The organism is Mesorhizobium sp. M1399, assembly GCF_040317735.1.
GTDB lineage: Bacteria > Pseudomonadota > Alphaproteobacteria > Rhizobiales > Rhizobiaceae > Mesorhizobium.
Genome location: NZ_JAMYKZ010000004.1, coordinates 278,053 through 441,736, shown reverse-complemented (window position 1 = coordinate 441,736; position 163,684 = coordinate 278,053). Strand labels below are relative to the sequence as shown.

Here is a 163,684-nt window from a genome sequence, read left to right as displayed (position 1 = left end):
CGCCGTGTGTCCGCCGCTCCGCTAAACACGGGGGCTGCGCGGCGGACACGCCGACGTCACAGCTACTGCCACGCCATTTTTGCAGAACTTGACGCACACAACTGCGCCTCGCTCATTCCTGCGACGATGAAGGATTGGCGAAGGCTGACGTGAAGTTCCGATCTCCCCACTTAAGGGGGAGATGGCCGGAAGGCCAGAGGGGGCACTGTCCCGCCAGCGGCTCATAAAAAAACCCGGCGCAAGGCCGGGTTTCTCAAACGCTATCGAGACACAAACGCCTTCAGCTCACCTTGACCTTGGCGGCGGCCTGGTCCTCGGCCAGCTTCTGCTGGAACATCTGCGCGAAATCGATCGGGTCGAGCATCAGCGGCGGGAAGCCGCCATTGCGCGTTGCCTCGGCAATGATCTGCCTGGCGAACGGGAACAGCAGCCGCGGGCATTCGATGAACAGTATCGGCAGCATGTGCTCCTGCGGGAAGCCGCTGATGGAGAAGACGCCGCCATAGACCAGTTCGACATTGAACAGCACTTCCTGGTCGAACGATGCCTTGGCATTCAGCGTCAAATTGACGTCGAACTGCTTGTCCGAAAGCGGGTTGGCGTTGACGTTGACGTTGATGGCGATGCCGGGGGCCTTGTCGCGGCCGCGCAGCGAGTTTGGCGCGCCGGGGCTTTCGAAGGACAGGTCCTTCACATATTGCGCAAGCACGTTGAGCGAAGGCTGCTCCGCATTTCCATTACCGTTGGCTGCGCCGGTCGGGGCGTCGTCGTTGCTGGCCATAAGCTGTGATCCTTTTGCCTGGGCAGCGTTGCTGACCGGATTGAAATTCGGGCGTTCGCTATCATGGCCGGCACGACAAGACAAGTTTGCAAAAGACGCCGGTTGCCTTGCGGCTACTCGTCCTTGAGGCGGCGCCAGGGAGAGTCAGGCCCGCGCGCATGGTCGTCGGCGCGCGAATAGTCGCCGTCGTCGAGATCGATGGTCTTGCCGCGTTGCCTTGCCCGCAAACCAACGCCGAAATCGGTGGCCAGCACGATGCGGCCTTTCAGCATCCGCCAGGCAAGATCGCGCACCGGTGGCAGGAACAGTAGAATGCCGAAAATATCCGAGATGAAGCCGGGGATGATCAAAAGGATCGCGGCCAGAACGATCATGGCGCCGTGCGCAAGCTGGCGGCTCGGATCGTGGCCGGCATCCATTTCGGCACGGACCCTGGCCATGACGCCAAAACCCTGGTGTCGAAGGAGCAAGGCGCCGGCGACGCTCGAGGCCAGCACCAGCCCGACCGTCGCCAGCGCGCCGATCTGGCGGCCGACAATGACGAAACCGGCTATCTCCAGCAGCGGAAGCGCAAGAACAAACAGGGGAAGCAGCGAGATACGCAAATCTTGACCGATCGTTTCGATGTTTTGCCGGCCGGCGAGCAATCGCCGCTGGCACCAGAGCTGTTAGATAGGTATGGCTGCCTTTGATTTGAATGATTGCGCCATGCGTTCTATATGCTTTGGATACTGAACGCTATGTGATCGCGGCCCTTGCTTGGCCGCTGGTCCGGCCAAAGCAGGGATTGATTGGCGCAAGATATGGGCTTCTTCGACTTCGGCACAATTTTCTTTCTGATTGCGGCGGTGGTGATCTTCTTCCAGCTGCGCAACGTGCTTGGCCGACGCACGGGCAACGAACGCCCGCCCTTCGATCCATATACGGCAGGGCGCAAGAACGACAAGGATGCCGCCCAGAAACCCGAGAACGTGGTTTCGCTGCCGCGCAAGCGGCTGGCGGGAGAGCCGGCGGCCGATGCCTATACGGCGATCGACGCCTTTGCCAAGCCCGACACAGATCTCAACCGGGGCCTGCGGGCGATCAAGGACAATGATCCGACCTTCGACCCGAAGACCTTCGTCGACGGCGCCAAGATGGCCTATGAGATGATCGTCATGGCCTACGCCGATGGCGACCGCAAAACCTTGAAGAACCTTTTGTCGCGCGAGGTCTATGACGGCTTTGTCGCGGCCATCGGCGACCGCGAGGCAAAAGCCGAAAAAATCCAGTCCTCCTTCGTCGGCATCGACAAGGCCGACATCGTTTCGGCCGAGATGAAGGGCAGCGAGGCGCACATCACGCTGCGCATTGTCAGCGAACTGATTTCAGCGACCCGCGACAAGGCCGGCGCCGTCATTGACGGCGATCCCGAGACCGTCGCCGAGGTCAAGGACGTCTGGACCTTCGCTCGTGACGCGCGCTCGCGCGATCCGAACTGGAAGCTCGTCGCCACCGAAGAAGAAGACTGAACTGGACGGCGGCGGGGGCTGTCGTGTCGCTTTCTCGAGTCTTCAGCGAAAAGTCCTTTGGCGAATTGCCGGGCTGGGACGAGGACGACCAACTCCCTGCCTTTGACGCCTTTCGCCGCTCGGCCTTTCATGTCCTGACGAAACCCTACCGCTCCGGCGCGCTCGGCGTCGATTTCGGCGCCTTTGCCGAAGCCTATGCCGCAGCGCGCACCGTTTCGCCGGCGAATCGGTTGGAGGCCCGAAGCTTCTTCGAGCGCTACTTTGTGCCGGCCCATATAGGGGCGGAAAACGGCGGCCCAGGCCTCGTCACCGGCTTCTACGAGCCGGAGGTCGACGCCTCGCCGGTGCGCACGCGACGATTTTCGGTGCCGTTGCTAACCCGCCCGGCCGACCTTGTCGACATCGACGATGGCAATCGTCCTTCCGGCATGGATCCTTATCTTGCCTTCGCTCGTGCGGCGCCGAACGACCCGGTCGAATATTTCGACCGCGGCGAGATCGAACGCGGCGCGCTCGCTGGACAAGGCCTGGAAATCGCCTGGCTCGCCGACAAGGTCGATGCCTTCTTCATCCACGTGCAGGGCGCGGCGCGGCTCAACATGACCGACGGGGAGCTTTGCCGCGTCACCTATGCCGCCAAATCCGGCCAGCGCTTTACCGGACCGGGCAAGATCCTGAGCGACGAAGGCGAGATCCCGCTGGAAAAAGTGACGATGCAGTCGATCCGTGCCTGGCTCAAGGCGCGTCCGGAGCGCGTCGACGAGATCCTTTGGCGCAACCGCTCCTACATCTTCTTCCGCGAGATGGGCGTCGACGACCCGGAGCTCGGCCCGGTCGCTGCCGCCAAGGTGCCGCTGACACCCTGCCGCTCGATCGCCGTCGACCGGCTGCTGCACACGTTCGGCACGCCCTTCCATATCGATGCGCCGTCGCTGACCGCCTTCGACGAAAAACCGTTCCGGCGGCTGATGATCGCACAGGACACCGGCTCAGCGATCATCGGGCCGGCCCGCGGCGATCTGTTCGCTGGGTCGGGCGATGCGGCCGGCGAGATCGCCGGCGTTATCCGCAACGCCGCCGATTTTTATGCGCTGATCCCCCGGCCGCTGGTTTCAGGAGCAGACCGATGACCCGGCGCATCGACAGGCTGAGCGAGGACGACCGGGTCCTGTGGAACCTGGTGGCGCGCACGGCAAAGCCGCTGAAGGGCAAGATCGCCGTCGATATTCCCAAGCTTGGGCCGGAGATCGACGAAACCAGGCAGGTGCCGCCGCCGGCACAGGTCGCGGGCAATGCTGCCGCGGTCGCGAAACCGAAGGCGCAGCATGTTTCCCACGCACTCGACGAACCGACGCTGGACAAGCTGTCGAAGGGCCGGCTGCCGATCGAGGGCCGCGTCGACCTGCATGGCCTGACCCAGGACGAAGCCTATTCGCTGCTGTTTTCCTTCCTGCACCGGGCGCATGCCGGCGGCATCCGCTATGTCCTGGTAATCACCGGCAAGGGCTCTTCGTCGGGCGGCGACGGCGTCTTGCGACGCGCCGTGCCGTCATGGCTGTCGACGCCCGCCTTCCGGCCCCTTGTCTCCAGCCACGACCATGCCGCCCGCAATCATGGCGGCTCGGGCGCGCTTTACGTCCGTCTGCGGCGGGCGCGCTCTTGAGGATGCGCCCATGAGGATGCGCCAATGAGGATGTGCTCGTGACCCCGTTCGGCGAAAAGCTTCGCGTGCTGCGAAACGAGCGCGGCGTCACCCAGAAGGACATGGCCAAGGCGATCGGCGTCAGCGCAGCCTATCTCTCGGCGCTCGAACACGGCCGCCGCGGTGCGCCGAGCTGGACGCTGATCCAGAAGATCATCGGCTATTTCAACATCATTTGGGACGACGCCGAGGAACTGGCGCGGTTGGCCCAAACCTCGCATCCGCGCGTCAGGCTCGACACGTCCGGCCTTAGCCCGGCGGCGACCGAGCTTGCCAATCTCCTGGCCGACAACATCGAAAAGCTCGACGAAGCCGAGCTTCGCCGCATCATTGCGTCGCTCCGCGCCGCGCTGAACCGGCCGAAATGAGTTGCTTTGTTACTGGACCGAGCCGACCAGAACCTGCTGGCCGCCGCGGATCGAGACCCAACGGCCGGTATTGTCGATCGCCTGCCGCTTGAGGAAACGATAGCCGGTCTGGTCCCAGGAACGGACCTGGTCGGTCAGATTGTCGAGGATGTAGTCGCCCTTGTCGGTGCGCACCGTCAGCACGGCGTGGCCTTCGCCATCCGGCTTGCGCACGACGGTCATCAGCAGATCGGCAAACGAGACGCCCAGCCGGTTCAGCTCACGGCGCTTTTCCAGGACATAGTCCTCGCAGTCGCCGACACCCTTGTCGGGATAGGCCCAGACCTCGTCCTTGCCGTAGATGTCGAAGTCGCTCTCAGGCTTGACGGCGGCGTTGACCTTTACCGTGACGCTGAGCAGCTTGCGCCACAGCGAGCCGGTCATGCTGGCGGGCGACAGATCCTTCGGGCGGATCGAGCATTCCGACGGGTAGGTCTTGCAGAAATCATAATGGCCGATCGGCTGCGACGTCGGACCACCTGTTATCATCGGGCTGGCTGCCGAGGCCGAACTGGCCCAACCTGCCGCCACAGTAAGTCCAGCCAGCGCGCACAGGCGTAGCGTTCTCGCCATTGGTGAGGAAATCATTGTCCCCGCTTGTCCCTTGTTGTTAACGAAACGTTAAGGGGTATTTACAGTCGGTGTCAATTATGAGGATGGATTGATTTTTGCGGCATGGTTACCTGCGTGGCGCCAACGCGACTATTGTGCAACAGGTCGACCGGCCGCACGGCCCCGCCAACCGATGATTTTGGCATTGACCGACCTGATGCGGATTGACGGGCATCATCGCTGGTCGCCTATTTCTTGCCGGTCCTGACCAGCTTGGGCTTCACCGCAACACGGTTCTGGCGGCCGTAGCTGGTAATGAAATCGACGATGCGCGGCACGATTTCGGAGCGGAAGCGCGAGCCGTTGAACACACCGTAATGGCCGACCGCCGGCTGCATGTAATGGGCGTGCCTGTCGGCCGGAATGTTGATGCAGAGGTCGTGCGCCGCCTTGGTCTGGCCAAGGCCGGAGATGTCGTCGTTCTCGCCCTCGACGGTGAACAGGGCGACATTGCGGATCGCCGAAGGGTCGACCGCCACACCGCGATGCGTCATTTCGCCCTTGGGCAAGGCCTGGCGGACGAAGACGGTATCGACGGTCTGCAGGTAGAATTCTGCCGTCAGATCCATCACCGCCAGGTATTCGTCATAGAATTCGCGGTGCTTCTCGGCATTGTCGCCGTCATGCTTCACCAGGTGCATGAAGAAGTCTTTGTGGGCGATGATGTGGCGATCCAGGTTCATGCTCATGAAACCCGAAAGCTGCAGGAAACCGGGATAGACCTCGCGGCCGAAGCCCGGCACCGGCCAGGGCGCGCGCATGATGACGTTGTCGCGGAACCAGTCGATGCCCTTTTCCTGGGCCAGCAAATTGACCGCCGTCGGGTTGCGGCGCGTGTCGATCGGGCCGCCCATCAGCGTCATCGTCGAGGGCACGAAAGGATCGCCCTTGGCTTCCATCAGCGCCACCGCCGCCAGCACCGGCACCGACGGCTGGCACACCGCCATCACGTGGGTGTCGGGTCCCAGCGCATGCAGCATGTCGACAATGTAGTCGACATAGTCGTCGAGGTCGAAGCTGCCGTCGGCAAGCGGCACCATCCGGGCGTCGACCCAGTCGGTGATATGCACGTCCGCATAGGGCAGCATCGCCTCGGCCGTGCCGCGCAACAGCGTCGCATAGTGGCCCGACATCGGTGCGACGATTAACAGCTTCGGATCCGGCCGGCGCCCGGCCGGGACAGCCCGCTCGAAACGGACCAGATTGCAGAACGGCCGCGACCAGACGGTGCGTTCGCTGACCTCGACGGTTTTCCAGTCGACCACGGTCTTGGTCAGGCCGAATTGCGGCTTGCCGTAGCGGCGTGTCGTGCGTTCGAACAATTCGGCCGTTGCCGCGACCGAGCGGCCCCAGGACGTGTGTGAAACCGGATTGAGCGGATTGGAGTAGAACAGGCGCACCGCATCGGCATAGAGGCGGGCCGGCTGCAAGGCGGCATGGTTCAGTTCGTAAAGCTGGTAGAACATCGAGAACCCCGCTGCCGACTGCGATCGAAGGGCCGACGAGCAGCGCCGAGCCTTGTCTTGCGGGAGGTTAGCAACAATTTGCTGCGATGCAATACGTCAACTTGCGTGATTTATGCTCATTCTTTCGTCCAAGATGTTGGGAATCCGCCTTCAACGGCAACAGCCGGCTCAATGTGCACCTGCGAAGGCGTAGCCAAGGGTACGCCTATCGGTGCGATCGTCGGAGGAGGTGTCCGGCCTGGCGCTCTGACTGTTAGACGCGTGCCATGCAGACGGCGGTATGGCCCGAGCTGATGAAGCCGAGCTGGCTGGCGGCGCCCTTCGACAGATCGAGCACGCGGCCCCTGATAAACGGGCCGCGATCGTTGATCCGCACGACGACGCTGCGGCCATTGTTGCGGTTGGTCACCTTCAGCTTGGTGCCGAACGGCAGGCTGCGATGCGCTGCGGTCAGCGCCGACGGGTTCATGCGTTCGCCGGAAGCGGTTCTGGAATGCAGTGAGTACCAGGAGGCACGGCCGCACTGAGCGGCGGCGCTGGCAGTGGATGCGCCGACCATCAGGCCAGCCGCGATCATGGCCGCGGCAAGCGCGGTCTGGTTGCTTTTGTTCATGTGTTGGGGACTGGCTCCGTTGACAGACCCGCAGCGGTTAGAGGCGAATGAGGCAGCAAATGCGGCAATGATCTGTCGGTTCCATGACAATGTTACACGTTTGGAGTCGGTGCGAAACAATTTGTCAGAGAGTTTCCGCAGCAAGGCACAGCTTCTTTGATGATCTTCGCATCGACCTCAGCACGTCTTGCACAAGATCAGAGATTTGCATCTAAGTAGAAGTTGGCCTGACCGGGCCGCTTCTTTCGCTGTTCCATTCCGGCAGGAGCGCGGCCGATGATCGACTTGGAAAGGAGTTTTAGCAATGAGATTGATCAAAAATCTGCTGGCGTTGATTGTGCTCGCCATCGGCGTGCTGTGGTCATTGCAAGGCATCGGCCTTATCGGCGGCAGCTTCATGACCGGCCAGTCGCAATGGCTCTATGTCGGCATCGTCACCGCGCTGGTTGGCTTGGCCGGCCTGGCCTGGGCGAACCGTTCGCGCGTTTGAGCAGGCGTCGATCCTCAGGCTCCCGCCAGAGCAGCGCACAGCGGACCTGTGGCGGCCGGTCACCGCGACCAGTATTGCCAGCCCCAGTAGAAACTTTCGTCGCGCGGCGGTAAGCGGTTGCGCTCCGCGTCCAGATGCACCGGCGTCGGCGCTTTGCGTTCGTCCTCAGGCGGCTGTTTGTCTCCGGCCTTGATCAGGCGGAGCCAATGGCCGAAACGCGCAAGCAGCACAGCGGTGGAATGGGGCATCGTCACGTCTCCGATCCGGTCACTCCCGCCCCGCCCACGGGACGAGCACCCGCTCGATCCTGCGGATGATGAATTCGAGCACGAAGGCAATGGCCGCGATCACCAGTATGCCCATCACCACCACGTCGGTGACGAGGAACTGGGCGGCGGACTGGATCATGAAGCCGAGCCCGCGCGTCGCCGCCACCAGCTCGGCGGCAACCAGCGTCGACCAGCCGGCGCCAAGCGCGATGCGCAGGCCGGTCAGGATCGAGGGCAGTGCGCTGGGTAGGATCACGTGCCGGACAAGCTGCGTGCGGGTCGCGCCAAGCGCGCGTGCCGCATTGATGCGTTCCTGCGAGACGCCGCGAACACCCGATGCCGTCGACAGCGCGACCGGCGCCAGCATGGCGATGGCAATCACCAGGATCTTGGACGGCTCGCCAATGCCGAACCAGATAATGATTAGTGGCAGATAGGCCAGCGGCGGGATCGGCCGCAGCAATTCGAGCAGCGGATCGAAGATGCCGCGCCCTATGATGCTGATGCCGATAGCCAGCCCGATGGGAACGCCGACGAAAACGGCCGCGATCAGCGCTGCAAATACCCGCCACAGACTGGCGGCGATATGCTGGAGCAGCGTCGCGTCGACAAAGCCGTCACGGGCGACGACGACAAATTTGTTCCAGACTGCCACGGGCGACGGCAGGAAAACCGGCGACACCAATTGCAGGCGGGCCGACAGTGCCCACGCCGCCAGCACCACCAGAACAGTGATCGCGCTGACCATGCGGGCCGAAACGCGGCTGCGTCTCGGCCGCGACCGCGACCATGGCACGGACAGCGCGTCGGCTCCGTCGTCGGCCTTGGAGCGCTGCGGCCGCTCGGTATAGGAGGTAACGGTCATGCTGCCTCTCCTTCGAAGATCGCATCGGTCAGCTCGCCGCGCGCCGCGGCGAAGGCGGGATCGGCCTTGATGCTGCGAATGGCCTCGCCGGCTGCATAGCGCCGGCTGAAGCCGGTTTCGAAACTCCGCACCACCCGCCCAGGGTCGGGAGCCAGCACAATGATGCGGGTTGCGAGCACCAGCGCTTCCTCGATGCCGTGCGTCACCATCAGCACGCCGACATTGCTTGCCGTCCACAGATCGAGCAGCGTTGTCTGCATGCGTTCCCGTGTCAGCGCATCGAGCGCGCCCAGCGGCTCGTCGAGCAGCAGGAATTGCGGCTCGGCCGCCAGCGCCCGGGCCAGGCCGACGCGCTGGCGCATGCCCCCGGAAAGCTCCCAGATGCGCTTGTCGCCGGCACCGTCGAGCTTCACCAGCGCCAGCAGCGCATCGGCGCGCCGCGCCCGTTCACTTGGCCCGACGCCGCGCAGCCTGAGCGCAAAGGCGACATTTTCCCGCGCGGTCAGCCACGGAAACAGCGCGTCGTTCTGGAACACGACGGCGCGGTCCGAGCCTGGCGCCGTGATCGGCCTGCCGCCTACCGTGGCGCTGCCGCGCACAGGCTCGACCAGGCCCGCAGCGACATTGAGCAGCGAGGTCTTGCCGCAGCCGGAGCGGCCGACCAGGACAACGAAGTCATCCTTGGCGACGTCAATCGACACGCGTTCGACGGCCGGCGCCGGCTGGCCTTCATAATGAATCGAGACTTTGTCGAGCAGGAGATGCGTCATGTGGCGTCGCCGATATTCTGAATCTGCAGGCAACGCGCACGTCAGGGAAGGGAGGACGCGCGCATTGAGCGGTCGCTAATTCGAGGCAAGCGCCTCGCCGACATATTTCGACGACACGTATTTCGAATAATCCGGCAGCACGGCGTCGATCTTGCCCTGCTCCTTGAGGAAGGCCGACGTCGCCTCGACTGCCTTGACCGTGCCGCCACCGAGGAACTTGTCCGAGGCCTGCTCCTCGAGCGTCGGGAAGACATAGCCCCTCAGCAGTTGCGGCACGTCTTCGAGCTTGGCCCCGGTGATCCTGGCGATCTTGGCCGCTTGCGGCGAGGACACCGACCATTGATCCGGCTTGGCCAGGAATTCGGCATAGGCAGCGCCCGTCATTTTGACGAAGTCGCGCACCGCCTCCGGGTTCCTTTCGGCGAAGTCGGTGCGCACGATCCAGGCGTCGAAAGTCGGCGCGCCCCAGGCGGCGACCTGCGAGGAATCCAGCACGACCTTGCCCGACGTCTTGATCTGGCCGAGTGCCGGATCCCAGACATAGGCGGCGTCGATGTCGCCGCGCGCCCATGCCGCCGCGATCTCCGGTGGCCGCAGATTGAGAATATCGACCGACTTCGGCTCGACACCCTCATGCTTCAGCGCCGCAAGCAGGCTGTAATGCGTCGTCGAGACGAAGGGTACCGCCACCTTCTTGCCGGCAAGGTCGGCGACCTTCTCGATGCCGGCGCCGTTGCGGGCGACAAGGGCCTCGGATTCGCCGATCAGCCCGACAATGAAGATGGTCTGGATGGGAAGCTCGCGGCTCGCCGCCGCCGCCAGCGGGCTCGAGCCGACATAACCGATGTCGACCGAACCGGAAGCGACGGCGGCGATCACGTCGGCGCCGGAATCAAATTTCCGCCAGTCGATTGCCGCCTTGGTCGCGCTCTCATAGGCGCCGTCGGCCTGCGGCACCTTCGAGGGTTCGACGACCGTCTGGTAGCCGATAGTGATCTTGAGGTCCTTCGCATGGGCTGGGCCGAGAAAGCCGGCACCAGCCAGAGCCGCCGAGGACAGGAGAACGACGCGTCGCGAAATAGTGGACATGAAAGGCTCCTTGAAAAGAGAAAAATCGGATCGCTCCCTCATAGTCAGCTAAGTCTATAAGGCTTGTAGAGTTAAATCCTTCCAACCATTGCCGTCTTGTTAGAAAAAAGCCGTCAGTGGCGCGGCGCGAAGGCGGATATGGCGGCTGCAGCGGGCCTCGGCCTAAGGTCTGTTGACGGTCAGGTCAGCCGAAACAGAGACGGAATGGCGCGCACTATTGGATCTGCATTCATTGGTCAGTATAGCGGCATCGATCCTCGGGTCTCCGCTGCGTCGCTGCTTTGAACAATGGCGCAGCACCTCAATTGCCTTCTTGGCTCCACCTCGCCTCTGGCTTCGCTGTCCGTTGGAGCGACCGGTGATTGCGCCATCAGCCGCAAACAAGAATTTTCCGTTTTGGCCCGGTCACCGGCAAATCCATGCTGCGAACGGCCGAACAATTGAAAGTGAATTTCCTGTGCTCGGGGTTAAGTCTAGTATTCTTATGGACATTGAAGGATTGGAGAGGACGATGAGCGACGCCACCCTCCTTGTTGCCGCGCGCGGCATGCTTTGGCCTTCAAATTCAGGGACAGAAGCTGCTGTCGGCCGGTCGGGACATTCCTGTCGCCGGCCAGTTTGCCGGTGTCCCATTGGCGGCGGCTCCTGTGCTCGTAGGGCCACAAGCCCCGGCCAAAATGGCCATTGCGGCTTGAAAACGAAACAAAATCAACGTTTCTTGGCTTGTATATCATGTCACTAGAATTTATCTGTAGTGACAGCTTGGACGCGGCGGGGAGGCACGCCAGGCGTTTCGCAACCGATGGCCTTGGGTCATCGCATGACAGAGAAACGTTCGGGTTATGCTCACGAAAAAAGGTAAGTACGGCCTCAAGGCGCTCGTTCATCTGGCGCGCCTGCCGGTTGGACAGCTCGCCTTCGTCAACGACATCGCCCGCGCAAACAATATTCCGAAAAAGTTCCTCGATGCCATCCTTGGCGAATTGCGCAATGCCGGTTTCGTCCAGAGCCGCAAGGGCAAGGAGGGCGGTTATCGCCTGGCGCGCCCAGCGGACGAGATCAAGGTCGGGCACGTCGTGCGCGTGCTCGACGGGCCACTTGCCCCCATTCCTTGCGCCAGCCGCACCCAGTATCAGCGCTGCGAAGATTGCAACGAGGCGACATGCCAAGTCCGACATCTGATGCTGGAGGTCCGGCAGGCCATCGCCGAGGTGCTGGACCAGCGCAGCCTCGCCGAGATGCGCGACATCGCCGGCGACGAAGACCTTTCGGTGCCGTTGAAAATCCAGGCCTGAATCAACAAAGCCTGACCCGAGAATTCCGGAACCAATGGCTCCCAAGACAATTGGTGCGCGCATGACCGGACGCGCAAATTCGATCATTCCAACTTCGATCATCATTGTCGGTGGCGGCGCCAGCGGCGTCGTGCTTGCCGCGCATCTGCTGAAGTCGCCCAATCCCGATCTCCGCGTCAGCCTGGTCGAAAAACGCCCGCATTTTGGGCAAGGCATGGCCTATTCAACGCTGCTCTCAGCCCATGTGCTGAATGTCAGCGCGTTGGGCATGAGCGCCTATGCCGACGATCCCGGCAATTTCTCGCGCTGGCTACTTGAACGCGGCCTGGCAACGCCGGAACAGGCACCGGTCTATGCGCCGCGCAGCGTCTACGCCCGCTATCTCAAGGAGCTGCTCGACGAACTCGAGGCGCGTGAGCAGCAGACGGGCCGGCTGCGCCTGATCCGCGAGGAGAGCCTGTCGATCTCGCCGACCGCGTCCGGCGTCGAGGTGGCGCTGGCCAACGGCACCAGCGTGGTTGCGCATCTTGCCGTGCTGGCGACCGGCCATGACGAGGAGCCGGGGGCGGGGCAGGGCCACGCGATCAGGATGGGATCCGAGGCCGACAGCGCGCTCGACCCCGAAGCCCGAGTCCTGGTGCTGGGCACGGGGTTGAGCATGGTCGATGCCTTTCTGTCACTCGAGCAGCGCGGTCATCGCGGCGCGATCGTCGCGGTGTCGCGGCGCGGCCTGCTGCCTTCGCCGCATCGCAAGGGCAATCCCATCAAGCTCGACGTTGCCGATATCCCGCTCGGCACCCAGCTTTCCTATTTCGTCGGCTGGTTCCGCGACCTGATCCGGGAAAACCAGAAGGCCGGCATCGACTGGCGCGACGTCGTCGACGGTCTGAGGCCCTTCAACCAGAAGATCTGGCAGAACTGGCCGTCCTCGGCCAAGCGCCGCTTTGTCGAGCACACCAAGGCGTGGTGGGACATCCACCGCCATCGCATGGCGCCGCAAGTCTACGCCCGCGTTACGGAGGCGGTGCAGGCCGGCCGCATCCGGCTTGTCGCCGGCCGCATCGTCGACATCGCCGCAGGCTACACCGTAGAGGTCCAGTCCCGCCACACGCAGCGCCTCGAAAGGTTCGATGTCGCCCGCATCTATGATTGCACCGGCATCGCCAGGGATATCTCGACCACCTCGAACAGCGTGGTGCGGTCGCTGGTCGACCGTGGGCTGGCACGGCCGGATCCGCTGCGGCTCGGCCTCGATGTGACCGCGGACTGCGAGGTCATCGCCGGCGATGGCACAGTATCGGCCAAGATTTTGGCGGTCGGGCCGCTGACGCGCGGCACCTTCTTCGAGATCGACGCCATTCCCGATATTCGCGTGCAGTGTGCGCGGCTAAGCAAGCGATTGCTCGGATAAGGCCCCCTTTGTCTTGACGCAATTTCGGATGCAAGACCGCCGCCGTTGGGTGAAAAGATCTCGACCGCATAACCTCGCGGTGAAGGCGAACCAGGGGTGCGGGAGCTAGCTCCGCCAGAAGCCGACCGGCCAGCCCGTGGTGGTCGAGACAGCCGGGTTGGCGATGACGATCGCCACACGTTTCGGCTGTTGCGCGTTGACCGGATTGGCGTCGCGTACGCTCATCTTCGTTCTCCTCCCTGGATTTTGTGGCCGGCGAGGCCGTGAGCCGCGACCCCTGGCCAGATGACCGGGCGAATTCTGCTTCCGTCGTCACCATGCCTTGCCTACCATGGCGCATGACCCAACGCGGAAGACTCTACGGCTGCCCGGTCGAGTTCGCGCTCGACGCGCTCGGCGGCAAATGGAAGACGGTGATCCTGGCGCACGTCAAGGAACAGCCGATGCGCTATTCCGACCTGCGCCGGCTGATCCCCTCGCTCTCGGACAAGATGCTGACGCAGCGCCTGGCCGAGCTTGTCGAGATCGGCTTCGTCACGCTCGAGATGTCGCCCGACGGCAAGGGGCGCTACGCCTTGACCGGGCGCGGTGAAGATCTCGCCGCCGCGCTCCAGGCGCTCTACGACTGGGGAAGCGTGCATGGCCGCGCCGAGGGCGTGCGTTTTCGCACCGATAGCGCAGCCACCTAGATCAATTCCGGGAAGCGCGGAGCGGTTTTCTGTCCGCAATTGCGAGACAAAGCGATGGAGCGGTTCGACGTTTGCGTGAAAGGGTGGATCGCTCTAGCAAGCCGACTGTCCTCAACCCGGTCCGGCAAGCGCGCTGCAGAAGCTGGCGACATCGGTGACAACGGCTTCGCCGAGGAAGCGTAGCGTCGCCATCGAGCGGTCGCGCGCCTCGCGGTTGCCGAAGCCACAGGCATCCTCGATGACCACGGCGACAAAGCCATTGTCGGTCGCCTGGCGAACGGTTGGCTCGATGCCGATCTCCATGGCGATGCCTGCGAGCGCTATCGTGCGCACGCCGCAATCGCGCAAGGCAAAGCCGAGCGCGGTGGAATCGAAGGCCGACATCGTGAGCTTGTCGAACACCGCCTCGTCATCGCGGGGTTCCAGCTCGGGCACGATCCGCGTCGCTTCGGCGTCGCGCGGGAACCACGGCTCAACTGTGTCGGGGCTGTCGCGCCGCTGCCAGGCCATGGCGGTGCGCAGCTGCGTCGCGCCCATCCATTTGCGCGGCAGCGACAGATGGCGCGTGAACGCTACCCGCATTCCGGCCACGCGCGCCGCTTCCAGCACCGTGCCAGTGCGCTCGACGATGGTGGCGGCGCCGGCCACCTGGCGGCAGATGCCGACCTGCATGTCGTAGACCACCAGCGCCGTGCGGCGCGGATCGCACCACTCAGCCAGGCTGGCCGGGATTTCGATCCCGTCGCGCGACCGGATCATGCCGCCGTCCGGTCCCACGGCTTGGCGATGTCGACGGTCGGGTCGAACAGGAATTCCAGCGGCAATGGCGCGTCAAAGGCGATGAAGTGCCATTCCAGCAGCCCGGCCTTGGACAGCGGGAAGTCCTCGGTGTAGCGCCGCGCTTCCGCGACGCTGTCGAGCTCGAAGACGATGATGACGCCGCCAATATCGCCGCGCGCATAATTCTCGCGCACGATCCCCGCCTTCCAGAGCCGCCAGACGTTCGACACTTCGTCGCGCAAATAAGGCCGCAGGTCGTCGAGCGTGACGCCGGGCTTGAAATTGTCATAGGCAAGAATCTTCATCGGCCATTCCTTGCATTGCTGTTCGACCAGCGCCGGGTAGCATGGCGGAATCAGCGGCGGCAACGAACGAGATGGTGCGTTGAAACGGCCGCACGATTGCCGTTCTGTGCCGTGCGACCCTACGGACGGCCAGGCGGCCGCGGTATAGTTTTCGCTGAGGAGGAAAAGCGCAGTGACCATCGAAAGGCTGAACCCCGAGGGCATGCACAGCAACCCGGCCTATTCGCAAGGCGTGTCGCTGCCGCCATCCGCGCGCATCGTGCTGGTCGGCGGCCAGAATGGGGTCGACGCGCAAGGCCGGATCGTCGCCAGGGACGATCTCGCTGCGCAGACCGCTTAGGCGCTCTCCAACCTGGCAAAGGTGCTCGAAGCCGGTGGGGCAAAGCCTGAAGACCTCGTCAGCCTCTCGGTCTATATCGCCGGCGACCTGGACATAGGGCCGGCCTTCGGCGCCTGGATGGCCTTCTGGGCAAACCGCGGCGTGCCCCGATCATCAAAGTGCTGCGCGTCGCCGGCCTCGGTAATCCGGATTTTCTGATCGAGATCGAAGCCCAGGCCGCGATCGCCTGAACCCTAAGCAGGTTCTGCAAATCTTTTGCCCAGCCTCGAGGCTGGCGAAGCTTTCGCGAAATTCCATTCCCCTGCTGGCGGCCGGATTGGCACGATCTATCTTCTTTACAACTGCAAACGGCTGGAAAAGACGGTAGGTTGCCGTCTTCCAGGGCGGTTGCTCATTCTGGCAACGGAGCATCTGACATGAGCAAGCACAAGATCGTGGCACCGGACGACGCATCGTCCCGCTTGCGCCCGCCCTATGCCTCGGTTCTCGATCTGATCGGGCAGACGCCGGTCGTCGAGCTGACCAAATTCGACATCGGCAAGTGCCGGCTGTTCATCAAGCTCGAAAGCCAGAATCCCGGCGGCTCGATCAAGGACCGCATCGCGCTGTCGATGATTGCCGCCGCCGAAAAACAGGGCAGACTGAAGCCCGGCGGCACCATCGTCGAGGCGACCGCCGGCAACACCGGTCTCGGCCTCGCCCAGGTCGGCATCCCCAAGGGCTACCGCATCATCCTCGTCGTTCCCGACAAGATGTCCCGCGAAAAAATCCAGCATTTGCGCGCGCTCGGCGCCGAAGTGCGCATGACGCGCTCCGATGTCGGCAAGGGCCATGCCGAATATTACCAGGACATGGCCGAAAAGATCGCCGTCGAGCTGCCCGGCGCCTTCTATGCCAACCAGTTCGCCAACCCGGCCAATCCGCTGGCTCATGAAACCACGACCGGACCGGAAATCTTCCAACAGCTCGAAGGCGACGTCGACGCGGTTGTCGTCGGTGTCGGCTCCGGCGGCACGCTGACCGGGCTCGGCCGCTATTTCGCGAAAGTCTCGCCGAAGACCGAGATGATTTTGGCCGATCCGGTCGGCTCGGTGCTGGCGCCTTTGATCAAGACCGGCAAGATGGTAGAGGCCGGAAGCTGGACCGTCGAAGGCATCGGCGAGGATTTCGTCCCGCCCAATGCCGATCTGTCGCTGGTCAGGAAGGCCTATTCCATCCCCGACAAGCAGAGCATGCTGGCGGTGCGCGACCTGCTTTCGAAGGAAGGCATCCTCGCCGGCTCGTCTTCCGGCACGCTGCTTTCGACGGCGCTCCGCTATTGCCGCGAGCAGACCGTGCCGAAGCGCGTCGTCACCTTCGTCTGCGACAGCGGCAACAAGTATCTGTCGAAAGTGTTCGACGACTTCTGGTTGGCCGAACAGGGCCTTGCCGAGCAGGAGCAGCATGGCGATTTGCGCGATCTGGTGATGCGCTCGCATCGCACCGGCGACACCGTGTATGTCGGCCCCGACGAAAGCCTGCTCAACGCCTATGGCCGCATGCGCCGCTCGGATGTTTCGCAGCTGCCGGTGCTGGACGAGGGCAAGCTCGTCGGCATCATCGACGAAAGCGATATCCTGGCCAAGGTCGAAGGCCCCTATGACAGCCGCTGGGACCGCTTCAAGGCCCCGGTCAGTACGGCCATGACCTCTACCCTGCACACGCTGCAGGCCAGCCAGACGCTGGATGCGCTGCTGCCGGTGTTCGACCGCAACGAGGTCGCTATCGTCTTCGATGGCGACGAATTCATTGGCCTGATAACCCGTATCGACCTGATCAACCATCTGAGGCGCGCCCGATGACCGTCAAAGCCACCGTATCGGGCAGGAACCGCCTCGCCTTCTCGACGCGCACCATCCATGGCGGCCAGAGCCACGACCCGACGACGGGCGCGGTGATGGTGCCGATCTACGCGACCTCGACCTATGGCCAGCAGAGCCCGGGCGTGCACAAGGGTTTTGAATATGCCCGCAGCCAGAACCCGACCCGCTTTGCCTTCGAGCGCGCTGTGGCCGACCTCGAAAGCGGCACAGCCGCCTTCGCCTTCGCTTCGGGGCTGGCGGCGATCGCCACTATTTTCGAACTGCTCGATTCCGGCGCCCACATCGTCGCCACCGACGACATCTATGGCGGCACGTTTCGGCTGCTTGAGCGGGTGCGCAAGCGCTCGGCCAACCTCCAGGTCGACTTCGTTGACTTCACTGATCTTGCCGCGGTCGAAGCGGCGATCCGCCCGGAAACCAAGCTGCTCTGGGTCGAGACGCCGACCAATCCACTGCTGCGTGTCGTCGATCTCGAAGGCGTCGCGGCATTGGCCAGGCGCAAAGGCGTGCTGTCGGTCGCCGACAACACTTTCTGCAGCCCCTATCTGCAGCGGCCGCTGGAGCTCGGCATCGATATCGTTGTTCACTCGACGACGAAATACCTCAACGGCCATTCCGACATGGTCGGCGGCGTCGCCGTGGTCGGCGACAACAAGGATCTCGCCGATCGGCTGAAGTTCCTGCAGAACGCCATCGGCGCCATTTCCGGGCCATTCGACAGTTTCCTGGCGCTGCGCGGCCTGAAGACGCTGGCGCTGAGGATGGAGCGTCATTCGTCGAACGGCCAGAAGATCGCGCACTGGCTGGAAAGCCGCCCCGACATCCGCCGTGTTATCTATCCCGGCCTGCCCAGCCATCCGCAGCACGCCATCGCCAGGCGGCAGATGCACGCCTTCGGCGGCATGATCACCATCGAGCTCGACCGCGACCTCGCCGGCACCAAGCGCTTCCTCGAGCACACGCAACTGTTCACGCTGGCCGAAAGCCTCGGCGGCGTCGAAAGCCTGATCGAGCACCCCGCACTGATGACGCACGGCTCGATCCCGGCGAAAAAACGCGCGGAGATCGGGATATCCGATTCGCTGGTGCGCTTGTCGGCCGGGATAGAGGATGGTGATGATCTGATTGCGGATCTGGATCAGGCGCTGGCGAGTTGAGTGCACGATGCCGAAACGACGGCGGGACAGCGCCCCCCTCTGCCCTACCGGGCATCTCCCCCACGAGGGGGGAGATTGGCCGTCATCTTGCGCTTTCGCCAATCTCCATCGCTGAAACACGGACGGACGGCGAAGCTGCCGATCTCCCCCCTTGTTGTGGGGGAGATGTCCGGCAGGACAGAGGGGGGCGTGAAGGATCACCAAAGATCGGAGCCTACACGCTGCTCCGTTGACCTTGGCGCCATCTGGCGAAATGGTAGTCTCCCTATGAACAACCGACACCGCAACCAACCGACGGTAAGCGACACTCCGCTGACCTTCGCCATCCTGGTCTTCCCCGGTTTTCCGATGATGGCGTTCAGCTCGGTGATCGAGCCGCTCCGCGCCGCCAACGTGCTGGCGAAGCGGAACTGCTATCGCTGGATAATCGTCGGCGCCACCGAAGGCCCGGTCGAGGCTTCTAATGGCGTCGTCATCCAGCCCGGCTTTGCCGCCCATGACGCGCCGAAGGTCGATCGTGTCGTCGTCTGCTCGGGCGGCGATGCCGATCATCTCGTCGCGCACGATGCGGTGAGCTGGATCCGCAGGAGCCTGCGCGGCGGCGCCCATATCGGCGCGGTGGCGGATGCCGCCTTCTTCCTGGCTCGGGCCGGCCTGCTCGACGGCCATGCCTGCACCTTGCACTGGACCAGCCAGGGGGCTTTCATCGAAGCGTTTCCGGATATCGAGCTCAGGCGCGATCTCTATGTCATCGACCGCAAGCGCTTCACCTCGGCCGGCGGCGTCGGCAGTCTCGACATGATGCTGGAGATCATCACCAACGATTATGGCGCCGAGCTTGCGGCCGGCGTCGCCGAATGGTTCGTGCACAGCCCGCTGCGCTCCAGCGTCGACCGCAAGCTGATGCCGCTCAGGCTGCGGACCGGCGTGCAGAACGAACTGGTGCTGTCGGCCATCGCCATCATGGAGGATGCGGTCGAAGAGCGGCTCGGCATGGCGGAACTGGCCAACAAGCTCGGCGTCTCCTCCGATAAGCTCGAACGCAATTTCCGCTCCGAACTCAGCATCTCGCCCAACGGCTACTACCGCCGTCTGCGCCTCAAGCGCGCCGCCGACCTGCTGGCGCATTCGACGCTGATGGTGCGCGACGTGGCGCTGGCCTGCGGCTTCGCCTCGATGTCGAGCTTTGCCCGCGCGTTCCGGGAGGAGCATGGCCACGCGCCGAAGGTGATGAGGAGGCACTAGCGGCGTTAATCGCTCCACGCTGAGTTCCCGCCCACCCCCCTCTGGCCTGCCGGCCATCTCCCCCTCAAGGGGGGAGATTGGTAGCTTCGCAAGCAAAGCTCACTCGACAACTTTGGAGATTGGCGAAAGCTGAAGTGACGTCCAATCTCCCCACCTGAGGGGGAGATGGCCGGCAGGCCAGAGGGGGGTGCTGTCCGGCCAGCCTGTCTACGGCATCCAGCACAACATTTGCGGTTTTCCGCACAACGCCCGCACGTCCTTTGCTCCATGGTCTCGCTTCCAGGAGGCACCCATGAGCATCGTCGTTTTCGACCCCGACAGCACCGAGGACGTTGACTTCAAGGACCGCATGCGGCATCCGGCTGCGGCCGATCCGGCCGGCGGCATGTGGTTGTCGGATACCGAGCCGTCCTTCATCAATGCCGACGCGCTGCGCAAGGGGCGACTGGTCAAGCTGCGCGCGTGGATGCGCGAGGCCGGCTATGGCGGCGTCGTGCTGTTCGACCCCTACAACCAGCGCTACGCCACCGGCTCGCGCAACATGTTCGGCTATTTCCTGCGCAACTCGACGCGCTACTTCTTCATCCCGACCGAAGGGCCGATCGTGTTGTTCGAATATCCGCAGAGCTACCATGTCTCGATGGTGCTCGACACGATCGACGAGGCGCGGCCGTCGAAGCTGGTCTGGTCTTCGGTGTCGGGCCGTGACGACGAAACAGCCGGCCCGTTCGCCGATGAGATCGCCGAATTGCTCAAGGCGCATGGCGGCGGCTCGATGAAGCTCGGGCTCGACCGCTGCAGCCATCTGCAGGCACTGGCGTTGGAAAAGCGCGGCTGCGACGTCCGGGATTGCCAGGGCGAGATTTTGGCGGTGCGCGCGGTCAAGACGCCAGAGGAAGTAAAATGCCTGCAGGTGTCGATGGCTGGCGCCGAGGCTGCGGTCTATGCGGTGCGCGAGGCGATCAAGCCCGGCGTATCCGAAAACGAGTTGTTCGCCATCATGTATGGCGAGGTGATCCGCCAGGGCGGCGAATTCATCGAAACCCGTTTGCTGACCTCGGGCCAGCGCACCAACCCATGGTTCAATGAGGCGAGCGGCCGCAAGATCAGGCCGGGCGAACTTCTGGCGCTCGATACCGACACGATCGGCTGCTACGGCTATTATTCGGACTTTTCGCGCACCTTCCGCTGCGGCCCGGGCAAGCCGACCGATTATCAGAGATCGCTCTACCGCATGGCGCACGATCAGGTTCAGCACAACATCGGGGTCGTCAAGCCGGGCATGGCGTTTCGCGAGATTGCCGAAAAGGCCTGGAAGATCCCGGACCGCTTCGTCGACCAGCGCTACACCTCGGTCATGCACGGCGTCGGCATGCATGGCGAGACGCCGTTCATCGCGCATGCCATGGATTACGAGACCTATGGCCGCGACGGTGTCATCGTGCCCGGCATGGTGGTCAGCGTCGAAAGCTATATCGGCGAAAAGGGCGGCCGCGAGGGCGTCAAGCTGGAGGACGAGATCCTGATCACCGAGACCGGCACCGAACTCCTGTCGCGCTTTCCCTATGAGGACGATTTCCTTGACAGGCACGTTTGAGTGCTGACAGGCAGTTTTGCATGAAAAGCCCGATCTCGATCAAGCGCGGCAAGGCGGCGGCGGTGTTCATCGATCTCCAGGAGGAGCATCGGCGGGACAAGCGCTATCTGGTCGAAGGCTATGGCGACATTCTCGCCAACGTCCAGCGGCTGCAGCAGGCGGCTCGGGCCAACAATGTGCCCCTGTACCACTGGGCCTATATCGTCGATCTCGCCACGGCACGGCCGTTCCACCCGGTCGAGGCCAACGGCAAGTCGGCGTTTTCCGACAAGGACGATCCACTGACGGCGATCTGTCCGGAAGTGGGCCCGGCGACAGGCGAGACGATGCTGGTCAAGACCGATGCCAGCGCCTTCCGCGCGGGGCCTGCCGCCGAGCGGCTGAAGGCCGATGGCGTCGAGTGGCTGGTCGTTGCCGGCGTCTGGACCGAGGCCTGCATCGATGCCACCGTAAAGGACGCGGTGGCGCTCGGGTTTCGCGTGCTGCTGGTCAAGGATGCCTGCGGCAGCGGCAGCACGGCGATGCATCAGACGGCCATTCTCAATCTCGCCAACCGGCTCTATGGCGGCGCCGTCACCACCACCGACGGCGCCTGTCGGCTGCTGGCCGGCGAGACGGTCGAAGCCTGGCAGGTCGAGGGCTCGGTGCCATTGCGCTTCAGCTACGAAAACGCCGCCCGCCTCTACGCCGAGCTCTGAGCGGGACCGCGCCGCGATGATCACCGAGGCCGATCGACCAGAAACGACAGAGCGCGGAAAATACCAAACGCTGCTCGATCCGGAGCTGTGGGCCTATATCGACCGGGTCAATGAGTCGTATCCGCCCGAGATCGTCTACATGCCGATCGACAGGCAGCGGGCGGTCTATGACGCCATGTGCCGGGCGTTCCGCGAGCCCTATCCGTCCGGTGTCAAGGCCAGCGACAGCGCGGTTCCTGCCATTGACCATGCGATCCCGGTCCGGCGTTACCAGATGGCGGGCACGGCGCCACAAGCGATGGTCGTCTATTATCACGGCGGCGGCTTCGTCCTTGGCGGGCTCGACAGCCATGACGACATCTGCGCCGAGATTTGCGCCGGCACTGGCTTTCCCGTTCTGTCCGCAGACTACCGGCTGGCGCCCGAGCATCTGCATCCGGCGGCCTTCGAGGATGCGCTGGCCGTATTCGAATGGGCTGCGGCGACGACCGGCCTGCCGCTCGTACTCTGCGGTGAGAGTGCCGGCGGCAATCTTGCTGCCGCAGTGGCGCAGGCGACACGCCGCCATCCTCGCCATGCGATCGGCCAGGTGCTGATTTATCCCGAGCTCGGCGGTGACGAGCTAGACGGCCCCGAGCTGGACAGCAAAGAGCGCGCCGGCTCCTATGTCGAGCACGCAGAGGCGCCACTGCTGACATTGCGCGACGTCGAATTCTATCGGCATATCCGGGCAGGGAAGGGGCAGTCGCCGGAAGACCCGACATTTTCGCCGCTCGGCGATACGGACTTCTCTGGCCTGCCGCCGACCGTCGTCATCACTGCCGAATGCGACCCGCTGTCGGCTGACGGCAAGGCCTATCGCGATCGCATCCTTGCCGCCGGCGGCAAGGCATGGTGGCGCGAAGAGCCGCGGCTGGTGCACAGCTTCCTGCGCGCCCGCAAAACCGTACCGCGCGCCGGCCAGGCGTTTGAGCGCATAATCGCGGCAATAGCCGCGCTGGGCGGAGGTGATTGGCCTGAGTGACGCGGACCGTCCTCCAATCTCCACTGTCGCGGAACAGCGCACAACAACTGCGGAAACCCGAACACTGCTTCGGTCAGGCCAGCCCTATCATCACGCCACGTAAGGAGCCCGCATCCGCGATGCGCCGGCCCGACAGGGAGGATTTACGATGAAGTTCATGCTGACCGACCGGAAATTGCATCCGCAGGCGGAGCCCGTCGCCGATGGCTTCAAGAAAGGCCAGATGAACCGGCGCGAATATCTCGCCACCATGGCTGCGCTCGGCGTCAGCGCTGCCGGCGCGCTGGCGCTGGGCGGGCTTGCGCCGTCACCGGCCAGGGCCGAGGAACCGAAGCGCGGCGGCATCTTGCGTGTCGCCATGAACGTCAAGGGCTGGAAGGATCCGCGCACTTTCGACGGCGTCGAGATGTCCAACGTCGCCCGCCAGTGCAACGAATATCTGGTGCGCTGGAAGCGCGACTTCACCTTCGAGCCATGGCTGCTCGAGAGCTGGGAAACCAGCGACGACGCCCGCGTGCTGACGCTGCATGTCCGCAAGGGCATCACCTGGTCGAACGGCGACACCTTCAACGCCGACGACGTGATCCACAATCTGACGCGCTGGTGCGATGCGTCCGTCGCCGGCAATTCGGTCGCCGCGCGCATGGGCGCACTGGTCAACGCCGATACCAAGAAGGCCGTCGACGGCGGCATCGAGCGCGTCGGCGATTTCATCGTCCGGCTCAATCTGCCCAAGCCCGACATTTCGCTGATCGCCGGCATGGCCGACTATCCGGCGCTGATCATGCACCGCAGCTATGAAGGCGACGGCGATCCGCTGAAGGCATTGGCGATCACTACCGGGCCTTGCGAACTCGTCGCATGGGACGCCGAGGTCGGCGCCGAAGTCCGCCGTAAGGACAAGCCATGGTGGAAGGGCGACTTCTACCTCGACGGCATCAAATGGGTCGACTACGGCTCCGATCCCAACGCCATGCTGTCGGCCTTCGAATCGGGCGAGATCGACACCGACCATGAAACCGCCTCCGACACGGTTGCGCAGACCGACTCCATGGGCCTGAGCAATTCGGAAATCGCCACCGGCTCGACCATCGTCGCGCGTTTCAACATCGGCAATCCGCCCTATGACGACATCAAGGTGCGCCGCGCCGCCCAGCTCGCGGTCGACAACGCCGCCGTGCTGAAGATCGGCATGGACAATCGCGGTAAGCCTGCCGAGAACCATCACGTCGGGCCGATGCATCCCGAATATGCCGATATCGGCCCGGCCGTCCGCAACACCGATCAAGCCAAGGCCCTGCTCGCCGAGGCCGGCAAGGCCGACCACGAATATGAACTCATCTCGGTCGACGTCGACTGGCAGAAGAGCACCGGCGACGCCATCGCCGCGCAGATGCGCGAGGCCGGGCTGAAGATCAAGCGCACTGTGCTGCCGGCCGCGACGTTCTGGAACGATTGGAGCAAATATCCCTTCTCCTGCACGGAATGGCTCGGCCGGCCGCTCGGCGTCCAGGTGCTGGCGCTCGCTTATAAGTCTGGCGCCGCGTGGAACGAGAGCGCCTATGCCAATCCGGAGTTCGACACTCTGCTCGACAAGGCCCTAGCGATGCCTGATCCCGGCGCCCGCAAGGAGCTCATGGCCAAGATCGAACAGAATCTGCGCGATTCCGGCGTTATCATCCAGCCCTACTGGCGCTCGGTTTACCGCACCTACCGCAAGGGCGTCCATGGCTGCGAGCAGCACCAGTCGCTCGAGCAGCATTTCGAGAAGGTCTGGCTCGATGCCTAGTCTCGCCGCTCGAAAGAAAGGCCGGCGTTAGCCCGTCGCGCCCGTCGCTGAAATCTCCTGCCCGAGCCGCACCGTTTCCCGGATCAGCAGGTCAAGATCGTCGCGACGGGTGCGGTGGTTGTTGATCGCCACCCTGAGGCAATGCTGGCCATGCACTGTCGTGTCGGAAATGGCGGCGATGCCTTCTTCCTGCAGCCTCAGCATGATCTCGGTGTTGAGCGCCTTCTGCCTCTCTCCCGTCTGCCCGTCGCCGCGGTGGCGAAAACAAACGATGTTAATGTTCACCGGTGCCACCAGTTCGAGAGCCGGTTCCGCCTCGATCAGCGCGCTGAGATGATGTCCCTGCGCAATGTTCTGATCGATCAGCCGGCCGAACTTTTCGATGCCGTGCTCTCTCAGCGCCATCCACACCTTCAGCGCGCGGAAACCGCGTGACGTCTGCAAGCCGAAATCGTGCAGCCAGTGGCCGGAGGCGAGTCCGCGCGGGGTCGATTCCAGATATTCCGGCGTCACCGCGAACGTGCCGCGATGCGCGGAGGCATCCCTGATCAGCGCGCAGCCGACCTCGAATGGCGCGTGCAGCCATTTGTGCGGATCGAGCGCGATTGAGTGGGCGCGTTCAATGCCGGCAACGCGATGCGAATTGTCCGGCGCAATCGCAAGCAGGGCGCCGATGCACCCGTCGACATGGAACCACAGATCCTCTTGTGACGCCAGGTCTGCCAGCGCTTGCAGATCGTCGATCGCGCCGGTGTTCACCGTGCCGGCCGTGCCGATCACGCAGGCCGGCTTGAAGCCCGCGTTACGGTCCTCGACAATCGCCGCCCGCAACGCAGCGATGTCGATGCGCAGCCCCGCATCGCTCGGGATGCGACGCAGTGCCCGGTTGCCGAGGCCGAGCGCCTCCATCGCCTTGCGATGGCAGGAGTGAAGCTGGTCGGAGCCATAGAAACGCAGTGGCTTGTCGATGCCGGCAACCCCGTGCTCGCGTATGTCGATGCCCGCCTTGGCGTTGCGCGCCACGGTCAGCCCGATGATGTTGGCCATCGAGCCGCCGCTGACCAGCGTGCCGCTGGCCGATTGCGGAAAGCCCATCATTTCCTTGCACCAGTCGACGACCTGGTTGTCCATCAACGCGGCGGCATGGTTGCCGCCGCCGAGATTGGAGCCCTGGATCGCCGCCAGGAAATCGCCGAGCGCGCCGGTGAAATTGCTAGAGCCCATATACCAGGACCAGAAGCGCGGATGGATGTTGCCCATCGGATAGGGCATCAGCTTCCCTGTGACGTCGCCGTAGATTTCGGCCAGCGGAGCCGGCGAACGCGGCAGCGGCGCCGTGAAGAAAGTCCTCACATCAACCGGCATCTCCTGCCACACCGGACGCTCTCTGACATCGCGCAGGTAAGCGACGGCATCGTCGACGATCCGATGCGACAGGACCTGCACGTCGGCCCAGTTCGAGGGGTCAAGCGTTTCCTCGGTGGCCGTGATGGCCAATCCAGGCCTCGTGTCCATACAGGCCGCTCCCGATGTGCCGCCGTCACGCCGGAAACTGGCAGCCGGGCGTCGACTGCGAAAGCGCAGTCTCCTCGGCGTCCATCTCGGCTTCGATGCCGTCGAACAGCGGTGTCGTCATGTAGCGTTCGCCAGTATCGGGCAGCATGCACAGGATCACCGAGCCGGGCGCCGCCTTTTCCGCGATCTGCCGCGCCACAGCGAAGGTCGCTCCGCCGGAGATGCCGGTGAAAATCCCTTCCTTCTGCGCCAGCGCCTTGGCCCATTTCATGCCCTCGGGCCCGGCAATCGGCACCACCTCGTCATAGAGGCTGGCGTCGATCGCCTCTTGCAGCACGTCCGGAATGAAGTCGGGCGTCCAGCCCTGGATCGGATGCGGCTCGAAGGCCGGATGGCTGGCGGCAGGCGCGCCACCGGCGCCGCGCTGCTGCGGCTTGCCGCTGCCGATCAGCTGCGCGTTGGCCGGTTCGGCGAGCACGATCCGGGTCTCCGGACGCTCCTGCCGCAGCACGCGCCCGACGCCGACGACGGTGCCGCCCGTGCCATAGCCGGTGACGAAGCAGTCGAGCCGCGAGCCGGCGAAATCGTTGATGATCTCGCGCGCCGTCGTCGCCTCGTGAATGGCGGCGTTGGCCTTGGTTTCGAACTGGCGGGCCAAAAACCAGCCATTGGCTTCGGCCAGCTCCACCGCCTTCTTGTACATGCCAAAACCCTTCTGGGCGCGTGGCGTCAGCACCACCTTGGCGCCCAGCATGCGCATCAGCTTGCGGCGTTCGATGGAAAAACTGTCGGCCATCGTCACCACCAGCGGATAGCCCTTCTGGGCGCAGACCATGGCAAGGCCGATTCCGGTGTTGCCGCTGGTCGCCTCGACCACGGTCTGGCCCGGCGTCAAGGCGCCGCTGCGCTCGCCTTCCTCGATGATGTTGAGCGCCAGCCGGTCCTTCACCGAGGCGGCGGGATTGAAGAACTCGGCCTTCACATAGATCGTCGCATGATCCGGTCCGAGATTGTTGATGCGGATCACCGGCGTATCGCCGACCGTGTCGAGAATGCTGTCGAACAGGCGGCCGCGCCCGGCGGTGGTTCTGATTTTCTGTTGATGCAACATCTCGATCTCCTCGCTTCGTCGTTGTCTCTTGTCGTCACGGGCCGGTTACAGACCGGTGGCTTGGGCGGCGAGGTTTCGAGACCTTGCCGCACTACATTTGCCTCCCGGCAATGTGGCCATGGCGGCATCCGGCGCGGAAATTCGCCGCCGGATGCACCGTGTCGCGTTTGGTGATAAAACAAAGGCCGACTGGCCAGCGTGGGAGCAGGCGTGGAAACGCACGTGGAATCCACCCGATCGGGCCTCGACGGCGAGGTGACCGGCCTTTCCGTGCGCCTGCTCGGCCCGCTGACGATCGCACGCAACGGCATCATCATCCAGCTCCCAAAATCGCGCAAGCTGCGTGCGCTGCTCGCCTATTTGGCGCTGGCGCCGCATCCGGTCGGCCGCAGCCGGCTCTGCGAGCTTTTGTGGGACGTGCCGAACGACCCGCGCGGCGAACTCCGCTGGTGCCTCAGCAAGCTTCGAGGCGTTCTCGACGAATCCGATCGGAGCAGGATCGAGGCACAGGGCGACACGGTCGCGCTCGACCTGAACGGTGTATCCGTGGATGCCGTGGAGATTGCCTCCGCCGCGACGAAGGGAATAGAGACGCTCGAGCTCGAACGCCTGCTGGCGCTTTCCCGGCTGTTCGCCGGCGATTTCCTCGACGGGCTGGAGATCGACCGCAGCCCGCATTTCAACAGCTGGTTGACCGCTCAGCGCCGCCGCTTCAGCTCATGCCACGCGGCGGTGCTGCAACAGCTTGTCGAGCGTCTCCCCAGCGATTCCGATGACGTGTCCGCGCACCTCGAAAAATGGCTGGAGCTCGCTCCGTTCGACGGCCGTGTGCATCTGGCCTTGCTGACGAGGCTCGCCCAGCGCGGCCAGTTCGGCGCGGCCGAGGAGCATATTGCGGCCGCCGCACGGCACTTCCAGTCCGAAGATCTGGATTTCGGACCCGTTCGCGACGCATGGCGGACAATCCGCTGTCAGCACGGCGCGTCATCATGGGTGCAGCCGGCCGTTCCGCTCTCGGTACCTCCTATCATGCTTGCCGATCCCAACGCCGCAACGTCGCGCAAGGCTTCGCTTGCGGTGATGCCGTTTATTGAACAGGCCGGCATCGGCGGCGTTCCTGGTAGCCCTCGCGGAGGGATTGCCGACGGCCTGACCCACGACATCATCACCCGCCTGGCCAAGCTCAGGGATTTCTTCGTCATCGCGCGCGGCTCGGTGTTTGCCTTGGCGGAGAAAAACATCGCGCCCGAAGATGCCGGGCGGCGGCTCAACGTCGACTATGTCGCCACGGGCATGGTGCGCTGCCAGGCGGGCCGCGTCACCGTTGCTGTCGAGCTGGTCGAAGTGCGCACCGCCAGGATAGTCTGGGCCGAGACGTTCGAGCGCAAGCCGGACGACATCTTTGCCGTGCTCGATGATATCGGCAACAGCATCGTCTCGTCGATCTCGGCCGAGATCGAGACGGTCGAGCGCAACCGCGCCATGCTGAAGGCGCCCAATTCGCTGAACGCCTGGGAGGCCTATCACCGCGGCCTGTGGCACATGTACCGCTTCACCCGCGCGGAAAACGAGCAGGCCCGGCATTTCTTCGACCTGGCCTTGAAGCTCGATCCTACCTTCGCCCGCGCTTATGCCGGGCTCTCCTTCACTCATTGGCAAAATGCCTTCCAGCGCTGGGGCGACCGCGATCAGGAGAGCGCCATGGCCTTCGAGGCAGCCGGCCAGAGCCTTCTCGTCGATGATCACAATCCGGCCGCGCATTGGGCCATGGGGCGGGCGCTGTGGCTGCGCGGCGAGCAGGACGGCTCCCTCATCGAGCTGGAACGCGCCGTCGACCTCAGCCCTAATTTCGCGCTTGGCCACTATGCCCTGTCTTTCGTCCACTCGCAGTCCGGCGACCCGAAGGCCGCGATCGGCTCATCCGACCATTCCAGGCATCTGAGCCCCTTCGATCCGCTGCTGTTCGGCATGCTGGGCGCCAGGGCGATGTCGCATGTCCGGCTCGGCCAGTTTGACGAAGCCGCCGAATGGGCGCTGAAAGCAGCCGCGCGTCCCAACGCCCATGCCATCATCCTGGCAATCGCCGCGCATTGCCTTGCGCTGGCGGGACGGCTGGACGAGGGTCAAGGTTTCGCCGCCGCGTTGCGCAAGACGCTGCCGAACTACTGCGCCGATGATTTCATCGGCACCTTCCGCTTCGAGCCGGACGCCGAGGCGCTGTTCCGGCAAGGCGCCAAGCGGATCGGGCTGAGGTGAAGCAGGCGCGGTTAGCCCGGGTTCTCTAAACCGCTCATCGCGGCTGGCCGCCCCCAAACATCGTCATGTCCGCAGCCCAAGGCGCCAATGGTCAGATCGGTCGCAAAATTCGTCGACCGGAGCGGGTCAGACGGGCTCAACGGATTTGACATTGCCGTCGGTATCCACGAGGCAGCTTGTCTTCTTGCCGCTGGCATCGAGTTCGACCTGGTAGGTCTTGGAATCGAGCTTGCTTGATGAAACCGGAAGTATCTTGGTGCTGTCGACGCCGCTGGCCTTGGCGACCGCATTGGCGCAAAGCAGCTGAAGGTCCGCCGGCGCCGTTTCGACCTTGGTCCTGGACATCTGGTCCTGCGGCGGCGGCGATGGCGCGCTGACGCAAGCGCCAAGGGCTCCAGCCAGGAATCCAATTGCTGTCGCCCGAATCGAAGTTCTCACTGCATTTTTTGCCGACATTGCTTGTCCCTCTCCGAATGCCCTCACACGCCTTTGTAAAGTGCCGCCCCCTGCATGAGGACGATGACCTTGGCCCCGACCTTGACGCGGGATGCGAGATCGACGATGTCGTCGTTCCTCATCCGGATACATCCCGACGACACGTCGAGCCCGATCGTCCAGGGCTCCGGGGTGCCGTGTATCCGGTAGATCGTGTCCTGGTCGCGCTCATAGAGGTAGAGCGCCCTTGCGCCGAGCGGGTTGTCCGGCCCCCCCTTCATGCCTCCGGCATATTTCACCGCCTTTGGATCGCGAGCGACCATTTCGGCCGGAGGTGTCCAGGTCGGCCACTCCGCCATACGGCCGACGCGCACGATGCCGGCCCAGCCAAACCCCTCCCGGCCCACGCCGATACCATAGCGCATGGCCTGCTGACCCGGCTGCACAAGGTAGAGAAAGTGCTGGTTGCCATCGATGATGATCGTGCCCGGCACTTCCGCGGTGCGGAACTTGACCATCTGCGGACGAAATGCCTCGGGCACTTCATTATGCGCGGCATAGTATTTGCGCGCCTTGGTGCGATCGTAGTCCACCCATTTGTGGGTTTTCGGGTCAAAAACCTGTGTTCCCGCAGCCACCGCCGCCACCGCGACAAGACCGAACGCTACCGCGACAATTGTTGCAAGGGAGCTCCGCTGGAGAGTGGCGCGCCCCACGGTCATCAGATTTCGGGTCATGGATTTGCCCACCCGTGCACCCGGGCGCCTTGTGCGGCAACCCATTGTTTGGCGTATTCGTAAGGATCCTGACGCTCCACCTGGAGCGCATAACTCATCTTGGTGATTTCCTCGGGCTTCAGCTCGACCCGTTCCAGGAACGCCACCACGTTCGGATATTTTGTGCGCAGCGAGGTGGCGTAGGCGATATGGAAATGGGCGGTATCCCATGACACCGGCGCACTGGACTTCGAGACCCAGAGCGGGTCCTCTGACGGCAGTACGATCTTCCACCTTGCCGGATCGAAGGGCGGCTCGGTAAGCCGGACAATGTCGTGCAGCTCAAAGACGTAGTGCGGCGCGTAGCAGGCAAACACCATTGGATGATCCGTGGCGACCGCGGCATCGACAGCCGCCATTCCGGCATCCTCGGGCGTCTCCAGCAAGGTCATTGTCTTGGCATAACCATAGCTGTTGGCGCGGACGCGCTCGATAGCGGTTGAGGACCAACCCTCAGCGCCTATCCAGAGTTCGCCACGCCCGTCACCGTCGGTATCCAGCGCGGCGGTTTTCTTCGGGTCGCTGAGATCCGAAACGTCGTGAATTCCAAATTTGTCGGCTGCTTCACGCGTCGCGCATATGCCTTGCCAGGCCGGCACGCCAATGGGGCTGATGGCCACCGTGCCGGCACCGTCCACATACTTCTTCACCAGATTGTCGAGGTTGGGCAGCCAGATTTCGGGATGAATATCCACCTCACCCGAATTGAGGCCGGCAAAGGCGATAAGCGTCCCCATCTCGCGCACGTCGGCATCAAGCCCGAAATTTTCCTTCAGGCTGACCTTGAGGATGTTTGCCGTGGCCTGGCCCGACGGCCAGTTCGGCATCGCAATGACGAGATCAGCCGCGTGGACCGGGATGTTTAGCGCCAGCATCGTCAACGCTGCCAGCGACATTTGCCGCAGGCACTGCCGAAATCGGTTGTGCATCTCTTCCCCCCTCGCTTCGGTGCTGAAATGAACCGGGACGGGAACAAACTGTCGCGGCAAGCACCGGGTTGTGACACCAGCCCCATCTTCCGACGGGCAACTGCTGAAGGTGTGGCAGTGCGTTAGCCAAAGAGAGCGCCTTCACGTGCCTCCCCTGCACGCTACCCGATGACAATCCGACTGGGAAGATGCTCACAACGCGGCCGCGGCGCCCCCACTGCGCCTCTATGCGGCACGCCGCAGCGTTGAAAAAGTCGAATGATTGAGCGGCGTTTCTTTCGGCCTGCGCAACGGCTTGGCTGGATTCGAAAAAAATACCACAATAGATTCGGATTATAGCGATCATATAAGAAGCGATGCCGTCGCGCTATTTTACAAGGCTGTGCGAAAATTCGCAATAACATATGAAACTACTTGCAATAACACCAGATAAAGAGGAATGAAGCTAAGAGCGTATTCCGCACACTTGCTTCCGATCATATTTCAGAATCTGCTAAGATAGCCGGCGCTGGTTCCGAATTATTAAGCATTTACAAAATTCATCCCCGCAATATTGGGTTTTTCCTTGCCGCAGGCCGAATCGGATGCAACTTTTTAGAAGCACAGCCGCGTCAGCGGATTGTTGAAGCATGCTTGGGCGGACGGGGCACTAAGCATGGAGAGGAATATTGACATTCGCTAATGCGGCGGCCCCCGCTGGGAGCGTTCCCTCCCACGTAAGAGATTACGGCAACCGTCGACTAAGTCGTCGAATGCATCGCCCACAGCCTGGCTCTCGTTCGATGGCTGGCGAAGCTTTGCCCTCCTCCGATTGGCGCCAGCCTTCGCGGCAAAAGCGGCGATCGCCGCCTGCAATGGCCTTCCGATATGGACGATGTCCGCCGCCAGCCAGTCGGAGGAATGAATCATGAAACTCGTAATCTGTGCGGCCTTGGCCACTGCTTTGATGGCAATCTTCGGTTGTACCACCGACGACTACGATGGTTGTCGCGGAAAGGGCTGCCTGGTTGATCGGTCCCATAAAGGGAGCCGGAAGATAGACGACCGGCCGCAGTTCGACAGGAACGGCAATCCCAACTTCGATACCAGGGGCCGTTACATCGGCTGCCATGGGCTCGGATGTAAAGTCGACGATCCTGATGACGGGGATCAAAGCATCGACGACAGGCCGCAGTACGACAAGGAAGGCAATCCGAACTTCGATACGCAAGGCAACTACCAAGGCTGCCGCGGCATCGGCTGCGAGGTCGATACACCGGACGATGACAACTCATCGGACGACGACGATTCCGATTAGTGGACCCTCCAATACGAACGAAGAGGATGCCCTCATGTTTGAATCCAACGGTCTTATCCCGCGATGTGCCAAAATCGTGATGATCGGCCTCATGGGGTTGGGAATGACGCTGACCTTCGCTTTCGCCGCGAATGGTGCCTGCGACGGCGTAAAGGTCGATGTGACGAAGGCGCGCAAGCAGGAATATGCCCCCCTCGTTGCCTCGGCGTTGGACAACAAGGTCAAGCCAGCTCGGGTGAAGTTCATCACGATCATGGAGAACGGCAACTGGAGCGCCGCCTACGTCTCCACGCCGGTGAGCGACGACGGCGTGATGTTCTTCCAGACGGTCGACGGAAAAAAGCAATTTCGCGACGTGTGGGGCGGCTATGCCGACCCGTCGGAAAAACCTGAACTGGTATCCTGGGCGAAGAAGCTCGGAGCGCCGCAAGATCTGGCAAGGTGTTTTGCCGAGGAAGTTACGGAATGACGGTGATGATCGCTGGAATTGCCGCTGACCGTGGTGCAGGGGGAGAATGATTGGTGAGCGCTCCGGGGCGCCGGGCCTCTGAGGTCGATTCCAATCATCAGCTGCAGGATGTGCAAAATGCAAACTGTTCGAAAGTCCAGACTGATAATGCAGTTCGCCCGTGCATTGGCAACTTCAGTGAAAATGACGGCTGTTGTGAGTGTAGCCGTCCCGCACACGATCAATGTTGCGCATGCCAGCAAATATGATCTGCCGAAACCCTATGTTTCCCGGGCTCTTAACGCGGTTTTGATACCCATCAACCACGCCTCTCGGCACCGCTACCAGATCCCGCCCAAGCTTCGCGGGGTGTATGTCTTGGCCGTTGCACCCATGGCGTTGCCGCGCGGCAAGGCATCCGGCCGGGTGACGTGCTTGCCACAGTGCGGCATCAACCGATTTCGACGCCGACCGATGTCGACCGACTCGTATGGGCCGCTCTTGCCGTGAGCGCTACCAGTTTTCTGTTTGGCGTGAACCGCGGAACAGAAGTCGCAGATGTCGTCGAGGTCAATACCAACATCACCGTCAACAACTTCAATACCAACATCTCGGTCAACAATATCTCGCAATGGACGAGCGTCGATAACCATGAGGAGTGGACGCAGATCGTCGATCAGTACGACGACGAGATGGAGACAAGCCTCGAAGACACAAGCTATCGCGAAGACGACTCGCTGCCCGGCGACACCAGTCCAGACGTAACTCCTCCCGATGCTGATGACGATTCCGACGATAACAACGCGGACACCGATGGCGATAGCTCGGACGACAGCACCGACGGCGACAGTTCCAATGATCAGGACGATTCGAGCGATCAGAATGACGATGATGGTGATGACGACAACAACACCGACAACGATAGCTCGGATGACAATACCGACGACAATAATTCCGGTGATCAGGACGATTCGACCGATCAGAACGAAGATGAAGACTCAACGGCCGGTGATGATGACCAGGACAGCACCGACACCGACGACGATAGCACGAATGACGATGCGTCGGATGACAGTACCGGCGACGCTGACGGATCGGACGATGACGATGCCAACTAGCAGCCGACCGTGCCGGCTGTTCTAAACAGAGGGCAATCGATGAAAACCGCGATACTGACAGTTGCCGTGGTTCTGGCCATGCCAGCTTTCGCCTTTACTCAGGACATGAACAAGTGCGCCGATGCCGAGGATCTGGCCGCCCCGAACGAGTGCGCCGATGCCGCGTTCAAGCAATCCGACAAGAAGCTCAACGAGCTTTACAAGCAGATCGAAGCCCGCCTGAACGACGATGCGGATACCAAGACGCTTCTTGTTCAAGCACAGCGGGGTTGGGTCAAATTTCGCGACGCGGAGTGCAGTTTCCAGACCGCAGGATCGGTCGAAGGAAGCATGACGCCAATGCTCATCGCGCAGTGCATGGACAGCCTGACGCAATCCCGGGTCAAGGACTTCGAGGGTTACCTGAAGTGCCAGGAAGGCGATCCGAGTTGCCGCGTTCCGGCAGCGAACACATCACCTGCCGTATCCCCTGTGGCCGATGAGAACGGCCGGACCGGCCTTGCCCAGGCTACCGGCCCGATATCCATTCCATTGCAACATGTCAGGGAATACGGACTCGACAGTGATGAAGTCATCTATCACAAACTCGGGATCGTGGTGGGCATCAATGGTGCCACGCCTCGTTTGTACGAATTCGACACCGGGTCGGATGAGTTCAACGCGGAGATCGATTCGAGTGTCCCCGGCATACAGCCGGTGCCCGGCAGCAAGCCTGAAATGTACCCGTATGGAGACGGCACCTATGGAGATTGGGTACAACAGGTCCGTTTCGACAGCCTGTCCTATTACGATCCGGATGATCGCTCAAAGCCTGTCGTAACCCTCGATGGCGACTTCGCCGCTGGTCGGGTGGTGGATTACGTCTACACAAAGGGTTTCGGCGACCTCGAGGATGTGAAATTGACGCAAAAGCCCGTGGGCCACCACGGCGATACGCCGGTCTATGCGGATCTTAATGCGCGCAAGAGCATGCAGAACGGCGAACCCGGTGATTCGACGACGTTTTACGGCGTCTTTGGAGCCGCCGATTTTATCTTTGCGGGAGATCAGACCACTGCCCCCGGCAGTCAAACCCAAAGCGGCTATGTGGTCTCTGCCAATGCAAATCTTGGAAAAAAGAAGACCACACCGGGTTGCGTTCCCTGCCTGGCGCTGAATTTGTCCCCCAGTTTGAGATCCCAGTTTACGGCCCTGATGCCTTGGGGCGAACTGGGTTCTCAGCTTTACGAACATTACCAGAAGAGATTCCCGCAAACAGGCGCGAACGCATCCAATGTGAACGAAGGCTCTTACCGTTATACAATTTCTTTTGACTATATGGGAAAGAAACGTTCGGTTGATTTCAATGGGCCCGTGTTGTTGGATACAGGAACGGCGACTTTTGTCTCCATAACCTCAGAGGGTGTTTTAAATAAGCTTCGATCGAGAGGATTTCAAATCAAGGAATATAGTTCTGATATAATGGACTTAAAGTTCTTTGGATTTGACGATAGCTTTAACAACAAGGAATACAGCGATGTCGTTATCGATCGCCAAAGTGATGAGGTTAACGGCAATGGAATTACTATCGGCTTACCCTTCTTTCAGTCCAATTCCGTAATGTATGATCTGGAAAACAAGACGACCGCATATTCACCCTATTTTGTCAGCGCTGGCAACTTTACGACAGACGCGGGTGCCAAGGATCAAGTTCAGCTGAATCGCGCGACCAGCGATGCTGGAAGCAAGGGATGGCTCGGACTGGCCGGCATCGTCTCCGGCGCCGGCGACTTCACGATCGAGAAGGACGCGGACGTGCGCATGACCGGGGGCAATACCTACACCGGCACAACCCATATCGCGGCCGATGGGTATCTTACCCTGGCCGGGCCGGGCAGCATCGAGCATTCCTCGCGCGTCACGGTCGACGGTGTGCTCAACCTCAATCAAAAAGGAAACCACCTGAAGTCCTGGGGAGTGGCGCACTCCCTCAACGATACGGCCATTCGCAACCTGAACGGCAAAGGCGAGGTCTATCTGGGTGCGGGCAGACTGATCCTGACAGAAGCCAACGGGCAATTTGATGGAACCATAGCGGACTTTGATGACGCCGGCATGAGCGGCGGCCTCGTTGTCGCCGGCGGCAAGCTGACGCTGAGCGGCAAGAACAACTATTCCGGCGTGACGGAAGTCGCGTCAGGGGCGCAGTTGCGCGTGACCGGCTCTTTGGCCGGTGACATTTCAGTCTCGGGATTGCTTGTCGTTGACGGGGAGGTCTCCGGCAAAGTCACGGTCAAGGAAGGCGGCAGGCTGACCGGCTTAGGAAAGCTCGGCAGCGTCACGCTCGCCGATGGTGGCAAAGCCGATCCAATGAAAACCAGATAATAGGAAAGGACAATCGATGAAAACCGCAATACTGACTGCCGCCGTGGTTCTGGCCGTGCCGAATTTCGTACTCGCCCAGGACAAGTGCTACGATGCCGCCAAGGATCAGGCCTCGCTGAATGCGTGCGCCGATGCGGCGTTCAAGAAATCCGACAAGAAGCTCAACGAGCTTTACCAACAGATCGAAGCCCGCCTGAAGGGCGACGCGGATACCAAGAAGCTTCTCGTTCAGGCGCAGCGGGATTGGGACAAATTTCGCGACGCGGAGTGCCGTTTCCAGACCGCGGGAGCGGCCGGAGGAAGCGCAATGCCAATGCTCGCCGCGCAGTGCATGGATAGCCTGGCGCAATCCCGTGTCAAAGCCTTCGAGGGTTACCTGAAATGCGGCAAGCAGGGCGATCCGATGAGTTGTCCCGTTCCGGCCGCGAATTGACACGTCGGTGCCGGGATGAAGACCTTCATCGTATCTGCAGTGCACTTGATAGCTGGGCTGTTGCTGGCGGCAATTGTTCCGGTCGCAAGTGCCGCTGAGATCCCCGAAGGGGATTATTACATCGTCGCGAAGCATTCCTACAAAGCGCTCACCGTCTTTGAAGACAGGCATGGCGAGATCGTGCTTGGTCAGTCCGCTCGCAAACCCAAGGATGGTCCCGCGCAGCTATGGACCATCACCAGGGCGACCGGGGAAACGAACGGCGCAACCTATCAGATCCGGTCTCGACGATACGGAACGTATCTTGCTGGGGGCGACGAAGACGAAAACGGGAATACGAGTGTCGTCCTCAAGGACGAGCAGTCCGCTGAGGGGCAGGCATGGCGCTTCAAGCCGCATCTGAACAGCTATGGCATCGAGCTGGATGACAGCGGCACGACGCTCAACGTCAGGGCCAATGAACGTGCGGACGACGCTCAGATCATCGTCTATGACGCCAGCTTGGACGATAACGCCCAGTGGTTGCTTTATCCGGCCGGCAATGGCGACCGACCGGCAGCGGCGTCGGCAGCGGTGTCGGAATTCGACAATCTGAACAAGCGCTATCGCCTCGCTCCGATGCCTGCAGCCACACCCGAGGCCAATAGGCTGAGACGCACGAAGCTGATGGACGATCAGCCAAGCGGTGTGTTCGTGAGAAAGGGAGAGGCAGTATCGGTTACGGCCGAAGGCCTGCAGCCTTCCCCCGACGGCTTGATGATCATGATCGGCCCGATGAACAGCTTCTATGACGAAAGACCCCAGGATGACCCGCAATTGGTCATTGCCAAGGAAGGGCGCACCGACTTCACGGCGAAGCGCGACGGGCTGATCCATTTCCGCTACGCCTACAGCGGCTTCAGTGCGGCTCTGCCTCCGATCGACGTGGGCATCGTGCGCGGCGGCAGTTCGATCCCCCTCTACGTCAAGGGAAAAACAAGCTTCGAAGACTGGCGTAAAATGCTCACCGACCTGCCCGGTGCGCCATTCGTCGAGATGATAAGCGAGCGTGTTGCCATTACCGCGACCCGCAAAGTCTATATGAGGGCGCCTCAGGGCGACCCTGCGGAAATTCTCGACACCCTCGAGCAAATTCTAGGCTGGTACGATGCACTATCCGGTCTCGACGGTTCCTCCAAACTTCATCGGGCATCCCGTTTGCGCATGCACTATCAGCAGGACACGGTGACACCGGCGAAGGTCTTCGACGACGGCATATACATGTACGCAGGCAACTATTTTCTGGGTGCCCCCGGCAGCAACATGGGTGATTTGCTGGACGTGAATAAGCTGCGGCAAGCGTGGTCGATCTGGCATGAAACCGGCCATATGTACCAGCAGGAGGATTGGACCTGGGGCGAGATCGTAGAAACTACGGTCAATATCTATTCCCTCAATGCCCAGGCACATTTTGGCCATCCGTCCCGCTTGAAAGAGCGCGATGAGTCTACCGGCAAGACGCCGCTGGATCTGGCGGCGCGATATCTGGCGCGGAAGACGCGCGATTTCGACAATGAAAAACAAATGCGTGCCAGCGCGGATGACGACGATGAGCTTTGGGTGCGGCTGGTCATGTTCGATCAATTGCGCCGGGGTCTCGGCGAGGACTTCTATCCGAAGCTTCACCGATATTACCGCGAGCATCCACTGGACGATGCCAATAAGCAGGATGCGGTCAAGGTACAAACCTTCATCCTGCGTGCCAGTACGGTCGCAAATCAGGACCTGACCCGGTTCTTTTCCGATTGGGGGCTGCACATAGAGCAGGAAACCGCCGACAGATTGAAGCGTTTGAATCCGCCTCCAGCAGATCCTCAACTGTCGCGCGTTGGTCTGAATGTTGTTTCACGGTGAAGCCGGCGGCGAGCGTGATGCGGGAGCCAGACACGAAAGGATGCGGGGGTATCGGCATTGCGTGAGGGGCTAAAGGAGGTGGATTGTGAAACGCTATAGATCACTGCCCGCAGTAACGATTGCAGCATCTGCGCTGTTAGCATGTGCTGTGCCGGCGACAGCCCAGGGCGACCTCGGCTTCGACGTCAACGTCACGCTGTCCAAAAAAGCAGCCGCCAAGCTCGCGACTGAAAAGGAAGGGATCGTTGTCCTCGCCTCCTATTACGGTGACCCGAAGCGGAGTGCCGAGAAGCACGCCAACGAAGTCGGCCAGATCGATCTCACGCCGCAGGACGAAGAGGTCGAGATAGCGGGCACAGCGGGCCACGCCCACATCGGCGGCACAAAGGTCGACACGAAGCGTCTCGACTGGCTTGCCGGCCCTCCCGAGGTCAACGTCAACGTTGCATCCGCACGCAAGAGCAGTCCGGACAATCTGCTCAGCTGCGATTTCATCGACGGTCCACTAAGCGATGTCCAAAGGAAGCCTGTGACGCTTCATTGCGGATTGATCGAAGAAAATGTGGACACGAAGTTGAGGCCATAAGGCCTACAAAATCATGCCGCCTCGTTACCTGCGTCAACGCAGATTATCGGCGGCATGACCTGCTTTACTTAAGGAGGTAAAGGTTCTCATGCGCCCATTATTCGCTACCTGTTTCTGCCTGGCCATCATGTCCTTGCCTGCCGCCGCCTACGCCGAGCGCCGTTGTGGCTGGTACTCCAGCCCGACACCCGGCAACCTCGTCCTGACCGACAGTGACGGGGATTGGTGGATCCAGATGCAGGGGCGACCGGATCCCAAAGGCATCGACAATGTGCCGGCCTTTGACGAGCGGCAATTCGTCGAGACCAATGTGCCTGGTTCCGGCCACGGCTACGGATGCGCGTGCATGACCGTCGTAACCAACGCCAAGCAGCAAAAGATCACCAGAATAATCTCGGGCGAAATCCTTCCGCTCGTGCGCTGTCGCAACGACAGATCGCTGCCTAACCCGGACGGATAATTATTGGATACTTATGGGGTACCATGGGCGACAGCGGACATCGGCTCAAGAAAAAGGCCCGGCAAAACCGGGGCTTTTTCTTGGGGTTTCTGAACCTTATCAAAAGTTCGAAACGGGAATTTGGTGCCCAGAAGAGGACTCGAACCTCCACTCCTTGCGGAACACGGACCTGAACCGTGCGCGTCTACCAATTCCGCCATCTGGGCTGGTGCGCGCTCATTAAGCGGGCAAAGGATGAGTGTCAACGCGCTTTTTTGAAAGCCGCGTTCCTTCTCCGGCTCAATGCTCCAGCACTTCCTTCGACGCTACCGTGGAATCGGCGTTGAGCGTATAGATGATCGGCACACCGGTGCCGAGCTCGAGCTTGACGATCTCCTCGCCCGACTTGCCGTCCAGCGCCATGATCAGCGCGCGCAGCGAATTGCCGTGCGCCGCCACCAGCACGGTGCCGCCGCGCAGCACATGCGGCTGCAGATCGTGCAGGTAATAGGGCCAGACGCGCGCGCCGGTATCCTTCAGGCTTTCCCCGCCGGGCGGCGGCACGTCATAGGAGCGGCGCCAGACATGCACCTGCTCCTCGCCCCATTTCTTGCGCGCATCATCCTTGTTGAGGCCGGAGAGATCGCCATAGTCGCGCTCGTTCAGCGCCTGGTCGCGGATGGTCTCGAGCCCGCTCTGGCCGACAGCGTCTAGAATGTGCTGACAGGTCTTCTGCGCCCGGATCAGCGACGACGTGAAGGCGATGTCGAATTTCATGCCGCGCGCCCTGAGCTTGGCGCCGGCCGCCTTGGCTTCGGTATGGCCTAGTTCGGTCAGGTCGACGTCGCGCCAGCCGGTAAAAAGGTTCTTCAGGTTCCACTCGCTCTGGCCGTGGCGCACGAGCACGAGAGTTCTCGACATATTTGCTCCTTCAAATTTTTATGGATCAACTGGTCAGGCCGAGCACGTCCCGCATCGAATAGAGGCCCGGCTTGCGGCCGCGCGCCCACAGGGCTGCCTTGACTGCGCCGCGGGCAAAGATCGCCCGGTCCTCGGCATGGTGGGCGAGCGTGATGCGCTCGCCGGTACCGGCCAGCACCACACTGTGGTCGCCGACGACCGAGCCGCCGCGCAAGCTGGCGAAACCGATCGAGCCTGCCTTGCGCACGCCGGTATGACCGTCGCGCGACCGCACGCTGTTCCCGTCAAGGTCGATGCCGCGCCCATTAGCGGCGGCTTCGCCGAGCAGCAGCGCCGTTCCCGACGGCGCGTCGACCTTGTGCCGGTGATGCATTTCCAGGATCTCGATGTCGAAATCGTCGGCATCGAGCGCGCGCGCCGCCTGCTCCACCAGCACCGCCAGCAGATTGACGCCGAGGCTCATATTGCCTGACTTGACGATCGTCGCGTGCCGCGCGGCGGCCGCGATCCTGGCGTTGTCTTCGGCCGAACAGCCGGTGGTGCCGATGATGTGGGCGATGCGCGCCTGCGCCGCGTAGCCGGCGAATTCGACGGTCGCTTCCGGGGTGGTGAAATCGAGTACGCCGTCGGCCTTGGCGAAGACCGGCAGCGGATCGTCCCCGATCGCCACGCCGAGCCGGCCGACGCCGGCCAGCTCGCCGGCATCCTTGCCGATATGGGGCGATCCGGCCGGCGCGATGGCGCCGGCGACACGCGCGCCCGGTATGGTGTGGATGGCGCGGATCAGCGCCTGGCCCATGCGGCCGGCAGCGCCGACCACCACCAGGCCCATTTCACTCGCGGTCGGCATGTCACTCATGAATGTCTCCCGACCACCTTTTTCGCGCGGGCATTTTGCGCCGCACTCTGGATTGGCTTGCCGTCATCGACAAGCCCCAGCCCTTTCCTGCCTTGCACCCGGTGAAACCGCGCATAGACGCTGTGCGGGTCGGCCATCAGCGAGGCGTGCGTGCCCTGTTCGACCAGCCGGCCCTGCTCCAGCACGATGATATGGTCGGCATTGACCACCGTCGACAGCCGGTGCGCGATGACAATGGTGGTGCGCCCTTCCATGACATGGGTCAGCGCTTCCTGGACGCGGGCCTCGGCCTCGTTGTCGAGCGCCGAGGTGGCTTCGTCGAGCAGCAGGATCGGCGCCTGCCGAACGATGGCGCGGGCAATCGATACGCGCTGGCGCTGGCCGCCCGACAGCGTCACGCCGTTCTCGCCGACGGGCGTGTCGTAGCCTTGCGGCTGCTGGCGAATGAAATCGTCGGCCGCGGCCTGTTGGGCGGCGCGTTCAATCTCGGCGGCGGTGGCGCTCAGCCTGCCGTAGCGGATGTTGTCGCGGATGGTGCCTTCGAACAGATAAGGCTGCTGCGAAACATAGGCGATCGAGCCGCGCAGCGAATGCTTGGTGACCTTTGAAATGTCCTGGCCATCGATATCGATGCTGCCCGACTCGACGTCGTAGAAGCGCTGCAGCAGCGCAACCAGCGTCGTCTTGCCGGCGCCCGAAGCTCCGACGATGGCAGTCACCTTGCCGGCAGCGGCGACAAAGCTCAGATCCTGCAGGACCGGCGCCTCTTCGACATAGCGGAAGGACACATTGTTGAAGCGCACTTCGCCAGAGGTGAATTTCGCCTCGGCGGCTCCCGGCACGTCACCCTGCTGCGGCTCGAGGTCGAGAAGCTCGTAGATCATGCGCGCATTGACCAGCGACTTTTCCATGCCGACCTGCATACGCGCCAGCCGCCTGGCGGGGTCATAGGCAAGCAGCAGGGCGGTGATGAAGGCAAACACCGCGCCCGGCGGTTGGCCGCCGACAGTCGCCCGGTAGCCGGAATAGGCGATGACGCCGGCGACGGCGAAGCCGGCCAGCATTTCGGAGATCGGCGTCAGCCGTTCCGAGACGCGGGCGATCTTGTTTGCCCGCTGCTCGGCGCCCGCGACGAGGCCGCCGATGCGGCGCGACAGCTCGTCTTCCAGAGTGAAGGCCTTGACGATAGCGATGCCTTGCGTCGCTTCCTGCATCGCGCCGATCAGCCGCGAGTTGATCTGCACCGATTCACGGGTGATGCGACGCACCCGGCGCATCAGATAGGTGACACTGTAGATCAAAGGCGGGCCGATCAGCAGCGACATCGCCGAGAGCATCGGGTCCTGCCAGATCATGACGCCGACCAGCGCGACAAGCGACACGGCATCGCGCGCCAGCGATGTCAGCGTCATCGACAGGAGATCGCGGATGCCGTTGACGTTCTCGTTGATCTGCGCGGCGAGCCGGCCCGAGCGGGTGTCGTTGAAGAAGCTGACGCCGAGCTTCATCAGATGGTCGAAGATGCGGCGCTGATAACGCGCCACCAGATTGTTGCCGATTTTGGCCAGCGTCACTGCCTGGCCGTAGCTGGCCAGCCCGCGCAGCATGAAGGCGGCCAGGATCGACACGCTGATCAGCGCGATAAGATCGCCGCGCTGTTGGTAGAAGATCTGATCGATGACATCCTTCATGATCCAGGCTGTGAAGGCGGTCGTCGCCGCGATCGTCACCAGGCACAGCACGGCAAGAGCATAGTACCAGCGATAGTCGCGGCTGTTCTCGGCGATGATGCGGCGGATCACCGCCACGATCTCGCTGGGACGGACTTTCCCTTTGGTTGGTGCTGGAAGTGTCAAGTTGGAGCGCTTTGTGGTTTCGGTTCGGCCGGGCTGCAATTCGGCAACCTCTTAACGCCCCAATGGCGGCTTGCCTATGGCCGGGGACGGCGAAACTTCGTCGCGGCGCAGCGTGTGTCCTAGACCCGCCAGCGCCGCCCCGCCGTCTGCACGCCGAACAGCGACGGATTTCTGGCATAGGCGACCAGCCCTAAAAGCGCCGCTAGCGGATGGGTGATGACATAGACCGGCATGCTGCGCATCAGGGCGCTATGCGGCGCCTTGTCCTCGAAGGCGGCGCGGAAATTGCCGGTGCGCAGTGCCGGCAGGATTTTTTGCGCGATGCCGCCGGTGAGAAACACGCCGCCGCGGCTCATGAACACCAGAGCGAGATCGCCGGCGGTGCGCCCCAGGCAGGTGACGAAGATCGACAGCGCCTCTTCGGCTACCGGATCGTTCTTTGCCAGCGCCGCGGCGGTGATCTCGGCGGGCGTGGTAAAGGGCGACGGCTTGCCGTCCGCCTTGGCCACCGCCCGGTAGGCATTGACTAGGCCGCGCCCGGACAGGATCTGTTCGCCGGAGATGCGGCCCTCGAGCTTCTCGATATGCGGAAACACCTGGAAATCGCGCGGCGAGCGCGGGCCGATATCCATATGGCCGCCCTCGCCGGGCACCGGTATCCAGTGATGCAGCGCATAGACCAGCCCGGCGACGCCGAGCCCGGTTCCCGGGCCGAGCACCACCCGCCCGGAATTCGGTTCCGGCGCGTCACCGCCGATCTTTTCCATATGCTCTTCGCCGAGCGCGACGACGGCCAGCGCCTGCGCCTCGAAGTCGTTGAGCACCACGACGTCGCTGAGACCGAGACTGGCGAACATCTGTCTCGGCTTGACGATCCATGGGCAATTGGTAAGCGGGATCTCGTCGCTTTCGACAGGACCGGCTACCGCCAGCACAGCTGAATTCGGCCGGACCGACGAGCGGTCGAGCACGGCCGACTGGATCGCCTCGTCGATCGTATTGAAGTTGGCGGTCTGGACGATCGTCGGCTCGCCGGCTTCGGAATTCGCGTCAAGCACGATCGAGAAGCGCGCATTGGTGCCGCCTATGTCGCCGATCAGAATCGGAAACCGCAACAGAGTGTCGTCGTCGCTTACGCCTGGCATGCTCTCGTCCGTTCCCGACGCGTATCGCCGTTCTCTCGTTGACTAGCGCATGACCGCAAAAAGGGAAATCGGTTTTCGAAGTGGAGATGCACGGATGCAGACAGCGAACACGCTGCCCGCATCAGTGCCCCGGTCGTGGCCGCGGCAGCGGAATGCGGATCTCGGGGGTCGCCACAAAGGCGTTCGCCGAGGCCGGAAGCGCTGCCGCGCCGGCTGCGACCGTCGGCGGCGGCGAAGGCTCTGCCGCGGGAGCGGGTACGGCCGCGATCGGCACGCCGTCGCCATAATAGGTGACTGCTTCCGCCGAGGCCGGAGCCGGCGCGTCGAGCACGAACTGGCATTGCCTGGGCAGGTTCGCCATCGTCATCACGTCGCGTGCCTTCGGCTTGTCCGGATTCTTGTTGGGGCGCCACGGCTCCTCGGTGAACCACCAGGCCAGCGCCTGGTCGCAGCCATCGCCTGGCGCCGTCGCTTCCTGCGCCTTGCAGTCGGGTGACCCAGGCTGGCAGCCGATACGAATGTGGAAGTGGTAATCGTGGCCCCAGAACGGCCTGACCTTGCGCAACCAGCTGCGGTCGCCTTTGACCGTGTCGCAGAGCTTCTTCTTGATCCCTGGATTGACCAGGATGCGCTCGACTTCGGGATAGCTCGCGGCGCGCCTCAACAGCCGCGTGTGCATCGGCGTCCACAGGCCATCCTTTACCAGATGGGTCTTTTCATCGACCATCAAGGTAGCGCTGATGTTTTCGCGCTCTTCGGTCGAAAGCTTGCGGTCGGGCATCGGCGTTAGCCAGATGTCGGCGTCGAGGCCGATCTGGTGCGAGGCATGGCCGCTCAGCATCGGCCCGCCGCGCGGTTGCGAGATGTCGCCGATCAACAGGCCGGGCCAGCCGTCGGCCGCGGCATCGCGCGATAGTTTCTCGATCATCGCGATCATCGCCGGATGGCCCCAACGGCGGTTGCGCGACGGTCGCATCACCTCCCAGTGCCGGCCGTCCATGGGCAGCGCGACGCCGCCGGAAAAACAGCCTTTGGAATAAAAGCCGATCGATTGCGCTGCTGCGAGTGCCGGCAGCTTTTTGGCGCCGAACAGCTCTTTTGCCCGTTGCTCGGCGCTCGCCGTTTGCGCGGCAAGCGTTAGGCCGGCGACGGCCAGTGCTGCCGTCAGCAGCAGTGTTTTTCCCGGCAAGGCTCGCTTTAACGTCTTCCCCAAGCTGGACCCCTCCGCGATTTGAACCGCATCATACCACGCCCCGCGCAACGTATCGATCACGACCGTTTCATCGGACTGCGCGCCTCGCCGTCGCGCCAGTCGCCGCTCGCCCACATGGCGTCGAGAGCCGAGCGGTAGTCGGGGAAGCGAAAGCCATAGCCGGCCGCCTTGATCGCCGCGTTGGCGACACGCTTGTTCTCGCCATAGAAGGACCGCGCCATGGGCGAAAGTTGGGCGGTCTCGAACGGAATTTCGGGCGGCGGCTCGATGCCCATCAACCTGGCGGCATAGGCGACGACGTCCTGCGGCGGCGCCGGCAGGTCGTCGGTGACGTTGAAGATGCCGCCGCGATCGCCTTCGGCTAGATGCCAGAGAGCGCCGGCAATATCGTCGCAATGGATGCGGTTGAACACCTGGCCCGGCTTGACCAGTCGCCGGGCGGTGCCGTTTTCGAGATTGACCAGGGCGTTGCGGCCCGGCCCATAAATGCCGGAAAGCCGCAGGATCGCCACCGGCCGGTGGATGTCGTGGCCCAGTTGCAGCCAATCCTGCTCGGCTGCGACACGCATCACCGACCGCTTCGACAACGGCCGGCATTCGGCGGCCTCGTCCACCCAGTTGCCGCCATGGTCGCCATAGACGCCGACGGTGGAGAGATAGGCGATCCATTCGAGCTCCGGCATGTTGGCCACGATCACCTCGCGTGCCGCGCCCAGCACCGGGTCGCCGGCCTCGTCCGGCGCGACCGAGACGACGAGATGGGTTGTCTTCCCAAGCGCATCGCCGATTTCGGAAGTCAGCGTGCCATCGAAACGCAGCGGCACGATACCGGCTTGCCGCAGCGCCGCGAATTTTTCCAGCGACCGTGTTGTACCGAAGATCGTTGTGTCGGCATCCCTGTTGGCGCCGGCGAAGGCCCTGCCCGAATAACCGGCGCCGAAGATGAAAATCTGCTTTTTTGTCATGTATGGGCCTCGATCGGCTTTGGCAGGGCCAGAAGCCATTCGCCTCTTACCGCCTCGTCACCTTCTACTTGCAAAGCGGCTGCGGCACGTTCGGCAAATTCCTGACCCGGCACTAGCCGCGACAGCGCCCATACCGCGGCGCCGCGAACCAGCGGCGAGGCATCGTCGAGCAGCGCGCGGACGGCGCCGGCCAGCGACAAGTCCTGGGAATTGCCGGCCGCGATCAGCACGTTGCGGATAAAACGGTCGCGGCCGATGCGCTTGACCGGCGAGCCCGAAAAAAGCGCGCGGAAGGCAGCGTCGTTCAGGCAAAGCAGCTCGGCGAGCGGCGGTTCGCGCAAGTCCGCGCGGGCGGCAAGCTTAGCCTCGGAGGCAGCTTGGGCGAACTTGTTCCACGGACAGGCGGCCAGGCAGTCGTCGCAGCCATAGATGCGATTGCCGATCTTTTCCCGGAACTCATGTGGGATCGGTCCTTTGTTCTCGATGGTGAGGTATGAAATGCAGCGCCGCGCATCGAGCCGGTAAGGCGCCGGAAAGGCGTCCGTCGGGCAGGCGTCGAGACAGGCGCGGCAGGAGCCGCAATGATCGTCCTCAGGCGCGCCCGGCACCAGCTCGGCCGTCGTGAAGATGGTGCCGAGGAACAGCCAGGAACCATGGGCGCGGCTGACCAGGTTGGTGTGCTTGCCTTGCCAACCGAGGCCGGCCGCCTCGGCCAGCGGCTTTTCCATCACCGGCGCGGTGTCGACAAACACTTTGACGTCGCCGCCGGCGCGCGCAACAAGCTTGCCGGCGATCGCCTTCAGCCGGCCTTTCATGACGTCATGATAATCGCGGTTCTGCGCATAGGCGGAGATCGCGCCGCGATCGCGTTTTGCCAGGATGTCGCGCGGGTCGCGGTCGGGGCCGTAATTCATCGCCAGCACGATGATCGAGCGGACCTCTGGCCAGAGCGCCGCTGGTTTGCCTCGCCGCTCGAGCGTTTCGGCAATCCAGCCCATCGAGCCGTGAAAGCCGTCGGCAACGAATTCGGCCAGCCGTTCCGGCGCCCGCGGAATCGCATCGGGCGTTGTGACGGCGACGGCGTCAAAGCCGGCGTTCCGCGCCTCGCGGTCGATCAGCGCGCGCAGCTTTGCCGTATCAGAAATCGAGGTCCGCATAATGTGACACCGGCGACAGGCCACGCACCCGGTCGGACAGAAGCGGCCGGAACGAAGGCCGTGATTTCACCCTTGTATACCATTCGCGCGCGGCGCTGTGTTCGCGCCAGTCGATCTCGCCGAGATAGTCGAGCACCGACAGTGCCGCCGCCGCCGCGAGATCGGCATAGGTGACCTTGTTGCCGGCCAGCCAATGACGGGTGCCGGCCAGCCAGTTGGTGTATTTCATGTGCTGGCGGATATTGGCGCGGGCGGCGCGGATCGCCGCCGAATCGGGCGAGCCGCCGCCCGCTGTTTCCGGCATGACCGGCTTCAGAACGCGCTCGCGCACCAGATGCCGGGTAACCTCGCTTTCCGCCTTGTTGAGGTACCAGTCGGTCAGCCGGCGGATTTCGGCGCGTTCCATCGGGTCTTCGGCGAATAGCCGCTTGTCGCGCTTGAGTACGCCGCGCGTCTCGTCGAGATATTCGGCAATGACCACTGCGCCAACAATCGGCACGTCGCCCTCGGCAAGCAGGATCGGCAGCGTGCCGGCCGGGTTCAGCGCCAGGAACTCCTTGCGCCGCGTCCACGGCTTCTCTTCGATCAGTGCCAGTTCCTCGCCATACTCGCCAAAGGCGAGGCGGACGAAGCGGCAGCTGGCGAACATCGGATGGTGGAAAAGCGTTAGCATGGTCCCGCGATAATAGAGCGCACTGGCAAATCGCCGGCTGCGCCGGTAAGTCTTGGCCGCCCGATTCAGGGGCTGTCAGGGTGCTGCGACCTATAGGGGGAGTTCCGCGCCGTGACAAGCAAGCCGTTTTCTCAAGCCCTCCCTCCAACGCCGAGGTTGCCATGGAAAGCCAGACCGTCGTCGAAGCACTGCTGCTCGGCATGCTCGAGGGCCTGACCGAGTTTATTCCGGTGTCTTCGACCGGTCATATCCTGCTCGCCGGCCATTTCCTCGGCTTTCATTCGACCGGCAAGGCCTTCGAGATCCTGATCCAGCTCGGCGCCATATTGGCGATCCTCAGCGTCTATTTCCACCGGCTCTGGAAGATGCTGCTCGAACTGCCATACGATCGGCTGACGCGGCATTTCGTCCTTGGCATTCTCATCGCGTTCCTGCCGGCGGCCGTAGTCGGCGCGCTGGCGCATGATTTCATCAAGACGGTGCTGTTCGAATCGCCGCGGCTGATCTGCATCATGCTGATCATCGGCGGCGTCATCCTGCTGCTGGTCGATCGCATGAAGCCGAAGCCATATTACCACGATGTCGAGCGGTTCCCGACCAGGCTCTATCTGCAGATCGGGCTGTTCCAGTGCTTGTCGCTGATCCCCGGCACATCGCGCTCGGGTTCGACCATCGTCGGCGCGCTGCTGCTCGGGGTCGACAAACGGGCGGCGGCGGAATTCTCCTTCTTCCTTGCCATCCCGACCATGGTCGGCGCCTTCGCCTTCGACCTGTTCAAGAACCGCAATGTGCTGAGCAGTGCCGACCTGCCTATCATCGCCGTCGGCTTCGTCGCCGCCTTCGTCACCGCGCTAATCGTCGTGCGCTTCCTGCTCGACTATGTCTCGCGCCATGGCTATGCGCTGTTCGGCTGGTGGCGGCTGGTCGTGGGCATCGTCGGCCTGGCGGGGCTGGCAATCTGGGGGTGAGCCGGCGCGGATAGCGCAATCCCAGCCGGAACTCTGTTCTTGCCCGAAGCCGAGCCATACGATCTTGTGGACGTATGGTTGGCAGGGGGAATGCATGAGCGAAGTTCTTGACGCCCTCGTTATTGGCGCCGGTCCGGCGGGGCTCGGCGTCAGCTACTTCTTGAAACGGCAGGGCCGCGACCACCGTGTGCTCGATCGAGGCCGGATCGGCGAAACGTGGCGAACGCAGCGATGGAATTCGTTTCGACTGAATTCGCCGACCATTCGCTCCATCTTACCCGGTGATTCCTACGAGGGGCCGGAGCCCTGGGGCGCGATAACCCACCATGAATTTGTCGCGTATCTCGAAGGCTATGCCGAGCGGCACCGCCTGCCGGTAAGCACCCAAACTCCGGTTCAAGAGCTGACGAGAGACGATGGGATCTTTCGCGTCACTACGGCGGCTCGTGGCGTGCTTCTGGCGCGCAATGTGGTGATCGCCACCGGCGACCAGAACCGACAGGTCCGGCCACCAGGGTCGGCGGACTTGCCGGCGGCAGTTCGCCAAGTCGATTCTTCGGCTTATCGCAACCCGGCCGAGTTCGAGAATGGCGCGGTGCTGGTGGTCGGCAGCGGCCAGTCGGGCGGCCAGATCGCCGAGGATCTGGCGGTGGCCGGACGTGCGGTCTTTTTGGCGACCAGCCGCAACGGCCGTTGGGTGCGGCGCTACCGCGGGGGCAACATACTTAAATGGCTGACGCTGTCCGGTTTTCTCGACGTTCCGCGCAAGGAACTCGTCCTCCCCTCCGGCAAGCTGCAGGCCCGCGCGCTGGTCGGCGCGACCCATACAATCAGCCTGCAATCGCTGGGTGCACAGGGCGTGGTGCTGCTCGGCCGCTTCAGGGGCGTGGAGAATGGCAGCCTCGTCTTCGGCGACGAACTCGACGACCATATGCGATTTGCCGACGAGGTTTCGGCGAATGCCAAGCGCCTGGTCGACGAGTACATTGAGCGCGCCGGCCTCGATGCGCCCCTGGCCGAGGATGATCCAGCCGAGACGGTTGCCCCGCGCTTGCCCGATCCTCCGATCCGCTCCCTCGACTGGACGGCGAGCGGCATCAGATCAGTGATCTGGTGCACGGGTTTCACCGGCGATTTCTCATGGGTCCGGCTTCCTGGCGCGCTCGATGCGGCCGGCCAGCCCGTCCACGAGGATGGCGTCGGCGCTGTTCCAGGTCTCTTTTTCGCCGGCCTCGATTTCGGGTCGACACGGAAATCGGGCACCATACCGGCCATTCCAGAGGAGGTGGCTGGCATTGTGGAGCGACTTGTCCAGGTGCGGCGGCCTTGACCTCGGCGCGTCTGGACCTCGGCTGGTCGTCGTCGGGCTGACAGCACTGGCCATATGGGGATGAGCCGGCGCAGTCATTCGGAATGGTCGCCCTGGAGACGCCAAAGGAGGTGCATCAAGGCGCGCGATCGGTCAGCGCGCTCGCACCTTCCTCAGCGGCGCAATGTGCGCAGCAGTAGATGATGTCATCCTGTTCGACGCCATGTCCGATGATCCGGCATCCGCAATGCGGACACGTCGGAGCAAGTTTCTGGACCGCGCATTCGAAGCTGTCGAATGTGTAGGTCTCCTCGGCCATCGTCACTTTGAAAGCCTTGTCGTAGTCATTCCCGCATTGATCGCATCTGGCCATGGTTCTTTTCCTTCTTTCATTGGCTTCAAGCTCGACCAACCTGTCGCGCGGCGATAGGTTCCCGCCAGGATCAGAGGGCCGTCCTAAGGCGGAGACGAGCGCGAGCCTACGCCACGGCGCTGTTCGATCACGCGGATCACCTCGTCGATATCCCGCGGCTCGATGTCGAGTTCCTTCAGGCCCGGCGCGTCGATTGCTGCCACATTATCCTGACGCATAAGATCGATCTGGTTGCGCGTTATGGGGGCAGCCGGGAGGAGTTCCGCGACGCCAGCCAAGGCGTTCCATACAGCAAACGGCACCGGCATCAGCTTTACGTGCGTATCGAGCTGTCGGGCGATCTCCCGAAGCAATTCCTTATAGGTATAGATACGCGGGCCCCCGAATTCGAATATGGATGAACCCTTGTGGCTTCGCCCGTCGATCAGCCGGCTCACTGCTTCCGCGACGTCGGCCACATAGACCGGCTGAAGCCGTGTGCCACCATCGCCGAACAGCGGATAGACCGGCAGGAGGCGTATCAGCCTCACAATGGTCGTGAGGAAAGCGTCGTCAGGTCCTGTCATGACGGCGGGACGCACAATGAAAGCGCCGGGAAATGCGTTTCCCACGGCAACTTCTCCGCGCCCACGTGCCCTTATATAATTCGAATCCGATTGAGGATCGGAGCCGATCCCTGAAATCTGGACGAACTGATCGATCTCGACCTTGCGCGACACGGCAGCGAGATCGGCCGCGGCTTTCACATGGACGCGTTCAAAGGTCTGGACGCCCTGCTCGACGTAAAGACTGATAGCATTCACGACCGCCTGTGATCCGGTAATGGCCGACCCAATCGAGGACGCATCCAATATATCCGCCTCGACTGCTTCGGGCATCCTTGTAATCGAGGAAAAGACCAGGGCCACGCGAGCCGGATGGCGAGATGCGGCGCGCACCGTGAAACCCCTTTCCAGGAGCCGCGTCACGATCCTGCGCCCGAGAAAGCCAGTTCCGCCGAACACGGTGACGATCCGTTCCTGGTTGAGATCGTCAGGATCCATTTGCCTCGCCATCCCTTGTCCTCGCACGCCTGCCACGAGGACTGCCCTGATCGGCATTTGAACCAGCCCGTCGAACATCAGGACGGTTGGAGAACAACGCAGGAACGCTTTTGTTCCAGTCAGTGCTGGGCGGAGACCAGGTCGACAAACCGATCGATTGAGCGAATCCAGGTGAGCGTCGGCACATGATCCAGGCGGCAAATGGCGCTACTTGCTTGTTCCCATCGACGAGACGACAGGCAATCGAATCTGAACCGGAGATCGCGGCAAAACCGACCCCACTTCGGGAATGACCTAGTTCCCCCCGTAAAAAACGTTCTCGACATGCACCGGCCAGCGCCACGGCAATACCGCCACCATGTCGAAGCGCACCGATAATTTTCCGTAGCCGGATTGGCGCGACAGCCAGAAATCGGCCGCGCCTTCGATGCGGCGCTCCGATTCGCGGCCGACGGCCTCCATCGCCTCGATCAGCGTACGGCGTGCCTTGACCTCGACGATCAGCACCAAATCGCCACGCCGCGCGATCAGGTCGATCTCGCCAAACCTGGTACGGTGGCGGCGGGCAAGAATCCGGTAGCCCTTCAGCATCAGCGCCGCCGCCGCCAGCCATTCACCGTGATGGCCGCGCCGGTAGGCCTTTTGCCGGCTGGCGCTCCGCCGTTCAGCCATCGCGGTCTCCGCCGGCCCCGTCTCTTCCGGCATTCCTGAGGTCGAGCAGCCGTCGGTAGAGCGTCTGTTTTTGGCCACCCGTCATCTTGGCGGCTTCCGCCGCCGCCTTGGAGGCCGGCATCTCGGCCGCCAGCGAAAGCAGCAGCCGGTCGATGTCTTCAGGCTCATCAGCGACCGCATCGGCCGGGCCGACGCAGATGACGATTTCGCCCTTAGGCGTATCGGCTGCCGCGTAATGGCCGGCGAGTGACTGCAGGGTGCCGGTCCGCATCTCCTCGAAAGTCTTGGTCAACTCGCGGCCGATCGCCGCCTTGCGGGCGCCGCCCAGCACCTCGACCATGGCACTGAGCGTCTCGGCCAGCCGGCGCGGCGATTCGAAGAAGATCAACGTTGCCGGCACCGCCTTCAGCGCTTCCAGCCGCGTCAGCCGCTGGCCGGTCTTCACCGGCAGGAAGCCGGCAAACAGAAAGGCGTCCGAAGGCAGGCCGGATGCCGTCAGAGCGGCAAGTGGCGCCGACGGTCCGGGGATCGGCACGACACGAATGCCGCGTTCCAGCGCCTCGCCAACCAGCCGGTAGCCGGGATCGGAGATGAGCGGTGTGCCGGCATCAGAGATCAGCGCTACGCTCTGCCCGGCCAGCAGTGCCGCGATCAGCTTCGGCCCGGCCTCGGCGGCATTGTGCTCGTGATAGGCGGTGGTGCGGCGGCGGATGCCGTAGCGGTCGAGCAGGACGCGCGAAACACGCGTGTCCTCGCAGGCGACGATATCTGCGGCGGCGAGCGTTTCCAGCGCGCGCAGCGTGATGTCGGCGAGATTGCCGATCGGCGTAGCCACCAGATAGAGCGCCGGCTCGAGCGGCCGGGCGGCGATCTCGGTCTGCCCGACCACATAACTGCGTTTGGCCAATTCGCCGGTCACCTGCACAACTCCGTTCGACCCTGTTTGGCACGGCTCACGCCTGGTTGCAAAAGCCTGGGTTGCAAACGCCCGGTTCCAAACGGGGTCCCGACGTGAACCGGCCGCCATGCCTTTGCCATAGTAGGGAACGAAACCGTTGCCGGCGAATTTTAACCCTGATCTCGGGAGGAGCAGGATGGACAGCCTGACGATACAGGACGTTTTCGAACCCTATTATGCCGGCCGCAAGCGCTTCGCCGCGCCAGGCGACAAGAGCCTGCGTGGCAACGCGGATGGCGAGGCCAGGAAACCGCTCGCACGCCAGCCATTGGCAGAGAGCAAGCCCGTAACCGAAACCGACAGCACGACGGAGCACTGACCGGACGATGCCCAATCGCTTCGATATTTTCATCACCCGTCTCGAAACAAAAAGCGCCCGCGATGGCGCAGCATCACATCCCACAGGCGACCAGCATTCTGCCCCGCGCGACAAGAGCGAGATCAAGCAGACCCGCTCCGGAGAAGCGCATGCCGAGAAGGACCGCGGCAAGCGTCGTTTCAAGCACGACGCTTGATCCTCTTTTCGTCATCCTGGGACGGAGCAAGGAGCGCAGCGACGCGGCGCAGACACCCGGATCCATGCCGTAATATTCAAGCGTTTCGACAGTTCAGAATTATTCTACCGCAGCATTCTTCGACAAGGGTAGCGGCATGGATCCTCGGGTCAAGCCCGAGGATGACGAAGGCGCAGTAGCGCGACAGCCTTCAGAGATATCGCGATACCTTCACCGCCAGCAACCGGACCAGTTCCGGGTCCATGAATTCATAGTCGTCGGGAATATCGAGGCAGATCACCCGAGCCTTCCTTAGACTGGCCCTGAATTTCTGCTGCAGTTTGCCGCGGTGCGCCTTTTCCATCACGAAGATGATATCGGCCCAGGCGACAAGTTCGTGCGTCAACGGAGTGTCGGCATCGTGATTGGTGCCGGCCGAAGCGACCTCGATGTCCCTGCGACCGGAAAACACCTGCTCCGCCGTCGGGCTGCGCAAGCGATTCTGGCTGCAGACGAAGAGAACGTTCTTCACCGGTACTATCTGGCCAGATCCGCCACGACGGCATCGAGCACGATCATGCCGGCCGGCGTGGCGCGCAGGCGGGCATTGCCGATCGGCGCCACCAGGCCTTCGTCCTGCAGCACCGACAGCCGTGCCGTCGACAGGCCGCGCCCGGAAAACGCCTCGTAGCGGGAAAGGTCGATGCCTTCCGCCAGCCTCAGCCCCATCAGCAGGAACTCGTCGGCTTCTTCCGATCGCGTTAGGATCTCGCCGCCGGTGACGCCATGGCCCTTGGCCTCGACCAGATTGGCCCAGGTCTCCGGCATTTTCTCGGCGATTGTCACCACGCGCCGCCCGCTCTCGACGAAACGGCCATGCGCGCCGGGACCGACGCCGACATATTCGCCATAGCGCCAGTAGGTGAGATTGTGCCGGCTTTCAGCGCCGGGCCTGGCGTGGTTGGAAATCTCGTAGGCCGGCAGTCCGTGCGCGGCGGTGATCTCCTGCGTCAACGCATAGAGATCGGCGGCAACATCGTTGTCTGGAATGATGAATTTCCTTGCTGCATGCAGTGCATGGAACGGCGTGCCTTCCTCGATGGTCAGCTGGTACAGCGACAGATGGTCGGCGGCGTGGCCGATCGCCTGCTCGAGTTCCGTCTGCCACGCTTCAGGCGTCTGGTCCGGCCGCGCGTAGATCAGGTCGAAGGACAACCGTGGGAAAATCTCGCGCGCCAGGCCGATCGCATGCAGGGCCTCATCGACATTGTGCAAACGGCCGAGAAAGCGCAGATCCTTGTCGTTCAGCGCCTGCACGCCAAGCGACACCCGGTTGACGCCCGCCGCGCGATAGCCGCGAAAGCGCTCGGCCTCGACCGAGGAAGGATTGGCCTCCAGCGTCACCTCGATGCCATCTGGTACCGTCCAGTTCTTCGCCACGGCATCCAGCACCGCCGCCACGGTCTGCGGCTTCATCAGCGACGGCGTACCGCCACCGAGAAAGATGCTTGTCACCTCGCGCGGCCCGGTGCGGCCGCGCATGGTCGCCAACTCGGCCTCGAAGGCGCGCGCAAAACGCTCCTGGTCGACCGGCTGGTGGCGGACATGGCTGTTGAAGTCGCAATAGGGGCACTTGGCCGCGCAGAACGGCCAGTGGATGTAGACGCCAAAACCCGGGCTGCGGTCGAGCAGCATGGTCATGCCGCGGCCAATCGGGCTTGCGCGAATTTCTGGAAGGCGCGGGCGCGGTGCGACAATGCTGTCGGCTGGCCCGGCTTCCAGCCATGTTTTTCCTCAGCGGTCATCTCGCCGAAGGTTTTTTCGAACCCGTTGGGCAAGAACACCGGGTCGTAGCCGAAGCCGAGTTCGCCGCGCGGCGGCCATACCAGCGTACCTTCGACCTCGCCGCGAAAATATTCAGCCTGGCCGTCGGGAAAGGCTAGGCAGATGACCGCGACAAAGCGGCCCTTGCGCTGAGCAGGCGCGATCGCGCCAACTTCCTGCAAGGCCACTTCCGTGCGCTGCATGGCCATGCCGAAGTCGCGGGGGCCGTCCGGCGTCTCGGCCCAGTTGGCAGTGTAGACGCCGGGTGCGCCGTCGAGCGCATCGACACATAGGCCGGAATCGTCCGACAGCGCCGGCAATCCAGTGGCCTTGGCAGCGGCCAAGGCTTTTATGAGCGCGTTCTCCTCGAAAGTGGTGCCGGTCTCGTCCGGTTCCGGCAAGCCGTATTCCTTGGCGGACCTCGCTTCTATGCCGAACGGCGCCATCAGATCGGCGAATTCGCGCAATTTGCCGGCATTGTGGCTTGCGACGACGATCTTATGCCCATCAAGCGAATGAACAATTGGCGAATGAACAGTCTGCGAATGCATCAGATGCCCCAGATTCTTGGCTCGGCGAATTCGATCGAATTGCCCGAGGGGTCGCGAATATAGATCGAGCGGCCGCCTTGCGGCCACTCGAACTCGCTTTCGATGGCGATGCTCTTTGCTTCCAGGTGCGCTTTCCAGCGCACGATCTCGTCGGCGCTTGCGGCGAAACAGAGATGGCCCTCGCCGACGGCGCCATGCGGCGGCACTGGCAGCCTGGCGTCGGCCGGCGGCGGCACTTTCGTCGCCTCGGCATTGAAGATAAGCAGCACGCCGTCGCCGCAGCGGAAGAAGAGATGCCTGCCCTCGACCTTGCCGAGCGGATCGAGCCCGAGGACGCCCGAATAGAACCGTTCCGCGGCAGCGAGATCCGTCACGTAGAGTGCTGATTCCAGGATTGCGGAAGGAGTCACAGGATCGTCACCCTCATCGTCATAACCTGAAGATCAGTCCACCGCCATCTGCTGCAGGCTGACCAGGCGCTGAATGCCTTTCTTGGCCAGCCCCATCAAGGCCGCGAACTGCTCTTCCGAGAACGGTTCGCCCTCGGCCGTGCCCTGGATCTCGACGATGCCGCCCTTGCCGGTCATGACGAAATTGGCGTCGGTTCCGGCCGAGGAATCCTCGATATAGTCAAGGTCGATGACCGGCTGACCATCATGGATGCCGCAGGAGATCGCCGCAACGTGATCCTTCAGCACCTTGCCCAGGCTCGCTATTTGGCGGGCTTCCATCCAGCGCAGGCAATCGTAAAGCGCCACCCAGCCGCCGGTGATCGAAGCGGTGCGCGTGCCGCCATCGGCCTGGATCACATCACAGTCGACGGTGATCTGCTGCTCGCCGAGCGCCTGCAGATCGACCACGGCGCGCAGGGAGCGGCCGATCAGCCGCTGGATCTCCAGCGTGCGGCCGCCTTGTTTGCCGGCCGAAGCCTCGCGGCGCATGCGCTCGCCGGTCGAACGCGGCAGCATGCCGTATTCCGCCGTCACCCAGCCCTTACCGGAGTTGCGCATCCAACCCGGCACCTTTTCCTCCAGGCTGGCCGTGCACAGCACATGCGTGTCGCCGAACTTCACCAGGCACGAGCCTTCCGCATGCTTGGAGACGCCGCGCTCGAAGGAGATGGGGCGCATTTCGTCGAACTGGCGTTTGGAAGGGCGCATTCAGGCTTCTTTCTTTCTTCGGGATCTTGGCCGGCTTGTAGCCGCACGGGGCGTGAGGCGCAAAGGAAAATGGACCGGTTGCGCCGACGCCGCGGAAGTCTATATCTTCGGGCCGGAGGTTTTTGGCTCGAAATGACCAAGGCAGTCGATCCCGGTTCGCAATCGCACGTGCTCCCGTCGCACGCGCTGCAATCGCCCGCGCTTCAATCGCTCGACATGCGTTCGCGCGACATCTTCCGGCGCATCGTCGATTCTTATCTGAGGGATGGCGAGCCGGTCGGCTCGCGCAGCCTGTCGCGCATCCTGCCGTCGTCGCTATCGCCGGCCACCATCCGCAACGTGATGAGCGACCTCGAGCATCTCGGCCTGATCTATGCGCCGCATATTTCGGCCGGCCGTCTGCCGACCCAGGCTGGCCTGCGCTTCTTCGTCGATGCGTTCATGGAACTCGGTGACCTCTCCGACGAGGAGCGCCGCACCATCGAGGCGCAGGTGCGCGCCTCCGGCTCGGGCGCGACGCTGGAGCATATGCTGACCGAGGCCAGCCAGATGCTGTCCGGCATGTCGCGCGGCGCCGGCCTTGTGCTCGCCGCCAAGAACGAGGGGGCGCTGAAGCACATCGAATTCATCCAGCTCGAGCCGACCAAGGCGTTGGCCGTGCTGGTCTCGCAGAACGGCGACGTCGAAAATCGCGTCGTCGATCTGCCCGCCGGCATCACCGTCTCGCAATTGCACGAAGCCTCCAATTTCCTCAACGCCCATATTCGCGGCCGCACCCTGGCCGAAGCGCGGGTCGAGATCGCCCGCATCAAGGAAGAGACCAGGGCAGCCCTCGATACGCTTTCACAGGATCTGGTCGAGAAGGGCCTGGCGGTCTGGGCAGGCGCCGAAAGCGGGGTGCCTGGGCGGCTTATCGTGCGCGGCCGCGCCAATCTCCTGGAAAACGTCACTGCCCAGGCCGACATCGAATTGCTGCGGCATCTCTTCGAGGATCTCGAAACCCAGGACGGACTGATCCAGCTCCTCGACCTCGCCGAGGAGGGCCCGGGCGTGCGCATCTTCATCGGTTCGGAAAACAAGCTGTTTTCTCTGTCGGGCTCATCACTGGTGGTGGCACCCTATCGCGACAAGGACGCCCGCGTCGTCGGTGCGCTCGGCGTCATCGGGCCGACGCGGCTGAATTATGCGCGCATAGTACCGATGGTCGACTATACCGCGCAGCTGATTTCGCGCATGCTGCGCTAGGAGCCGCCGCGGCCTGCCGCAAGGAGAAAAAGAATGGCGCTGGAATCGTTCAAGGCCCAGATCAGCCTGCTACTCGAAGAAATGATCAACCAGCCAGAGGATCAGCACGAGGTGCAAGAGCAGTTGCGCGAGAAGCTGCAAGAGATGCGGGCCATGGGCTTGCCGCTGCCGGCCGATCTGGTCGCGCTGGAAAAGCGCCTCGACGACGATTTCTACGCCGCCGGCAAGTGAATCGGGGTTCGGCTTCAAATCCTCGTCTGCTGGACGGCCGCTTGGAACGACCAATGCCTCATCCCGTTTGCCCTTTTCGAGGCGAATCCCGGAGGACGTTGATGATCCGATCTGGCGGCTTTGCGGCCATTGCCGCTGCTCTCCTTGTTGCGACACCGGCAGCCGCCCAGCAGGCGGATCAGAAGGTGCTCAAAGGCGAAGCCGCTTTTGGCGATTGGCACGCCGACAGGCCTGGCACCCGCCGCCTGATCGGGCCGCAAGACATGCCGCCAGCCGATCCCGCCCAATCCGCGTCGAACGGCGCCGGCGTGGCGGAACGGCCCGAAAGCGCCAAGCCAGATTTGCCGCCGGGCTTTTCGGCCGAACTGATCGCATCCGGCATCGTCAATCCGCGCGTCGTGCGCGTCGCTCCGAATGGCGACCTGTTCGTTGCCAACAGCCATGCCGACCAGATACGTGTCTATCGTCTCGCCGAGGGCAGCGCCAAGCCCATCGAGAAAGCGATCTTCGCCAAGCGGCTCAGTTATCCCTACGGCATCGCCTTCTATCCGCCAGGAGACAAGCCGCAATGGGTCTATGTCGCAAACAGCGACAGCATCGTCCGCTTTCCTTATCGCGACGGTGACCTGAAGGCATCCGGTAAACCAGAAACCATTGTCGCCAAAATCCCGTCGGGCGGTCACACGACCCGCGACATCGCCTTCTCGCCGGACGGCAAGACGCTTTATCTGTCGGTTGGCTCCGCCTCGAACGTCGCCGAGGACATAGGCAAGGAGCCGGATAGCGGCCTCGACGCCTGGGCCAAATCAAAGCCGCTCGGGGCGGCCTGGGGCTCCGAGGACGGCCGTGCCGATGTGCTCGCCTTCGATCCGGATGGGAAAAATCCCCGAACTGTCGCCACCGGCCTGCGCAACTGTACGGGCATGACCGTGCAGCCCGCCACCGGCGCATTGTGGTGCGTCGTCAATGAGCGCGACGAACTCGGCGACAATGTGCCGTTCGAATTTGCAACTGTAGTCAAGGACGGCGGATTCTATGGTTGGCCTTGGTACTACATCGGCAATCACGAGGATCCGCGCCATCAGGGCGAGCGGCCCGACCTAGCCGGCAAGGCCACTGTCCCGGACGTACTGATGCAGGCGCATTCGGCGCCGATGAATATAGCCTTCTACGACGGCAACAACTTCCCGGCGGATTATCAGGGTGACGCCTTCGTCACCATGCATGGTTCGTGGAATCGTGGCGCCAGGACCGGCTACAAGGTGGTGAGGCTCAAATTCAGGGATGGCAAGCCGACCGGCGAATATGAGGACTTCATGACCGGCTTCGTTATCTCGAACGACGCCGTCTGGGGCCGCCCGGTCGGTGTCGCGATGGCCAAGGACGGCTCGCTGATCGTCACCGAGGACGGCAACGGCACCATCTGGCGCGTTACCTACGAAGACGGCCGCTCTTGAACGGCGGTGTCGCCTGCTGCGCTGGCGCAATCGAATCCGGGCCGAGGGAATTCACCCAACTTCCACATTGTGCGACAAGAGCGAATCATGACGCTCACCGGGTTCCTCGCCTATAGTGCTGCCCTCGGCATCGCCGCAGCCATCCCCGGCCCCGGCGTCACCGCACTCGTTGCGCGTGCGCTGGGTTCCGGCTTCCGCTCGTCGCTGGCCATGTCCTTCGGGCTGATGCTCGGCGACCTGACGTATCTCACGGCCGTGGTGCTCGGCCTCGCTTTCGTCGCACAGACCTTTGGCATGATCTTTCTGATCATCAAATGGCTGGGCGTCGCCTACCTCGCTTTTCTTGGCTGGCGTTTCTGGACGAACGGCATCACGCCCGAGACGGTGGAGGCGAAGAAAGGCAAGGGCGGCTTGGCATCCAGCTTTGTAGCCGGTCTCGCCGTCACGCTCGGCAATCCGAAGACGATGATCTTCTATCTAGCCATCACCCCGACCATCGTCGATCTGAAGACGATCACGCTGGCCGATTACGGCATCCTAGTTGCGCTCACGATCGTCGTCCTGCTTGTGGTGCTGGTGCCTTATCTGGCGCTCGCGGCCAAAGCGCGCTGGTTCCTGAAGTCGCCGCGGGCGCTGAGGGCACTCAACCGCACCGCCGCCGGTTTCATGATCGGGGCGGCGGCAGCTATCGCCGCCCGCCAATAGACCTCTTTCGCCAAGCCGGCCAGGAATTGTCACGCCTTTCCAAGGCGAGGGCATTCGGCACGAACTTCACTCGGATATTTTCGATCGACAGCCTATCTTGCGCGGCGGATGGCTCTATCTTATGCCCGCCCGACTCTTGCCGCTTGACCTCTGGGAGGAAAATCAATGAACAAACCCGCCACCCCCACACACGTGCCCGGCCGCGGCCGCATCTATAATTCGATCACCGAGACGATCGGCGACACGCCGTTGGTGCGGCTCGACAAATTCGCCAGGGAGAAGGGTGTCGTCGCCAATCTGCTGGCCAAGCTCGAATTCTTCAACCCGATCGCTTCGGTCAAGGACCGCATCGGCGTGTCGATGATCGAGGCACTGGAGGCTTCTGGGAGGATTACGCCCGGCAAGACCACGCTTATCGAGCCGACCTCGGGCAATACCGGCATCGCGCTCGCCTTTGCCGCCGCCGCCAAAGGCTACAAGCTGATCCTGACGATGCCGGAAACCATGTCGGTCGAGCGCCGCAAAATGCTGGCGCTGCTCGGCGCCGAGCTGGTGCTGACCGAAGGGCCGAAAGGCATGAAGGGCGCCATCGCCAAGGCCGACGAGCTGGCCGCGACGCTGCCCGATGCCGTCATTCCGCAACAATTCGAGAACCCGGCCAATCCGGAAATCCATCGCCGCACCACAGCCGAGGAAATCTGGAACGACACCCATGGCGAAGTCGATATCTTCGTTGCCGGCATTGGAACCGGCGGCACCATCACCGGCGTCGGCCAGGTGCTGAAGAAGCGCAAGCCCTCGGTGCATGTCGTCGCCGTCGAGCCGGAGGCCTCGCCGGTACTGTCCGGCGGCCAACCCGGCCCGCACAAGATCCAGGGCATTGGCGCCGGCTTCGCACCAAAAATCCTCGACACGACGATCTACGACGAGATCGTCAAGGTCTCGAACGAGGATTCGGTCGCCAATGCACGGCTCGTCGCCCGTCTCGAAGGTGTACCGGTCGGCATCTCGTCGGGTGCCGCCCTGCAGGCGGCGATCGTCGTCGGCTCGCGGCCGGAGAACAAGGGCAAGAACCTCGTCGTCGTCATCCCCTCCTTCGCCGAGCGCTATCTCTCCACGATCCTATTCGAGGGATTGGGTGCTTAGAGTCTGGACAGGAGTTTTGGCCGGTTCGTAGCGATCCTTCGCGCTGCCCCTCCGGCATAAAAAGTTCTGTTTCGACGCTTCGGCGTGGACTGCTGAAAAACCACCTGTGGCGGGCGTCGTTCGCTTGAGCGGCGAGTCACTTCCATATCAAATCGTCGCTGCACCGGCAGGTGGAGGACTTCATGTACAAGCTCTATACGCGTGCCAATACCGGCGGCTTTGTCGTCGAGGCGGCGCTTGCTTTAGCGGGAGTGCCTTTCGACCAGATCGATGTTCCAAAAGGCCGACCCAACCAAGCCTTCCTCGACATCAATCCCTTGAACCAGGTCCCGGTCCTGGTCTTGCCGGACGGGCATTCGATGACCGAGTCGGCGGCAATCTGCATCCTGCTCGCCGAACGCTATCCGGAAGCAGCTCTAGCGCCGGCAGCGAACACACCTGACCGTGCCGACTTCCTGCGCTGGATGTTTTTCATGTCCTCCGTCATCTATTCGGCTGACCTGCGGTTCTTCTACGCTCATCGCTACACGACAGATCCCGGCGGCGTGGAAGCCGTCAAACAGGCGGCGGTCTCGGAAATGGATCGCGGCTTCGCCATTCTCGATGCCGCCCTCGAAGGCCGCGACTGGCTGGTCGGCGACCGGCTCTCGCTGGCCGACATCTATCTCGTCATGTTGGTGGCTTGGCATCCCGAGGTCGCGAAGATTCCAACCGCTTGGCCGAACATCGAACGCCTGTGGGCCAATTTGCGGGAACATCGGGTGATAAAGAGGCTGAATGCTTCCCACGACATGTGGCCGGCCTAAGCACTCCGCCTTGTCTCAGTGTCTTTCCGCGCGGTCGAGACCTGCCCGTCGTTCCTGCAGGAACCGGCGCACGGCCGGATCGCGTTCGAGGCCGATAGCCCGGTCATAGGCCTCGCTCGCTTGCGGAACTCTGCCGAGTCTTGCCAGCAGGCCCGCTCGGGCGGCCCAGTAAGGTTGATAGTCATACAGCCGCTTGTCGCCGCTGAGTTGATCAAGGGCGCCCAATCCTGCCGAAGCACCTTCGGCCTCGGCAATCGCCACCGCACGGTTGATCGACACCACCGGCGAGCCGGCAATCACCGACAGCGCGTCGTAGAGCTCCTTGATCGCGACCCAGTCGGTGCCGCCGGTCAGCCGCCTTGTCGCATGGGCTGACTGCACGGCGGCCTCGAGCTGGTAGCGGCCGACCACGCCCTTGGCAGCGGCGCGCCCGAGCAGCATCTCCGCTTCGTCGATCATTGTATCGTCCCACAGTGCAAGATCCTGCTCCGCTAGCGGCACATAGTCGCCTGCCGCATTGCGCCGCGCTGCGCGCCGCGCTTCGGCGAACAGCATCAGCGCCAGCAGGCCGAGTGCTTCCGGCTCATCCGGCATCAGCGAGGCGACCAGCCGGCCGAGCCAGATGCCTTCGGTCGCGAGATTGCGCCGCTGCGCTTCGGTGCCGGCGGGGTCGGACCAGCCTTCGGCAAACGCCGCGTAGATCGCTTCCAGAACGGTGCCCAGCCGCTCGCCGAGTTCGGCCCGCTCCGGCACGCGGAACGGAATGCCGGTCTCGCGGATGCGGGCCTTGGCGCGCACCAGGCGCTGGCTCATCGTGGCCGGCGAGACAAGAAAGGCCGAGGCGATGGTCGCTGCGTCGAAGCCCAGAACCGTCTGCAGGATCATCGGCGCGCGGGTACCGGCCTCGATCGCCGGATGAGCGCAAGCAAACATCAGCCTGAGCCGCTCGTCCGGCAGGTCTTCGTCGGCCATGCGTGCCTCCATCTCCTCCGCGATCAGCCTGAGGTGGTCGCGGCCCGCCTCGCTTGTCAGCCGCCGTCTGAGCGCGTCGACGCGGCGCCGGCGCGCCACCGCCAGCAGCCAGGCTTCCGGCTTGTTGGGCACGCCCGCCTGTGGCCAACGCTCGAGCGCCGCTGCAAAGGCATCGGCCAAGGCGTCCTCGGCAGCGGCCACGTCGCGCGTGCGTGCGGCGAGATAGGCGACCAGCTTGCCGTAGCTTTGCCGGGCGGCCGCTTCCGCCGCCGCCCGTGCGGTGTCGGGCAGTTCAGGCATCACATGGTGAGTTCCCAGATCGGCCGCACCTCTACCGTGCCGGTGCTGGCGCCCGGGCAGCGCGCCGCCCAGGCAATAGCCGCGTCGACGTCCTCCGCTTCGATCATATAGAAACCGGCAAGCTGCTCCTTGGTGTCGGCATAGGGGCCGTCGAGCACGTTGGTCTTGCCATTGGCCATCCGCACCGAGGTAGCGGATTGCGTCGGCTTCAGCCGGTCGCCGGCGAGCCAGGCGCCGGATTTCTTCAACGCTTCGGTGTAGGCGACGTACGCGCTCGACATCTGTGTCACCGCATCTGCCGGCGCCGCTGCCATCCCCGCTTCGTTTCCGTAGATCAAAAGCATATATCGCATGGTCTTCTCCCGTTTCTCGAAGGCCGCATCGTTGCGAGCCGGACTTATGTCGCGCGGCCCTGCCGGATTTCGACAGGTGCTGGAAAAATCTTTCTGCCGCGACGCGACCTCGCGCAAGCGCCAACCTGTTGCGGCATTGCTTAGCCGTTCGTCTAATCGCTGCTATTGCGGGTTGGCATTTCCCGCCCGCTGTCTAAACTCGCTTCGCTTCGTGCCGCAGAGGAGGGCACGGCGGCGAGTTTTTCAGGGAGGAAATCGCATGCTCAATTTCAGGACGAAATTTGTTGCAGCCGGCGCGCTGGCGCTGTCGCTTGGCCTTGGCGCGGTATCGGTCAAGGCACAGGAATTCATCAACGTGCTGACCGGCGGCACGTCGGGCGTCTACTATCCGCTCGGCGTCGCGCTATCGGAGATCTATAGCAAGGGCATAGAAGGCGCGCGCACCCAGGTGCAGGCGACGAAAGCGTCGGTCGAAAACCTCAATCTCTTGCAGCAGGGCAAGGGCGAGATCGCTTTCGCGCTTGGCGATTCCGTCAAGCTGGCCGCCGAGGGCAATACCGAAGCCGGCTTCCCAGGCAAGCTCGACAAGCTGCGCGGCATTGCCGCCATCTATCCCAACTACATCCAGATCGTCGCCAGCAAGGAGTCCGGCATCAAGACGCTCGCCGACCTCAAGGGCAAGAGCCTGTCGGTCGGCGCGCCGGCCTCGGGCACCGAGCTCAACGCCCGCACGATCTTCGCCGCTGCCGGGCTGAAATACGAAGACCTCGGGCGGATCGAATATCTGCCCTTCGCCGAATCGGTGGAGCTGATCAAGAACCGCCAGCTCGACGCCACGCTGCAATCGGCTGGCCTGGGCGTTGCCTCGATCCGCGACCTCGCCACCTCGGTCCCGGTCAACATCGTTGCCGTGCCGGCGGAGGACGTCGCCAAGATCGGCTCGCCCTATCTTTCCGTGGTCATCCCGAAAGGCACCTATGAGGGCCAGACCGATGATGTCGCGACCGCCGCCGTCGGTAATTTCCTGATCACCAGCGCCGATGTCTCCGACGAGACCGCCTACCAGATGACCAAGCTGCTGTTCGAGCATCTCGACCAGCTCACCGCTGCCCATGCCGCCGCCAAGGCGATCGACCCGGCCAAGGCGCTCGACGGCATGCCGGTGCCGCTGCATCCAGGCGCCGAGAGGTATTACAAGGAAAAGGGCGCCATCCCTCCCCCTTGAGGGGAGCGTGGCCCGCAGGGCCGGGAGGGGTCCTCGGCGACGCGCTCCATCGTTCAGGCAAAGGTCGAGGCAGTTGAGGTTACCCCACCCGTCCATCCGCCTTCGGCGGCTGTCCACCCTCCCCTCAAGGGAGAGGGACGCCCCCCAGGAACCCCGCCAATGACCGAAACCCCGACCGTTCTTTCCACCACAGCCGAAATCCCTGTCGAAGGCCTGCCACCGGGCTTCGGCGAAGGCATCGCCGGCAAGGCGGCTTTTTTTATCGCCGTCGCCTTCTCCATCTTCCAGATCTACATCGCCGCCTACGGCAGCCTGCCGAGCCAGGTCGTGCGCGCCATGCATGTCGGCTTCCTGCTGCTGCTCGGCTTTGCCCTGATCGCCAATCTGCGTGCCAAAAGCGTCCCGGCGAAAGCAGTCTTCTGGACTCTCGGCGTGCTCGGCTTCGCCACCGGTCTGTACAACTGGGTATTCTATGCCGACCTCATCCGCCGCTCTGGCTTCCTCACCACGCCTGACCTGATCGTCGGCGCGGTGCTGGTCGTGCTGGTCTTCGAGGCGGCGCGGCGGTTGATGGGACTGCCGCTTGCCGTTATTGCGTTCATCTTTCTCGCCTACGCATTTGCCGGCAATCATCTGCCACCGCCTTTCATCCATCGCGGCTATGATTTCGCCCAGCTCGTCGACACCTTCGCCTATGGCACCGAAGGCATCTACGGCACGCCGATCTATGTCTCGGCCGCCTACATCTTCATCTTCGTCGTCTTCGCCGCCTTTCTCGAACGCGCCGGCATGATCGCGCTGTTCAACGATTTTGCACTTGGCCTGGTCGGCTCATGGCGCGGCGGCCCGGCGCAGGTCTGCGTGCTGTCCTCGGCGCTGATGGGCACCATTTCCGGCTCCGGCGTCGCCAACGTGGTGGCCAGCGGCCAGTTCACCATCCCGCTGATGAAGCGCTTCGGCTTCCGCTCGGCCTTCGCCGGAGCCGTCGAGGCGACCTCGTCGATGGGCGGCCAGATCATGCCTCCGGTGATGGGTGCGGTTGCCTTCATCATGGCCGAGACGCTGAACATTCCCTATGCCGCGGTGGTCAAGGCGGCGATCATTCCGGCGCTGCTCTATTTTGGCGCCTGTTTCTGGCAGGTGCATTTGGAGGCCGGCAAGGCCGGCCTGCACGGCATGGCCAAGGCCGACCTGCCCAATCCGTGGGATGCGGTGAGACAACACTGGCCGCTGGTACTGCCGCTCGCAGCACTGATCTATCTGCTGTTTGCCGGCTACACACCGGTCTTCGCCGGCACCATGGGCCTGGCGTTGACCATTGTGCTTATCCTCGGCACGCCGCTGGCGGCATCGATCGGGCCGCTCGCCTTCCGCGTCGTCTTCTGGCTGGCGCTCGGGCTTGCCGCCGCTTCCTTCATGAAGTTCGGCGTCAACATCCTCAGCCTGGTCATCGCCGTGCTGGTCGTCGCCTGCCTCACCTTCAAGGGCGGGCGCGAGACACTGCGCATATGCGTCGATTCCCTTGCCGAGGGAGCAAAGAACGCGCTGCCGGTCGGCATTGCCTGCGCCATCGTCGGCATCGTCATCGGCACGCTGACGCTCACCGGCATCGCCTCGACCTTCATCGGCTGGATCATCTCGATCGGCGAGAACAATCTGTTCCTGTCGCTGCTTTTGACCATGCTCACCTGCCTGGTGCTCGGCATGGGCATCCCGACCATTCCCAATTACATCATCACCTCGTCGCTAGCCGGGCCGGCGCTTCTGTCGCTCGGCGTGCCGCTGGTGGTCAGCCATATGTTCGTCTTCTATTTCGGCATCATGGCTGATCTCACCCCGCCCGTGGCGCTGGCCGCCTTCGCCGCCGCACCCATGGCCAAGGAAAGCGGCCTCAAGATCGGCATCCAGGCCACCAAGCTTGCCATTGCTGGCTTCGTGGTGCCGTTCATGGCGGTCTATACCCCGGCGCTGATGCTGCAGGACCCCGGCCCGATCGCCGCCCAGTTCGGCTATCCCGTCGAGGTCGCCTACATCGTCATCAAAGCCTGCATGGGCATCGTCCTATGGGGCGCCGCCGCCGTCGGCTTTCTCGCCCGGCGCATGGCCTGGTGGGAACGCCTCGTCGCCTTCGCCGCTGGCGTGCTGCTGGTTGCGGCGCTGCCGCTCACCGACGAGGCGGGCTGGGCGCTGTCTCTTGCCTGGATCGGGTGGCACTGCTGGCGCGCGCGGCAGGCGTCACTGGCCAATTCGGCATGAGCCTCTGCATCGTCGCGGCCGGCAAGACGATGACGCTCGCGGTCGCCGCCTTCACGCTCTCCTGGACGCATTCTGTGGAGAAGACCCAGTGGCAGGAAGACTGGAAGGTGCTGCCGTCCGGCCTGCAACTCGTCGAGGCACGAATCAAGGGCTCGGGCGCCGGCATGGAGCCGCCGCAAGGCTCGGCGCTGCGCGACGGCTGGTGGGTCTATGCGCTCCGGGTCGGGCCACAGCGGCGCCTGGTGCTCGCCGCCTCGGGCGCCACGGGTCAAGGCTGGACGCTGTGCACGGCTCAGGACTGCCGCGAATTTGGCAAGGTGGCAGGCGACACGATCTCGCTGGAGCCGTGCGGGTCGGAAGGCTCTAGCCAGCCACGGTAGCGGGCGATCATGCCGGCAAGCGGATGCGAGATATCGACATGGAAGCGGAAGCGGCCATCCTCCACCGTTTCGTAGGAAGTCGAGCGTGGACCGAGCCAGATCGGCAGCGGCAAGCCAAAAAAGCTCCAGCGGCGCAAGACCAGTGCCAGCCGGCCGTCCTCGGCAACCAGTGCCATCGCGAAGGTCAGCGGGCCGAAGCGTTCGCACAGCAGGCGCTGCGATCGACCCCGGCCTGCGAACTGTAGGCTCGAAAAACTGTGCTTGCCGAATGTCCGCGTCCAGGTCTCGCCGCCCTTGTCGGTGTCGAAGCGGACATGAACCGGGATGTCCTCGCTTGCTCCGGGGAAGCCGACCATCCAGGCCATTAGCCGGCCAAGAACATTGTGCCCGCGTTCTACGCTAGCGCGGCCTGCGGCCGTGATCGTACGGTCATGCATTGACCGAATTGCCTCGGGAAGGCCTTGCCAGGCGGCACCGAGCAGCTCGGTATAGAGCGGCTTGTCCTCGTCCGCGGCCCCGTTCCTGAAGCCGGTGTAGATCGTCCGCCCGGCGAACAGGGCCTCATAGTCCCGGAGCTCTAAATCGCGCACCGCCGCCCGTGCGCCCGGCGCGGGCTGATGTCCGGCCAGCACTTTGCGGACCAGCGCTTCAACCGCCATCGACGGGATCAGCGGCCCATCGTTGCCCTCGGCCAAGAGATGCCACGAGCGCTTGCCGGTGGCGCCCGCGCGGTCCGATCCCTCCACCTCGACGAACATGCCGCCGCGATGCTCGCCCCAGCGCAGCCGGTTCGTCGCCTGATGCATCAGCGGCGCCAGCGGCGAAAGCGAACCGATCAACCCGGCGCGCACCAGCCAGGCGAGGCCGATCAGGGCGCGGTGCAGCACCTCGGGTACCGGCCCGGCTCCCATCCAGATGGTCCTCGCCTCCGGCCAAAGCTCGGCCAGAGCACGCAGGTCCGGAACGTCGACCAGCGAGAACAGCGTGTTTCGAAGCGGCAGCTGGCCCGGCGGCGCGATAGTATAGCGCAGCTGCTCGGTAAACGGACAGCCTTGTTCGGGACGGCCATTACGAACAAGGCGCACCGGCTGACCGGTGTAACCGGCGATAGCGCGAATGACGTTTCCGCCGACACCGGCGAAGGGCGACGGCGCGATGCCGCCGCGAATTCCGTCGACCCGCGTCAGGTCCGAAGACAGGCGGCGCACAACCGCCGCCGTCAGCACCGGAAAGCTCGAGACTCCGGATAGCACGAAGACGCCGGCGTTTCGCGCCGCCTCGTCGAACGCAGAGACACCGGCGACGAAATCCGAGCCGTCGGCAAGATCGAGATAGTTGACGCGCCGGGCGATGCATGCCTCGATCAGGCCATAGCATCCCTCGCCATAGGCCTGGAACGGACCGCTCGCGTTGACCACAATATCAGGCTCAAATGCAGCGAGTTGCACGGCGAGATCGCCGTCACGGTCGAACAGTGCCGGCACTAGTTGCGCTGCGGTCGGGGCGCGCTTCTTGCAATACGCGTCAGCCTTGGCGAGCGAGCGCCCGGCGACGAACAGGATCAGATGGGGCTCGCCCTCCAAAAGCTCGACGGTGCGACCGCCAAAGGTGCCATAACCGCCGACGACAAGAACCTTCATCCGCAGTTCCCCCAAAATGCCCCGCGCCGCTCCCGGCCACGGCGATGAGCCTAGCCGATCAATCTTGCCCTCACCTCGGCGGAAGGGATTTCACAATTGTCCTTCTTGCCGAACAGGGCGTAGCGGTTCTTTGCGATGCGATCGTAGAGCCAGTCGCGAAGCGGGCGCGGCAACAACAGCAGGATCCGCGCCGCTCGCCATGGCCAGCCGAGTTCGGCCATGACGGCAACGAAACTGTCCAGGCGTGTGAAAGCCGCGCCATCGACGATGACGAGATTGGTCTCGTAGCGATCCGTCTGCAGCCCGTATTTCTTGAACAGCATCTCGCCGAGCGGCGATTGCGCCGTTACGAAATGGAAGTGGCCCTTGCGGTCGAGCTTTACCACCGTCCGCACAAAACCCGAGCACAACACGCAGACGCCGTCGAATACGATCAACGGGCGACTTGATTCGAATTCTGGCGGCTCAGGAGAATGGTTCGGCTTGACGATCACGTGGCGCCCGGCAGCTGGTGTCAGGCGACACTAAGCCTGCCGGCGGCTGGATCAAAGCCCGGAATGTTAGAGGCTTGGCGTTGTCGCCCGCCGTCTGTCGGTCAGCGCAGGGCGCTCGGCGCGATAGGTCGTTGACCGGTTGTCGGCGTCAGGCCGGCAGATACGGCTGTCGTGACGGCTTTCCCTGGTCATCATCAGTGCACGCTGATCCCAAGCGTGTTGCCACGGCGCGCGCAGGCGGGGCCTGGGCCGCGCATGTAATAGCGCTCGGGCCGATAGGTCGGCGCGACGAATTCGCGAATGGCGGCGGCATAGCCGGCGATTTGATTCCAGAAGCTCATTTTACTCGGTCCCTGTCCCGTTTCGGATGTCCCTTCCGAATTGCGGGGATCATAGCGTCCAGGCGTGAATAGTCGGTGAACGCGATGTTAATCTCTGGTCGAAAATGCCTTTGTTCATGGCTGCAATGCGGCTGATTCGCGGTGTTTCCGTGCTGTCCGTCGGCATTTCGCCCAGTGTGACTTTTGCATCACATATGTTTCGCCTGAATGTCGCCGAGGCGCGCGTTTGTTTCACTTTTGCTGCCACGGCGAAATTTCCGTGCACGTGGTCGAAAAACCAGGAACCCGCCCGTCAGCCGCACGTTGATTTCCCAGTGCCGGGACGAACCGGCTGCGCGGGCTGCAGCTTCCGGCTGGAGCCGCAGCCAAAAATCCGAAACAGCAAGAGCAATGGAAAGGCAAAGGCCATGGGCTTCTTTTCGAAGGACATCAAAACACTCGACGATCTCTTCGTGCACACGCTGCGCGACATTTATTACGCCGAGAAACAGATCGAGAAATCGCTGCCGAAGATGATCGACAAGGCGAGTGATCCGCAGTTGAAAGCCGGCTTTGAGAAGCATCTCGCCCAGACCAAGGGTCATATTCAGCGTGTCGAGCAGGTGTTCGAGCTGCACGGCGTGAAGGCCAAGGAAGTCGACTGCCCGGCCATCGATGGCATTCTCGAAGAGGCCGATGAGGTCAGCGGCGACATCGCCGACAAGGAGGTCCTCGACGCTGCACTGATCGCGTCCGCCCAGGCGGTCGAGCATTATGAGATGACCCGTTACGGCACCTTGATTGCCTGGGCCAAGCAACTGGGCCGCAGCGACTGCGCCAATGTGTTGGCCAACAACCTCAAGGAGGAACAGGCAACCGACCGCAAGCTTACCGAGATGGCGGAAAGCAAGATCAACCTGCAAGCCGCCGAGTAGGGCCGCGATCGAGAATGGAGTTCAGGCAAGGCTGGGCCGAAAGCCCGGACTTGCCTTTTGCGCCGCCGGAACCGGAACGGACTTTGCCCGTTCTCGGTTGAACGTTGTCGCGCAGGGAGTTTGTCATGGCGCCGCGCCCCGCCTGGAGAGGGTACCTCAAGCTTTCGCTGGTCACCTGCGCGGTCGAAGTGACCAATGTCGTCACCCAGGCCGAAAAAGTTTCGTTCCGCGTGCTCAACCGCAAGACTGGCAACACTGTCAGGCGCGTCTATGTCGATTCGGCAAGCGGCAAGCCGCTCGATGAAGGCGACGAGATCAAGGGCTACGAGATCGGCGACGGCGATTTCGTCCAAATCGAGGAGGAGGAGATCGAAGCCGTCCAGATCGAATCCTCGCATACGATGAGCCTCGACGGGTTCATCGAAAAATCTTCGATCCAGCAGATCTATCTCGACACGCCCTATTATATGACGCCTGCGGACGATGTCTCGGAAGAGGCTTTTGCCGTCATCCGCGACGCCATGGCCGCCAAGAAGACGGCGGGCCTTGCCCGCATCGTGCTCTACCGCCGCGAGCGTCCGGTGGTCATCGAGCCGCTGGAGAAGGGCCTGCTGCTGACGACGCTGCGCTATGGCGATACGGTTCGCAGGCCGGAGATGGTGTTCGGCGACATCAAGCCGGTGAAGACCGACGCCGAGATGATCAGGCTGGCCGAACACATTGTCGATGAGAAACAGGCGAAGTTCGATCCTTCCGAATTCGAGGACAAATACGAAAACGCGCTGATCGAGCTGGTCCGCGCCAAGAAGGCCGGCAAGAAGGCACCGAAGACCAAGGCAGAACCGCGGCCCTCCAACGTCGTCAATCTCTTCGATGCACTGAAGAAGAGCCTTTCGTCGGAGGCCAGCCCGCCGGCAAAGGCCAGACGCCCGGCAAAAGCCGCCAAGCCCAAAGCCGCCCGGCGCAAATCGGCTTAGGATCAGACCATGGCCGGCCTCGAGCAATATCACGCCAAGCGCGATTTCAAGAAGACCGCCGAACCGGCCGGTAAGCTCGCGCGCGGCAAGAAAGCCGTGCCGGGTGGCATTTTCGTCATCCACAAGCATGCCGCCACCAGGCTTCACTACGACCTTCGCCTTGAGCATGGCGGCGTGCTGTGGAGCTGGGCGGTGACGCGAGGCCCGAGCCTCGACCCGCATGAGAAGCGGCTCGCCGTGCATGTCGAGGACCACCCGATCGACTATGCGCCGTTCGAAGGCACCATCCCCAAGGGCCAATATGGCGGCGGCTCGGTCATTGTCTGGGACGAAGGCACGTGGGTCCCCGAAGGCGACCCTGCCAAAGGGATGAAGAAAGGCCATATCAATTTCGAACTGCATGGCCACAAATTGCATGGCGCCTGGCATCTGGTGCGGCTGAAGCCGCGGCCCGGCGAAAAACGCGACAACTGGCTGCTGATCAAGTCCGACGATGCCGCCGCGCGTCCCGGTGAGGACATTTTGCAGGAGGCGCCGCAATCGGTGAAATCCGGCCTGACCATCGAGGAGGTCGGCGAAGGCAAGACCGCCGACGGCAAGAAGCCAAGCGTCTGGCAGTCCGACAGGCCGGCCGCCGGCAAAGCGAAGGCTGTCGCGGCAAGGCGGCTCGAATTCGTCGAGCCGGCGCTCGCCACGCTGGAGCGGGACGCCCCGCCCGGTAAGGACTGGCTGCATGAGGTGAAGTTCGACGGCTATCGCATGCAGGCGCAGCTTGCCGGTACCGAGGTGCGGCTTTTGACACGCACCGGCCTCGACTGGACCCACAAATTTGGTGGCTCAATTATCGCGGCACTTGGCGGCCTGAAATGTACCGATGCCTTCATCGACGGCGAAATCGTCGTGCTGGCGGATAATGGCGTGTCGTCCTTTTCGCTGCTTCAGCAAGATCTGTCGGCGGGCCGTACGGACCGTTTCATCTACTATGTCTTCGACCTGTTGCAGCTCAATGGTCAAGACATCCGTTCCGAGCCGCTGGTCGAGCGCAAGGAAAGGCTGCGCAGCCTGCTCGCCGGACAGACCGAAGAGCAGGCCGTGCGCTTCAGCGACCACTTTGCCGAGCCCGGCAAGATCATGCTGGAGCATGCTTGCCGCCTGGGCCTCGAAGGCGTCGTCTCCAAGCGTGCCGATGCGCCCTACCGCAGCGGGCGTGTTCCCTCGTGGGTGAAGTCGAAATGCACGGCGCGCCAGGAATTCGTCATCGGCGGCTACATGCCGTCGGACAAGACCGGGCGTGGCCTGCGCTCGCTGCTGGTCGGCTATCACGAGGGCGGCAAGCTGCGCTATGCCGGCCGCGTCGGCACCGGCTTCACGGCCAAAAGCACCAACGAGTTGAAGAAAAGGCTTGATGCGCTGAAGACGACAACCTCGCCCTTCGACAGCGCGGTGCCAAGGGGCAAGGGGCTGGTCTGGGTCAAGCCCGAACTTGTCGGCGAAGTGGAGTTTCGCAGTTGGACGTCGGACCGTATAATACGCCACGCGTCCTTCCAGGGATTGCGCGAGGACAAGCCGGCGGAGGAAGTCGTGCAGGAGAAACCGAAAGCACGCTCAGCCACGGCAGAGCCGAAGCCAAAGCCCACCAAAACCGCAGGCGCGGCGAAAACCTCGGTTACGCTGTCCCGCCCTGACAAGCTTCTGTGGCCCGAGGAGAACGTATCGAAGCAGGATCTGGTCGATCACTACGCGCTGGTCTGGCCGCGCATGAAGCAGTTCGTCATCAATCGGCCGCTCAGCCTCGTGCGGGCGCCGGACGGCGTCGGCGGCCAACGCTTCTTCCAGAAGCATGCCTCGGCCGGCATGCACGACAAGATCGCCGTGATGAAGGATCCGACCGACGGCGAGGAGATATTGTTCATCCGCGATTTCGACGGTCTCGTGGCACTGGTGCAACTGGGCGTCGTCGAGATCCATATTTGGGGCTCGACCACCGACGAGCTGGAAAAGCCCGACCAGATCATCTTCGATCTCGATCCCGACGAGGGCGTCGACGTGAAGGCGGTGCGCGCGGCGGCACTCGACATCCGCGGCCGGCTCGACGAACTGTCCCTGCCGAATTTCGTCAAGACCTCGGGCGGCAAGGGCTACCACGTCGTCGTGCCGCTGAAGCCGTCGGCGGATTGGGACGAGGTCAAGGGCTTCGCCCATGAGTTCGCCCGAGCGCTCGAACAGGCCGCACCCGACCGCTACACGGCGACGCTGTCGAAGAAGGCACGCACGGGCAGGATTTTCGTCGATTATCTGCGCAACGGCCGCGGCGCCACCACCGTCGCCCCCTATTCGTCGCGCGCCAAAAAGGGCGCCACGGTATCGATGCCGGTGACCTGGGCGGAGATCGAGGCCGGATTGCCGCCCAACGCCTTTCCGATCGGCGACAAGACGACGCTGAAGCGGCTCGGGCAAGCCGACCCCTGGGCGGATTTTTTCAAGCAGGCCAAGCTGCTCAAGCGCGACTAGTGCATGTCGCGCAAAAGTGTGCAGCGGTTTTGCGATAACGACATGCATCAAAACAAGGACCTAAAGCGCATCGCATGAGGCCGGTCGAACGCGACGCGCTTTAAAGCAATTCCAGGAAAAGTATGAAAAGGTTTTCCGCCCGGAATTGCGTCAAAACAAAAAGACAGAGCGGTTCGGCGTTTCCGTGAAACGACGAATGCGTACTAGCGCGTCGAAGCGATCTGTCAGGCGAGAAACGTGTTCTCGAAGGCCTGCTTGCCTGCCGGTGAAAAGATCACGGCACGGCTGTCCTTCTCGCGCCGCGCCCATTTCTCGGCGAGGATCTTGTCGAGAATGGCGGCGCCCAGCGTGCCGGCAAGGTGCGAACGCCGCACGCTCCAGTCGAGGCACGCCCGGCACACCGGTCGCCGCGCTTTGGTATGGATGTCGATGCCGATCGCGGCGAAATGCGAGGCGGCCGACGGCCCAAGCTGGATCTCCTTGTCGTCGCGCAGGAGCACTTGTCGAGCGACAAGACGGTCCAGCATCGCCACCGCCTGCTCGCCGGCGAGGTGGTCGTAGCAGACCCGCGCCACGCGCATGGCCGCGTCGCGAGGGCCGGGTCGCACCCTCTGCGGCCCGACAGCAGCAGCGACGCCGGTGATGGCTTCGATCATTCCTGCCACCTGCGGGCCGGCGAGGCCGTAATAGCGGTGCCGTCCCTGGCTCGCCAGCGTCAGCAGCCCGCCTTCCATCAGCTTCGATAGATGGGAGCTCGCTGTCGGAAGCGACACGCCGGCTTCGAGTGCCAGTTCGCTCGCCGTCAGTGCTGTGCCGCCCATCAGTGCGGACAGCATGTTTGCCCGCGCCGGATCGCCGACCAGGCTGGCAATGCGGGCTATGTCAGGGCCTTCGCGCATAGTTCGTTCCTCATCGAAGCATCCTCGTCAGACAAGCATTAATCTCGATGCAAATCAAGGAGACGACGATGCCTGCAAGGACCATTCTCAGCGCCGCGCCTGCTCGCCGGCCGTTCCCGTTAATTGTCTTGCGCCGCTTGCGGCTGTGGCTCCTGAAGCGGTGGTACGACCGTCATTCGCAGCGCCTCGATCTCGCCGAAATCGACGATCATCTGCTGCGTGACCTTGGCCTGACACCCGAAGACGTCCGTCGCGAATACGCGAAATCCTTCTGGCAGGCATGATCAGCGAGGGATTGCCTAGCATATCGATCTTCGGAACGTTTCGACCCGGCTCGAACTGTGGTCGCAAGAAACATCCACCCGCCAAGGAGGCGAAAATGACCATTACCTGCTTCATCCGCTACGAGATCGATCCGTTCGGCAAGGCGGCGTTCGAGGAATATGCCCGCAATTGGGGGCAGGCGATCCCGCGCTGCGGCGCCGATCTGATCGGCTATTTCGCGCCGCACGAAGGCTCGGCCACCACGGCTTATGCCGCCTACAACATCGACAGTCTTGCGGCCTACGAAGTCTACCGCGCCCGGCTCGCCGCCGATCCCGCCGGCAAGGCGAATTGCGAGTTCGCCCGGCGGGAAAAATTCATCCTGAAGGAGGATCGCATCTTCCTCAAGCTGGCCTCCGCGCCGCATGGTCCTTTGGTGAAGCCATGATCGCCGTCATCTTCGAGGTCGAGCCGGCGGCGGGCAAGCGCGAAGCCTACCTCGGCATCGCCGCCGACCTGCGGCCGCTGCTCGACGGCATCGACGGTTTCCTGTCGATCGAGCGCTTCCAGAGCCTTGCCGATCCGAACCGCATCCTGTCGCTGTCCTTCTGGCGCGACGAGGAAGCGGTGAAGGCCTGGCGCAACACGCAGGAACATCGGCAGGCCCAGAAAGCCGGGCGCGGCGGTATCTTTGCCGACTATTGTTTGCGCATCGCCCACGTCGTGCGCGACTACGGCCTGACCGAACGCGCCGAGGCGCCAGCAGACAGCCGGGTGGTGAACGGATAGGGGCTGCTATGCATTCCCGATCAGCACCCCTGCCGCAAACACCAGCGCGCCACCCAGCACCACCTGGAAGGCGGCGCGCCAGAATGGCGTCTGCATATAGCGGTTCTGCACGAAGGCGATCGCCCACAGCTCGAAGAAAACCACCACGGCGGCGACAATGGTCGCCGTCCAGAAAAGCGGGATGAGATAGGGCAGCGCATGGCCGAGCCCGCCCAGCGTTGTCATGACGCCGACGGTCAGACCGCGTTTTGCCGGCGAGCCGCGGCCCGACAACTTACCGTCGTCGGAGGCCACTTCGGTGAAACCCATCGAGATGCCGGCGCCGATCGAGGCAGCAAGCCCGACCAGAAAGGTCGGGAACGTGTCGTGCGTGGCAAAGGCGGCGGCAAAGATCGGCGCCAGTGTTGACACCGACCCATCCATCAGCCCCGCCAGCCCCGGTTGTACGTAGGTCAGGATGAACTGGCGCTGCTCGGCCGCCGCCTCTTCGTCCTTGACCGCGCCCGGCACATGCTTTTGTTCGAGCCGCTGCGCTAGTGTCTCGTGGCCCTGTTCTGCGATCGCCAGATCGTCGAGCAGCTTTCGCGTCGACGCATCGCCTGTGCGCTTGGCCGCCTCGACATAGAACAGGTAGGCCTGCCGCTCCATGGCCTCGGCTTGGCTGCGCACATGATCGACGCCGAGCGGCCTCACCAGCCAGTCCGGTTTGCGCTCGTAATAACCCTTCACATGTTCGCGCCGGATCAGCGGTATCCGCTCGCCGAAACGCTTGCGGTAAAGCTCGATCAGTGAATCGCGATGGCCGTCCTCTTCCTCCGCCATCTCTTCGAACACTTTGGCCGATTGCGGAAAGCTTTCCGCCAGCCCGTCGGCATAGGCGCGATAGATGCGCCCGTCATCCTCCTCGGAGGAGATGGCGAGCGCCAGGATCTCCTGCTCCGAGAGCGATTCAAAGGAACGGCGGCCGAGGCCGAAAACGCGGGAAAGCATGAGAAATTCACCCTAGTTTAGAATAGTTCTAAACTATGACCTTGCACGTCGCCGGTCAATCGTGCGTGCTCCACTCATGCTCAAAAGCTACAGATTTCGAAACCTCGAGCAGGTCGTCGTTTGCTATCGGTGAACGTTCACTTATATAACCGAATCTGAACCAAGAGAAAGGAACCCGCAGATGCCGGAAAAACAGCAGCCGTTTGATCCCAAACCAGTCCTCGACCTGATCGCCAACATCGAGGCGGATCTGCAGCGCCTGAAAGGCCTGGTCGAGCAGCAGGTCGAAAAATTCGATCCCGCCAATCCGCACAACAAGGCTCCCGATGGCAAGTTGACTGAGGAGGGTGTCGAGTGCTGCTATCGCCTGTTCGACGAGGGCAAGTCGCGCTATTCGGTCGCCCAGCAGATGAAGATCTCCTTCGCCGCCGCCACCCACCGCTTCAACACCTGGCGTAAGATGGGCGGTCCCAAACGGCAAAAGACGCTGTTGGGGTGAGGAGCGGCGGCCAAGCCGGTCAATCGGCAACGATTTGTCGATTGAAGCGACGACCGCATGGCGGAGAGACGAGGAGGCGGCAGGTGGCAGGCACGCTCCTCTCCTGCCTGCAAGACGAATTGTAACCGTCACATTTTTTCATTGGTGCGCGGCCTCCCTTTCCGTGCACCATAGGCGGTCTCATTTCTTGCAGGACCTCGCCATGACCACCCCTCCCGGCATCGCCGATATCCGCAGCGCAGCAGCGCGATTGTCCGGCCTGATCGTCGAAACGCCGCTGATCGAATCGCCGGAGCTGAACAAGCGCTTCGGCGCCAGGATCCTGTTCAAGCCCGAGACGTTGCAGCGCACCGGCTCCTTCAAGTTCCGCGGTGCATACAACAAGCTCTCCTCGCTCTCGGCGGAAGAACGCGCTGGCGGCGTCGTCGCCTTCTCGTCGGGTAATCACGCGCAAGGCGTTGCCGCCGCAGCGGCGATGTTCGGCGTCAAGGCCGTCATCGCCATGCCCACCGATGCGCCGGCGATGAAAGTCGGCAATGTCAGGAAGATGGGCGCGGAAGTGATCACCTTCGACCGGGTCCGCGACGATCGCACTGCCGTCGTCCGTTCTTACGTGGAAAGGGGCATGGTCCTGGTGCCGCCCTACGACGATCCGGCCATCATCGCCGGCCAGGGCACGATCGGCCTCGAATTGATGCGCCAAGCAAGCGCGCTTGGCGTCAGCCTGGATGCGGTAGTCGTTCCCTGCGGCGGTGGCGGCTTGAGCAGCGGCATTTCGATCGCGGTCAAGGACGCCTCACCGGGCACCGCCGTCTGGGCCGTGGAACCCGAGCATTTCGATGACACACGCCGCTCGCTGATCAAAGGCGCCAGGGTGTCGAACGCGCCCGGCCACACCTCGATCTGCGATGCCCTTCTCGTCGCCGAGCCGGGCGCGATCACTTTCGAGATCAACCGCAAGAATCTCGCCGGCGCCATCACCGTTTCCGACAAGGCGGTGGCACAGGCGATGCGCGATGCCATGGCTTGCCTGAAGCTGGTCGTCGAACCTGGCGGTTGCGTCGGCTTGGCCGCGCTGTCGTCAGGCGAGATCGACCTTGCCGGGAAATGCATTGCCGTGGTGCTCTCCGGTGGCAATGTCGATCTCAGCACCTATGCCGAGATTATTGCTGCCGGCTAGGATAGCAACCAGTTCCAGGTCATGTGCCGATTCGAGGTGCTTGAGCGTCCGTTGCGCCCGGTCGAACCGGTACCCTTCAAAGACTGAGATCAATGAAACTGTTCTTCAGCCGCAATCCCAATCCTCGCCTCGCGGTCGCGGTGGCACGGTATCTCAAAGCCAAGGTCGAGTTCGAATTCGCCTCTCCCTTCGCTCCGGGGCAGGCCGAGCGCTTTCGGCCGCTCAATCCAAATCTTTCATTGCCTATCCTTGTGGGCTTGGGAAAAAGCCTCTGGGAGGCCGACGCCATAGCCTGCCGGTTTTCACGCGACACGCATTCGCATTTCTGGCGCACCGGCGACGACGAGCCCGAGATGATCCGATGGCTGAGTTGGGGCAAAGAGAACTTCGCAAGAGCCTGCGACGTCGTGCATTTCGAACGCGGGACCAAACAGCGCTATGGGCTCGGCCCGATCGATCAGGCGCGGGTTGAGGAGGGCCTGAGCGACTTCAGCACCGCCGCCGCAATACTTGATGCCGAGCTTTCCGAGCGAGATTGGCTGGTCGGAAGTTCGGTTTCCTATGCCGACTTTCGAATGGCGACGTTTCTGCCCTTCAACGACGTCGCCCGATTGCCGCTCGATGATTATCCTTCTGTCGGTCGCTGGTATCGGCAGCTTGAAGAAATCGACGCCTGGCGCGATCCCTTCGAAGGGCTCAATGCGCCTGAATTGGCGCCGGTCCCGGGTCAGGCCAAGCCGGTGTGAATCTCGGTCATTTGCACAAGCGGATCGAGTTCGACCCTAATCCAACGTCCGGCGGAACCGCACCAGCGCCACGCCGGCGAACAGCGCCACGAACACCACCAGCCAGCCGATCTCCGTTGCCACCGCCGGCAGCTCGGCGCCCTTCAGCATCACCGCGCGGATGATGCGCAGGAAATGCGTCAGCGGCAGCACCTCGCCGAAAATCTGCGCCCAGTCCGGCATGCCGCGATAGGGGAACATGAAACCGGACAGCATGATCGACGGCAGGAAGAAGAAGAAGGTGAGCTGCAGTGCCTGCATCTGCGTGCGGGCAATCGTCGAGATCGTATAGCCGAGCAGCACCAGCGCCAGCACGAAGATCAGGACGGCCGTCAACAGCAGCGACATCGATCCGGTGAAGGGGATGGCGAACAGAAGCTTCGATGCCGCCAGCACCACCAGCACCTGCACGGCGCCGACCGCCAGATACGGCAGCACCTTACCCAGCATGATCTCGAGCGGGCTGGACGGCATCGCCAGAAGGTTCTCCATCGTGCCGCGCTCGGTCTCACGCGTCAGCGCGATCGAGGTCATCATTACCATCGTCATCTGCAGGATGACGCCGAGCAGGCCGGGCACGATGTTGTATTGCGATACGGCTTCCGGATTGTAGCGCCGGTGCACTACGACCTGGAGCTGGCCCCGGGCAGCTTCGGCCGCTGTCTCCTGCATGCCGCGCGCCCTGAGCAGCGCCTGGTTGGCAACGGTGCCGAGCGTCGAGATGGCGCCGCTGGCGACGGCCGGGTCGGTCGCATCCGCCTCGATCAGGATCTGCGGGCTGTCGCCACGCTCGACCCGTCGGGCGAAATCGGCGGGAATGGTGACGACGAAGGCAACGTCGCCGCGCGCCATCAGGAATTCGGCTTCGGCGGCACTTTGCGCGACATGGTCGAAGCGGTAATAGCCGGTGGTCTGCAGCGCCGAAACCATGGCTCGCGTGTAAGGATCGCTGCTCATCGCCACCAGCGCTGCCGGCAGGCTCTTCGGATCGTTGTTGATGGCATAGCCGAACAGCACCAGCTGCATCAGCGGCACGCCCAGCATCATGGCGAAGGTGATGCGGTCGCGCCGCATCTGGATGAACTCCTTGATCAGCAGCGCACCGAGCCTGGCGAAGGAAAAGACGCTGTTTATCCCGTTCTTCATCCCATATTGTCCTTCGAACCGGACATGAACTGGATGAACACATCCTCCAGGCTGGTCTCGCCGGGCGAGACCCTGACGCCCTTGTGGTCTTTCTCGACGTCGGCGAGCGCTGCCTGAAGCGCCGTCCTGTCGGAGCCGACTACATGCAGCGCCGCGCCGAACGGCGCCACCTGGTCGACGCCTGGGCGGCCATGAAGTGCGGCAGCGACCTGATCGAGCCGCGGCCCTTGCAGGACGAAGGTGGTCAGCCCGGCATTCCTCACCACGTCCTCAACCGTGCCGGTGGCCAGCATCTTGCCATAGGAGATGTAGCTGATGCGGTGGCAGCGCTCGGCCTCGTCCATGTAATGGGTGGAGACCAGCACGGTCAGCCCGCCGCTCGCCAGCCGGTGGATCTCGTCCCAGAATTCGCGCCGCGCCTTCGGGTCGACGCCAGCCGTCGGTTCGTCGAGCAGCAGCAGTTTCGGCTTGTGCATGATGCAGGCGGCCAGCGCCAGCCGCTGCTTCCAGCCGCCGGACAAGGTGCCGGCCAGTTGGTTTCTGCGTGATGTCAGGCCGAGCTCCTCAAGCGTCTTGGCCACATGTTCGTCGAGCGGCTTCAGCCGGTAGAGCCGTGCCACGAATTCGAGATTCTCGCCGATGGTGAGGTCTTCGTAGAACGAGAATCTCTGCGTCATGTAGCCGACTTCGCGCTTGATCCGCAGGCTGTCGGTGCGGATGTTGAAGCCCAGAACCGTGCCTTCACCCTCATCGGGCGTCAGCAAGCCGCACATGATGCGGATGGTCGTCGTTTTGCCCGAGCCGTTCGGCCCGAGGAAGCCGACGATCTCGCCCTCGGCCACGGTCATCGTCACATGGTCGACGACAGTCTTGTCGCCGAAGCGTTTGACCAGGCCGTGCACGTCGATGACGTTCATTTTCCGATGTCCGCCAGATCGACGTCGACGATCTGCCCGGGCTGCAATGCGCTGGCGTCGCCTTCCGGCCGCGCTTCGACCAGATAGACCAGCTTTTGCCGGGTCTCGAGCGAGTAGATCACCGGCGGCGTGAATTCCGGATCCGGCGACACATAGCTGACGCGTGCCTTCACGCCCGATCCGCAACCATCGCAATGGACGTTGAGCAGCGTGCCGACCTCGACCGAGGAGAACGCGCTTTCCGGCACATAGACGCTGAGCTTCACTGCGCCGTCCGGCAGTATGGAGATGACCGGCGCGGTCGGCCCGGCTGTATCGCCGGGATAGCGGATGACATCGTTGACCCTGCCGGGCGAGGGCGCCGTGAGCACACGCTTCGACAGTCGCCATTGCGCTTGCTCCAGCGCCGATTGCGCCTGCCTGACCTGATTGTCGGCGGCCTTGATCGTCTCCGGCCGTGCCGGCAGGCCGCCGACAGCGAGATTGGCTTCCGCCTGGCCGACCTGCGCGTTGGCCGTCTCCAGCGCCGCGGAAGCCGTATCATAATCGGCCTGCGTGCCGGTGCCGCGTTTGAACAGATCGCTGGCGCGGCTGTATCTGCGTTTGGCGTCGGCGGCCTGCGCTTTGGCCATGTCGACCTGCGCCCTGAGCACTGCAATCTCTTCCGGCCGCTTGCCGACCTGCAGGTCGGCAAGTTGCGCCTGGGCCTGCGCGAGGGCCGCCTCGGCCTGCGCGATGGCGATCTTGGCGTCGGCGTTTTCCAGCGTCACCACCGGCGTGCCGGGCGCTACGCGGTCGCCGCGCTTGACCGCAATCGTCTCGACCTGGGCCACCTCGATCGGCGCCAGCAGCACATAATCGCCCTCGACGTAGCCGACGGCGAGCGGTGCTGCCGGCGCGCAGGCGCTGAAAAGCTGGGCGGCAAGCGGCAAAGAACAGAGCAGGCTCATGATCCACGATCCTTCCGGACAGCCAAATCGCGCCGAGCTAAAATCGCGCTGAGATTGTCGGTTACTGTTGCCGCGATCTTGCCGGCCTCGTCATCGCCGATCTCGCGCCAGCCCATCCGGCGCATAACCGCCTCGCGGCCGATGCGGAAATAGACGACCTGGCCAATCAGCGTGAATACGGTGAGTTTAGTGCGCTCGCTCTCGGCCGGCTCGCCCGTCGACTGTTCCCAGATCAGGCAGAGCCGGTGATGCGCCGGTTCGAACACGCCGTCATAGATACGGTCGAGCGCGGCGGTTGGATGCGACAGCTCACGCAGGACGAACTGTACAATCTCGCCGGCTTCCGGCCTTGCCGCGATGAAGGCGACCATCCGCTCCAGTGCGACGGCTAAATGTGCCCGCGCGGCCTCGGTGTCCGCCAATGCCGCGGGCGGCGCTTGCAGATTGCCGATCGCCTGGCCCGCAATGGTCTGGATGGTGTCTACGATGTAGTCGGCCGCCGCGTTGCGGAGCCCTTCCTTGCCGCCGAAATGATAGGCGATCGAGCCGATATTGGCCTTGGCCTCAGCCGCGATCTGGCGCGTCGACGTGCCGTCGAAACCCTGGCGTCCGAACAGCTTCAGCGCCGCGCGCACGAGGGCCGTCCGCGTCATATCCGCGGCAGTCTTGGGCGCTTCATGAGGAAGGCCGCTGGCACTGGGCGATTTGATCATGGTCTATACTTTAATCAATCGAATGATTAAAGTCAACTGCGGTCAAGCGGCTTGCCAACTCTGGCCGTGCGCGCTTTAGTGCCTCGCCATGGGCAAGGAAATCGAGCGTAAATTCCTGGTCTCAGGTGAGGAATGGCGGGGAATGGTCAAGGCGGACATTCATATCCGTCAATTCTATCTTGTCGCCGAGCCTACCCGCACGGTGCGTGTGCGCATCAGCAATGATGCCGCTGCCAAGCTGACGCTCAAGTTCGGCAGCCAGGCCCGCGAGCGCGATGAATTCGAATATCCGGTGCCTTTGGCGGAGGCGCAAGAGATGCAGGCCTTTGCCATCGGACGTGTCATCGAGAAGACACGCCACCATGTTAGACACCGCGGCTATCTCTACGAAGTCGATGTCTTCGGCGGGACGCTTGCGGGGTTGGTGATCGCCGAGCTCGAGACGCAGGAGGATGTACCGGACGAAATGCTGCCAGATTGGCTCGGCCGCGAAGTCACCGGCGAGCCGAGATTTTACAACGCGTCGCTCGCCCTTGGGGGGATTCCGGAGATCGTCGCATGAGCTTTCGTATCGATCCGCGCATGTCGCTGACCGGCGAGGTCAGGCGCATCCTCGCCGAGGAGATCGGCAGGGCGCTCGTTCATCTGGACGCGGCGCATGACAGGCCCGAACAGGCGCTGCACAAGTGCCGCAAGCGGTTGAAAAACGTCCGCGCTTTACTGCGCCTAGTTCGTTCCGGGGACGAAACATTCTGCGTGACCGAGAATCAGTGCTACCGCCAGGTGGCGGCCCTGCTTGCCGGTCCGCGTGAGGCGACTGCGCTGGTCGAAACAATCGACCGGCTGGCGGCAAGCTTTCCCGAGCAAAGTGCCGGCGGCGGTCTCGGTGCCGTCCGCGATAGGCTCGTCGCGCGCCAGCATGAGCTGCATGTCGGAGCGGGCCTCGACGCTGCGATAGGCGCGGCGGTTGCCGCTTGCGAGGAAGGTGTCGTCCGCATCGACAAGCTCGCTTTGCCCGACCAGCCGGAGCAGGCTGCCGACGTGCTCGCCGAAGGCGCGCGCATCACTTTGCGCCGCGCCAGGAAAGCGCTGGACAAGGCCGCTTCGCGCGGCGCGGCCGATGATTTTCACGATCTGCGCAAGGCGGCCAAGACGCATGGCATGCATCTGTCGCTGCTCGGCAGGCTGTGGCCGACGCCGATCAAGACGCGGCGCAAGGCCGTCGACGAACTGGGCGAGCGGCTCGGCGAACTGCACGATGTGCTCGTCATGCGCGCGCTTCTCGATGCCGAGGACCAGCCGCTTGGCCCCGCTGAGGAGACGCGGTTGCTTGGCAAGCTGCTGAAGCGCTCGGAAAAGGGCCTGAAAAAAACCTGCCTCGCCGAGGCGGCCGAGCTTTTCGGCGACAGTCCGAAGCGCTCGACGAGGAAGCTCGCCCGTAAGGTGCGCGAGGATCTCATAGCGGTACCGCACGAAGACGCCGGCGCGCCTGGCGTGGGCTGATCATGGTCTAATTTGTCGCCCTGTGGTAATCGCCGTCTGGCATGACCGAGCCCGGCGACACGCTTCTGGACCGACTTGGCCGCTGGCTTGCCGGCCGGCTGCAGGAGGAATCGTCCGGCTACGAGCCTTACACGCCGTCGGACGCCGAAACGCTACGCCGCACGCTCGAGCCCGGCGACATCCTGCTCATCGAAGGCAACCAGAAGATCTCGGCGGCGATCAAATACCTCACCCAGTCGACCTGGTCGCATGCCGCCTTTTATGTCGGCGATGCATTGCCGGAGCCCGAGGACGGGTCGGAACGGCGGCGCCTGATCGAGGTCACGCTCGGCGATGGCTGCATCGCCGTGCCGCTGTCGCGCTACCGCAGCTACAACACCCGCATCTGCCGGGCGAGCGGCCTGGCTCCCGACGATCGCGAAGCGGTCGTCGCCTTCATGATCGGCAGGCTGGGTCTCAGATACGATCTCAAGAACATATTCGACATGCTGCGCTACTTCTTGCCGACGCCGCCGGTGCCGGTGCGCTGGCGCCGCCGCATGCTGGCTTTCGGTTCCGGCGACCCGACGCGCGCCATCTGCTCGTCGCTGATCGCCGAGGCTTACGGCCAGATCCGCTACCCGATCCTACCCGAGATTACCCGCGCGCCCGGCCGTGCCTCGGCCCAGTCGAGCTATTCGCGCAAGGAAATCCTGCACATCCGCCATCACTCGCTCTACACGCCGCGCGACTTCGACCTGTCGCCCTATTTCCGCATCGTCAAGCCGACGCTGGAATACGGCTTCGACTACCGGCAGATGGTCTGGGATGACAAGGCGGTCGCGGCCGCTCCGGAGACGAAGACCGCCGGATAGCCGCTCGATCTTGTGGTTTGAGCATGGGGCCTCCGAGAACCGGTTTTGCGGCCGATACTCTGGGGTAAGAAGCTCAGTCAGACTGGCTGCCCCCGAAGCGGCTTCAGCATCAATACAGGCAGTTCGTGCGAACCAACAGCGTGAAAGGATCGAGCTCAAATTCCTTCAGAAGGTCGCTGCCGAACAAGGCAAGCCACCGCTCTTGCGCCTCAAAGGCCGCCTTCTCGCGTTCTTCCGCGCATGCAAACTTCAGCCCGGCCACGGTTTGGACGTGATGGACCAACTCATGCACAAGTACCGACAGCTCCGCCGGGGTGCCGCCTGTCCAGCCCTCCGGCAAGAAGATAGTCCGTGCTTCGTCATCGTAGATAGCAATAACAGTGGGCTGCTTGCCAACATTGTCCGGACTGGCAAAATTGGGGCTGCTGTTCCAGCGATCCGCCGCCACGTCGCGAAACCGCAAACCTGCCATCCTGCGCGCAGGTACGAAGCTTACCGCCGGGGGCTCTTCGATCGACGGAAGGCCGAGTTCAGACGAAAGCCATACCGCTATTGCCATTAGCGCGGCCGGCTGCGAGCGGTCAGACATCTTCATGGGAGCAAGAGCACCAGGTGCGCCGGGCAATTGGATGCCGGGCCGGGCGGGATCGGGTCCCATAAGCTCCGAGTCGCCCGCGGGCGCGGCAAGCGTCGCTGATGCTACTACACCGGGTGCGCTGAGCAATTCGATATAAGGCAGGACCAACGGCGGCAATCCTGAGCCTGGATCGGCATTGGGTCCTCTAAGCTCCGGCTCGTCCGCGGACGCGGCAAGTGTCGCCGCCAGGATCACGCTTAGGACGCAAGGCAAGCATGCCCTTGATCGGCAGCGCCATCAATTTGGGAGACACCGCCGTGATGAAGAAACAACGCCACGAAAGAGCGTTCAGGTTTGCATTGCGGTCAACGAATGCGACGGCTTCGCGACGTGCTCCCGTAACCTGCGAAGCGATGCATAAATTACTGGCCGGTGTCCCGTGCGCACCTCCTGACGCCGGCCCCGGACTGCAAAGCAGCCTGGATAATCACAGGCTCACCCTACGCAAGCCGATGTCCATGCACATCGGCACGGTCACCCAATTTATAGGCGCCGCTTGCCTAGTGTTCGCGGCTTACAAGGCGTCTGTGGAGGACAGCAGCCTAAACCCAAGAATCCGACCTCAGTCGTTCCGTGATTTGACCTAGGCCGGCAGACGTCGTCCGTTTGCGGCGGCCGCAACTCGATTGTCCGTCCGCGCGCCTGCGTCGCGCGGATGTGGCCCGATCGGCATGATCACCGGGAACGGCGTTGCGCCGAACGCAAACGTCCATTTGTAGCCGACCAGCCCGTCTTCGGGCGTCGTGTGCTGGTCGTGATGAGCAAGCAATTTGGCGCGCTCCGCCAATTCCTCCGCCTCGCGCCTGACCATTTCCGCCGTTTCCGGCCGCATCCGCCTGGAGAAGCTGACGAATGTCGCCTCGCGCTCAAGATGGGTGATGGCCCAGCCGATGAAATTCTTGTTGGTCATCTCGAACAGCGGCCGCAATGGCCCGTCGAAATTCCACTGGATCGGCGCCTCGACCAGCAGCCTTGCCGACAGGCCGCCACCAAGCGCGACTAGGCCGAGTTCCTCGAGGTCGCGCAGATAGAGGAACATCGAAGCCTCGCTCAACCCTTGTGAGCGCATGATGCCTTCTGGCGTGAATTTCTCGGAAAGCATGACGAATACGAACAGCAGTGCCGGCCGCCCGGCGAGCCTGCGCTCGATCTCCGGCGCGATCCGGTTGGCAGGTCCCGGTCCCCTGTTCATCGAGCCGAGCACGTTCTCCAACTCCACGCCGGCGGCATCGCAGATCTCGATCAGCCGGTCGAGCTTGCAGTTGCGCTCATGGAAGATGCGCTTCACCGTCGGCTCGGAAACGCCCATCCGCTCGGCAAGGACACGGTAGGTCACGCCCTTGGCCTTAAGCGTCCGCTTCAGCGCTTCGAAGATCGGGCCGTTCATGGGATGCACCTCTTTTACGCGATTTGGTATCAGCCTTCGGTACTAGTCCCGATACATCTTCCCGAAAAGTATCGAAAAGCCTAGCTCTCCCCCATTCCATTACAGGAGACTAGCCATGAAGAGCCTCTTCACCTCGATACTTCTCGCTCTGGTCGGCATCGCCGCCGCGCCGGCAGTTCAGGCGGCCGAACTCTGGCGCGCTACCGGGCTTGAGCAACCGGAATCGGCGCTGTTCGATGCCGCCGGCAAACGCATCATCATCTCCAATATCGTTGGCAATCCCGGCGACGCCGACGGCAATGGATACCTGTCGGTCCTGTCTGTGGACGGCAAGATGGTTACGCAACATTGGACCGACGGCATGGACGCGCCCAAGGGCATGGCGATTGCCGACGGCAAACTCTACGTCGCCGACCTCACCCATGTGCGCGTCGTCGATCTCGCAAGCGGCAAGCTAACATCGACGATCGACTTGCCGAACGCGGTCTTCCTCAACGACGTGACCGCCGACGCGTCCGGCAAGGTCTACGTCACAGATATGCTTGCCGATACGATCTATCGCATCGACGGCGACCGGCCCGAACTGTTCGTCAGGGATGCGGCGCTTGCTTCGCCGAATGGCATCTTCGCCGATGGCGGCCGGCTGATCGTCGCTTCCTGGGGCAAGGGCATCAAGCCCGATTTCAGCACCGCGGAGCCGGGCGGCCTGCTCTCGGTCGATCTCGCCACCAAGGCAATTGCGTCACTGCCCGGCGCAGAAAAGTTCGCTAACCTCGATGGCGTCGTCGCCATCGGCGGCAGCGTTTACGCCACCGCGTATATGACCGGCACGCTCTACAGCTACAAAGCCGGCGGCACGCCGCAAGCGGTTGCGACGTTCAAGCCGGGCAGCGCCGACATCGGCACCGACGGCAAGTCGACAATCTTCGTGCCGCTGATGAACGACGGCGAGATCGCGGCATTAGGCCTCGACTAAGCCAGCCATCGGCTCAGGCGGCGGGCGCGGCTTTCTTCAGCTGCGCCCGCGCATCCGTGATCGAGGCGGCATAAGTCACCAGCGGCCGCTTGACGCCGTGGTTGATCAGCATGCGGCGTATCTGCGGTGAAGCGCCTAATATAATGAAGCGAACGCCGGCGCGGCTGGCCTTGTGGGCCGCGCCCTCGATGACATTGGCCGCCGTCGAATCGAAGAACGGCACCGCCGAACAATCGAGGATGAAGTTCCTGCGCTGGTCGGCGATGCGGTCCAGCACCGTGCCGACGGTCGAGGCGGCGCCGAAGAAGAAGGCGCCCGATATCCGGTAGACGACAGTATCGGCATCGCTCGCCTCGCTGGAATCATAAGCGCTGGCGCGGTCGGCGACGTCTTCCTGCACCAAGGATTGATGGTCCGCCTCCACCGCGATGCTCTTGGCCATGCGGTCGATGAACAGGATTGAGCCCAGCGCAAAACCGACGACGATGCCTTCAGTCAGGTCGCGGAAGATGACGATCAGGAACGTCGCCATCAGTACCAGCGCATCGCCGCGCGAGGCGCGCAGCAAGGTGGCGAAGGCCTGTTTCTCGAACATGTTCCAGCACACCACCGCCAGCACGCCGGCAAGTGCTGCAAGCGGGATATAGCTGGCCAGCGGTGCCGCCACCAGCATCAGGGCAAGCAGGATGGCCGAGTGCATCATGCCTGAGACCGGTCCATGCGCGCCGGCCCGTACATTGGTCGCGGTGCGGGCAATGGTGCCGGTGGTGCAGATACCGCCGAACAAGGCGGAGGCGATATTGGCGAAGCCCTGCGCCACCAACTCGCAATTGGAGCGATGCCGCCTTCCGGTCATGCCGTCAGCGACGACGGCCGACAGCAGCGATTCGATCGCCCCGAGCAGCGCAAAGGCGATGGCGTCCGGCAGCACGTCGATTATCCTGTCGAGGCTGAGCGGCGGGAAGGCCGGCCATTGCAGGCTGCGCGGGATGCCGCCGAAGCGCGTGCCGATCGTTTCGGCCGGCATGGCGAGCAATGCCACGACGAGTGATGCCAGCCCGATGGCAATCAGCATGGCCGGCCACTTCGGCCGAAACCGCTTCAACAGCGCAATGGTGATGATGGTCAGTGCCGCCACCGCGGTTGCGGCGAGGTTGATCGTTCCGGCCGCCTCGCCGATGGCCATCAGCTTGGGCACCAGCGGCCCCGGTTCCTTGCCGGCGAGCTTCAGCCCGAAGAGTTCGACGATCTGGCCGGAGAAGATGATGACGGCGATGCCGGCGGTGAAGCCGACGGTCACCGGATACGGGATGAACTTGATGTAGGTGCCAAGCCCGAGATAGCCGATGGCAAGCAGGAACAGGCCGGCCATCATCGTCGCCAGCAGCAAGCCGTCGACGCCAACTCGCGCCACCGTCGCAGCCACCAGCACAATGAAGGCGCCGGCCGGGCCGCCGATCTGGAAACGGCTGCCGCCAAGCGCCGAGACCAGGAAGCCGCCAATGATCGAGGTGTAGAGCCCGCGCTCCGGCGTCACGCCTGAAGCAATGGCAATTGCCATCGACAGCGGCAGCGCCACGATGGCGACAGTCAGCCCGGCGATGGCATCCGCCTTGAAGTGCGCGAGCGTATAGCCCTCGCGCAGCACCGTCACCAGCTTCGGCGTGAACAGTTCGGAAAATGTCGGCCGTGCCGGTTGATGCACTGCCCGCCGGGTCTGATCCATCGAGTGCCTTCCCCATGAAACCAAGGAGGCGGCGGGATCGTCGGCAGGACTGTCGGCGGTCGCCGTCGCGACTTGGAGCGGCGTGCGTCCAAATCGACGCACAGGTACGCTCCAACACTTTTGAACCGCGCATTGGACTATCCGAAAATCGATTTCGATTTTCGGCGATGCGGCAGTACCGTCAGCCTTGCGGGTTCTGCGGCGTGACAGGCTTGAGGCGAACGCCCCTGCCGCCACGCTCGCTCGCCTGGTTGTCGCCGATCAGCTCGACCCCGGCCTCTTCAAGGGCCTGGATGACCTTCATCAGCGTATCGACCACGCCCCGGACCAGGCCGTCGCTCGCTTCCATGCGCTGAATGGTTGGAAGCGAAACCCCGGCGCGCTCGGCGAGCGTCTTCTGATCGATGCCGGCCAGCGCCCTCGCGGCACGCATCTGCGCGGCAGTGATCATCGGCCATAACCCCCGTCTGAGTCTGCGATATCACGTGTAATACCTTCATTATGATGGTTCAAGCATCATCTTGCATATGTGAAACATGCAGCACTCTTTGCCAGCCGATGCGCTAGCATGCTACAATTTCGGCATCGTTTGGCGGGACATCCATTGCGATCCCGATTTCACAGACAACGACTCAAAAAGGATGAGCAGGTGAAGATATTCAATGCGTTGGCGACCTCGACAGCCTTGCTGTCGATGGTTTTCCTGCTGGCAGGCTGCGGTCATGGCCTGATCAACAGGCTGATTTGACCGCAAATCGACTGACATGAGTCAGGTGCCGCCGGCCCGCCCGAGCCATCGCTGCAGGAACCGGGCCGCAAGCCAGCACAGCATCGCCCAGGCAAAGCCGGCGCACCAGCCGGCCAATACGTCGGAGGGCCAGTGGACGCCGAGATAGATGCGGCTGATGCCGACCACCACCGTCGTCAGCACCGCCAGACCGAGCACATAGATCTTCGTTGTCCGCCCGGGCAAAAACCGCGCCGCCATGCTGCCCAGCGTCAAATATGTCACCGCCGACAGCATGGCGTGGCCGCTCGGAAACGAAAGTGATGCCACGTCGGCGAGATGCGAGACCAGATCGGGGCGCGGCCGATCTATATCGAACTTGAGCACGCTTGACAGGACCTGGCCGCCCGCTACCGCGATGAACATGAGAAGCGCCGCGCCTGGCCTGCGGATGAGGAGCAGATAGACGATCATTGCTGCCGTGATCAGCACCAACACGCTGGCGCTGCCGAGGCTGGTGATGTCGCGCATCGCTCCTTCCAGCCACGCCGGTCCGATCGGATTGTCGGGTTGGCCGGCCTTGCGGAAGGCAAGCAGGATTTCGGTATCGAAGGCATGCGGCGTAGTGGCCCGCGCCATCTCCATTAGCTCCTCGAACCCCCACAGCCCGCCGGCAATGATCAGCCCGGCCAGCAGAACCGGGAACTCCAGCCAGTTGCGCAGTCTGCTTGCGGTCTTCTTCATCGGCCCGATCGCAGTTACAGCCTTTGCAGATAGGGTCCGAGCGTGATCAGCGCCACAGCTGCGATGGCAAGCACGATGCCGGTCGCCTGCAAGGCATTGACGCGCTCGCCGAAGAAGACCAGCGCCACCACATTCACCGACACCAGCTGGATCACCGCTGACAGGCTGAACGACACCGACATGCCGAATTCACGGATCAGCCTCAGCATGATCAGATTGCCGAGCGAATAGAGCGCCAACGTCAGCACGATCTTGCCAAAGCTCGGCGCCAGTCCCCATTGCTTCGCCGCCGTCGCCGCAAGCAGGAAGATCACTGTCGAAATGCAGAGCTGCCCAAGTCCCCAGAAACTCACTTTTTGCTCCTCCCGATGCGGTCCTTGCGCGCCTGCCGCAGCTCTTGTTTCCGAAGCGCCGGTCGCGGTCAAGCGGGGCTGATGTTGGGCACGAAATCGCAGATGGCAATTAGCCGGCATGTCATCAAACTGTGACCTGCCGGCGATACCGGATTGGCCAGGCAACACGCTCCAGCAATCCATCCAGCCAGAGGCAGGCCCCTATGACCGAACATCGCACCCCTGACGCCCATTTCCGCACCAGCCTGCTCGAGGAAAACGATGGGCCAGGAGCCAATCCCAGCGACAACCGCACCATGGGTGAGATCATCGCCGCGCGGTTCTCGCGCCGCGGCTTCCTCAACGGCTCGCTTGCCGTCTCGGCCATAGCCGCTACCGTCAGCCCGCTGGCGCTGATCACCGCCGACAACGCCCGCGCCGCCGAAGGCTCCGCCTTCGCTTTCGACGAGCTCGAGGCCGGCATCGACGACAAGCATCACGTTGCACCCGGTTATGACGCCGACGTGCTGCTGCGCTGGGGCGATCCGCTGTTCGCCGATTCGCCGGAATTCGATCCGACAAAACAGTCGGCGGAAGCCCAGGCCAGACAATTCGGCTACAACAATGACTATGTCGGTTATATCCCGATCGACGGCTCGGCCGAGCACGGCCTGCTGGTGGTCAACCACGAATACACCAATCCGCACCTGATGTTTCCGGGCCTCGTCACCATCGTCGATGGCAAAGCCAAGCAGGCGCCTCTCAGCAAGGAACAAGTCGACGTCGAGATGGCCGCGCATGGCGGCACCATTGTCGAGATCCGCAAGGAAGCCGGCAAATGGCAGGTCGTTCGCGACGGCAAGCTCAACCGCCGCATCACCTCCAACACCGAGATCGCGCTGTCCGGCCCCGTCGCCGGCCACGACCGCGTCAAGACCAGCGCCGACCCGACCGGCACGAAAGTCGTCGGCACCGTCAACAATTGTGCCGGCGGCGTCACGCCGTGGGGCACCTATGTCATGGCCGAGGAGAACATCCACGGCTATTTCTCGGGCGAGCTGCCGCAAGGCCACAAGGAAGCGGCCAATTACAAGCGGCTCGGCATTCCCGAAGGTGCTTATGAATGGGCAGCGCATTACGACCGTTTCGACATCGGCAAAGAGCCGAACGAGCCGAACCGCTTTGGCTGGATCGTCGAGGTCGACGTCCAGGATCCGACTTCGGTGCCGAAGAAGCGCACCGCAATGGGCCGCTTCAAGCATGAGGGCGCCGAATCGATCGTCGCCAAGGATGGCCGTGTCGTCTTCTACCTCGGCGACGACGAGCGCTTCGACTATGTCTATAAGTTCGTCACCACAGGCAAGTTCAATCCGGACGACCGCGCCGCCAATATGGATTTGCTCGACGACGGCACCTTGCATGTCGCCAAGTTTGCCGACGACGGTTCGGTCGAATGGCTGCCGATCGTCTTCGGCCAAGGGCCGCTGACGGCGGAGAACGGCTTTGCCAGCCAGGCCGACGTGCTGATCGAGACGCGCCGCGCCGCCGACCTGCTCGGCGCCACCAAGATGGACCGCCCTGAAGACATCCAGCCCAATGCCGCCAACGGCAAGGTCTATGTCATGCTGACCAACAATTCGAAGCGCAAGGCCGATCAGGTCGACGCCGCCAACCCGCGTGCCGAAAATGCCTTTGGCCACATCATCGAGATCGTCGAGGACGGTGGCGATTTTGCCGCCACCAAGGGCAAGTGGGAGGTGCTCTTGAAATGCGGTGAGCCCTCGGTTGCGGCAGTCGGCGCCACCTTCTCGACCGCAACCACGGCCAATGGCTGGTTCGGCATGCCGGACAATTGCGCGGTTGATTCGACCGGCCGCCTCTGGGTCGCCACCGACGGTCAGGGTCCGAAGGCCACTGGCCGCACCGACGGTCTGTGGGCGGTCGATACGGAAGGGCCGGCGCGGGCGACCTCAAAACTGTTCTTCCGCGTGCCGATCGGCGCCGAAATGTGTGGTCCCCTGTTTGCGCCGGACGACCAGACCGCTTTCGTTGCCGTCCAGCATCCAGGCGACGGTGGCGAGGACTGGGAGGCTTTCGGCCGTCCGTCCTACTATGAGGATTTGTCGACCCGCTGGCCCGACTTCAAGCCGGACATGCCGGTGCGGCCGGCGGTCGTTGCCATCACCAGGCAAGGTGGTGGCAAGATCGCGGTCTGACACGCAGCAAGGTCTTGCAGTCTCAAGGAAGGATTTCGGCGATACGAAATCCTTCCTTTCCCGATGCGGGATGCATCCATGCTACGCATTATGCGCCGACGAATCATTCGGTGCGCTGAACCACGGCCACATTCATTGTGCTTCGCAACCTGAAGCCAATGGACTCGTAAAGTCTAATGGCCGTGGCGTTGCTGGCATAAGCGTGGAGATAGGGAATTTCGTCGCGCGCCACTATCCGGTTTGCCACGAATATGGACAACAGCTTGCCCAGGCCACCGCCGCGAAATTTCGGATGTGAGCACACTCCGCTGAGTTCGGTATAGCCAGGTTGCTTCATGCGCTCGCCGGCCATTGCTGCAAGTCTGCCCTCGATTTTCACACCCCAAAAATCGCCCAGGCTCAAGGCTTCGAGCGTGAATGGGCCAGGCTTGGTGACCAACGCCAGAGCCAGCATCTCAGCGGCGTCGTCTCGCGTCAGACGTTGCACGCGCCCGTCGGACACGATCTGCAATGGCTGCTCGGCAATCATCTGAACCCCGGCCGCGGTCGAAGTCGCGGAAAGCCCCGTGGGCAGAGCAATGGCGTCCGCTTGAAGCAGGATCACACTCTCGCCCGGGGAGACAAGCTTTTCGAGCGCCCGCAGGCTTTCCGCGTCGTCCGCGCCAGTGGCGGCGAAAGGAACAATCGACGGCCGATATCGCCTGGCGAGGTTGCCACCTTGCGCGAAGGCCTGATGTCGCGTCTGAAGCGCGCTCCAGATCGGGCGGTCAAGCAGGTGTTTCATTGCACGGCATCTCTCGGTTTTGGTGCACGACGGTCGAGAGGAGCCGCGGCGAGGCCGTCCTCGATGGCGGCCAACTGATCGAGAAGCGGCCCCGAAAGATCCGCGCACAGATCCGCGACGGCGTTCTCGATGCGCGGCCAGACCTCGCGCTTTGCGACATCGACCAGCCGCCGGCCGTCCCTGGTGAGGGAGACGATCCTGCGCCGCTGGTCATCGATCGACGGACTGACCTCGAGCAATCCCAACTCGGCGAGAAGCGAGACGCTTCGCGTTACGCCTGGCTGCGCGATGCCAAGGGATTGCGCCAGTTCCCCGACAGGCAGGGGGCCTAGCCTGTCGAGCGCGGCCAGCAGTGGGTACTGGCTCGCCTGAACCGGAACATCCAGCCGGTCGAGAAGGCGCTGCGCCTCCGCTTGCAGTTGCTCGCCTATACGCTTCATCCTGCTGCCCAGGCACAGGAAGCCAAGCGATCGTATGACGTCTTCCATAGGCCAATCCGCCTCGCGATAAATCATAACATGATATATAACAAAACATGAAGGTCAAGGGGCTATCGTTGCAGGGGCTGCACTCAGTGCTGTTTCCGTTGATCGATAAGGCTGCTTTGCTTGGCAAGGCCAATCGATCAGTTGCGCAGCCGGTAGCCGGTTCTGAAGATCCAGGCGACGATCGCTATGCAGACAAGCAGGAAGACCACCGTCATGCCGAGGCTGACGCCGACCGAAACGTCGGATTTGCCGTAGAAGCTCCAGCGGAAGCCGCTAACCAGGTAGACCACCGGGTTGAACAGCGTCACCGTGCGCCAGATGCCGGGCAGCATGTTGATCGAATAGAAGCTGCCGCCGAGGAAGGTCAGCGGTGTGATGATCAGCAGCGGCACCAGCTGCAGTTGCTCGAAGCTTCTTGCCCAGATGCCGATGATGAAGCCGAACAGGCTGAAGGTCACGGCCGTCAGCACCAGGAAAGCGAGCATCCAGAACGGATGCTCGATCGTCAGCGGCACGAACAGCGAGGCCGTCGCCAAAATGATCAGGCCAAGCACGATCGACTTTGTCGCCGCACCTCCGACATAGGCGATGACGATCTCCAGATAGGACACCGGCGCCGACAGCAATTCGTAGATCGAGCCGACGAATTTCGGAAAGTAGATGGCGAAGGAGGCGTTGGAGATCGACTGCGTCAGCAGCGACAGCATAATCAGCCCCGGCACGATGAAGGCGCCGTAGCTGATGCCGTCGATCTCGGTGATGCGCGAGCCGATGGCCGAGCCGAAGACGACGAAATAGAGCGACGTCGAAATGACCGGCGAAACGATGCTCTGCAGCACAGTGCGAAGGGCGCGCGCCATCTCCACCCGATAAATCGCCCATACCGCATGAAGGTTCATGGCCGCGCGCGGGTTCATGCCTGTTTCCTCACCAGATTGACGAAGATCTCCTCGAGCGAGCTGTTTTCCGTATCGATGTCGCGGAACTGGATGCCGGCCGCCTCGAGCTCGCGGATCAGCGAGGCGACGCCCGGCCGTTCGCTCTGGTTGTCATAGGTATAGGTCAGCTGCCCGCCATCGGGCGAAAGCTCCAGCGCGTAGTGCGAAAAAGCATCGGGAACGGTGGCCAACGGGCTGCGCAGTTCCAGCACAAGCCGTTTGCGGCCAAGCTTGCGCATCAGCTCGGCCTTGTCCTCGACCAGCACGATCTCGCCGCGGTTGATGACGCCGACGCGATCGGCCATCGCCTCGGCTTCTTCGATGTAGTGCGTGGTCAGGATGATGGTGACGCCGTCTTCGCGCAGCCGGCGCACCATCGCCCACATGTCCTGGCGCAGCTCGACATCGACGCCGGCGGTCGGTTCGTCGAGGAACAGGATTCGCGGCTCGTGCGACAACGCCTTGGCGATCATCAGCCGGCGTTTCATGCCGCCGGACAGCGTGATCGCCTTGGCGTCCTTCTTGTCCCAGAGCGACAGGTCGCGCAGCACTTTTTCGACGAACGCCTTGTCCGCCGGCTTGCCGAACAGGCCGCGGCTGTAATTGACCGTCGCCCACACGCTCTCGAAGGCATCGATGGTCAGTTCCTGCGGCACCAGCCCGATCAGGCCGCGCGCAGCGCGGTAGTCGCGGTTGATGTCATGGCCGTCGACCGTGACGGTGCCCGACGAGCGGTTGACGATGCCGCAGACGATCGAGATCAGCGTCGTCTTGCCGGCGCCGTTCGGCCCCAGCAGCGCAAATATCTCGCCGCGCACGATATCGAGATTGATCTCCTTCAACGCCTTGAAGCCGGTGGCGTAGGTCTTCGTGACCCCGGAAATCGAGATGATCGGCTGCATGGCTGAAAACGGCTGCTTGAAACAGAGTTGTTGATTTAATCCGCTGAATGTCGGTGCGCAAATCCGGATGTCAATGGCGCTCCTGACAGTTCTGGACATCGAGGTTCGCCGGAATAGGCAACACCCGCCTGGTCGTCCAGCAAAATTCCACGCAAAAGCAGATTAACCGGCACTGCGGCGTTCCGCCTCGCGGCGGGACGCCGCTTTGACCGCCCGGCGCATGAAGCCTATCCTTGTACAAACAAGCAGCAGCTGGAGCCGCCATGGACCCGCTCATCCTGTCGCGCATACAGTTCGGCGCGAACATCTCGTTCCACATCCTGTTCCCGGCGATCACCATCGCGCTCGGCTGGGTGCTGCTGTTCTTCAAGCTCCGCTACAACGCGACAGGCGACTCCGCCTGGATGCGCGCTTATTTCACCTGGGTTAAGGTATTCGCGCTGTCCTTCGCCATGGGCGTGGTTTCCGGCGTCACCATGAGTTTTCAGTTCGGCACCAACTGGCCGGGCTATATGGAGACGGTCGGCAACATCGCCGGCCCGCTGCTGGCTTACGAGATCCTGACGGCCTTTTTCCTCGAGGCGGCGTTCCTCGGCATCATGCTGTTCGGCTTCCGCCGCGTCTCAAACCGCGTCCACACGCTGGCGACGGTGCTGGTAGCCGGCGGCACCACTCTGTCCGCCTTCTGGATCATCGCCCTCAATTCGTGGATGCAGACGCCGGCCGGCTTCGAAATTCGCGATGGTGTTGCGCACGCCACCGACTGGTGGGCCGTTGTCTTCAATCCGTCCATGCCCTACCGGCTCGTTCATATGCTGCTTGCTTCGGGGCTGACCGTCTCGTTCCTGATCGCTGGCCTGTCGGCGCTGCGCTATCTCTACGGCGATCGCTCGGAATCGATGTGGAAGGCGCTGCGCACCGGTGTCTTCGCCGCCGCGATCCTGATCCCGATCCAGATCTTTGCCGGCGACCAGCACGGCCTCAACACGCTTGAACATCAGCCGCAGAAGATCGCCGCCATGGAGGCCAACTGGAACACCGGTCCCAACGTGCCGCTGGTGCTGTTTGCGCTTCCCGACGAAGCGGCCAAGGAGAACAGGTTCGAGCTCACCATTCCCGACGGCGCCAGCCTCATCCTCAGGCACAGCGCCGGCGGCATCGTACCGGGGCTGAACGATTATGCCGGCAACCATCCTCCGGTGTTTCCGGTGTTCTGGGGCTTTCGCATCATGGTCGGCACCGGCCTGTTGATGCTCGTCGTCTCCTGGTCGGCGGCCTTCTTCCTCAAGCGTCGCCACAGCCTGCCTAAGCCGCTGGCGCTGGTCATGGTGCCGATGGCACTGTCCGGCTGGCTGGCGACGCTGGCCGGCTGGTACACCACCGAGATCGGCCGCCAGCCCTGGCTGGTCACCGGCGTGCTGCGTACCGCCGATGCTGTCGGCCCGGTCGCCGGCAGCCATGTCGCGCTGTCGCTCGCGGTCTATCTCATCCTCTACGTGCTGCTGCTGATCGCCTATCTCGGCGTGTTGGTGCATCTGGCATTGAAGGCGGCGAAGGATGGTGACACCTCGCCGCTGCCGGGCGTCATGAACAGGCCGCTGTCGCAGCCGGTTGCGCAACCGGGAGAAACATCATGAGCTTCGACTGGCCGACCCTGTTGCCTCTGATCTTCGCCGGCCTGATGGGCCTAGCCATCCTGATCTACGTCATCCTCGACGGCTTCGATCTCGGCATCGGCATCCTGTTCGCCGCAGCCGAAGACACCGAACAGGATACGATGATCGCCGCCATCGGCCCGTTCTGGGACGCCAACGAGACCTGGCTGGTGCTGGCGGTCGGCCTGCTGCTGGTCGCCTTCCCATTGGCGCACGGCACCATCCTGACCGCGCTCTACATTCCGGTTTTCGTGCTGCTGGTCGGCTTGATCCTGCGCGGCGTCGCCTTCGATTTCCGCGCCAAAGTGCCGGCCGGCAGGAAGCACCGCTGGAACCGCATCTTCTTCCTCGGTTCGGTCATCGCGTCGCTGGCGCAGGGCTATATGCTCGGCGTCTATGTGCTCGGCCTCGACGTCGGCCCTGGCGGCATGGCTTTCGGGGCGCTCGTGGCGCTCTGCCTTGCCGCCGCCTACGCGGCGATGGGCGCGGCCTGGGTCATCTACAAGACGGAAGGCGACTTGCAGAAGAAAGCGGTGCTGTGGCTGCGCACGGCACTGGTGCTGACCGCGCTCGGCATGGTTGCAGTATCACTGGCCACGCCCTTTGCCAGCGCGCGCATCTTCGACAAATGGTTCGTCTGGCCGGCCATGCTCTATTTGTCGCCGTTGCCGATCCTGTCGGGAGTGCTGTTCCTGTGGCTGTGGCGCCAGACCTTTCATCTGCCGAAGCCCGACGATCGCCACGCGCTGCTCCCGTTCCTGACATTGGCCGCGATCTTCACGCTTGGCTTTGCCGGGCTCGCCTGGTCGTTCTACCCCTTCGTCGTGCCCGACCGGCTGACCATCTGGCAGGCTGCTTCGGCACCCGAAAGCCTGGCCGTCATCCTGGTCGGGACAGTCGTCGTGCTGCCGATCATCATCTTCTATTCGTTCTTTGCCTACCGCGTGTTCGGCGGCAAGGCGACGGATCTGACCTATGACTGACCGGCTTCGCCGGCGCCGGCCGAAACAGAATATTCATCTTCAAGCGGAATAACCTTCTCTGGCCGGCCCAGCAGAATCGCCGGCAGAAGAAGGGCAACAGAATGACCCCCTTTTTTGCGGCGAGACAGGATCGGCTGTTGCTGATGCTGATCCGGACGGTCGGCGCACTCGCGCTTGCGGGCCTGCTGCCGGCCATGCCGCAGGCGCATGCGCAGGACGCGGCCAGCTGGACCGGCGTGTGGGACACGAAATGGCGCGGCGGCGGCGCCCAGATCAAGTTCGAGCAGACCGGCGCCGACGTAAAGGGCGTCTACCCGCTTTACAGCGGCCGTATCGAGGCGAAGGCCGAAGGCGACAAGCTTGTCGGCCACTGGTTCGAAGGCGACCGCCAGGGCGCCTTCACCTTCGTCCAGTCGCCTGACGGCGAAAGCTTCATGGGCCGTTTCGATGTCGCCACCGCCGAATGGTGGACAGGCGTGCGCGTCAGCGCCGTCGAGGACGTCCGTGTCGACCAGTCGAGCCCGATGAGCACCATGCGCTCGTTCCTGCAGACGATGAACGAGAGCGGCGCCGACAACGTGCCGCGCGCGACCGGCGGCGGCATGGGTCTTGCCGGTCTGGCAGCGGGCCTCGTCGACGTCACCGAGGCCGACCGCGGCGGCCTCAACATGCCCGATTACACCAAGCTCCTGTTCACCGTCATCGACAACGCGACGTTCCGCCTGTGGAGCCTGCCGCATGATACGATTGCCGGCGACGAGGTGACGGCGACGCTCCCGCAATATGGCACCAGGGTTTCCTTCGATCTCACCTTTCGCCGCAAGAATGGCGAGTGGTCTATCGTCGGGCCGCCACTTGGCCAGCTTCAGGCCAAGCTCGCCGAATTCCAGGAAGCGCGTGGCGAAGCCGTCGACATGGTCGACGATCCGAGCAGGCTCGCCTCGCCACGCGATACGTTCAAGGTACTGTTGAGCGGCCTCACCGAGGCCGGCGATCCGGCACAGGCGGCGCTCGACCTGCGCAACTACAGTCAGGCGGTGCGCGGCGACGAGGCGTTCCTGCTCGAGCGCTATCTCAAAAAGGTCATCGACCGCATCGGCTATGTCTACTGGCAGGAGATCCCCGACGACCCGAAGAGCAACACCCCCTTCATCTATTTCGAGCATCCCGCCGGCAACATCGTCATCGGCCCGGTCGAGACCGAGAAGGGCAAGATCTGGCAGTTCACGCCCGAGACGCTCGCCCACATCCGCGCGCTCTACGCCGACGTGGAAGACGTGCCGGTGGCGCCGGAGTTCGCTGCCTTCGCCAGCACCGACCCGTTCTTCATCGCCCGTGGCCTCGCCCGCGAGATCAGCCCCGGCCTGCTCACCCGCGCCGGACCGATGGAGCACTGGCAGTGGTGGATGCTCGGCCTTGCCGCAGTGGCCGGCATCGTTTTCGGCTTCATCGCCAATGCGCTGATTTCCTTGATTGTGCGAAGGACGGACAGCTCGGCCTTCTTCCGCATCGTCGAATGGGCGGTGCGTTCGATCGTGCTTGGGTTCTTCCTGCTGTTGACGCTGCGCCCGCTCGGTCTGCCGCAAGTGGTCGCCGCCCCGGTCAAGGCAATCGCCTGGAGCCTGATCGTGATCGGTGCCGTGCCGGTGGTCTGGCACCTGATCGGCAAGGTCGCCGAACACTATCGTGGACTGTGGCAAGTGCCCGGCTACCACGACACGCTGATTTCGCTGTCCACCGGCGTCGCGCGCGTCGCCGTGCTGGTCGTCGCCTTCCTGCTGTTGGCCGAAGTGCTCGCCATTCCCTACGAAGGCGTCATTGCTGGTCTCGGCATCGGCGGTCTGGCGGTGGCGCTGGCGGCGCAGCCGACGCTGCAGAACTTCCTCTCCGGCCTGACGCTCTATGCCGATCGGCCGGTCAGCGTCGGCGACTTCTGCAAGTTCGGCGACCAGTCCGGCACGATCGAGCATATCGGCATGCGCTCGACACGCATCCGGTCGCTCGACCGCACGATCATCTCGGTGCCGAATTCGGATTTCGCCGGCATGCAGATCGAGAACTACGCGCATCGCGACCGCACCCGGTTCGCGACGACGCTGCAGCTGCGCTACGAGACGACGCCCGATCAGCTGCGTTACGTCCTGGCCGAGCTGCGCAAGCTGCTGATCGCCCATCCGCGCGTCATCGACGAGCCATGCCGCGTGCGCTTTGCCGGCTTCGGCGCCTATTCGCTCGACATCGACGTGTTCACCTACGTCAAAACCGCCGACGTGGCCGAATTCCAAGCCATCCGCGAGGACATCCTGTTGTCCATGATCAACATCATGGATGATGCCGGCGCGCAGTTCGCCTTCCCTTCGTCACTGGAATACAGAGCCACCGATCTTGCGGTCGACCACGAAAAACGCATCGCCGCGGAGAAAAGGGTCAGCGATTGGCGCGAGGCGGAAAACCTGCCTTTCCCCGAGTTCAGCCAGATCGACAAATTTGCCCTCAACAACACGCTTGCCTACCCGCCTCGGGGCTCGGCGCATTATCGTGAGACAGAGCCCGACCCGGACTCGGCCGAGGCAAAGGCGACACTGGAGAAAGTGCGTTGGAGCCTGCCCTGGAAAAAGGGGAGGTAGTTTCGAGACGTTGGCGGGACAGCACCCCCCTCTGGCCTGCCGGCCATCTCCCCCGCAAGGGGGGAGATTAGCAGTTTCAGCGCTCCGCTCGTCCTGAACGTTGGAGATTTGGCGAAGGTCGAGGTGATAGCCGATCTCCCCCCTTGCGGGGGAGATGTCCGGCAGGACAGAGGGGGGTGCGAAGGATCGCCGACGCTTATTCTCCGTCGCGCCCGCCGGCGCAAAAAATCAGCTCTTGTTGGCGGCCAGCACCAGCACCGGCTTTTCGCTGTAGAGATTGGGGAACAGCCGCTTCAGATTCTCGACCTTGGGCAGATCATTGTAGACGATATAGGGATAGGTCGGGTTGAGCGTCAGGAAGTCCTGGTGATAGTCCTCGGCCGGATAGAAGGTCTTGCCGGTCTCCAGCGTCGTCACGATCGGCTTTGCAAACACCTTGGCCCTGTCGAGCTGGGCGATGTAGCTTTCGGCGATCTTTTTCTGCGTGTCGTTTTCGGCAAAAATCGTCGAGCGGTACTGGGTGCCGCTGTCCGGCCCCTGGTAGTTCAGTTGCGTCGGATTGTGCGCGACCGAGAAATACACTTGCAGCAGCTGGCCATAGGTGACTTTGGACGGCTGATAGGTGATCTCGACGGATTCGGCGTGGCCCGTCCGGCTGGTACCGACCATTTCATAGACGGCCGTGTCCTTGTCGCCGCCGGCATAGCCGGAGACCGCGCTGGTTACGCCGTTGACGTGCTGGAACACGCCTTGGACGCCCCAGAAGCAGCCGCCGGCGAAGACCGCCTTTTCGGTCCCGGCGGTGGCCTTCTCGTCCATTGCCGGCGGCGGGATCACCACCGCGTCTTCGGCCGAGACTGCCGGCGTCTGCCAGAACACGGCAGCGGCGGCCGTGAGAATGAGCGCGGCAAGTGCTGTTTTTGCGAAAATCGACGATCGTTTCAGGGCTCCGGTCATGTCTGATCTCCCATGATGCTGGTGTGGATTATACGACGGATAGGTCCGCCGGGCTCTCACATTGCTGTGCGCATCGCCTATTTGGCCGGAGCCATGGCATCGCAGGCCTTGGTCGCCTCTGCCTTCTTCATGGCGTCCGTCTCGGCGGCGGCCTTGTCCATGCAGTCGGCCTTCATCGGATCGCCCGCCTTCATCGCAGTTGTGGCCATTGCATCAGGCGCCATGGCGCCGGCCGGCTTCATGGCATCGGTTGCCGGCTTCATGGCGTTTATCGCCATCGCCGGCTTCATCGCATCTTCGGCCCGCGCCGCGCCTCCGGTGAACAGCGCCGTCGAGCAAAGTGCGAGGGCGAGTGCCGCCAGGGTCAGGTGATTGGTCATGGTGGTCTCCTTGGGTTATGGCAGGGTTGATCGCATGCGGCGGTGCCGCTGCGGCGTTGCACAAATTCGGAACGGGTTCTAATTCGCAGCGGCACCGAGGATCGGCCCGCCGCCCGGCACCTGGACCAGCACCGCGGTGCTGAGGCCGCGTGCAGCGGCCGGCAACGGCAGCGCGGTGGCGTCGCCGGTCCAACTGCCCAGCCTGGTCAGCGAATGCACGACATTGGCGTGCGGCAGCGTGCGCCCGGTGTTTTCGCCGCGCGCCACCGGCACCTCGACGACGCCTTGCCGGTAGTGAACCAGCCAGACATCGGCCCTGCCGCCCGGCACCGGACCGGCGCCGATGCTGACCTTTCCACCGGCGAGCGACAGCGAAGGTCCGTCGGCGTGGCCGCCGCTCGAAATCAGCTGCTCGATCTCGCCCGGCCTGGCGCCGACGGCATCGGCCTTGCCGTTGACCACCACTTGCGGCGTGAACGGGCCGGAACGGCCGAGCGACGGCTCGTAACTGACCTGACGCTGCGTGAATTCGTCTTTGCCGAATGTATCCTTCCAGCCGAGATAGTCCCAGTAGGTGACGTTGAAGGACAGCGCCAGCACACCAGGCCGGTCCTTGACCTTGATCAGATTGGCATTGGCCGGCGGGCAGGACGAACAGCCCTGGCTGGTGAACAACTCGACGACGGTCAGCGTCTGGCCGGCAGCCGCGCTGGTATGCCGAAAACCCGATTGCCGAAAACAGTGCCAGGGAAAGCCCGACAAGGGCCGTGCTGCGTTTCGATCCGGTCATCGCTGTCCTCATGTGCGGTTCCATGTCCAAACTTCGCCGCCGACGCACGGTTCGTTACAGCATCACCGCTTCGTGATTGAGGAGAAGTCCAAGTTTTTTCGTCTTAGGGATTGGCGAGAGCCGAGGCGACATCCGATCTCCCCCCTTGTGGGGGAGATGTCCGGCAGGACAGAGGGGGGCGCCACCGAGCGTCATCCTACGTGGACGCCGAGTAACGCCAACTCGATGCTAGGATGGGCCAAGCGGATTGGAGGTTGCCAGATTTGCAAATTACGAGAGCCGCGGGACAGCGCCCCCTCTGGCCTGCCGGCCATCTCCCCCACACGGGGGGAGATCGGCACTTGGCCCGGCTATTGTGTAAGCACGGTCTCCGAAGGCCGCTTGTTGAAGGCGCACTTGCCGGTCACCGTGTAGAAGAAGTCGGCATTCGAAATGGCTGCCGGTACGGGATTGCCGCCATCTTCCCAAGCCTGTTTGCTGCTCTGGCCGCATGGCACGAGGGTGAAGATATCGACGGTTTCTCCGTTCGCAATTTCGACGCCGTCGGCGTAAAGCCGGTTCGATGTCGCCGGATCGTTCGATTTGAGCACGGATGGATTGCCGGACGGCACATCCATCCGCAGGTACAGCTGGTCCATCTGGCTGACGTCGATCACCGCACCAGCACTCGTCGCGGGATACATCGTGCTGACGCAGGTGGTTGCGTATTTCCTGCCGTATGAGTCGGTCTGGGTGATCGTGGTGCTGGGCAAGCCGTAGAAGCTGAGCACCGTGGCGGTCGTGCATACTTGCTGCTGGACCAGCGTGGTCGTCGTTCCGTTGATCGTATACACGCTGGCTGTGCCGTAGCCCTTAGGGTCGCCATAACCGTTGTATGTGTAGTCGATCTTCATCAGCTTGTTAGCCAGCGTGTCACCAAACTTGGTGCCATAGAGCGTCATCGTTTTGTTCCAATAGCCCGAGATCTTATCGACTTTGAACGTGGCCTCCACCAATGCCGGCCGCTTTGTCACCGCCGACGCGACGCCGACCTGCACCGTGTTGATCTTGACGATCTGCATGAAACTCGTCGGCATGGCGAAGCCAGCCGAAGCCTTGATGCTGGCAGCGCCGTCGGTAGCGACGACGAAGCTGTCGAGCTTGGCCGTGCCTTGCCCGCCATTGGCCAGGTATGCCTCCTGCAGCTTCACCTGGCGGTCCGCCAACGTCGTGGTCGTCTCCAGCGTCGTGATCGACAGCGACGCGGCATCGAGCGCGTTCTGCATCGAGGCCCTGGTTGAAACCGCCGAGGTATAGTCGATGGAAAAACCCAATGCGGCAACCATCGGCATAAGCAAGATGGCGAGCATTGGCGCGAACGAGCCGCTCACCGAGTTGAGAAATTTGCGTGCGGACAGCGGCATTCCGATCCCCCGAAACGGCGATAGACCGGTGGGCTATCACGCCGGGCGCAAACTATGCTCTAATCTCATGGATCAAAGTTTAACGACTTTGGCCCCCGCCGCCGCTCCCGCGCCCCGCCGCTTGCCCATGCAGCGTGCCCCTGCTAAAGCGCGCCGCATGACCACGCCGATCAAAAACATCCGCAATTTCTCCATCGTTGCCCATATCGACCACGGCAAATCCACGCTTGCCGACCGGCTGATCCAGTCGACCGGCGGGCTGGAGCTGCGCGACATGAAGGAGCAGGTGCTGGACTCGATGGACATCGAGCGCGAGCGCGGCATCACCATCAAGGCGCAGACGGTGCGGCTGAAGTACCGCGCCAATAGTGGCGAGGATTACATCCTCAACCTGATCGACACGCCCGGCCATGTCGACTTCGCCTATGAGGTGTCGCGTTCGCTGGCCGCCTGCGAGGGCTCGCTGCTGGTCGTCGATGCCTCGCAAGGTGTCGAGGCGCAGACGCTGGCCAATGTCTACCAGGCCATCGACAACAACCACGAGATCGTCGTGGTGCTGAACAAGGTCGACCTGCCGGCGGCCGAGCCCGAGCGCATCCGCGAGCAGGTCGAGGAGGTGATCGGCATCGACGCCTCCAACGCCGTGTTGATCTCGGCCAAGACCGGGCTTGGCATTCCGGACGTGCTCGAGGCCATCGTCAACGATCTGCCGCCGCCGCGCGAGGGCGACATAGCGGCGCCGCTGAAGGCGATGCTGGTCGACTCCTGGTACGACGCCTATCTCGGCGTCATCGTGCTGGTCCGCATCATCGACGGCGTGCTGAAGAAGGGCCAGACCATCCGCATGATGGGCACCGGCGCCCGATATCTGGTCGAGCGCACCGGCGTCTTCACGCCCGCCCGCGTCAATGTCGACGAGCTCGGCCCCGGCGAGTTCGGCTTCTTCACCGGCTCGATCAAGGAAGTCGCCGACACCCGCGTCGGCGACACCATCACCGAGGACAAGCGCCCGACGGCGCAGGCCCTGCCCGGCTTCAAGCCGGCGCAGCCGGTGGTGTTCTGCGGCCTGTTCCCGGTCGACGCCGCCGATTTCGAGGATCTGCGCGCCGCGGTCGGCAAGCTGCGCCTCAACGACGCGTCCTTCTCCTATGAAATGGAAACCAGTGCGGCACTTGGCTTCGGCTATCGCTGCGGCTTCCTTGGCTTGCTGCATCTGGAGATCATCCAGGAGCGGCTGGAGCGCGAGTTCAATCTCGACCTCATCGCCACCGCGCCCTCGGTCGTCTACCGCCTGGCGTTGACCGACGGCACGGTGAAGGAATTGCACAACCCGGCGGACATGCCCGACGTGGTCAAGATTGCGGCCATCGAGGAGCCGTGGATCCGCGCCACCATCCTGACCCCGGACGACTATCTCGGCGGTATCCTGAAACTCTGCCAGGACAGGCGCGGCATCCAGTTCGATCTGTCCTATGTCGGCAAGCGTGCCATGCTGATCTACGACCTGCCGCTCAACGAGGTCGTGTTCGACTTCTACGACCGGCTGAAGTCGATCTCAAAGGGCTACGCCTCCTTCGATTATCACCTCACCGACTACAAGGAAGGCGACCTGGTCAAAATGTCGATCCTGGTCAATGAGGAGCCGGTCGACGCGCTGTCGATGCTGGTCCACCGCACGGCCGCGGAAAAGCGCGGCCGGCTGATGTGCGAGAAGCTGAAGGAGCTGATCCCGAACCATCTGTTCAAGATCCCGATCCAGGCGGCCATCGGCGGCAAGGTCATCGCCCGCGAGACCATCTCGGCGCTGCGCAAGGACGTCACGGCCAAATGCTACGGCGGCGACGTCTCACGCAAACGCAAGCTGCTCGACAAGCAGAAAGAGGGCAAGAAGCGGATGCGCCAGTTCGGGAAAGTGGATATCCCGCAAGAGGCGTTTATCCAGGCGCTGAAGATGGGGGATTGAACGGGGTTACGCCCATTTCCCCCGTGGCCGGGCTGTTCCCAATTTCGAGCTGACCGAACCGCCTCCCGATGCGATTAAATATGCGCCGGCCAATGCCCTTCGCTTTAGGCAGCGGGCCGCCATTGGAGAAGGTCCCGTCTTGAAGTATCCTTGAGCTTGGAAGGGAGGTCCCGATGCGTCCCGCCAGCCCTGCTATCTCCGACACGATCGCCGCGATCGGCCTTGCCATCGGCGGCGCGATGGGCCTCGTCGGCACCTTCGTCGAGAGCGCGTCCCTTCGCGAAACACTCTGGACGATCGACGGCGTCGCACTGGTGGTAGCAACCGCGCTGCTGACGATGAAATATCAGCGGCTGGGCAATGACTGCGTGGCGGCCGGATTTCTGACCTTTCTCGCCGGCGAGAGCCTGCTGCTCGCCGGCAATGCGGCGGGGCTTGAGGCCAGCGTGCCCTCCTATGTCGGCGGTATCTCGCTCTGGGCGGCGGCGCTGGTCATGGTCAGCGCGCCGAAAACCTTCGCCCTGTGGATGCGGCTCACCGCTGTCGTGGCGGCTGTGCTGTTCGTCGTCTCAGTGGGCCTGATCCTCTGGGGCACCCCTTTGCTGCCGACCTCGGCGCCGCTGCCCGCTGCCGGATATCCCTTCCTGGTGCTCACATTCATCGGCTGGATATGGACCCTGCTGAAGCCCGATCGTTGAGCCCGTCGGACCGCCCCTCTCCGGCAGCTTCGCGGCCACCTCTCCCCCACCATGTGGGGGCGAGGAACCCAGGTCTTGTGAGGCTTCGGCGATTGGCGGTTTCCTCGCCCCACGAAGTGGGGAGAGGTGGTTTGCGAAGCAAACCGGAGAGGGGTCTTCCTTGGCAGCCTCGCGCGTCTTGCGACGCAAATGCCGCAATCACCTCTTCCACCCTTCAACCCGCCATGCCATGTTCCCCCGCGCGGCCGAGCAGGCCGTTTCATTCCGGGGGGAATTCATCATGTTGTCTTACGCTTTCGCGCGCCGCGTTGCCGCTGCGCTGTTCATCGTCGGATTGTTTGCGCCCGTCGCGCATGCCGGCGATGTCACGTTCGAGATCAAGAACAGCCATCCCAACGCCATGCGCGTCGAGCTCTACAGCCAGGACCGCGACCACGTCTGGCCGGGCAACAATCAGGATTACTATCTCAACGACGGCGAGACCAAGGCGATCCCGCTGTCCTGCAGTGACGGCGAATCGATCTGCTACGGCGCCTGGGTCGATGGCGACGAAAATACCTATTGGGGCGTCGGCCCCGGCAATACGGAAAAGTGCGACGATTGCTGCTACACCTGCAGTGGCGGCGAGACCGAGGAAATCGATCTGGTTCCGTGAACTGTCTCCCTTTTGTTCGAGGGCTATTGCACATCGGCAAGCGCCCCCTCACCCGGATTGCCAACCGAATTGCGAAGGGGAATTCGGGGCAATCCGACCTCTCCCCGAGGGGAGAGGAGTCGCCTGCACTGGCGCCAGCCTCTTCTCCCCTCGGGGAGAAGGTGGCCGCGAAGCGGCCGGATGAGGGGGACTCCTGTATGCGATTGCCTCACCCTTGTGGGCCAGGTGGTCGTACAGAGGCCATAGCAGCGGAGCGCTGTCCCGCCAGCGTCGGCCGGCAACGCCGGAATTCAAAGCTGAAACAAAAAACCCGCCTCGGTGGGGCGGGTCGTTGGAGCCAATTGGCACCATGGTCAGATTACTAGCATAGCTGCCGGCACAAAGCAAGAACAAAATGTGGTGCTGCGAGCAAAAAATGGGAATTCCCTTCCCGCCGCGCCCGAGGTCGGCCCTCACGAGGGGGAGAATGCTGCCTTGACGTCGTCCTGACTGTCGCCATAGCGTAGTCCGACAGGAGATCCCACCCATGGCAGTGGTCGAAGGCGAGAACATCGACATCGGCTTTTCGGGAAAACGTTGCATCCATTCGCGCAACTGCGTGCTTGGCGATCCGCATGTTTTCGTGCCCAACGCGCCCGGCCAGTGGATCCATCCCGATGCGGCCAGCGTCGAGAAGATCGTGGCGCTCGCCGAAGCCTGCCCGTCCGGCGCCATCACCTATGTCCGCAAGGATGGCGGGCCGCAGGAACAGCCGCCGGTGGTCAACACCGTGCGCATCAGGGAAAACGGCCCGCTGGCCGTCCATGCCGAGATCGTGCTGGGCGGCGAAACGTTTTTCCGCGCCACGCTGTGCCGCTGCGGCGCTTCGGAAAACAAGCCGTTCTGCGACGGCAGCCACGCCAAGGCAGGCTTCACCGCCACCGGCGAGCCGCCGTTGAAGGATACGCCGGCGCTGGAAGCGCGGGATGGCCCGCTGACCGTCACGCCGACCACCAATGGCCCGCTCAAGCTGGAGGGCAATGTCGAAATCGTCACCGGCACCGGCCACACGGTCGACCGCACACAACGCACCTTCCTCTGCCGCTGCGGCCACTCCGCCAACAAGCCGTTCTGCGATGGCAGCCACAAGCGCGTGGGGTTTGTCGGGTAATTGCCAAGGTTGCGATCCGTCACACCCCCCTCTGTCCTGCCGGACATCTCCCCCTCAAGGGGGGAGATTGGCAGCTTCGCCGGCGGCCACCCTGTTTGCAGCGTTGAAAATTTGCGAGAGCGTGGGTGACACCCAATCTCCCCCCTTGAGAGGGAGATGTCCGGCAGGACAGAGGGGGGTGCTGTCCCGCCGGCATTGGGCGAGCCTGCAGCGTGTTCGCCCGTGGCCCAGCCATCGCGGCTTTATCGATCGGCCGGTATCCGCTAAGGGGCGGAGACGAATTCTCCGGACCCGCCAATGACCGCCAAGCTCAAACCCTCCCCCCTGTTCCTCGGCATAGACACCGGCGGCACCTACACCGACGCGGTGCTGTGGTCGGAGGCCGGCGGCCCCGGCGGAAAAGTTCTGGCCAAGGCCAAGGCGCTAACCACCCGTCACGACCTGGCGGTCGGCATATCGGGCGCGGTCGATGCGGTGCTGCAAAAAGCCGGCACCGACCCGGCGGCGATTAAGCTGGTGTCGATGTCGACGACGCTTGCCACCAATGCGCTGGTCGAGGGCCAGGGCGGCCGCGTAGCACTTGTGATGATCGGTTTTGCCGAGGGCGACCTTGCCCGCGACGGGCTGAAGGCGGCGCTCGGCACCGATCCGGTGGTGTTCTGCCCCGGCGGCCACGATGTCCACGGCAATGCGGCGAGCCTCGATCTGTCCGGGCTGGAGGCAGCTTTGCCGGAATTGGAAAAGTCGGTGTCCGGCTTTGCCGTCTGCGCCTATTTTGCTACCCGCAACCCGGCGCACGAGCTTGCCGCCCGCGACCTGATCCGCGACATAACAGGCCTGCCGGTCACCGCCAGCCACGAGCTGTCGGCCAAGCTCGGCGGCCCGCGCCGGGCACTGACGACCTTGCTCAACGCCCGGCTGATCTCGATGATCGACCGGCTGGTCGCGGCAACCGAAGGTTTTTTGGCCGCGCGCAAGATCGCCGCCCCGCTGATGGTGGTGCGCGGCGACGGCGCGCTGGTCTCGGCCGCCTTTGCCCGCCAGCGGCCGATCGAGACGATCCTGTCCGGCCCGGCCGCCAGCCTTGTCGGCGCCCGCCACATGACCGGCCTCGACAATGCCGTGGTCTCCGATATCGGCGGCACCACCACCGACGTCGCGGTGTTGGACAAGGGCCGGCCGCGGCTCGATCCGGAAGGCGCCACCGTCGGCGGCTTCCGCACCATGGTCGAGGCCGTCGCCATGCGCACTTTTGGCCTCGGCGGCGATTCCGAAGTGGCGCTGGAGGACGGCGCGCTCAACCCGAAGATCCTGCTCGGGCCGCGCCGCCTGGTGCCGCTGGCGCTGGCCGGCATGATGCATGGCGACGCGGTCACATCAGAACTGGAACGCCAGCTGCGCGCACCCAATCCCGGCCGCATGGATGGCCGCCTCGCGGTGCGCACCGGCGTGCCGGAGCGGCTCGCGGCCGGACTGACCGGTGCCGAAGCCAAGCTTTACGAGCTGATCGGTGCCGTGCCGCAGGCTCTCGACAGATTGCTGACTTCGAATGCCCAGAACGCCACCTTGAACCGGCTGGTGTCGCGCGGGCTGGTGCATGTCGCCGGCTTCACGCCGTCGGATGCCGCGCATGTGCTGGGCAGGCAGGCCAATTGGGATCTGGCTGCGGCGCGTCTGGGTGCCGAGCTGTTCGCGCGCAGGCGTGACGGCCGCGGCCAGTTCATCGCCGCCTCGCCGGAGGCGATCTCGGAACGGGTGCTGACCACGCTGACCCGCCTGTCGGCGGAAGTCATCCTCGAGACCGCCTTCGCCGAGGATGGGCTGGATGGCGCGGCGACCGTCGCCCACGCGCTGGTCCAGCGCGCCGTCGACGCCCATCCCGGCATCGCCCGGCTCAGCGTCGCGCTCGACCGTCCGGTCATCGGCCTCGGCGCCTCGGCGCCGTTGCACTATGCCGGCCTGGCCGAGCTGGTCGGCAATGACTGCGTGGTGCCTGAGGATACCGATGTGGCCAATGCGCTCGGCGCCGTCGTCGGCCAGGTCCGGGTTTCGGCCGAGGCGCGGGTCAGCCAGCCCAAGGAAGGGCTGTTCCGTGTCGCCTCAGGCGAAAGCGTGCGCGATTTCAACGACGAGGCGGCGGCGATCGCCGCGGCGGAGAGAGATGTGCGCGCTATTGCCGCCGGGCGGGCGAAGGACGCCGGCACCGACAGCGCCGAGATCGAAATCGCCAGCGAGTTCCGCGTCTCCACCGTCGAGGGCCAGCGCATGTTCATCGAGGCGCATGTCGTGGCGGTCGCGTCGGGCAGGCCAAGGATGGCGGTGTGATTAGCCGATCTCCCCCCTCGAGGGGGAGATGTCCGGCAGGACAGAGGGGGGCGCTGTCCCGCCAACGTCTCAGTCTTTCGCGGTAACACCTCAGACTTGCGGCTGGTCGTAAATGGCAAGGTCGGCGATCCTTCACGCCCCCCTCTGCCCTGCCGGGCATCTCACCCACAAGTGGGGAGATTGGCAGCTCCTGCAACGGCGAAAACGCCCTACCTTCACCTATGCCGAATTGACCCTGCAACCGCGACATGCCAAAGGCCCGGCCTAGCCTTTCGTCTGGAGAAGCCCTGATGACCGATCGCGTCGAGATCGCCGGATTGCGGATTGCCCGCGAGCTTCATGATTTTGTCGTGAACGAGGCGTTGCCGGGCACCGGCATTGAAGCGGAGGCATTCTGGAGCGGTTTTTCGGCGATCGTCCATGATCTCTCGCCAAAAAACCGGGCGCTGCTCGAAAAACGCGATGCCATGCAGGACAAGCTCGACCGCTGGTACCGCGACAATGGCGCGCCCGTCGACATGGAGGCCTACAAGAGCTTCCTCCGCGAGATCGGCTATCTCCTGCCCGAGGGGCCGGCCTTCAGCGTGACGACCGAAAATGTGGACCCGGAAATCGCGCTGGTCGCCGGGCCGCAGTTGGTGGTGCCGGTGATGAATGCGCGTTATGCGCTGAATGCCGCCAATGCGCGCTGGGGCTCACTGTATGATGCGCTCTACGGCACCGACGCCATCCCGGAGACGGACGGCGCCGAGCGAGGCAACAAATTCAATCCGGCGCGCGGCGCCAAGGTCGTCGCCTGGGCGAAAAGCTTCTTCGACGAGGCGGTGCCGCTCACGACAGGCAAATGGGCCGGCGTGAACGGGCTTTCGGTCGCCAACGGCATGTTGCGGCTGGGCGAGGGCGGCGGCGCCACCACGCTTGCCGACCCCAAGCAGTTTGCCGGCTATCGCGGCGATGCCGCCGACCCCGAAGCCGTCTTGCTGGTCAGGAATGGCTTGCACATCGAAATCGCCATCGACCGCAACAACCAGATCGGCCGCACCGATCCGGCCGGCATTGCCGATGTCGTGCTGGAATCGGCGCTGACAACCATCCAGGACTGCGAGGATTCGGTGGCGGCCGTCGATGCCGAGGATAAGGTGCTGGTCTACCGCAACTGGCTCGGCCTGATGAAGGGCGACCTGGCTGAAGAGATCACCAAGGCCGGCAAGAGCTTTGTCCGAAGGCTCAACCCCGACCGCACCTATACCGCGCCCGATGGCGGCACGCTGACCGTGCCCGGCCGCTCGCTGATGCTGGTCAGGAACGTCGGCCACCTCATGACCAATCCGGCGATATCGGACCGCGACGGCAATGAGGTGCCGGAAGGCATCATGGATGCGGCGCTGACGGCGCTGATCGCGCTGCACGATGTTGGCCCCAACGGGCGCCGCGCCAATTCTCGCGCCGGCTCGATGTATATCGTAAAACCCAAGATGCACGGGCCGGAGGAAATTGCCTTTGCCGTCGAGATTTTCGACCGCGTCGAGGCGCTGCTCGGCATGGCGAAAAACACCATCAAGATGGGCATCATGGACGAGGAGCGGCGCACCACCGTCAACCTCAAGGAGGCGATCCGCGCCGCCAGGGACCGCGTCGTCTTCATCAACACCGGCTTCCTCGACCGCACCGGCGACGAGATACATACCTCGATGGAAGCCGGCCCGATGATCCGCAAGGGCGACATGAAGCAGGCCGCCTGGATTGCCGCCTATGAAGCCTGGAACGTCGATACCGGGCTCGAATGCGGGCTGGCCGGCCACGCCCAGATCGGCAAGGGCATGTGGGCGATGCCCGACCTGATGGCGGCGATGCTGGCCGAGAAAATCGCGCACCCTAAGGCCGGCGCCAACACCGCCTGGGTGCCGTCGCCGACGGCGGCAACCCTGCACGCCACGCACTACCACAAGGTCGATGTCCAGGCCGTGCAGAAGGCGCTGAAAAGCCGGCCCAAGGCCAGGCTCGACGACATCTTGTCGGTGCCGGTAGCAAGGCGGCCGAACTGGTCGCCTGAAGACATCCAGAAGGAGCTAGACAACAACGCGCAAGGCATTCTGGGCTACGTCGTGCGCTGGATCGACCAGGGCGTCGGCTGTTCGAAAGTGCCAGATATAAACGACGTCGGCCTGATGGAGGACCGTGCTACGCTGCGCATCTCTTCGCAGCACATCGCCAACTGGCTGTATCACGGCGTCTGCACGCCCGACCAGGTGATGGAAACGATGAAACGCATGGCGGCAATCGTCGACCGCCAAAACCATGGCGATCCGCTCTACCGGCTGATGGCGCCGGACTTCGACAAGTCCATCGCGTTTCTTGCTGCCTGCGACCTCGTCTTCAAGGGCCGCGTCCAGCCCAACGGCTACACCGAGCCGGTCCTTCACGCGCGGCGGCTGGAACTGAAGGCGAAGCAAGGCGCCTGAAGCGAAGGCGCGGGAGCCGGCGTCCCCCTCCCCTTGAGGGCAGGGTGACCCGAAGGGCCGGGAGGGGTCCTGCATGAAGTGCGCCAACGCCCATTCTGACGATGCGCCTCAGGAAGAGGATCATCGGGGCCCAGGTTCGATTTCCAAAAATAGGGCAAGTCGAGGGACGCCGCGTCCTCCACACCGCGGCTGCCTCTAACCTCACGCGGGCGAGATCGAGCACGACATGAAAATATCGGTATGTCTGACCGGCTCCGGGGTTTCACGGAAGGGCGGGCAGGGCCTGAAGCCGAACGACTCATACACGGCAATGGCGTTTTTCATGTAGAACGTCGTGTGGATCAATACCGTCCGGATTCGGCCTTTCCGGATCTCCGCCAGCGCGGCCCCCATCAGCGCCCGGCCGATTCCTTTTCCGCGAAACGACGCGTCGACAAAAAACTTGTGAATCTCCGCCGTATGGTCGTCGAACTGGTCAAGGCGAGGCAGCCCGCCGGTAGGTTCTCCGATCGCGCGATAAACGCCATGGCATCTGGCGCGCCGAACTTCGCTGCCAGCGAACTGCCGCTCCTTTCGGGGTGGAAGATGGTCCTCACGTCCTCCTCCGAGACGCCGTAAGGCTGCACGGCGTCGACATCCCATTGTGCAAGCTTGCGGCAAAGCCCGGCCATGGTCTCGAAGTCTCGGCACTGCGTGCCGGCGAAACAGAAATCATCCCCGCCTCAGCCCCGGTTAGGTGCATGACCGTAACATATGCGATCATCGGGCGCGAACCCGCAACCGTACTTCCAGCGAGCAGCAGAAGCACTACGCCGCCTGTGCCATCCGCTCCGAGCTCATGCGGTAGGAAATCGCCTCGGCCAGATGGATGCGGCCGACCGTTTCGCTGGCCTCGAGATCGGTCAGCGTCCGCGCCACCTTCAAGACGCGGTGGTAGGCTCTTGCCGAAAAGCCGAGCTTTTCGCTGGCGTCCCTCAGTAGCGACAGGCCGGCGGCATCGGGCATGGCGATCTCCTCGATAACCGACGGTGAGCAATGCGCGTTGGTGGTGGCGGAGGTCGCGCCGAGCCGTTCGAAACGCTCACGCTGGATCGTACGGGCACGGGCGACGCGCAGTGCCACGGCTGCACTCTTCTCCGCCCGGTCCGGCCGGATCAGATCGCTGGCCGAAACCGCCGGTACCTCGATCCTGAGATCGATGCGATCGAGCAGCGGGCCGGAAATGCGCGCCTGGTAGTCGGTGCGGCAGCGGTCGCCGCGCAGGCAGCGATAGCCCGGCTCGCCGGCCATGCCGCAACGGCACGGGTTCATCGCCGCGACAAGCTGGATACGCGCCGGATAGGTGACGCGATGATTGGCGCGCGCGATCATGCAGTCGCCGGTCTCCAGCGGCTGGCGCAGCGCATCGAGCGCCTGCGGCGAAAATTCCGGAAACTCGTCGAGGAACAGCACGCCGTGATGGGCAAGCGAGGCCTCGCCCGGCCGCACGCGCAGGCCGCCGCCGACCATCGCCGCCATCGAGGCCGAATGGTGCGGCGCGCGGAACGGCCGCCGGTCGGTCAGCTTGCCTTCGCCGAGTTCGCCGGCCACCGAGGCGATCATCGAGACTTCGAGCAATTCCTTCGGCGCAAGCGGCGGCAGGATCGACGGCAGCCGCTGGGCCAGCATCGATTTTCCCGACCCCGGCGGCCCGACCATCAGCAGATTGTGGCCGCCGGCCGCCGCCACTTCCAGCGCCCGCTTGGCGGTCTCCTGGCCCTTGATGTCGGCAAGGTCGGGCAAGTCGCGCGCCGAGGCGTGGATGCCGGCTTCCGGCCGCGACAGAACCTGCGTGCCGCGAAAATGATTGGCGATGGCGATCAGGCTGCGCGGCGCCAATATGTCGAAATCCTTGCCGGCCCACGCCGCTTCCGGCCCGCAGGCAAACGGGCAGATCAGGCCCTTGCCTTCGGCATTGGCGCCGATCGCCGCCGGCAGCGCGCCGGCCACCGCGGCAATGGTGCCGTCGAGCGATAATTCGCCAAGCACGACATAGCCGGCCAGCATGTCGCCCGGAATGGCGCCGAGTGCCGCCATCAAACCGAGCGCGATCGGCAGATCGTAGTGGCTGCCCTCCTTGGGCAGGTCGGCAGGCGCCAGATTGACGGTGACCTTCTTCGACGGCATCGACAGGCCGGATGCATGCAGCGCCGCCTGCACCCGCTCGCGGCTTTCGGCTACAGCCTTGTCGGCCAGGCCGACGATGTGCATGTTGACCTTGCCCGGCGCGATCATCACCTGCACGTCGACCGGCACGGCCTCGATGCCCTGGAAAGCAACCGTGCGAACCCGCGCCACCATGTCTTCACCCCGGCTGCAGGCTTGCCCCAAGCCCTTGCGATCATGCCGCGAACGGCGTCACCGGAGACAACCACAGATTTCCGGCGAAGGCAAGAACATTTGGGGAACGGCTGAACGCAGCGGCTCCAATGGGTTGCAACGCGGCCGCTCCGAAGCGAGACTAGTTACGCTTGCCCTCCACCGCATCCCAGAACAGGCTGGCGATGTCGGCGCCGCCGAAGCGCTTCACTTCGCGTATGCCGGTCGGTGAGGTCACGTTGATCTCGGTCATGTAGTCGCCGATGACGTCGATGCCGACGAGGATGAAGCCGCGCTCCCTCAGCCACGGGCCGATGCGGGCACAGATCTCGCGTTCGCGCTCTGTCAGCTCGGTCTTTTCGGCGCGGCCGCCGACATGCATGTTGGAGCGCGAATCGTGCTCGGCCGGCACGCGGTTGATGGCGCCGACCGGCTCGCCGTCAATCAGGATGATGCGTTTGTCGCCGGCGCGCACCTCCTTGAGGTAGCGCTGCACGATGTAGGGTTCGCGGAACATCTGGCCGAACATTTCGAGCAGCGAGGCGAGGTTGCGGTCGGCCTCGTGCAGGTGGAAGATGCCGGCGCCGCCATTGCCGTAGAGCGGCTTGACGATGATGTCGCCAAACTCCTTGCGGAAGGCGGCGACTTCGAGCGGATCCTTGGTGATCAGCGTGTCCGGCATCAGGTCGGGAAATTCGGTGACGAAGATCTTTTCCGGGCTGTTGCGCACCCAGGCCGGGTCGTTGACCACCAGCGTCTTCGGATGGATGCGCTCGAGGATATGCGTGGTGGTGATGTAGTTCATGTCGAAGGGCGGATCCTGCCGCAAAAGGATGACGTCCATCTCCGAAAGATCGGTACGGATTTCTTCGCCCAGTGAATAATGGCTGCCCTTCTCGTCGCGGACCTGCATCGCCTCGATGCGGGCAAACACCTTGCCGTCGCGCAGCGACAGCCGGTCGGGCGTGTAGTGGAACAGCTGGTGGCCGCGCCGCTGCGCTTCCAGCGACAGCGCAAACGACGTGTCGCCGGCAATCGACACGGTGGAGATGTGGTCCATCTGGACGGCGACTTTCAGGGGCATGGCAGCTCTCCGGCGCACTTGCAGCGATCCACTTGGATGCACAAAGTACGCTCCAACACTTTTGAATCCATGCATCGTGCTGTCCGAAAATCGATTCCGATTTTCGCGCCGATGCATCGACGACAGCGATATAAGGAAATCGGCGGCTTCTGCCAATCGGCCAAGGTCATGATGAGGCTGCGCTTCCTTTGGCGCAGATCCCAATGCGATGTGCCGTCAGCGATCGAAGACCAGCTTGGAATAGCCGAGGAAGGACAGCGCCATGGCAATCAGCGAGGCGACCGCAAGGGCGATGAGCGGCGACACCGTCGGCAGCGCGAACAGGATGGCGCAATAGACGAGATAATTGACGACGCTGGTGGCAATGCCGACGCCGCCATAGCGTGCGCCCTCTTGCGCGATGCCGCGGCTGGAAGGCGAAAACGTCAGATGGCGGTTGATCAACCAGGTGACGGACAGGGCAAAACCGATCGAAATGATGCGAGCCGCGAATGGTCCGAGCGGCGCTATCGTCAGCACCAGCCAAAGCGCCGCCGCGTCGGCGACGAAGCCGATGCCGCCGGCGAAAATGAAGCGGGCGAGGCGTCCCATTCAGGCTCTAGGCCGCGCGCGGGGTCTTGCCCGGTCCGGCCTTCAAAGTCGCGAGGGCGCTTGCACGTTCACGTTCGACGCGACCGGAAGGCATCGACAGATAGAAGATGCGCTTCTGCTCGGCCCGGCCGCGCGACACCGAATCGAGGATTACCCCGGTCACCGCCGCCAGCATCGACAGCAGCAGCAGCCCGACCGACAGCACCCAGGTCGGCATGCGCGGCACAAGCCCGGTTTCGGCGAACTCGATCAGCACCGGCGCCATCAGGAACAGGCTCGATGCCAGGAAGAACACCGAAAAAGCGCCGAAGAAACGCAGCGGCTGTGTCTCCTTCATCAGCATGGCGAACATCCACAGGATCTTCGCGCCGTCGCGAAAGGTCGACAGCTTCGACGAGGAGCCTTCCGGCCGGCGGCCATAGTCGAGCCCGATCTCGCTCACCGGCAATTTGAGCTGCGAGGCGTGCACCGACATTTCGGTCTCGATCTCGAAACCGCCGGAAACGGCGGGAAAGCTCTTGACGAAGCGCCTGGTGAAGGCGCGGTACCCCGAGAAGATATCGGTAAAGTCCGAGCCGAACAGCCGCTTGTAGAGGCTGTTGAAGATGCGGTTGCCGAAGGCATGGCCAGTCCTGCCGGCATCGTCGGCGACGCCGCGCCTGGTGCCCACCACCATGTCGGAGCGCTCGGTCAGCAGCGCGTTGATCAGTTGCGGCGCGTCCTCCGGCGCATAGGTGCCGTCGCCGTCGGCCATCAGATAGATGTCGGCCTCGATGTCGGCGAACATGCGGCGCACGACATTGCCTTTGCCCTGGCGCGGCTCGCGCACCACGATGGCGCCGGCGGCGCGGGCTCGGAGCGCCGTCAGATCGCGCGAATTGTTGTCGTAGACATATATCGCGGCGGCAGGCAGCGTCTCGCGAAAGCGCCGCACCACTTCGCCGATCGTCAGCTCCTCATTGTAGCAAGGCAGGAGCACGGCGATGCTCGGCTCATGGCGCACTTCTTGTGGCATTTTCGTCTCCGGATGCCCTGTGAGGTCCCTGACCGCTCAAACGCCGGCCTCGCTCGGGGCGGCTTTACTATTTATTGAAGCTGTTAAGGCTAGGTTTAAACCGCCCCGTATTCCTTCCAAAGGTCCTGATATGAGCACAGCCGACGATGGCGCCTCCATTTGGAGGTCCGATATCGCGCTGGCGCTGCTTGCCACGCTGCTGGCGCTTGCCGTCAATGCCTTTGCCGGTTTCCCGGAACTGACCAATGCCGGCGGCGACAACGACAATCTGCTGCGCCTTGTCGAAGTTCGCGACATGCTGGCCGGCCAAAGCTGGTTCGATCTGCACCAGTACAGGATGGGCCTGGAAGGCGGCTTCGTCATGCACTGGTCGCGGCTGGTCGATGCGCCGATCGCCGCCATCACGGCCGTGTCGGCCCTGACCGGGAGCACGGTCTTTGCCGAGAATTTTGCGCAAGTGCTGTGGCCGGCGCTGCTCTTTTGCCTGACCGTGTTTTTCACCGCTCGCACCGCGCGCAGCTTTGCCGGTGACGGCGCCGTGCTGCCCGCTGTCGTCGTCGGCGCCGCCGCACTGCACTTCCTCGGCATTTTTTCGCCTGGCGCGCTCGATCACCACAATGTCCAGCTGATGCTGAGCATGGCCAGCCTGAGCCTTCTGCTTGAAGCGCCGTTGCGCAGGCCGGCGGCACTACTCTCCGGCCTGTGCGCCGGATTGATGCTGGCCGTCGGCATGGAAACCGCGCCTTATGTCGCCACCATCGGCGCCTCTGTCGCCACGCTGTTTGCCCTCGACGCCGATGGCGAGAGGCCGATTGCCAGGGATTTCGGCCTCGGCTTTGCCGGCGTGTCCGCTCTCGTCTTTGTCGCCACCATCGCACCGTCCGCCTGGGGTCAGGCGCAATGCGACGCCTTCTCGACCGTGCAGTTCGTCGTCGCAGCGATTGCCGGAACCGGCCTTGCGGCGATAGCGTCGGTCGAGCCCGCTGGCCGCACGCGCCAACGGCGCATCGCCTCGCTTGGCCTGCTTGCCCTGATATTGGCCGCAGTCGTCGTCTTTTTGTTCCCGCAATGCCTGGCAGCGCCCTATGCCAACCTCGATCCGCGCCTCAAGGAGCTATGGCTTGATCACATCGACGAGGCGCAATCGCTGTTCAAGCTTCTCGCTGAAGATCCGGCCGGGGTGGTGGCGCGCTATGCTACGCCGCTCATCGCGCTCGTGCTGATGGCGCTTCGCCTTGGCCGTGGCGGCTGGCGGCGGCAGGACAGCCTTGTCGGCACGCTGCTTGTCGTGGCCTTCATCGTCAGTGCCTGGCAGGTGCGCGGTTCGACATTCTCGATCGCCTTCGCCGTCATCCCGCTTGCTGCCTGGATTGCCAAATGGCGTCAACGGGCCGAGGCCAGCCCGTCGCGCGGCGTGGCGCTGCGCATGGCCGCCGTCTGGCTGGTTTCGGTGAATGCCGTCTGGACTGGGGCTGCCGCGGCGACCTCGGTCGCCTTCGAGGACAGCAATACCGCCGCCGATAATGGCGACGGCGCCGATGTCGCTTGCCAGCGCATGGCCTCCTTTGCGGCGCTTGGCCGCCTGCCCGGCACCACGGTGCTGGCAATTTCCAATCTCGGATCGCCGATCCTGGCCTATTCCGGACACCGCGTCTTCGCCGGGCCTTATCATCGCAACGTCGCCGGCAACCTGCTGGCGCTCGATGCCTTCCTTGGGTCCGATGCCGATGCCAGGACAATCCTGGCGGATCATCACGTCGGCCTCGTCGCATTGTGCCCCGGCAGCCCCGAAAGCAAGCTCCTCGCCGCCAAGGCGCCGGCAGGTTTTCTCGCCGGGTTGATGCGCGGCAGCGTACCGGAATGGCTTGAGCCGGTTGCCGGGACCAGCGGAGCCGCCGTCGAATTGTACCACGTCCGGCTGGGCGGCTGATCGATCGGGGGCGCGTGCGGCCTTTTGTCGGACATAAGTCCCGACTATCCACTCTTTCGCCCTTGCCCGCCCGACATGGCTGGATAGGATGCGCGCCGGTCAGACCGAGATCGTTGGACCGGGAGAGAATTCATGATGCCATCGGCACACTTTGCCGACCTCGAAGGCGCTTCGGTGCTGATCACCGGTGGCGGCTCCGGCATTGGAGCCGCCTTGACCGAGGGATTTATCCGCCAGGGGGCAAAGGTCGCCTTTATCGATATCGCCGACCGTCCGAGCCTGGCGCTGGCCGATCGGTTAGACAAGGAGCTCGGCCGGCGGCCGCTCTATCTCAAGACCGATATACGCGATATCGAGGCATTGCGGTTATCAGTTGCCAAAGCCGCCGAGGCGCATGGCGACGTGACCGTGCTGGTCAACAATGCCGCGCAGGATGACCGTCATGCCGTCGAAGACGTCACGGTCGAGTTCTGGGACAACAATCATGCCATCAACCTGCGCCCGCATTTCTTCAGCGCACAGGCGGTGGCGCCGGGCATGAAGCGGGCCGGTGGCGGCTCGATCATCAATTTCACCTCGACCTCGTTTCTCATCAACCATCCCGATATGCCGGCCTATACCGCCGCCAAGGCCGGCATCGTCGGCCTCACCAAGGGTCTTGCCGGCAAGCTCGGCGTCGACGGCATTCGCGTCAACGCAATCGCGCCCGGCTGGGTGATCACCGAGCGACAGAGAAAGCTCTGGGTCACCGAACAGGCGCTCGCCGCCCACGTCGCCAAGCAGTGCATCAAAGAGGTGATGCAGCCGGAAGACGTTGTCGGCACCGTGCTGTTCCTGGCGTCGGATGCTTCACGCATGCTGACCGCGCAGATGCTGATCGTCGACGGGGGGTTCCTGTGATCTCATCGAGCAAGGCCCCTTCTGTCGCGGCCGTCGACTGGGGCACCACCCGGATGAGGGTGTGGCTGCTCGACGGCGCCGGCAAGGTTCTCGCCGAGCGGCGCGGCGATGACGGGCTGATCACCGCCCAGGCTAAAGGATTTTCGTCCGTTCTCGAAGGGCATCTGGCTGCCATGGGTGCCCCCGAGGCGCTGCCGGTCATCATTTGCGGGATGGCCGGTTCGCGCCAGGGCTGGCTGGAGGCGCCCTATGTCAGCGTGCCGGCGCCGATCGGCGCTATCCTCGCCGGCGCTGCCCGCATCCCCGGCCAGCGCCGCGACATCCGCATCGTGCCCGGCCTTGCCCAACGCCTTGCCGATGCGCCTGACGTCATGCGCGGCGAGGAAACGCAGCTTGCCGGCGCCGGTTTGCCGGCACAGGGACGCCACCTCGTCTGCATGCCCGGCACCCATTCGAAATGGGTGCTGGTCGAGGACGGTTCCATTGCCGGCTTCGGCACCTGGCCGACCGGCGAGCTGTTTTCGGTGCTGGCTGCGCACTCGATCCTGCGCCATTCGCTGGGCGAGCCGCCGCAGCCGGTTGCCGCCGAAAGTCCGTTTTTCCGGGACTGGTGCCTGAAGGCGTTGGCCGAGGGCGGTGACATCGTTTCAAGACTGTTCTCGATCCGCGCCGCCAGCCTGTTGCAGGACCTGAAGCCCGAAGATGCCGCAGCCTCTCTGTCCGGCCTGCTGATCGGCGGCGAGATCGCTTCGGCAAATAGCCGCTATGGGGCAAGCGCCGTGCCCGTCGTGCTGATCGCATCGGGCGCACTCGGCAGGCTCTATGCCGAGGCGCTCGGCCTTGCCGGGCTCGCTTTCAGGGCGGTCGACGCCGATGAGGCGGTGCGTGCCGGCCTTGCCGAAGCCGCGCGCGAAAATGGCATGATCGCCAAAAATGGAGTTGCCGCATGACCGAAACCGCACCTTTTCCAAAGCTCAAGCGGGGTCTGGTCGCGATCCTGCGTGGCCTCAAGCCAAGCGAGGCGGTGGCGATCGGCCAGGCGATCTTCGGCGCCGGCATCGAAGCAATCGAGGTGCCGCTCAACTCGCCCGAGCCTTTTGTTTCCATCGCCAGTATTGTCGAAGCGCTTCCTCCGACGGCGCTGGTCGGCGCCGGCACGGTGCTCACCGCCGCCGATGTCGACGGTCTGCACAAGGCCGGCGGGCGGCTGCTGGTCAGCCCCAATATCGATGCCGAGGTCATGGGCCGTGCCATGCAGTACGGCATGGTGACGATGCCCGGCGTGTTCACGCCGACCGAGGCATTTCAAGCAATCCGGCTCGGCGCCTCGGCATTGAAATTCTTCCCGGCGAGCGTGCTTGGCGCGGCGGGCATTTCGGCGATGCGCGCGGTGCTGCCAGCCAGTGTGCTGGTCGGCGCCGTCGGCGGCGTTTCGGACAAGGACTTTGCCGGCTACAAAGCGGCCGGCGTCACCGTCTTCGGTCTTGGCTCCAGCCTGTTCAAGCCGGGCATGAGCATCGACGAAGTGGCAGCACGGGCGAAGGCTGCGGTCGTGGCCTGGGACGCGGCGTTTGGAGCGGCATGATGAGCGAGACCATCGTTTCGGTTTTTTCCGACCATGTCTGCCAACTCGGCGAGGGGCCAAGCTATGACCCTGCCACGGACACGCTCTATTGGTTCGACATCGTCAACGGCCAGCTCCTGGAACAGCGCTTGTCCGGCGGTGCGGTCAAAATCCACGAGCTCGGTCAGATGGCCAGCGCCATCGCCATCGTCGACGACCAACGCCAGCTGATCGCCACCGAGACCGGCCTGCATGTCCGCGATGTCGCGACCGGCAAGCTGACGCTGCACACGCCGATCGAGGCCGATAATACGGTCACCCGCTCGAACGATTCCCGCGTTCACCCCTGCGGCGCCCTCTGGGTCGGCACCATGGGTAAGGGCGAGGAGAAGGCCGCCGGTTCTATTTACTGGTTCTTCAAGGGCGAGCTGCGCCGGCTCTATGCGGATCTCACGGTGCCCAATTCGATCTGCTTTTCCGAAGATGGGACCATCGCCCATTATACCGACACCAGCACCGGGCTGTTGATGCGCGTCGGCTGCGATCCTGCGACCGGCCTGCCGGTTGGCGAACCGAAGGTCTTCGTCGATCACCGTTCGGCCAAGGGCTATATCGATGGTTCGGTGCTCGACCGCGACGGCATATTGTGGAACGCTTGCTGGGGCGGCAGCGTCGTCGAAGCCTATGGACCCGACGGCAAGCTTGTCCGTTCGGTGGCGATGCCGGCGACGCAGCCGTCCTGTCCGGCTTTTGTCGGCAGGAATGCCGACCGGATCGCGGTCACCTCCGCCTGGTCCGGCAAGAGCGAGAAGCAGCGCCTGCTCGACCCGCAAGCCGGCATGACGTTTATGCTCGACATTCCAGTCAATGGTCGCTTCGAGCCGCGCGTGCTGATTGGCTAGACCATGGTCCCGAACCTTTGGTTCGGAAAAGATCATGGTCAAACAAGAAGATGGTGCGCTTGCTGTCGTGCAGGCGTCCGATCAACGTCGGTTCCGCGCAAGCCGAATGCGTTCCCCGTGCGATGGTAGGCAATCGTGCTGCCAGGAGCCGTTCCACCCATGTCAAGCCGCAAGCCGAAGCTGATCCTTGTCTACGAGCCGGAAAAGGCCTGCTTCGATCGGCTGGTCGCCGATAACCACGTGCCGGAGCGTGCCGTCGAAATCGCCTCCTATCTGGCGCAATCGACCGACATCGCTGCTGAATTCGACGCACTTGCCGCCGCTTGCCAGAAGCGCGGCTTGTCGTTTGCGCCGGTGACACTCGACGCCGCCGCAAGCGTTCTCGCCGGCGAGGACCCGAAGACCACGCTCGTCTGGACACTGACCGACGGCATCGCCTATTTCCGCGGCGGCGCGGCACCAGCTCTGGCACGGCTGAACGGCCTGAAGGCGATCGGCGCCGACGATGCGCTTTTTGCGCTCTGTCAGGATAAGTTCCGTTCCGGCGCCGTGCTCGGCGCGCTTGGCTTGCCGGTGCCGCGGGCGGGCCTTGCCCGTGACGGAGCCTGGCTGGTCGCGCCGCCGGACTCGCCCGCCGGCTGGTTCGTCAAGCCGAACCGGCTCGGCGCCAAGATCGGCATCTGGCCGGATTCGCGCTGCCACGATCTCGGCCACGCGCTGGAGCTTAGCCGGCGCGTCTTCGCCGCCTATCGCGACGATGTCGTGGTCCAGCCCTATGTCGCCGGCCGCAACGCGCGCGCCAGTTTTCTCGGATTGAAGCCGGATACCGGCGCCGAGGCGATCGGCATCGCCCTTGTCGATTCGGGCAGCGATTTCCAGACCATGCAGGACAGCCTGGCGCTTTACGGCGATACCGGTGTAGCGGCGAAAGCCGCGGGAAATTACGCTGAGCCGTTGCTGCTTCCCGTTGGCGCCAGCCAGCCTCGAGCCGATGCAAGAATTCGTCGCATCGCCGAAAGCCTGATGGTCGGGCTTGGCCTGCGGGATGTGTTTTCCATCGACTTCCGGGTCGAAGCCGACGACAGCGTGCACCTCATCGAGTTCGAGGTCTGCCCCGGCCTGCCCTGCTTCGATTTCCGCGATTACTGTCGCCAGCAATGGGGCCTGAGCCTCGCCAATGCGATGGCCGAGACCGCGATGAACCGACTTCGCGCCTAAATCCCCTCGACCAGCACGATTTCACCATCAGCCACCTTCTGGCGGATCGCGACCGCGCGCTGGTATTCGGGCGAGTGGTAGCAGTCATGCGCCGCCGCAAGCGACGGAAACTCGATGATCACATTGCGGTCGCGGCCCGGCCCCTCGGCCTTCTCATGCGCGCCGCCGCGCGCCAGGAACTTGGCGCCGAAGCGGTCGAAGGCCAGCTTGGCGGCTGCGACATAGTCCTTGTAGCCTTCCGCATCGCGCACGTCGACGCGAGCGATCCAGTATCCCTTGGGCATCGGTTTCTCCTGGTTTTTGGTCCTTATGCCGAGCGCATTTCATCGAGGATGGCTTCAGCTGCCGCCCGCCGGTCGGCCGCGCCGACGATCGGCCGGCCGACCACGAGGTGGCTGGAGCCGTTGCGGATCGCCTGCGCCGGCGTCACCACCCGCTTCTGGTCGCCATGGTCGCTGCCCGTGGGCCGGATCCCCGGCGTCACGACGGCCAGGTCGGGGCCGACGATGCGGCGCACCGCCTCCGCTTCCTCGGCCGAGCAGACGATGCCGCCCATGCCGGCATGTAGCGCCTGCTCGGAGCGCCTCAGCACCAGCGTATGCGGATCATATTCATAGCCGGCGTCGATCACGTCCTGCTCGTCCATCGAGGTCAGCACGGTGACCCCGAGCAGGCAAAGGTCGCTGCCCTTCGCAGCCTCGACCGCCGCCTTCATCGTCTTCGGATAGGCATGGATGGTCAGCATGCTCATGCCCATCCTGACGATGTTGTCGACCCCCTTGGCCACCGTGTTATCGATGTCGAGCAGCTTCATGTCGAGAAAGATCCTGGTGCCGCCGCTGGCCAGCTCGCGGGCGAAGTCGAGCCCGCCGGCAAAGGCGAGCTGGTAACCGATCTTGTAGAAGGAGACGATCCCGTCGAGCTCGCGCACCGCTTTCTCGGCTTCCTTCAGCGTCGGCAGGTCGAGGCCGACGATCAGCCTTTCCTGCATCGTGTCGGCATGCGCGGCGTCCGGGATCATGCCTCGATCCGCGTCGACAGCATGCGCGAGGTTTCGATCAGCGTTCGGCATAGGTGCTCCATCGATTGGCGTAGTCTCTCGTCCCTGAAGTTGCCCTCGTCGTCGAAGGCGTTGCCGCCCTCCGGCACCGAGCATTCCGGTGTCACCACCTCCATCCGGCAGCGCACCAGAACGGCGCGCAGATGGTTGATGCAGCGTATCCCGCCGAAGGGTCCGTTGGAAGACGAGCAGAGGCCGGCAACCTTGCCGGCAAGCGGCCTGAACGTCCGGCCGCCATCCTTGCGCAGCTGGCTTACCCAGTCGATGGTGTTCTTGAGCAGCGGTGGAATGGAGCCGTTATATTCGGGCGTCGCGATCAGCAGCCCGTCATGGGCGGCGATCATCCGGCCGAGCTTGACGGCGTCTTCGGGAATGCCTTCTTCCTTTTCCAGATCCTGGTCGAGGATCGGCAACGGATAGTCGGCGAGCGAGATGCGGGTCACCTCCGCGCCCTGCATGGCAAGTTCCTTCTGCGCAACGTCGGCGGTCCTGGCGCTATAGGCGCCGCTGCGCACCGAACCGGCGACGACGAGAATTTTCGGGATCACAGCCATGGGGTCTGCCTTGTCACCCGATGGGTATAAGACAAGTGCTATTCAAAACCCAACGCTGCAATTCAGGCGGCCCCGCGTCGGTAGATCCAAAGCTGCGTCGGCGGAATGTTGCGGATGACGAAATGGAAATGCTCGACCGTATAGTCGCCGCGGCCCGGCGGGATCGGCGACAGCGGCCCGTAAGTCAGCTGCACGATCGGCCGGCCCGCCGGGATGCGGTCGAGCAGGCTCTCGACATAGGCGATGCGCTGGGCGACCGGGAAGTTGAGCAGCGGCACGCCCGATATCACCGAATCGAAGACCAGATCGCGCTTGTCACCGAGCGTCGCGTCGAGATTGAAGGCGTCGCCCTCGATGACGTTGACGCCTGGATAAAGCTGGCGCAGATGGCGCACGAAATCAGTGGAATATTCGACCGCGTAGAGATTTTCAGGCTTTATGCCCTGAGCGAGGATGGCGCGCGTGATGACGCCTGTGCCAGGCCCGACCTCGAGCACCGGCAGGCCGGATTTCGGATTGACGATCGAGGCCATCTTGCGCGCGGTGATGGAACTGGTCGGGACGATCGAACCGACCGCCTTCGGCTTGTCGATCCAGCCCTTGAAGAACTTCAGTTCGTCGTCGAACTTTTCCGCCAGCGTCTTTCGCAGTCCGGGACTACGCGTCATCGAAAGTCCTCCTCAACGCTCCCTCGCATGCTACTTAGCAGCTACGAGGTGCAAGACAAGGCGAATCCCCGGATAAGGTGTTGATGACGCTCGGGAAGCGTTTCCAGGGATCAGCTTCAATGCTCGCCGAACGTTTCGAAAAAGTCCTTCATGCGGGCGAAAAATCCGCTCGACTGGGGCGAATTGTCCTTTGAGGAAAGCTGCTCGAATTCCTCCAGCAATTCGCGCTGGCGGCGCGAAAGGTTCTGCGGCGTCTCGACCACGGTCTGGATGTAGAGGTCGCCGATATTGGGCTGGCGCAGCACCGGCATGCCCTTGCCCTTGAGGCGGAACTGGCGGCCGTTCTGGGTGCCTTCCGGCACCTTCACCTTCGTCTGGGTGCCGTCCAATGTCGTCACCTCGAACGAGCCGCCAAGTGCTGCCGTCGTCATCGAGATCGGCACCTTGCAATAAAGATCGGCGCCGTCGCGCTGGAAGAACTCGTGCGGCTTGACCGCGAGGAAGATGTAGAGATCGCCCGATGGGCCGCCGCGCAGGCCGGCCTCGCCCTCATTGGCAAGCCGGATGCGGGTGCCGTCCTCGATCCCGGCAGGGATGTTGACCGACAGCGAGCGCTCCTCGGTGACGCGGCCCTGGCCGGCGCATTTCGGACATGGATCCTTGATGGTCTGGCCGCGCCCCTGGCATTGCGGGCAGGTGCGCTCGATCGAGAAGAACCCTTGCGTGGCGCGCACCTTGCCGTGGCCGTTGCACATCGAGCAGGTGACGGGCTGGGTGCCGGGCTTGGCGCCGCTGCCCGAGCATTCCGAGCAGGAGATCGATGCCGGCACGCGGATCTGCGCGGTCTTGCCGGAAAATGCCTCTTCCAGCGTGATTTCCATATTATAGCGCAGGTCGGCGCCGCGCTCGCGACCGCCGGACGAGCGACGCTGGCGCCCGCCCATCATGTCGCCGAAAATGTCCTCGAAAATGTCGGCGAAGCCGCCGGCGCCAAAGCCTTGCGCCCCGCCATTCATGCCGCCGTGCTCGAAGGCGGCGTGGCCGAAGCGATCGTAGGCGGCGCGCTTCTGCGGGTCCTTCAGCGTTTCGTAGGCTTCGTTGATTTCCTTGAATTTGTGCTCGCAGGCATGGTCGCCTGGGTTGCGGTCGGGATGGAACTGCATGGCCAGCTTGCGGAAAGCGCTCTTGAGCTCCTTCTCGTCGGCGCCTTTTTGCACGCCCAGCGTTTCGTAAAAATCAGCTTTCATGTTTTCCCGCAGTCCGGATAGTCAACGTCTTGAAGTATCGTTGCGTCGTTTGCCGGCACGCTGTTCCGATTTAGGTGTGATGGAGCCGGGATGCCAGTGTCTACGAGGCTTTGTCCGCATTTTTTCGGGTAGCTCGGCGTTTTTCCGGCAAAGGGTTGCAAAAAAGCCCGGCTGTGCGCCGGGCTTTTTGCTTACCTGTACCGTCAGGCGGTTCAGGCCGACTTCTTCTTCTCGTCGTCTTCGTCGATTTCCTCGAAATCGGCATCGACCACATCGCTGTCCTTGGCGGCATCAGCCTTGGCGTCGGCCTCGGCGGCTTCCTTCTGCGAAGCCTCGTACATCGCCTGGCCGAGCTTCATCGAGACTTCGGCGAGCGTCTGCGTCTTGGCCTCGATCTCGGTCACATCATCGCCTTCGGCAGCGGTCTTCAACGCCGCGATCGCATCGGCAATCGCCGTGCGGTCGGTCTCCGAGACCTTATCGCCATAGTCCTTCAGCGACTTCTCCGAGGAATGCACCAGAGCCTCGGCCTGGTTGCGGGCCTCGACCAGTGCGCGACGTTTCTTGTCGACTTCGGCATTGGCCTCGGCATCCTTGACCATCTTCTCGATGTCAGCGTCCGAAAGGCCGCCAGACGCCTGGATGCGGATCTGGTGCTCCTTGCCGGTGCCCTTATCCTTGGCCGAAACGTTGACGATGCCGTTCGCGTCGATGTCGAACGTGACCTCGATCTGCGGCACGCCACGCGGCGCAGGCGGGATGCCGACCAGGTCGAACTGGCCGAGCGCCTTGTTGTCGGCGGCCATTTCACGCTCACCCTGGAAGACGCGGATGGTCACCGCCGACTGCGAATCCTCAGCCGTCGAGAACACCTGGCTCTTCTTCGTCGGAATCGTCGTGTTGCGCTCGATCAGCCGCGTGAATACGCCGCCCAGCGTCTCGATGCCGAGCGACAGCGGCGTCACGTCGAGCAACAGCACGTCCTTGACGTCGCCCTGCAGCACGCCGGCCTGGATGGCAGCGCCAAGTGCGACGACCTCATCCGGGTTGACGCCCTTGTGCGGTTCCTTGCCGAAGAACTGCTTCACGATCTCCTGTATCTTGGGCATACGGGTCATGCCGCCGACCAGAACGACCTCGTCGATCTCAGCGGCCTTGAGGCCGGCATCCTTGAGCGCCGCCTTGCAGGGCTCGATGGTGCGCTGGACGAGATCTTCGACAAGGCTCTCGAACTTCGCACGCGTCAGCTTTAGCGTCAGGTGCTTAGGGCCGCTGGCATCGGCGGTGATGAAGGGCAGGTTGATCTCGGTCTGCGTGGTGGACGACAGCTCGATCTTGGCCTTTTCTGCCGCTTCCTTGAGGCGCTGCAGGGCGAGCTTGTCGTTCCGCAGATCGATACCCTGTTCCTTCTTGAACTCGGCCGCCAGATATTCGACCAAACGCATGTCGAAATCCTCGCCGCCGAGGAAGGTGTCGCCATTGGTCGACTTCACTTCGAACACGCCGTCGCCGATTTCGAGCACCGAAATGTCGAACGTGCCGCCGCCAAGGTCATAGACGGCAATCGTCTTGCCTTCCTTCTTGTCCAAGCCATAGGCAAGTGCTGCCGCCGTCGGCTCGTTGATGATGCGCAGCACTTCCAGGCCGGCGATCTTGCCTGCATCCTTGGTGGCTTGGCGCTGGGCGTCGTTGAAATAGGCCGGAACGGTAATGACCGCCTTCTCGACCTTTTCGCCGAGATAGGCTTCCGCCGTTTCCTTCATCTTCTGCAGGATCATCGCCGAGATCTGGCTGGGCGACTGGTTCTTGCCGCCGGCCTCGACCCAGGCATCGCCATTGTCGCCCTTGACGATCTTGTAGGGGACAAGCTTCTTGTCCTTCTCCGTCACCGGATCGTCATAGCGGCGGCCGATCAGGCGCTTGACCGCGAAAATGGTGTTTTCAGGATTGGTGACCGCCTGGCGCTTGGCCGGCTGGCCGACGAGGCGCTCGCCGTCGCTGTTGATGGCGACGATCGAAGGGGTCGTGCGCGCGCCTTCCGCATTCTCGATGACCTTGGATTCCTTGCCGTCCATGATGGCGACACAGGAGTTGGTTGTTCCCAGATCGATACCGATTACTTTTGCCATTTCTCTAATCTCTCCGCTAAGCAGGCTCTCAGGACCCGTACAGGCGTTCCGACGAAAGCCCCTGTTCACAAGAAATTCCGCTCCGGCAACCGGCATTCGGCGCTGGACGGCTTGGCGCGTATATAAGAACAGGCTGCGTGGCGCGCAAGCATTCTGCGCAAGGCGTTCACCATTCATCGCGGTTGATCGGATTCGGGACCGGCAGGCCCGTATTTTCCGGCCGTGATCCAGCCGGCCCGGCCCCGGTCCATGAACCTTTCCGCCTCACCTCGCGACTGACGCTCAGGTGCCGCGTGGTGCGGCCCCGGAAAGGAAAGCCCCATGACCACAGATCCAGAGGCTCGATGGTCTCCGGGAACAGCAGGAACTCAGCGCGACAGTCGCCTTCGGGACCGGGTCGATGCGCTGGGCTTTCCGCTGGTTCCGTTGACCCTGCGCGGACGCCGGCGTATCATGACGGTGAGGAAAGCAGACAATTCGATCAGGGATGAACGTGCCGGAACGCCGCGCCTTGCCCTGATTTGCGCGCCGAGACCGGATGTTTCTCCCATGACCTGTGGGGGGAGATCCATGTCTTGCGACCATGGCGCGTCCGTGCGCTCTCGTGCCGGCCATTTGCGCCGCGCAATCCAGGCTGCCAGCGGATTATCGGCCTTGGCACTCGCCGCTGGGCTCTGGCTCGGCGGCTCGGCACAGGCCCAGGAAACCCAGATCATCTATCCCGGCTCGATGGCAGTGACCGGATTCTCTGGCACCATCATCCCCAATTTCGAGGAAGGCCTGCCGCCGGGCGTCGATCCGGTCGACGAGACCTTCATCGACACGGCGCGCGCAACCTTGCGCGTCTTCGACGTTTCAAGGCTGGGCGGGCCGGCGTCTGGCCAATTGGTCTTCACCCCGCCACCCTTCGAGGTCACGGCCGAGCAAATCGGCCAGGTGTTCGGCATCACTTATGACGACGGCGTGCGCGACGGCGTTCCCTCGGCCATTCCAAACCTCTATGCCGGCGCCACCTCGCTGCACGGCATCCGCATCGTCACACCAGACGGCGATGCCGACGGCCGGCCGGAGCGGCAGCGCCGCGGCACGGCTGACGCGGTCTTCATGGACGGCCAGTTCGGCACCGAAAACGGCGGCGGCCCCGGAACGATCTGGAAGATCGATGGCATCACCGGCGCCGTCTCGAAATTCGCCGATATCGACGCCAATAGCGGTCCCGGCATCGGCGACGTCACTTTCGACAATATCCACCGCCAGTTCTTCGCCAGCGATCTCGACACCGGCCTTATCCACCGCATCGACGCCAATGGCGCGCTAGTCGACACGTTCGACCACGGCGTCGCCGGCCGCCCGGCGCACGGGCTGCCCCCAGTCGCCGACGACGGCTCGGTGATGGACATCCAGGGTGCTGCCTTCGACAGCGAGGACCCCGATAGCTGGGGCTACACACAGGACGAGCGCCGCGTCTGGTCGGTCGCCTATCGTGGCGGCCGGCTCTATTACTCGGTCGGGGAAAAGGCGGAGATCTGGTCGGTGGGCATTGCCGGCGACGGCAGCTTCGGCGACCCGCGCTGGGAGCTGACCGTCAAGGCCGACAAGGATTACGCGGTCACCGACATCGCCTTTGACAACAAGGGCTTCATGTATCTGGCTCAGCGCGGCCCGGTGGAAAACCGCTACGACTACAGCCAGTTCGCCGATTCCGGCAAGGGTGAGGTCATCCGCTACTGGCGCGAAAATCCGGACGATCCGGCAACGGAATCGGTCTGGGTGGAAGTGCCGCAGGAATATGCGGTCGGCTTCCCGCAAGACAACCGGCAGTCGGCCGGCGGCCTCGACCTGCAATATGGCTACGATTCCGAAGGCAATCTCGATACCGGCATCTGCACCGACACGCTGGTCGATACCGGCGACAAGTTGCGCGACAACCCGGCGCTCGCCGAACAGCTCGCAGCCGGGGGGCCGCTTGCCGTGCACGGCGTGCAGATCACGCCGACGGCGCTGGTCAGGCCGGCCAACGTGCCGCCTTTCGGCTCGTGGTTCGTCGATTTCGACACTTATTTCGAAGACCCGGAAGTGGAAGGCCATGTCGGCGACGTCGAGGTCTGGCGCCCCTGCGAAGGCCGTGCCGGCTATTACGAGCAGGTGCCGGGCGGCTATCTGCCACCGTTCTATCCGCCGGACTTCCCGCCCCCCGGCAATCTGCCTCCTTGCCTTGATGTCGAGGATGTCGAGTATTTCTGCACGCCCTCCGGCCTCGAGGCCGATCTCTATCTTCATGACCATACCGGCTTCGGCGGCGATTCGATCAAGGCTCTGTCCAGGACGCCTGGCGTCGGGGTGACTTCGCCCCTGTCGCATGCGCCCGGCGCGCCATTCACGATCGGTATCACCGGCCATTATCCTGGCGACAGGGTCGATGTCGGGCTCTGCTTCTACAGGCAGTCCGACCGCGACAAGGGTGGCTACTACCCTTGCTGCAAGATGACCTTGCCGCTCAGAACCCCAGCCGTCAGCTGCGAACCGTGAGAAGGGGAAGATGAGCAATCTTGCACAGTCCCCGCTTGCGACGAGCAGCCAATCAACCGGCAAACAATCATTCGTCATGGAGACCATCATGAAACCCCTGTCACTCGCCAGGCGCGGCGCGCGCTGGCTGATGGCGGCCGGTATCGCGGTCGCCATGCTGAGCCCGCTGCAAGGCTTCGCTGAAGACCTTGCTCCGGCCAAGGCCAAGCCTGCCGATGCAGGCACTGTCATTCCAGATCCCAAGCTCGATTTCGACAATCCTCGCATCGTCAACCCGGAGCCGGGCCGGATCGTGCCCTTCTTCACCAAGAAAGGCGGCCAGAGAGGCTGCGACTATGTCGTATACTCGCTGAGCTTTGGCTTGCGCGGCAATCCGCAGGGTTTTGCCGGCCCGGGCCTCGCGGCCATGCTGAAAAAGGTCAGGCTCGACTTCAGGGACCAACTCCCGCACGGCCTGCGGATTGTCGGCGTGCATGTGACCGGCGACGGCACCGACGCATCCGGCGGACCGCTGCCCGGCGCTGCGATCAGCAGCTCGGCTGGCCCGGACGATACGGCGACGGTGTCCGATTTCCGGATTTCCGCCAGCGACCTCGACGGCATCGGCGCTGCGAACGAGCGCGCCATCACCTTCCAGATCACCGCCAAGATCGACCATGCGGCGTTTCCGTCGCCGGCAATCGTCGATAACCAGGGGCTGATCAAGGTGAGCCGCGGCGACCGCGGTGCTGGCGTCGAAATTCCGTCGCAGGACCCGGGCAAGCCGGACGACGGCAACTATCTCACGGGTGCAAAGACGTCGATCAAGATCGACGTCACCGAGTGCAACCCACCGCCTCCACCTCCTGGCAATCGTGAATGCTTCAAGGTGGAGCGAGGCACGGTCGATTGCGTGCCCGGCGGCGGCGCCTTCATCTACCATATGCCGGTCGGCCCAGAGATGGCTGGCAAATGGGTGCGGCTTTCGACGACGACACCCGGCATCACAATCATTCCCGACACCCAATTGGTGCCGGCCGGCGGCGGTGTGCTCAACTGGAAGATCGTCGGTGCTTCACCCGGCGACGTTATCCACATCATCGTCACCGGTATCGAAACCTATGCCGGCCCGAAGGAGGGCTGGGGCCTGTGCTGCACGCAGACCGTCGACATCGTCATCCCGCGTGACCAGAGGTGCCCGCCGAAGGACAAGGAACCGGATCTGAAAGTCGAAAAGCGTGCCGACGTGCAACGTTGCACGATGGCGGGCGGCTGCGACTTCACCATCAGGGTCACCAATGTCGGCGATGCGCCCTACCACGGCAAGATCGTGCTCGACGAAGTCACCCTGCCGGCCGGCTCCACCCTCGATTCAGGGCCGAACCCGCCTTGGGTCTGCGCGCCTGGAATCACCCCGATGATTTGCACTCATCCGGTGACCACGCTCAATCCGGGCGCCTCAGTCGACCTCAAGCTTGGCTTCAAGCCGGCCGCAGGCTGGCAAGGCAGCGTTTTGCGCAACTGCGCCACCTACAATTACGGCGCCAGCGGCAAGCCGCTTTTCGGCAGCCAGCTAAACGACCGCGGCTGTGCGTCGATCCCGGTCTGCCGCCGTGGCGATCGTGACCGCGACTGCCGGCCACCGGTGGAGAAGAAGGTCGACCTGATCCTGAAGAAGCGCGCCCGCACCGAATTCTGTTCGGCCGATGGCGTCTGCACCTTCGTGATCGACATCATCAACAATGGCAGCGTCCCCTACAATGGGCCGCTGACGGTCGTCGATAGCTATCCGGGCGGCGCGCCGGCATCCTCGACCTTCGGCCCGACGCCGCCATGGACGTGCGGACCGAACGGTTCCGGCAAGTTCCGCTGCGACAATCCCGGCATCGCGCTTATGCCGGGCGCCTCGACGCCGATCTTCGTCAGGGCGGTGATGCCGGCCAACTTCCGGCCCGATAGTGTCGAGAACTGCGCCGAGGTGAAGGCCATTCCCGGTGAGAACGACATCACCAACAACAGGGCCTGCGCCAAGGAACGCATCCGTCATCCGAATGGCGGGCAGCCGGCCATGCGCATCACCAAGGTGTGCAATGGCTCGCTGGCCGGTGCTGCGGTCGTTTCCTGCCGCATTACCGTCATCAGCCTCGGCGCCACAGCCCCGACCGGTCCGGTGCGGGTCAACGATGCCGCGACGCTGATAGCCGGCGGAGCGCCGGTCCAGATCCAGAGCGTCACCCCAGACGGCGCGGAATGGGCTTGCGGACCGGTTCCGGCCAATGCGCTGTCGTGCCAGATTCCCGGCGCCGTTATGACGCCTGGAACCAGCCGCCATTTCGACGTGACGGTTGCTGCGAACGGCGAATTCGAGAACTGCGCACGCGGCTCCTACGGCCCGGCTCCGGGAGACGATATCGTCTATCCGATCGGCCAGGCCTGCGCCAAGGGCGGCGGTGCCTCGACCATCCGGGTCGAGAAGACCGGCGACGCCGAGTGCAAGCCCGGCCAGCCCTGCTCGTTCGAGATCACCATCACGAACGATGGGACGAGCGCCTTCTCCGGTCCGGTTCGCATCGGCGATGCGATCGGCGTCGAAGGCCTCGGCCGGCTGGAAGGCGTTGCGATCACCTCGATCGATCCGCCCTTCGGCTGCTCGCCGGAGCCGGCAACCTTGCCTCTGTCCTGCATCGCCCAACTGACGCTCGGCGCCGGGGAAAGCCATGTGCACAATGTGACCGTGATCATTCCCGACGATGGCCGTCTGACCAATCTGCAGGGCACTGTCAACGGCCAGAACTGCGTCGGCGTGCTGTCTCCGAACACGTCGGTGCAAGGCGGTGGCGACGTGTTGTCTCGTGGTGCCGCCAATGTGCAGGGCGATCGCGGCAAGGCCTATGCCTGCCATCCCTTCATCATCACGCATGAGGTGAAGAAGGAATGCTCGCAAGGCTTTGTCATGAACGACGCCGGCAACTGCGTCTGCCCGCCAGGCACGACCTTCCGTAACGGCCAATGCTCATCCGGCGGCGGCACGGTCATCGTGCCGAAGCCAAAACCTTGCGTTCTCCTCAAAGGCCAGATCCGTACCGAGGACGGACGCTGCGTCTGCCCGCGCGGGACCGAGCTGGAGAACGGCGCTTGCGTGGGCAACAAGCCGCAGCCCGAGCAATGCACCATTCGTGGTCAGATCCACAACGCCAACGGCGAGTGCGTCTGCCCGCGGGGCACGGAAGTCAGGGGTAATGTCTGCCGGCCAATCCAGCCAAAGCCCAAACAGTGCACCATTCGGGGCCAGATCCATAACGCCGCTGGCGATTGCATCTGCCCGAGAGGCACGGAAGTCAGGGGCAATGCCTGCCGGCCAATTCGGCCGCAGCCCAAGCAGTGCACGATCCGTGGTCAGATCCACGACGCCAACGGCGATTGCGTCTGCCCCCGGGGCACGGAACTGCAGGGCAATGCCTGCAGGCGCAAGAAGCCGGTTGTGGTGGAGTGCCCGATACCTGGCCAGATCCACAACAAGCGCGGCGCCTGCGTCTGTCCGCGTGGGACAGAGCTGCGCGACGGCGCCTGCCGCAAACCACGGCTGGAATGCGCACCGGGCGCGCGGCCGATCAATGGCCAGTGCCAGCCGATCATCAAGCGGCGCTGCCCTATCGGAACGGTCGGACGATATCCGGACTGCGTCCCGGTCCGCAGGAAATCGACGCTTGAGCCGAACCTGCTGCTGAATCCGAATGTTCCTCAGCAGGTCGTGCCAAGGCGCAAGCCGCAGCCGGAGCAATAGGATACGGCGCGGGAAATCCAGAACTTCAAACAGTGACCGTACTCGTCACCCAATACCCGCCGGAGCGATCCGGCGGGGTTTTTCTTCAGCGGGCAGATGAGAAGGCAGCGCAAACCTGAAGCCGCTGCATCGGCGGAAGGACAAACCGGCTTCCACTTTCCGGACTCATGGTCTAGGCAGTCGATACAGACAGAGGGTCCGCAAACCGGGGCGTACGGGAAGGCCGCATCATGAGCAAAAAAACCCTGATCGCGCCATCGGTGCTTGCTTCCGATTTCTCGAAGCTCGGCGACGAGGTCGAGGCGGTGACGGCCGCCGGCGCCGACTGGATCCACCTCGACGTCATGGACGGGCATTTCGTCCCGAACATCACGTTTGGGCCACCGGTGATCAAGGCGATCCGCAACCGCACCGAGGCGTTTTTCGACTGCCATCTGATGATCGCGCCGGCCGACCCCTATCTGGCCGCCTTCGCCGAGGCCGGCTGCGACGGCATCACGGTGCACGCCGAAGCCGGGCCACATCTCGACCGCTCGCTGCAGACGATCAAAAACCTTGGCAAGAAGGCCGGCGTGTCACTCAACCCGGCGACACCGGAAACGATGATCGAATACGTGCTCGACCGGCTTGATCTGGTCCTGATCATGACGGTCAATCCGGGGTTCGGCGGCCAGGCTTTCATTCCAGCGATCGTCGACAAGGTGAAGCGGGTGAAGGCGCTGATCGGCAACCGGCCGATCCGGATCGAGATCGACGGCGGCATTTCGCCTGAAACTGCGCCCCTTGTCACCGCGGCCGGCGCCAGCGTGCTGGTCGCCGGCGCGGCTATCTTCAAGGGCGGCAGCGTCGACGCCTACCGGGCAAACATCGAGGCAATCAGGGCAGCGGCGGACAAGGCGGCCGGCTGACCGCTGCCGTCCGGCCGGACCAGCCGCTCGGGGGGAAATATGAGCAACCATCTGTTCGATGCTTTCCGTGCCCGGATGCCCGCGCCCGAACGCCTTTTGATGGAGACAGAGGATGGGCGCTCGATCAGCTATGGCGAGACGCTGGCGCGCTCCGCTCAACTGGCGCATGCGCTGTCGCAGCTGGGCGTCGAAGCCGGCGACCGCGTCGCCGTTCAGGTCGAGAAGAGCCCGGAGGCCATTTTCCTTTATCTCGCCTGCCTGCGTGCCGGCGCGATCTTCCTGCCGCTCAATACCGCCTATACGCTGACCGAGCTCGACTATTTCTTCAGGGATGCCGAGCCGCGACTGGTCGTCTGCGACCCGGCGCGAGCGGGCGAGATCGGCGCTTTGGCGCAGACCTCGGGCGCTGCGGTCGCGACACTCGGCAGCAAGGGCGAGGGTTCGTTGACTGATCGAGCCTCTGAGGCGGCCGTGGACTTCCACGATGTGGCGCGCGGACCGGACGACCTTGCCGCGATCCTCTACACGTCCGGCACCACCGGCCGTTCGAAAGGCGCCATGCTCAGCCACGAAAACCTCGCCTCGAATGCGCGGGTGCTGGTCGACCTCTGGCGCTTCACTGCCGCAGACGTGCTGATTCACGCGCTGCCGGTTTTCCACACGCATGGCCTTTTCGTCGCCACCAATGTCGTCCTGATGGCCGGCGCCTCGATGCTGTTCGAAACCAAATTCGACCCGACCCGCATCGTCTCGCTACTGCCGCGCGCCACCGCGCTGATGGGCGTGCCGACCTTCTACGTCCGCCTGCTGCAGCAGGACGGTTTGAACCGGCAAGCGGCGAAAAACATCCGGGTGTTCATTTCCGGCTCGGCACCGCTTTTGGCCGAGACGCACAGAGCGTGGCGCGAGCGCACCGGCCACGCCATCCTCGAGCGCTACGGCATGACCGAGACCAACATGAACACGTCGAACCCGTACGAGGGCGAGCGGCGTGCCGGCACGGTCGGCTTCCCTTTGCCCGGCGTCTGCCTGCGCATCTCCGATCCCGATGGCGGCGAAACACTTGCCCGGGGCGAGGTCGGCATGATCGAGGTCAAGGGCCCGAACGTCTTTTGCGGCTACTGGCGCATGCCGGAAAAGACCAGGGCGGAATTCCGCGACGACGGCTACTTCATCACCGGCGATCTCGGGCTGATCGATGCCGACGGCTATGTCCACATCGTCGGCCGCGGCAAGGACCTGATCATTTCCGGCGGCTACAATATCTACCCGAAGGAAGTGGAGAGCGAGATCGACGCTCTTGCCGGTGTTGCCGAAAGCGCTGTCATCGGCGTTGTCCATCCGGATTTCGGCGAGGGTGTCACGGCGATCGTGGTGAGGGCGCCGGGCTCGACGATCAGCGCCGCCGCGATCATCGAGGCCATCGCTGGGCACCTCGCCAGGTACAAGCATCCGAAACAGGTGATCTTCGTCGACGAACTGCCGCGCAACACGATGGGCAAGGTGCAGAAGAACCTGCTGCGCGAAGCCTACAAAGACCTCTATACGTCCAAAGCCGGCTAACCCTAACAAGCAGGGCTGGCTGCAAAAACCCTGGCGCCGTCGATCCAGACGCTTTTCATGTCCAGATCGTCCGACAACGAAACGATGTTGGCGGCGGTTCCCCTGGCGAAGCGCCCGAGCCGGTGCGACTGGCCGATCGCCTGCGCCGGATAGAGCGAGGCCATGCGCAAGGCTTCGTCGAGGTCGAGACCGACCACGCGATGCACGAAGCGCACCGCGGAAATCATGTCGAGATCCGCGCCCGCCAGCGTGCCGTCGGCAAGTGTCAGCCTGCCATCCTTGCGGTGGATGGTGCGACCGTTCAGCGTGAACGAGTTCATGTCGGTGCCGATCGTCGCCATGGCGTCGGTGACGAGCAGGATCTTGCCCGGCCCCTGCTTGGCGCGCAAGGCGATGGCCATGGTGGCCGGATCGACATGGATACCGTCGGCGATGATGCCGGCATAGAATGTGCCGGTATCGATTGCCGCGCCCGCCAGCCCCGGCTCGCGATTGCCGATCTGGCTCATCGCGTTGAAAAGATGGGTGACCACCGTTGCGCCGGCCTCGGAAAAGGTGCGGGCCGTGGCATAGTCGGTATCGGAATGGCCGATGCTGACGATGACGCCGGCATTGCTGAGCGCCGATACCTGGTCGGGCTCGACGGATTCGGGCGCCACCGTCGTCAGCAGCACCGGCAGGTTTTTCCGCGTCGCGATCAGCATCGCCTGGTCGGGATCTAGCATCGGCCGGATCAAGGCCGGGTCATGTGCGCCCTTGCGGGCGATCGACAGATGCGGGCCTTCGAGATGCAGGCCCAGGAAGCCCGGCACCTTCCGTTGTGCGGCCTCTGCTCCGGCGGCAACCGCCGCGGCGGTGATCTCGGACGTGTCGGTGATCAGCGTCGGCAATAGCGCCGTCGTGCCGAAGGGCGCGTGCGCCCGGCAGATGGTCTCGATCGAGGGGACGTCGGGATGGTCGTTGAGCATGACGCCGCCACCGCCATTGACCTGCAAATCCACGAAACCCGGAACCAGCATACCGCCGCCGGTCTCGATAGGCGCAACACCGGATGGGACGGCGCCGGCGGCAACGATGGCCTCGACGAGGCCGTCGCGCACGACAAGCGCCGCATTGTCGTGCCAGTCATCGCCATCGAATATCCGGGCGCCGGTCAGCGCAAAGCGATCGCTCATAGCGTTTCCGTCACCTTGCGCAGATTGGGCGGCGTGTCTGGGTCGAGGCCGCGATGGCGGGCAAAAGCCTCGACGAAACCATAGAACGACACGATCAGTGTCAGCGGGTCGGTCAGCGGATGACCGGTGGCGACATGCGGCAGAGGCTGCGCCTTCTTTGCCTTGTCCGAAGTCACAAAGACAGCGGCGCCCTTGCCGGCCAGGCTGTCGGCGGCCTCGGCGACGGATGGTTCGGACGCATCGCGGGCAGCCAGCGCCAGCACTGGGAAGCCGGGACCGACTAGCGCCAGCGGGCCGTGCATGACTTCGGCGGCACTATAGGCTTCCGCATGCATGGCGCAGGTTTCCTTGAATTTCAGCGCCGCCTCGTTGGCGATCGCCGCCGACGGGCCCCGGCCAAGGATGAACAGCGAGTTCGGCGTCTCGAGTGCCCCGGCCAGCGCCATCCAGTCGCAAGCGATCGCCTTCCGAAAATGCTCCGGCAAGCGGGCAAGTGCTGCCAGAAGTTTGTCGTCGCCGGTGCAATGCGCCATCAGAGCGAGCCCTGCGACCGCCGAATTGACGAAGGTCTTCGTCGCTGCGACGCTGCGCTCCGGTCCGGCAAGGATGTCGATCGCGTAGTCCGAAGCCCGCGCGAGCGGCGAATCGGCGGTGTTGGTGATGGCGACGGTCAGCGAACCGCCGGCCCGCGCCGCTCGCGCCATCGCAACGATGTCCGGGCTCTTGCCCGACTGCGAGATCGCCAGGCAGGCCGAGCCGCCCAGCTTCAGCTTGGCGCCATAGATCGAGGCGATCGACGGGCCGACCGATGCGACCGCCAGCCCGGCGGTCAGCTCCACGGCATATTTCATGAAGGTCGCGGCATGGTCGGACGAGCCGCGCGCCACTGTGACGATGAAATTCGGATCGCGCTCGCGAATGCCGCGCCCGGCTTCCGTCAGCACCGCGGCCGAGCCGTCGAGCAGGCGGGCGGTGGCCTCGGGGATCTCCTCGATCTCGCGCCGCATATGGGTCATTGTTGCGGTCATGGCCTGCCCTCTTCGCCCGGCCCGCTCAGCCGGAGTTCGGCGACAAAATCATAAGCGTCGCCCCTGTAGATGGAGCGGGTGAACTCGATCACCTTGCCGCTCGCCAGATAGGAGATACGCTCGATGTGCAGGCCGGCAATGCCCGGCGGCACTTCCAGCAGATGCGCGTCGCCATCGCCGAGATTGGTGGCGGAAATGCGCTGCACCGCCCGCACCGGCCTGTTGCCGGTCTTTTCCAGCGCCGCGTAGAGCGACGAACCGATCGCCGCCGGATCGGGCAGCACGCTTGTCGATAGTGAGGCGCGCTCGATCGCCAGCGGCGTGTCGTTGGCAATGCGCAGGCGCGCGACGCGCGCCACCAATTCGTTCGACGCCAGGCCGAGCACCATCATCTCGTCGGGCGATGGCGGATAGAGGCCGCGGTCGAGCCAGGCCGAACGCACCGCCATGCCGCGCCGTGCCATGTCCTCGGTAAACGAGGTCAGCATCGACAGGGACTGCTCGACGCGCTCCATGCGCGGCGCAACGAAGGTGCCGGAACCATGACGCTGGACGAGGATGCCGCCCTTGACCAGGTCCTGCACCGCCTTGCGCACGGTGACGCGCGAAATATCGGCCTTGCTGGCGATGTCGCGCTCGGAAGGCAGCGCATCGCCCGGTCCGATCAGCCCGCGTTTGACGGCGTCCTCGATGCTTTTCCTCAGCTGCAGATAGAGTGGCGCGCCACTCTGCGACGATTGTCTCAGCGCCGCGAAAATCTGGTCGGCGGCGTCGCTCATCGCGCCGCCTCCGCCGCCTTCGTAAAAATCCGAACCGCCATCTGAACCGCGCCGCCCAGCGCGTCGTCGAGCGGCGGCTTCAGCAGCGCCCGGTAGCGCGCCGACAGGCGCGGCGCGTAAAGCGGCGCCAGGCCGCCGAGCAGGCAAAGCGGATCGTCGCCACCAAGGTCGAGCACGCCAAGTGCTGCCTCGACATCGGCCACCGCCTTGTCGAGGATCCAGATAGCGACGACGTCGCCTTTTTCGGCATGTTCGAACACCTTGGGTGCGAAGCCGCCGAAATCGCCGGGCTTGGCATTGGTGGTGAATTCGACCACATCCTCGGGATTGTTGCGGAAGATGGCGAGCATGGCCTGCGTCAGTGGCGATCCTTCGCGGATGCCGTCATAGGCGAGCAGCGTCTGCTCGAGCAGGTCGCGGCCGATGCGGGCGCCGCTGCCCTGGTCGCCGACCTGGAACCCCCAGCCGCCGATGGCACGCGATCGGCCGTTCTTGCGCGCCATATAGGCGGTGCCGGTGCCGAGTATGGCCATGGCGCCGTCACCAGAGCCGACCGCGCCTTCCAGCGCGATCTCGGCGTCGGTCTCGACACGGCTGATGCGGAACGGCAAGATCGCTTCGAGCTGCTGCCTGTAGGTGCCGACATTGGCGCCGGCTAGGCCGAGAATGGCCGGAGTTTGCGGGATCAGTCCGGGATCTCTGCCCGCGGCGACAAAGGCCTGCTGCGCCGCGTCGACGATGTTGGCCCTGGCGCCGGTGAGATCGGTTCGGATGTTGGCGGCGCCGCTTTTGGCGCGGCCGAGGACGCTGCCATCGGCCGTCGCAAGGGCCGCCCTGCAGCTGGTGCCGCCGCCATCGATGCCGAGCACGAATTTCACGCGATTTCTCCTCCAGACGGATAATACCAATAAAATACCAATAGCCAAGGATTAATTTCCGTTTCAAAAAAGTTAAGGCGTAGTTTGTTGGAAAATCAGCTGATTTCGTCCGCAAGCCTGCGCCACCGCAAGGATTTGATTAATGCGTGTGGACAAGTGGTATTTTTTTGGTATGGTTTTCTCGATTGGAGGAAAGCGGATGGCCGAAACGCGCACCGAAGCGCTTCACCACAATGCCGAGGGACTGGATATCCAGGCCCCGGAAGCCGTCCTTTCCTCTTTGGCCAACGCGCAGATCGAGGCCGCCAAGGCCGTTCACGGCGCCATTCCTGCCATTGCCGCGGCAGCCGAAATCATCGCAAGCAGACTGAAAAGCGGCGGCAAGCTCGCCTATGCGGCCGCCGGCAGCTCGGGCCTGATGGCATTGGCCGATGCGCTGGAGCTGCCGGGCACTTTCGGCATCCAGCGCGACCGTATCGCCATCCTGATCGCTGGCGGCGACGAAGCTTTCAAGACACTGGCCGGCGGGCCGGAGGATGACACTGACGAAGCTTCGGCAGCGGTCGCCGCCGCCGGCGTTGGCAAGGGCGACTGCCTGATCGCCGTCTCGGCCAGCGGCTCGACGCCTTATGCTGTCAGGGCGATCGAGGATGCCAGGCGCCGCGGCGCGGCGACCATTGCTGTCGCCAACAACGGGGATGCGCTGCTGCTGCGGCTGGCCGACATCGCCATCCTGCTCGAAACGCCGCCCGAGCTGATTGCCGGCTCGACGCGCATGGGTGCCGGTACCGCCCAGAAGATCGCACTCAACATGCTGTCGACGCTGGCAGCCATCCATCTCGGCCATGTCCATGATGGCTACATGGTCAACCTCACGGCCGACAACATCAAGCTGCGCGACCGCGCCGCACGCATCGTTGCCGCCGTCAGCGGGCGCGACAAGGACGAGGCGGCGCGCCTGCTCGATAAGAGCGGCGGCGTCGTCAAGACCGCTATTCTGCTCGCCGCCGGCGCCGCCAGCGCCGATGCGGCCGAGAAGATACTGGAAGGGACCGGCCACAAGCTGCGGCCAGCCCTTTCCGCGATCGAGGGGAGCAAGGGGCGCAATGCCTCCGTTCTCATCAAAACCGAACCTGAAAAAGGTCAACAGGGAGACTGAGCATGACAACGAAGCTACTGACGGCACTTCTTCTCGGCACCAGCATTCTCGGCACCGCCGGGGTGGCTTATGCCGACGACGTAACGCTCAACATCGAAAGCTGGCGCGGCGACGACCTTGCCATCTGGAAGGACAAGCTGATCCCGGCTTTCGAGGCCAAGAACCCCGGCATCAAGGTGGTGTTCGCACCGTCGGCGCCGACCGAATATGACGCCGCCCTCGGCGCCAAGCTCGCCGCCGGCTCGGCCGGCGACCTGATCACCTGCCGCCCGTTCGACAAATCGCTGGAACTCTTCAAGAAGGGCAATCTCGCCGATATCTCGACGCTGCCCGGCATGGAGAACTTCTCCGATGTTGCCAAGGCCGCCTGGCAGACCGACGACGGCAAGTCGAGCTTCTGCGTGCCGATGGCCTCGGTCATCCATGGCTTCATCTACAACAAGGACGCCTTCGACAAGCTCGGCATCAAGGTGCCGACGACCAATGAGGAGTTCTACGCCGCGCTCGACAAGATCAAGGCCGACGGCACCTACATCCCGATGGCGATGGGCACCAAGGATCTCTGGGAAGCCGCGACCATGGGCTACCAGAACATCGGCCCGAATTACTGGAAGGGCGAGGAAGGCCGCCTGGCGCTGATCAAGGGCGAGCAGAAGCTGACCGATCCGCAGTGGGTCGAGCCCTACAAGGAACTGGCCAAGTGGAAGGACTATCTCGGCGACGGCTTCGAGGCGCAGACCTATCCGGACAGCCAGAACCTGTTCACGCTCGGCCGCGCCGCCATCTACCCGGCCGGCTCGTGGGAAATTGGCCTGTTCAACACGCAGGCGCAATTCAAGATGGGCGCCTTCCCGCCGCCGGTGCAGAAGGCCGGCGACACCTGCTACATCTCCGACCACACCGATATCGGCATGGGCCTCAATGCGGCCTCGAAGAACGCGGATGCGGCCAAGACCTTCCTGTCCTGGGTGGCCTCGCCGGATTTCGCTACCATCTACGCCAACGCGCTGCCCGGCTTCTTCAGCCTGAACAACACGCCGGTGAAGATGGAAGACCCGCTGGCCCAGGAATTCGTCTCTTGGCGCGGCAAGTGCAAGTCGACGATCCGCTCGACCTACCAGATCCTGTCGCGCGGCACGCCGAACCTCGAAAACGAGACGTGGGTTGAATCGGCCAACGTCATCAACGGCACCGACACGCCGGAAGCTGCCGCCAAGAAGCTGCAGGACGGCCTCGACAGCTGGTACAAGCCGGCGAAGTAAGGCGCGGCGAAGCGATATCTCCCCCCTTGAAGGGGAGATGTCGCCAAAGGCGACAGAGGGGGTCGGTCGAGGCAGGCGGCAGCTTGATCGTTGCTGGAAAGCACGGTCGAACGACGATGGCGCGCTGCCTCGGCCGACCCCACCCGCCTCGCTTCGCGAGGCACCCTCCCCTCGAGGGGGAGGGAGGCGCCGTGGCTTTTGACGGCAATAGCAAGACCTGATCGGCGGGGACCGAACGCATGGCCGCAGCACCGAAAAGACCATTCCGCTGGCATATCGGCGTTTTCCTGGCACCGGCGTTGCTGGTCTACACGGCGATCATGATCTTGCCGCTGGCCGGCACGCTGCAGCTGTCGCTGTTCCGCAACATCAACCAGTCGCAGGTGTTCGTCGGACTGGAAAATTTCCGCATGCTGTTCGGTGATCCCAACTGGTCGGTCAATTTCTGGAACGCGCTGCGGAACAATGTCTGGTTCTTCATCATCCACATGCTGGTGCAGAACCCGATCGGCGTCCTTTTGGCAGCACTTCTGTCCAGCCCCCGATTGCGGTTTTCCGCCTTCTACCGCACGGCAATCTTCGTGCCGACGATCCTGTCCTTCGTTATCGTCGGCTTCGCCTGGAAGCTGATACTGTCGCCGCTATGGGGCGTGGCGCCGCATATGATGGACCTTGTCGGCCTGAAAAGCCTGTTCACGCCCTGGCTCGGCAAGGCGCAATATGCACTGACCGCGCTCAGCCTGATCTCAGTGTGGCAGTTCGTCGGCATCCCGATGATGCTGATCTATGCGGCACTGCTGTCCATCCCCGAAGAGGTGATCGAGGCCGCCGAATGCGACGGCATCACCGGCATGGCGCAATTCTGGAAGATCAAGCTGCCGCTCATCCTGCCGTCGATCGGCATTATCTCGATCCTGACCTTTGTCGGCAATTTCAACGCTTTCGACCTGATCTACACGGCGCAAGGCGCCTTGGCCGGGCCGAACTATTCGACCGATATCCTCGGCACCTTCCTCTACCGCGCCTTCTTCGGTTTCCAGCTGCAGGTCGGCGACCCCAATATGGGCGCGGCGATCGCCACGATGATGTTCCTGATCATCCTCGGCGGCGTCTGCGTCTACCTATTCCTCGTGCAGACGCGCTTGCGTCGCTACCAGTTTTAGGGGAGCGTGACCATGAGCACCGCAACCCGTTCGCTGCCCCGCACCATCGGCGCGCATGCGATCCTTCTGACCTACACCGCGATCGCGCTGTTTCCGGTGATCCTCGTGATCATGAATTCGTTCAAATCACGTGCCGGTATCTTCGGCGCGCCGCTGACGCCGCCGACGCCAGGGACCTTCGACTTGATCGGCTACACCACGGTGATCGGCCAGGGCGACTTCATCCACTATTTCCAGAATAGCCTTGTCGTCACCGTCGCCTCGCTGTTCTTCGTGCTTCTGTTCGGCGCCATGGCGGCTTTCGCGCTGTCGGAATACCGCTTCCGCGGCAATTCGCTGATGGGGCTTTACCTGGCGCTCGGCATCATGATCCCGATCCGCCTCGGCACCGTCGCCATCCTGCAGCTGATGGTGGCGAGCGGGCTGGTCAACACGCTGACGGCGCTGATCCTGGTCTACACGGCGCAAGGCCTGCCGCTCGCCGTCTTCATCCTGTCGGAATTCATGAAGCAAGTCTCCGACGATCTGAAGAATGCCGGCAGGATCGACGGCCTGTCCGAATACACCATCTTCTTCCGGCTGGTGCTGCCGCTTGTGCGGCCATCGATGGCGACGGTCGCGGTCTTCACCATGATCCCGATCTGGAACGACCTGTGGTTCCCGCTGATCCTGGCGCCGTCGGAGGAGACCAAGACGGTGACGCTCGGCGCGCAGCTGTTCCTCGGCCAGTTTGTCACCAACTGGAACGCCATTCTGGCCGCACTGTCGCTGGCGATCATGCCGGTGCTGATCCTCTACGTCATCTTCTCGCGGCAGCTGATCCGCGGCATCACTTCGGGAGCGGTCAAGTGAGTTCGCAAACACCCCTTCGCGTCGTCGTCGCCGGGCTCGGCAATATGGGGCGCAGCCATGCGCTGGCCTATCACACCAACCCGGGCTTCCAGATTACCGCACTGGTCAACCGCTCGGATGTGCCGCTGCCGGAAGGGCTTTCGAGCTATGGCATCCGGCGTTCATTCGACGAGGCGCTGCGTGACGAACGGCCTGACGTCGCCTGCATCGCCACCTATTCCGACAGCCATGCCGATTATGCGGTCAAGGCATTCGAGGCTGGCTGCCACGTCTTTGTCGAAAAGCCGCTGGCAACGACGGTCGCGGACGCAGAACGCGTCGTAGCCGCGGCCAAGGCCAACGGCAAGAAACTGGTGATCGGCTACATCCTGCGCCACCACCCGTCCTGGATCAGGCTGATCGCCGAGGCGCGGAAGCTCGGCGGCCCTTACGTATTCCGCATGAATCTCAACCAGCAATCCTCCGGACACAGCTGGGAGACGCACAAGCAGCTGATGCAAACGACGTCGCCGATCGTCGACTGCGGCGTGCATTATCTCGACGTGATGCTGCAGATCACCGACGCCAGGCCGGTCGAGGTGCGCGGTATGGGGCTGCGGCTGAGCGACGAGATTGCGCCCACGATGTACAATTACGGCCACCTGCAGGTGCTGTTCGACGACGGTTCGGTCGGCTGGTACGAGGCCGGCTGGGGGCCGATGATTTCGGAGACGGCTTTCTTCGTCAAAGACGTGATCTCGCCCAACGGCTGCGTGTCGATCGTCATGAAGGAGGGCGTCAGGTCCGACGACATCGACACCCACACCAAGACCTCGACCATCCGCCTGCACAGTGCTGCAACCGGCGCGGATGGCAAGTTCGCCAAGCCGGACGAGATGCTGTCGATGGAAGGCGAGCCCGGCCATCAGGACCTCTGCGACCTCGAACAGGCGTTTGTGCTGAAGGCGATCCGCGAGGATCTCGATCTTGGCCGCCACATGGACGACGCGGTGAAGTCGCTCGCCGTCTGCCTTGCCGCCGACGAGAGCGTGCGCAGCGGCCTCGCCGTGAAACTCTAGAACAGGGACTAAGCCGTGGGCTCGCTGAACATCGAGAACGTGAAAAAGGCCTTTGGGCCGGTCGAGGTGCTGAAGGGCATCAACCTCGAGGTGACGGATGGCGAGTTCGTCGTCTTCGTCGGCCCCTCCGGCTGCGGAAAGTCGACGCTGCTCAGGGTCATTGCCGGGCTGGAGGACTCGACCTCGGGCCGCGTGGTGATCGACGGGGCGGACGTTTCCGCAACGCCGCCGGCCAAGCGCGGCATCGCCATGGTGTTCCAGACCTACGCGCTCTACCCGCATCTGACGGTGAAGAACAATATGGGCCTCGGCCTCAAGCAGGCGGGCACGCCGGCGGCCGAGATCGACCGCCGCATCGGCATCGCCTCGTCGATGCTGTCGCTGGAGCCCTACCTCGAAAGGCGCCCGGCCGAATTGTCCGGCGGCCAGCGTCAACGCGTCGCCATCGGCCGCGCCGTGGTGCGCGAACCCAAGCTTTTTCTGTTCGACGAGCCGCTGTCCAACCTCGATGCCGCACTGCGCGTCAACACCAGGCTGGAGATCGCGCAGCTGCACCGCCGGCTGAAGGCGACGATGATCTATGTCACCCACGACCAGGTCGAGGCGATGACGCTGGCCGACAAGATTGTGGTCCTCAACGCGGGAAAGATCGAGCAGATCGGCGGCCCGATGGAGCTCTACAATTCGCCGGCTAACGAATTCGTCGCCGGCTTCATCGGCTCACCGAAGATGAATTTCGTCGACGGCGCCAGGCTTGGCGAAACGGCAAAGACCATCGGCGTCCGGCCCGAACATTTGACCGTCGATCCCAAATCCGGCGCCTGGAAAGGCACGGTCGTGCATGCCGAACATCTTGGCGCCGACACCAACCTCTATCTCGACTGCGAGAAGGCCGGCTTGATCACCGTGCGCATTTTTGGCGTCTACAATGCCGAACCCGGCACCACGCTCTATGCGACGCCGGATCCGGTAAAGACCTATCGGTTTGGAGCGGATGGCAAGGTGATGAAGTAGCGCCCCTCTTCCTTCTCCCCTTGCGGGAGAAGGTGGCCGAGCGAAGCTCGGTCAGATGAGAGGTGCTAGACGGAATGAGGCGTTGGAGTTCCTTCCAACACCCCTCAACCGTCTCGGCGCTGCGCGCCGATCCACCTTCTCCCACAAGGGGAGAAGGGAAGGTTTCTACGCATCCGCCCTGAACGTCTGCTTCTGGATACCCAGCCCTTCGATACCGAGCTCAACCACATCGCCGGGCTTCAGGAACACCGGCGGCTTCATGCCGAGGCCGACGCCGGGCGGCGTGCCGGTCGAGATGATGTCGCCTGGATGCAGCGACATGAACTGGCTGAGATAAGACACGAGATAAGCGACGCCGAACACCATGGTCTTGGTCGAGCCGTTCTGCATGGTCTTGCCGTTGACCGTCAGCCACATCGGAATGTTCTGCGGGTCCTTGACCTCGTCCTTGGTCACCAGCCACGGGCCGATCGGCCCGAATGTGTCGCAGGACTTGCCCTTGGTCCACTGGCCCTGCCGCTCGGCCTGGAAGGCGCGTTCAGAGACGTCATGTGCGACGCAGTAGCCGGCGACATAGTCCAGCGCCTCGGCTTCGGTGACATATTTAGCGGTCTTGCCGATGACCACGCCGAGCTCGACTTCCCAATCGGTCTTCACCGAGCCGCGCGGGATCAGCACGTCGTCGTTCGGCCCGACAATGGCCGAGCTTGCCTTCATGAAGATGATCGGCTCCGGCGGCACGGTTGCGCCGGTTTCTGCGGCATGGTCGGAATAGTTGAGGCCTATGCAGATGAATTTGCCGGTGCCGGCGACGCAGGCGCCGATGCGCGGTTTGCCGGAAACTGCCGGCAGCGATTTCGGATCGAGCTTCGACAATGACTCGAGCGATGCCGGGTCGATCGCCCTGCCGGCAATGTCGGTGACATGGGCGGAGAGGTCGCGGATCGTTCCATCCGCATCAAGGAGGCCAGGGCGTTCGCTCCCCGCCTCGCCATAGCGTAGCAGTTTCATGCAGTTTTCTCCCAGTTGCGACCAGAGGCCGTTTGCAAACTCGCTCCGCTGCGGCGAATGGCGTGGGTTTCGAGAACCGGAGCGGAGCGTACTTAAAGTACGTGAGCCTAGGCAAGCGCGGACGCCGCGCCAGGCGCCCGGCAGAATTGGATTTTCAGACTCCTAGATCGACCAGCCACCGTCGATATTATAGGCCTGCCCCGACGTATAGGTGGCACCGGCGAGATAGACGGCGAGGTCGGCGATTTCCTCGGGCGTGCCGAGCCGGCCCATCGGCTGACGGGCGATGAAGGCGGCGCGGGCTGCTTCGTAGTCGCCCTGCGCGTGCATGCGGTCGTGCAGCGACGGGCTTTCGACCGTGCCCGGGCAGATCGCATTGCAGCGTATGCCCTTGCCGACATAGTCGGCGGCAACCGATTTGGTCAGGCCGATAACGGCCGCCTTGGTCAGGCCATAGACGAAACGGTTGGGCACGCCCTTGGTCGAGCTGGCCAGCGACGCCATGTTGATGATCGAGCCGTCGCCGCGCTCAAGCATGCCGGGCAGCACGGCGCGGATGGCGCGGATCATCGAGCGGACATTGAGATCATAGGCAAAGTCGAGATCGCCGTCCTTCATCTCGAGGATCGAGCCGGAATGGACGAAGCCGGCGCAGTTGAACAGCACGTCGACGGCGCCGATCTCGGCAAAAGCGACGTTCACCGCCTCGTCGTTTAGGACATCCAGCTTGCGGGTCTTGATACCGGGGGTCTTGCCGAGGTCGGCGAGCACCACTTCGTTGATGTCGGTGGCATGGACGACGGCGCCGGCCTTGGCGAAAGCCAGCGCACTTGCCCGGCCGATGCCTTGCGCCGCCGCCGTGACGACAACGACCTTGCCTGTCAGATCCGCCATGCTTTTCTCCTCGCCCGTCTGTGATCGTTCGGCTTTTTACCGGCACAAGGCCGGGGCGCAATGTGCCAGACGGGCACCACCATCCCGCCTGTTTCGATATTCGCCCTGCCGGCCAAATGTTTTTTCTCGGTAAAGAACATCTTTTGGCCCGTCAAGCCCGGACGTCCCTCCGGGACACTCAGTCGCCGTAGGGCACCCAGACGTTCTTGACCTCGATCGCACGGCGCAGCAAGGCATCGCCGGCTGCTTCGCCCGACGCCCAGTCGAGGCTGTGGCCGTTGCCGGTCCAGACACGCTTGAGATTGCCGATGGACTCGGCCTCCGCCTTGGCACAGGTCTCGGCATCGGCGAACATCCAGAGCCCGTCGACATCGTCGTGCTTGGCCAGCACGCCGGCCAGCTCGGCGCTACGGCCCGTAACGATATTGATGGCGCCCGCCGGAACGTCGGAATATTCGATGACCTGGTAAAGGTCGGTGGCAAGCAGCGGGTATCGTTCGGACGGCACGGCGACCACGGTGTTGCCCATGGCGAGCGCCGGCGCAACCAGCGAGATCAGGCCGAGCAAAGGTGCGTTGTCCGACGCGACGATGCCGACGACGCCGACCGGTTCGTGCAGCGCCAATGTGACGGCACGGGCCGGCGGCTGGTGGACGCGGCCCTCGAACTTGTCCGCAAGCCCGGCATAGAGGAACAGCCGCTCGATCGACAGCTCGACCTCTTCACCCGCCGCCTTGGCCGTCGCGCCGGTGAGCTGGGTCAGACGGGCGGCAAACTCGTCGGCGCGGCCGGACAGGTTTTCGGCCAGATAGTAAAGCACCTGGCTGCGATTGTAGGCGGTCGCTTCCGGCCAGGCCTTGCAGGCGCGCGCGGCCGCGACGGCGTCGCGGATATCCTTGCGGTTGCCGAGACCGACCTCGCCGGCGAGCTTGCCCTTGGCGCTGGCGACGGCAAGGGAATAATTGCCGTCCGGCCGGACCTGCTTACCGCCGATGAACAGCTTTGCCGTGCGGTCGATGGCATCGCCTTCCGGGCGCTCGATGGGCTGGGCAGTGGCCACAGCCGGTTTGATGATCGGGCCGAGCGGCAGTTTTGCCGAGAGGTACTCGAACATGCCCTCGCGCCCGCCTTCGCGGCCGAAGCCGCTCTCGCGATAGCCGCCGAAGCCGCAGGCGGCGTCGAACATGTTGGTGCCGTTGACCCAGACGACGCCGGCCTTCAATTGCGGCGCGACGTGCAGCGCAAGATTGATGTTCTCGCTCCACACCGAGGCGGCCAGGCCATAGCGTGTGTTGTTGGCGAGCTCGACCGCTTCCTCGGTATTGCGGAAGGTCATGGTCGCCAGCACCGGCCCGAACACCTCTTCCTGGGCCAGAATGTTAGCCGGCGAAACACCTGTCGCCAGCGTTGGCAGATGGTAATAGCCCGAGGCGGGCAGTGCCGAGTCCGGCTGCCAGCATATCGCGCCCTGCTTGGCGCCTTCGGCAATCAGGCCCTTGACGCGGTCGAGTTGGGTCAAATCGACCAGCGGGCCGATATCGGTGTTCTTGTCGAGCGGGCTGCCGACGCGCAGCCGGCTCATCCGCGTCTTGACCTTGGCGATGAAGGCGTCGGCGATGCCTTCCTGCACCAGAAGGCGCGAGCCGGCACAGCAGACCTGGCCCTGGTTGAACCAGATGCCGTCGACCAGACCCTCGACGGCGCTGTCGAGATCGGCATCCTCGAAAACGACGAAGGCCGACTTGCCGCCAAGCTCCAGCGAAAGTTTCTTGCCCGAACCGGCGGTGGCCTTGCGGATGATCTTGCCGACCTCGGACGAACCGGTGAAGGCGATCTTCTGGATGCCGGGATGATTGACGATTGCCCCACCCGCTTCCGGCCCGCCCTGGACGATGTTGACGACGCCCTTCGGCACGCCGGCGCGTTCACAGATCTCGGCAAACAGGATGGCGGTGAGCGGCGTGAATTCCGCGGGCTTCAGCACCACGGTGCAGCCCGCAGCGAGCGCCGGCGCGATCTTCCAGGCCAGCATCAAAAGCGGGAAGTTCCACGGGATGATCTGGCCGACGACGCCGACGCCCTTATGGGCTGGAAAGTCCCTGTCCAGCGCCTGCGCCCAGCCGGCATGATGGATGAAATGACGGATCGCCAGCGGCACGTCGATGTCGCGGCTTTCGCGGATCGGCTTGCCGTTGTCGATCGATTCCAGCACCGCGAACAGCCGTTGGTGGCGCTGCATGGCGCGGCCGATGGCATAGAGCACTTTGGCGCGTTGATAACCGGTGCTGGCGCTCCATTTCGGCAGCGCTTTTGTGGCGGCCGAAACCGCCGCATCGATATCGGCAGCACCGGCATCCGAGACCTTGGCCAGCAATTTGCCGGAGGCGGGATCGCTGGTGTCGAAGGTCTTTCCATTTGCAGCTGCTTTCCAGTCGCCGCCGATGAACAGGGCTTTCGAGAAATCACGGGTCGTCAGCCAGGCATCGGCCTCGTTGCGGGCCTCCGGCGCCGGGCCGTAATCCATGGCGTGATAGCGTTCGAGAATGTTCATGAAGCGCTCCGAATCACGCCATTGCGTGGCGATGATTGGCCGAGTAGTGGCCGGTCAGGTGATGCTCGAGCTGGCGCTCGATGTCGGTCAAAAGGCTCGATGCTCCGAAGCGGAACAGCTCCGGCTCCAACCACGGCCGGCCCAGCTCTTCTTTCATCAGCACCAGCCAATCGAGCGAGGCTTTTGCCGTGGAAATGCCACCGGCCGGCTTGAAGCCGATGAGATAGCCGGTTTCCTCGAAATAGGCGCGGATGGCGCGCACCATGGCAAGGCCAACCGGCAGTGTCGCGTTGACGCTTTCCTTGCCGGTCGAGGTCTTGATGAAGTCCGCACCCGCCATCATCGCCACCATCGAGGCGAGCATGACATTGCGCAGCGTGGCGAGGTCGCCTGTGCCGAGGATCACCTTCAGATGCGCCTCGCCGCAGGCGGCCCGCATCGAGACGATCTCGTTATAGAGCTCCTGCCATTTCGCCCCAAAAACCAAGCCGCGCGGGATGACGACGTCGATCTCGTCGGCGCCGTCGCGGACCGATGCTTCGATCTCCTGCAGACGCGTCGAAAGCGGGGCAAGGCCATGCGGGAAAGCCGTGGAAACGGCGGCGACACGGATGCCGCTGCCGCGCAGTGCTTCGACGGCAGTGGCGACGAAGGGATGATAGACGCAGACCGCCGCCGGACGGATGTTTTCACCGGCAATGCCGAGCCCCTCGGCAATGTCGCGGCGGAACGGGTTGACCGCCTTGGCACAGAGCCGGCGCACGCGCTCTTCCGTATCGTTCGAGTTCAGCGTCGTCAGGTCCATGCAGGCGACGGCGCGCAGCAGCCAGGCAGCCTGGTTATCGGCCTTGATCGAGCGTCTTTTGGTCAGGCTGGCGACGCGGCGTTCCAGCGCCGAGCGGTTGACGCTGCGCATCGATTCCATGAAGCCAAGATCGAGCCTCATGCCGGGATTGCGAGCAATAGCATGGGCCTGCGGCATCGGCGCATTGGCGGCGGCGCGCGCCGGCAGCGGCGTGATCTTGGACGTGCCGAGATCGGTTTCGCGGATTGTGCTGCTCATCTCCTGCCCCTTGTTCAGCGACTTATGCCGAAGATAGACCGTGAAGCAGCGCTTCACGAGTCCTTCAGGCGGTCATAGCGGAAAAAGACAGTCAAGGCAGCCGATTTTTGACCGTCCGGTCAAAATCAGGGTCTCAAAGCAGTGGACGCTGAACTGCCGCGTCTCAGCCGACGAAGGCGCGCTCGACTACGAAGCTTGCCGGATGATGCAGCGAGCCTTCCTGGAAGTCGAGGCTTTCGGCCAGTTCCTTCACGTCTTTCAGCATATGCATCGAGCCGCAGATCATGATGCGATCGGTCTCGGGATTGAGCTTGTCGATGCCGAGATCGGTGTAGAATTTGCCCGAGCCGATCAGCGCGGTGATGCGGCCCATGCGTTCGGACGTCTCACGCGTCGTCGAATTATAGAGCGTGACGCGGCCGCCGGTCAGTTCGCCGATCAGCGGGTCGTTCTCCAGCGCGGCCACCAGTTCCTGGCCGTAGATGAGCTCGGCATTGTCGCGGCAGGTGTGGGTCAGCACGACTTCACCGAACTTATCATAGGTGTCGGGATCGCGCAGCAGGCTGGCGAAGGGCGCAATGCCGGTGCCGGTCGAGATCATGAACAGGCGCTTGGCCGGCGTCAGCGCGTCGACCACCAGCGTGCCGGTCGACTTCTGCCGCATGATGACGGTATCGCCGATCTGGATCTTCTGCAGCTCCGAGGTAAGCGGGCCGTCCGGCACCTTGATCGAGAAGAATTCCAGCTCGTCGTCCCAGGACGGGCTGGCGATCGAATAGGCGCGGAACACCGGCTTCTCGGCATTGGGCAGGCCGATCATGACGAACTCGCCGGAGCGGAAGCGCAGCGACTGCGGCCGGGTGATGCGGAACGAAAACAGCCGGTCGGTATAGTGCTTCACCGAGACGACGGTTTCGGCATAGACATTGGCCGGTATCGGAAACTGCAGCGGCCGCGCGCCGGCGGTGTTGAACGCGGATGTGGTGTTCATCAAACCTAACCTTCTGGGCCAGCTCAGCGCCCGCGCCAAATCTTCACCTGCGCGCCCGAACCGGTCAGGTTCCTGCGTGCCCTTGCACACTCCGAAGCGGTAAGCTCTTGTGTCCGGAATTTATTAGTATACAAACGATATTTGCGTCAAGACGCCGCCGTAAAACAGCTTTCCAAACTGAGGCATGTAAGCAGTTCGGGCATTTCGGGTTTCGACAATGGAACAGAATTTTTCGGCGCAAGCTCTGGATTCGAGGGGCAGCGTCGTCGCCGGTATCGATGTCGGTGGCACCTTTACCGATCTGCTTCTGATCGACGGCCGTGATGGTGGCCGGGTGCATATCGCCAAGACCCCGACCACGGTCGACAACCAGGCTTTCGGCGTCGTTGCAGCTCTTGGTGCCACCGGCTTTCGCGTGGACGGCATCGACCTCATCGTGCACGGCACGACGACCACAACCAACGCGGTGCTGGAGCGCCGGCTGGCCAAAACCGGCATGATCACCACGCGCGGCTTTCGTGACGTCATCGAGCTTGGCCGGCGGACACGGCCGCAAGCCTATGGCATGACAGGCACCTTTGTGCCGATCATTCCGCGCAATCTGCGGCTCGAAGTGTCGGAGCGGGTCGAGGCCTCGGGCGCGGTGCGCATACCGCTCGACGAGGCCGAGATGCGGGCAGCGATTTCACAACTGATCGAAGCCGGCTGCGAATCGCTCGTCATCCATTTCCTGCATTCCTACGCCAACCCGGCGCATGAGCGGCGCGCGGCCGAGATCGGCGCCGAGCTTTGGCCGAACGGCTACATCACGACAGGCCATGCGCTGCTTTCGGAAGCGCGCGAATTCGAGCGCGGGGTGACCGCTTCGGTCAACGCCTCGGTGCAACCGATCCTCGAACGCTACGTCGAACGGCTGCGCAAGGAGCTGGCGTCAAAAGGCTACGCCCGCGACTTCCTGATCATGAACGGCAATGGCGGCATGATCTCGGCCCGCTTTGTCACACGTGAATCGGCCAAGACCGTTATGTCCGGCCCCGCCTCCGGCGTCATTGCCGCGGCCTATACCGGCAAGCGCGCCGGCTTCGAAAACCTGGTCACCTACGACATGGGCGGCACCTCGACCGACGTGGCGCTGATCCGCAATGCCGAACCGGCGGTGTCGAACGAGATCGAGATCGAATATGCGATGCCGATCCATGTGCCGATGGTGGCGGTGCATACAGTCGGCGCCGGCGGCGGCTCGATCGCCCGCGTCGATGCAGCCGGCCTGATCCAGATCGGCCCGGAAAGCGCCGGCGCCAATCCCGGGCCGATCTGCTACGGCCGCGGCGGCTTGGAGCCGACCATCACCGACGCCAATCTGGTGCTCGGCCGGCTGGCGCCGAAAAAGCTGCTGGCGGTGGAAAACCCGGTCACCGTCGAACATGTCACGGGCATATTCGAGGACAGGATCGGGCGACCTACCGGCCTGTCCGGCGTCGAGGCGGCGGGTGCGGTGCTGCGGCTGGGCAACATGAAGATGGCGGGCGCCATCCGCATGGTCTCGGTGTCGCGCGGTCACGACCCGCGCGATTTCGCGCTGTTCGCCTTCGGCGGCGCCGGGCCGCTGCATGCGACCGCCCTGGCGCGCGAGCTCGGCCTGCCGCGGGTGCTGGTGCCGGCGCGGCCGGGCATTACCAATGCGCTCGGCTGCGTCGTCGCCGATCTGCGCCATGACTTCGTCAACACGGTCAACCAGCCGGTGGCGGGGCTCGATGAAGCCCAGCTCCAAGCTATATTGGAACGGCACCGAAACGAAGGCGCAGAGTTGATCGGCAAGGAAGCGGTGAAGCCGGAGACGATCCGCGTCACGCATTCCGCCGACATGCAGTTCGTCGGCCAGACGCATATTATTAACGTGCCGCTGCCGTCGTTTGCGGTGACGCGCGAGGTCCTGCAGCAACTGTTCGAGAAGGCCTATTTCGCCCGCTTCAAGGTCGAGCTGCCGGAAATCCGCGCCAATCTGGTCAATCTCAACACCTCGGTGACCGGCGTGCGGCCGGCGATCGATCTGTCGCGGCTGATCGATCCGGCTGGCCGCGCCAAAACGCTCGAAGAGGCGCGGCGCGAGATCCGGCCGGTCTGGTATGGCGGGTGCTGGTACGACACGCCGGTCTACAGTAGGGAAAAGTTGCCGCTCGACGCCATCATCGAAGGCCCGGCGATCCTCGAACAGATGGATGCCACAACCGTGCTCGAGCCCGGCGACCGGGCGCGCTCGGATGCCGACGGCAACATCATCATCGACATTGGTGAGGCCTGAGATGCAAAAGCTCGACGCCATCACCCTTTCGGTCCTCCAGGCGGCGCTGCAGCAGGTCTGTGACGAGATGGACCTGACGTTTTCGCGCGCCGCTTTCTCGCCCGTCATCGCCGAGGCCAATGACCGCTCCGACGGCATCTATTCGGCAGTCGATGGTTCGCTGATCGCGCAAGGCAGCCAGGGCCTGCCGGTGTTCGTCGGCGTCATGCAGTATTCGACCAAAACGGTGATCGAGATGATCGCCGACGGACGCTGCCTGCCGCCCGAGCCGGGCGATATCTACATCGTCAACGATCCTTATCTCGGCGGCACCCATCTGATGGATGTGCGCTTCGCCATGCCGGTCTATCGCGACGGCAAGATATTCTGCTGGCTGTCGAACACCGGCCATTGGCCCGACATTGGCGGTTCGGTGCCGGGCGGCTTCTCCGCCTCGGCGACTGCGGTGGAGCAGGAAGGCTTGCGGCTGCCGCCGGTGAAATTGTTCAAGAAGGGCGTGCTCGACCCTGAGATCTACGCCATCATCTGCTCGAACATCAGGGTTGCCGACCAGCGCATCGGCGACATCCGCGCGCAAGCGGCAGCACTGCTGATCGGCCAGGACCGGCTCAACGGCATTTTGGATCGTTACGGAGACGAAACAGTCGTCGAAGCAATCGCCGAATT

General features: G+C 63.4%; 157 protein-coding genes and 1 tRNA gene (1 of these 158 cut by a window edge). 79 read left to right on the top strand and 79 right to left on the bottom strand.

Annotated elements, in window-relative coordinates:
• Nucleotides 1–280: 280 nt before the first annotated feature.
• Both secB and NKH05_RS09330 read right to left on the bottom strand, forming a co-directional pair.
• Nucleotides 281–781, bottom strand: coding sequence for a protein-export chaperone SecB (secB, locus tag NKH05_RS09335; RefSeq protein WP_023718763.1), 501 nt, complete (start codon nucleotides 779–781; stop codon nucleotides 281–283).
• A 113-nt stretch (nucleotides 782–894) separates the two neighbouring features.
• Nucleotides 895–1,386, bottom strand: coding sequence for an FxsA family protein (locus tag NKH05_RS09330; protein WP_023718764.1), 492 nt, complete (start codon nucleotides 1,384–1,386; stop codon nucleotides 895–897).
• 198 nt (nucleotides 1,387–1,584) lie between these two features.
• On the opposite strand from NKH05_RS09330, the gene NKH05_RS09325 reads away from it, so the two are divergent.
• The 4 genes from NKH05_RS09325 to NKH05_RS09310 are packed head-to-tail and all read left to right on the top strand — an operon-like array spanning nucleotide 1,585 to nucleotide 4,362.
• Nucleotides 1,585–2,292: a Tim44/TimA family putative adaptor protein gene (locus tag NKH05_RS09325; RefSeq protein ID WP_023718765.1), complete on the top strand. Its 708-nt coding sequence runs from the start codon at nucleotides 1,585–1,587 to the stop codon at nucleotides 2,290–2,292.
• A 23-nt stretch (nucleotides 2,293–2,315) separates the two neighbouring features.
• Entirely contained in the window at nucleotides 2,316–3,422 is a 1,107-nt protein-coding gene (gene mltA, locus NKH05_RS09320) for a murein transglycosylase A (RefSeq protein ID WP_352481332.1), read from the top strand.
• Nucleotides 3,419–3,955 (top strand): Smr/MutS family protein, encoded by a 537-nt coding sequence (locus NKH05_RS09315; RefSeq protein WP_352481333.1) that lies wholly within the window; start codon nucleotides 3,419–3,421, stop codon nucleotides 3,953–3,955. The genes mltA and NKH05_RS09315 overlap by 4 nt, the downstream gene beginning before the upstream one ends.
• Nucleotides 3,956–3,993: 38 nt before the next feature.
• A complete protein-coding gene (locus NKH05_RS09310; protein ID WP_352495417.1) occupies nucleotides 3,994–4,362 on the top strand; it encodes a helix-turn-helix domain-containing protein in 369 nt (122 codons plus the stop codon).
• Nucleotides 4,363–4,371: 9 nt separating this feature from the next.
• Here the strand turns inward: NKH05_RS09310 and NKH05_RS09305 are convergent, their stop codons facing one another.
• The 3 genes from NKH05_RS09305 to NKH05_RS09295 all read right to left on the bottom strand — a co-directional run bounded on the left by NKH05_RS09305 (nucleotide 4,372) and on the right by NKH05_RS09295 (nucleotide 7,092).
• On the bottom strand, nucleotides 4,372–4,989 hold the full coding sequence (locus tag NKH05_RS09305; protein WP_023718769.1) for a transglutaminase-like cysteine peptidase: 618 nt from the start codon (nucleotides 4,987–4,989) through the stop codon (nucleotides 4,372–4,374).
• 212 nt (nucleotides 4,990–5,201) lie between these two features.
• Complete coding sequence (locus tag NKH05_RS09300) at nucleotides 5,202–6,479, bottom strand: polyhydroxyalkanoate depolymerase (RefSeq protein ID WP_352481335.1); 1,278 nt, start codon at nucleotides 6,477–6,479, stop codon at nucleotides 5,202–5,204.
• Nucleotides 6,480–6,732: 253 nt separating this feature from the next.
• Entirely contained in the window at nucleotides 6,733–7,092 is a 360-nt protein-coding gene (locus NKH05_RS09295; protein ID WP_352481336.1) for a septal ring lytic transglycosylase RlpA family protein, read from the bottom strand.
• A 304-nt stretch (nucleotides 7,093–7,396) separates the two neighbouring features.
• On the opposite strand from NKH05_RS09295, the gene NKH05_RS09290 reads away from it, so the two are divergent.
• Nucleotides 7,397–7,582, top strand: a complete 186-nt coding sequence (locus NKH05_RS09290) for a hypothetical protein (RefSeq protein WP_023718772.1) — start codon at nucleotides 7,397–7,399, stop codon at nucleotides 7,580–7,582.
• Between the two features lie 59 nt (nucleotides 7,583–7,641).
• On the opposite strand, the gene NKH05_RS09285 is transcribed toward NKH05_RS09290, so the two are convergent.
• The 4 genes from NKH05_RS09285 to tauA form a co-directional block, all read right to left on the bottom strand.
• The gene (locus NKH05_RS09285) at nucleotides 7,642–7,830 is read right to left on the bottom strand and encodes a hypothetical protein (protein WP_023718773.1); all 189 of its coding nucleotides are present in this window, start codon (nucleotides 7,828–7,830) and stop codon (nucleotides 7,642–7,644) included.
• Between the two features lie 19 nt (nucleotides 7,831–7,849).
• On the bottom strand, nucleotides 7,850–8,716 hold the full coding sequence (locus tag NKH05_RS09280; protein WP_352481337.1) for an ABC transporter permease subunit: 867 nt from the start codon (nucleotides 8,714–8,716) through the stop codon (nucleotides 7,850–7,852).
• A complete protein-coding gene (locus NKH05_RS09275) occupies nucleotides 8,713–9,486 on the bottom strand; it encodes a taurine ABC transporter ATP-binding protein (protein ID WP_352481338.1) in 774 nt (257 codons plus the stop codon). Before NKH05_RS09275 ends, NKH05_RS09280 begins: the two co-directional genes overlap by 4 nt.
• 75 nt (nucleotides 9,487–9,561) lie before the next feature.
• Nucleotides 9,562–10,575 (bottom strand): taurine ABC transporter substrate-binding protein, encoded by a 1,014-nt coding sequence (gene tauA, locus NKH05_RS09270; protein ID WP_352495419.1) that lies wholly within the window; start codon nucleotides 10,573–10,575, stop codon nucleotides 9,562–9,564.
• An 842-nt stretch (nucleotides 10,576–11,417) separates the two neighbouring features.
• On the opposite strand from tauA, the gene NKH05_RS09265 reads away from it, so the two are divergent.
• The 3 genes from NKH05_RS09265 to NKH05_RS09255 all read left to right on the top strand — a co-directional run bounded on the left by NKH05_RS09265 (nucleotide 11,418) and on the right by NKH05_RS09255 (nucleotide 13,970).
• The gene (locus tag NKH05_RS09265) at nucleotides 11,418–11,870 is read left to right on the top strand and encodes an RrF2 family transcriptional regulator (protein ID WP_352592220.1); all 453 of its coding nucleotides are present in this window, start codon (nucleotides 11,418–11,420) and stop codon (nucleotides 11,868–11,870) included.
• A 61-nt stretch (nucleotides 11,871–11,931) separates the two neighbouring features.
• Nucleotides 11,932–13,281 (top strand): FAD/NAD(P)-binding protein, encoded by a 1,350-nt coding sequence (locus tag NKH05_RS09260; protein WP_352481341.1) that lies wholly within the window; start codon nucleotides 11,932–11,934, stop codon nucleotides 13,279–13,281.
• A gap of 338 nt (nucleotides 13,282–13,619) precedes the next feature.
• Nucleotides 13,620–13,970, top strand: coding sequence for a winged helix-turn-helix transcriptional regulator (locus NKH05_RS09255; RefSeq protein ID WP_352481342.1), 351 nt, complete (start codon nucleotides 13,620–13,622; stop codon nucleotides 13,968–13,970).
• 111 nt (nucleotides 13,971–14,081) lie between these two features.
• Here the strand turns inward: NKH05_RS09255 and NKH05_RS09250 are convergent, their stop codons facing one another.
• Nucleotides 14,082–14,729, bottom strand: a complete 648-nt coding sequence (locus NKH05_RS09250; protein WP_352481343.1) for a cysteine hydrolase family protein — start codon at nucleotides 14,727–14,729, stop codon at nucleotides 14,082–14,084.
• Nucleotides 14,726–15,055 (bottom strand): hypothetical protein, encoded by a 330-nt coding sequence (locus NKH05_RS09245; RefSeq protein ID WP_023718782.1) that lies wholly within the window; start codon nucleotides 15,053–15,055, stop codon nucleotides 14,726–14,728. The genes NKH05_RS09250 and NKH05_RS09245 overlap by 4 nt, the downstream gene beginning before the upstream one ends.
• Before the next feature lie 172 nt (nucleotides 15,056–15,227).
• On the opposite strand from NKH05_RS09245, the gene NKH05_RS09240 reads away from it, so the two are divergent.
• The 8 genes from NKH05_RS09240 (at nucleotide 15,228) to NKH05_RS09205 (ending at nucleotide 24,767) form a co-directional block, all read left to right on the top strand.
• A complete protein-coding gene (locus NKH05_RS09240; protein WP_352481344.1) occupies nucleotides 15,228–15,395 on the top strand; it encodes a hypothetical protein in 168 nt (55 codons plus the stop codon).
• A gap of 416 nt (nucleotides 15,396–15,811) precedes the next feature.
• Nucleotides 15,812–17,236, top strand: coding sequence for a pyridoxal-phosphate dependent enzyme (locus tag NKH05_RS09235; RefSeq protein ID WP_352481345.1), 1,425 nt, complete (start codon nucleotides 15,812–15,814; stop codon nucleotides 17,234–17,236).
• Entirely contained in the window at nucleotides 17,233–18,414 is a 1,182-nt protein-coding gene (locus tag NKH05_RS09230) for a cystathionine gamma-synthase (protein WP_352481346.1), read from the top strand. Before NKH05_RS09235 ends, NKH05_RS09230 begins: the two co-directional genes overlap by 4 nt.
• Nucleotides 18,415–18,681: 267 nt before the next feature.
• Nucleotides 18,682–19,659 carry a GlxA family transcriptional regulator gene (locus NKH05_RS09225; protein ID WP_353025290.1) on the top strand — a complete coding sequence of 326 codons (978 nt, stop codon included), beginning with the start codon at nucleotides 18,682–18,684 and terminating at the stop codon, nucleotides 19,657–19,659.
• 292 nt (nucleotides 19,660–19,951) lie between these two features.
• The gene (locus NKH05_RS09220) at nucleotides 19,952–21,256 is read left to right on the top strand and encodes a M24 family metallopeptidase (protein WP_023718786.1); all 1,305 of its coding nucleotides are present in this window, start codon (nucleotides 19,952–19,954) and stop codon (nucleotides 21,254–21,256) included.
• A gap of 20 nt (nucleotides 21,257–21,276) precedes the next feature.
• Entirely contained in the window at nucleotides 21,277–21,954 is a 678-nt protein-coding gene (locus NKH05_RS09215) for an isochorismatase family protein (RefSeq protein WP_352481348.1), read from the top strand.
• Between the two features lie 16 nt (nucleotides 21,955–21,970).
• Nucleotides 21,971–22,978, top strand: a complete 1,008-nt coding sequence (locus tag NKH05_RS09210) for an alpha/beta hydrolase (protein WP_352495422.1) — start codon at nucleotides 21,971–21,973, stop codon at nucleotides 22,976–22,978.
• Nucleotides 22,979–23,126: 148 nt separating this feature from the next.
• Nucleotides 23,127–24,767 (top strand): ABC transporter substrate-binding protein, encoded by a 1,641-nt coding sequence (locus NKH05_RS09205; protein WP_352856620.1) that lies wholly within the window; start codon nucleotides 23,127–23,129, stop codon nucleotides 24,765–24,767.
• Nucleotides 24,768–24,794: 27 nt separating this feature from the next.
• On the opposite strand, the gene NKH05_RS09200 is transcribed toward NKH05_RS09205, so the two are convergent.
• Both NKH05_RS09200 and NKH05_RS09195 read right to left on the bottom strand, forming a co-directional pair.
• Entirely contained in the window at nucleotides 24,795–26,282 is a 1,488-nt protein-coding gene (locus NKH05_RS09200) for a pyridoxal phosphate-dependent decarboxylase family protein (RefSeq protein ID WP_352481350.1), read from the bottom strand.
• 25 nt (nucleotides 26,283–26,307) lie between these two features.
• Entirely contained in the window at nucleotides 26,308–27,393 is a 1,086-nt protein-coding gene (locus tag NKH05_RS09195; protein WP_352481351.1) for a PLP-dependent cysteine synthase family protein, read from the bottom strand.
• A 222-nt stretch (nucleotides 27,394–27,615) separates the two neighbouring features.
• Between NKH05_RS09195 and NKH05_RS09190 the strand changes: the two genes are divergently transcribed.
• Nucleotides 27,616–29,649: a transcriptional regulator gene (locus NKH05_RS09190; RefSeq protein ID WP_353025286.1), complete on the top strand. Its 2,034-nt coding sequence runs from the start codon at nucleotides 27,616–27,618 to the stop codon at nucleotides 29,647–29,649.
• A gap of 126 nt (nucleotides 29,650–29,775) precedes the next feature.
• On the opposite strand, the gene NKH05_RS09185 is transcribed toward NKH05_RS09190, so the two are convergent.
• The 3 genes from NKH05_RS09185 to NKH05_RS09175 all read right to left on the bottom strand — a co-directional run bounded on the left by NKH05_RS09185 (nucleotide 29,776) and on the right by NKH05_RS09175 (nucleotide 31,789).
• A complete protein-coding gene (locus NKH05_RS09185) occupies nucleotides 29,776–29,994 on the bottom strand; it encodes a hypothetical protein (protein ID WP_031212349.1) in 219 nt (72 codons plus the stop codon).
• Between the two features lie 134 nt (nucleotides 29,995–30,128).
• A complete protein-coding gene (locus NKH05_RS09180) occupies nucleotides 30,129–30,806 on the bottom strand; it encodes a L,D-transpeptidase (RefSeq protein WP_502900415.1) in 678 nt (225 codons plus the stop codon).
• Between the two features lie 11 nt (nucleotides 30,807–30,817).
• Nucleotides 30,818–31,789: an ABC transporter substrate-binding protein gene (locus NKH05_RS09175; RefSeq protein WP_352856623.1), complete on the bottom strand. Its 972-nt coding sequence runs from the start codon at nucleotides 31,787–31,789 to the stop codon at nucleotides 30,818–30,820.
• 907 nt (nucleotides 31,790–32,696) lie between these two features.
• Between NKH05_RS09175 and NKH05_RS09170 the strand changes: the two genes are divergently transcribed.
• From NKH05_RS09170 to NKH05_RS09135, 8 genes are all read left to right on the top strand, one after another.
• Complete coding sequence (locus NKH05_RS09170) at nucleotides 32,697–33,086, top strand: hypothetical protein (protein WP_031193957.1); 390 nt, start codon at nucleotides 32,697–32,699, stop codon at nucleotides 33,084–33,086.
• Nucleotides 33,087–33,120: 34 nt separating this feature from the next.
• Complete coding sequence (locus NKH05_RS09165) at nucleotides 33,121–33,555, top strand: hypothetical protein (protein ID WP_352481353.1); 435 nt, start codon at nucleotides 33,121–33,123, stop codon at nucleotides 33,553–33,555.
• 410 nt (nucleotides 33,556–33,965) lie between these two features.
• The gene (locus NKH05_RS09160) at nucleotides 33,966–34,652 is read left to right on the top strand and encodes a hypothetical protein (protein ID WP_353025283.1); all 687 of its coding nucleotides are present in this window, start codon (nucleotides 33,966–33,968) and stop codon (nucleotides 34,650–34,652) included.
• Nucleotides 34,653–34,691: 39 nt separating this feature from the next.
• A complete protein-coding gene (locus NKH05_RS09155; protein ID WP_353025282.1) occupies nucleotides 34,692–37,016 on the top strand; it encodes a lysozyme inhibitor LprI family protein in 2,325 nt (774 codons plus the stop codon).
• Nucleotides 37,017–37,059: 43 nt separating this feature from the next.
• A complete protein-coding gene (locus NKH05_RS09150) occupies nucleotides 37,060–37,449 on the top strand; it encodes a lysozyme inhibitor LprI family protein (protein WP_352481356.1) in 390 nt (129 codons plus the stop codon).
• Between the two features lie 15 nt (nucleotides 37,450–37,464).
• On the top strand, nucleotides 37,465–39,342 hold the full coding sequence (locus NKH05_RS09145) for a M60 family metallopeptidase (protein ID WP_353025281.1): 1,878 nt from the start codon (nucleotides 37,465–37,467) through the stop codon (nucleotides 39,340–39,342).
• Between the two features lie 85 nt (nucleotides 39,343–39,427).
• A complete protein-coding gene (locus NKH05_RS09140; RefSeq protein ID WP_352495428.1) occupies nucleotides 39,428–39,928 on the top strand; it encodes a hypothetical protein in 501 nt (166 codons plus the stop codon).
• An 88-nt stretch (nucleotides 39,929–40,016) separates the two neighbouring features.
• On the top strand, nucleotides 40,017–40,388 hold the full coding sequence (locus tag NKH05_RS09135; RefSeq protein WP_352495429.1) for a DUF4087 domain-containing protein: 372 nt from the start codon (nucleotides 40,017–40,019) through the stop codon (nucleotides 40,386–40,388).
• Nucleotides 40,389–40,509: 121 nt separating this feature from the next.
• Here NKH05_RS09135 and NKH05_RS09130 read toward each other — a convergent pair.
• The 9 genes from NKH05_RS09130 to NKH05_RS09090 all read right to left on the bottom strand — a co-directional run bounded on the left by NKH05_RS09130 (nucleotide 40,510) and on the right by NKH05_RS09090 (nucleotide 49,156).
• Nucleotides 40,510–40,594: transfer RNA gene (locus NKH05_RS09130), tRNA-Leu, on the bottom strand.
• Nucleotides 40,595–40,667: 73 nt separating this feature from the next.
• Complete coding sequence (locus NKH05_RS09125) at nucleotides 40,668–41,288, bottom strand: 2,3-bisphosphoglycerate-dependent phosphoglycerate mutase (RefSeq protein WP_023718820.1); 621 nt, start codon at nucleotides 41,286–41,288, stop codon at nucleotides 40,668–40,670.
• 25 nt (nucleotides 41,289–41,313) lie between these two features.
• Nucleotides 41,314–42,138: a 4-hydroxy-tetrahydrodipicolinate reductase gene (gene dapB / locus NKH05_RS09120; protein WP_036244690.1), complete on the bottom strand. Its 825-nt coding sequence runs from the start codon at nucleotides 42,136–42,138 to the stop codon at nucleotides 41,314–41,316.
• Nucleotides 42,139–42,143: 5 nt separating this feature from the next.
• Nucleotides 42,144–44,003, bottom strand: coding sequence for an ABC transporter ATP-binding protein (locus tag NKH05_RS09115; protein ID WP_352495431.1), 1,860 nt, complete (start codon nucleotides 44,001–44,003; stop codon nucleotides 42,144–42,146).
• Nucleotides 44,004–44,122: 119 nt separating this feature from the next.
• Nucleotides 44,123–45,148, bottom strand: coding sequence for a glucokinase (locus tag NKH05_RS09110; RefSeq protein WP_352856636.1), 1,026 nt, complete (start codon nucleotides 45,146–45,148; stop codon nucleotides 44,123–44,125).
• A gap of 121 nt (nucleotides 45,149–45,269) precedes the next feature.
• Nucleotides 45,270–46,361 (bottom strand): penicillin-insensitive murein endopeptidase, encoded by a 1,092-nt coding sequence (gene mepA / locus NKH05_RS09105; RefSeq protein WP_031193975.1) that lies wholly within the window; start codon nucleotides 46,359–46,361, stop codon nucleotides 45,270–45,272.
• A gap of 56 nt (nucleotides 46,362–46,417) precedes the next feature.
• Nucleotides 46,418–47,326, bottom strand: coding sequence for an SDR family oxidoreductase (locus NKH05_RS09100; RefSeq protein ID WP_352495433.1), 909 nt, complete (start codon nucleotides 47,324–47,326; stop codon nucleotides 46,418–46,420).
• Nucleotides 47,323–48,483 carry a tRNA epoxyqueuosine(34) reductase QueG gene (gene queG, locus NKH05_RS09095; RefSeq protein WP_023718826.1) on the bottom strand — a complete coding sequence of 387 codons (1,161 nt, stop codon included), beginning with the start codon at nucleotides 48,481–48,483 and terminating at the stop codon, nucleotides 47,323–47,325. Before queG ends, NKH05_RS09100 begins: the two co-directional genes overlap by 4 nt.
• Nucleotides 48,464–49,156 (bottom strand): glutathione S-transferase family protein, encoded by a 693-nt coding sequence (locus NKH05_RS09090; protein ID WP_023678968.1) that lies wholly within the window; start codon nucleotides 49,154–49,156, stop codon nucleotides 48,464–48,466. Before NKH05_RS09090 ends, queG begins: the two co-directional genes overlap by 20 nt.
• 161 nt (nucleotides 49,157–49,317) lie before the next feature.
• On the opposite strand from NKH05_RS09090, the gene NKH05_RS09085 reads away from it, so the two are divergent.
• The gene (locus tag NKH05_RS09085; RefSeq protein WP_023718827.1) at nucleotides 49,318–50,124 is read left to right on the top strand and encodes an undecaprenyl-diphosphate phosphatase; all 807 of its coding nucleotides are present in this window, start codon (nucleotides 49,318–49,320) and stop codon (nucleotides 50,122–50,124) included.
• Nucleotides 50,125–50,218: 94 nt separating this feature from the next.
• Nucleotides 50,219–51,454, top strand: a complete 1,236-nt coding sequence (locus NKH05_RS09080) for a flavin-containing monooxygenase (RefSeq protein ID WP_352481366.1) — start codon at nucleotides 50,219–50,221, stop codon at nucleotides 51,452–51,454.
• Nucleotides 51,455–51,569: 115 nt separating this feature from the next.
• Here NKH05_RS09080 and NKH05_RS09075 read toward each other — a convergent pair whose 3' ends face one another.
• The 4 genes from NKH05_RS09075 to rsmI form a co-directional block, all read right to left on the bottom strand.
• The gene (locus tag NKH05_RS09075) at nucleotides 51,570–51,845 is read right to left on the bottom strand and encodes a metallothionein (protein ID WP_352495436.1); all 276 of its coding nucleotides are present in this window, start codon (nucleotides 51,843–51,845) and stop codon (nucleotides 51,570–51,572) included.
• Nucleotides 51,846–51,889: 44 nt separating this feature from the next.
• Nucleotides 51,890–52,927, bottom strand: a complete 1,038-nt coding sequence (locus tag NKH05_RS09070; protein WP_352495437.1) for a complex I NDUFA9 subunit family protein — start codon at nucleotides 52,925–52,927, stop codon at nucleotides 51,890–51,892.
• 216 nt (nucleotides 52,928–53,143) lie between these two features.
• Nucleotides 53,144–53,521: a YraN family protein gene (locus tag NKH05_RS09065; RefSeq protein ID WP_353025278.1), complete on the bottom strand. Its 378-nt coding sequence runs from the start codon at nucleotides 53,519–53,521 to the stop codon at nucleotides 53,144–53,146.
• Nucleotides 53,514–54,440 carry a 16S rRNA (cytidine(1402)-2'-O)-methyltransferase gene (gene rsmI / locus NKH05_RS09060; protein WP_352495438.1) on the bottom strand — a complete coding sequence of 309 codons (927 nt, stop codon included), beginning with the start codon at nucleotides 54,438–54,440 and terminating at the stop codon, nucleotides 53,514–53,516. Before rsmI ends, NKH05_RS09065 begins: the two co-directional genes overlap by 8 nt.
• A 175-nt stretch (nucleotides 54,441–54,615) precedes the next feature.
• Here rsmI and NKH05_RS09055 point away from each other — a divergent pair, with 175 nt between their 5' ends.
• Entirely contained in the window at nucleotides 54,616–54,798 is a 183-nt protein-coding gene (locus NKH05_RS09055) for a hypothetical protein (protein WP_023718833.1), read from the top strand.
• A 7-nt stretch (nucleotides 54,799–54,805) separates the two neighbouring features.
• Nucleotides 54,806–54,994 carry a hypothetical protein gene (locus NKH05_RS09050; RefSeq protein WP_023718834.1) on the top strand — a complete coding sequence of 63 codons (189 nt, stop codon included), beginning with the start codon at nucleotides 54,806–54,808 and terminating at the stop codon, nucleotides 54,992–54,994.
• Nucleotides 54,995–55,184: 190 nt separating this feature from the next.
• On the opposite strand, the gene NKH05_RS09045 is transcribed toward NKH05_RS09050, so the two are convergent.
• From NKH05_RS09045 to rph, 5 genes are read right to left on the bottom strand one after another with little or no spacing between them, the layout of a single operon-like run.
• Nucleotides 55,185–55,505: a low molecular weight protein tyrosine phosphatase family protein gene (locus NKH05_RS09045; RefSeq protein ID WP_023718835.1), complete on the bottom strand. Its 321-nt coding sequence runs from the start codon at nucleotides 55,503–55,505 to the stop codon at nucleotides 55,185–55,187.
• A gap of 5 nt (nucleotides 55,506–55,510) precedes the next feature.
• Complete coding sequence (hemW, locus tag NKH05_RS09040; protein ID WP_023718836.1) at nucleotides 55,511–56,674, bottom strand: radical SAM family heme chaperone HemW; 1,164 nt, start codon at nucleotides 56,672–56,674, stop codon at nucleotides 55,511–55,513.
• Nucleotides 56,671–57,348 (bottom strand): RdgB/HAM1 family non-canonical purine NTP pyrophosphatase, encoded by a 678-nt coding sequence (gene rdgB / locus NKH05_RS09035; protein ID WP_023718837.1) that lies wholly within the window; start codon nucleotides 57,346–57,348, stop codon nucleotides 56,671–56,673. Before rdgB ends, hemW begins: the two co-directional genes overlap by 4 nt.
• Nucleotides 57,348–57,758 (bottom strand): VOC family protein, encoded by a 411-nt coding sequence (locus NKH05_RS09030; protein WP_023718838.1) that lies wholly within the window; start codon nucleotides 57,756–57,758, stop codon nucleotides 57,348–57,350. Before NKH05_RS09030 ends, rdgB begins: the two co-directional genes overlap by 1 nt.
• Nucleotides 57,759–57,791: 33 nt before the next feature.
• Entirely contained in the window at nucleotides 57,792–58,508 is a 717-nt protein-coding gene (gene rph / locus NKH05_RS09025) for a ribonuclease PH (RefSeq protein WP_353025277.1), read from the bottom strand.
• 132 nt (nucleotides 58,509–58,640) lie between these two features.
• Between rph and hrcA the strand changes: the two genes are divergently transcribed.
• From hrcA to NKH05_RS08995, 6 genes are all read left to right on the top strand, one after another.
• On the top strand, nucleotides 58,641–59,753 hold the full coding sequence (hrcA, locus tag NKH05_RS09020) for a heat-inducible transcriptional repressor HrcA (protein ID WP_023718840.1): 1,113 nt from the start codon (nucleotides 58,641–58,643) through the stop codon (nucleotides 59,751–59,753).
• Between the two features lie 33 nt (nucleotides 59,754–59,786).
• Nucleotides 59,787–59,984, top strand: a complete 198-nt coding sequence (locus NKH05_RS09015) for a hypothetical protein (protein ID WP_023718841.1) — start codon at nucleotides 59,787–59,789, stop codon at nucleotides 59,982–59,984.
• 101 nt (nucleotides 59,985–60,085) lie between these two features.
• Entirely contained in the window at nucleotides 60,086–61,441 is a 1,356-nt protein-coding gene (locus NKH05_RS09010) for a PQQ-dependent sugar dehydrogenase (protein ID WP_023718842.1), read from the top strand.
• Nucleotides 61,442–61,528: 87 nt separating this feature from the next.
• Nucleotides 61,529–62,146, top strand: a complete 618-nt coding sequence (locus NKH05_RS09005; protein WP_023718843.1) for a LysE family translocator — start codon at nucleotides 61,529–61,531, stop codon at nucleotides 62,144–62,146.
• A gap of 165 nt (nucleotides 62,147–62,311) precedes the next feature.
• On the top strand, nucleotides 62,312–63,292 hold the full coding sequence (gene cysK / locus NKH05_RS09000; RefSeq protein WP_023718844.1) for a cysteine synthase A: 981 nt from the start codon (nucleotides 62,312–62,314) through the stop codon (nucleotides 63,290–63,292).
• Between the two features lie 182 nt (nucleotides 63,293–63,474).
• The gene (locus NKH05_RS08995) at nucleotides 63,475–64,098 is read left to right on the top strand and encodes a glutathione S-transferase family protein (protein WP_023718845.1); all 624 of its coding nucleotides are present in this window, start codon (nucleotides 63,475–63,477) and stop codon (nucleotides 64,096–64,098) included.
• Between the two features lie 15 nt (nucleotides 64,099–64,113).
• Here NKH05_RS08995 and NKH05_RS08990 read toward each other — a convergent pair whose 3' ends face one another.
• Nucleotides 64,114–65,370, bottom strand: coding sequence for an RNA polymerase sigma factor (locus NKH05_RS08990; RefSeq protein WP_352481371.1), 1,257 nt, complete (start codon nucleotides 65,368–65,370; stop codon nucleotides 64,114–64,116).
• A complete protein-coding gene (locus NKH05_RS08985; protein ID WP_023718846.1) occupies nucleotides 65,370–65,723 on the bottom strand; it encodes a YciI family protein in 354 nt (117 codons plus the stop codon). Before NKH05_RS08985 ends, NKH05_RS08990 begins: the two co-directional genes overlap by 1 nt.
• Nucleotides 65,724–65,982: 259 nt before the next feature.
• Between NKH05_RS08985 and NKH05_RS08980 the strand changes: the two genes are divergently transcribed.
• From NKH05_RS08980 to NKH05_RS08970, 3 genes are all read left to right on the top strand, one after another.
• Nucleotides 65,983–66,948: a TAXI family TRAP transporter solute-binding subunit gene (locus NKH05_RS08980; RefSeq protein WP_023718847.1), complete on the top strand. Its 966-nt coding sequence runs from the start codon at nucleotides 65,983–65,985 to the stop codon at nucleotides 66,946–66,948.
• A gap of 159 nt (nucleotides 66,949–67,107) precedes the next feature.
• Nucleotides 67,108–69,204: a TRAP transporter permease gene (locus NKH05_RS08975; protein ID WP_023718848.1), complete on the top strand. Its 2,097-nt coding sequence runs from the start codon at nucleotides 67,108–67,110 to the stop codon at nucleotides 69,202–69,204.
• A complete protein-coding gene (locus NKH05_RS08970) occupies nucleotides 69,201–69,584 on the top strand; it encodes a DUF1850 domain-containing protein (protein WP_023718849.1) in 384 nt (127 codons plus the stop codon). Before NKH05_RS08975 ends, NKH05_RS08970 begins: the two co-directional genes overlap by 4 nt.
• Here NKH05_RS08970 and NKH05_RS08965 read toward each other — a convergent pair.
• From NKH05_RS08965 to NKH05_RS08955, 3 genes are all read right to left on the bottom strand, one after another.
• Entirely contained in the window at nucleotides 69,497–71,224 is a 1,728-nt protein-coding gene (locus tag NKH05_RS08965; protein WP_352856644.1) for a saccharopine dehydrogenase family protein, read from the bottom strand. The two genes, NKH05_RS08970 and NKH05_RS08965, sit on opposite strands and share 88 nt — an antisense overlap.
• 50 nt (nucleotides 71,225–71,274) lie before the next feature.
• Nucleotides 71,275–71,661: a thiol-disulfide oxidoreductase DCC family protein gene (locus tag NKH05_RS08960; protein WP_352481375.1), complete on the bottom strand. Its 387-nt coding sequence runs from the start codon at nucleotides 71,659–71,661 to the stop codon at nucleotides 71,275–71,277.
• Nucleotides 71,662–71,912: 251 nt separating this feature from the next.
• On the bottom strand, nucleotides 71,913–72,059 hold the full coding sequence (locus NKH05_RS08955; protein WP_023718851.1) for a hypothetical protein: 147 nt from the start codon (nucleotides 72,057–72,059) through the stop codon (nucleotides 71,913–71,915).
• Nucleotides 72,060–72,466: 407 nt separating this feature from the next.
• Here NKH05_RS08955 and NKH05_RS08950 point away from each other — a divergent pair, with 407 nt between their 5' ends.
• From NKH05_RS08950 to ligD, 3 genes are all read left to right on the top strand, one after another.
• The gene (locus NKH05_RS08950) at nucleotides 72,467–72,973 is read left to right on the top strand and encodes a YciE/YciF ferroxidase family protein (protein ID WP_023718852.1); all 507 of its coding nucleotides are present in this window, start codon (nucleotides 72,467–72,469) and stop codon (nucleotides 72,971–72,973) included.
• A gap of 125 nt (nucleotides 72,974–73,098) precedes the next feature.
• Entirely contained in the window at nucleotides 73,099–73,950 is an 852-nt protein-coding gene (gene ku, locus NKH05_RS08945) for a non-homologous end joining protein Ku (protein ID WP_352592321.1), read from the top strand.
• 9 nt (nucleotides 73,951–73,959) lie between these two features.
• Nucleotides 73,960–76,461, top strand: a complete 2,502-nt coding sequence (gene ligD, locus NKH05_RS08940; RefSeq protein ID WP_353025273.1) for a DNA ligase D — start codon at nucleotides 73,960–73,962, stop codon at nucleotides 76,459–76,461.
• Between the two features lie 224 nt (nucleotides 76,462–76,685).
• Here ligD and NKH05_RS08935 read toward each other — a convergent pair whose 3' ends face one another.
• Nucleotides 76,686–77,360: an ArsR/SmtB family transcription factor gene (locus NKH05_RS08935; protein ID WP_352481377.1), complete on the bottom strand. Its 675-nt coding sequence runs from the start codon at nucleotides 77,358–77,360 to the stop codon at nucleotides 76,686–76,688.
• A gap of 68 nt (nucleotides 77,361–77,428) precedes the next feature.
• Here NKH05_RS08935 and NKH05_RS08930 point away from each other — a divergent pair, with 68 nt between their 5' ends.
• From NKH05_RS08930 to NKH05_RS08920, 3 genes are all read left to right on the top strand, one after another.
• Nucleotides 77,429–77,644, top strand: a complete 216-nt coding sequence (locus NKH05_RS08930; RefSeq protein WP_352481378.1) for a DUF1127 domain-containing protein — start codon at nucleotides 77,429–77,431, stop codon at nucleotides 77,642–77,644.
• A 95-nt stretch (nucleotides 77,645–77,739) separates the two neighbouring features.
• On the top strand, nucleotides 77,740–78,072 hold the full coding sequence (locus NKH05_RS08925) for an NIPSNAP family protein (protein WP_353025272.1): 333 nt from the start codon (nucleotides 77,740–77,742) through the stop codon (nucleotides 78,070–78,072).
• Entirely contained in the window at nucleotides 78,069–78,413 is a 345-nt protein-coding gene (locus NKH05_RS08920; protein ID WP_352592326.1) for an antibiotic biosynthesis monooxygenase family protein, read from the top strand. The genes NKH05_RS08925 and NKH05_RS08920 overlap by 4 nt, the downstream gene beginning before the upstream one ends.
• A 6-nt stretch (nucleotides 78,414–78,419) precedes the next feature.
• Here the strand turns inward: NKH05_RS08920 and mbfA are convergent, their stop codons facing one another.
• Nucleotides 78,420–79,403: an iron exporter MbfA gene (gene mbfA, locus NKH05_RS08915; protein WP_352856647.1), complete on the bottom strand. Its 984-nt coding sequence runs from the start codon at nucleotides 79,401–79,403 to the stop codon at nucleotides 78,420–78,422.
• A gap of 181 nt (nucleotides 79,404–79,584) precedes the next feature.
• Between mbfA and NKH05_RS08910 the strand changes: the two genes are divergently transcribed.
• The 3 genes from NKH05_RS08910 (at nucleotide 79,585) to NKH05_RS08900 (ending at nucleotide 81,828) form a co-directional block, all read left to right on the top strand.
• Nucleotides 79,585–79,902: a hypothetical protein gene (locus NKH05_RS08910; RefSeq protein ID WP_023718860.1), complete on the top strand. Its 318-nt coding sequence runs from the start codon at nucleotides 79,585–79,587 to the stop codon at nucleotides 79,900–79,902.
• Between the two features lie 202 nt (nucleotides 79,903–80,104).
• A complete protein-coding gene (locus tag NKH05_RS08905; protein ID WP_352495447.1) occupies nucleotides 80,105–81,082 on the top strand; it encodes a threonine/serine dehydratase family protein in 978 nt (325 codons plus the stop codon).
• Nucleotides 81,083–81,174: 92 nt separating this feature from the next.
• Entirely contained in the window at nucleotides 81,175–81,828 is a 654-nt protein-coding gene (locus tag NKH05_RS08900) for a glutathione S-transferase family protein (protein WP_352495448.1), read from the top strand.
• Nucleotides 81,829–81,864: 36 nt separating this feature from the next.
• Here the strand turns inward: NKH05_RS08900 and NKH05_RS08895 are convergent, their stop codons facing one another.
• From NKH05_RS08895 to NKH05_RS08880, 4 genes are read right to left on the bottom strand one after another with little or no spacing between them, the layout of a single operon-like run.
• Nucleotides 81,865–83,001: an ABC transporter permease gene (locus NKH05_RS08895; protein WP_023718863.1), complete on the bottom strand. Its 1,137-nt coding sequence runs from the start codon at nucleotides 82,999–83,001 to the stop codon at nucleotides 81,865–81,867.
• 8 nt (nucleotides 83,002–83,009) lie between these two features.
• Nucleotides 83,010–83,930 (bottom strand): ABC transporter ATP-binding protein, encoded by a 921-nt coding sequence (locus NKH05_RS08890; protein WP_352592329.1) that lies wholly within the window; start codon nucleotides 83,928–83,930, stop codon nucleotides 83,010–83,012.
• Entirely contained in the window at nucleotides 83,927–84,880 is a 954-nt protein-coding gene (locus NKH05_RS08885) for an HlyD family secretion protein (protein WP_023718865.1), read from the bottom strand. Before NKH05_RS08885 ends, NKH05_RS08890 begins: the two co-directional genes overlap by 4 nt.
• Nucleotides 84,877–85,593, bottom strand: a complete 717-nt coding sequence (locus NKH05_RS08880) for a CerR family C-terminal domain-containing protein (protein WP_023718866.1) — start codon at nucleotides 85,591–85,593, stop codon at nucleotides 84,877–84,879. The genes NKH05_RS08885 and NKH05_RS08880 overlap by 4 nt, the downstream gene beginning before the upstream one ends.
• 88 nt (nucleotides 85,594–85,681) lie before the next feature.
• On the opposite strand from NKH05_RS08880, the gene NKH05_RS08875 reads away from it, so the two are divergent.
• Genes NKH05_RS08875 through NKH05_RS08865 form a run of 3 tightly spaced genes read left to right on the top strand, consistent with a single transcriptional unit; the run spans nucleotide 85,682 to nucleotide 87,950 of the window.
• Nucleotides 85,682–86,155: a CYTH domain-containing protein gene (locus NKH05_RS08875; protein WP_023718867.1), complete on the top strand. Its 474-nt coding sequence runs from the start codon at nucleotides 85,682–85,684 to the stop codon at nucleotides 86,153–86,155.
• Nucleotides 86,152–87,096: a CHAD domain-containing protein gene (locus NKH05_RS08870; protein WP_023718868.1), complete on the top strand. Its 945-nt coding sequence runs from the start codon at nucleotides 86,152–86,154 to the stop codon at nucleotides 87,094–87,096. Before NKH05_RS08875 ends, NKH05_RS08870 begins: the two co-directional genes overlap by 4 nt.
• A 41-nt stretch (nucleotides 87,097–87,137) precedes the next feature.
• The gene (locus tag NKH05_RS08865) at nucleotides 87,138–87,950 is read left to right on the top strand and encodes a C40 family peptidase (RefSeq protein ID WP_023718869.1); all 813 of its coding nucleotides are present in this window, start codon (nucleotides 87,138–87,140) and stop codon (nucleotides 87,948–87,950) included.
• A 109-nt stretch (nucleotides 87,951–88,059) separates the two neighbouring features.
• On the opposite strand, the gene NKH05_RS08860 is transcribed toward NKH05_RS08865, so the two are convergent.
• Both NKH05_RS08860 and NKH05_RS08855 read right to left on the bottom strand, forming a co-directional pair.
• On the bottom strand, nucleotides 88,060–88,695 hold the full coding sequence (locus NKH05_RS08860) for a DUF6647 family protein (RefSeq protein ID WP_352856650.1): 636 nt from the start codon (nucleotides 88,693–88,695) through the stop codon (nucleotides 88,060–88,062).
• 475 nt (nucleotides 88,696–89,170) lie between these two features.
• Nucleotides 89,171–89,974, bottom strand: coding sequence for a helix-turn-helix domain-containing protein (locus tag NKH05_RS08855; RefSeq protein ID WP_023718872.1), 804 nt, complete (start codon nucleotides 89,972–89,974; stop codon nucleotides 89,171–89,173).
• A 115-nt stretch (nucleotides 89,975–90,089) separates the two neighbouring features.
• On the opposite strand from NKH05_RS08855, the gene NKH05_RS08850 reads away from it, so the two are divergent.
• Nucleotides 90,090–90,950, top strand: coding sequence for an SMP-30/gluconolactonase/LRE family protein (locus tag NKH05_RS08850; RefSeq protein ID WP_023718873.1), 861 nt, complete (start codon nucleotides 90,090–90,092; stop codon nucleotides 90,948–90,950).
• Between the two features lie 13 nt (nucleotides 90,951–90,963).
• Here the strand turns inward: NKH05_RS08850 and NKH05_RS08845 are convergent, their stop codons facing one another.
• The 4 genes from NKH05_RS08845 to NKH05_RS08830 all read right to left on the bottom strand — a co-directional run bounded on the left by NKH05_RS08845 (nucleotide 90,964) and on the right by NKH05_RS08830 (nucleotide 94,500).
• Entirely contained in the window at nucleotides 90,964–92,676 is a 1,713-nt protein-coding gene (locus NKH05_RS08845; RefSeq protein ID WP_352495449.1) for a SulP family inorganic anion transporter, read from the bottom strand.
• 181 nt (nucleotides 92,677–92,857) lie between these two features.
• Nucleotides 92,858–93,127 carry a helix-turn-helix domain-containing protein gene (locus tag NKH05_RS08840; RefSeq protein WP_352856654.1) on the bottom strand — a complete coding sequence of 90 codons (270 nt, stop codon included), beginning with the start codon at nucleotides 93,125–93,127 and terminating at the stop codon, nucleotides 92,858–92,860.
• Between the two features lie 318 nt (nucleotides 93,128–93,445).
• Entirely contained in the window at nucleotides 93,446–94,147 is a 702-nt protein-coding gene (locus NKH05_RS08835; protein WP_023718877.1) for a phosphatase PAP2 family protein, read from the bottom strand.
• 14 nt (nucleotides 94,148–94,161) lie between these two features.
• Nucleotides 94,162–94,500, bottom strand: coding sequence for a hypothetical protein (locus NKH05_RS08830; RefSeq protein WP_023718878.1), 339 nt, complete (start codon nucleotides 94,498–94,500; stop codon nucleotides 94,162–94,164).
• 203 nt (nucleotides 94,501–94,703) lie between these two features.
• On the opposite strand from NKH05_RS08830, the gene NKH05_RS08825 reads away from it, so the two are divergent.
• Entirely contained in the window at nucleotides 94,704–96,695 is a 1,992-nt protein-coding gene (locus NKH05_RS08825; protein WP_352495451.1) for a PhoX family protein, read from the top strand.
• A gap of 103 nt (nucleotides 96,696–96,798) precedes the next feature.
• Here the strand turns inward: NKH05_RS08825 and NKH05_RS08820 are convergent, their stop codons facing one another.
• The 4 genes from NKH05_RS08820 to NKH05_RS08805 all read right to left on the bottom strand — a co-directional run bounded on the left by NKH05_RS08820 (nucleotide 96,799) and on the right by NKH05_RS08805 (nucleotide 99,807).
• The gene (locus NKH05_RS08820) at nucleotides 96,799–97,479 is read right to left on the bottom strand and encodes a GNAT family N-acetyltransferase (protein WP_352481385.1); all 681 of its coding nucleotides are present in this window, start codon (nucleotides 97,477–97,479) and stop codon (nucleotides 96,799–96,801) included.
• Nucleotides 97,476–97,967: a MarR family winged helix-turn-helix transcriptional regulator gene (locus NKH05_RS08815; RefSeq protein WP_023718881.1), complete on the bottom strand. Its 492-nt coding sequence runs from the start codon at nucleotides 97,965–97,967 to the stop codon at nucleotides 97,476–97,478. The genes NKH05_RS08820 and NKH05_RS08815 overlap by 4 nt, the downstream gene beginning before the upstream one ends.
• A gap of 137 nt (nucleotides 97,968–98,104) precedes the next feature.
• Complete coding sequence (locus NKH05_RS08810; protein WP_023718882.1) at nucleotides 98,105–98,866, bottom strand: ABC transporter permease; 762 nt, start codon at nucleotides 98,864–98,866, stop codon at nucleotides 98,105–98,107.
• A 14-nt stretch (nucleotides 98,867–98,880) separates the two neighbouring features.
• Nucleotides 98,881–99,807: an ABC transporter ATP-binding protein gene (locus NKH05_RS08805; RefSeq protein ID WP_023718883.1), complete on the bottom strand. Its 927-nt coding sequence runs from the start codon at nucleotides 99,805–99,807 to the stop codon at nucleotides 98,881–98,883.
• 263 nt (nucleotides 99,808–100,070) lie between these two features.
• Here NKH05_RS08805 and NKH05_RS08800 point away from each other — a divergent pair, with 263 nt between their 5' ends.
• From NKH05_RS08800 to NKH05_RS08790, 3 genes are all read left to right on the top strand, one after another.
• A complete protein-coding gene (locus tag NKH05_RS08800; protein WP_023718884.1) occupies nucleotides 100,071–101,444 on the top strand; it encodes a cytochrome ubiquinol oxidase subunit I in 1,374 nt (457 codons plus the stop codon).
• Nucleotides 101,441–102,445 carry a cytochrome d ubiquinol oxidase subunit II gene (locus NKH05_RS08795; protein WP_353025269.1) on the top strand — a complete coding sequence of 335 codons (1,005 nt, stop codon included), beginning with the start codon at nucleotides 101,441–101,443 and terminating at the stop codon, nucleotides 102,443–102,445. The genes NKH05_RS08800 and NKH05_RS08795 overlap by 4 nt, the downstream gene beginning before the upstream one ends.
• 101 nt (nucleotides 102,446–102,546) lie before the next feature.
• Nucleotides 102,547–105,072 carry a mechanosensitive ion channel family protein gene (locus NKH05_RS08790; protein ID WP_353025267.1) on the top strand — a complete coding sequence of 842 codons (2,526 nt, stop codon included), beginning with the start codon at nucleotides 102,547–102,549 and terminating at the stop codon, nucleotides 105,070–105,072.
• Nucleotides 105,073–105,300: 228 nt separating this feature from the next.
• Here the strand turns inward: NKH05_RS08790 and msrA are convergent, their stop codons facing one another.
• The 4 genes from msrA to NKH05_RS08770 form a co-directional block, all read right to left on the bottom strand.
• Nucleotides 105,301–106,029: a peptide-methionine (S)-S-oxide reductase MsrA gene (gene msrA, locus NKH05_RS08785; RefSeq protein ID WP_352481388.1), complete on the bottom strand. Its 729-nt coding sequence runs from the start codon at nucleotides 106,027–106,029 to the stop codon at nucleotides 105,301–105,303.
• 77 nt (nucleotides 106,030–106,106) lie between these two features.
• Nucleotides 106,107–106,409, bottom strand: coding sequence for a hypothetical protein (locus NKH05_RS08780; RefSeq protein WP_352481389.1), 303 nt, complete (start codon nucleotides 106,407–106,409; stop codon nucleotides 106,107–106,109).
• Between the two features lie 78 nt (nucleotides 106,410–106,487).
• Complete coding sequence (locus NKH05_RS08775; protein WP_352856657.1) at nucleotides 106,488–107,171, bottom strand: DUF1223 domain-containing protein; 684 nt, start codon at nucleotides 107,169–107,171, stop codon at nucleotides 106,488–106,490.
• A 378-nt stretch (nucleotides 107,172–107,549) separates the two neighbouring features.
• Entirely contained in the window at nucleotides 107,550–108,602 is a 1,053-nt protein-coding gene (locus NKH05_RS08770; protein WP_352481391.1) for a TadE/TadG family type IV pilus assembly protein, read from the bottom strand.
• Between the two features lie 157 nt (nucleotides 108,603–108,759).
• Here NKH05_RS08770 and lepA point away from each other — a divergent pair, with 157 nt between their 5' ends.
• From lepA to NKH05_RS08740, 6 genes are all read left to right on the top strand, one after another.
• The gene (gene lepA / locus NKH05_RS08765; RefSeq protein WP_352481392.1) at nucleotides 108,760–110,565 is read left to right on the top strand and encodes a translation elongation factor 4; all 1,806 of its coding nucleotides are present in this window, start codon (nucleotides 108,760–108,762) and stop codon (nucleotides 110,563–110,565) included.
• Between the two features lie 173 nt (nucleotides 110,566–110,738).
• Nucleotides 110,739–111,263, top strand: a complete 525-nt coding sequence (locus NKH05_RS08760; protein ID WP_352481393.1) for a hypothetical protein — start codon at nucleotides 110,739–110,741, stop codon at nucleotides 111,261–111,263.
• Between the two features lie 283 nt (nucleotides 111,264–111,546).
• The gene (locus NKH05_RS08755) at nucleotides 111,547–111,918 is read left to right on the top strand and encodes a hypothetical protein (RefSeq protein WP_352856684.1); all 372 of its coding nucleotides are present in this window, start codon (nucleotides 111,547–111,549) and stop codon (nucleotides 111,916–111,918) included.
• Between the two features lie 526 nt (nucleotides 111,919–112,444).
• Nucleotides 112,445–113,068 (top strand): CDGSH iron-sulfur domain-containing protein, encoded by a 624-nt coding sequence (locus NKH05_RS08750; RefSeq protein ID WP_352856659.1) that lies wholly within the window; start codon nucleotides 112,445–112,447, stop codon nucleotides 113,066–113,068.
• A gap of 297 nt (nucleotides 113,069–113,365) precedes the next feature.
• The gene (locus tag NKH05_RS08745; RefSeq protein ID WP_023718895.1) at nucleotides 113,366–115,393 is read left to right on the top strand and encodes a hydantoinase/oxoprolinase family protein; all 2,028 of its coding nucleotides are present in this window, start codon (nucleotides 113,366–113,368) and stop codon (nucleotides 115,391–115,393) included.
• Nucleotides 115,394–115,683: 290 nt separating this feature from the next.
• Entirely contained in the window at nucleotides 115,684–117,855 is a 2,172-nt protein-coding gene (locus NKH05_RS08740) for a malate synthase G (protein WP_353025265.1), read from the top strand.
• A 201-nt stretch (nucleotides 117,856–118,056) separates the two neighbouring features.
• Here NKH05_RS08740 and NKH05_RS08735 read toward each other — a convergent pair whose 3' ends face one another.
• The 5 genes from NKH05_RS08735 to NKH05_RS08715 all read right to left on the bottom strand — a co-directional run bounded on the left by NKH05_RS08735 (nucleotide 118,057) and on the right by NKH05_RS08715 (nucleotide 122,903).
• Complete coding sequence (locus NKH05_RS08735; RefSeq protein ID WP_353025263.1) at nucleotides 118,057–118,497, bottom strand: GNAT family N-acetyltransferase; 441 nt, start codon at nucleotides 118,495–118,497, stop codon at nucleotides 118,057–118,059.
• 165 nt (nucleotides 118,498–118,662) lie between these two features.
• Nucleotides 118,663–120,195 carry a YifB family Mg chelatase-like AAA ATPase gene (locus tag NKH05_RS08730; protein ID WP_353025262.1) on the bottom strand — a complete coding sequence of 511 codons (1,533 nt, stop codon included), beginning with the start codon at nucleotides 120,193–120,195 and terminating at the stop codon, nucleotides 118,663–118,665.
• 160 nt (nucleotides 120,196–120,355) lie between these two features.
• Complete coding sequence (gene gshB / locus NKH05_RS08725; RefSeq protein WP_352640352.1) at nucleotides 120,356–121,297, bottom strand: glutathione synthase; 942 nt, start codon at nucleotides 121,295–121,297, stop codon at nucleotides 120,356–120,358.
• A gap of 216 nt (nucleotides 121,298–121,513) precedes the next feature.
• Nucleotides 121,514–121,888 (bottom strand): GtrA family protein, encoded by a 375-nt coding sequence (locus tag NKH05_RS08720; RefSeq protein ID WP_352495456.1) that lies wholly within the window; start codon nucleotides 121,886–121,888, stop codon nucleotides 121,514–121,516.
• A 7-nt stretch (nucleotides 121,889–121,895) separates the two neighbouring features.
• Nucleotides 121,896–122,903 carry a glycosyltransferase gene (locus NKH05_RS08715; RefSeq protein WP_352495457.1) on the bottom strand — a complete coding sequence of 336 codons (1,008 nt, stop codon included), beginning with the start codon at nucleotides 122,901–122,903 and terminating at the stop codon, nucleotides 121,896–121,898.
• A 130-nt stretch (nucleotides 122,904–123,033) separates the two neighbouring features.
• Here NKH05_RS08715 and NKH05_RS08710 point away from each other — a divergent pair, with 130 nt between their 5' ends.
• The 6 genes from NKH05_RS08710 (at nucleotide 123,034) to NKH05_RS08685 (ending at nucleotide 129,417) form a co-directional block, all read left to right on the top strand.
• The gene (locus NKH05_RS08710; RefSeq protein ID WP_352481399.1) at nucleotides 123,034–124,833 is read left to right on the top strand and encodes a GtrA family protein; all 1,800 of its coding nucleotides are present in this window, start codon (nucleotides 123,034–123,036) and stop codon (nucleotides 124,831–124,833) included.
• Between the two features lie 132 nt (nucleotides 124,834–124,965).
• A complete protein-coding gene (locus tag NKH05_RS08705) occupies nucleotides 124,966–125,733 on the top strand; it encodes an SDR family NAD(P)-dependent oxidoreductase (RefSeq protein ID WP_352789065.1) in 768 nt (255 codons plus the stop codon).
• On the top strand, nucleotides 125,733–126,683 hold the full coding sequence (locus tag NKH05_RS08700; protein WP_031193988.1) for a 2-dehydro-3-deoxygalactonokinase: 951 nt from the start codon (nucleotides 125,733–125,735) through the stop codon (nucleotides 126,681–126,683). The genes NKH05_RS08705 and NKH05_RS08700 overlap by 1 nt, the downstream gene beginning before the upstream one ends.
• Nucleotides 126,680–127,318, top strand: a complete 639-nt coding sequence (locus tag NKH05_RS08695; protein WP_023718905.1) for a 2-dehydro-3-deoxy-6-phosphogalactonate aldolase — start codon at nucleotides 126,680–126,682, stop codon at nucleotides 127,316–127,318. Before NKH05_RS08700 ends, NKH05_RS08695 begins: the two co-directional genes overlap by 4 nt.
• The gene (locus tag NKH05_RS08690) at nucleotides 127,318–128,199 is read left to right on the top strand and encodes an SMP-30/gluconolactonase/LRE family protein (protein ID WP_352481401.1); all 882 of its coding nucleotides are present in this window, start codon (nucleotides 127,318–127,320) and stop codon (nucleotides 128,197–128,199) included. The genes NKH05_RS08695 and NKH05_RS08690 overlap by 1 nt, the downstream gene beginning before the upstream one ends.
• A 159-nt stretch (nucleotides 128,200–128,358) precedes the next feature.
• Nucleotides 128,359–129,417: a D-alanine--D-alanine ligase family protein gene (locus NKH05_RS08685; protein ID WP_352481402.1), complete on the top strand. Its 1,059-nt coding sequence runs from the start codon at nucleotides 128,359–128,361 to the stop codon at nucleotides 129,415–129,417.
• On the opposite strand, the gene NKH05_RS08680 is transcribed toward NKH05_RS08685, so the two are convergent.
• The 6 genes from NKH05_RS08680 to dnaK all read right to left on the bottom strand — a co-directional run bounded on the left by NKH05_RS08680 (nucleotide 129,414) and on the right by dnaK (nucleotide 135,075).
• Complete coding sequence (locus NKH05_RS08680) at nucleotides 129,414–129,701, bottom strand: DUF1330 domain-containing protein (RefSeq protein WP_023718908.1); 288 nt, start codon at nucleotides 129,699–129,701, stop codon at nucleotides 129,414–129,416. The two genes, NKH05_RS08685 and NKH05_RS08680, sit on opposite strands and share 4 nt — an antisense overlap.
• A 23-nt stretch (nucleotides 129,702–129,724) precedes the next feature.
• Nucleotides 129,725–130,438 (bottom strand): orotidine-5'-phosphate decarboxylase, encoded by a 714-nt coding sequence (pyrF, locus tag NKH05_RS08675; RefSeq protein ID WP_023718909.1) that lies wholly within the window; start codon nucleotides 130,436–130,438, stop codon nucleotides 129,725–129,727.
• Nucleotides 130,435–131,031 (bottom strand): NADPH-dependent FMN reductase, encoded by a 597-nt coding sequence (locus tag NKH05_RS08670; protein ID WP_352495461.1) that lies wholly within the window; start codon nucleotides 131,029–131,031, stop codon nucleotides 130,435–130,437. Before NKH05_RS08670 ends, pyrF begins: the two co-directional genes overlap by 4 nt.
• A gap of 62 nt (nucleotides 131,032–131,093) precedes the next feature.
• Nucleotides 131,094–131,699 carry a phospholipid N-methyltransferase PmtA gene (pmtA, locus tag NKH05_RS08665; protein WP_352481404.1) on the bottom strand — a complete coding sequence of 202 codons (606 nt, stop codon included), beginning with the start codon at nucleotides 131,697–131,699 and terminating at the stop codon, nucleotides 131,094–131,096.
• A 116-nt stretch (nucleotides 131,700–131,815) separates the two neighbouring features.
• Entirely contained in the window at nucleotides 131,816–132,946 is a 1,131-nt protein-coding gene (gene dnaJ, locus NKH05_RS08660) for a molecular chaperone DnaJ (RefSeq protein WP_023679852.1), read from the bottom strand.
• Nucleotides 132,947–133,158: 212 nt separating this feature from the next.
• Entirely contained in the window at nucleotides 133,159–135,075 is a 1,917-nt protein-coding gene (gene dnaK, locus NKH05_RS08655) for a molecular chaperone DnaK (RefSeq protein WP_023718912.1), read from the bottom strand.
• A 321-nt stretch (nucleotides 135,076–135,396) separates the two neighbouring features.
• On the opposite strand from dnaK, the gene NKH05_RS08650 reads away from it, so the two are divergent.
• The 4 genes from NKH05_RS08650 (at nucleotide 135,397) to NKH05_RS08635 (ending at nucleotide 143,838) form a co-directional block, all read left to right on the top strand.
• Nucleotides 135,397–137,604 carry a hypothetical protein gene (locus tag NKH05_RS08650; protein ID WP_502895966.1) on the top strand — a complete coding sequence of 736 codons (2,208 nt, stop codon included), beginning with the start codon at nucleotides 135,397–135,399 and terminating at the stop codon, nucleotides 137,602–137,604.
• A 10-nt stretch (nucleotides 137,605–137,614) separates the two neighbouring features.
• Entirely contained in the window at nucleotides 137,615–141,367 is a 3,753-nt protein-coding gene (locus NKH05_RS08645; RefSeq protein ID WP_352856667.1) for a DUF7929 domain-containing protein, read from the top strand.
• Between the two features lie 230 nt (nucleotides 141,368–141,597).
• Nucleotides 141,598–142,275, top strand: coding sequence for a ribulose-phosphate 3-epimerase (gene rpe / locus NKH05_RS08640; RefSeq protein ID WP_023718915.1), 678 nt, complete (start codon nucleotides 141,598–141,600; stop codon nucleotides 142,273–142,275).
• Nucleotides 142,276–142,314: 39 nt separating this feature from the next.
• Nucleotides 142,315–143,838 carry a malonate--CoA ligase gene (locus NKH05_RS08635; protein ID WP_352549622.1) on the top strand — a complete coding sequence of 508 codons (1,524 nt, stop codon included), beginning with the start codon at nucleotides 142,315–142,317 and terminating at the stop codon, nucleotides 143,836–143,838.
• A gap of 2 nt (nucleotides 143,839–143,840) precedes the next feature.
• On the opposite strand, the gene nagA is transcribed toward NKH05_RS08635, so the two are convergent.
• The 4 genes from nagA to NKH05_RS08615 are packed head-to-tail and all read right to left on the bottom strand — an operon-like array spanning nucleotide 143,841 to nucleotide 147,698.
• The gene (nagA, locus tag NKH05_RS08630; protein ID WP_352495467.1) at nucleotides 143,841–145,013 is read right to left on the bottom strand and encodes an N-acetylglucosamine-6-phosphate deacetylase; all 1,173 of its coding nucleotides are present in this window, start codon (nucleotides 145,011–145,013) and stop codon (nucleotides 143,841–143,843) included.
• Complete coding sequence (locus NKH05_RS08625; RefSeq protein WP_352495468.1) at nucleotides 145,010–146,041, bottom strand: SIS domain-containing protein; 1,032 nt, start codon at nucleotides 146,039–146,041, stop codon at nucleotides 145,010–145,012. The genes nagA and NKH05_RS08625 overlap by 4 nt, the downstream gene beginning before the upstream one ends.
• The gene (locus NKH05_RS08620) at nucleotides 146,038–146,820 is read right to left on the bottom strand and encodes a GntR family transcriptional regulator (RefSeq protein ID WP_023718918.1); all 783 of its coding nucleotides are present in this window, start codon (nucleotides 146,818–146,820) and stop codon (nucleotides 146,038–146,040) included. The genes NKH05_RS08625 and NKH05_RS08620 overlap by 4 nt, the downstream gene beginning before the upstream one ends.
• Nucleotides 146,817–147,698: a glucosamine kinase nucleotide-binding domain-containing protein gene (locus tag NKH05_RS08615; protein ID WP_023718919.1), complete on the bottom strand. Its 882-nt coding sequence runs from the start codon at nucleotides 147,696–147,698 to the stop codon at nucleotides 146,817–146,819. Before NKH05_RS08615 ends, NKH05_RS08620 begins: the two co-directional genes overlap by 4 nt.
• Before the next feature lie 199 nt (nucleotides 147,699–147,897).
• On the opposite strand from NKH05_RS08615, the gene NKH05_RS08610 reads away from it, so the two are divergent.
• The 6 genes from NKH05_RS08610 to NKH05_RS08585 all read left to right on the top strand — a co-directional run bounded on the left by NKH05_RS08610 (nucleotide 147,898) and on the right by NKH05_RS08585 (nucleotide 154,206).
• Nucleotides 147,898–148,857 (top strand): N-acetylmuramic acid 6-phosphate etherase, encoded by a 960-nt coding sequence (locus NKH05_RS08610; protein ID WP_023718920.1) that lies wholly within the window; start codon nucleotides 147,898–147,900, stop codon nucleotides 148,855–148,857.
• 2 nt (nucleotides 148,858–148,859) lie between these two features.
• Entirely contained in the window at nucleotides 148,860–150,119 is a 1,260-nt protein-coding gene (locus tag NKH05_RS08605; protein ID WP_023718921.1) for an ABC transporter substrate-binding protein, read from the top strand.
• A gap of 239 nt (nucleotides 150,120–150,358) precedes the next feature.
• Complete coding sequence (locus tag NKH05_RS08600; protein WP_023718922.1) at nucleotides 150,359–151,282, top strand: carbohydrate ABC transporter permease; 924 nt, start codon at nucleotides 150,359–150,361, stop codon at nucleotides 151,280–151,282.
• Between the two features lie 12 nt (nucleotides 151,283–151,294).
• Nucleotides 151,295–152,134: a carbohydrate ABC transporter permease gene (locus NKH05_RS08595; RefSeq protein WP_023718923.1), complete on the top strand. Its 840-nt coding sequence runs from the start codon at nucleotides 151,295–151,297 to the stop codon at nucleotides 152,132–152,134.
• Nucleotides 152,131–153,192, top strand: coding sequence for a Gfo/Idh/MocA family protein (locus NKH05_RS08590; protein ID WP_023718924.1), 1,062 nt, complete (start codon nucleotides 152,131–152,133; stop codon nucleotides 153,190–153,192). Before NKH05_RS08595 ends, NKH05_RS08590 begins: the two co-directional genes overlap by 4 nt.
• A 15-nt stretch (nucleotides 153,193–153,207) precedes the next feature.
• Nucleotides 153,208–154,206 carry an ABC transporter ATP-binding protein gene (locus NKH05_RS08585; protein WP_352481413.1) on the top strand — a complete coding sequence of 333 codons (999 nt, stop codon included), beginning with the start codon at nucleotides 153,208–153,210 and terminating at the stop codon, nucleotides 154,204–154,206.
• 165 nt (nucleotides 154,207–154,371) lie between these two features.
• On the opposite strand, the gene NKH05_RS08580 is transcribed toward NKH05_RS08585, so the two are convergent.
• The 5 genes from NKH05_RS08580 to NKH05_RS08560 all read right to left on the bottom strand — a co-directional run bounded on the left by NKH05_RS08580 (nucleotide 154,372) and on the right by NKH05_RS08560 (nucleotide 160,716).
• Nucleotides 154,372–155,217, bottom strand: a complete 846-nt coding sequence (locus NKH05_RS08580) for a fumarylacetoacetate hydrolase family protein (RefSeq protein ID WP_023720565.1) — start codon at nucleotides 155,215–155,217, stop codon at nucleotides 154,372–154,374.
• A 162-nt stretch (nucleotides 155,218–155,379) separates the two neighbouring features.
• The gene (locus NKH05_RS08575; RefSeq protein ID WP_023720564.1) at nucleotides 155,380–156,111 is read right to left on the bottom strand and encodes an SDR family oxidoreductase; all 732 of its coding nucleotides are present in this window, start codon (nucleotides 156,109–156,111) and stop codon (nucleotides 155,380–155,382) included.
• Nucleotides 156,112–156,289: 178 nt separating this feature from the next.
• Nucleotides 156,290–158,662 carry an aldehyde dehydrogenase family protein gene (locus NKH05_RS08570; RefSeq protein WP_352643809.1) on the bottom strand — a complete coding sequence of 791 codons (2,373 nt, stop codon included), beginning with the start codon at nucleotides 158,660–158,662 and terminating at the stop codon, nucleotides 156,290–156,292.
• A gap of 13 nt (nucleotides 158,663–158,675) precedes the next feature.
• Nucleotides 158,676–159,725 (bottom strand): deoxyribose-phosphate aldolase, encoded by a 1,050-nt coding sequence (gene deoC, locus NKH05_RS08565; RefSeq protein WP_031194457.1) that lies wholly within the window; start codon nucleotides 159,723–159,725, stop codon nucleotides 158,676–158,678.
• Nucleotides 159,726–159,888: 163 nt separating this feature from the next.
• The gene (locus NKH05_RS08560) at nucleotides 159,889–160,716 is read right to left on the bottom strand and encodes a ferredoxin--NADP reductase (protein WP_352909676.1); all 828 of its coding nucleotides are present in this window, start codon (nucleotides 160,714–160,716) and stop codon (nucleotides 159,889–159,891) included.
• A 217-nt stretch (nucleotides 160,717–160,933) separates the two neighbouring features.
• Here NKH05_RS08560 and NKH05_RS08555 point away from each other — a divergent pair, with 217 nt between their 5' ends.
• Both NKH05_RS08555 and NKH05_RS08550 read left to right on the top strand, forming a co-directional pair.
• Nucleotides 160,934–163,018 carry a hydantoinase/oxoprolinase family protein gene (locus tag NKH05_RS08555; protein WP_352515745.1) on the top strand — a complete coding sequence of 695 codons (2,085 nt, stop codon included), beginning with the start codon at nucleotides 160,934–160,936 and terminating at the stop codon, nucleotides 163,016–163,018.
• Between the two features lies 1 nt (nucleotide 163,019).
• Nucleotides 163,020–163,684 carry the beginning of a hydantoinase B/oxoprolinase family protein gene (locus tag NKH05_RS08550; RefSeq protein WP_352495105.1) on the top strand. Its footprint extends 1,078 nt past the window's final position, so only the first 665 of its 1,743 coding nucleotides appear in the window; it begins with the start codon at nucleotides 163,020–163,022; its stop codon lies beyond the right edge, outside the window.

Bases quoted from the DNA above. Each gene is read 5' to 3' on its own strand.
- secB (WP_023718763.1), bottom strand. From the start codon at position 781: ATGGCCAGCAACGACGACGCCCCGACCGGCGCAGCCAACGGTAATGGA.
- NKH05_RS09325 (WP_023718765.1), top strand. From the start codon at position 1,585: ATGGGCTTCTTCGACTTCGGCACAATTTTCTTTCTGATTGCGGCGGTG.
- NKH05_RS09315 (WP_352481333.1), top strand. From the start codon at position 3,419: ATGACCCGGCGCATCGACAGGCTGAGCGAGGACGACCGGGTCCTGTGG.
- NKH05_RS09305 (WP_023718769.1), bottom strand. From the start codon at position 4,989: ATGATTTCCTCACCAATGGCGAGAACGCTACGCCTGTGCGCGCTGGCT.
- NKH05_RS09300 (WP_352481335.1), bottom strand. From the start codon at position 6,479: ATGTTCTACCAGCTTTACGAACTGAACCATGCCGCCTTGCAGCCGGCC.
- NKH05_RS09295 (WP_352481336.1), bottom strand. From the start codon at position 7,092: ATGAACAAAAGCAACCAGACCGCGCTTGCCGCGGCCATGATCGCGGCT.
- NKH05_RS09290 (WP_023718772.1), top strand. From the start codon at position 7,397: ATGAGATTGATCAAAAATCTGCTGGCGTTGATTGTGCTCGCCATCGGC.
- NKH05_RS09285 (WP_023718773.1), bottom strand. From the start codon at position 7,830: ATGCCCCATTCCACCGCTGTGCTGCTTGCGCGTTTCGGCCATTGGCTC.
- NKH05_RS09280 (WP_352481337.1), bottom strand. From the start codon at position 8,716: ATGACCGTTACCTCCTATACCGAGCGGCCGCAGCGCTCCAAGGCCGAC.
- NKH05_RS09275 (WP_352481338.1), bottom strand. From the start codon at position 9,486: ATGACGCATCTCCTGCTCGACAAAGTCTCGATTCATTATGAAGGCCAG.
- tauA (WP_352495419.1), bottom strand. From the start codon at position 10,575: ATGTCCACTATTTCGCGACGCGTCGTTCTCCTGTCCTCGGCGGCTCTG.
- NKH05_RS09265 (WP_352592220.1), top strand. From the start codon at position 11,418: ATGCTCACGAAAAAAGGTAAGTACGGCCTCAAGGCGCTCGTTCATCTG.
- NKH05_RS09260 (WP_352481341.1), top strand. From the start codon at position 11,932: ATGACCGGACGCGCAAATTCGATCATTCCAACTTCGATCATCATTGTC.
- NKH05_RS09255 (WP_352481342.1), top strand. From the start codon at position 13,620: ATGACCCAACGCGGAAGACTCTACGGCTGCCCGGTCGAGTTCGCGCTC.
- NKH05_RS09250 (WP_352481343.1), bottom strand. From the start codon at position 14,729: ATGATCCGGTCGCGCGACGGGATCGAAATCCCGGCCAGCCTGGCTGAG.
- NKH05_RS09245 (WP_023718782.1), bottom strand. From the start codon at position 15,055: ATGAAGATTCTTGCCTATGACAATTTCAAGCCCGGCGTCACGCTCGAC.
- NKH05_RS09235 (WP_352481345.1), top strand. From the start codon at position 15,812: ATGAGCAAGCACAAGATCGTGGCACCGGACGACGCATCGTCCCGCTTG.
- NKH05_RS09230 (WP_352481346.1), top strand. From the start codon at position 17,233: ATGACCGTCAAAGCCACCGTATCGGGCAGGAACCGCCTCGCCTTCTCG.
- NKH05_RS09225 (WP_353025290.1), top strand. From the start codon at position 18,682: ATGAACAACCGACACCGCAACCAACCGACGGTAAGCGACACTCCGCTG.
- NKH05_RS09220 (WP_023718786.1), top strand. From the start codon at position 19,952: ATGAGCATCGTCGTTTTCGACCCCGACAGCACCGAGGACGTTGACTTC.
- NKH05_RS09215 (WP_352481348.1), top strand. From the start codon at position 21,277: ATGAAAAGCCCGATCTCGATCAAGCGCGGCAAGGCGGCGGCGGTGTTC.
- NKH05_RS09210 (WP_352495422.1), top strand. From the start codon at position 21,971: ATGATCACCGAGGCCGATCGACCAGAAACGACAGAGCGCGGAAAATAC.
- NKH05_RS09205 (WP_352856620.1), top strand. From the start codon at position 23,127: ATGAAGTTCATGCTGACCGACCGGAAATTGCATCCGCAGGCGGAGCCC.
- NKH05_RS09200 (WP_352481350.1), bottom strand. From the start codon at position 26,282: ATGGACACGAGGCCTGGATTGGCCATCACGGCCACCGAGGAAACGCTT.
- NKH05_RS09195 (WP_352481351.1), bottom strand. From the start codon at position 27,393: ATGTTGCATCAACAGAAAATCAGAACCACCGCCGGGCGCGGCCGCCTG.
- NKH05_RS09185 (WP_031212349.1), bottom strand. From the start codon at position 29,994: ATGTCCAGGACCAAGGTCGAAACGGCGCCGGCGGACCTTCAGCTGCTT.
- NKH05_RS09180 (WP_502900415.1), bottom strand. From the start codon at position 30,806: ATGACCGTGGGGCGCGCCACTCTCCAGCGGAGCTCCCTTGCAACAATT.
- NKH05_RS09175 (WP_352856623.1), bottom strand. From the start codon at position 31,789: ATGCACAACCGATTTCGGCAGTGCCTGCGGCAAATGTCGCTGGCAGCG.
- NKH05_RS09170 (WP_031193957.1), top strand. From the start codon at position 32,697: ATGAAACTCGTAATCTGTGCGGCCTTGGCCACTGCTTTGATGGCAATC.
- NKH05_RS09165 (WP_352481353.1), top strand. From the start codon at position 33,121: ATGTTTGAATCCAACGGTCTTATCCCGCGATGTGCCAAAATCGTGATG.
- NKH05_RS09155 (WP_353025282.1), top strand. From the start codon at position 34,692: ATGAAAACCGCGATACTGACAGTTGCCGTGGTTCTGGCCATGCCAGCT.
- NKH05_RS09145 (WP_353025281.1), top strand. From the start codon at position 37,465: ATGAAGACCTTCATCGTATCTGCAGTGCACTTGATAGCTGGGCTGTTG.
- NKH05_RS09135 (WP_352495429.1), top strand. From the start codon at position 40,017: ATGCGCCCATTATTCGCTACCTGTTTCTGCCTGGCCATCATGTCCTTG.
- NKH05_RS09125 (WP_023718820.1), bottom strand. From the start codon at position 41,288: ATGTCGAGAACTCTCGTGCTCGTGCGCCACGGCCAGAGCGAGTGGAAC.
- dapB (WP_036244690.1), bottom strand. From the start codon at position 42,138: ATGCCGACCGCGAGTGAAATGGGCCTGGTGGTGGTCGGCGCTGCCGGC.
- NKH05_RS09110 (WP_352856636.1), bottom strand. From the start codon at position 45,148: ATGCCAGGCGTAAGCGACGACGACACTCTGTTGCGGTTTCCGATTCTG.
- NKH05_RS09100 (WP_352495433.1), bottom strand. From the start codon at position 47,326: ATGACAAAAAAGCAGATTTTCATCTTCGGCGCCGGTTATTCGGGCAGG.
- queG (WP_023718826.1), bottom strand. From the start codon at position 48,483: ATGCGGACCTCGATTTCTGATACGGCAAAGCTGCGCGCGCTGATCGAC.
- NKH05_RS09090 (WP_023678968.1), bottom strand. From the start codon at position 49,156: ATGCTAACGCTTTTCCACCATCCGATGTTCGCCAGCTGCCGCTTCGTC.
- NKH05_RS09085 (WP_023718827.1), top strand. From the start codon at position 49,318: ATGGAAAGCCAGACCGTCGTCGAAGCACTGCTGCTCGGCATGCTCGAG.
- NKH05_RS09080 (WP_352481366.1), top strand. From the start codon at position 50,219: ATGAGCGAAGTTCTTGACGCCCTCGTTATTGGCGCCGGTCCGGCGGGG.
- NKH05_RS09070 (WP_352495437.1), bottom strand. From the start codon at position 52,927: ATGTTCGACGGGCTGGTTCAAATGCCGATCAGGGCAGTCCTCGTGGCA.
- NKH05_RS09065 (WP_353025278.1), bottom strand. From the start codon at position 53,521: ATGGCTGAACGGCGGAGCGCCAGCCGGCAAAAGGCCTACCGGCGCGGC.
- NKH05_RS09055 (WP_023718833.1), top strand. From the start codon at position 54,616: ATGGACAGCCTGACGATACAGGACGTTTTCGAACCCTATTATGCCGGC.
- NKH05_RS09050 (WP_023718834.1), top strand. From the start codon at position 54,806: ATGCCCAATCGCTTCGATATTTTCATCACCCGTCTCGAAACAAAAAGC.
- hemW (WP_023718836.1), bottom strand. From the start codon at position 56,674: ATGACCATGCTGCTCGACCGCAGCCCGGGTTTTGGCGTCTACATCCAC.
- rdgB (WP_023718837.1), bottom strand. From the start codon at position 57,348: ATGCATTCGCAGACTGTTCATTCGCCAATTGTTCATTCGCTTGATGGG.
- rph (WP_353025277.1), bottom strand. From the start codon at position 58,508: ATGCGCCCTTCCAAACGCCAGTTCGACGAAATGCGCCCCATCTCCTTC.
- hrcA (WP_023718840.1), top strand. From the start codon at position 58,641: ATGACCAAGGCAGTCGATCCCGGTTCGCAATCGCACGTGCTCCCGTCG.
- NKH05_RS09015 (WP_023718841.1), top strand. From the start codon at position 59,787: ATGGCGCTGGAATCGTTCAAGGCCCAGATCAGCCTGCTACTCGAAGAA.
- NKH05_RS09010 (WP_023718842.1), top strand. From the start codon at position 60,086: ATGATCCGATCTGGCGGCTTTGCGGCCATTGCCGCTGCTCTCCTTGTT.
- NKH05_RS09005 (WP_023718843.1), top strand. From the start codon at position 61,529: ATGACGCTCACCGGGTTCCTCGCCTATAGTGCTGCCCTCGGCATCGCC.
- cysK (WP_023718844.1), top strand. From the start codon at position 62,312: ATGAACAAACCCGCCACCCCCACACACGTGCCCGGCCGCGGCCGCATC.
- NKH05_RS08995 (WP_023718845.1), top strand. From the start codon at position 63,475: ATGTACAAGCTCTATACGCGTGCCAATACCGGCGGCTTTGTCGTCGAG.
- NKH05_RS08990 (WP_352481371.1), bottom strand. From the start codon at position 65,370: ATGCCTGAACTGCCCGACACCGCACGGGCGGCGGCGGAAGCGGCCGCC.
- NKH05_RS08985 (WP_023718846.1), bottom strand. From the start codon at position 65,723: ATGCGATATATGCTTTTGATCTACGGAAACGAAGCGGGGATGGCAGCG.
- NKH05_RS08980 (WP_023718847.1), top strand. From the start codon at position 65,983: ATGCTCAATTTCAGGACGAAATTTGTTGCAGCCGGCGCGCTGGCGCTG.
- NKH05_RS08975 (WP_023718848.1), top strand. From the start codon at position 67,108: ATGACCGAAACCCCGACCGTTCTTTCCACCACAGCCGAAATCCCTGTC.
- NKH05_RS08970 (WP_023718849.1), top strand. From the start codon at position 69,201: ATGAGCCTCTGCATCGTCGCGGCCGGCAAGACGATGACGCTCGCGGTC.
- NKH05_RS08965 (WP_352856644.1), bottom strand. From the start codon at position 71,224: ATGAAGGTTCTTGTCGTCGGCGGTTATGGCACCTTTGGCGGTCGCACC.
- NKH05_RS08955 (WP_023718851.1), bottom strand. From the start codon at position 72,059: ATGAGCTTCTGGAATCAAATCGCCGGCTATGCCGCCGCCATTCGCGAA.
- NKH05_RS08950 (WP_023718852.1), top strand. From the start codon at position 72,467: ATGGGCTTCTTTTCGAAGGACATCAAAACACTCGACGATCTCTTCGTG.
- ku (WP_352592321.1), top strand. From the start codon at position 73,099: ATGGCGCCGCGCCCCGCCTGGAGAGGGTACCTCAAGCTTTCGCTGGTC.
- ligD (WP_353025273.1), top strand. From the start codon at position 73,960: ATGGCCGGCCTCGAGCAATATCACGCCAAGCGCGATTTCAAGAAGACC.
- NKH05_RS08935 (WP_352481377.1), bottom strand. From the start codon at position 77,360: ATGCGCGAAGGCCCTGACATAGCCCGCATTGCCAGCCTGGTCGGCGAT.
- NKH05_RS08930 (WP_352481378.1), top strand. From the start codon at position 77,429: ATGCCTGCAAGGACCATTCTCAGCGCCGCGCCTGCTCGCCGGCCGTTC.
- NKH05_RS08925 (WP_353025272.1), top strand. From the start codon at position 77,740: ATGACCATTACCTGCTTCATCCGCTACGAGATCGATCCGTTCGGCAAG.
- NKH05_RS08920 (WP_352592326.1), top strand. From the start codon at position 78,069: ATGATCGCCGTCATCTTCGAGGTCGAGCCGGCGGCGGGCAAGCGCGAA.
- mbfA (WP_352856647.1), bottom strand. From the start codon at position 79,403: ATGCTTTCCCGCGTTTTCGGCCTCGGCCGCCGTTCCTTTGAATCGCTC.
- NKH05_RS08910 (WP_023718860.1), top strand. From the start codon at position 79,585: ATGCCGGAAAAACAGCAGCCGTTTGATCCCAAACCAGTCCTCGACCTG.
- NKH05_RS08905 (WP_352495447.1), top strand. From the start codon at position 80,105: ATGACCACCCCTCCCGGCATCGCCGATATCCGCAGCGCAGCAGCGCGA.
- NKH05_RS08900 (WP_352495448.1), top strand. From the start codon at position 81,175: ATGAAACTGTTCTTCAGCCGCAATCCCAATCCTCGCCTCGCGGTCGCG.
- NKH05_RS08890 (WP_352592329.1), bottom strand. From the start codon at position 83,930: ATGAACGTCATCGACGTGCACGGCCTGGTCAAACGCTTCGGCGACAAG.
- NKH05_RS08885 (WP_023718865.1), bottom strand. From the start codon at position 84,880: ATGAGCCTGCTCTGTTCTTTGCCGCTTGCCGCCCAGCTTTTCAGCGCC.
- NKH05_RS08880 (WP_023718866.1), bottom strand. From the start codon at position 85,593: ATGATCAAATCGCCCAGTGCCAGCGGCCTTCCTCATGAAGCGCCCAAG.
- NKH05_RS08875 (WP_023718867.1), top strand. From the start codon at position 85,682: ATGGGCAAGGAAATCGAGCGTAAATTCCTGGTCTCAGGTGAGGAATGG.
- NKH05_RS08870 (WP_023718868.1), top strand. From the start codon at position 86,152: ATGAGCTTTCGTATCGATCCGCGCATGTCGCTGACCGGCGAGGTCAGG.
- NKH05_RS08865 (WP_023718869.1), top strand. From the start codon at position 87,138: ATGACCGAGCCCGGCGACACGCTTCTGGACCGACTTGGCCGCTGGCTT.
- NKH05_RS08855 (WP_023718872.1), bottom strand. From the start codon at position 89,974: ATGAACGGCCCGATCTTCGAAGCGCTGAAGCGGACGCTTAAGGCCAAG.
- NKH05_RS08850 (WP_023718873.1), top strand. From the start codon at position 90,090: ATGAAGAGCCTCTTCACCTCGATACTTCTCGCTCTGGTCGGCATCGCC.
- NKH05_RS08845 (WP_352495449.1), bottom strand. From the start codon at position 92,676: ATGGATCAGACCCGGCGGGCAGTGCATCAACCGGCACGGCCGACATTT.
- NKH05_RS08840 (WP_352856654.1), bottom strand. From the start codon at position 93,127: ATGATCACTGCCGCGCAGATGCGTGCCGCGAGGGCGCTGGCCGGCATC.
- NKH05_RS08835 (WP_023718877.1), bottom strand. From the start codon at position 94,147: ATGAAGAAGACCGCAAGCAGACTGCGCAACTGGCTGGAGTTCCCGGTT.
- NKH05_RS08825 (WP_352495451.1), top strand. From the start codon at position 94,704: ATGACCGAACATCGCACCCCTGACGCCCATTTCCGCACCAGCCTGCTC.
- NKH05_RS08820 (WP_352481385.1), bottom strand. From the start codon at position 97,479: ATGAAACACCTGCTTGACCGCCCGATCTGGAGCGCGCTTCAGACGCGA.
- NKH05_RS08815 (WP_023718881.1), bottom strand. From the start codon at position 97,967: ATGGAAGACGTCATACGATCGCTTGGCTTCCTGTGCCTGGGCAGCAGG.
- NKH05_RS08810 (WP_023718882.1), bottom strand. From the start codon at position 98,866: ATGAACCTTCATGCGGTATGGGCGATTTATCGGGTGGAGATGGCGCGC.
- NKH05_RS08805 (WP_023718883.1), bottom strand. From the start codon at position 99,807: ATGCAGCCGATCATCTCGATTTCCGGGGTCACGAAGACCTACGCCACC.
- NKH05_RS08800 (WP_023718884.1), top strand. From the start codon at position 100,071: ATGGACCCGCTCATCCTGTCGCGCATACAGTTCGGCGCGAACATCTCG.
- NKH05_RS08795 (WP_353025269.1), top strand. From the start codon at position 101,441: ATGAGCTTCGACTGGCCGACCCTGTTGCCTCTGATCTTCGCCGGCCTG.
- NKH05_RS08790 (WP_353025267.1), top strand. From the start codon at position 102,547: ATGACCCCCTTTTTTGCGGCGAGACAGGATCGGCTGTTGCTGATGCTG.
- msrA (WP_352481388.1), bottom strand. From the start codon at position 106,029: ATGACCGGAGCCCTGAAACGATCGTCGATTTTCGCAAAAACAGCACTT.
- NKH05_RS08780 (WP_352481389.1), bottom strand. From the start codon at position 106,409: ATGACCAATCACCTGACCCTGGCGGCACTCGCCCTCGCACTTTGCTCG.
- NKH05_RS08770 (WP_352481391.1), bottom strand. From the start codon at position 108,602: ATGCCGCTGTCCGCACGCAAATTTCTCAACTCGGTGAGCGGCTCGTTC.
- lepA (WP_352481392.1), top strand. From the start codon at position 108,760: ATGACCACGCCGATCAAAAACATCCGCAATTTCTCCATCGTTGCCCAT.
- NKH05_RS08760 (WP_352481393.1), top strand. From the start codon at position 110,739: ATGCGTCCCGCCAGCCCTGCTATCTCCGACACGATCGCCGCGATCGGC.
- NKH05_RS08750 (WP_352856659.1), top strand. From the start codon at position 112,445: ATGGCAGTGGTCGAAGGCGAGAACATCGACATCGGCTTTTCGGGAAAA.
- NKH05_RS08745 (WP_023718895.1), top strand. From the start codon at position 113,366: ATGACCGCCAAGCTCAAACCCTCCCCCCTGTTCCTCGGCATAGACACC.
- NKH05_RS08740 (WP_353025265.1), top strand. From the start codon at position 115,684: ATGACCGATCGCGTCGAGATCGCCGGATTGCGGATTGCCCGCGAGCTT.
- NKH05_RS08735 (WP_353025263.1), bottom strand. From the start codon at position 118,497: ATGGGATGTCGACGCCGTGCAGCCTTACGGCGTCTCGGAGGAGGACGT.
- NKH05_RS08730 (WP_353025262.1), bottom strand. From the start codon at position 120,195: ATGGTGGCGCGGGTTCGCACGGTTGCTTTCCAGGGCATCGAGGCCGTG.
- gshB (WP_352640352.1), bottom strand. From the start codon at position 121,297: ATGCCCCTGAAAGTCGCCGTCCAGATGGACCACATCTCCACCGTGTCG.
- NKH05_RS08720 (WP_352495456.1), bottom strand. From the start codon at position 121,888: ATGGGACGCCTCGCCCGCTTCATTTTCGCCGGCGGCATCGGCTTCGTC.
- NKH05_RS08715 (WP_352495457.1), bottom strand. From the start codon at position 122,903: ATGCCACAAGAAGTGCGCCATGAGCCGAGCATCGCCGTGCTCCTGCCT.
- NKH05_RS08710 (WP_352481399.1), top strand. From the start codon at position 123,034: ATGAGCACAGCCGACGATGGCGCCTCCATTTGGAGGTCCGATATCGCG.
- NKH05_RS08705 (WP_352789065.1), top strand. From the start codon at position 124,966: ATGATGCCATCGGCACACTTTGCCGACCTCGAAGGCGCTTCGGTGCTG.
- NKH05_RS08695 (WP_023718905.1), top strand. From the start codon at position 126,680: ATGACCGAAACCGCACCTTTTCCAAAGCTCAAGCGGGGTCTGGTCGCG.
- NKH05_RS08690 (WP_352481401.1), top strand. From the start codon at position 127,318: ATGAGCGAGACCATCGTTTCGGTTTTTTCCGACCATGTCTGCCAACTC.
- NKH05_RS08685 (WP_352481402.1), top strand. From the start codon at position 128,359: ATGTCAAGCCGCAAGCCGAAGCTGATCCTTGTCTACGAGCCGGAAAAG.
- NKH05_RS08680 (WP_023718908.1), bottom strand. From the start codon at position 129,701: ATGCCCAAGGGATACTGGATCGCTCGCGTCGACGTGCGCGATGCGGAA.
- pyrF (WP_023718909.1), bottom strand. From the start codon at position 130,438: ATGATCCCGGACGCCGCGCATGCCGACACGATGCAGGAAAGGCTGATC.
- NKH05_RS08670 (WP_352495461.1), bottom strand. From the start codon at position 131,031: ATGGCTGTGATCCCGAAAATTCTCGTCGTCGCCGGTTCGGTGCGCAGC.
- pmtA (WP_352481404.1), bottom strand. From the start codon at position 131,699: ATGACGCGTAGTCCCGGACTGCGAAAGACGCTGGCGGAAAAGTTCGAC.
- dnaJ (WP_023679852.1), bottom strand. From the start codon at position 132,946: ATGAAAGCTGATTTTTACGAAACGCTGGGCGTGCAAAAAGGCGCCGAC.
- dnaK (WP_023718912.1), bottom strand. From the start codon at position 135,075: ATGGCAAAAGTAATCGGTATCGATCTGGGAACAACCAACTCCTGTGTC.
- NKH05_RS08650 (WP_502895966.1), top strand. From the start codon at position 135,397: ATGACCACAGATCCAGAGGCTCGATGGTCTCCGGGAACAGCAGGAACT.
- NKH05_RS08645 (WP_352856667.1), top strand. From the start codon at position 137,615: ATGAGCAATCTTGCACAGTCCCCGCTTGCGACGAGCAGCCAATCAACC.
- rpe (WP_023718915.1), top strand. From the start codon at position 141,598: ATGAGCAAAAAAACCCTGATCGCGCCATCGGTGCTTGCTTCCGATTTC.
- NKH05_RS08635 (WP_352549622.1), top strand. From the start codon at position 142,315: ATGAGCAACCATCTGTTCGATGCTTTCCGTGCCCGGATGCCCGCGCCC.
- nagA (WP_352495467.1), bottom strand. From the start codon at position 145,013: ATGAGCGATCGCTTTGCGCTGACCGGCGCCCGGATATTCGATGGCGAT.
- NKH05_RS08625 (WP_352495468.1), bottom strand. From the start codon at position 146,041: ATGACCGCAACAATGACCCATATGCGGCGCGAGATCGAGGAGATCCCC.
- NKH05_RS08620 (WP_023718918.1), bottom strand. From the start codon at position 146,820: ATGAGCGACGCCGCCGACCAGATTTTCGCGGCGCTGAGACAATCGTCG.
- NKH05_RS08610 (WP_023718920.1), top strand. From the start codon at position 147,898: ATGGCCGAAACGCGCACCGAAGCGCTTCACCACAATGCCGAGGGACTG.
- NKH05_RS08605 (WP_023718921.1), top strand. From the start codon at position 148,860: ATGACAACGAAGCTACTGACGGCACTTCTTCTCGGCACCAGCATTCTC.
- NKH05_RS08600 (WP_023718922.1), top strand. From the start codon at position 150,359: ATGGCCGCAGCACCGAAAAGACCATTCCGCTGGCATATCGGCGTTTTC.
- NKH05_RS08595 (WP_023718923.1), top strand. From the start codon at position 151,295: ATGAGCACCGCAACCCGTTCGCTGCCCCGCACCATCGGCGCGCATGCG.
- NKH05_RS08580 (WP_023720565.1), bottom strand. From the start codon at position 155,217: ATGAAACTGCTACGCTATGGCGAGGCGGGGAGCGAACGCCCTGGCCTC.
- NKH05_RS08575 (WP_023720564.1), bottom strand. From the start codon at position 156,111: ATGGCGGATCTGACAGGCAAGGTCGTTGTCGTCACGGCGGCGGCGCAA.
- NKH05_RS08570 (WP_352643809.1), bottom strand. From the start codon at position 158,662: ATGAACATTCTCGAACGCTATCACGCCATGGATTACGGCCCGGCGCCG.
- deoC (WP_031194457.1), bottom strand. From the start codon at position 159,725: ATGAGCAGCACAATCCGCGAAACCGATCTCGGCACGTCCAAGATCACG.
- NKH05_RS08560 (WP_352909676.1), bottom strand. From the start codon at position 160,716: ATGAACACCACATCCGCGTTCAACACCGCCGGCGCGCGGCCGCTGCAG.
- NKH05_RS08555 (WP_352515745.1), top strand. From the start codon at position 160,934: ATGGAACAGAATTTTTCGGCGCAAGCTCTGGATTCGAGGGGCAGCGTC.